We start from the raw sequence: 230,686 nt of genomic DNA, 5'->3' as shown, positions 1-230,686 counted from the left end.
CGGCGCTCTTCGGCGCCGACCCGAGGCTCGTTGGCGCAAACAGCCCAAGGACGTCGCCGACCTCGCTGGTCTGCAGTTTGGACTCATCGAGGCGGCCTTGCTCGCGCTCAAGCCCGGCGGCATCCTCGCCTATGTCACCTGCTCACCGCACACCGCCGAGACGCGGGCGATTGTCGCCCTCGCCGTGCGCGCTGCCGGCGGAACCGTGACGGTGCTCGACACTGCGGCCGTCGTGCAGTCATTCAGCGCGGCGAACCTTGACCTGCCTGCCGACACCGGGAGCGTTCAGCTCTGGCCGCACCGCCACGGTACCGACGCCATGTTCATCACCCTGCTGCAGCGCTCCAACGAGTAGGCGCACCGCCGCCCAGACCAGCGGATGCGCGCTCCCGAAACGGGTGCGCGTTACGCCCGTTACCGTAGCGGCTACCGAGATCAGGCGCTGGGTCCCACCACCAGCAGATCTCCTACATCGCAGTCGAGCGCATCACAGATCGCCCGGAGCGTTGAATAGCGGATGGCTCTGGCTCGATCGTTCTTCAGCACGGACAGGTTGACGATGCTGACGCCCACGAGGGAGCTGAGCCGCGTCAGGGTCATGCCACGCTGCTCGAGGAGCTCGTCGAGCCGGCAATGAATGCCGGAGTCCTCATCGGGAACCGCGCGCATCAGACGAGCCCGTCGGAGTCTCTTTGCAACTTCTGCCCGTATCGAAATACCGCGGCTACGGCGAACAGGGCCAGGCCCACCCAGATCGGCCAGAAATCCAGAGTCCATTCGTGGCCTGCCATCGGCAGCCCGATGACCTGACGAATGTCAGTCCAGTCGATCTCGGCTGTGTCCAGACTCCACCCGGTTGCCCTGAGTACCTGAGAGGAGGCGAGGCCGCCCGCGACAGCATCACACACCTGCCAGCTAAGGCCGCCGACGATGATCGAGGTCGCGGTCAGGTTGATGCCGCGGGTCAGCGCCGGACGGAACGGATCCAGCCTGATGATGCTCGTGCAGAGCATAACAACAACGACAGCGATCACAACGTTCGTCGCTCCCTGAAGCGCGTCGCCGGCTGCCAGCCAGACGCGGGTGGCAGTGTCCAGCCCTGCCACGGTCACCACAGCGTGGTCGAACCCTCCACCCACAACGTCGGCGGTCGTCCCCGTGACCTCAACCGTGTTCGGCAGGCTGGGCCAGAATGGCTTGACGGGCAGCCGCACACTCACAGCGTCGCTGAGTAGCCGTTGCAGGGCATCGGCTACAGTTCCGAACACCGTCACCACCGCATAGAGGATCGCGATGATTCTGGTGACCCGCACCGCCTTGGTGGGGCCGACATCGGTGCCCGGTCGAGATTCCGATCGACGTTCGATTACCACGACGGTCGCTATGGTGCCGAGCACGAGTAAGACGAGGAGAGCAGTCCACCAGGTTAGAGCCGCCATCAGCGTGTCATTTCAGAGTTCTTCGTGTCGTGTTGAATCATCATCATGCTGGACCCTTACGCCATAACGCTTGTCGATACATAACGATAAACGATAACATGATTGAGACAGCGCGAAATGCGCCCCGAGCGATGACCAAGCATGCTGCCCAGTGTCGAGCAGTGGTGCACCGGGCGCTCGGAGCGCCGCGCGGCAGCGCGAGGGACTCTATGCTCGCCGTCTCCTTGTTTCTGCCTTGTGCATAGCTTCTGGTACTTTCGAAAATTTGGTCGATAACTCGCACTAGGACCGGGTCGGGGAGGTTCTTTCTTTGAGAAAGTTTGCACTCAATTTCAGGTTTTTTCATAATGCACCGGACGGGTCTGCGCCCGGTGAGGCCTTGGCGCACGGGCGGACCCGCCGATATCGACAATGCTGTGCTGCTCTGCAACGCCGAGCGTGTGAGTATCGAGACCTCCGGCTCGGACATCACCATGCGAGACGGACGGCCCGGGGTCTGCGGCCCCTCGTGTTCGACCCCACCCAAACCTGGCGCCCCGCCGACCAAAACCGCGCCGCCACCCCTGCCGAAAAACCCAACTGGGAAAAGTAGGCGCCCGCCCCACGTGTACGACGCCGAGACCGCGCCACGTCGTGCACGTGGAGGTCTCGGCAAGATCGACTAGCGCGGATGTAGATTGTGGCGCCTCGACCACGGTGAGTGCCGCTTGCACGAGCGCATTCCGTAGCTGCTACCTGGCGGTTGGCCGCATCGATCGCGTGCAGCGTCGTGGAATGAGCCTGTCGCAGACCAGGACGGCTGACACCCCCACGGCATAGGCGAGGAGATCCACGGGCGCAAACGTCGTGCCGAGAATGAGTCTGGCCGGCGGAAAGACATCGGCCAGGGCAGCCGGCCCTGGGGATAGTTGGGCTGCCTCGATCGTCACGCAAACCAAGTAGGCGACCGTTGCACTGACCTGAGGTCGAAAGCGTGGAGCGATGAACGAAACGGCCAGGTAGGTCAGCACCGCGTACAGAGCGTCGGCAGCGAAAACACCGACCGGTCCATTGTTGGTGAAATGAACCGTCAACCCTATGCCCGTGATGACAGCGCCGGAAGCCAGGAGGCTCCGTCTGCTCCTCGACGCGGGTCTCGTCCCACGCGAATACGGGGATTCCGAGCGTTCCATCCCTTGAGGATAGGGGACCGTCCCGCGGCACGGTCCGGAGGCAACCGCCCGCTGCGCGAGGCTCGATAAACTGAGCGGATGGCTAACCGCATCAATCCGAGCATTCTCGCCGCCGATTTCGTCAACATGGAGAACGAGCTCGGCCGCATCCGCTCCGCCGACCTCGTGCACGTCGACATCATGGACAATCACTTTGTTCCAAACCTCACCTTCGGGCTGGGAATGGTCGAACGCCTGCAGCAGGTATCGCCGTTGCCGCTGGACATCCACTTGATGATCGACGATCCCGAGCGGTGGGCGCCCGGCTACGCTGAGGCCGGGGCCTACTCGGTCACCTTCCACGCCGAGGCCACGACCGAGCCCGTCGCTCTGGCCCGTCGCCTGCGGCAGATGGGCGCGCGCGCCGGCATCGCCCTGAAACCGGGTACCGATGTCGCGCCGTATCTCGAACTGCTTTCCGAATTCGACCAGGTGCTGGTGATGACTGTAGAACCCGGATTCGGCGGCCAGAGCTTCATGGAATCGACCATGCCGAAGCTGGTTCAGTTGCGCACAGCAGTACAAAAGACCGGCCTCGACGTCTGGTTGCAGGTGGACGGCGGCATTACCGCACAGACCATCGAGATCGCAGCTTTGGCTGGCGCCGACACTTTCGTGGCTGGTTCCAGCGTGTTCGGGGCCGAGAATCCGGCCGCCCAGATCGGCCTGCTGCGGGAGCGCGCGGCTAGTCACCGTCACGGGGCGGGTAACCTAGAGTCGTGAAAACTTTCGATGACCTTTTCGTAGAACTGAGCGACAAGGCCCGCAACCGCCCCGAGGGCTCCGGCACCGTGCGTGAACTCGATGCCGGCGTGCACGCCATTGGCAAGAAAATTGTTGAGGAAGCCGCCGAAGTCTGGATGGCTGCCGAGTTTCAAAGCGACGACGAAACCTCCGCTGAAATCTCCCAGCTGCTCTACCACCTGCAGGTCATGATGATCGCCAAGGGCCTCTCTCCGGCCGACATCTACCGACATTTGTGATCCACACCAGCGTGCGCCGCTGGCACTAATTCACTAAATAGTCGTGTGAAAAAAACCAAGAGAGTATCCCCATGCTAAGAATTGCCGTGCCCAACAAGGGCTCGTTGTCTGAAACCGCCGCGCAGATGCTTGCTGAAGCCGGCTATACCGGCCGCCGCGACCCACGCGACCTTGTCACCGCCGACCCGCACAACGGCGTCGAATTTTTCTACCTTCGCCCCCGCGACATCGCCACCTACGTCGGTTCCGGCGCCCTCGACGTGGGCATCACCGGACGCGACCTGCTGCTCGACTCGCACTCGAAAGCCGTGGAGATCGCCAGCCTCGACTTTGGAGACTCGACCTTTCGCTTTGCCGGGCCGGCCGGTCGCTTCACCGAGCTGGCAGACCTCGACGGCCTGCGTGTCGCCACGAGCTACCCGGGTTTGGTCGAACGCTTCCTCGCCACGCACTCGGTGACCGTCGATCTGGTTGAACTCGATGGCGCGGTCGAATCGGCGGTTCAGCTCGGGGTAGCGGATGCTGTCGCCGACGTCGTCTCCACCGGGACGACCCTGCGCAAAGCCGGCCTCGAAATCTTCGGACCGGTCATCCTCGAGTCCACGGCCGTTCTCATCAGCTCCACCAACGACAAGGCCGGAATCGACACCCTGCTCCGCCGTCTCCAGGGCGTGCTCGTGGCCCGCCAGTACGTGCTCCTCGACTACGACATCCCCGTTGCCCTGCTCGATGCGGCCGCAGCGCTCGCGCCCGGCATCGAATCGCCGACGGTTTCCTCCCTTCACGACCCGGAGTGGGCCGCCGTGCGGGTCATGATCGGCCGTGGTGACATGAACAACGTGATGGATGCCCTCTACGCCCTCGGGGCCCGGGCCATTCTCATCACCACCATCCACAACGCCCGTTTATAACCCGGCCCGTTTATAACCCGGTGAGAGGAGAACTCGCATGAGTTTGAGTGTGCGCGTCATTCCCTGCCTTGACGTGGCCAACGGTCGTGTCGTCAAGGGCGTCAACTTTCAGAATCTGCGTGACGCCGGCGACCCGGTGGAACTGGCGCGACGCTACTACGAGCAGGGTGCCGACGAACTGACCTTTCTCGACGTCACGGCCACGGTGGACAATCGCTCAACGACCTATGACGTGGTGCGCGCCACCGCTGAGCAAGTGTTCATTCCGTTGACGGTCGGCGGCGGCATCCGCAGCGTCGAAGACGTCTCCCGGCTGCAGGCGAGCGGTGCCGACAAGGTCGGCGTCAACAGCGCGGCCATTGCCCGGCCCGCCCTCATCGCTGAAATCGCCGACCGGTTCGGTGCTCAGGTTCTCGTGTTGAGCCTCGACGTGAAACGGTCCGAACGCACCGAGAGCGGTTTCGTCGTCACCACGCACGGTGGTCGCACGGAGACCGACCTGGATGCCGTGGCCTGGGCCCGGCGGGCGATCGAGCTCGGTGCCGGAGAACTCCTGGTCAACTCGATCGACGCCGACGGTACCAAGGCCGGTTTCGATACCGACCTGATCGCGCTCATGCGCACGAATAGTCGGGTTCCGGTGATCGCCTCCGGTGGCGCCGGGCGGGTAGAGGACTTCCCGCCGGCGATCCGAGCCGGAGCGGATGCCGTTCTCGCGGCATCTGTTTTTCACAACCAATTATTGACCATAGGCGACGTCAAGCGTGAGCTCGCCGACGCCGGAATGCTGGTGCGCTGATGACCAACGAACTGCTGACCGATCAGCTGGACGCCGCTGTATTCAGTGACAACGGGCTGCTGCCCGCCGTCATCCAGCAGTGGGACACCCACGAAGTTCTCATGCTCGGGTGGATGAACCGGGAAGCGCTGCGCCGCACCCTCACCGAGGGACGCGTCACCTTCTGGTCGCGCAGCCGGCAGGAATTCTGGCGAAAGGGCGACACCTCTGGCCACGCCCAGTATGTGCAGTCCGCCGCCTTCGACTGCGATAGCGACACCCTGCTCGTGCAGGTCGACCAGGTTGGAGGGGCGTGTCACACCGGCACGCATACCTGCTTCGACGGGCGCGATTTGGGCGCGACTACCATGAATAGGCCGACGGAATGAGTGAAGATATCCCAGTCGCAACCGGTTCCCGTACCGCCGGGTCGACAACGCGCAATCAGTTTGACGCGTTGACCGGGGAGCACCGGGTAATCCCGGTGATCCGTGAACTATTCGCCGACGGTGAGACCCCTGTTGGCATCTATCGCAAGCTCGCCGAGGGGTTGCCGGGCAGCTTTTTGCTGGAGTCCGCTGAACAGGGCGGCATCTGGTCTCGGTTCTCCTTTATCGGTGTCTCCTCGTTCGGAGTGCTCACCCAACAGGGCGACGACACCCGTTGGATCGACTATGGGCTCTCCGCCGAGCGTGCGCTCGGTTCCGCAGCCGATCTCGGACCGCTCGACGCCCTGGCCTACTTGTTCGAACGCTGGCAGACGCCGCGGCTGCCCGAGCACCCTCCGCTCACGGGCGGATTGGTCGGCTTCATCGGCTGGGAGGCGATTCGCCAGATCGAACGCCTGCCGCACCAGCCGCCGGCCGACTACGACGTGCCAGGCCAGTCCTTCAGCTTCGTCGCCGACCTCGTCGTCCTCGACCACAAGTACGGAACCGTACAGCTCATCGCCAACGTGCTCAACGACGGTGCCGACACCCCCGAAAAGCTCTGGGCTGACGCGAGAACGCGCCTGGATTCACTGCAAACCCGACTCGCCGCCCCCGGAGAAGCCTGGCTGGCCGAGGTTGACCTCGAGGCGCCGAGCACGCCGCTCCACCGCACCACGCGAGACGATTTTCTCGCCGCCGTCAATGTCGGCAAAGAGCACATCCTCGACGGCGATGTGTTTCAGGTCGTCATCTCCCAGCGTTTCGATCAGGTCTGCACCGCAGACCCCATCGACGTCTACCGGGTGCTGCGCAGCCTCAACCCGAGCCCATACATGTACCTGCTGAGCCTGGAAACGCCGGGGGGCGACCCGTACTGGATCGTTGGGTCCTCGCCCGAAGCGCTCGTCAAGGTACAAGACCAACGCGTCTTCACCCACCCGATCGCCGGCTCGAAACCCCGTGGCACCACACCGGATGCCGACGCGGACTACGCGATCGAGCTCGCCGAAGACCCCAAGGAACGTGCCGAGCACCTCATGCTCGTCGATCTCGCCCGCAACGACCTGCTCAAGGTCTGCGCGGCCGGGTCGGTCGAAGTGACCGAATTCATGCGCATCGAACGGTTCAGTCACATCATGCACTTGGTGTCATCGGTCGAGGGCAACCTGGTTCCCGGCAAGACCGCGATCGACGTCTTCCGTGCCACGTTCCCGGCCGGCACCCTGTCGGGCGCGCCGAAACCGCGGGCGCTCGAGATCATCGACGCCCTCGAACCAGCCCAGCGTGGCGTGTACGGGGGAGTGGTGGGCTACTTCGGCTTCGCTGGCGACGCCGACCTGGCTATCGCCATCCGTACCGCCACCATCAAGGACGGCATCGCCCGGGTGCAGGCCGGCGGCGGTGTCGTCACCGATTCCGATCCGGCTTCCGAGTATCAGGAGTCGCAGAACAAAGCGGCAGCGCCCCTGCGCGCCGTCGCTATCGCCAACGCGATGCGGCGAGTGTTCTAGTGAGCAAACGGATGTCTCCGCGTCGCCTCAAACTCGTGCTCATTCTCGCCATTTTGGGCGCGAGCGCCCTGGCAATGCTGGCCTGGACGCAGGTTTGGGTGCACGCTGAAGTGGGGCTGCCCGACGCTGGCACCCAGGTGCTTCAAATCGACGGAGCCATCGCCGCGCCGGCACTGACTGCCCTGGCACTCTCCGGGTTCGCCCTCGCCGCGGCACTCACCATCGCGGGGCGGCTCATTCGAGTCGTGCTCGGTGCGCTCGAGGTTCTTCTCGGATTCTCGGTGTTTCTCGCCGCATACCTTGCAGTCGAGGACCCCTCTCAGGCCAGTGCCGCTGCGGTCACCGCCGCGACCGGAGTTGCCGGGCACGAGTCCATTCAGCTGAGCGTTCTCGGCACGGTGGTCACCGCGTGGCCGTTCGTCGCAATGGGCGCCGCAGTCATTATGGCGGCGACCGGTGTGATCGTCATCATGACGAGCGCACGCTGGCCGGGGCCGACCCGTAAATACCAGGGCGTGCGTTTTGAACCGGTAGCCGCTCCCGACGGTTCCCCGAAAGCTTCGCCCGTGACCGATGATGTGTCAGCCGAGCCCGCAGCGGCCGACTCCGTCGGCGACTGGGACGATCTCAGTCGCGGCGAAGACCCGACCGCTCGTTAGGGACGTGCTGTCGCTCCGCTAGACTTGATCTGCTTGTCAACGCATACAGGCTTACGCATTTACGAGGAGAACCATGAGCATCGATCTCTCAGATCCCGGACACGGCCACTCCCCGGCGGCCTGGATCGCGGTCATCATCATGCTGGCTGCCTTCACCATCGGCACCACAGCTTTCTTCTTCAATCTGGTCTGGCTCGTCTGGGCCTCCTTCGGATTGCTTATTGCCGGGCTCATCGTCGGCTATGTACTCGGCAAAGTCGGCTACGGCGTCAGCGCCACGTCGACCGGCCACTAGCCGTCGGCGCTGAGACCTGGTGCTCCAAGAACTTCTCGCCGGCGCGCTCTTTGACGCCGAACAGCGCCTCCTCACTCGCCCGCTGGCGAGCGTGGAGACTGCGGCGCGCGCCCACGCGCCCGCCCTCGATGCCTTGGCAGCCCTGGCCCCCACTGACCGGGTCAAGATCCTCGCAGAAATCAAGCGGGCCAGCCCGAGCCGTGGCGCCCTGGCGTCCATCACCGATCCGGCAGCCCTGGCAGTCTCCTATGAAACCGGTGGGGCAAGTGCTATCAGCGTACTCACCGAGGGTCGCCGTTTTCACGGCTCGATGACCGACCTCGAGCAGGTGCGGGCTGCAGTGAGCATTCCCCTTCTGCGTAAGGACTTCATCGGCACGCCGTACCAGGTGTTCGAGGCCCGCGCTGCGGGTGCCGATCTGGTGTTACTCATCGTCGCCGCCCTCGATCAGGCCACGCTGCTCTCGCTGCACGAGCTCATCCACGAGCTCGGCATGACCGCCCTGGTCGAAACGCACAGTGGCGACGAAGTCAGTCGCGCTCTCGACATCGGAGCGAGCCTGATCGGGGTCAACGCACGCGACCTGTCCACCTTTGAGCTCGATCCGAACCTCTTTGGCACTCTCGCCGGCACAATTCCATCCGGCGTCATCCGGGTTGCCGAATCCGCCGTCAAGACTGCCGCCGATGTCGCGCACTACCGTGGCGCCGGCGCCGATGTCGTCCTGGTCGGCGAAGCGCTCGTCACGAGCGATCCCATCCGAACCCTCTCTGAGTTTTTGGCGGTTTAAATGTCTCTACGTACACAGCCCGGCCCCTATTTCGGTGACTTCGGCGGCAGGTTCGTGCCCGAATCCCTCGTGGCGGCGCTCGATGAATTGACCGCGGAATATGAACTCGCCAGGAACGACCCGGCTTTCGCTGCGGCCTTGACGAAGTTGCACATGAACTACAGCGGTCGTCCCTCTATCATCACCGAGGTGCCGCGGTTCGCCGAATACGCCGGTGGCGCCCGCATCATCCTCAAGCGTGAAGACCTCAACCACACCGGTTCGCACAAGATCAACAATGCCCTCGGCCAGGCCCTGCTCACCCAGCGCATCGGCAAGACCCGTGTGATCGCTGAAACCGGGGCCGGCCAGCATGGTGTGGCCACGGCCACCGTCGCGGCCCTGTTCGGGCTGGAGTGCGTCGTCTATATGGGAGAGGTCGACACCGAACGTCAAGCCCTCAACGTCGCCCGAATGCGCCTGCTCGGCGCCGAGGTCGTTCCGGTGAAAACCGGCTCGCGCACACTGAAGGACGCCATCAACGACGCCATGCGCGACTGGGTCGGCAACGTCGACACCACCAACTACATTTTCGGGACCGTGGCCGGACCGCATCCGTTCCCGGCCATGGTGCGTGACTTTCAGAAAATCATCGGTGAGGAGGCCCGCAAGCAGGTTCTCGATCTGACCGGCAGCCTGCCGGACGCGGTCACCGCCTGCGTTGGCGGCGGCTCCAACGCTATGGGGATCTTCGACGCCTTCCTCGACGACCCCGATGTTGCCCTGTTCGGCTATGAAGCAGCCGGCGACGGCGTCGAAACGCCCCGACATGCGGCGACCATCACGAAGGGTCGCCCCGGTGTGCTGCACGGCGCCCGCAGCATGCTGCTGCAGGACGAAGACGGTCAAACCGTTGATTCGCACTCCATTTCAGCGGGCCTCGACTACCCGGGAGTCGGACCGGAGCACGCCTGGCTTGCCAGCATCGGCCGGGCCACCTATCTACCGATCACCGACGACGAGGCAATGAGCGCCCTGCGGCTGCTGAGTCGCACCGAGGGCATCATCCCTGCGATCGAGTCGTCCCATGCCCTCGCCGGCACCCTCGAGCTTGGTCGCACACTCGGCCCGGAGGCAACCATCCTGGTCAACCTCAGCGGTCGCGGCGACAAGGACATGGAAACAGCCGGTCGGTACTTCGACCTGCTCGACGAAGGCGCGGAACAGTCATGACGACCCCCATCACCAGCGGCGCTGTGAGCACGGTCGAACACACCATCGCCCGGCGGCGCTCCGAGGGCGGGGGAGCCCTCATCGGCTACCTTCCGGTTGGTTTCCCCACGCTGAGCGACAGCATCGACGCTGCGGTGGCGCTTGTCGCCAACGGCGTCGACATTATCGAACTCGGCCTGCCCTACTCCGACCCGGTGATGGACGGCCCGGTGATCCAGGCCGCGACCCAACAGGCACTGGCCAACGGATTCAAGCTGCGCCACGGATTCGAGGCGATCCGGGCCATCACCGCGCAGGTCGATGCCCCTGTGCTGGTCATGACCTACTGGAACCCCGTCGTGCAGTACGGCGTTGAACGATTCGCCGACGACCTGCGCGCCGCTGGCGGTGCCGGTCTGATCACCCCAGACCTCATTCCCGACGAGGCTGACGTCTGGATGGCCGCAAGCGAACGCACCGGCCTCGACCGCGTCTTTTTGGCCGCACCGTCGTCGTCTGATGCCCGCCTGGTGCGAGCGATCGAGGCGAGCCGCGGTTTCGTGTACACCGTATCGACGATGGGAACTACCGGTGCTCGCGCCGGCGTGGACGCGGCCGCCCGTATTCTGGTGGAGCGCTTGCGCGCGGTCGGCTGCACCAGTGCGTGCGTCGGCCTGGGCATTTCCAACCCCGAGCAGGTGCGTGAAATTCTCGGCTACGCCGACGGCGCCATTGTCGGGTCAGCCCTCGTGAAAGCACTCGCCGACGGGGGAGTGCCAGCCGCCGCCCGTCTGGCTCTCGACCTTGCCGCCGGCGCTAACAATATTCGCCCGGCTTCAACCCCCCAGTAAATCCAGGCGCGCTCTACACTCAAGTGTTCGCGGCGATCGATTCGCCCCAGGTGACGTGAGTCACGATGAAAGGTAGTACCCCGGTGTCTTTGAATCTTCTGAGCGCGAGTATCCCAAGCCCTGAGTGGAGCTTCTTCGACCTCGGTCCGTTCCGCATCCACGCGTACGCGTTATGCATCCTCGCTGGAATCATTCTTGCGACGGTTATTACCTCACGCCGCCTCACCAAGCGCGGGGCGGAACCGGGTGTCGTACTGGACATCATTCTCTGGGCGGTCCCGCTCGGCATCGTCGGGGCGCGCATCTACCACGTACTCACCCACCCGGGGGACTACTTTTTTGAGGGCGCCGACCTGCTGCGCACCCTGTACATCTGGGAGGGCGGCAACGCCATCTTCGGATCATTGATCGGTGGCGCCGTCGGCGCCTATATCGGTTGCCGGATGACGGGCATCCGGTTTTGGACGTTCGCCGATGCCGTCGCGCCCGCGCTGCTCGTCGCGCAGGCCACCGGCCGGCTCGGCAACTGGTTCAACCACGAACTGTTCGGTCTGCCGACGACCCTGCCCTGGGGCCTTGAAATCGAACCAAGCAATGTTGCCTTCCCGGTCGGGCTGCCGTCCGGCACGCTGTTCCACCCGACTTTTCTCTACGAAATCATCTGGAATCTGCTCGGTGTGGCCGTCATCCTTTACCTCGAACGCAAATTCCGTCTGCGGTTCGGTCAGACCCTGGGCGCTTACCTCATCTGGTACGGACTGGGGCGCAGCTTTTTTGAGTCGATTCGCATCGACCCGAGCGAGATCTACTTCGGTATCCGAACTAACGTCTGGGCTGCCCTGGCAGCCATCGCACTCGGTCTGGTCATCATTCTCGTGCAGCGTCGCCGCCACCCGGGCCTTGAGTCCAGCCCGTATGTTTCCGGACGGGAATGGATTGCTCCTGACGCTGGGGTAGAATTCGAGGACAGCGATTCGGAACCAGAAGACAACATCACCGCGGATCAGAGCGATGATGCCGATCACCCCGAATCACCCGCGACCGCAGCCACAAGCACGAGCGCTTCGCGTCTGTAGTCTCACGTCTGCGCAATCCCAGCTGACATATCCGTAGCGGCGCCCGGTTACGGGCCCGGCCCGAACAGGGCGCCGCTACGGTTTCCTGCACACTTCACCATCGGGCCGACGTCGTCCCTTACAGCCAATCATTTCGTGAGGACGGTCTCCATGGCGCAGAAACCTTTCTACTCCCGCTTCAGCAGCATGCCCGAAGCATCCGGTCTGTACGACCCGTCGGCCGAGCGCGACGCGTGTGGCCTGGCCATGGTGGCGACCCTGCGGGGAACCGCCGGACACGACATCATCACGCAGGCCCTCGATGCCCTGCGCAACCTCGAGCACCGCGGGGCGGTCGGCTCCGACGCCGGAACCGGTGACGGCGCCGGCATCATCACGCAGGTACCGGATGCGTTCCTGCGCGCCGTCACGGATTTCGCGCTTCCCCCGATGGGTCAGTACGCCGTTGGCAACGTGTTCCTACCGACCGACCCGACCGCGCGCACCAGGATCAAGCGCGCGATCAGCTCGATTGCTGAGGAGGAAAGCCTCACCATCCTCGGCTGGCGCGAGGTTCCGGTGCACCCGGAAGACCTCGGCATCCAGGCCCGCGCCAATATGCCCGCCATCCAGCAGCTGTTCGTGCAGAGCACCCGCACCACCGAATCCGGCGACCCGTTTGCGGATATCGCGCTGGATCGGCAGGCGTTTCGGCTGCGGAAGCGTGCCGAACGCGAACTTGAGATCTACTTTGTCTCGCTGTCCAGTCGCACCCTGGTCTACAAGGGCATGGTCACGACCCTGCAGCTCGAACCGTTCTACCCCGACCTGTCCGACGAACGCTTCGTCTCGACACTCGCCCTCGTGCACTCCCGCTATTCCACAAACACGTTCCCGTCCTGGCCCCTGGCCCAGCCGTTCCGCATGATCGCCCACAACGGCGAGATCAACACGGTGCAGGGCAACCGTAACTGGATGCGTGCGCGCCAGTCCCAACTCGAATCCGAGCTGCTCGGCGACGTCGCACCACTGCTGCCGATCGTCACCCCGGGCGCGAGCGACTCGGCCTCCTTCGATGAGGTCGTCGAGCTGCTCAGCCTGTCCGGTCGGTCGCTGCCACACGCCATCATGATGATGGTGCCGGAGGCGTGGGAGAACCAGACCGACCTCGACGACGAACGTCGTGACTTCTACGAATACCATTCCATGCTCATGGAGCCGTGGGACGGCCCAGCCGCGATCGTTTTCACCGATGGTTCCCTGGTGGGAGCAACGCTCGACCGCAACGGCTTGCGCCCCGGACGCTACCTCGTCACCGACGACGGCCTCGTCGTGCTCGCGAGCGAAATCGGCGTGCTCGGCATCGATCCGGCCCGCGTCGTGCGTAAGGGCCGCTTGCGCCCCGGCCAGATGTTCCTGGTCGACACCAAAGCCGGCCGCATCATCGACGACCGGGAGATCAAAGCAGAACTGTCCGCGAGCGAACCGTGGGGAGACTGGCTCGAGAAGGGGCGCATCAACCTCAAGGACCTCCCGGAGCGAGAACACATCGTGCACCCGCCGGCATCTGTAGTGCGTCGTCAGCGCACCTTCGGCTACACCGAAGAAGAGGTGCGGATTCTGCTCGCCCCGATGGCCAGAACCGGCGCCGAACCGCTGGGCGCCATGGGTAGCGACACCCCCATCGCCGTGCTCAGCGACCGCCCACGTCTCATGTTCGATTACTTCACCCAGCAGTTCGCGCAGGTCACCAACCCTCCGCTCGACTCGATTCGCGAAGAAGTCGTCACGAGCCTCAAGCTCGCTCTCGGGCCGGAACGCAACCTGCTCTCCGCGGGTCCGGAGCACGCCCGCCAGGTCATTTTGGATTTCCCGGTCATCGATAACGACGAACTGGCGAAGATCCAGCACATCGACCCTGTCGTCGGCAGCCGCACCACCACGACCATTCGTGGCCTCTACCGCGTCGAAGAAGGCACCGAAGCGCTGTCACAGCGCCTCGCTGCCATCTGCGTTGAGGTTGACGAGGCCATAGAGGCCGGCGCGCTGTTCATCGTGCTGAGTGACCGCGACTCCAACAAAGACCTCGCACCCATTCCATCGCTGCTCATGATCGCGGCCGTGCATCACCACCTGATTCGCACCGAACACCGTATGAAGGTCGGCATCGTCGTCGAGGCCGGCGACGTGCGCGAGGTGCACCACGTGGCGCTGCTGATCGGCTACGGCGCGTCCGCCGTAAACCCGTACTTGGCAATGGAAACCTGCGAAGACCTCGTGCGCAGCGGAATCATCACCAACGTCACGCCCGAAAAGGCGGTGCGCAACGTCATCAAAGCCCTCGGTAAGGGCGTGCTCAAAATCATGTCCAAGATGGGCATCTCCACCGTGTCGTCGTACGCCGGCGCGCAAACCTTTGAAGCCGTTGGCCTCGCCCAGTCGTTCGTCGACCAGTACTTCACCGGAACGACGAGCAAGCTCGGCGGCGTCGACATCGACGTGATCGGTGTCGAAAACCTGGCGCGGCACGCATCCGCTTATCCGATGGATGCCGCCGTGACCGCCCACGAACGCCTCGCGACCGGTGGCGAATACCAGTGGCGTCGGGACGGCGCCCCGCACCTGTTCAACCCGGAGACCATTTTCCGTCTGCAGCACGCCACCCGAACCCGGCGCTACGACATCTTCCGCGAATACACGAAGATGGTCGACGATCAGGCCGAATCCCTGATGACGCTGCGGGGCATGTTCACGCTCAGCCCCGGCCAACGCCCCCCGGTACCCCTCGACGAGGTCGAATCGGTCTCCCAGATCGTCAAACGGTTCTCCACAGGCGCGATGAGCTACGGCTCCATTTCGCAGGAAGCGCACGAGACCCTTGCGATTGCAATGAACCGCCTGGGCGGTAAGTCCAACACCGGCGAAGGCGGCGAAGACCTCGACCGTCTACTCGACCCGACCCGGCGTAGCGCGGTGAAGCAGGTTGCGTCGGGCCGATTCGGCGTGACGAGCATGTACCTGACCCACGCCGATGACATCCAGATCAAACTTGCCCAGGGTGCCAAGCCCGGCGAGGGCGGTCAGCTGCCTCCCACCAAGGTGTACCCGTGGATCGCCCGCACCCGGCACGCCACGGCCGGCGTCGGCCTCATCTCGCCACCACCGCACCACGATATCTACTCGATCGAAGACCTCAAGCAGCTCATCTTCGACCTGAAACGGGCCAACCCGAAGGCCCGCATCCACACCAAACTGGTCAGCCAGTCCGGTATCGGCGCCGTCGCGGCCGGCGTCGCCAAGGCCCTCTCCGACGTGATCCTGATCAGCGGGCACGACGGCGGAACAGGCGCCAGCCCGGTCAACTCGCTCAAGCACGCCGGTACGCCGTGGGAACTCGGCCTCGCCGAGACCCAGCAGACGCTCATGCTCAACGGTATGCGTGACCGCGTGGTCGTGCAGGTAGACGGCCAGCTGAAGACCGGGCGTGACGTGCTCGTCGGTGCCCTGCTCGGCGCCGAGGAATTTGGTTTCGCCACCGCGCCGCTCGTCGTCTCGGGCTGCATCATGATGCGCGTCTGTCACCTCGACACCTGCCCGGTCGGCGTCGCCACGCAGAACCCGGAGTTGCGCAAACGCTTCAACGGTCAGGCTGACCACGTCGTGAACTTCTTCGAGTTCATCGCCCAGGAGGTTCGTGAGTACCTCGCCGAGCTGGGGTTCCGCAGTCTGGACGAAGCTATCGGTCACCGTGAGGTGCTGAACGTCAACCGTGCCCTGACCCATTGGAAGGCGCAGGGGCTTGACCTTTCACCCATTCTGAGCGGCCCGGACTTTTCCGAGAGCGAACCGCGCAAGTGGGCCCGCTCCCAGGAGCACGAACTCGACAAGCACTTCGACAACGAACTGATTCGCCGGAGCCAGAACGTGCTCGAGCACGGCGGCACGATCAGCATCGACCTGCCGATCCGCAACACCGAGCGCGCCGTCGGAACCATGCTCGGCAACCAGGTCACCCTGCGGCATGGCGAAAACGGCCTGCCGGCCGGGTCCATCGAGGTCACCCTCACCGGGTCCGCTGGACAATCATTCGGAGCGTTCCTGCCGAGCGGCATCACCCTGCGGCTCGAGGGCGATTCCAACGACTATGTCGGCAAGGGCCTGTCGGGCGGGCAGATCGTCGTGCGCCCCGACCGGGCCAGCCAATTTCCCGCTGAAGACAACGTCATCGCCGGGAACGTCATCGGTTACGGGGCTACCCAGGGCAGTATGTTCATTCGCGGCATCGTCGGCGAACGATTCCTGGTGCGTAACTCCGGCGCGATCGCCGTCGTGGAGGGTGTGGGCGACCACGCCCTGGAATACATGACCGGGGGCCTCGCGGTTATCCTTGGCGAGACCGGACGCAACCTCGGAGCCGGGATGAGCGGCGGCACGGCCTACGTCTACGGGCTCACCGCCGAACGGGTCAACCGTGATGCGTTGACCTCGGGGGAGTTGCGCCTGCTGGCACTGGAAAGTGTCGACCGTGAGATCGTGCGCGACCTGCTCGAACAGCATCGGGACCAAACCGATTCCGCGCTGGCCAAGCGAATGCTCGATAACCTGGAAGAAACCATGGACACATTTGTCAAGGTGCTGCCGCGCGATTACGCGGCCGTACTGGAGACCAGACAAACGGCCCTCGACGAGGGACTCGATCCCGACGGACTCGTTGTCTGGAATCGAATTCTGGAGGTAACCAATGGCTGATCCGAAGGGATTCCTGAAGACCACGGAACGTGAGCTGCCGGCTCGTCGGCCGGTGGCCATCCGCTTGATGGACTGGAAAGAGGTCTACGAGCAGGGTGATAGTGCCGTGCTCAAACGGCAGGCTGGCCGCTGCATGGACTGCGGGGTGCCGTTCTGCCACCAGGGTTGCCCGCTCGGCAACCTCATTCCCGAGTGGAACGACCTGGTCTGGCGCGACGAGGGTCGAGCGGCCATCGAACGCCTGCACGCGACGAACAACTTCCCCGAATTCACCGGTCGACTCTGCCCGGCGCCGTGTGAATCGTCATGTGTGCTCGGTATCAACCAGCCGGCCGTGACCATCAAGCAGGTCGAGGTGTCGATTATCGACCAGGCCTTCGCGAAGGGCTGGGTACAGCCGCAGCCGCCCGGTCGCCTGACCGGTAAGACCGTCGCGGTCGTCGGCTCCGGCCCGGCCGGGCTGGCCGCAGCCCAGCAACTCACCCGCGCCGGTCACACCGTCGCCGTGTTCGAACGCGATGATCGCATTGGCGGGCTGCTGCGCTACGGCATTCCGGACTTCAAAATGGAGAAGAAGCACCTCGAACTGCGCCTCGCCCAGATGACAGCGGAGGGCACGCGGTTTCGCGCGAACGTCAACATCGGTGTGGACATCACCTGGGACGACCTGCGTGCCCGCTACGACGCTGTCGTGGTAGCGACCGGCGCGATGGTTCCCCGCGACCTGCCCATTCCGGGGCGCGATCTGCCCGGAGTGCACTTCGCCATGGAATTCCTCGTTCAGCAGAACAAGATCGGCGCCGGTGGAAGCATCGAAGCGGTGATCACCGCCGAGGGTAAGCACGTCGTCGTACTCGGCGGTGGTGACACCGGTGCCGACTGCATCGGCACCGCGCATCGCCAGCTGGCAGCATCCGTTACCAACCTGGCGATCGGCAAGCAGCCGGGCACTACCCGCCCGGAAAGCCAGCCTTGGCCGATATCGCCGACCCTGTTCGAGGTGTCCAGCGCTCACGAAGAGGGCGGCACCCGCCAGTACCTTGCGTCAACGGTCGAATTTCTGACCAACGACTTCGGCGAGGTGCGCGCCATTCGCATCGCCGAGACCGAGTACCTTGACGGACGCCGCGTTCCCAAGGCCGGTTCGGAACGGGAGATTCCGGCCGACCTGGTGTTGCTCGCCATGGGATTCACCGGTCCGGAACAAGGCGACCTCAGCCACCAGCTGAAGGTTCCTTTCGACGGGCACGGCAACGTTGAGCGTGACGGCAACTACCAGACCAGCCAGGAGGGTGTCTTCGTCGCCGGTGACGCCGGTCGTGGCCAGTCGCTGATCGTCTGGGCCATTGCTGAGGGTCGCGCCGCCGCCGCTGCGGTCGATGAGTTTCTGGAAGGGCAGACGCAACTGCCGTCTCCCGTCAAGCCCACGGATCGCTCGTTTTCCCTCTAGTTCACCAGCCTTCCTGTACTACGTTCACATGCGCCTGAAGAGCGCGGAAATCGGAGATTCACCAGAATGAGACGCGCAAAAATCGTCGCCACCCTTGGGCCAGCAGCGGCCAGTTACGAGCAGATCAGGGCCCTCATCGATGCGGGCGTCGACGTATGTCGAATGAACCTGAGCCACGGCAACTACCAGGTGCACGAGAGCGTCTATGCCAATGTGCGCAAGGCCGCCAACGATTCCGGTCGTGCCATTGCCGTCATGGTTGACCTGCAGGGTCCGAAGATTCGTCTGGGCAAATTCGAAGGCGGGCCGTACGACCTTGCCGTCGGCGACATCTTCAAGATCACCACCGAAGACGTACTCGGCACTAAAGAACTCTCCGGCACGACCTTCAAAGGACTGCCGCACGACGTGAACCCCGGCGATTTTCTGCTTATCGACGATGGCAAGGTCAAGGTGCAGGTCGTTGAAACGGATGGCGTCGTCGTCACGACCAGGGTGATCGTCGCCGGCCCGGTCTCCAATAACAAGGGAATCAATCTGCCCGGCGTCGCCGTCAACGTTCCCGCCTTGTCGGAGAAGGACGAAGCAGACCTGCGCTGGGGCCTGCGTCTCGGAGCCGACCTCATCGCGTTGTCGTTCGTGCGCAGCGCCGATGACATCACCCGCGTACACGAGATCATGGCGGAAGAAGGTCGCCGCGTTCCGGTGATCGCCAAGATCGAGAAGCCGCAGGCCGTCGACAACCTCGAAGAGATTGTTCATGCCTTCGACGCGATCATGGTCGCCCGAGGCGACCTTGGCGTCGAGCTTCCGCTGGAGGCCGTGCCGATTGTGCAAAAGCAGGCCGTTGAAATCGCTCGCCGCATGGCCAAGCCGGTTATCGTGGCGACTCAGATGCTCGAATCCATGATTTTGAGTCCGGTGCCCACCCGGGCGGAGACCAGCGACGTCGCCAACGCCGTGCTCGACGGCGCGGATGCCGTCATGCTCAGCGGTGAGACCAGCGTCGGAGAATACCCCGTTGTCACGGTACAGACCATGGCCCGCATAGTGGAGTCCACCGAGGTGCACGGACTCGAGCGCATCGGCAAGCTGACTAATAAGCCGCGCACGCAGGGCGGTGCCATCACCCTGGCCGCCATCGAGGTCGCCGAGTTCGTCGACGCAAAGTTCCTCTGCATTTTCACCGAGTCGGGAGACTCTGCCCGACGCATGTCGCGTCTGCGGTCGAAAATCCCGATGCTGGCCTTCACCCCGGAGGCGGGCATCCGTCGTCGTCTGGCCCTCACCTGGGGCATCCAGACCTATCTGGTGGACCCGGTCACGCACACCGACGCAATGTTCGGTCAGGTGGATGACATCCTCATCGGTCAGGGCCTCGCTCAAATCGGTGACAAGGTCGTCGTCATCTCTGGTTCTCCTCCCGGAATCGTCGGTTCGACCAATGACATTCGCGTGCACTGCGTGGGCGACGCTCATAACGAGGTCGCGCCGGCGTACGTCAAGAAATAGCGTGTAGAGCGAACAGCCTCGCTTCGTGATTTTTACGGAGCGAGGCTGTTGGTCGATATCGACGACTCATTTATGGCACCGCCAACGCGCTCGCTTTCGGCGACACGAACTGGTGCACCTCGGTGACCGTGGGAGAACCCTACCCGCACATCCGTACAGGTGAGGCCAAGCAGCACCAGAAAAAGCATGTGACCTGGTCATTTACTGGTAAAAAATTGTACCGGTGGTGGGACTCGAACCCACACGTCCTTGCGAACAAAGCATTTTGAGTGCTCCGCGTCTGCCATTCCGCCACACCGGCTTACAACTACTCGTTCAGAATACCGTAGGCTTTTGCACGTGACCGACCAAGACAGCACCCCAACCCCTCCGCGCCGCGTTGTCGTCGCTGAGGATGAATCCCTCATCCGCCTCGACATCGTCGAGATTCTGCGCGACAACGGCTTTGAAGTCGTCGGCGAAGCCGGTGACGGAGAAACTGCGGTCGCCTTGGCACGGGAACTCCGCCCTGACCTGGTCATCATGGACGTCAAGATGCCCCAACTGGATGGCATCAGCGCAGCTGAACGCCTATCTAAGGAGCACATTGCACCGGTCGTACTGCTGACAGCGTTCAGTCAGAAAGAACTGGTCGAACGCGCCACCGAAGCCGGCGCCCTCGCTTACGTTGTCAAGCCCTTCACCCCGAACGACCTGCTGCCTGCAATCGAGATCGCCCTCTCGCGCTACAGCCAGATCATCACCCTCGAGGCCGAGGTCGCCGACCTGGTCGAGCGGTTCGAGACCCGTAAGCTCGTCGACCGGGCCAAGGGCCTGCTCAACGAGAAAATGGGCCTGACCGAGCCGGAAGCCTTCCGCTGGATCCAGAAAGCCTCAATGGACCGGCGCCTCACCATGCACGACGTGTCGCAGGCGATCATCGAACAGCTCAGCGCCAAGAAGTAGTCGCAGCTTAAAAGTAGAACGGCCCGGCAGATTCTGCCGGGCCGTTTTACTGTCTAGCGGTCCGGGCCAGGACGTGGTGGATTGTGTGTCAGTGGTGCCCGCTACGCTCGAAATTGACGAAGGGCGGGCGGATGTTCCTACTGGATGGCGAGATAGTGACCAGTGCCAGTGACCTGAGCGCCGCATCCGTTTGCGAGTTTGCGTTTCTGCGCCGTATCGACGCGAAACTCGGCCGCATTGACGGGGTTCCTGAACCGGTCGACGCTATGCACAAACGCACGTCCCGTCTCGGCGACGAGCACGAACATCGGGTGCTCGAACGCTATCGGCAGGACTATTCGGTCGTGGAGATCGCCCGGCCAGAGCGGATATCGCGCCCCGCCCTCGAGCTAGCAGCCGAGCACACGCGGCTGGCCTTCACGGAGCACGCCGGCGTTATTTTTCAGGCCACCTTCTTCGATTCCGATTATGGCCCGCCCAACATAGCTGCCCCCATCGTCTTCCTCGGATTCGCCGACTTCATCGTGCGGCAGAGTGATCGCACCTGGCTGGTGCAAGACACGAAACTTGCCCGGCACGCCCGGGTTAGCGCCCTGCTGCAATTGGCCGCGTACGCCGAACAACTCGAACGTATTGGGGTCGACCCGGCTGAGACCGTGGAGCTGTTGCTCGGCGATGGCTCCGTCAGCGTGCACCAGCTGGCAGATATTCGCCCGGTGTACCGCAAGCGCAAACAGCGTCTTGTACAGATCATCACGGAACGACTCGGCGACAGCGCCTTCGTCAAGTGGGGTGACCCGCGCTACACCGTCTGTGGGCGCTGCGTCACTTGTGAGCTGGAGGCGCAGACGCACCGCGACCTGCTCCTCGTAGCCGGTCTGCGGCTCACTCAGCGCGCCCGGCTGGCGGCCGCCGGCCTCTGCACCATCGATGAACTCGCTGCATCCGGTGGCGCCATCGACGGCATAGCCGATTCCACGCTCGCCGCTCTGCGCACACAGGCGCGGCTGCAGCTTCAGGCGGTCGCGGGGACAGCGCCGCCGGTAGATCTGTGCAATCCGGGGGCGTTGGCAGTGCTGCCCGAGCCAAATCCCGGCGATATCTTCTTCGACTTCGAGGGTGACCCGCTGTACACAGACGACACTGCGACCGAGGCTGCGACCACGCGGTGGGGCCTCGACTACCTGTTCGGTCTGGTCGACGTCGATGAATCTTTTCGCGCCTTCTGGGCGCACACCTGGGCCGAAGAGAAGCAGGCACTCACGGACTTTCTGGCGTACCTGGTCGAGCGTCGCGCTCGATATCCGGGCATGCACGTTTACCATTACGCCGCGTACGAGCGCACTCACCTGCTCAGCCTCGCTGCCCGGCACGGCGTCGGCGAAGATCAGGTCGACTCGCTGCTGCGTGAGAACGTGCTGGTTGACCTCTATCCGCTCGTGCGCAAGAGCATGCGTGTCGGGTCCCGCTCTTACTCGATCAAGAAGCTCGAGCCGCTCTACATGGGCTCCGAACTGCGCGGCGGCGAGGTCACTAACGCAGCGGATTCCATCACCGAATATGCCGGCGCTCGAGACCTGCACGCGCACGGCGACACGGCCGAAGCGCAGCGCATGCTGGAATCCATTGCCGACTACAACCGCTACGACTGTGTGTCAACGTTGCGGCTGCGTGACTGGCTGCTCGCGCTCGCGCGCAGGGCGGGCATCCGCTCAGTCGGCACGCAGCCCGAAGCGGATACCGACACGCTCGAGCCGTCGCCGGTGCGCGACGCCCTGCTCGCCATCGCGGCCACGGCTGGCCGCACGTCGCGCACCGCAGACCAGGCAGCGGCTGCCTTCGCCGCCGCCGCGATCGACTACCACCGCCGGGAACAGAAGAGTTTCTGGTGGGGACACTATTCTCGGCTCGAATACCCCATCGACGAATGGCAAGACACCCGCGACGTGCTCATAGTCGACCGCGTCGACGTGGACCGTGACTGGTTTCGCGAGGGCCAGCAGCGCGTCGATCGTCGCCACCTATGGCTTCGGGGGCGTCTGGCACCGGGCAGCAGCATCAAACCGGGCGATCAGGCCGGGCCATACCTGCTCTACGAACACCCCGGGCCTTTCGCCAACCCCGACACATCGGAGGGTGCTCGCACCCACCGCGCCGTAAAAGTGCTCGCGGTCGACGACGACGGCGCAATCCTGGTCGAAGAGACCCTGCTGAAAGGTGTGGCCCGCTACGACCACCGACCGAGCGCACTCGCACCAGCCGCACCGCCCCGACCGTTGCAACAGAAGCCCGCGATCGATGAGTGGGCTCAAGCGATCGTTGACGCCCAGCCGGACTGGCCGAGCGACCCCATGGTCGATATTTTGCGCCGCACCCCGCCGCGCACCCATACGGGACACCTGGCGGCCGTCACGGTCGATGGAGAGACCATCGGCGCTGTCCTGACAAGTCTGCGTGACCTCGACAGGTCATATCTTGCGATCCAGGGGCCACCCGGCACCGGCAAAACCTACCTCGGCGCCCACGCCATCACGGCGCTCGTGCAGCAGCACGGCTGGAAGATTGGCGTCGTCGCCCAATCCCACGCCGTCGTTGAGAATCTGCTCGGCGCCATCGTCACGGCCGGGCTCGATCCTGCACTGGTCGGAAAGGTGGCCAAAACCGGGGCTGACCCGGCACAGGATGCGTACACGGTGCTGCCCAAAGACGGCCAGCTGCTCTTTGCACTCGACCACGCCAACTCCGGATTCGTCATCGGCGGCACTGCCTGGGACTTCAGCAATCCTGCCCGTGTGCCGCGGCACAGCCTTGACCTGCTCGTCGTCGACGAGGCGGGGCAGTTTTCGCTCGCCTCGACCATCGCGGCGAGCGTCGGCGCGAAGAACCTGTTATTGCTGGGTGACCCGCAGCAACTGCCGCAGGTGAGCCAGGGCATGCACCCCGAGCCGATCGACCAGTCAGCGCTCGGCTGGGTCGCGGCCGGCCATGACGTGCTGTCAGGCACGCGCGGCTATTTTCTGGCCGAAAGTCGCCGCATGCATCCGGCGGTGACAGCCCCAGTCTCCCGCCTTTCCTACGGCGGACGCCTGCGCGCCAATCCGATCACCTCGACCCGGTTCCTCGACGGTGTCACGCCTGGGCTGCACGCTGTTCCGGTGATGCACACCGGCAATGCCATTTCATCGGCTGAAGAAGCGGAAGCCGTCGTGGCACTCGTGCGTAACGTCCTCGGCCGGCTCTGGACCGACCCGACCGACCGCCGCAGCGAGAATCCACTCAGCGAAGCCGACGTGATCGTCGTGACCCCCTACAACGCCCAGCTGGCCCTCGTACACGCGGCACTGGCTGCTGCCGGCTACTCCAACGTGAGAGTGGGCACGGTCGATAAATTCCAGGGTCAGGAAGCGGCCGTCGCGATCGTCACGCTCGCCGCCAGCTCGGCCGACGACGTACCGCGCGGCCTGGCGTTCCTTATTATGAAGAACCGCCTGAACGTCGCCGTCTCGCGAGCCAAATGGGCCGCGTACCTGATCTACTCACCTGCCCTGACCGCATACCTGCCGGTAACGCCCGCCGGCCTGGCCGAACTCAGCGCGTTCATCAGCCTGGTGGAGCCAGACCCGGCCGAGATCTAGGCTTGCGGCGGCAGGTCTTTGATGATGTTCGTGATGCGAATCGTCGAGCAGCGCCGACCGGCATCATCGGTGACGACGATCTCGTGGGTGGTGAGCGTGCGGCCAAGATGAATCGGGGTACACACCCCCGTGACGTAGCCGGACGTTGCCGAGCGATTGTGCGAGGCGTTGATTTCGATACCGACGGCGAGTTTTCCCGGTCCGGCATGCAGATTCGCGGCCATCGAGCCGAGCGACTCACCAAGCACGACATAGGCGCCGCCGTGCATGAGCATGGCCGGCTGCGTGTTGCCGGCCACGGGCATCCGTGCCACGGCCCGGTCAATGGTGAACTCGGTGAACTCCAGCCCCATCTTGTCGGCGAGATCTCCGCAGCCACGCTGCTGAACCCAGGCGAGTGCGTCGTCAGTCGTATTGAACATGATCACCTTTGGTCGGGGAGCCTTGCCGGGGAGACACTTGTAGGCTAGGGGAGTGTTGGACTCCGAAAAGCCTACCCTGATGATCATCGACGGCCACTCCCTGGCATTCAGGGCGTTCTACGCCTTGCCGGTGGACAGCTTCCAGACCCATGCCGGTCAGCATACAAACGCCATCCACGGCTTTCTGTCGATGCTGCTCAGCCTGCTGCGCAACGAGAAGCCGACCCACCTCGCCGTCGCCTTCGACATTTCGCGCGCATCCTTTCGTACCAGGGAATACCCGGAGTACAAAGGCACGCGCAATGCGACACCGCCGGAATTCCTCGGCCAGATTCCACTGCTGCAAGAAGCCCTCGCCGCGATGAACATCGCGACCATCACCAAGGAAGACTTCGAGGCCGACGATATTCTGGCGACCCTCTCGGTGCAAGGCACCGTGGCCGGCTACAACGTACTCGTCGTCTCTGGCGACCGGGATGCGATCCAGCTCGTCAACGAGACCGTCACCCTGCTCTACCCATCCAGCCAGGGCGTGTCCGCCCTCACTCGCTACGACCCGGCCCGGGTGCGCGAGCGCTACGGCGTCGAACCGGAGCAGTATCCCGACGTCGCCGCCCTCGTCGGTGAAACCAGTGACAACCTGATCGGCATCAGCAAGGTCGGTGAGAAGACCGCCGTCAAGTGGCTCGGCCTCTACGGCAGCCTCGATGGCATCCTTGAACACGCCGACGAGATCAAGGGCGTCGTCGGCAACAATCTGCGCGAGCAGCGAGAGAACGCGATTCGCAACCGCCGTCTCAACCGTCTGGTCACCGACCTGGAGCTGCCCGTGGCCGTTGCCGGCCTCGAACGCGGGGCCATGAACACCGACGCTGTGCGTGACATCTTCACCCGCCTCGAATTCAAGACCTTGCTCGACCGGGTGCTCAAGCTCGCCGGCGAAGACCCGGCGGCCGCAGCATCCGCTCTCGTTGCCGCTATCGACGAGGTTCCAGTCGTGCAGTCGCCCATCGCGCAAGACCTGCTCGACGAAGAGCTGCAGTCCTGGCTCGACCGGGCAACGTCGGCGCACCCGGCCGGACTCGGCCTCACGGTGGAAGTGCAAGACGGCAAGGCCATCGGGTTCGGACTGGCCAGCCCGACCGAAACCATCAACCTGCCGTGGCAGCAGGGGCGCAAAGATTACGCCCCGTTCGAAGCCTGGCTCGCGAGCGACGCCCTGAAGATCATGAACGACGCCAAACACCAGGTGAAGGCGCTGCGCCGCAGCGGTCTGCCCATCGCCGGCCTCGCCTTCGACACGCTCGTCGGCGCCTGGCTCGTCCGCCCCGGCGGACCGGACAAGACCCTGGCCGACCTCGTGTCACGGTACCTCGACGAAGCACTGCCGGTGGCCGACCCCAACCAGCTCGTGCCCGACGAGACCCAGCAGGCCGGCGCCCCCGCCCAGGCCTGGTACACCCTGCGGGTGTTCGCCGCCGTCGAGACCGCGCTCGACCCCGGCTCACTCAAGCTGCTGCTGGAGATCGAACTGCCCACCCTGCTGGCTCTTGCCGACATGGAGCTCGCCGGCGTCAGCGTCTCGCACGAGCAACTCGCCGAACTTTCAGCTGAGCTCGGCGCCAGCACCGCGAGTCTCGCGGCGGCGGCCTACGCCGAAATCGGCCGTGAGGTCAACCTCGGCTCACCCAAGCAACTACAAGACGTATTGTTCGAGCAGCTGGAGATGCCCAAGACCCGGGCCAACAAGACCGGTTTTTCAACGGATGCCGGCGCCCTGGCCGACCTGCAGGCGAGCAACCCGCATCCGTTCCTCGACCTGCTGCTGAAGCACCGTGATGCCACCAAGCTGCGCCAAATCGTTGAGACCCTCGATAAAGCCATCGACACCACCGGGCGCATCCACACTACGTATGTGCAGATCGGTACCACGACCGGCCGCATCTCCTCGAACGATCCGAACCTGCAGAACATCCCCGTTCGCACCGAGGAGGGTCGGCGCATCCGTGCCGCTTTCCAAGCCGGTGCGGGTAGCGAGAGCCTGCTCACTGCAGACTATTCACAGATCGAGATGCGCATCATGGCGCATCTTTCCGAGGACGCGGGGCTGATCGAAGCCTTCAATGCCGGCGAGGACTTGCACCGTTTCGTCGGTTCGCGTATTTTCGGTGTCGACCCCGCTGACGTATCCGGTGAGATGCGCACCAAGGTCAAGGCGATGAGCTACGGGCTCGCCTACGGCCTCAGCGCATTCGGTTTGTCCAAGCAGCTGCGCATCGACACCAAAGAAGCCAAGCAGCTCATGACCGACTACTTCGACCGGTTCGGCGCTGTGCGCGACTACCTGCGCAACGTCGTTGAGCAGGCCAAGGTCGACGGGTACACCGAGACCATCTACGGGCGGCGCCGGCCGTTCCCTGATCTGGCCAGCCCCAAACGAGTGCTGCGCGACAACGCCGAACGCGCGGCCCTCAACGCTCCGATCCAAGGTTCGGCGGCCGACATCATGAAGATCGCCATGAACGGTATCGCCGCCGACCTGGCGGATGCCTCGATGGAGTCCAGCATGCTGCTCCAGGTTCATGACGAGTTGATTTTCGACGTCGCACCGGGGGAGTGGGACGCCCTGCGCCAGGTCGTCACCCACAACATGGAGTCCGCCGCCGACCTGCTCGTTCCGCTGACGGTGCAGGTCGGTCGCGGACCCAACTGGGACGCAGCCGCCCACTAGGTTCCGTCGCAGCACGCCTCGACGCCGTCCTCGGAGTGAACCCGACCCTCGACCTTCTGGGTGTCGTTCTCGTTGACGTGGGCACATCAGCGCACGTCGTCCAGCGCGAAGCGCGGGAGCACATCGCGGAACTCTTCAACGCCGACGACAATGTGGTCTTCACTGCCACCGTCCGCCATAGCGAAGCAACAGCACAGGCAACAAGAGAACGAGGACTCCTCGTCCACGAACTCGACGCGCAGGTCCGAAAAGGCCCCAAGTGGTTCGAAATTCTCCGAGGTGACGCCCAGGCACCAGCTCTCGCACCACGGACGGCATCCTCAGTCGCAGACGACCTGCAGGCCATCACCCAAGAAGTTGTTGCCCGAATCACCGCGGCCGAGAAGCAGGAGGCCCTCGCATGAGCGACGACACCCCCACCCGACAGATCGCTGGACTTGCCCACCGCGCCGGAGCTCCTGACTTGAGTCGCCTCCAAGCGAGAAACCGACCCGAACCCACGCCACAGCCCGTTCAGCAGCCCAAGGCAATGAAGTCAGCTTTGACTCCGGCGCGGAAGTCGGCTTCCGCGGCCGAACCAACCGCGAGGATGACCACGTATTTGTCGGCGCAGACTAGAGACCGGGCGCGGGCGACCGACCGAGCCACGAGCCACCTCGAAGGCGACAAGAATTGGTCCGACTTCGTCGAGCGAGCGATCCAAGCAGAAGTAGAACGCAGAGAAGTCCGGCACAACGCGGGGGAGCGTTACGAGGGCGACAACTCACCATTGCCAGTCGGGCGACCACTTGGCTAAGCCTGAATCCACCGATCGCTGCTCGTGCACGACACCGACGGATACATCTTCCTGACGTCGACGACACCATCATCGAAGTCCACGGATACCAGAAACAAGGCTCCAGCTACGGATACTCCGGCGTCCGCGGACTGAACGCGATCCTCGCGACGGTCAAAACGGACGTGTCGGCGCCGATCATCATCGGCCAACGACTCCGGCGCGGCGCCTGCGTCCAGCAAGACCCGTGTGAGCGGGAGTTCCTTGCGGGCTGGCCAAATGAGCGTGATGTGACTTTCATGCCCAGGCGGGCCGCGCAGTCCAGCCTCCGCGGGGGAGGGGTCCCGAGGCGGTCCGGCTACCGGGCCTCGACTACCGCGAGCACCGCTGTGGCCGGTGCGGCATCGCGCTCGGTCCGGGGCCTGGTCAATGAGTTGGCGGGCGTTCATCATCAGACCGTTACCCCTGAACGAGGCCTTACAACGATCGTCGTCGCTGGATAGCCTTCGTGAGAAGTCATGAGCGTTTGGGCAGCCGAAAAATAGAGGCTCAGCCCGGATACGGATATTTGGGGGAATGATGACTGGTTTTCAAGTAAGTCGACGCTGGTCTCGCGGGAGACGGCTCATCGCACTGGCCGCGGCTCTGGCTGTCATATTGACGGCTATACCAGGGATGGCTGAGCCGGCATTCGCGGCTGAATGCACCGTGACGGGAACAGACCGTGATGACATTCTCCAGGGTACCGAAGCTGACGACGTCATCTGTGGCGGCGGCGGAGCAGACACCATTTACGGTGGCGCAGGAAATGACCGGCTCTATGGCGGCAACAGCGCCGACATCGTCTTCGGCGGCGATGGCGATGACTTCATCGACGGCGAGAACGAGAACGATTCCCTCTACGGGCAGGACGGCAACGACGTCATCACTGGCCGGAATGGCGCTGACAGGCTTGATGGCGGGAACGGCGATGACAGCATCGACGGCGGCAACGACTCGGATGTTCTCCAGGGTGGTGCTGGCAGCGACAGCGTCGTCGGTGGCTCGGGAACTGATGTCATAGACGGTGGTCCGGGCGCCGACAACCTTGCTGGCGGCGACGGAGCGGACACAACCTACGGCGGGTTTGGAAACGACACGGTCGCCAGCGGTCGTGGCGACGACGCGCTGTATGGCGGTCCGGGTGACGACACGTTGGATGGTGCGTCCGGCAAGAACACGTGCGACGGAGGAACCGGAGCAAACACGTTCGCGTCGTGCTCCAGATCCCTGGACCCGGCGGGACCAGACCCGGAAGGCGAGTGGTTCGATACCGACACCGACGGCCTAATCGACGCAATCGAACTCCGCGCGAATACGGACCCATTAGCTGCCGACACAGATGGTGACGGCCTTGCGGATGGGGCAGAGTTGTTGACAGTCACCGATCCGCTAAAAGCAGACACTGACGGCAACGGTATCGCGGACCCGAACGACGACCCTGACGCCGATCAGCTCGCCACCTCCGACGAAATCGCACGCGGCACCAAGCCGGGGGACCCGGACACAGATCGCGACACTCTCACCGACGGTCGAGAGGTCACTCTTGGCAGCGATCCGCTGGCGCCTGACAGCGACGACGATGGCCTCTCCGACTCCGACGAAACCGAGCTTGGCAGTGACTTGCTCGTCGCGGACAGTGACGGAGACGGCGTTCTGGACGGCGACGACTCCTTCACCAAGGAGTTCGCGGTACCTGACTCCTCTGCGATATTTCAGGCGAACGGCCTGGGACAAGCTCTCCTCGCAGTCACCCTGGCTGTTCCTCGTGATGACCGGCTACTTGACGTACCAGGTCAACGTGCCCCACCCGTGGAAGTCAACGCCCCGTTGCCATTGGAATCGGGCACGCTGCGCATCCCGTTCGATAAATCGAAGGTGGGAGACGAGGCTGACCTTGCGGTGCTCCACTTCGATGAGACTACCCAGACCTTCGACAAGCCAGCCAACCAATCGATCGACTTCGGAACTGGCGTGGCGATCGTCACTACGTCAACATTCTCACCGTTTGTGCTCGTAGACGTTTCCGACTTCGAAGCGATCTGGGCAAACGAAATAACCACGCCGCGCGACGGCACTGCCCTGACCAACATTGACGTTGTTCTCACCCTCGACTCATCGGGGTCCATGACCTCAAACGACCCGCGCGGCGTTCGGAAAACGGCAGCCAAGCTGTTCGTCGACGCACTCATCGGCGGCGACCAGGCAGCCGTGGTCGACTTCGACAGCCGCGCCATCCTGCGACAACCACTCACGACCGACTTCGCGGCCGTCAAATCCGCGATCGACCGTGTGGATTCCAGCGGCGGAACAAATCTATCGGCCGGCATGAACGCTGCCTTGAACGAACTGGACATTCGAGGCAACCCCGACCACGAACGCGTGATCGTCTTCCTCACCGACGGCGAAGGCAGTTACTCTGCCACGTACACGGCGTGGGCGGCAAGCAGCGGCACTGTCGTATACACGGTCGGTTTGGGGTCGGGAACCAACACGGCGCTTCTGGGCCAGATCGCGTCTGCAACTGGCGGTGAGCTTTACCAGGTTGAAAACGCCAGCGACCTGCCTGAGGCCTTCGACCTTATCGGTGGGGACATCGGAGCACCCGATGCCGATTCAGATGGCCTAGCGGACACGACCGAGGTTGATGGCTGGCGTGATGGTAGTGGCCGGGTCTTCCGGACGGACCCCGCCATCGCGGACACGGATGCTGATGGCCTCACTGACGGCGAGGAAGCCGGCACGCTGCTCAGCGGCGGAGCGTTCGGCAAAGGCACCTATTACGGGGCCTTCTCTGATCCCACCAAGCAGGATACTGACGGAGACTCGCTGGGGGACCTCGACGAGGTCGCCGAAGGGCTCTCCGCTTGGAAAGCCGATCTGGACAACGACAAGCTCAATGACGCCGAGGAAACTCAGGCGCACAATAGCGAGGCCTTCGCAGATGATACAGACGTCGACGGTTACTCAGACCCATGGGAGATTGCCCACCAGAACGAGGGATTTGATCCTCTTCTTTTCGACCCGACCATCACCGTGCTGGACTATGTCAGTGATTTCACGCGCGGCGTTCTGTGCGGTGACATCGAGATTGGCCCCTTCTGCACCGCCACAACGATCGCTTTCCTCGTCGGCAACATAGCGAGCGGTGTCATCGTAATCGGCGACATCCGCGATTCCATAACCGGAATAGTGAAGCTCGATTTCCTCTCGGCGGCATTCAGCGCCGCCGCGTTGATCCCGTTCGTCGGTGATGCGGCAGCCGGCATCAAGAAATACGACAGCTTTATCAAGGCCGCCGACGAAATCCCCTCGGGCGCTGCACTTCGGTCCGCAATGAAGGATGTGGGCACGCCCATCTCAGCCAAGATGGATTTGCTGCGGAAGGTGTCGCCGCGAGCGGTCGATCGACTGACAGGCGTCGACATCCCCGATTCGGCTATTGTCCGGCTGGCAACCCGAGCGGTCAGCGCGAAACACTTCGACGACATGGTCTCGGCCGCAAGCGACATCAGAAAAGCACCGAGCACCTTCCGTTTGGAGCGAGATGCCGAGAAGTTCTTGCGGGACCAAACGCCCGGCGCATTGCCGACACAAATCCTTAGCGAAGCCGACGACCGGAAAATCAAACGGTTCTACGACGTCTATGTAGCGAACTTCGGTTTCGCTGATGAGATCAAGCACGAGCGCGCAAGTGGAGTTGGACGAGCGCCGGTTCAGGCCACCAAAGACGCGGCTATCGTTGCAGACATCAATAGTCCGGTCAGCAAAGTTACCTGGCAATTCTTCACCAGTGCTAACAACACGATCGGACCGGATCAGCGTCTCTTGGATTTGCTAGGAGAACTCAACTTGCCGTTCATCCTGTGGGTAGCCTGATTCTATGCTGATCTTAATGACCGCTTCAGGGGCGGAGATAGCGCATGCACACGACGCATATGTGAATGGAGTGCGCGATGCACAACTGCGCATCCGGGAGCATTTTCGTGAGACAGCCGGCCCGAATGCCGATGGCTCCTTGGAGAGCCTGGTCAAGATAGGCCCATGGTTCTTTGCGCAGCTGCCCGAGATGGGTGAGACTACATCCTCGGAATGGATACCTCCTTGGTGGAATCCTGCTGACCCGCCCGCCGGCGCCGTGGGTGGAAATGTGTCGCCTTTCACTCGCCAACAGCTACGGCTCATCGATGAGATGCATGCGTATGTCGCCGAAGTGCTCATGAGACACATTCCCGGAGCGGAATGGATTGTGATCAAAGGGAGCAGGAAGAACGTCCGTTTCGGAACGACTGTCCTGAAAGTGAGCGGGAGCCGGCAGTTCTATCCGTTATCCCTTGTTTACAACTCAGCCATCAATATTGTGCAGCTGGACAAGCCAGTGAGCCCGACGATTTTCTACGACGAGGTGAGACGAGCCATCGATGTTGTGGATTGACAGGACCGAGACTGACCTTGAGTAAGGCGTGCACTGAGGCACTCGAACAGCACGTCACGCGCAGGCCGTTTAGCCGCGCCACCTCATGCTCATTGAGCGGTCAGGGAAGTCAGGGCTCAACTACTTCGACGCCCCTGCTTTCGGGGTAAGGATGTGGGCACGCCCATCTCAGCCAAGATGGATTTGCTGCGGAAGGTATCGCCGCGAGCAGTCGATCGGCTGAAAGGCGCAGACATCCCCGATTCGGCCATCGTACGGCTCGCAACCCGAGCGATCAGCGCGAAACACTTCGACGACATGGTGTCGGCCGCAAGCGACATTAGGAAAGCGCCGAGCACCTATCGTTACGAGCGGGATGCCGGGAAGTTCCTGCGGGACCAAACGCCCAACGCCCTGCCATCACAAATCGTTAGCAGTGCTGACGGTGGGAAGATCAAACGGTTGTACGACGTACTCGTTCGCTCAACCGGCTTTGCTGACGAAATCAAGCATGGACGGGCCAGCGGGGTCGGACGAGCGGCGATTCAGGCCTCCAAGGACGTCCCAATGGTTGCGGACGAAGGGAGTGGCGTTCTCAAAATTACCTGGCAATTCTTCACCAGCACCAATAACACCATTGGACCTGACCAGCGCCTCTTGGAGCTGTTGACTAAGTACAACCAGCCGTTCATTCTGTGGGTAGCCTGATCCCATGCTGTCTTTGATGAGCGCCTCGAAAGAGGAAATAGCCCGAGCACACCACGCGTATCTGGACGGAATCGATGATGCGCAGGGGCGCATCCGAGAGCACCTCCGTGCGACCGGCGGCCCCGACCCGGACGGCAGCATCGAGAGCCTCGCAAACATAGGTCCATGGTTCTTTGAGCACCTGACGGAAAGAGACGAGCCGGTGTCCACGGATTGGATTCCTGCTTGGTGGGATCCCCAGCTTTTCCCTGCGGGAGAAGGCGTCGAAACGCACGCGCCCCTCACCCGGCAACAGCTGAGGCTCATTGATGAGGTCCAGGCCTACGTCGCGGAGGTCGTCATGGGGCACGCCAGCGGGGCGAAATGGGTGGTGTATAAGGGGGGTAAGAAGGACGTGCGTAACGGCGACACGGTCATTCAGCTGGACAAACGGCGGCAGTTCTATCCGCTATCCCTAGTTTACAAAGCAGCTCTCAACGTGGTGCTGCTCGACAAATTCGTGAGGCCCACGATCTTTTATGACGTCGTGGGGCGAGACATCGGTGATGCGGATTGACAGAACCGCGTTCTCCGACGATCTGGCCGAACTTTCCGCCGCTTGCCAGCAGTTGATCGCGGATGCGACGAGTGAGGTCACCGAAACCACGGTCGACCGCTATTACGGCAGCCGGGTCGAAAACCAACGTCTTCAAGGTCGCGGATTGGGCCATCGCCGGCCGCAACGGCGAGGCGCTGGTCACGCTGCGGCATGCGCTCAGCTCCCAGGAATCCCTCAGAGGTCGACCGGTGGATTCAGGCTAAGACAATCGTCGGAGCACTCACCTAATCAGATGTTTATCTGATGTATTGTGTGGGTATGAGTACTGCGACTTTCACCGACCTTCTGCGAAAGCCCAAGGAGGTTCTGGCTCACATTGATGAGGGCCAGGTCCGGATTACGCGCCGTGATGGTGATGATCTCGTGATCCTGCGCGGTCACGATCTCGACGTCCTCGAGAAGGGTGTCGCGCTGTCGAGCCGTCTGATCCGCGCGATCGGCCGGAACAAGGGCGACGTCGCGGCTGCGTTGACTGATCTTTTCGCGTGGACGGGGGAGTTCACTCCGGGGGAGCTGCGCGCGTACGCTTCCGAGATTGAGCAGCTTGTCTATGCCGCCAGTGAGTTGGGCACGTTTGAGCGGCTGCTGCGTGCGCAGCAGGAGTGGAAGGAAACGGCCGTGGCTTATGCGATGGGTATGAGACCTGTCGAGCCCGTCGAGCTGCCGGCCGCCCCTGTCCGCGTTAATCGTCCGTAGATGGCGGGGAAGCGCAATGTTCCGGTTCCGCGACCGATCAAGGGCAGCGAGTACGAGATCTTCTTCGGCAACACCGCGGCCGAACGTGGGTGGAGTGATTTGAAGGCGTCCGCGAAGAATGCCCTCGCCGACGCCCACGACTATCTCACCGCTCATCCTGGGCAGTACGACCCGGATCGGTGCTACCAACTTCGAGGAGATCTCTCAACGGTCCTAGTCGATGGGGTCGTTCTGCCGCAGTGGCAGTATAAAGTCACGGACGGTGCTCGGCTCTGGTATGCCGTTGACGAGCCCACTGCGAAGGCAAAGAAAACGGGACGCGTGGTCATTACGAAAGCCGCGACCAGCCATCCCAACGAGACGGACTCGAAGAAGAACTTCCGTTAGCAGGCCCGCGATCGCCACCAGGGAGTGCATCGCACGGGGCTGGGCAGCAGGGCTCGACTGGATGTAACGTCGCATCATGACCGGCAGACTTGTTGTCTCAAATACAACCAGCGAACTCCTGAGCGTCTTCGACGCGACCGGGGGAGACCTCCACGACTGGCACCCCAGCTGGAACATCAAGCCAACCGAAACGGTCCCTGTCATCATCCACTCCGCCACAGACGGCGATGAAGCCGTACGCCGGCTGGAGTCGGCACGGTGGTCCCTCACTCCGTCCTGGTCCACGGAGCTCAAAACCAAGTTCCCGACATTCAACGCTAGGGCAGAAGGCATCACCGATAAGGCGACATGGCGTGGCCCCATCAAAACGCACCGCGCCCTCGTGCCGGCGACGGGCTACTACGAGTGGCAGACCGACCTCACCACGAAGAAGAAGACCCCGTTCTATGAGTATTTGAGGGTTTGGGGGCCGACCAATATTGCCTTCGGGGGCCGACCAATATTGCCTTCGGGGGCCGACCAATATTGCCTTCGGGGGCCGCTGGTATTGCCTGGGAATGCCGGGCTGTCGCGTGGCCGTGCGCGCCTCCAACATCGAGCCGATCACGGCCCTGCGCGGTGGCACCTAGGTGTACCTGGCCATGACGTTAGTGACGTGAGGCCTTGAAAAGGGAGGGCCTCCGGTGCTTAGTGGAGATGTTCGACGTCTCACTTCGCAACGGAGGTCCTCATGTCACACATTAACGCCAGGTTGAACGTTCGCGGAAGGGCCCTGCTGGTTGAAAGGGTTCTCGGCGGTCGACCGGCGGCGCACGTCGCCAAGGAACTCGGCATCTCCCGGCAGTGCGCCTATCGGTGGGTGCGCCGTTATCGTGCCGACGGCGCGGCCGGTCTCAACGACCGGTCATCGCGGCCGCACTCGATGCCATCCCAGACCAGCCCGGAACGCGAAGCGGCCGTTCTGGAGGCCCGCACCCGCTGACGCACCGACCCCGCCCGAATCGCCGCCGACACCGGTGTTCCCGCACGCACAGTCTCCCGGGTGTTGGCGCGGCATCACGTTCCGGCTCTCTGGGAATGCGACCCGTTGACCGGTGAAAAGATTCGCGCCACCCGTGCCACGGCGATCCGGTATAAACGCGCCCGCCCGGGCGAGATGGTGCATATCGATGTCAAGAAGTTCGGACGCATCCCCGACGGCGACGGCTGGCGCGCTCAGCCCGGCCAAACCCGCACCAACCACACCGCCGGTCACGTTCGGGTCGGCTACGACTACGTACACGCCGTCATCGACGACCGCACCCGCCTCGCTTACGCCGAGGTCCACCCCGACGAAAAGGGCGTCACCGCCGCCGGTGTCCTCCTGCGCGCCGCAGCGTTCTTCGCCAGCTGTGGCATCCCGAAGATCGAACGTGTCCTCTCCGACAACGCCTTCGCCTACCGAAACTCGCAAGCGTTCAAAGACGCGGTGACGGCCCTCGGCGCGCAGCAACGCTTCATCAAACCGCATTGCCCGTGGACCAACGGGAAGGTCGAGCGCTTCAACCGCACCCTCCAAGCCGAGTGGGCCTACCATCAGGTATTCACCAGCAGTGCCGCACGCACCCAAGCCCTTGACCCCTGGCTCAACTACTACAACACTGAACGTATCCACACGGGCATTGGAACCACCCCGCTCCAGCGCGTGTCACCAACCAGATGGCCGGGTACAACTAGGTGCCGTGCGGGTTGACCGGCCACTCTCCCCAATTGGGGGGTTCAGCCGAAACTCTCGTGTCCTAGGCTCGGGGAATGACACACGACATCCAGCGCACGCCAACGGCCATCGACCAGATCGCTGAAGAGTGGGTGGACACCCTCGTCGACCTCGACCCAACGGTGGGTACCTACATCGGCCGCACCGAGGGGGATGGTCGCTACGGCGACTATTCCCCGGCCGGCCACGAACGATTCGTCGCCGAGGCGAAGAAGACCATTGCCCAGCTGGATGCCGCCCACCCGGTCGACAGCGTCGATGATGTCACCCAGACCGACCTGCGCAGCGAGTTGGCCCTCACTGTGGAAAGCTCCGACGCCGAGTTACAGCTGCGCGACCTCAACGTCATCGCATCACCGGCGCAGGAGATTCGTGAGATCTTCGACCTCATGCCGACCAAGACCGTTGACGACTGGGCCAACATCTCGTCCCGGCTCGGCAATCTGCCCGCAGCCATCGACGGGTATATCGACACGCTGCGCCTCGGCATCGAACGCGGCGTAACGCCGGCTCTTCGGCAGGTGCGGGAGGTGCTCGCCCAGGCGCAGCGCCACGCGGCCAGCGACGGGTTCTTCGCCGAGTTCACCGCGAACGCCGCTGTGGACGATGGCGCACTGCCGGCGTCCCTGGTCATAGACCTCGGTGTGGGCGCACGCCGCTCAGCGACCGCCTACGACAAACTGGCCACTTTCTTCACCACAGAACTCGAGGGCAGAGCCACCGAAAACGACGCGATCGGTCGTGATCTCTACTCCCTCGCCTCCCGTCGCTTTTTGGGCGCGACTGTCGACCTCGACGAAACCTACGAATGGGGCATCGAAGAACTTGCTCGCATGGTGGAAGAGCAAGAAAAGATCGCCGACCAGATCAAACCAGGTGCGAGCGTACTCGAAGCCATCGCCTACCTCGACACTGACCCGAAACGCAAACTGCACGGCACGCAGGCCCTGCAGGAATGGATGCAGAAAACCAGCGATAAAGCCGTCGCCGACCTCGCCGAAACGCAATTCGACATTCCCGACGAGATCAAGACCATCGAGTGCATGATCGCGCCAACCCAAGAGGGCGGCATCTACTACACCGGACCCACCGACGACTTCTCCCGCCCCGGACGCATGTGGTGGTCAGTACCCGTCGGAGTGACCGAATTCGACACCTGGCGCGAACTCACCACCGTCTATCACGAGGGCGTGCCCGGCCACCACCTGCAGATCGGCCAGGCCGTCTACAACCGGGCCAAGCTCAATACCTGGCGCCGCCAGCTGGCCGGCACGTCGGGGCATGCCGAGGGCTGGGCGCTCTACGCCGAGCGATTGATGGAACAGCTCGGCTACCTCGACGACCCGGCAGACCGTTTCGGCATGCTCGACGGGCAGCGAATGCGCGCCGCTCGCGTGGTTCTTGACATCGGCGTGCACCTCGGCAAGACCCTGCCAGACGGTTCGGGCAAGTGGACTTCAGAGTATGCCTTCCAATTTCTCGGTCAGAACGTCAACATGAATGAGAGTTTCGTGAAGTTCGAGGTCAACCGCTACCTGGGCTGGCCGGGCCAGGCACCGTCGTACAAGGTCGGCCAGCGCATCTGGGAGCAGCTGCGCGACGAGTGTGCCGCTCGCGAGGGAACGAACTTCAGGGTCAAGGAATTTCATCGTCGTGCCCTGGACCTTGGCGGCGTTGGCCTTGACACCCTGCGGTCGGCGCTGGCGTAACGGGCAGGGGCGATGCAGTCCTCAGTGAGCATGTAGGGCTCGGCGAACTGGGGAGGTGCGTCCCCCCGACTCGTCCCCGTTCGATACCTGCTCTGTATCTACGCCGGAACAAGCACCGGGCCTCGCTCCAGTGCAGCTTCGGCCGAAATATCGCCGCGCCGTGATTGATCGAACGGGCATCCGCTTATTGTTTTTGGCTCCAGCCGGGGCGTCGCTGCTCCTTGGGCTATACGCGGCGACGGCCCTGCTCGGCTTCGACGTTCCACCGCTCGCCGACCGCGTCGCCGCGTCCCACGATGCGTTGATGGTTTTCGGTTTCGTGGGTACCGTGATTGTGCTCGAACGGGCCGTCGCCATCAAGAGGTGGTGGGCCTTCACCGCCCCGGCCTTGCTCGGCCTCGGCAGCCTGCTCGTGCTGGCGCCGCTGCCGTCCTGGCTCGGTCGTACCGCGATCGCGGTCGGTGCGCTCGGCCTGCTGCTGATCTACCGCAGCATCTGGCGACGGCAGGCGATGACAGCCATCGCGATCCAGTTCCTCGGCGGCGTCAACCTCCAAGTCGCCGCGATTCTCTGGCTCGCCAACGTTCCCGTTGCCCATCTGATCCCGGCGTTCAGCGCCTTCCTCGTGCTCACCATCGCCGGCGAACGCCTCGAACTCGCGCGGTTGACCCTGCGCGGCACCCCTCCCGGACGCGGCCTGCTGTGGGCGTCGCTGTCGTTGACCGGATGCGTCTCGCTCGCCCTGTGCGTGCCCGCATTTGGCTATCCGTTGTTTGGACTAGCCCTCCTCTGGGTGGTCTGCTGGCTGTTTCTGCACGACGTCGCGCGCCGCACGCTGGGGTCGTTCGGGCTTCCGAGATACATGGCAGCCTGCCTGCTCAGCGGGTATGCCTGGCTGGTCGTCGCCGGCGGAATCTGGCTCGTCGAAGGCGCCGCGACGAGCGGCCCGACCTACAACGCAGTCATCCATGCGGTACTGCTGGGGTTCACGCTCTCGATGATCATGGCGCACGCGCCCGTCATTCTGCCGGCGGTGCTGCGCCGCCCGCTACCGTACCGGCCGATCATGTACCTACCCGTAGCTCTGCTGCGCGCCTCGCTCGTGCGTTACTACGTCGCCGCCGCGGTGAGTCTCTTCGGTGGGGTAGGCCTTGGCATCTGGATGGCCAACCCGGGGACGGGCGACGACCTGCACGCTCGCCTCTACGTGGCGCACAGTGCCCTCAACGTGCTCGGCTGGTTCGGTCTGACCGCGGTCGGCGCCCTCGTACTGGCCGTCACCGCGGGTGTCGCACTCGACCCGGTCACGGCCGGGGTCGGTACGGCGTCGGTCACCGCTCAGGGCGCCGCCGTGAGCATCGCCTCGGGCGAGGTCACCGAGGTGACCGTGACCATGCTGGACATGCGGTTCTCACCGTCAGTGCTGACTGTACCCGCCGGCAACCGGCTCGAACTCACCGTTACCAACGCTGACACCGCCGTGCATGACCTCACCCTCGCAAATGGGTTGACCTCGGGCCGGCTCGCGCCCGAAAAGACCGTCATCGTCGACGCCGGAATCATGGCCGCCGGCAGGGAAGGCTGGTGTTCCATTGCCGGCCACCGCCAGATGGGCATGGTGCTGCAGATCGTCGTCACCGGGTCCGCAGTGACGGATGCTGCGGCCGACCACGCCGGTCCCGGTGCGACGGGCTCCGAAGCATCCGCCGCCGACGACCTCGGAGCCCAGTCTGAGCCCTCGCCTGGATTCGTGGCGCGCGATGCCGCCCTGCTGCCTGCATCGGCCGAAACCCATCACGATTACACTTTCCGGGTCGGCGACACCGAGGTCGAGGTTGCCCCAGGAGTGACCCAGACACTGTGGCCGTTCAACGGCACTGCGCCAGGCCCGACCCTGCACGGAAAAGTCGGCGACACCTTCACGATCACCCTGATCAACGAGGCCTCGATCGGCCACTCCCTCGACTTCCACGCCGGCGCGCTCGCCCCCCGACGGTCCTATGCGCACGATCGATCCGGGCGAAACCCTCGAATATTCCTTCATCGCCACGCGGTCCGGTGCCTGGCTGGACCACTGCTCCACGATGCCGGTGTCGCTGCACATCGCCAACGGCAGGTTTGGGGCGGTCGTCATCGATCCCGCCGGACTCGCCCCGGTCGACCGGGAATACCTGCTGGTCCTGTCTGAGTTCTACCTCGGGCCGCAGGGAGGCGTTGCCGATTCCGACAAGATTGCCGCCGCCGCCCCCGACCTCGTTGTCTTCAACGGCTACGCCAACCAATATCAGGATCAGCCGCTCCGCGCGAAGGTGGGCGAGCGCATCCGCTTCTGGGTAATCGATGCCGGACCCAACCTGGCGAGTTCTTTTCACATCGTCGGGGGCCAATTCGACACGGTCTACGTGCAGGGTGAATATCTGTTGCGTGACGGTGGCAGCACCGGCACCGGGGGTAGTCAGACGCTGGCTCTCGCGTCGGCGCAGGGCGGGTTTGTGGAGCTGAGTTTTTCTGAGGTAGGTACCTGTCCGTTCGTGACGCACGCCATGACAGACGCTGAACGCGGCGCCGCGGGGCAGATCGTGGTCGTTCCGTAGCAGCTTTCCGGCGGCAGGGCAGCCGCGCTGGACATCGAGTTGCTCCTCGTCGCTCAGGGTGGCTAAACTGAAGTGTCACAATCGTGACGCCTATCCGCTGCCATGCGCGGAGTGCTCCCCGGTTTTTTGCCGCTGAGCATCCTCAATACTTGTACGATTTTTTCGCGTATGGCCCGATTTCGTCCATCCTGGAGCAACTACTACATGACAATCGCAACGACCGAACGGGCACCCAAGCAGGTCGCCATCAACGACATTGGATCTGCTGAAGACTTTCTTGCCGCGGTCGAAAAGACTCTGAAATTCTTCAACGACGGAGACCTCATTGAAGGCACCGTTGTGAAGATCGACCGCGACGAGGTTCTCCTCGACGTTGGGTACAAGACTGAGGGTGTCATTCCCTCCCGCGAACTCTCCATCAAGCACGACGTCGACCCTTCTGAGGTTGTCAAGGTCGGCGACCTGGTCGAGGCCCTCGTTCTTCAGAAAGAAGACAAAGAAGGCCGCCTCATCCTGTCCAAGAAGCGGGCTCAGTACGAGCGTGCATGGGGCGACGTCGAGAAGATCAAGGAGTCCGACGGTGTTGTCACCGGTTCGGTCATCGAGGTCGTCAAGGGTGGACTCATCGTCGACATCGGCCTGCGCGGCTTCCTGCCGGCATCGCTCATCGAACTTCGTCGTGTTCGCGACCTGACCCCGTACCTGGGCCAGGAGATCGAAGCGAAGATCCTCGAGCTCGACAAGAACCGCAACAACGTTGTGCTGTCACGTCGCGCCCTGCTCGAGCAGACGCAGAGCGAAAGCCGCACCACGTTCCTCAACAACCTCCAGAAGGGACAGGTCCGCAAGGGCGTCGTCTCCTCGATCGTCAACTTCGGTGCGTTCGTCGACCTCGGCGGCGTCGATGGTCTGGTTCACGTTTCCGAGCTCAGCTGGAAGCACATTGAGCACGCCAGCGAGGTCGTTGAAGTTGGCCAGGAAGTCACCGTCGAGATCCTCGAAGTTGACCTCGAGCGCGAGCGTGTCTCGCTGTCCCTCAAGGCAACGCAGGAAGACCCGTGGCAGGTATTCGCCCGCACCCACGCCATCGGCCAGGTTGCACCGGGTAAGGTCACCAAGCTCGTTCCGTTCGGTGCGTTCGTTCGCGTAGCCGAGGGCATCGAGGGCCTGGTCCACATCAGCGAGCTCTCCGGCAAGCACGTCGAGCTCGCCGAGCAGGTTGTCTCGGTCGGCGACGAGGTCTTCGTCAAGGTCATCGACATCGACCTCGAGCGTCGCCGCATTTCGCTCAGCCTCAAGCAGGCTAACGATGGCGTCGACCCCGACGGTACCGAGTTCGACCCGGCGCTCTACGGAATGCTCACCGAGTACGACGACAAGGGCCAGTACAAGTACCCCGAAGGCTTCGACTCCGAGACCAACGAGTGGCGCGAAGGCTTCGACGAGCAGCGCGAAAAGTGGGAGCAGGACTACGCTGCTGCCCAGGCTCGCTGGGAAGCCCACAAGAAGCAGGTTTCGACCGCGAACGACGAGATCGCTGCCCCCAGCGACGTCGCACCGGCCGGATCGGCCTTCTCGAGCGAGTCGGCTGGCGCCGGCACGCTCGCCGACGACGAAGCACTCGCGGCTCTCCGCGAGAAGCTCTCCGGCGGCAACTAGCACCACAGCTACATCCCCAACAGCGGGCTGCATCCTTCGGGATGCGGCCCGCTGTGTCGTGTAACCGACGAATCTGAAACCCACGATTTACGCAACGCTCGCGGTTGAGCCGGATGCCACAGGCGCTGGGCATCCGTCGCGTTCGGGCTGACCGTGGAACCTTGAAACTTCGTGCTATACCTAATGGTGAGGATATTTCCTCCCGTTTGGCGCGTCCCGATATCTTCAGGATTGCCGCGCACTTCCCACTTCTCCACGAGAACCTGTTTTCTGGATGAATTCGCCTGCGCACACCAGTTCCACGAACCACAGCCCCATCGGAGAATTTCATGAAAAATGGTCATCCCTCAGACAGCGCGGGAGGTCCCGCTGCGTTCGACGCAGCGCCGCCCAGCCTCACTGAAGCCATCGTCTGCAGCATCACCATGCAGAGTCACTCGACGGCGCTCGTCGTCGAGAACGATCCCCAATCGGCCGAGCTCCTGCGGCTGCTCCTGGAGAGGGAAGGATTCCGGGTGATCACGGTCGCGAGCGGCGAGGACGCCCTCGATATCGCGCGGCGCGTTCCGCTGGCCCTGATCACCCTCGACCTGCACCTTCCCGGAATGGACGGTTGGAAATTCCTGCTGAAACTGGAAGATTCGTTGGGGTTGGCATCCGCACCGGTCATTATCATCAATGGCCTGACCGACATGGGCATGGCGCTGAGTCGGGGGGCTGCTGCCGTTCTGGAGAAACCAGTCCAGCCAGCCGAGCTGCAGACCTCACTCGCCCTGCTGGGTCTCCGCCCCGATCGGCCGCAGACGCGCACCATCCTCGTCGTCGACGAGGATGAAGAAATCGTTAACCAGGACACGCTGGACAGTGGCCCAAAACAGCTTGTGGTCGAGGTGAACGAGCTTGACATCAACCGTGCGGCACTCCTGGCCGAGATTCAGCGAGACCTCGGGTAGGCCGATGCCCGCAGTTCGATGTTGATGCAGGCGGTCGCATCCGCTCGGCGCCGTGCAGCGGATAGCATGGCGGAATGTATCTGATTGGACTGACCGGCGGAATCGCGTCGGGCAAGAGCACCGTGGCGAAGCGCCTGGCTTCCTGGGGTGCCATCGGAATCGACGCCGACCAGCTGGCCCGTCACGTGGTCGAACCCGGAACGCCCGGCCTCGCCGCAATTGTCGCGGAGTTCGGCGACACGATCTTGCTGAACGATGGCACGCTGAATCGACCGGCCCTGGGCGCCATTATTTTCACCGACGCGCGCCAGAGGGAGCGGCTGAACGCCATCACGCATCCGGCGGTACGGCGGCTCACTCGCGATCGGGTCGCCGCCGCGGTCGCCGCCGACCCGCACGTCATCGTCGTGTACGACGTTCCGCTTCTGGCCGAGGCCATCGCCGGCGGCCTGGTCACGTTCGATCTGATCGTTGTCGTGCATGCAGATGCCGAGACCCGAATCGAGCGCATGGTGAAGTTACGTGGACTGTCGCGTGAGGACGCTACCCACCGCATTGCCGCGCAGGCGAGTGATGCGGACCGCCTCGCCCTGGCTGATGTCGTCATCGACAACAACGGCACCGTCGAAGCGACTCTGTCCCAGGTCGACGCACTATGGACTCGCGCACGGGCGGCCGAAGCCGGAGCGGCCGAAGCTGGCGCGGGTGAAGCTGGCGCAGGCGAAGAGACCGACGGCGCCGCCACGACGTAGTCCACCTACAAAGGTTGACTGTCAGACCCCCTTTGTACAATGAGGGCATGGAACCCACGCGCTCTGTGAACCCGTTTGAAGTGGTCAGTGAGTACACCCCGAGCGGCGACCAGCCGTCCGCCATCGCCGACCTGACCGCCCGCATCAATGCCGGAGAAACCGACATCGTTCTGCTTGGAGCCACCGGTACCGGCAAGTCAGCCACGACTGCCTGGCTGATCGAGCAGGTGCAACGCCCGACGCTCGTGCTCGCCCACAACAAGACTCTCGCGGCCCAGCTGGTCAATGAATTTCGCGACCTCATGCCCAACAACGCGGTCGAGTACTTCGTTTCGTACTACGACTATTACCAGCCCGAGGCCTACGTTCCGCAGACCGACACGTTTATCGAAAAGGACTCCTCGATCAATGAGGAGGTTGAACGGCTGCGGCACTCCACCACCAATTCGCTGCTGAGCCGCCGCGACGTCATCGTGGTGTCCACCGTGTCGTGCATCTACGGGCTCGGCACGCCGCAAGGCTATCTCGACGCCATGATCGCGCTGCAGATAGGCCAGAAAGTCAGCCGAGACTGGTTGGTACGCAAATTCGTGGCGATGCAATACAAACGAAACGATGTCGATTTTTCGCGAGGCAATTTTCGAGTGCGCGGCGACACCATCGAGATCATCCCGATGTACGAAGAGCTCGCTATTCGCATCGAGATGTTCGGCGATGAGATTGAGGGGCTCTACAGCCTGCATCCGCTCACCGGTGACATCGTCAAAAAACTCGATTCGGTATCCGTTTTTCCCGGCTCGCACTATGTCGCAAGCGACGACGTCATGCGCCGTGCCATCGGCACCATCGAGATCGAGCTTGCTGAGCGCCTCGAGGTGCTCGAACGTGAGGGCAAGCTACTCGAAGCCCAGCGGCTGCGCATGCGCACCACCTTCGACCTCGAGATGATGGAGCAAATCGGGTTCTGCTCCGGCATCGAGAACTACTCCCGGCACATCGATGCGCGTGAGCCGGGAGAGGCTCCGCACTGCCTGCTCGACTACTTTCCCGACGATTTTCTCATGGTCATCGATGAGTCGCACGTGACCGTGCCGCAGATCGGTGCCATGTACGAGGGGGACTCTTCTCGAAAGCGCACCCTGGTCGACCACGGCTTTCGGCTGCCGAGCGCCCTGGACAATCGACCGCTCAAGTTCAACGAGTTCAAGAACCGAGTAGGTCAGACCGTGTACCTGTCGGCCACGCCGGGCAAGTACGAGATGGGTATCGCCGATGGCATCGTCGAACAGATCATCCGCCCGACCGGCTTGATCGACCCCCAGATCATCGTCAAGCCGAGCGCCGGGCAGATCGACGACCTGCTTGAAGAAATCAAAAAGCGCACCGAACGCAATGAGCGCGTGCTGGTCACAACGCTCACCAAGAAAATGGCCGAGAACCTCACCGACTTTCTCACCGAAGCGGGGGTGCGCGTGCGCTACCTCCATTCCGACGTCGACACCCTGCGTCGAGTCGAGCTCCTCACCGAGCTCCGTGCGGGCATTTACGATGTGCTGGTCGGCATCAACCTGCTGCGCGAGGGGCTCGACCTGCCCGAGGTATCCCTCGTCGCTATCCTCGATGCCGACAAAGAAGGGTTTCTGCGCTCGGCCACGTCCCTTATTCAGACCATCGGGCGAGCCGCCCGCAACGTTTCCGGCGAGGTGCATATGTACGCCGACCGCCTGACGGCTTCCATGGCGAAAGCGATCGACGAGACCGACCGTCGCCGGGAGAAGCAGGTCGCCTACAACACCCTGCACGGCATCGACCCGACACCGCTGCGCAAACGCATCGGAGACATCACCGAGGCCCTCGCCCGAGAGGAGGCGGACACCGCCGAACTGCTCGCCGGCCGAGATGCTCGGCGCAAGAGTTCCACTCCCAACCGCCGGGTCGGCCTTGCCGCGAACGGCGCCAACGACCTCGAATCGATCATCGCCGACCTCAACTCGCAGATGCTCGAGGCTGCCGGGGAGCTGAAGTTCGAGCTTGCCGCGCGCCTGCGCGATGAGCTCTCCGAGCTCAAGCGCGAACTGCGACAAATGGAGAAGGCCGGCCACCTGCAGTAACCGTGCAAGCGTGCCTCCGAACAGGGTGCCTACGCTGAGCCCTGCTCTCGCGGCACCTGTTCAGGATCGCAGCACGCGTTCTTAGGGGGGCCGCGATCCCGAACGGGTGCCGCGAGCCGGTGTCCGTCCCGGGGCGACGCGGGCCTAAGTGCCGCGGCACTCGTTAGGTCTCGGGGCACTTGTTACAACGGGTGCCGTCATCCCTAAAGAGTGCCGCGAGAGCGGATGCCCGCTCCGCGGCCGGCCGATTCAGTCGAACGCGGCCCGATTGCTGAACCGAGTGCGGTTTCCCCCAGCAGTGAGGGCACCACCGACCGCGACGACCGCCGGAAGCGCCAACACGATCAGCGCGAGCTGCAGCCACGGGGGAGTGAACGGCAGCAAGGAAAGGCCAGCGGTGTCGCGGGTCAGCGACAGCGCGAGCGAGGGAACCAGCCCGAGCAGCACCCCGATGATGCTGCCGAGGCCGACGATCACCACCGCCTGCCAAAAGCCGAAGGCCCGGCGCACTCGCGGGGACGCCCCGAGCGAGGTGAGCACCGCGTTGTCCCGGTGCCCGTCAGCGCGGGCGAGTCCGATCGTGATCGACGCCGTGACCAGAGCGATGATCGCCGTGAGAGCGAGCAGGGCCCAGGTCCACGACGCTCCATAAGCCTGCGGGCCCGTCTCGGTTTGCAGGTAGATCCCCGGCGAGATGGCGGCGAGTGCACCCTGCGCATGGTCATATTCTGCCTGGGTCGGGTCTTTGCCGATACTGCTGACGACCACCGACGGCCGGTAGTCGAGGCCAGCATTGTCGGCTGTGGAAGTCAGCATGAACACGGCGTACGGCAGCGGATGTTCGGGCTCCTGCACGCTCCCGGCCAGCGACACGCTACGCGCGGGTTCAAGAACGGAGTTGAGCTCCGTGATCCAGTCAATGCGTATCTCTCCGTTGACGACGTACTGCGGGTAAGTCGCCACGGCCCCGCCGACGGCGAGCATCTTCTGAGACTTCTCGGAGACGGGTTCGCCGAGAATCGCGGCGAAATCCGCCAGATCGCCCACCCAGATGTGGTCGTTCATGCTCGAGTTCATCATCGTGTCGAGATAGTGCGGAGTGGGGCAGCGGATGTCGGTGGGTGTGTCCTCATGATCGGCGTCCATTCGAGTGACATCACTCGGGCATACCGTGTCGGCATCGATCCGTGGGAGGGCGAAGGTGGGTGCATCCGCGGTGGTGCCGTCGGTATCCGCTTCTCCGAATCCCATCGGCGGATCCTCTGCACTGCTCAGCAGCCTGGCCCGTGCGCTCGGAAAGCTGCTGTCGACGGCGGCAACGACTTCGGGCCCGGTCGTTTGCAACACCTGGCCGTACGGCGGCTCATTGAGAGAGGCCGTCAGACTCACCGATGCCGTGTCCAGCGGGGCGCCGTAGGTGTAGCCTTTGGTCGAATTCAGCTGCATGGTCGAAATGAGACTCATCGCGACGGTCGCCACGAAGACGCAGCTCATAATGGCCGCGAGGGCTGGAACGCTGCGCCCGGGGTTTCGCGCTACATCGCGGGCTGCGAGCCTCGCGCCGGGTCCGAACCGGGAGGCGACGCGGGCAGCCCACCGCAGAATCAGGGGAGCGACGAAGACCGCCCCGATCTGCATGATCACCGGACCGGCGACGATAAGGGCGATGCCGAAATTGGCCAGACCCATCTGATACACCGGTGCGTATGCGGCGAGTTCGACCACGCCACCGGTGAGGGCGATGACCGCGCCGATTGCCAACAGAACGATCCCGGCCACCGGGCGGCGGCGTGTCACTCGCGGCGGACGCTGGGCACCGCGCAGCGCAGCCAAGACATCGATGCGGCCGGCCGCTCGGGCTGGAACCGCGGCTGCGCACCAGCCGGCGAGTACGGCGAAGGCGGCGATGACGCTGAGGGACACCACGTCGAGGTGAAATCCCGGATACCGGGCGGCGCTTCCGTTCGCCGAAATCTGCATGAAGATCCAGGCGCCGGCGAGGCCGAGCACGGATCCCAGGGCGGCACCGACCGCGCCGAGAATGACTCCGCCGAACGACATGACGCGAAAGAGCATCCGTTTGTCGCCGCCGACGCTCGCGAGGGTAGCGAGGGTGCGCTGCTGGGTGCGGGCGCCGACGGTGAATGCGGCGCCCGCGAGCAGCGCGACCTCGAACAGGGCGAATCCGCCGAGCAGGGCGACGAACAGATTGGTCGTACTGCGGGAAAACCCACCGTCAAAGGGGTAGCTGCCCACCGGCGGCGGGTCCAGCAGCACGGTGCGCGACAGCACGGTCGCACCGCGCGGGTTGAGGTCCCCGATCTGGCTCCAGGTGAGCGGGGTGTCGGGCAGGTACCACTCGGTCATCAGGTCGGCGTCGTCGGGCAGTACGCCGTCAAAGACTCCTGGCAGCCCGTAGAACCCGACCGCGGAGTCGTCGAGGGTTGCGCTTTGAATTGTGCCAACTATGGTGAACGAGCGCGCTTGTGGCGCGGTAAAGGCAGCCGTCGACCCGATCTGGGCTCCCAGACGATCGAGGGCGGCAGCGGTCACCATGATCTCGTCGTCACTGGTCGGGGCCGATCCCGCCGTCACGTCGTACTTTCCGGCGAATGCCGGGTCCCACGGCTGTCCCTGCACCGCCGGAAACGACGCGAGCCCGTCTTTCGTCTCCACCACGACAGGCGTTGACCGGATGGAGAGCAAACGTGTACCGTCGGCAAACAGCGACGCGGCGGTGACCGGCATCGGTTCGATCGACTGCATGGCGTCGACACGGCCCGCCTCGTCGCTGTAACCCCAGTTCCCCTGGTTCAGCGGGTCCTGCGTGAGTTTCGGGTGTGGCGCGGCGACAATCTGTACCCGAGCCTCGGTCGACCCGAGTGTCAGCACAACTTGTTCAGCGGGCGTCGCGACGTTGCTCGCGGAGATCGTGGTGATGCCCACCGTCCCCAGCACGGGAATCGCAACGAGCAGTGCGATCAGCGCGCTGCGACCCGGGGACTGTCCGGCCATCCGCCGGGCGATCCGAAACGCGATTCGAGTAGATCCCGGGCGCTCGCCAGCGAGCGAACTCGGTTCAACACTCATGCCGGCAGTCCACTCAGCAAGCTTGTTACAGCGGATGCCCGCGACTCGTCCACGATCCGCCCGTCGCGCAGAAAGACGATCCGGTCCGCCCAGGCCGCGTGGCGGGCATCGTGGGTGACCAGAATGCCGCCGGCACCGGCGTCGACTCGCGAGCGGAGCATCCGCAGCACGAGCTCGCCGGTCGTGCTGTCGAGGGCGCCGGTGGGCTCATCGGCGAGAATCAACGAGCGGCCACCGACGACGGCGCGGGCGATCGCCACGCGCTGCTGCTGACCGCCAGACAGGTCGGAGGGAAAGTGCTGGGCCCGATCGCCGAGCTCGACGATATTGAGCGCATCGAGGGCTGGACGGTGCGCCCTCTTCGACGTCCACCCGTCGAGTTCGAGCGGCAGGCTCACGTTTTCGAGCGCGGTCAGTGAGGGGATCAGGTTGAAGTCTTGAAAGACGAAGCCGAGGCTGCGCCGGCGCAGGGTCGCGAGTTGCCGGGCCGGAAGCTGACTGAGCCAGTGCCCTTCAACGATGACCTCGCCGGCCGTCGGCGGGGTCAGCCCACCGGCCACGGTGAGCAGGGTCGATTTCCCCGAACCGGATGCCCCCATCACCGCCACGAGTTCGCCGCGGCTCACCGACAGGTCGACCCCCGCAAGCGCGGTAATCGCGGTCTCACCGCGGCCATACTGCATCGACACACCGTCGAGCTGCAGCAGAATGTCGCTGTCAGTCATGCTCTGGCCGCCGCCGCCGTCTTGGCCGGGCGGCCGCGCTTGGGCACCTCGGTGTTCAGCGGCAACGGTTCAGCCAGGCCGGCGGCCCGCGCCCGGGCCAGCCGGTGCTCCGAGTGGTCCAGCCAGCGTGCTTCCGCCTCAGCCGCGAAGATGAGCGAGTCGATTACGAGCAGCCAGGCCAACTGCTCGGAGGATTCCGGGTCGGCGGTCGCGTTCTTGGTGCGAGTCAGCTCCTGCAAGGTGCGCATGGTGGCGGTGCGCTGCACCTGAATCACCTGGGCGATGTCGACGCCCGGTAGCGTCACGGCGATCGCGAGCTTGATGGCGAGCTCGTCGCGGGTGGCCATGGTGCGCACCACGGGGGAGCCGAGCCAGTCAGCGACCTCCGCGCTGCCGGCATCCGTTATCTCGACGTAGTTCTGGCCATCGGCGTCGATGTCTGCCTTCCGCACCAGGCCGTCCCGCTCGAGGCGGTCGAGGGTGTTGTAGATCTGACCGACGTTGAGCGGCCAGGTCGACCCGGTGCGACGATCGAATTCGGCCCGCAACTGGTAGCCGTAGCACGGCCCTTGGTTCAGGATGGCGAGCAGGCTCTGGCGAACAGACATACAACCTCCGATGGATCGGTCTGCTAATAATTACCGTGTATATACATACACCGTATCAATATATGGGCGGCCGCGTGTTCGCTCTCGGCGGCGGTCATTGGACGTCACTGTCAGCGGCGTTGCATAGAATCGATAAGTGTCGATTACCAAGGTAGAAACAGGTCCGAAACTCAGTGTGCGCGGAGCCCGCGTACACAACCTCCACAACGTTGATCTGGAGATTCCGCGCGATTCGCTCGTAGTTTTCACCGGGCTTTCGGGTTCGGGCAAGTCATCGCTGGCCTTTGACACCATTTTCGCCGAGGGTCAGCGCCGCTACGTCGAGTCGCTTTCAGCGTATGCCCGGCAGTTCCTCGGGCAGGTTGACCGTCCCGATGTGGACTTCATCGAGGGCCTGAGCCCGGCGGTCTCGATCGATCAGAAATCGACTAACCGCAACCCGCGGTCCACGGTGGGGACCATCACTGAAATCTACGACTACATGCGCCTGCTCTGGGCCCGCATCGGTGTGCCGCACTGCGCCGTCTGTGGTGAGATCATCCGGTCCCAGACCGTACAGCAGATCGCCGACCAGCTCATGGAGCTGAAGTCGGGCATCCGCTATCAAGTGGTCAGCCCGATCATCTCGCAAAAGAAGGGCGAGTTCGTCGACCTGTTCCAGGAACTCGCCGGTGGTGGATATTCCCGCGCGATCGTCGACGGTACGCAGATTCAGCTGAGTGAACCGCCCACGCTCAAGAAACAGCAGAAGCACGATATCGCGGTCATCGTCGATCGCCTCGTCGCCGGCCCTGAGCTTCTTTCCCGCCTCACCGACTCGCTCGAAACAGCGCTCAAGCTCACCGACGGACTCGTACAGATCAACTTCCTCGACGAAGAAGGTGATAAGGCCTGGCAGAACTATTCCGAAAAACTCTCCTGCCCGAACAACCACCCGGTGCAGCTGACCGAAATCGAACCGCGCACCTTCTCGTTCAACGCTCCGTTCGGTGCCTGCCCCGAGTGCTCCGGTCTCGGCACCCGCATGTCGGTCGACGAAGACCTGCTGCTCGGCGATCCCGACTTGAGTATCGCCGAGGGTGTTGTGCTGCCGTGGACCACCCAGGGCAAGGGACTGTTCCAGTACTACGAGAAACTGCTCGACGGCCTCGCCCGTGACCTCGACTTCTCCCTCGACACCCCCTGGGGTGAACTGACCAGTGAGGTACAGAACGCCGTCATGCGCGGTGACAACTTCGAGGTGCGCGTCAAGTGGAAGAACCGCTATGGCCGGGAGATGAGCTACACCTCGGGCTTTGAGGGCGTCGTTCCCTACATCGAACGTCAGTATCTGCAGGCCGAGAGTGACACCCAGCGTCAGCGCTGGTCCGAGTACCTGCGCGAGGTTGACTGCCACGTCTGCAAAGGCACCCGGCTCAAGCCCGAAGTGCTCGCGGTACTCGTGCACGAGGCGAGCATTGCGGATGTCTGCGCGCTCAGCTTGAGCGACGCACGTGAATTCATGGACCGGCTCACGCTCACCGACCGCGAGGCGGCCATTGCCGCCCAGGTCTTGCGCGAGATTCGGGCACGCCTCGACTTTCTTATTCGGGTCGGGCTGAACTACCTCAACCTTGCTCGTGCTGCGGCGACCCTCTCCGGTGGCGAGGCGCAGCGCATCCGCTTGGCAACCCAGATCGGCTCCGGCCTCACCGGGGTGCTCTATGTGCTCGATGAGCCGAGTATCGGCCTGCACCAGCGCGACAATCGCCGCCTGATCGAGACTCTCGTCACCCTGCGTGACCTCGGTAATACGCTCATCGTGGTCGAGCACGACGAAGACACCATCAAAACCGCCGACTGGGTCGTTGACATCGGGCCGGGCGCCGGGATCAACGGCGGGCACGTCGTGCACTCCGGGTCCTACGAGGGTCTGCTGGCCAACACCAAATCGCTCACCGGAGACTACCTGTCCGGGCGCAAGTCCATCGCCACGCCGAAAACTCGCCGCCCGATCGATCCGGAACGACTTATCGGCGTCACCGGTGCGGAGGCGAACAACCTGCAGAAGGTCTCGGTGACTTTCCCTCTCGGCACATTCACCGCTGTCACCGGGGTGAGCGGCTCCGGCAAGTCCTCGCTCGTCAACGACATCCTCTACCGGGTGCTCGCCAACCGACTCAACGGTGCCCGCAAGCTGCCAGGTAAGCACACCAGGGTTACCGGGCTGGAGCAGCTGGACAAGGTAATCCATGTCGACCAGGCACCGATCGGCCGCACGCCGCGCTCCAACCCGGCCACCTACACCGGCGTGTTCGACAAGATCCGCACTTTGTTCTCGGAAACCATCGAATCCAAGACTCGCGGCTACCTGCCCGGCCGGTTCAGCTTCAACGTCAAGGGCGGGCGCTGCGAAGCCTGCTCGGGCGACGGCACGATCAAGATCGAAATGAACTTTCTGCCCGACGTCTATGTCGCCTGTGAAGTGTGTGGGGGAGACCGGTACAACCGCGACACACTCACCGTGCACTACAAGGGCAAGAACATCGCCGAGGTGCTCGACATGCCGATCAGCGAGGCGGCCGATTTCTTCGAACCGATCTCGTCGATCCACCGTTTTCTCAAGACGCTGGTTGAGGTCGGCCTCGGTTACGTGCGGCTCGGCCAAAGCGCCACCACACTCTCCGGCGGCGAAGCCCAGCGGGTGAAGCTCGCCACGGAGCTGCAGCGACGCTCCAACGGCCGCAGCGTATATGTGCTCGACGAGCCCACCACGGGCCTGCACTTCGAAGACGTACGCAAACTTCTGCTCGTGCTCAACAGCCTTGTCGACAAGGGCAACACCGTCATTGTCATCGAGCACAACCTCGACGTCATTAAGTCCGCTGACTGGGTGATCGACCTCGGACCAGAAGGCGGCTCCGGCGGCGGCAAAGTGCTCGCCACCGGCACACCCGAACACCTCGCCACGGTCAAGAAGAGCTTCACTGGTACCTTCCTGAAAGAGGTCCTGGCTGCCGACTAGGCGGCAAATATCCATGTCTGATGCCCTAAGCTATCGCCCAAAAACGGGCGAGATTCCTACGACCCCCGGGGTGTACCGGTTTCGCGACGCGACCGGGCGCATCCTCTATGTCGGCAAGGCTAAAAACCTGCGTGCGCGGCTGAGCAATTATTTCGCACCGCTGCATAGCCTGCACGAACGGACCCGGCGCATGGTGACGTCTGCGGCCGGGGTCGAGTGGACGGTCGTCGGCACCGAGGTCGAGGCCTTGCAGCTCGAGTGGATGTGGATCAACGAGTTCGATCCGCCCTTCAACGTGCAGTTCAAAGACGATAAGTCCTACCCGTATCTCGCCGTCACGCTGGGTGACGAGGCGCCGCGCGCCCTGGTCACCCGCACCGAAGGCATCAAGGGTGCTCGCTATTTCGGTCCATACCCCAAGGTATGGGCGGTGTACGAAACCATTGAGCTCATGCTCAAGGCTTTCCCCATCCGCACCTGCAACAATGCCAACTACAAGCGGGCGATGCAGAGCGGCAAGCCATGTTTCGCCGGCCAGATCGGACGCTGCTTCGGCCCCTGTTCCGGCCTGGTTTCGATGGAGGACCACCGAAAGATCGTCAACGAGTTCGTGAGCTTCATGAGCAGTCACGACAAGAAACTCATCAATCTCCTCACCCAGGAGATGAAAGACGCCGCGGCCGCGCAGCAATATGAAATCGCCGGCAAACGCCGTGATCAGGTGCGTGCACTCAATGCCGTACTCGAGAAAAGCGCTGTTGTGCTGCGCGACAACGTCGATATTGATCTGTTCGCCATCGAGCAAGACGAGTTGGCAGCGGCCGTGCAGTTGTTCATCGTGCGCGGTGGGCGTATCCGCGGCGTGCGCGGGTGGATGGTCGACAAGGAACTCGACGTCACCATGAGTGAACTCATCGACTCCATGATGCAGACGGCCTATAACCACGACGCAGTGCCGCCGCGCGAAATCGTGCTCCCCGAGCTGCCAGAAGACGCGGAGGCTCTCGAGGCCTCGCTGGCTGACCTGGCCGGTCGCAAGGTGCGGCTCGTCGCCGCCCAACGCGGTGAGAAGGCTGCTCTGCTCGTGACAGCGAGCAACAACGCCAAGCAGGCGCTGATGCTCTACAAAACCCGTCGCAGCTCGGACTTCGTCGCACGCTCCAAGGCCCTGGAAGACATTCAGGACGCCCTCGAGATGCCGGACGCTCCGCTGCGCATGGAGTGCTACGACGTGTCGCACCTGAGTGGCACGAACATCGTCGCGTCCATGGTCGTCTTCGAAGACGGGTTACCCCGCAAAGATGAATACCGCCGCTTCAACATTCCCGAATCAACCGACGACACCGACTCGATTTATCAGATTCTCACTCGACGCCTTGCGTACCTGAAGCCAGAGGCCGGTGCTGCGGCTGCATCGCATCCCGCGACGGGCGCTGTTGATTTAAGCGACATCGCCCAGGTGGAGCAGAAGCGCGCCAAATTCAAGTACTCGCCCAACCTGCTTATCGTCGACGGCGGCCAGCCGCAGGTCGCCGCCGCCAAACGCGCCCTGGCCGAATCGGGCGTGACCGGAATCCAGTTGTGCGGGATCGCCAAGCGGCTCGAGGAAATCTGGCTGCCCGACTCCGACTACCCGGTTATTCTGCCCCGCAACAGCGACGCGTTGTTTCTGATCCAGCGCATCCGCGACGAAGCCCATCGGTTCGCCATCACGCATCAGCGCATTCGCCGCAAAAAGGACATCTCCTCGATTTTGGGTGAAGTCGCGGGGCTCGGGCCGGCTCGGGTGAAAGTTTTGTTGCAACATTTCGGTTCGGTGGCGCGCCTCAAGGTGGCTTCGGTGGCGGAAATTGCGGATGTCCGTGGCATCGGCTCGGTGCTGGCGGAGTCGATCCACGCCCACCTGCGCGCCTGAACGACACCCGAGACCGGCCAGCGCTCGGTAGGCTTGCTAATCCATCAACTTCTCATTAAGGCGATTTCCAAGAATGACTACGGACCCCGACAAGCAGGAAGTGCTGATCGTCACGGGAATGTCCGGGGCGGGACGCTCCACCGTAGCCAACGCATTGGAAGACCTGGACTGGTACGTCGTCGACAATCTTCCGCCGCAAATGCTGCGGCCCCTGGTCGACCTGGTCGAACGGGCCGGCACGAATTTGCCCAAGATCGCGGCCGTCGTGGACATTCGCGGCCGCGATCTGTTCGGTGATTTTCTCGAAACCGTGCAGCAACTTCGCAGCAACACCCAGGTGCAGGTTATCTTTCTTGAAGCCCGGGACGACGCGCTCGTGCGCAGGTTTGAATCCGTACGGCGGCCGCATCCGCTGCAGGGCGACGGTACCCTTCTCGACGGCATTTCGGCGGAACGTTCTCGGTTGCTCGCCGTTCGGGAATCGAGTGATCTCGTCGTTGACACCTCTGACCTCAACGTGCACCAGCTCGCGACGACGATCGCCGAGCGGTTCGCGGCCGAGGGGCGAGCGGGGGTGCAGCTGACCATTATGAGCTTCGGATTCAAGTACGGTCTGCCGACGGATGTCGATCTGATCGCGGATGTTCGCTTTTTACCGAACCCGTTCTGGATTCCCGAGTTGCGCGCACACACCGGTGTCGAGCCGGAGGTGAGAGACTTTGTACTTGCCCAAACGGGTGCCCTTGATTTTATCGACCACTACGCCGCCGCCATGGCGACGGTGCTGGCCGGGTATCAGCGGGAAAATAAACACCACGCCACCATCGGCATCGGCTGCACCGGAGGCAAGCACCGCTCTGTCGCCATGGCCAGGGAACTGGCCTCTCGGCTTGAAAAACTTCCCGGTGTCGCGGTCAATATCAAGGACCGCGACCTCGGACGCGAATAAGCGAGCCCGGGCGCAGCATCCAGCTCCCCAGGCTTTCACCACTCAGACGTAACGCAACTGATCAACAGAATGGAAAAGCGATTGGCACTCACCGCCGACGTTAAAGATGAACTTTCGCGCGTGGAGGTCTCCAAGACCACCGTGCGCGCGGCCGAACTGGCCACGATTCTCCGGTTCTCCGGCGGATTACACATGATCAGCAGCCGCATCGCGATCGAGTCCGAACTCGACACTGCCATCTTGGCTCGAAGGGTGCGCAAAGATCTCGCTGAACTCTATGGGGTACGCAGCGCTCTGCAGGTCATCGCGGCCACCGGCATCCGTCAGTCCAGCCATTACCTCGTTCAGGTGATCGAGGGCGGCGAGACACTGGCGCGACAAACCGGCCTGCTGGATGCCCGCCGCCGCCCGATTCGCGGTCTGCCCAACCGTCTGACTACGGGCTCGAAGGAAGAAATCGCCGCCGTCTGGCGCGGCGCGTTTCTCGCCCATGGCACCCTGACCGACCCGGGCCGCTCGGCGGCGCTTGAGGTCGTCTGTCCCGGCAACGAGGCAGCCATGGCACTCGTGGGAGCGGCCGGACGTCTCGGCGTCGCGGCCAAGGCGCGCGAGGTCCGGGGGGTGCACCGCGTCGTCATCCGCGATGGCGACGCCATTGGGGCAATGCTCGTCCACATGGGTGCCACCAACACGGTGCTCAACTGGGAAACCTTGCGCCAACGCCGTGAAGTGCGCGCCACAGCAAACCGATTGGTCAACTTTGATGACGCCAACCTGCGTCGTTCCGCTGAAGCGGCGGTTGCGGCCTGCACCCGGGTGCAGCGAGCGATGGATATCCTCGGCGAGGATATCCCTGAGCACCTGCGCTACGCGGGAGAGCTGCGTCTCAACTTTCGTGACTCCAGCCTCGACGAGCTCGGCCACCACGCCGATCCGCCCATGACCAAGGACGCCGTCGCCGGCCGAATTCGACGCCTGCTCGCTATGGCAGACAAGAAAGCGGTCGAACTCGGCATCGAAGGCACCGACGTCGGCTATCCGATTCACCCCGACGACGTAGCGCCCGTCTGAATCGAACCGTGATGGTGCGCGATGTCATGAATTCTGTGACTTCGAACGCGCGCGGTTAGACTGAATTGTCGCTTACAACGCCGCCGCACCCGGTACGGTGGCACAACTCACAAGGAGAAAAGTAATGGCTGAATACACCCTGCCCACCCTTGATTATGATTACGCGGCTCTCGAGCCCAGCATTAGCGGCACCATCATGGAACTCCACCATGGCAAGCACCACCAGGCTTACGTCACCGGCGCCAACACGGCACTTGCCCAGCTCGCAGAGGCCCGCGACAGCGGAAGCCTCGCCAACGTGAACAAGCTCCAGAAAGACCTTGCCTTCAACCTCGGCGGTCACGTCAACCATTCCATTTTTTGGACCAACCTGTCCCCGAACGGCGGCGACAAGCCCGTTGGCGAGCTCGCGGCGGCAATCGATGACAACTTTGGTTCATTCGACAAGTTCCAGGCGCACTTCACCGCTGCCGCGCTCGGTGTGCAGGGCTCCGGCTGGGCCGTGCTCGCGTGGGACTCCATCGGTCAGCGTCTGATCATCCAGCAGTTTTTCGACCAGCAGTCAAACTTCGCTGCCGGTACGGTTCCAGTTCTCATGCTCGACGTGTGGGAGCACGCCTACTACCTCGATTACCGCAACGTGCGCGCTGACTACATCAAGGCCTTCTGGAACATTGCCAACTGGGCAAACGTGCAGGAGCGCTTCGCCGTCGCACGTGAGAAGACGAACGGCCTGCTGCTACTCTCGTAGGCTGTTGGTGCCCCGGGCGATACGGGGCACCAACATTCGTTTTGCATTTTTTCATCGCGCCTTCGGCGCCTTTTTCAACAACAGGAGCTATCTGTGTCCGTAAAGATCGGTATCAACGGTTTTGGCCGCATTGGTCGAAACTACTTCCGAGCCGCCCTCGCCAAGGGTAGTGACATCGAAATTGTCGCCGTCAACGACCTCAGCGACCCCGCGTCGCTCGCCCACTTGCTCAAGTACGACTCCGTCGGTGGACGCCTGAACGCCACCGTCGAGGTCGACGGCGACAACATCATCATCAACGGCAAGGCCATCAAGGTGCTCGCCGAGCGCGACCCGGCCAACCTGCCGTGGGGCACCCTGGGTGTTGAAATCGTCATCGAATCCACCGGCCGTTTCACGAAGGCCGTCGATGCGCAGAAGCACATCGCTGCCGGTGCCAAAAAGGTCATCGTCTCGGCCCCGGCGACGGGTGCTGACGTGGCAACGCTCGTGCTCGGTGTGAACGAAGACACGTATGATTCTGCGATCCACGACATTATCTCGAACGCGTCCTGCACGACGAACTGCCTCGCGCCGCTCGTCAAAGTGTTTCTCGACAACTTCGGCATTGAGCGCGGTCTCATGACCACCATTCACGCCTACACCGCAGACCAGAACCTCCAGGACGGGCCGCACAGTGACCTCCGTCGTGCCCGTGCCGCTGCGCTGAACATCATCCCAACCTCTACCGGCGCCGCTAAGGCTCTTGGCCTCGTCATCCCGGAGAGCATCGGCAAGCTCGACGGTTATGCGCTGCGCGTTCCGGTTCCGACCGGTTCGATCACGGACCTCACGCTCACCGCCTCCCGTGCGGTAACGGTCGCAGAAGTGAACGCCGCTTACAAGGCCGCAGCCGATGGCCCGCTCAAGGGTATCCTCAGCTATACCGAGGACCCGATTGTGTCCAGCGACATCGTCGGCGACCCGCACTCCTCGATTTTCGACGCCGGCCTGACCAAGGTGATTGGCGATCAGGTCAAGGTTGCCTCCTGGTACGACAACGAATGGGGTTACTCCAACCGTCTCGTGGACCTCACCGAGTTCGTCGCTGAGCGACTCTAACGGCCGCGCGGTGACGTTACGCACGATTGACTCGCTCGGTTCGCTGACCGGCAAGCGGGTTATTGTCCGCTTCGACCTGAATGTTCCGTTAAAAGACGGGCAGATCACTGACGACGGACGAGTGCGGGCGTCACTGCCCACTCTCAACGCCCTCGTTGCTCAGGGCGCCCGCGTGGTGATTGTTTCTCACCTCGGGCGCCCCGGTGGGGCCATTGACCCCCAATACAGCCTGAGGCCCGTCGCCGCCCGCCTGAGCGAACTGGCGAACCTCCCCGTGGCATTCGCCGCCGACACCGTCGGCGACGCGGCCACGCAGGCCGTCGCGGCCTTGCAGGACGGAAACATCGTCGTTCTGGAGAACCTGCGCTTCAATGCCGGTGAAACCAGCAAAGTGGATGCTGAGCGCCTCGCGTTCGCGCACAAGCTCGCACTACTCGGCGACGCACTCGTCTCCGATGGCTTTGGCGTAGTACACCGCAAGCAGGCCAGCGTGTTCGATCTGGCCACGCTGCTTCCAAGCGCTGCCGGCCTGCTCATCGCCGCCGAACTCGGCGTGCTCGATCAGCTCACCGAAAAGCCGCATGCGCCGTACACGGTCATCCTGGGCGGTTCGAAAGTGAGCGACAAGCTCGGCGTCATCGGTCACCTACTGCCGCGCGTGAACTCGCTGCTGATTGGCGGCGGCATGCTGTTCACCTTTTTGGCCGCCCAAGGACACAAGGTTGGTGCCAGCCTCTTGGAAAGCGATCAAATTGAGACGGTTCGCGGATATCTGACCGAAGCCGAACGTCTGGGAGTGAAAATTGTGCTCCCGACAGATGTAGTGGTCGCCTCGAAGTTCGGCGCCGACGCTGAGCACGTGATCACTCCGGCAGAGGGAATCGAGGACACCCCCTTCGGTGCGAATGGTCTCGGCCTGGACATCGGGCCGGACACCGCTCAAGCGTTCGCCAAGATTATTCGAGCATCACAGACGGTATTCTGGAATGGCCCGATGGGTGTTTTTGAACTGGCACCGTTCGCGGAGGGCACCCGCACCGTGGCCGCCGCGCTCACCGAGGTCACCGGCCTCAGCGTGGTCGGTGGTGGCGACTCTGCTGCTGCTGTGCGCATTCTCGGTTTCAACGACGACCAATTCGGTCATATTTCTACCGGCGGCGGCGCGAGCCTCGAATTTCTCGAAGGCAAGCGTCTCCCAGGACTGGAGGTCCTCGGATGGCAGTGAACATCAACCCTCGGCGCACACCGCTGATCGCGGGCAACTGGAAAATGAACCTGGATCACCTCCAGGCAATCGCTTTCGTGCAGAAGCTTGCTTGGAATCTCAAGGATGCCGGCCACGACACCGCCGCGGTCGAGGTAGCCGTGTTCCCTCCGTTCACGGATCTGCGCAGCGTGCAGACCCTCATCTCGGCCGATAAGCTTTCGCTCGCCTTCGGTGCGCAAGACGTCTCAGCACACGATTCGGGAGCGTACACCGGTGAGATTTCGGGTGCCTTCCTCGCTCAGCTGGAGTGCCAATACGTCATCATCGGTCACTCCGAACGCCGCACCCTGCACAACGAGTCCGATGAACAGGTCGCCTCCAAGGTAACCGCCGCCCTCAAGCACAACCTCGTGCCGCTGATTTGCGTCGGAGAGAGCGCCGAGGACCTCGCCGTTCATGGTCCCAGTGCGGTTCCGGTCGCCCAGCTGCGTGCCGCTCTTGCGGGCGTCACGAACGCGGTGGACATCGTCGTGGCCTATGAGCCCGTCTGGGCCATTGGGTCCGGTCAGGCCGCTACGCCGGAGCAGGCTGAGCAGGTAGCGGCCGCACTGCGTGGGGTTCTCTCCGACACCCTCGGGCAGGACGTCGCCGACAAGACCCGCATCCTCTACGGTGGTTCGGTCAAGAGCACCAACATCGCCGCGTTCATGCGGGAGCCCAATGTCGACGGTGCCCTCGTTGGCGGTGCGAGCTTGGATATTCCGGAATTTTCCAGCATTATTCGATACCAGAAGCACGTCGGCCTCTAGGCCGCGGCGCACCCGACAGTGCGCAGCGAGATGGTTGTCCGTCCGGCAACCACCTCGCTGCTGCCTGCAGAGTATAATTACGATGGTCTCGGCGCCCGAGTGGCGCCCACCGTGTTTTGAAAGGTTTCGTGTGGAGATTCTCCAAGTCGTCATGCAGGTGCTCGTTGGTATCACGAGCCTTCTGCTCACCATGCTCATTCTGTTGCATAAGGGACGGGGCGGTGGACTGTCGGACATGTTCGGTGGCGGCGTAACTTCTAACCTGGGCGCGTCGGGCGTTGCCGAGCGCAACCTCAATCGCATCACGGTCATTCTGGGTCTGCTGTGGATCTCCTGCATCGTAGTTCTCGGATTGATCACGAAGTTCGACACAGGGGCTTAACTTTCTGCCCCGCGCGGGGTTACCCTGAGTTTTCCGGGCACAGATCTTGACGGTACATCACAACAGCAATCGCACCAATAACAGCTCGAATTTGCAGCGCACAACTGCACGAGTCAACGGAGGAACAAGATGGCATCAGGCGGAAGCGCAATTCGTGGCTCGCGTGTAGGCGCGGGCCCCATGGGCGAGCAGGACCGCGGTTTTCATGCGGACCGCATCAAAATCTCGTACTGGGATGCGCTCGGAAATGAAACCGTGCGGTATTTTGCGGCAAGCTTACCGGACGAAGAAATCCCCGTCACCATCGATTGCCCATCGTCAGGGCTGCCAGCCGGGCGCGACAAGGAGAATCCTCCGTCGGTCGTGAAGCTCGAGCCGTACAAAACGCACCTCGCCTACGTCAAGGAGCGCCGTACTGAAGAAGAGGCCGAGTCGCTGCTCGAAGAGGCCCTCAACCAGCTGCGCGTTCGTCGTGGCAAGTTGTCACCGACAAACTGACGCGAGAGCGCGCAACACCGGTTCTCGATTAGTCGAGAACCGGTGTTTTTTGTTGCCGATCACGCCGATGGTGGCGGAGGGGTAGACGGATGGCGAAAATCTAATAGCCCGGAGCGATGAGGCTTTCGGGCACTTGAGCCGCTGCGTCGTTGTCAACAAAGAACACGGTGCGGTAACGGCCTTTGATTCCTGCAGCCGGTACCTCGTCGCGGCTGGCTCCGGCGAGGGCTAGTCCGAGCGCCGATGCCTTGTCCGATCCAGCCAGCACCAGCCAGACGCGATCCGCGGAGTTGATCACGGGGCGGGTCAACGACAATCGGGCGGCCGGCGGCTTGGGGGAGTCGCGGACGACGACGACACTGGCTTCACGCTCGCGGATACCCGATCGGTGTGGGAACAACGACGCAATGTGACCGTCCGGTCCGACTCCGAGTAACATCACATCGATCCGGGGGAACAGGGCCCCATGAGGAGCACGACGCAGTAACTCCGCCGCGTACCGTGCAGCCGCAGCATCGAGCGCATCATCCGTATCAGCTTCGACCGCATCATCCGAGGCTCCGAAGGCGTGAATATTTTCTGGCGGCACCGAAATGTGGTCCAGGAGCGCTGCGCGTGCTTGCAATTCATTGCGCTCCGGATCGGCGCGTGGCAGCCAACGTTCGTCACCCCACCAGAAATTAACCCGCGACCAGTCGATCGTGTCGCGGGCGGGCGATTCGTTGACGGCAGCCAGAACAGCGATACCGACGGAACCGCCGGTGAGTACGACATTCGCTTCCTCCTGCTGATGCAGAACGTCCACCATATTAGTCAGGAACCGTGCAGCGACCGACGCGGCTAGGGCGTGTTTGTTTTTGTGCAGCAGCACGCGTCGGTCATTTGTCACGGTTAGGCTCCGGTCTACTGGCTCACCACTTTTTTGAGCTGCGATAACCCGCGGGTGATGACCTCACCATACAGCTCATCGGGGTCGAGGCGGCGCAGCTCGTCGGCCAGACAGTCCCGCAGGCTGCGACGCTTGAGAGTCAGGTCCTGCAGCGGCTGCCCAGGCTGGCTGAGTGTGGCGATATCAGGAATCTCGCGTTCGAGTGAGATCGTTCCCGACGCTCGCTCCAGATGCACGCCGTGCACGCCATTGGCGAGGGGGCCGGTTGTCAGCTTGCACTCCACGGGTACCTGCAGCTGCATCTGGAGCCACGCGGCGAGTAGCGTCGTCGAGGGGGACGCCGCTGAGCCAATGACTTGAATACCGATGATGGGCTCGTAGGGCGGCTGATCCAGAACCGCGGCGAGTTGGGCGCGCCAGAGCGTCAGCCGAGTCCAGGCGAAGTCGTTATCTCCTGGCCGGTAGCTGCCGGAGAGCTCGCGCAGCGCTGCCTGTGGGTCTGGCTGGGCTGAGGCATCCGTTATGCGTCGATAGGCGATCCGGCCGATAGGGGAGTCACTGGGAACGGCGGGAGCCGTGCCGGGCCACCAGGCGACAACCGGGGCATCCGACAACAGGAGACCGGTAACCAGGCTCTCCGGGTCGGCGGCGGCCGCCCCGTAGACACGCAAGACGATGACTTCGCTCGCACCAGCGTCGCCTCCGACGCGAATCTCCGCATCAACCCGCGCGACGGCATCAGCCGTATCGTGTTCCTGCGTTGACACTACGATGACGCGCATTGGGTGTTCCCTCGACGCATCGTTGGCCGCTTCGATGGCCTCTTCCTCGTGTCCGAGATGTGAGGCGATGATCAAGGTCAGCACCCGCCCGAGGGCAACGGCACCGCCCTCCTCGCGAATACGCACGAGCGTCTTCGAGATTTTCGCGGTCGTGGTGTTGGGCAGATCAACGATCATGGTCGCCTCCAGGTTCGGCCGTCGCGGGCCAGCAGGTCGTCAGCGGATGTGGGTCCCCAGGTGCCGGGGCGGTAGGGCTCTGGCTGTCCTTGCGTAGCCCAGTACTCTTCGATCGGGTCGAGAATTTTCCAAGACAATTCGACCTCTTCGTGGCGGGGGAACAGGGGCGGGTCGCCGAGAAGTACGTCGAGGATGAGTCTCTCATACGCTTCGGGGCTCGCTTCGGTGAAGGCATGTCCGTAACCGAAGTCCATGGTGACGTCGCGGACCTGCATGACGACACCCGGAACTTTCGAGCCAAAACGGATGGTGACGCCCTCGTCGGGCTGCACCCGAATGACCAGGGCGTTGTGGCCGAGTTCGGCGGTCTGGCCCGGTGCGAACAGGTACTGAGGTGCACGTTTGAAGACCACGGCAATTTCCGTCACACGACGTCCGAGGCGTTTACCGGCACGCAGATAGAACGGAACACCAGCCCAGCGTCGGGTGTCGATGGTCAGCCGCATGGCAGCGTAGGTTTCGGTGACGGAATCGGGGTTCATGCCGTCTTCCTCCAGGAACCCGACGACCTTTTCTCCGCCCTGCCAGCCACCGGCATACTGCCCGCGGGCCGTGCCCTGGCCGAGGTCGGCGGGGAGTCGAACCGAGGCGAGTACCTTTTCCTTCTCGGCGCGCAGGTCGGCAGCGTCGAAGGAGATCGGTTCTTCCATGGCCGTGAGGGCGAGAAGCTGCAGCAGGTGGTTCTGGATGACGTCGCGGGCGGCACCGATACCGTCGTAGTAGCCGGCTCGACCTCCCACGCCGATGTCTTCAGCCATGGTGATCTGCACGTGTTCGACGTGGTTGGCGTTCCAGAGCGGTTCAAACATCTCGTTGGCGAAGCGCAGCGCAAGAATATTTTGCACCGTCTCCTTGCCGAGGTAGTGGTCGATCCGAAAGACCGAGTCCGGAGGAAAGACCGACTCGACGACATCGTTGAGCTCGCGTGCTGTGGTCAGGTCACTGCCGAACGGCTTCTCGATGACAACACGTCGCCACTGCCCGTTCTTCTGCTCGGCCAAGCCGGAGCGGCGCAGCTGCTCTGTCACTTGTGGGAAAGCCTTGGGCGGAATGGCCAGGTAGAACGCGTGGTTGCCCATCGTGCCGCGCTCACGGTCCAACTCGTCGATGGTCTGGCTGAGGCGCGTGAATGCCTCGTCATCGTCAAAGGTGCCAGAAACGAACCGGATGCCTTCGGCCAGTTGCGCCCAAACATCCTCGTGGAACTCTGTACGGGCATGTTCCTTCACGGCATCATGCACGACTTCCATGAAGTCTCCGTTGTCCCAGTCTCGGCGGGCAAACCCGACGAGGGCGAATCCGGGTGGCAGTAAGCCGCGATTCGCGAGGTCATAGACCGCGGGCATGAGTTTCTTGCGCGCGAGATCACCGGTTACGCCGAAGATCACGAGGCTGGACGGCCCGGCGATACGATTCAGTCGATAGTCGGATGGCGACCTGAGCGGATTAAACTCCGGGGTAATTTCCACCGGGGACATGCAACTCCTTAGACGGTTCAGTGCGGGTAAGTCGAGAACGCAGGCAACGGGGCGCTGCGGAGAGAATAGTCCGATCGCTTGGTTGGTTCCTCACTGCACTCTGCCCGTGAAGAACCAACCAAGGGTTCGGTTTGTTGGTTTTTTTAGGCCAAAGCCTTGAACAATGTGGAGATATTCTGCTTGGGTTGCGTCAGGGTCAACGTCAACACCGGCCGCCCGTGTTCGGCGAGCACACTCGCGTCGCCACTGGCCTGCGCCTGGATCAATTCGCCAAACGTGAAGGGGCGCTCGGGGATGTCGAGGTCTTCCGACGGCGTGGCCAGAATCTGCAGGTACACGGCCGTTGCCGGTCCGCCCTTGTGGAATTGTCCCGTGGAGTGCAGAAAGCGTGGTCCCCAGCCGAACGTGACCGGACGCTTCGAGAGCGTGCCGAGCTTGCTGCGAATCTCGGCCAGTTCCGGCAGGGCCAGCCGGTCTACGTAGGCTTGAACAGCAACATATCCGTCGGGGCCGAGTTCTTCAAGCAGAGCGTCGATTGCCGAGGCGAGATCGCTCGCCGCTCCGATAACGTGCGGCGTGCCACGCACTTCGATACCGTCCGCGATGAAGGCGGCCGGTTCCGGCGCTGGACGGGTGTCCAGCAGCCCGCGCGTGGCAATCTTGGCGGACTCCACGTCTGGCTGGTCGAACGGGTTGATCCCGAGCAAACGGCCGGCAACGGCGGTCGCGTATTCCCAGACCAGAAACTGTGCTCCGAGGGTTCCGCTGACGCGAACCTCGTCGCCGGTTTCAGCGAAAAGATCGGTGCCGGCGTCGGCCACGACTCGCACGAGCTGCAGGTCCGGTAGCACCTCGGTCAGCTCGGGAGCGTCAAGTTCGAGAACAACCGGGAGAATGCCGGTGCCGAGCTTGCCGGTGGATTCTGCGATGAGTTGTTCGACCCAGTCAGCGAAGCCCACAATGCGGGTACCGTCCGAGACGATGGCGAGCTTGCCCCGACGAGGGCTGGTAGCGGCGATCGCCGCTCCGAGCACGAGGCCCGGATTCTCGGGCGAATCAACGGCCAATGCCAGCGAGATGGATTCGGCTTCGTCGAGGAGCGCTCCAATGTCAACGCCGGCCAACCCCGACGGAACGAGACCGAACGCGGTCAGCGCCGAGTACCGTCCGCCGACTGTGGGGTCGGCGTTGAACACGCGGTAACCAGCTTCCCGGGCGGATGCCTCGAGCGGCGACCCCGGGTCGGTCACCACGATGATGCGTTCGGCCGGGTCGATGCCGATATCCCGGAACGCGCGCTCGAACACACGGCGCTGGCTGTCGGTTTCAACGGTTGAGCCGCTTTTAGACGAGACGACGAGTGCCGTTCCGGCCAGATTGTCGTTTAATGCGGACAGGACTTGGCCGGGGTCGGTCGCGTCGAGCACAGTGAGGTTCACTCCTGCGGTGCGGGTGATGACCTCGGGAGCGAGCGACGATCCGCCCATTCCGGCGAGGGCGATCTGGGTGACACCGCGGGCCTGGAGGGCAGCCCGCAGCTCCACAATCTCGGCCACGAGCGGGCGAGATACGGCGACGGACTCCGTCCAGCCGAGACGCATCGCGGCTTCGGCTTCGACTGCCGGACCCCACAGTGTGGGATCCTGGGCAGTGATTCCGGACGCGACCAGGTCTTTGACCAGGGTAGGTACTGTGGCGCGCACAGCATCGGCTGCGGCACCACTCACTGAGATCCGAAAGCTCATTACGCGACCGAGGGAGTCGAGGCGGCGGTGAGGGCCGTCTGTACGGTGTCGAGCAGTTCGTTCCACGACACCTCGAACTTCGACAGACCTTCCTCTTCAAGCAGGCGAGTGACGTCGTCGTATGAGACACCCTGTGCGGACAGCGCATCGAGTACAGCGTTTGCGGCTGCATACGAGCCGGTCACCGAGTCGGCCGGGATGACTCCGTGGTCGGCCGCCGCCTGCATGGTCTTCTCCGGCATCGTGTTGACGACTTCGGGTGCGACCAGTTCGGTTACGTACAGGGTGTCGGGAAGGCTGGCATCCTTGACGCCGGTCGAAGCCCAGAGAGGACGTTGCTTGGTCGCCCCGGCCTTGATCAGGCCGAGGGCGCGCTCACTGCTGAACGCCTGCTCGTAGACCTGGTAGGCAAGCTGGGCATTGGCGACGCCGGCCTTGCTCTTGAGCGCGAGGGCTTCGGGGGTACCGATAACTTCGAGGCGGGCGTTGATCTCAGAGTCGACGCGCGAGACGAAGAACGAGGCAACGGAGTGAATCGTAGAGAGGTCGATACCGGCAGCCTTGGCCTGCTCGAGGCCGGCCAGATAAGCGTTGATGACCTGGCGGTGACGCTCCAGGCTGAAGATCAGAGTGACGTTGACGCTGATGCCGAGGGCGATCGTCGCCGTGATGGCTTCCAGGCCTTCGACCGTCGCCGGAATCTTGATCATCGCGTTGGGTCGGTTGACTTTAGCCCACAGCTTCTGGGCTTCGGCAACCGTGCCAGCCGCGTCGCGTGCGAGGTTCGGCTCAACCTCGATCGAGACGCGTCCATCCTGGCCGTTCGTCGCGTCGTAGACCCGGCGAAAGATATCGCAAGCAGCCGCGACGTCGTCCGTGGTGATGGCGAAGACGGCGTCGGTCACGTTCGAACCGGCGGCCGCGAGGGTCGCGACCTGCTCGGTATACGCTTCGCCCTTGGCCAGGGCACCGGCGAAGATCGTCGGGTTGGTCGTGACGCCGACGACGTTGCTGTTCTTGATCAGGTTCTGGAGTCCGCCGGAGTTGATTCGTTCGCGGGAGAGGTCGTCGAGCCAGATGCTGACGCCCGCTGCGGACAGTTGGGCGAGGGGGGTCGGATTTGTCATTGTTGAAATCTCCTGGTCGTGCTGCCGTCAGGCAGCTGGATCGTGCGGTGTGTGGAGAGGTTGGTGAAGTGCGGTGCTGGCCCCGTCTAGGAGGGCAACGTCAGGCTGCGCTAATTGATTCCTTGGCGGCGGCAACTACAGCTTCGGTGGTGATGCCGAATTCGCGGAACAGCGTCTGGTAGTCAGCGGATGCTCCGAAGTGTTCGATCGAGATGCTGCGGCCCGCATCGCCGACGTAGCCACGCCAGGTCAGCGCCAGGCCGGCTTCAACCGATACCCGTGCCGTGACGGCGGAAGGCAGCACCGACTCGCGGTATTCGGTGCTTTGCTCTTCAAACCATTCGAGGCAGGGGGCGCTGACCACGCGCGCATGGATGCCCGAGGCGGCGAGCTGGGCGCGAGCGTCCACGGCGAGCTGCACTTCGGAGCCGGTAGCGATGAGGATCACGTCGGGGATTCCGCCGGCCGCTTCGGCCAGTACGTAGGCGCCGCGAGCTACATTTTTTGCCGAGGCGAAGATTTCCCCGGATGCTGCGCCTTCACCGCGTTCGTAGACGGGAATGTTCTGGCGGGTCAGGGCGATTCCGGCCGGGCCGCCCCGGCGTTCCAGAATAGTTTTCCAGGCCCATGCGGTTTCGTTGGCGTCGCCGGGACGAATCACATCGAGACCCGGGATAGCGCGCAGGGTCGCGAGTTGTTCGATCGGCTGGTGCGTGGGACCATCCTCGCCGAGAGCGACCGAGTCGTGGGTCCAGACGAAGATCGACGGCGCCCGCATGAGCGCTGCCAATCGAACGGCCGGTCGCATGTAATCGCTGAAGATCAAAAAGGTGCCACCGAACGGGCGGGTGTTGCCGTGTAGCACGATGCCGTTGAGAATCGCGGCCATGGCGTGCTCACGAATACCGAAGTGCAGAACGCGACCGTGCGGGTTGCCGGTCCATTCGCCGGTCGAGTGCTCGCTCGGAATAAACGAGGCCGCACCGCCGATGGTGGTGTTGTTCGATTCGGCGAGGTCCGCCGAACCGCCCCAGAGCTCGGGGATGACGCCGCCGAGGGCGGTCAATACCTTGCCGGAGGCTGCACGAGTGGAGACCGCGGTGTCGGCAGGGAAGACCGGGAGTGCCGCTTCGACGCCGTCCGGCAGATCTCCGGAAAGCACTCGGTCGAGCAGAACCTTGCGCTCGGGGTTCAAAGCAGCCCAGGCATCGAACTGCACAGTCCACTCAGCATGCTGGGTTGCACCGCGTTCGAGGGCCAGCCGGGTGTGAGCGATGACGTCGGGGGCCACGTCGAAGGTCTTCTCCGGGTCGAAGCCGAGAACGGTCTTGACACCGGCGAGTTCTTCGGCACCGAGGGCTGACCCGTGGATCTTGCCGGTGTTCTGCTTCTTCGGGCTCGGCCAGCCGATAATCGTCTTGAGGATGATCAGGCTGGGCTTGCCGGTTTCCTGCTGCGCAGCTTCAATGGCCGTGTTCAGCTCGGCGACGTCTTCAACGTAGGAGCCGGTTTTCTTCCAATCCACCGTTTGCACGTGCCAGTCGTAGGCGGCGTATCGAGCAGCGACGTCTTCGGTGAAGGCAATGTTGGTGTCGTCTTCAATCGAGATCTGGTTGCTGTCGTAGATGGCAATGAGGTTGCCGAGCTGCTGGTGGCCGGCGAGCGAGGAGGCCTCGCTCGTGATGCCTTCCTGCAAGTCGCCATCGCCGGCGATGACATACACGAAGTGATCGAACGGGCTGGCGCCGGTGGCGGCATCCGGGTCGAACAGGCCGCGCTCGAAGCGGGACGCGTAGGCGAAACCGACAGCGGAGGCCAAGCCCTGGCCGAGCGGGCCGGTGGTGATCTCGACGCCGTCGGTGTGGCCGTATTCCGGGTGGCCGGGAGTCTTGGAACCCCACGTGCGCAGGGCCTTGAGATCGTCGAGCTCGAGACCGTAGCCGCCGAGGTAGAGCTGCACGTATTGGGTCAGCGAGCTGTGGCCGACCGAGAGAATAAACCGGTCGCGACCGATCCAATCGTTGTCGGACGGATCGCGGCGCATGACTTTCTGAAATAGAAGGTACGCGGCCGGAGCGAGGCTCATCGCCGTGCCGGGATGCCCATTCCCAACCTTCTCAACGGCATCGGCCGCCAGAATGCGTGCGGTATCGACCGCCTGATCGTCAACGGAATTCCATTGGAAAGCTGCCACGTCACGTAACCCTTCATCGAAGCGAAGGCGGGTTGAGCTCAACCCATCCTTTGATAGTTGTGCAAGCGTCGGCAGCCTTCTCGCAGGACGGACCCGCACATTTCTCACGCGGGACTGCAAGCAAAATATCACCCCCGGCGAGTTGGCCTGCTAGATGCTGCCATCTCCCACCCGGGGGCTCGCCGATCTACTGATTCACTGTGGGGAGCATTTTAAGTATACGCAACGAAGACGCTGGGCGGTCGATATGACGTGACCTGTCATTTGCCATGACGGGCCACCGCGTGACCTAGAATTAGAGAACTGCCTAGCATTCGAGGATTTATGGACGTCGCACTTCAGACCATCGAGAGAACTCCACGTACGCTGAAGCGCACCCTCACGGCTTATGTTTCCCTGACTAAACCGCGAGTTGTCGAGTTGCTCCTGGTCGTCACCGCGCCCACGATGCTCCTCGCCGAGCGGGGAATGCCCAGCCTCTGGCTCATCCTGGCGACGCTCGTCGGAGGTTCGCTCAGCGCCGGATCCGCGGGTGCGTTCAACTGCTATCTCGACCGTGACATCGACCGTCTCATGAAGAGAACTAAAAATCGCCCCCTGGTTACCGGAGAACTCAGTGACCGGGAAGCCTTGATTTTTGCGTGGGCCCTGGGCGCGGCATCCATTGTGTGGCTTGGCCTGCTGACCAACTGGCTGGCGGCCGCGCTGTCTTTCGGCGCGATTGTGCTCTACGTCGTGTTTTACACCATCATTCTCAAGCGTCGTACGCCCCAGAACATCGTTTGGGGCGGTGTAGCTGGTTGCATGCCCGTCCTCATCGGTTGGGCGGCCGTGACCGGAGACCTGTCCTGGCCGCCGGTTATTCTGTTTATGATCATCTTCCTGTGGACACCGCCGCATTACTGGCCGCTGTCAATGAAGTACCGCAGCGACTACCTGGCTGCCGGCGTGCCAATGCTCGCTGTCGTGCGCGGTCGCGCTCAGGTGGGTCTACAGGTCATTCTGTACGCGTGGGCCACCGTCGCGTGCTCGCTACTGCTGATTCCGATCGCTGACATGGGCGTGCTCTACACCTGTGTCGCCCTCGTTACAGGCGGCTGGTTCATCTACGAAACCCACCGGCTGTACAGCCTCGCGATTCGGCACGAGCACGTGTCACCGATGCGCGTCTTCCATGGCTCAATCGCCTACCTGACATTGCTGTTTGTAGCCGTCGGAGTGGATCCGCTGCTTCCGTTCTAAGTCTGTCGTGCCGCGTTCGGTCGACGCTAGACCCGACGTGACAGCCGGTTGTCGATCTTGGCAACGTCGGCCGAATGGATGACGACGGTCACTACTCGTCCGGCCAGGGCCATGCCCGTGGCAGTGAAATCCGAGGCCGTCACCGTGATGGCGGGTAGGGCAGTATCCTCGACGACCAGGTTCGACCGGTGGGCAAGCGCGAGTTCAATTTCGGACTGCTGTTGAGTGTGCCGGTCGGCCCACAACTGCGACCCGAAGTCGTAGGGGTTTTTGGCATAATTCATCACGACGTACTGTAGGTGTTGGTCGAGGGCATCCCGGATTGGATCGCCCCCGCGATTGGTGGAACCGGGCACGTCCGTGAAGACGAATCCGCGCAGTTCGGCGATGCCGACCGGACCGGCTGGAGAATCTTCGAACCAGAAATTACCAGACGGGTCGGCTAGCCAGTAATGCACCTGAGCTTCCAGGGTATGGCCATGGTTGCCGTACCAGCTCCATCCGCGTTCCTGAAGTCGTGGTTGGTTCACGAAACCGAAAACCGCAGGGCCGAACAGGGCGAGACGCGCCGCGTCGTCTGGCGGCTTCGATTTGGCTCCCGGTACGAGATGCATGATTGGAGAATACACCGGCGGCCACCGCCGGGGGAGAGTCACGCGGCAGTTTGCCAGCGGTGGTCTATCGCCGTAACACCGGGTTGCGACCATCGACGCTAGGGCATTCGAGGGACGCGGGTTAGCTGTGGCGGCTACTGACCTCGTTCGCATTGGCCAATTCGGTTGCCTCGGGCGATATGCCGATTGGGGCCTTGAGGTTGAGCACGACGGCGGTCATCGCTGCGGCGAGGACGCAGGCCAGTACCATATGGAGGCCAACAAGAACGGGCGGCAGGCCGAGGTTTGCCTGCAGCAGGCCAACCACAATCTGCAGGAGCTCGATCATCAACAGCGTGACGATGAATGAACGAACCCGTAGCCTAATCCGAACGGATGCCACGAGGAGCAGAATCGTCAAGAGAAGCGTCGCGTAGCCCGGCCAGGCGTGCAGGTGTTCCAGTAATTCAGCGTTGAAGCCCGTGCGTCCCGCGGCAGCATCTCCCGAATGCGGTCCGGAGGCCGTCGTCAACACGCCCATCATCACGGTCAGTGCGACGACAAAGCTTGTGGCGTGGGCCAGCCCGGCGACGCCGACCGGAACGATCAGGGCGCGCGGCCCCGGTGCGAGATAGACCCGGTGCACGAGCACGGTCGCAAGGCAGACCATGATGAGCGACACCGTGAAGTGGAAGCCAACGATAAATGGGTTGAGACCGGTCAACACGGTGACGCCGCCGACGAGTGCCTGCGCGAGAACGCCACCGCCGAGAATGACGGCGAGGACGAACAGATCCTTGCGCTCCCTGCGCATACGCCAGAGCAGAACGACAGCGGCAATCGCGATGATTCCGATGAGCCCGGTCATCAAACGGTTGCCAAACTCAATGACGCCATGGAGGCCCATCTCCTCCGTCGGCACGAGCGACCCGGGCACGCAGGACGGCCAGGTCGGGCAGCCGAGTCCGGAGCCAGTGAGGCGTACGGCGCCGCCGGTGCCGACAATCACTATCTCGGACACCAGGGACAGCCAGGCAACCACCCGAATACGTGCGTCGATAGCGCTGGGCAACCATCGATAAATGGAATTCATTGCTTCTGCTCCCGCTGTCTTACTCATGATCGCGTGCTTTCTGATTGTGCCCTGTGCAAATGTGAATCAACCGGCAAGCACGCGTATCCTGCCGTTCAACCTGTAGAATTAGGATCTACATGGAGAACTCTCTTACGGTCGTAGTGACTGCACGAGGTCGACCGGAATCGAACAGTGGCCGAATGGGCACTGTCGACTCGGGGTCGGTTTTGCTCTATGAATATTCTAGGTACGCAATGTAGCTGTCCACACAACCCGTTCCCCGTGGTCTCCTCTGAGATCGCCCGGGAATCACCGGACTAATATCCGGGTTGTGCTGGGTAGAGAAGAGGTAAATATGTCGGATGTCCTGCTCGACCGTCCCGACCTTGAGGGGATTGGCACCTACGAATTCGGGTGGGCCGATTCAGACAAGGCCGGCGCATCCGCGCGCCGTGGCATTTCTCCCGAGGTCGTCACAGACATCTCGAACCTGAAATCCGAGCCGGATTGGATGCTGCAGCGTCGGCTGAAAGCCCTGCAGCTGTTTGAACGCAAGCCCATGCCCACCTGGGGAGCCGATCTTTCCGAGATCGATTTCGACAACATCAAGTACTTCGTGCGGTCGACGGAGAAGCAGGCCCAAACCTGGGAAGACCTGCCCGACGACATCAAAAACACCTACGAGAAGCTCGGGATTCCCGAAGCCGAGCGCCAACGCCTCGTCTCCGGTGTGGCAGCCCAGTACGAGTCTGAAGTGGTTTACCACCAGATCAATGAAGAACTCGCAGCCCAAGGCGTCATCTTCATGGACACCGACACGGCACTCAAGGAGCACCCCGAGTTCTTCGAAGAGTACTTCGGCACCATCATTCCCTCCGGCGACAACAAGTTCGCTGCGCTCAACACAGCCGTGTGGTCTGGCGGATCCTTCGTCTACGTGCCGCCCGGCGTGCACGTAGAGATTCCGTTGCAGGCCTATTTCCGCATCAACACGGAAAACATGGGCCAGTTCGAGCGCACGCTGATCATCGCCGACGAGGGCAGCTACGTGCACTACATCGAGGGCTGCACCGCCCCGATCTACAAGTCTGACTCGCTGCACTCCGCTGTCGTCGAGATCGTCGTGAAGAAAAACGCTCGCGTTCGTTACACGACCATCCAGAACTGGTCAAACAACGTCTACAACCTCGTCACCAAGCGGGCCACGGCCGGCGAAGGCGCCACGATGGAATGGATCGACGGAAACATCGGCTCCAAGGTCACCATGAAGTACCCGTCCATCTACCTGATGGGTGAGCACGCCAAGGGCGAAACCCTCTCCGTGGCCTTCGCCGGTCCCGGGCAGCACCAGGACGCCGGCGCCAAAATGATCCACATGGCTCCGTACACGCAGTCCTCTATCGTCTCCAAGTCCATCGCGCGCGGTGGCGGGCGAAGCGGGTACCGGGGTGAGGTCCGAGTGGATGCCTCGGCACATCACTCCGCCAACACCGTGCGCTGTGATGCACTGCTGGTCGACACCCAGTCACGTTCCGACACCTACCCGTCTATCGACATTCGGGTGGACGACGTGCAACTCGGCCACGAAGCCACCGTCTCCCGCGTCAGCGAAGAACAGTTGTTCTACCTGATGAGCCGAGGCATGCCCGAAGACGAGGCCATGGCCATGATCGTTCGCGGATTCATCGAACCAATCGCTCGGGAGCTCCCGATGGAGTACGCCCTTGAACTCAACAAGCTCATTGAAATGGGCATGGAAGGATCCGTCGGCTAAATGTCCGCCGCTTCAGCGCTTTCGAAGAGCGCTTCAAAAACTGTGCCCGCACCATCCACACCCGCTGCCGGTTCGTCGGCCCTGTCGCCCGGCCAGCACGGCATTACGGAACACTCGGACGGTCGTTTCGGCTACGTTCCGGTGCAAACCCGCTCGGACCGATTCAAGAGCGTCAACGTAGCCGATTTCGAGGCCGTCTCCGGCCGCGAAGCCGTCTGGAAGCTCTCGCCCGTCGCGAAGTTCACCGACCTCACGGCCGGTGAACTCAACGGCTCCCGCTACGAGGTCGAGTCCACGCCATCAGCGGACATTTCCGTCGCATGGGTACCCCGAACGGATGCCCGCATCGGCACCGCTGGCCTGCCGGAGGAACGCGCAGCCGCGAATGCCTGGTCCGTGTTCGATGAGGCTCTCGCCATCACGGTGAGCGGCGAGGAAGCTAAGGAGATCACGGTCACGCGATCGGTTCTTGGCAACTCCGCCCGCGGCGCCCACACGATCATCGAGGCCAAGCCGTTCAGCCAGGCCACGGTTATCCTGCAGAACACGGGCGAGGCTCGACTCAGCGAAAACGTCGAGATCATCCTCGGCGAGTCCGCGAACCTCACGGTCGTCTCGCTTCAGGAATGGGACGACTCGGCGGTGCATCTGGCCAACCATTTCGCATCCGTCGGCCGTGACGCCCGCCTCAAGCATGTCGTCGTCTCCCTGGGTGGCAGCATCGTTCGGGTCAACCCCTCGGTGCGGCTTGCCGGACCTGGCTCCGACACGCTGCTCCTCGGGCTGTACTTCGCGGATGCCGGTCAGCACCTCGAGCAACAGGTGTACGTCTTCCACGACGCGCCGAAGAGCCGCAGCCGGGTCAATTACAAAGGCGCGCTGCAGGGCCAGGACGCACGAACGGTCTGGATCGGCGATGTACTGATCGGCAACAAGGCTGCCGGCACCGATAGCTATGAGCAGAACCGCAACCTCGTACTCAGCGAGGGCACCCGCGCCGATTCCATCCCCAATCTGGAAATCGAAACCGGCGACATCGTCGGGGCCGGCCACGCCAGTGCCACGGGACGGTTCGACGACGAGCAACTGTTTTATCTGCAGGCTCGCGGTATCACCGAAGAAGAAGCGCGGCGGCTGGTCGTGCGCGGATTCCTCACCGAGGTCGTGCAGCAGATTGGTTCCCCCGAACTCGAAGCTCGGTTGCAAGTCGCAATCGAAGCGGAACTTATTGGAACGGACGACAAGTAAGCATGACCGCAACGAAGATCTGCGCTCTCGATGAGCTCGAAGTAAACCAGGCCGTCAAGGTCGAAATCGACGGGGTCGCCATCGCCCTCGTGCGTGATGCCGCCGGTGATGTCTTCGCCATCGGAGACACGTGCACGCACGGAGATATCTCCTTGTCTGAGGGATTCGTGGAGGGCCAGACTCTCGAGTGCTGGGCCCACGGTTCGATGTTCTCCCTCACCACCGGAAAGCCGCTGTCCTTGCCGGCCTATGACCCGGTCCCGGTTTACAACGTTGAGCTCATCGACGGTTTCATCTTCGTCGATCCTTCCGTAACTGTCGCGGTCTGAGTCTGTCTCACGTAACGACCGCCCCACCAGCCATTCAAGCCAAATTCAGAAGGGAATATGACATTCATGTCTGTTCTTGAGATCAAAGACCTGCACGTCAGCGTCGAGACCGACCAGGGCACCAAGCAGATTCTGCGCGGCGTCAACCTGTCCATCAACGAGGGCGAGATCCACGCCATCATGGGCCCGAACGGCTCAGGCAAGTCCACCCTCGCCTACACGATCGCCGGCCACCCCAAGTATCACGTCGAGAGCGGCTCCATTCTGCTCGACGGCGCCGAAGTGCTCAAAATGACAGTGGATGCCCGTGCTCGCGCCGGTCTGTTCCTTGCCATGCAGTACCCGGTCGAGATTCCCGGTGTGACCGTCACCAACTTCCTCCGCACCGCCAAGACTGCCATTGAGGGTGAAGCCCCGCCAATCCGCACGTGGATCAAGGATGTGCGCCAGGCCATGACTGACCTGCGCATGGACAAGGCTTTCGCCGAGCGCAACGTCAATGAGGGCTTTTCCGGCGGTGAGAAGAAGCGTAACGAGATTCTCCAGCTCGAACTCCTCAAGCCCAAGTTCGCCGTGCTCGATGAGACCGACTCCGGCCTCGACGTTGACGCCCTCAAAATCGTGTCGGAGGGTGTCAACCGCGCCAAAACCAACACCGGCCTCGGATTGCTCCTCATCACGCACTACACGCGTATCCTGCGGTACATCCACCCGGACTTCGTGCACGTCTTCGTCAATGGCCGTATCGCCGAACAAGGCGGCCCTGAGCTCGCTGATCGCCTCGAGGACGAGGGCTACGATCGCTTTCTCGTCCCGTCGAACGTAGGCTAAAGCTATGGTTTCAACACTGAGCCCGGCGCGCTTCGATGAAATCGAAGAGGCTCTTAAAGACGTCATGGACCCGGAGCTCGGCATCAATGTCGTTGACCTCGGGCTCATCTACGACCTCGGCTGGGACGATGAGAATAATGCGCTCATCATCCACATGACCCTCACTTCGGCCGGCTGCCCGTTGACCGATGTGCTCGAGGAGCAGACGGCTGAGGCGCTGGATGGTGTCGTCGACCAGTTCCGCATCAACTGGGTCTGGATGCCGCCGTGGGGTCCCGAAAAGATCACCGACGACGGCCGCGACATGATGCGCGCCCTCGGCTTCGCGATGTGACTTCTGTTCGACTTGAAAGCCCCGCCTGTACCAGCAGGCGGGGCTTTTCCGTTGCCTGTCCAGAGCGAAGCGTGCCCGTCAACCATCCGTAATTAGAGGGCAACTCCACTGACTAGAATGGTATGCTACAAACATGGATATCGGGGAAAATAGCGTGGTCCGGCGGCGGGCTGCCCAGGCGGCGAGCACGCGGGCTGAGATCGTAATGGCGGCGGGAAGGCTGATGCTCGAGCGCGGGTATGTCGGCACATCGGTGTCGGCAATCGCGGGGGAGGCTGGCGTGGTTGTGCAGACCATCTACAACTCGGTGGGGTCGAAGGCCGAACTGTTGGCGGCGGTACTTGATCGAGTCGCTGCAGAACCGGGGGCGCCGGCGCTGCTATCCGGGGCCACCCGGGAACGCATTGCCGCGGCGCGCACGGCAACCGAGGTTATTCGCATTGTGGCTCGGTCGAGCGCACTGGTGAATGAGCGCACTTCAGGAATCTTGCGCATTGTCAGCGAAGCGGCCGTGGTCGATCCGGATGTGGGGGAATTCGAGCAGAAGCGTGACGCGGCCCGGCTGCACGGCTTTGGTGAGGTGGCAGCTGCACTGCGAGAGAAGCGAGGTCTGCGCGCGGGGCTGATCTATAGCGGGGGGCTGAGTGACCATGAGGCGGCGGCAACGATGTGGGCGCTGGCCCATCCGCACACCTTCCGTACCCTCGTACTGTCCCTGGGATGGTCGACCGAAGCGTACCTGAACTGGCTCGAAAAATCGCTTCTGGCCGCATTGCTCTAGGAGCCCGTGTGCCGAGCACAGCCTGAAGGCAAATATACTAGTGAGTTGGACCGCTTTGGCCCACCTAGACTTCACCTCCGAATACACACCTCGAATGGACTATTGCTGTGCTCAACGTGCAAGATCTCGAAATCCGCGTTGGAGCCCGCGTGCTCATGGAGGGCGTCAACTTCCGCGTCGCGAGCGGCGACAAGATCGGCCTCGTCGGTCGTAACGGAGCGGGCAAGACGACCCTGACGAAGACGCTCGCGGGGGAGACCAACCCGACCAAGGGTTCGATCAGCCATTCCGGTGAAATTGGCTACCTGCCCCAGGACCCCCGTGCGGGTGACCCGACCATGCTCGCCCGCACCCGCATTCTGGATGCGCGCGGCCTCGGCACCATTGCCCTCGGCATGCACGAGTCCAGCCTGGCCATGGCTGACCCTGATCCCAAGATCAGTGCCGCCGCCATGAAAAAGTATGGTCGCCTGACGGATGAGTTCAATGGTTTGGGCGGTTATTCGGCTGAGGCCGAAGCCGCATCGATCGCTAGCAACTTGAAACTGCCCGACCATATCCTCGACCAGGCCCTCAGTACCCTCTCCGGTGGTCAGCGTCGCCGGATCGAACTGGCCCGCATCTTGTTCTCGGCCGCCGAGATGATGATTCTCGACGAACCCACCAACCACCTCGATGCCGACTCCGTGGCCTGGCTGCGCGAGTTCGTCAAGAATTACAAGGGCGGCTGCATCATCATCAGCCACGACATCGAGCTCGTCGGAGAGACGGTCAACCGCGTCTTCTACCTTGATGCGAACCGCATGATGATCGACATTTACAACATGAACTGGAAGAACTACCTGCTGCAGCGCACGGCGGATGCCGACCGCCGTAAGAAGGAACGCTCCAACGCCGAGAAAAAGGCCTCAACCCTGCAGTTGCAGGCTGCCAGGTTTGGCGCTAAGGCCAGCAAGGCCGCTGCTGCTCACCAGATGGTTGCTCGAGCCGAGAAGCTTCTCTCCGGGCTCGACGCCGTGCGCGCCGTGGAACGCGTCGCCAAGTTGCGTTTCCCCGAGCCGGCACCGTGTGGTCGAACCCCGCTGATGGCCAAGGACTTGTCCAAGAGCTACGGTTCCCTGGAAATCTTCACCGCCGTCGACCTCGCGATCGACCGCGGATCCAAGGTTGTCATCCTCGGCCTCAACGGGGCCGGAAAAACCACTCTCCTGCGCATGCTCGCCGGTGTCGACGAATCTGACACCGGCTCGATCGAACCCGGACACGGCCTGCGGATCGGCTACTACGCGCAGGAGCACGAGACGATCGACGTCAACCGCAGCGTGCTCGAGAACATGGTGTCCTCCTCGCCCAGCATCACCGAGATGGAAGCCCGCCGAGTACTCGGCTCGTTCCTGTTCACTGGCGACGACTCCGCCAAGCCGGCCGGGGTGCTCTCCGGCGGTGAGAAGACCCGTCTTGCCCTGGCCATGATCGTCGTCTCCGGCGCCAACGTGCTGCTGCTGGACGAGCCGACTAACAACCTCGACCCGGCCAGCCGCGAGGAAATCCTTGATGCTCTTGCGCACTACGCCGGTGCGGTTGTGCTCGTGAGCCATGATGAGGGCGCAGTGCAGGCCCTCAACCCGGAGCGCGTGTTGATCATGCCCGAAGGTACGGAAGACCACTGGAACAAGGATTACCTCGACCTCATCGAGCTGTCCTAACTGATTCTCTAATTCGACGTAGCCTCATCGGATCCGACTCACAGGAAGGGTGTGTGTTGTCCCTCGACAAATCACTGCGCATCGCGCTGGTGTGCATGCACACTTCACCGGGTGCTGATCCCGGTGCCGGTGACGCTGGCGGTATGAACGTCGTCGTACGACATCAAGCCGAAGCTCTTGCAGGCCTCGGTCACTCCGTGACCATTCTGACCCGCCGATCAGCGGCCGATCAGCCAACCGCCAGGCAGCTCGCACCCGGTGTGACCCTGGAGTTTCTCGACGCCGGTCCGGCAACTGCACTGCACAAGGGCGACCACGAACATTGGATCGAGGAGTTTTCGACCCAACTGGCGGCGCGACCGCCCTGGGACATCGTCCACTCGCACCACTGGTTTTCCGGAATGGCCGCTCTGCCGGTAGCCAGGAAGTGGGGCGTACCGCACGTACAAAGCTTCCACAGCATCGCTGCCAACGATTTAACGCCGCTCTCAGCGGGGGAACGTGCCGAATCGCCAGGACGGATGCTCGGCGAGGCGTGGCTGGCCCGTGAATCGGATTCACTCGTCGCGATCAGTGCGTCCGAGGCGGCGACGATCACTGGTCGGCTGGGCGCCGCCGTGCAACGCACGGTCGTTGTTTCGCCCGGTGTCGACAGCAGCATGTTCTCACCGGGCGTGCCGCTGGATCTCGCGGCACCAGTCGATGACCGTGGTTACGTTCTCGTCGCAGCGCGTCTGCAACCACTCAAAGGTATCGACCTGGCCATTGCCGCCGTCGCGGCCGTGCCAGCGGCCATTCGTCCGACTCTCTTGGTCGCAGGCGCGGCTTCGGCCGACTACGACGGCTACGTTAACGAATTGCGGGCGATCGCCGAGCAGGTCGGGTTCGCTGATCAGCTGGGGCTGATCGGTCCACAGTCCCGGGTCGATATGACTGCCCTGTTTCGGGGCGCCCGGCTCGTGCTCGTGCCGTCTCACTCGGAAACCTACGGGCTCGTTGCTCTTGAAGCTGCCGCGAGCGGCGTGCCCGTCATCGCTGCAGCATCCGGCGGCCTTCGTGAAGCCGTTGCTGACGGGGTGACCGGCCTGGTCCTGGAGTCGCGTGAACCACTGGTGTGGGCCGAGGCGATCGCTCATCTACTGACCGATCCGCAGCGGGCGCGGCAGCTTTCGGTGGCGGCGCGGGAACACGCGCTCGGCCTGAAGTGGACCCGGTCAGCGGCGTCGCTGCTCGCGGTTTACCGTGGACTTCTTGCGCTTGGCGCCCACGGGGGAAAACTACGTCAGGGTTCGACCGAAAGTCCGCAGCACCGCCGCGACGTCGCCTGACGATTCTTTTGACCTAGGTCAGTTGGCGGTCGAGCAGCGCATCTTCAATTTCCGCGTCGTCGCGCGGTTTTGCCGCCCGCTTGCGGGCACGCTCATCGGCGCGTGCGCGTTCTTCTGGATCTTCGGCATTCACGCTGCGGTATTCCTCGCGCAGTGCCCAGCCGAGGCCGATGAAGGCGAGCAGACCGAACACAAACCACTGGAAGGCGTACGACAGGTGGGGGCCCTCGTCGCGGATCGGTTTGACCACAGCGATCGGGCGTTTCTCGTTCGACGCGGGACTTTCCGAGTCCATGAGGCCGTATGCACCGGTGTAGGTCGGCGCGTTGAGCCGCTCGGCAATAGACGTGAGGTTGATCGTTGCCACTTGGTTACCGCTCGCCGTGCGACCGGGCAGGTCGGGTTCGGCGGCTTTGAGCCGGGCTACGACGGTGACGGGTCCGCTCGGCGGTGCCGGGACGGTGTCGGGAGCATCCTGCTCCTGGCCGGTCGGCAGCCAACCGCGGTTGACGATGAAAATCGTGCCATCGGAAAGCAGTAGCGGCGTCAGCACCTCAAAGCCCGGATTGACGTTGAGGGGGCGGTTGCGCGCGAGCAGTTCCTCGTCGATGAGGTAGGTGCCGGTAAGCTTCACCGGCATCCACTTCTGGGAGTCGTCGAAGGCCGTCAGGTCGGGGAGCGCTTCGACGACGGGAACGGGGTCCGAGTCAAAATTGGATTCAATCTTGAATAACTCGGTGAGGGCTTCATCACGCCGGGCGAGTTGCCAGACGCCGAGCCCGGAACACACTGCGGCGAAGAGAATGGCGAGTGCCAGGTACCCCGCCCAGCGTCGGCTGAAGGCGAACTGCCAGCCCGTCATTGCGCATCTCCAGCGCGATCTGGTTCGACGAGCGCCAGCGGGCTGACGGTGAGAGGAAAATCACGGGCGCTGAGAAATTCACGCAGGTAGTCGACATGCTCGTCGCAGGCTAACCAGGTTTTGACGCGGTCGGTCGAGTGGATGCGCGGGTTGCGCCAATCCAGACGCCAATGGCCTATATTTCGACAGTCTGCGCGCGAGCAGGTTGACGTGTGCATGGGCGCGCCCAGTCCGATCATCGGACCACCCCGAGCGGCGGCGAGAGCAATTACCGAGCCTCGTCGTCGGTGTTGCGGTACGTTGCGACGGTGCCGGGCCGTAATACTTCGGCTCCGCGCGGCGCGACCTGCACGTTCGCGACCACGACCGCAAAGTAGGGAAGCACGATCGCACCGATGGCGCAGAGCAGCAGCCACCAACCCTGCACGAACAGCATCAGCACAATGCACACGATACGGATACCCATCGCAATGGAGTACTTGATCATCCGGTTGCGTCGTTCAACCTCCGGGGAGGGGGGGAGCGAAGTGATCGACTGCTGCTTCATGGGTCCGTCGGGTTCGTGATCGGGTTAGTCAGCGGGGAATAGTCCGCTCCGACCAGCCTACGTCTGTGTGGCGTGATTCTTGCACGCCTTAAACTTGAATCTGCCGGGTATTTTGTAAAACTCTCCACCGGCAGCCCACAGCTGAGTGAACAACAGAAGAGGAACTTTATGACAACGGCTCGAACAGTGCTCGTCACCGGCGGTAACCGCGGCATCGGTTTTGCCATCGCGGAGGAATTTCTCGCCCAGGGCCATCGCGTCGCTGTGACTTCGCGGTCTGGACACGGACCGGCCGGCAGTCTCACGGTGCGCGCCGACGTGACCGATGCCGCGTCGATTGATGCCGCGTATACCGAGATCGAGGCGACATACGGTCCGGTTGAGGTCGTCGTTGCGAACGCCGGAATCACCCGTGACACCCTGCTTATGCGCATGTCCGATGATGATTTCACGTCGGTGATCGACACGAACCTCAGCGGGGCGTTCCGCGTGGTCAAAAGGGCGAGCAAGAGCATGCTCAAGGCTCGTTTCGGTCGCATCGTGTTGATTTCCAGTGTGGTCGGACTCTATGGGTCACCGGGACAGGTGAATTATTCCGCGTCGAAGAGTGGGCTGATCGGCCTGGCCCGCTCGATCACACGCGAGCTCGGTGCTCGCGGCATTACTGCAAACGTCATCGCTCCAGGTTTTATCGAAACCGACATGACCGCTGCTCTTCCCGAAGCGCAGCAGACGGACTACAGGCGCAACATTCCGGCTGGCCGTTTTGCCACTCCATTAGAAGTTGCTCGTGTCGTCACTTGGCTGGCCAGCGATGACGCCGGGTACATTTCTGGTGCCGTTATTCCCGTCGATGGCGGCCTGGGAATGGGCCACTGAGCAAACAGTCGAGCGGCACGGACCTCGTCAGCCGCGCAGGCCGAGCAACGGCAGCACCTGACTGAGGTCGCAGCGGTCGATCACGAGGTCAGCCTCACGCTTGACCTGTGGCTTGGCGTTGAACGCGACGGCGAGGCCGGCGGCATCCATCATGTGCAGGTCGTTGGCGCCGTCCCCGACTGCGACCGTCTGCGACAGGGCGATGCGTTCCTGTGCCGCCCATTCGCGCAGGGCGACCGCTTTGGCCTCGGCGTCGATGATCGGTCCGAGGACCCGCCCGGTCAGGCGGCCGGCTTCGACTTCAAGTCGGTTGGCCCGCCAATGGTCGACTTTGAGGTCGGCTGCGAGGGGGTCGAGCAACTCGTGAAAGCCGCCGGACACGACGCCGACGAGGCCCCCGGCGGCATGAATGCCGGCGATCAGCTCCTGCACCCCCTCGGTCGGGCGGATGCGCTGTCCCACCTCGGTGAAAACGGTGTCGGGCAGTCCCGCCAGGGTCAAAACTCGCTCGCGCAGGCTGTCGGCGAAATCAAGTTCGCCGCGCATGGCGCGCTCGGTCACGTTGGCGACGAGATTGCGCGAGCCGGCGGCGTCCGCCAGCAGCTCGATCACTTCATCCTGTATCAGGGTCGAGTCTGCATCGAGCACGACTAGGAAGCGTGGTGCAGTAGCGCGGATCACGGAGTAACGAACACTCCCTTACCGACGACGGTGATACCGGATTCGGTCACACTGAAACCGCGTGCGAGGTCGCGATCACGATCGACACCGACCGTGGCGCCAGCCTCGACGATGACTTCCTTGTCGAGAATGGCACGACGCACGATCGCATCGGGTCGAATCTGCACCCGGTCGAACACAATCGAGTCGATGACTTCGCAGGCCGACCCGATCGAGGTCCAAGGCCCCAGAACGCTGCGCTCGATGTGTGCGCCGGAAATGACGCAACCCAGCGACACAATCGAGTCGATCATGGTGCCGAGAGCGCCCTTGCCGTCGCGCACGAATTTAGCCGGTGGCGAGTTCAGCTGCATGCTGAATATGGGCCATTCGTGGTTGTACAGGTTGAACACGGGCAGCGCCGAAATAAGATCCTGGTGGGCCTCGAAGAACGAGTCGATCGTTCCCACATCGCGCCAGTAGTACCGATCGCGATCGGTTGACCCCGGCACCACATTGCGCTGTAGATCGTATACACCGGCTTCGCCGCGGGAGACAAAATCGGGAATGATGTCACCGCCCATGTCGTGGCTCGAATCGGTACGCTCACCGTCGCGCAGCACCGCCTCGATCAGGGCGTCGGTGTTGAAGACGTAGTTACCCATCGATGCGAACACCTCGTGGGGGGCGTCGGCAAGCCCGACGGCATCCTTGGGCTTCTCACGAAAATCGGAGATCCGATCAGGGGTGGCGGCATCCACTTCAATGACGCCGAACTGATCGGCCAAGCCGATAGGCTGGCGAATCGCGGCGACCGTGGCCGACAGGCCAGAGGCGATGTGTGCGTCGATCATCTGGCTGAAATCCATGCGATAGACGTGGTCGGCACCCACGACGACAACGATGTCGGGTTTCTCGTCGTGAATGAGATTCAGGCTCTGCAAAATCGCATCGGCCGAGCCGCTGAACCAACGCTTGCCGAGACGCTGCTGAGCGGGCACGGAGGCGATGTAGGAGTTAGACAATCCACCGGACATATGCCAGGTCTGGGAGACGTGGCGGTCGAGACTGTGTGATTTGTATTGGGTCAAAACAACGACCTGGGTGAGGCCCGAATTGATCAGGTTGGACAGGGCGAAATCCACCAAGCGGTAATGCCCCCCAAAGGGGACCGCTGGCTTGGCCCGGTCCTCGGTTAGCGGCATCAGCCGTTTTCCCTCACCACCGGCGAGCACGATTCCAAAGATTTTCGTGGCTTTCATGTGTACAGAGTAGGGCCAACCGTGGGGCTCGAGTTGCACGGCGGGATGTGGGTCGGGTTCAGCTGCGCTACCTTTGCTCCATGCGAGTGGATCTGATGACCAAGGAATACCCTCCAGAGATCTATGGGGGAGCGGGCGTTCACGTGATGGAGCTCGTGCGAGCACTTCGCGAAGATATTGACGTGTCGGTGCGGTGCTTCGGCGCACCCCGCACGGACGCCGAGACCTTTGCCTATGACGTTCCGGCACAGCTGGCCAATGCCAACGCTTCCTTGAGTACCCTCGGCGTTGACCTGCAGATGGCTCAAGACGCCGCTGATGCTGATCTGGTGCACTCGCACACCTGGTATGCCAATGCGGCCGGCCACCTCGCGAAGATGCTGCACGGAATTCCGCACGTCGTCACGGCCCATAGCCTCGAACCCCTGCGACCGTGGAAGGCCGAGCAGCTCGGTGGCGGCTACCGCGTCTCCAGCTGGATCGAGAAAACGGCCTTTGAGGCAGCAGATGCCGTGATCGCCGTCAGCGACGGCATGCGGCGCGACATTCTGCGCAGCTACCCGGCGCTCGATGAGAGCCGGGTTCACACCGTGTACAACGGTATTGACCTTGACCGCTGGAAGCCCAGACTCGACGCCGACGTCGTACGGGAGCTGGGAATCGACCCTGAGCGGCCGTCTGTCGTCTTTGTCGGTCGCATCACCCGGCAAAAAGGCCTGCCCTACCTGTTACGCGCCGCCGCGTTGCTGCCGTCTGAGGTGCAGCTCGTACTGTGTGCCGGTGCGCCGGACACTCCAAAAATCCTGGCGGAAGTGACCGCTGGCGTCGAGGCGTTGCAGCGCGAACGGTCGGGGGTCGTCTGGATCAACCGACTTCTCGCCCAACCTGAGCTCGCTGCGGTTCTCACGCACGGCACCGTCTTTGTGTGCCCGTCCATTTACGAACCACTGGGAATCGTCAACCTCGAGGCAATGGCCTGTGGGTTGGCAGTTGTCGGTACCGCTACCGGTGGTATCCCCGAAGTCGTCGCCGACGGTCAAACCGGACGTCTGGTGCCGATTGAGCAGCTCACCGACGGCACGGGAACCCCATTGAATCCCGATCAATTCGTCGCTGACCTCGCCCGCATCGTGACCGAGGTGGTGAGCGATCCGACTCGAGCGGCTGAAATGGGACGCGCTGGTCGTCTGCGCGCCGAGCACGAGTTCGGCTGGAGCCAAATCGCCACCCGTACCCGGGAGATCTACGCGTCTCTGCTGTGACCCACCCCGTCGGTGGTGCCGGTCTCAGTCCGAGGGCGAGCCCAGCGTATTTGCGCGTCGGCGCCGCCCGATAACATGGCTATATGGTCAACGTTCTGCATTTCACCGACGTCTCGGTCGTCCGGGGTGGCACTACCATCCTCGACTCAGTGAATTGGAGCGTCGATGACGACCAGCGGTGGGTCATCCTTGGCCCGAACGGGGCTGGCAAGACCACGCTGTTACAGATTGCCGCAGCTTTCATGCATCCGTCGGCCGGTCAGGCCGAGGTGCTCGACGAGACGCTGGGCGGAACGGATGTCTTTGAGCTGCGGCCCCGAATCGGGTTTGCCTCGACTGCCATGGCACGGAAGGTTCCCGCCAAAGAGAAGGTCCTCGACGTCGTCATGACGGCGGCCTACTCGGTAACCGGCCGGTGGAATGAAGAATACGAGACCATCGATGAACGACGCGCCCAGCGCGTCTTGCAGGAATGGAATCTCGATCACCTAGCCGAGCGCGAATTTGGCACCCTGAGCGATGGAGAACAGAAGCGGGTTCAGATCGCCCGCTCAGTCATGACCGACCCGGAAATTCTCTTACTCGACGAGCCTGCTGCGAGCCTCGACCTCGGCGCCCGGGAAGCGCTTTTGCAGCTTCTGAGCGGCTTCGCTCAGGAACCCAACTCGCCGGCCATCATCATGGTCACCCACCACGTTGAAGAAATTCCGCTCGGATTCACCCACGTGCTCCTACTGTCCGGCGGCAAGGTCGTCTCGGCCGGGCCGATCGGTACGGCACTCACCGGGACGGCTCTGAGCGACACGTTCGGCCTGAATATCGAACTCATCGAGAACGACGGCCGCTTCGCGGCGCGCGCTGTCTAAACAAAACGCCGCGACACGACGACGTCAACTCCGAGGCTCTTTTACTGAAACTAAGGTCTGCTAGGGTAGAGGGCTGGCCATCAGGCCAACCAGCTCGTCGTCGTCTTTTGAGTATGCGGCGAGCGGTGCCCAACAATCGAACAGCACTGTGACCAGTTACAAGTCTGTTCACCAGAAGTGCAAAAGGAAATCTTCATGAAGTCTGACATTCATCCCGAGTACGCTGCCGTCGTGTTCCGCGACCTCGCCTCCGGAGCGACCTTTCTGACCCGGTCGACGGTCTCGAGCAAGAAGACCATCGAGTGGGAAGACGGAACCACGTACCCGGTCATTGACGTGGAAATCTCCTCCGAATCGCACCCGTTCTACACGGGCAAACAGCGCATCATGGACTCCGCCGGCCGCGTCGAGAAGTTCAACTCGCGCTACAAGGGCTTCGGCAAATAACACCAGTTTTTTTGCTCATTCTCAAGCTCGAAACAAAAAAGCGACCAGCTTCGGCTGGTCGCTTTTTTTGTTTGGCATCCGAAGTGAATATTGGGGCCTGTTCAGCGATTTGGGCACGAGCAATTTTTCTGTTCAGCAACTGCCCAGCCAGCAACTGCCCAGTCAGCAACTACCCGAGCAACACTGACCGAATCAACGTTGGGGCCAGGCGGTGTCGGCCAGAAACTCGGGATCGCGGCCGCGCCGCATGTACTCCTGAAAGCTTTCGGCCTGTTGGCGATACCAGGTGACCTGCAGCGCGTGCATCTCGTCGAGAGTGGTTGGTAGAGCACCTTTGTGCGCCCGGTGGATCGCCTGAGCGACACGACCGGCGGCGATCGCATCGGCTCCGGCATCGTGCGCATCTTCCAGGCTGACTCCGTAGAACGCGCTCGTGACCTCGAGGGTGCGCTTGCCCTTTCGATACTTGTCGACGGCTTTGTCGATGACGAGAGGATCGACGACGGGGCTGGGGGAGGTCAGGGGAGCGATGCCATAGCGCAGGGCTTCGCGGTCGAGCAGGGTGAGGTCGTAGGGGGCGTTGTAGGCCACGATCGGCAGGCCGTCGTTCAGGTGGCCTCGGAGCGCACCAACGATCTCGGCGACAGCCTCGGCTGCCATGCGGCCGTGTTCCACGGCATGCTCTGTTGTGATTCCGTGCACGTAGGTGGCGCCGGCCGGAATGTCGATGCCTGGATCGACTAGCCAATCGATGCGCTCCACGGCCGTACCGCTGGCGTCGATAACGGCGACAGTGGCCGACACGATGCGACACGTTTCTACATCGATGCCGGTAGTTTCAAGGTCGAATACGGCGAGGTGATCGCTCCAAGTGCTCATGCTTCCACCCTAGGGGCGACCGCCGACACGTTCCGCTGCACCCGCTGGTGCTCTGCTTTGGCGTGCCGGGGAACGTGGCTCCCAGAGTGAAATTAGAGGTGCACACTTCGGTTGATGACGTTTTCAGCACTTTCGCGCATGGTGTGATTGTTTGCCCGAGCATCCGCTCGCAGTCGTTTGAAGGCTTCGTCCATGTTGACCATGCTGACCTGGGCGATGACTCCCTTGGCCTGTTCGATCAGAATGCGACTGTTCAGTGCGCGCTGCAACTGTTCATTGACGACGGCGTCTTCATGCACGGTGCGTTCCTGCAAAATGCTGATAGTCGCGACATCGGCCAGGGCCTGACCGATCGCGGCGTCTTCGGGGGTGACGTCGCCGGTGTCAGAGCGAAACAGGTTGAGCGCACCGATTGCCCGATCGCGCACCCGCATGGGAATGGCGTGCACTGAGTGAAATCCCTGAGACAACGCGGCGGCCGCAAAATCTGGGTAGGTGTCTTGACATGCTGCGATGTCGCCGAGAGTGACGACTGTGCCGGTGAGATAGCAGTCCACACACGGACCCGCGCCAGCCTGCTGTTGCAGAACCTCCACGAGGTAGCTCTCTTCGCTCGTCGAAGCCACGACCTGTAATTCCCCGCTCGGGTCGGCCAGCAGCAGACCAGCCGCGGTGGCGTCGAGCACTTCGACGCACGACTCAACCAGAGTATGGAGTACGTCGAGGACGTCATATTCGCCCACGAGAGTGTCCGTCAACTTCATGAAGGCGGCGCTCACCAGTGAGGCGCGAGCCATGGTGATCATGGAAGGATTCTAGAACTTTTCCTGACAATATGTCAGCTCTACCGAGTGAATGTGTCCGAGTCGATTGACGTCGAATCAATTTGCAGCGATGTATTTCACAGGCCTTCGGTTTCCGGGCTGAATTGTAGGCGCCGTGCAACGACGTCGCCTGCGATGGCGCGCACGGTTGTGCCGTGGGAGAAGGCGTGCGCGCGCAGCAGCAACAGGGCATCCGTCGGGGTGACGTTCATCTGCACCAACACCATCCCGGTGGCCTGATGGATTTCCCGGCGTGACAGTGGGGACTCCGCGGAGGCTTCAGACGTCAACGACGTTTCGCCGGTAACGGCCTCCTGCACTCGAAGCAGATGGTCGAGCAGGTTCCAGGCGGTCTCGTTGGCCAGTACCAACGCTTTTGCGCGGTCCGTGCGATCAAGTGCGCCCGTGGTTGTGCTGTACAGCTCGACGATACCGACATTGAGCGCGCCGAGAGTAAGCGGGAAGACGTAGAGCGCTTTGACCGTGGTGTCCATCAGAGCCATGTGGAAGACCGGCCACAACGGATGCTCCACCTCTTGTACCCGAGGTTCCAAAACGGGAAGTCGCGTACGGGCCGCTTCCCAACGCGGTCCCTCGCCGAGATCGAACTGCAGTTCGTCGAGCCGAGCGGCGAGGCTATCGGTGGCACAGACGACCGCCTCGGGTACCGCACCGACGAAAACCGAAACGGCGGCGCCGTTCACGGGTAAGACATCAAGAAAATGGGCGCATAGAACAGCGTCCTCGATGCCGTCTTCGGTATTAGTCCATTTAGCCACGACCGGGCCTCCAGGCTTTGGATGGCTTGCTTATGCCAAGGATACGTCGTGCGCACGACCGCGACAATGAACGTTCACGCGGAATTCGTCAGGATCGGGCCAGCGAACGGCCGACGTGGTCAGCCGCAGTGTAGCCAGTAAAAACTCTGCGCCCCGAGCGTGAGGGTGAGTGAGCCTTCGTCATTGAAACTGGGAAAGACCGCGCCGCCGAATAGGTCGTACAGCCGCGTCCCGGCCATGTCGACGTCATCGATCGTGAACGCGATCGGGTTGTGCGAGAAACTGAACACGCACATCACGGTTTCTGGCTGGTCGCCGAACATCGAACCGGAGCCCGCATAGTCACGGATGAATACGAGTACGGATTCGTGGTTGGTCTTGAGCACGCGGAGCGCGCCCAGCCCGAAGGTTGGATGCGCCTTGCGTACGTGGATCACATTGCGAATCCAGTGCAAAAGCGAACCGGATTGGGCGAGTTGTGACTCCACGTTGGTCTGCGTGAAATTGTAGACGAGGGACTGCACGACTGGCAGGAACAGCTTGCCGGGGTCAGCATCGGAAAAGCCGGCATTGCGATCAGGGGTCCATTGCATCGGGGTACGGGAACTATCCCGGTCGGGCAACCAGATATTGTCGCCCATGCCGATCTCGTCGCCGTAGTAGAGAAACGGGCTACCCGGGAGGGCAAAGAGCAGGGCATGGGCCAACTCGAGTTCCGCTCGGGAGTTATCGAGTAGGGGTGCCAGTCGTCTGCGAATGCCGATGTTGGCGCGCATTCGGGGGTCGTAGGCATACCAGCCGTACATGGCCTGGCGGTATTCCTCGCTGACCATTTCGAGAGTGAGTTCGTCGTGGTTACGCAGAAACACGCCCCAGCCGGCACCATGAGGAATGTCGGTCGTTTCAGAGAGTACGCGCACCAGTTCGTTGGCCTGCTGGGAGCGTAGGGAGTAAAAGATTCGCGGCATCACCGGAAAATCGAAGGCCATGTGGCATTCCGGTTCATCGTCGGTGCCAAAGAAGGCGGCAACCTCGCGCGGCCATTGGTTGGCTTCGGCGATCATGACGCGGCCGGGATATTCTCGATCGACCAGGGCACGCAGCCGCTTGACGAACTCATGGGTGGGCGGCTCGCCCTCACCATTGCCCTCTTCGGACTCGAACAGGTATGGAATCGCATCCAGGCGAAAGCCATCGACACCAAGATCGAGCCAGAACCGTATGACATCAAAAATGGCTTCCTGTACGGCCGGGTTCTCAAAATTGAGGTCGGGCTGGTGCGAGAAGAACCGGTGGAAGAAGAACTGCCGACGAACTGGGTCGAAGGCCCAGTTCGATTCCTCGGTGTCAGTGAAGATGATGCGAATGTTGGGGTACCGCTCGTCAGTGTCGCTCCAGACGTAGAAATCTCCGTAGGGCCCTTCAGGGTCCTCACGGGATTGCTGGAACCATTCGTGCTGGTCGGACGTGTGGTTCAGTGGGAAATCGATCACGATGCGCATATTGCGTTCGTGCGCTTTGGTCACAAGGTCTTTGAATTCCTCGAGGGTACCGAATTCCGGCAAAATCGTGCGGTAGTCGGCCACGTCGTACCCACCGTCTTTCAACGGTGAGTTAAAGAATGGTGGAATCCACAGTGCGTCGATGCCGAGCCACTGCAGGTAATCGAGCTTCGACACGAGGCCGGCCAGGTCTCCGGAGCCGTCGGCATTACTGTCGACGAACGACCGAACCATCACCTCATAGAACACGGCGCGGCGATACCACCGCGGATCGAGGGCCAAACCGGGCAGCTGAATGGGTGCGGTAAAGCTCACGGCTTTCCTTCCTTCCCCGCAAAAGGGCTCTCTCGGTGCGTTTGATGGCTTGAGTCTAGATCGGCCACCCCGGTGCACGTCCAGCCTTGAATAAGTGTCGCGTCTAAACTAGGTCCGGTGATCGTTTCTTCTCCCTACGACAGGCTTTTACGGCGCCTCCCAGTGCGTGAGGTCACCGCATCCGTGTCCGGCACGGGCCGCCAGCGCACAGACACGCGGTACTGGGATTACGGTAACCCCAACGCAACGACAACCCTTGTACTCGTGCACGGGTTTCGGGGTGATCACCACGGTCTGCAACTGGTCGTGGCCGAACTGCTGGGCGACGACGCAAACCCGGCTGACCTGCGTATCGTGGCACCCGACCTGCCCGGTTTCGGTGGGTCAGCGCCGCTGCCCGGAGGCGTGCACTCGTTGGCGGCATACGTCGACTGGCTTCAGGAATTTGTCCACGTGTTGGCCCCGGCGGGGCGGTTGGTCGTGCTGGGTCATTCTTTCGGCTCGATCGTGGTCGCTGCGGCCGTGGCCGACGGACTGGTGACGCACGACGTCATCCTGGTCAATCCGATCGCCGCGCCGGCACTGTCCGGGCCGCGCGGTGTGCTGACCCGACTGGCCGTGTTCTACTACTGGACTGCTGCGAGCCTGCCGGATCGCTGGGGCTATGCGTTGCTGCAGAACCGAGCCATCGTGCGCATCATGAGCGTGAGCATGGCCAAGACGCGTGACGCGGGCCTGCGGCGCTGGATTCACAACCAGCACGACCGTTACTTCAGTGTCTTCGCCAACCGTCGAGTCGTGATGGAGGCGTTCGCCGCTTCGATCAGTCATGACGTGAGCGAGTTCGCTGCGCACATCCGGCAGCCCACGTTATTGATCGCGGCCGACAAAGATGACATCACGCCGCTCGCCGCGCAGCACCGACTGCAGTCGCTGTTTCCGAACGCCACGCTGCGGGTCATCAACGGGGTCGGCCACCTCATCCACTACGAGAAGCCGAAACCGGCCGCCGCGTTCATCCGTGAATTTCTCGCGGAGGACCGACCAGCATGAGAATTGTTGTCGACTGCCGCTACGTGCGTCTGGATCACCACGACGGCATCAGCCGATACACCGCTGGCCTGGTCACCGAACTGGGCCGATTGCATCCGCTCACCATGCTGATCAGTGACCACCGTCAACTGAAGATGCTACCCGCCCTGCCGTGGCAGCTCGTGCGTGCCCCGACCAGTCTGCTCGAACCACTCATCGCCCTCACGGTCAACCGGCTGCAGCCCGACGTCGTCTTCAGCCCCATGCAGACCATGGGCTCCTGGGGCCGCAAATACCGGTTATTTCTGACCGTGCACGACCTCATCTATTACCGCAATCGCACACCCCCGCACGACCTGCCACCGTTGATCCGGCTGCTCTGGCGCGCCTACCACCTCTCCTGGTGGCCACAACGGATGCTGCTGAACGGCGCCGACGGCATTGTGACCGTTTCCGAAACCACCCGTTCACTGATCAACGAGCATCACCTCACCCGGCGGCCGGTCACCGTGGTGCCGAACGCCGCCGACCCCGTTCCCGGCGCCCCTATTCACCGGAGTATCCCGGAAACGTCTCGCCTGATTTACATGGGGTCGTTCATGCCGTACAAAAACCTCGACACGCTGGTCATGGCTCTGGCTGACCTGCCAGACCACGAACTGCACCTGCTCAGCCGGGTTTCGGCGACGGAACGGGCACGGCTGACCCGTTTGGCAACGCAAGCCCGGCTGGTCTTTCACAATGGGGTCACCGATGAGGAGTATCACCGCCTGGTGCGCTCGGCGACGGCGCTCGTGACCGCCTCACTCGATGAGGGCTTTGGAATTCCCCTGGTTGAGGCGATGAGCCTCGGCATTCCCGTCGTGGTCAGTGACATTGCGATCTTTCGTGAGATCGGCGGAGCTGCCGCGCTGTACTTCGATCCATGCAGTGCTGACGCAATCGCGGCAGCCGTGCGTCGCCTGGCGCTCCCGGGGGAGTGGGAGACGCGATCCGCTCTCTCGATCGAGCAGGCCGCTCGGTTCACTTGGGCGGCGTCGGCCCGTACGCTGCTCGGGGTGTTGGAGGGGACAAAACCCATCGCGTAGCGGGTATCGCAACTCGTCCTTTCACGTCCCGGAACGGGAGACTCTGCAATTGTCTCCGACAAGGCAACTCCGTACGGCCAGACGTCGCAGGGTCAGGGCAACGTCGGCGCGACAGCCTCGCCACGATCGCCGGGCGATCGGATCGTCGCATCGAAGTGGGTCAGTGACAGCTGATCGTGTTCCCACCGAAAATCGTGCACCGAGCCATTGGCAATGAACTCGCCGTGACGCGGGCGGTCGCCGTCAGTGAGGTGACGCAGCAACGTACCAATGATCCCGCCATGGCTCAATATCAGAACGGACTGCCCGGCGCGCCCGACGGCCAATCCCGCGAGCGCTGCGAGCACTCGGTCGACGACGTCGCGGCGGGTTTCGAGGCCAGGAACGGCCACACCGTCGGGAAACCGGTGCTGGCGTTCAGTGAAGGTGAGCCCCTCGATGGCGCCATGGTGGCGTTCGGTCAGGGAGGGAATCACCACGGGTTCGTCCAGTCCGAGTTCCGTGGCAATGATTGTGGCCGATTCAGCGGCGCGCAGCAGCGGGCTGGTCGCTATCGCATTCCAGTGTCGGTTCCGCAGGCCCGCCGCTGCTGCAACAGCCTCGGCCCGCCCAGCAGCGTTGAGCGGGATATCCGTGCGACCTTGAATACGGTGGTGCAGATTCCAATCGGTCTGGCCGTGGCGCACGATGGAGAAAACGGTCGTGCGTGATTCACCAGTCGGATCGGTGCTTCGCCGGGCGCACACGAACGGTCAGCCCAGCAGTCGTTCGGTCAAGGCGGCGAGCGTTTCGGAGGTACCGGCTTCGAGTTTGTGCAGCGCACGCCCATCACCCTTGGTGACGCCGCGGTTGATGACAACGATGGGCAGCCTGCGTCGGCGAGCCTGTTCCACCAAGCGGATGCCGGAATTCACGGCCAGCGAAGATCCTGCCACGACGAGCGCGTCGGCACCCTGGATCACAGCGGATGCCTCGAGAAATGTTTCCGTGGGAACGAGCTCACCGAAGAAAACGACGTTTGGCTTGAGCATGCCCCCGCAAACCGTGCAGTTCGGCACGACGAAGTCATCGATATTTCCCACGTCGGCATCGCCGTCGGGAGCTATGCGGATGCTTTCCGGGTGACGGAGCACGGGATTGTCGGTTTCGAGCCTGGCAGCGATGCTGTCCCGGCCGAACGCCTGGCCACAGGCCAGACAGATCACCCGGTCGAGGGAGCCGTGCAGTTCGACGACATGGCGTGAGCCGGCGCGGGTATGCAGGCCATCCACGTTCTGGGTGATGATGCCGGCGATGGCACCGGAATTTTCCAACTGCACCAGCGAGCGATGCCCGAGGTTGGGTTCAGCCTGGCGGAACACTCGCCAGCCCAAATGGCTGCCAGCCCAGTAGCGTTTGCGCGATCGTTCATCGGCGACGAAGGTCTGAAAGGTCATCGGAGTGCGGATTGGCGCCCCCGCGCCGCGATAGTCGGGAATGCCAGAATCGGTGCTGAGGCCAGCACCAGTGAGTACAGCGGCACGTTTGCCTCGCAGCAGGGTGGCTACAGCATCCACTGCCCGCTCGGAGTCGAGGGCGACCGCCGAGGCGAGCACAGCGGCGGCATCGGGAGCGCCGGTAGGCTCGAGCGCGTCGCCAGGCGCCGTTTCGGTGGGCCGGGCCGAGTCGGCTGTCATCGGTGCTCCTTTCAAGCTGCGCTGGGCGGACGAGCTGATCAAGATACCCGTCGTTTGATTCTAAACTCGTCTGTTTTCCTGTTTGACTACCTACCTGTCAGGCTTGAGGTCAGTCACTCGTCTCGAAAGGCACATCTTCGTGCAGATCACCCGCATTACCGACCTGTCCAGTGCGGGTCTCGCCGACTATTCGCGGTTGACCGATGTCGCCCTCCGGCGGGTTCTCGAACCGGCCGGAGGGCTGTATATCGCTGAGTCACCCAAGGTGATCGCGCGGGCCCTGAACGCCGGGCATCGGCCCCGGTCCCTGCTTATTCAGGAACAGTGGATGCCTGACGCCGCGCGTTTGCTGGTCGACTGGCCCGACGTGCCGGTTTACGTGGGGGAGCCTGGCGTGCTGGAGCAGCTCACCGGCTACAACCTGCACCGCGGAGCACTCGCCGCCATGCACCGGCCGGCGCTGGAACCGGTCGAAGCGCTGCTGACGAATGCCCGCCGCATTGTGATCCTTGAAGACATCGTCGACCACACGAACGTCGGCGCCATTTTTCGTTCGGTTGCCGGGCTCGGTGCCGATGCCGTGCTGATCACCCCGCGCTGCGCGGACCCGCTCTACCGGCGAAGCGTGCGCGTGAGCATGGGCACGGTGCTGCAGGTACCGTGGACTCGCCTGCCGGAGTGGAGCGTGGCCACCCCGCTGTTGCACGCCGCGGGATTCCACCTGGCCGCCTTGGCGCTGGCCGACAACGCGGTCTCTCTCGACGTGTTCGCCGAGGCGGCGCCCGAACGGCTCGCCATCATCCTCGGCGCGGAAGGCGATGGGCTCAGTCAGCACGCTTTGGCTGCTGCTGACACGGTCGTGACGATTCCCATGTTGCACGGCGTCGACTCGCTCAATGTCGCCTCGGCGAGCGCGGTTGCGCTCTACGCCCTGCGAGTTCGCTCGTGAACTCAGCGGGCCGGCTGCGCGCCGTGAAGAAGTTAGGCTAAACGGATGTCTCCCTCCCGGCGTGTCCTCCTCCGGCGCCGAAGACTGGCCGTCTTCAGTGTTGTCCTCGTTGTACTGGGTGGAATCGGCTACGTTGGCGCCACCAACCTGGCTCCCGTACCGGGTAGCGCCGCGTCGATCGTGCAGCCGGACGCGAGCTCCCAACCGGCGGCTGCACCGGCTTGGCCGGCCTTCGGCGCGAGCGCTATCGGCGCGGTCGGTTTTCCCGGTGTTCTGGCCTCGACCGGCCAGCAGGACACGGTGCCGATCGCGAGCATCGCAAAAATGGTGACAGCCCTGGTCGTCCTCGATGCCAAGCCACTCGGTGCAGGCGAGGACGGACCCGACATCACGTTCACCGACGCCGACGTCGATAGGTACTACGCCGCGATCGCCGAGAATGGTTCGGTGGCACCCGTCGTCGCGGGAATGGTGCTCACGCAACGTGAGGCTTTTGAGGCAATGCTGCTGCCGTCGGCCAACAACTATGCGTCTTCCCTCGCGGTGTGGGCGTACGGATCCGTGGACAACTACCTGGCGGCTGCGAAAACCTGGCTGGCCGACAATACCCTGAACCAGACCAGTATCGCGGATACGAGCGGTCTCTCCGCGTCGAGCGTAAGCAGCCTGGCCGACCTGGTGGAGATCGGCAAGCTCGTCGTCGGCCACCCGGCCCTCGCCGAGATCGTCGCTCTCCCGTCGTCGGTCCTGCCGGTCATTGGAACCATTATCAACACGAACAAGCTGCTCGGCCGCAGTGGCGTCGACGGCATCAAGACGGGCACAACGGATGTTGCCGGTGCCTGCCTGTTGTTCTCGACCGATTTCACCATCGGTACCCACGCGGTCACCCTTGTCGGTGTCGTTCTCGGGGGGGACACGCACTCCGAGCTCAATTCTGCGATTGCCACGCTGATCGAGAGCGTCCAGCCGGGCTTTCACGAGGTCGTCCTGGCCGCAGAAGGCGCCGTGTTCGGCAGCTACACGACACCGTGGGGTGACGTGAGCGACATTGTCGCCGAGCGGGCGGCATCCGTTCTGGTCTGGTCGGACTCGCCGATCGCGGGCACCGCTACGGCCGAGGACGTGCAACTCGGCCGGGCCGGAGACGAGGTTGGCGAGGTGTCCTTCACGATCGGTGCAGCAACGCCGACTACGGTGACCGTGCCGCTCGAATTGCAGCACACCCTCACGGATCCCGGCCCGGCCTGGCGCATGGGACACCCCGGCGAGCTCGCCGCCGGCTGACCTCGCCGCGCCATCCCGACTCACCCCATCCGAACTCACCCCATCCCGACTCGCCTAATCCGGAACGTTCGGCGCAGGCACAAGCGGTCAAACCGGCGGCAGGGTGAAAGGGCCGGCGTCTGGTCGTTTGGGCAGCACGTGGTCGCCGGAGGATTGGTGGCGCACCCGGCGCAGGACCCAGGGCACAAGGTATTCCCGTGCCCAGACGAGGTCTTCCGTGCGGGCCTGACGCCACGTGGTGCCCGGCATGGGCTCCGGTTCGCTCGGTGCGAGGGAACTCGTCACATTGAGGGTCTGCAGCACCATGCGCGCGACTGTGTGATGTCCGAGCGCGTTGAGATGCAGCCGATCCGGAGCCCACATGCGAGGGTCCTGAATCTCGGTCAACTGCCACATGTCGGCCACGATGCAGTCGTACTTGGTGGCGATCGCCCGAATGTTTTCGTTATAGATGGCGACTTTACCGCGAATGCTGCGAAAAACAGGGGAGAAGCCCACATCCGCCCCGGTGAACAGCACGACCGTCGCGCCATAGTGCGTCAGCCGGGAAATTGCCGCGTCCAAGCGCGCTGCAATGGAATCAGGGTCGGTCCCTGGTCGAATCACGTCGTTACCGCCAGCCGAGATGGTGATCAGGTCGGGTCGGAGCGCGAGGGCAGGTTCGATCTGTTCATCGGCAATCTGACCGAGGAGTTTGCCACGGACCGCGAGGTTGGCATAGGCGAAATCGTCGGTGCCGTCACTGAGAATTTCGGCGACCCGATCTGCCCAGCCACGATGCCCGCCGGGGCTCTGCTGTTCGGGATCGCCAATGCCCTCGGTGAACGAATCGCCAAGAGCGACGTAGCGCGACCATGGATGCTGTTGCTTCGTCATCGATCCATTCTGTCGGAACTCCCAGTCTGGGGTCGAACCGACCGGTGCGAACGCGAACGTCGGTGGGCTTTGGTAGATTTGTAAGCAGTGAATACTCCATCGGTTTTCGGTCCCGCGCAGGGAACAAGTGCAGCCGAACACCTGTCGCCGTCATTCCCCGAACGCGCGGCCTGGGGTACAGCCGGCAAGCTGCGTGCGTGGCAGGCTGAAGCGCTGGAAGCCTATTTCGTGCACGAACCTCGGGACTTTCTGGCCGCGGCTACGCCGGGCGCCGGCAAGACCACCTTCGCCCTGCGACTGGCTGCGGAACTGCGCTCCCGACGCACGATTGATCGCATCACCGTAGTGGCGCCGACTGAGCATCTCAAGAATCAGTGGGCGGATGCCGCGGCGCGAGCAGGGATCCGTCTCGATCCAATGTTCAAGAACGCCGATCGCAGCTACGGCAGCCATTATCACGGGGTCGTCGTGACCTACGCGCAGGTAGCCGCTCGTGCCGCCTTGCACAAACAGCTCACCGAGTCGAGTCGCACCCTTGTCATTCTCGACGAGATTCACCACGGGGGAGATGCCCTGAGCTGGGGCGACGCGATTCGGGAGGCCTTCGGCCCGGCCACCAGGCGCCTCTCGCTGACCGGGACGCCGTTTCGCTCGGATACTTCTCCGATCCCCTTCGTCAGCTATCTGCCGGACAAGCACGGCATCCGCATGTCGCAGAGCGATTATGCCTACGGCTATGGGCGCGCCCTCGCCGATGGCGTGGTTCGCCCGGTGATGTTCATGGTTTACGCCGGGCACATGAAGTGGCGCACCAGGGCCGGTGATGAAATGGAAGCCAAGCTCGGCGAGGGTAATACCAAGGACATCACCAGCCAGGCCTGGCGCACCGCACTCGAGCCCACCGGGCAATGGATTCCGTCGGTATTGCGCGCCGCGAACTCTCGCCTGACCGAGGTGCGGCACGGCATTTCGGATGCCGGTGGTCTCGTCATTGCCACCGACCAGACCACCGCACGTGCCTACGCTGTCATTCTCGAGGACATCTGCGGCGAGCCGGTCACCATCGTGCTCTCCGACGAGAAAGAGGCGAGCGACCGCATCGACGAGTTCTCCAAGAACACCCGTCGATGGATGGTCGCCGTGCGCATGGTGTCGGAGGGCGTGGATGTACCACGCCTGGCCGTCGGCGTGTACGCAACCAGTGCGGCAACCCCGCTGTACTTTGCTCAGGCGATCGGCCGGTTCGTGCGAGCCCGCCGACGTGGTGAGACGGCATCTATTTTTCTTCCCAATGTTCCCGGGCTGCTCAGCCTCGCCAACGCGCTCGAATTGGAACGCGATCACGCCCTCGACCGCAGCAATCGTGAAGACGGCGATGACGGCATGTACAACCCCGAAGATGCCATGGTCGCAGCGGCGAACAAGGAGGATAAGGCCTCGGATGATCTTGGCCTGGACGACTTCACCTGGCAGGCATTGGACTCGCAGGCGACCTTCGACATGGTCATGTTCGACGGTGACGAGTTCGGAGAGCTCGCCGAACCCGGCACCGATGAAGAATTCGATTTCATCGGCATCCCTGGGCTGCTCGAACCGGAACAAGTGTCGGAGTTGCTGCGGCAACGCCAGTCACGCCAGTCCAAACGGTCATCGGACAAACGCAAGGATCCGGTGACGGGCGAGATCGCCCCGCTTGAACCGCCGCCCCTGTATCGCACGCTCAAAGAACAGCGCACACTGCTGTCGAGCCTGGTGGGCATGTGGTCCAAACTCGCCAATGAGCCCCACGGAATGATTCATGCCGAACTTCGCCGGTTATGCGGCGGCCCGGCCGTCGCCCAGGCCAGCGTCACCCAGCTGCAGATGCGCATCGACCTGCTGCGCCGTCGCCTCGGGCGCAGCTAGCGGCGGCCATTCCGGCAGGCACAGCATGAGTTTCACGATGTGACGCCGGAGACGACGGTGACGACACAGCCATGAAGGAGCAGATGCTGTGCTCTTCTGCCTGTGACGATGCAGACCCTTGCAATTCATTTGCTCCAATCGCATAAACTCCTTAGTAACAAGGGAGTCTGTTGATGGAATCGAAGAAGCCGGAACTCGACCGGGTTGACCGCGCACTGCTGCGAGCCCTATCGGTCAATGCGCGAGCTTCGGGAGCTGCTCTGGCAAGCGAAATCGGTGTCGCCGAGTCCACTGTGTCCCTGCGCCTGCGACGTTTACAGCAGCTCGGCCATATTCGTGGCTATCGGGCCAATATCGACCTGGCTGCGCTCGGTGCCAGCCTGCAGGCCCTTATCTCGGTGCGGTTGGCCAAACACGCCAGGGTGCAGATCGATGACTTTCGTAACGCGGCCCCGCACTGGCCGGGCGTGATCGGGCTGTTCCACACCGCAGGTGCCGATGACTATCTGCTGCACGTTGCCGCAGCGGATGCCTCTCACCTGCGTGACTTTGTGCTGGAACACCTTGCGGAGCATCCGGCCGTCGCTCACACCGAGACAAACCTGATCTTCGAGTATGTCGACGGCGACGGCTGGCAAGACCTGGTGAAGTAGGTCGACCGGGCCACAACGACAGCACGCTGGTGGTGCCGCTTAAAACAAGAACGCCCCCCGCGGAAGCGGGAGGCGTTCTTCGCAAGCTCTATTTAGAGGGCGCGGATGTTCTCGGCCTGAGGACCCTTGGGGCCCTGGGTTACCTCGAACTCGACCTTCTGGTTCTCATCGAGGGACTTGTAGCCATTCGACGCGATCGCGGAGTAGTGCGCGAAAACATCGGCGCTTCCGTCGTCGGGTGCGATAAAGCCGAAGCCCTTTTCAGCGTTGAACCATTTCACGGTACCTGTTGCCATTTGTAAAACTCCTCCAGGAGTGTTAGACCGGACCCGACTGTCGGGACCGTTCGTCGCGGTATTCGTCGTCCGCTTCCGAAAGGAATGTGGCGCATCAACTGCGATTCGAGTGAACCACAATCGGTGCGTTTAAGACGTGCAAGCACTACAACTTCGAGTCCAACACTAGCCCACAAGTCTGGACGGTTTCAAAGTTCTCAGGCTTTTTGACATGAAAGCTTCACGTTTACCGAAGAATTCACCTGAACTCCGGGGCGAGCACTGCTCGGCGAGGCCTCGGGCGCTCGTTGGCCGAAACTGGTTACGGCGTGTCATTCGGCTGTCACGAAGTCGATCAAATGTTCCACGCGCCCTAAAAGTTGCGGTTCCAGATCGGCAAAGGTGCGCACGCGGCCGAGAATTCGCTGCCAGGCCCGGGCGATATCGGCCTGTTCCTCGTGTGGCCAGCCGAGTGCGTCGCAGATGCCGTGTTTCCATTCGATGTTCCGCGGTACGTCGGGCCAGGCTTTGAGGCCGATCCGTGCGGGTTTTACCGATTGCCACACGTCGACGAACGGATGCCCCACTACGAGAACGTTCGCCGCGAACGGCCCGCGCGCCACGGCTTCTGCGATGCGACTCTCCTTGGATCCAGGCACGAGGTGGTCTACCAATACGCCGACTCGACGTGCAGAGGCCGGACGGAATTCGCGGAGGATCTCGTCGAGGTTGTCGACCCCCTCGATATATTCCACGACAACGCCTTCGATGCGCAGATCGGCGCCCCAGACTTTTTCAACCAGCTCAGCGTCGTGACGTCCCTCGACAAAGATGCGACTGGCGCGCGCGACGCGAGCAGGCGCATTGGGCACGGCCGTCGAGCCTGAAGCCGTGCGTACCCGGCCCAGGGCGGCCGCCATGGTCGGTGCGACCAGTGTGACGGGACGTCCATCGATCAGGAAACCAGAGCCGAGCGGAAACAGACGCAGCTTGCCATGCCTGTCTTCGAGTGTGACGATCTTTTTTTCTACGCGAATGACGGCACCGCAAAATCCTGTGGCTGTTTCTTCGACAACCAAGTCCCGAACGGCTTCCTGGGTTGGAATAATGATGCGTCCCGCGTCGCGCCACCCGGGGGAGAGCACGTCTGCACTGTAACGTTCGTCCATTGCATCGACGCTAGCGGAAGTCCGTGAAGTCGCCGGGCATGACGCGGTACTCTGACTGTATGTGTGGTCGACTCGTCATTACTGATTCAGCGCCCGATCTGGCTGCGATGTTCGATATCGAGCATGTTGGTGAGAATCTGCCGGAACCGTCCTGGAATATCCGGCCGACTGAACAGATTCCGATCGTGCTTGAATCGGCCAAAACCGACCCCCCCGTGCGTCGATTGGAATCAGCACGCTGGTCACTGATTCCATCTTTCGCGACGGAGTCGACGTCGAAATTTCCGACCTTCAATGCTCGGGCAGAAACGGCCGCCGAGAAGCCGACCTTCACGATGTCCGTGCGGTCGCGGCGCACCTTGGTCCCGGCGACGGGCTACTTCGAGTGGCACACCGAGGGGACCGTAAAGACCCCGTACTTCATCCAATCCGACGATGGCCTTCCGCTCGCTCTCGCTGGTCTGTATTCCTGGTGGAAGAATCCGGCCGCCGTTGACAGCGATCCGGCGCGCTGGGTGTTGTCCGCAACCATCCTGACGACTAGTGCCCAGGGTCCGCTCGCGCAGATCCACGACCGCACACCGGTTGCCTTGCCGGAGGAGTGGTGGGACCACTGGTTGGATCCGGCCACGGAAGGTGACCAAGGTCTCGTGGATGGCGCCGTCGCAGCCTCCCGGACAGTCGTAGAATCACTTAATTTTCATGAGGTCGGCCGAGTGACCGGGAACAGCCCTGAACTGATCGAGCCGATCACCAACGCTTCGATGTAATTGCATCGGGCCCCAACCGGTACGCTCGAAGCAGTACGAATAAGCAGAACGCTCAACTCAGTGCCTGGCGGAATTACGCGGGCGCTGCCGTGAAAGGAACACCCATGAACATCGTCGCCTTCGTCGTCGCGTTTGCGATCTTCGTTTTGGGTTTTTGGCTGTTTGGCCTGGCGTTCTCGGTCACGTCCCTGATGGCACCGATCTTCATTGCGGGAATCTTGTGCGTGGCCATCGCAATGGCAATCCCGTTCCACCTGCTGCGCAACTAAGCCCCGCTCGGCTCGCGCGCCGGGTGCTGCATTTGCAGGAATCCCGCTACGAGATTGATCAGCATAGCCAAAATCATCGATCCTAACGGAAATGACAGCAGCGCATGCTGTAGCGTCGCCATCCGCAGCGAGTGATTCTGGATGCTCGTGTCCGAGACCTGGTCGGTCATGCCGATCGTGAAGACCAGGTAGGCGAAGTCGGTATACCGCGGCGGTTCGGGCTGATTGAAGTCGATGTCGTCGGGAGAGTGACTGAATACAGCGAGGCGCAGCGCAAGGTAAACAGCGTGTGCACCAGCACCCGGGACAGGGCAACGCTGGCAATGGCCACTGCGGCGAGAAATCCGCGCTGGGAACTCAAGGTCGCCGTCGTCCCGAGTAGAAACACGACGTTCGCGCCGAGATTCGCGAGCCCGGCCAGCAGAATCAGAAATTCTGAAACGACCCGTGACGGATCTTCGCGAGTAGCGTGCGTGGTCGTCGCGTCGGCATCCTGGCGGCTGATGACAATCCAGACCCAACTTATATAGGTCACGCAGGTAGCACCCCAGCCGAGAAATACGGCGAGAACCCAATCACCCGAGGGACCAGCCGTAACCCCGACGATAAGTCCGGCCACGAGCATGACGACCAGACGGGTACTGTACCGGTGCAGGTGCGCGAGTGGAATGGTAACAGGCTGATCGTGGCACATAATGGCCGGTCACCCACCCAGCTCTCCCTCGGCGCGGTATCAGAATTGCACGGTAATGTGGGGGTTCGATCGATTTCGCATTGATTGACTTCAAACACGGAAAGGTCCCGCCCAGGATGCAAGACAGCCCGGCCGCATCCACCCCCTACGAGGTCCTCGGAGTGAGTCCGACCGCGACCGAGAATGAGCTACGTCGCGCCTATCGACTGTTGTTGCGCCAGACCCATCCCGATGTCGGCGGCAGCGCGAGCAGATTTCATGCCGTGCAACTCGCCTGGGAACGTGTTGGAAGTCCACAGAACCGGGCCGATTACGATCGTCGTCGCTTCGACGACCCCGAGCAGGCCGCTCCAACGGATGCCTACGCCGCCTCCGCCGCCCGCGGTCCTGCCACGAAATCCAGCCTGAAAACCCGCATGCACGGTCATCCCGGCGGTCAGGCGCGCCTGAGATACCTCGATCTCGTGCGCGAATGGGCTGGCCGCGGCACGGTCATCGACGACCCGTACGCCCCCGCGCTCATTCGCAGCGCCCCGAAACCTGTACGGCACTGCCTCGCCAAAGCTCTGGCAGAGGAGGCCACAGCCCAGCTTGTGGCCAATCTCGGTATCGGTTTCACCGCGTGGCACGACATCGATACCGGAAGCCAGACCGACAAAATCGACCACATCGTCCTCGGCCCGGCTGGATTGTTCGGCATCTTGTCCGAAGACTGGGGCGCACCCGTGCAGCTGCGCCGCGGTGAACTGATCGGCGACGAACTGCCGGAGGAGGATCGCCCGATCCATCAGTTCGAGGATGCCGCCCGCTCACTCAGCCGCGCATTGAAAGTACGCTTCACCGCTCTCATCGTCGTGCTACCCGACGTAGCCCTTGACGAACCGGTATCGCTGCCCAAGCGTGGCCGACGGCCGATGATCATTGTGATTCCGCGATCGCGGCTCGTCGGCGTGCTGCGCGAGGGATTGGCCGGCATGGAGCGCGGAAGCTTCGAAAAGGTCTTCGAGCTGCGCAGCACTTTACTTAACGGCATCCGTTTCGTAAATACCTAGGCGTTTCGAGATGACGAGCGCAGGGCCAGCTTGTCGACCCAATAGCGCAGAAATGTGGCCCCGGCCTCATCGTGGATCTGGTCGCCGATCACGATCACCGGGTACGGTCGGTCAAGAATGCCATCGGACGGGCGCACATCAACGTGGGTGACGTCGTAGCCGGCGTCGTACAGGTGATCGGCCATGCGATAGTCGCTGCGGGAATCGCCCATTGATCGCCACAGCCGGGGCAACGGACCGCTCGCTGCGAAGTAGGCAAGGGCACGTTTCGCGGCATGGTCCTTGTCGAGGGTGACCGACTCGATATCGGTTGAGATGATCGTCGCGTCGAGTCGAAACGGAATACGACCGAATTCGTCGGGTGATTGGCGATCGCCGAATTGCACGCCGAGGCCGTGTTCCACCAATATGGCGAAGGCTGCCGCGTTGAATTCAGATTGACGGGCGCGAAAGCTGGCATGGCTCACATCGGTGCGCTGCTCGACCGAGATCATCGCCTGCTTGGTCTCGTCAAAGAACATCTCGGCTGCGAACGAGTCAGAGACCAGCTGGCGCACCGCGTCAATGACCGCCACCGGCAAGGCAACGCTCTGATCGACGACGACGTCCCCCATGCCGTTCGGTCCGATCGGAAACCACACCGCGCCCTTCTCGCAGACGCCGTACATCCGAAAGGTCTCCGGCAGTCCGGCGTGCACGAGCGGGGCGATCACCTGCTCGCGGATGAAGTCGGCTGACCTCCCAGTGATGAACGCGATCGGCACGTGTCCGGCCGCCAGTGTGATCAGATCGGCCGGAATGCTCGGCGTCGAAATGGTGCGCGTGATCGGGCTCGCAATCGGGCCGTCGACGTCGAGGAGAAGTCCGAGTGGGGACACGGGAATTGACATTTCGCCATTCTCCCACGACCGACGGAAGAGATTCCGGCATCGATCGAACAGCGGATGCTGCGCCCGCGCATGCCAGCACTTATCGTTATCTATGATGATTACGCGACGAGAAGTAGCACTCCGCCTGGATATCCCGCTGGAAATGGCGGCACGTCACGGTATTCCGTCGCGCGTAAGCGAGGGCCAGTTGGCTAAACTCGAGGCCGAGCCACCGGTCTGGCTGCTGCAGTCGCGCACCAATCGCACCGGCAAGAAGCCGGTGTGGGTTCAGCTCACCTGCACGATTTGTGGGTACACCGAAGCCGTGCGCCCGAAAAAATGGTGGCCGACGTTCACATATATCAGCTGCTCGAACCACGGGTTCGACGAGCTGCCTGAGCCAGCCGCCGGATTTGGCCGCACCGAGTGCGACGGGATCGGCAGTCAATTCATTGGGATCACCGATGAGGCACCTGGCCAGAGCGCACCCGTCTGATCCACTACCGGCACCTGAAAATACGCTGATCTCACCACCGATGCGCACGCCCAAGGCGTACGATCACCGTATGAATCCGAATTCACCAAGGCGTTGATCGTGTCTCGCAATTCTCTTAAATGGCTCCCCGCAATCGTCGTGCCGGCGGTCGTGGTCGCCGCGGTGATAGCCGTACCATTCCAAGCCGGTGCCGCCGTCGATCTGCCCGATAAGACACCCGAGCAGGTTCTCCTCCTGGTGAACGACAGCACGGTGTCGACCTTTTCCGGAACGGTCTCCCAATCGTCTGATCTTGGTCTCCCCACGCTGGATTTGAGTGCGGGCATGACCACATCCATGCAGAAATCCGTGACCGAGTCCATGCCGGAAGGCGCGTCCGACGTCGTCTCGGGAACGTCAGCCACCGGGGCACTGAGCACGGCACTGGAATTGCTGAGCGGTTCCCACGAGTTCCGGGTCTACGTCGGTGGCGAAAACAAGTCTCGCGTACAGATCAAGGACCGCATGGCGGAGCGTGACGTCGTGCATAACGGGAACGATGTCTGGCTGTACGACTCCAAGAGCAACGCAGCGACCCACGTGAGCGTGCCGACCGATCTCGCCGGTACCGCCGAGTCGAAGTTTGCCGAGCTCAAGTCGCTTGTCCCCACCGACCTCTCGACCCCGGCGCAGGTTGCCGATCGTTTTCTCAGCGAGCTGGACCCGAGTACGACGGTGTCGGTCGGCACGGACGCCCGGGTCGCCGGACGCAGTGTGTACCAGTTGGTGCTCACGCCGAAAACAGCGGATAGCCTCGTCGCATCCGTCTCGATCGCTGTCGACTCTGAGACCGGCCTGCCAGTCCAGGTGGTCGTGATGGCCGAGGGCCAGAGCGCACCGGCACTGCAGGTCGGCTTCACTGCTCTCGATTTTGCCGCTCCCGACGCTGACCGCTTCGATTTCGTGCCGCCGGCCGACGCCATGGTGACGGAGCAGGCCCTGCCGGCCCGGCCCGACCACGCTAGCGGTGACCACGCGGGGGCACAGAGCCCGACAGCGGCTGAACTGCCCCGTGTCACGGGAAGTGGATGGTCCAGTATCGTCGAGGTTCCCGCCGTCGCCGTCCCGGCCGAGCTCGGCAACAACCCCCTGATCGACCAGCTGACCACTGGTGTCGACGGAGGTCGCGCTCTGACAACGTCCCTCATGACGGTATTCCTGGCCACGGACGGGCGGGTATTCGCCGGTGCGGTTCCGCTCGCCCAGCTCCAGGCCGCCGCAGAGTGACCGTCACCGCAGTGACGCGCTCCGCAGTGACGCGCATCACACTGTGACCGGCGATACCCCGGCTCTCGAACTCGCGATCGAGAGCCGGGGTCTCACCAAGCGGTTCGGCACGCAAACCGCCGTGAATGGCATCGACCTCGCGGTTCCCCGCGGCTCGGTATTCGGCTTCCTGGGTCCGAATGGTTCGGGCAAAACCACCAGCATTCGCATGTTGCTGGCACTCACCCAGGCAACCAGCGGCACTATCACCGTGCTCGGCCACAGCATGCCCGCCCGACTGCATGAGGTTTTGCCCCAGGTCGGCGCCCTGGTCGAAGGACCGGCGTTCTACCCTTTTCTTTCCGGGGCGGCGAACCTACGGCGCCTCGACACCGCCGACCGGCACGCGCCGAACGGCACCCGCCGAGCTCGAGTGCAGCGGGCCCTCGAACGGGTCGGGCTTTCCCATGCGGCCGACAAAAAGGTACACGCATACTCCCTCGGCATGAAGCAGCGGCTCGGCATCGCCAACGCCCTGCTGGTCCCGCGGCAGCTGCTCGTACTCGATGAACCCACGAACGGCCTCGACCCCCAGGGCACCCGAGAGGTGCGCAGCCTCGTGCGCTCACTGGCCGCAGAGGGAACGACCGTGTTCGTCTCAAGCCATCTGCTCGCCGAGGTCGAGCAGATGTGTACCCACGCCGCCGTGATGAGTGCTGGCCGCCTCGTCGCCCAGGGCACGCTGGCCGCGCTGCGGCAGGTCGGTGAGACCAGGGTGCGCGTGCGCACACCGGATGCCCCGGGTGCGATCCGCGTACTCAGCCAGCTGGGGCTGGAGCCCGTGATCCGCGCGCTCGATGATGCTGACCCGATCGTGGTCGCGCCACTCGTCGGTACCCACTGGCAGCCCGAGGCCATCGTGACGGCGCTCGTCGCCGGCGGGGTGCGTATCCGCGGCTTCGCCATCGAGGAACCGAGCCTCGAAGAACGCTTTGTCGCACTGACCGGGGAGGGTTTCGATGTCGTCCAGTGATGCTCTGCCAGCAACGGGACGCAGCGATATCCCGGTGCGGCGCGGGGGTGGCTGGGACCTGCTCGGTTCCGAAATCTCCGTGCTGTTTCGCCGTCGACGGACCTGGGCGATGTTGGTCGCCGTTGCGCTGATCCCGGTACTGCTCGCCGTCGCCGTTCGTTTGTCGTCTTCCACGCTGGCTCCCGGGGAGGGGCCGCCGTTTCTTGATCGGGTGACCCAGAACGGCTTGTTCGTCGGCTTCACGGCGATGGTCGTCGCCATCCCCCTGTTTCTGCCGCTGACCATCGGTGTGGTGGCCGGAGACACGATTGCCGGGGAAGCCGGCCTCGGTACCCTGCGTTACCTGCTGGTGGCGCCAGCTGGCCGGGTACGGCTGTTGTTGGTCAAGTACGCGGGCGCGGCCTTGTTCTGCCTCGTGGCGACCCTGACCCTCACCGTCTCGGGCACGCTCATCGGGGCAGCCCTGTTTCCGGTCGGACCGGTCACGCTCTTGTCGGGCGACACCATCAGCGTGACCGAGTCGCTAGTGCGCTCGCTGCTGGTGGCCGCCTATGTCACCGTATCCTTGCTCGGCTTGTCGATGATCGGGCTGTTCATCTCCACGCTCACCGATGTTCCTGTGGGAGCGATGGCGGCGACAATCGTGGTATCCGTCGTCGCGCAGATCCTCGATGTCATTCCGCAACTGTCTTGGCTGCATCCATGGCTGTTCAGCCATTACTGGCTCGGTTTTGCCGATCTGCTCCGGCAACCACTCGACTTCAGCTCGTTCGGCCAGAATGCGATCGTGCAGGTCTGTTACCTGGCAGTTTTCGGGGCGTTGGCGTACAGCAGGTTTGTGACCAAGGACATCTTGTCGTGACGATCCACCCGACGATTGGGCGATGGCTGAACGAGATGAGGCCGGATCCAGGGGATCCGGCCTCATGAACTGTCTCAACCAGTCCTCGTTGATCTCTCGAAAGAAATCTCCGTGTCCGAGATGGGAATTGAACCCACACGCCCTTAACGGGCACTGGCACCTCAAGCCAGCGCGTCTACCAATTCCGCCACCCGGACTGGGTGAAACGGCCTCCGGATGAACCGGCTGCCGAGGTAATAACTTAGCACGGTTTAGAACCGGCGTTGTGTCGCCTCCCCCCGGCGCCGGCGGGTAGCGTTTGAACATGCCTTCCATTTCGAACGTGCACCCGGCCGCAAGTTCCGCTGATTCAGCCGGAATCTCACCCGCAGGTCATCCTCAAAAACTTGATCTGACCGCCGAAATCGCGCGTGATCTCATCCGCTTCGACACCACGAACTATGGTGCAGGCCGTTCCAACGGCGAAACGGAGGCCGCAGAATACGTCGCCGAGAAGCTGCGAGACCTCGGCCTCGTGCCCGAACTCTTCGATTCCGAACCCGGCCGAACCAGCGTTATCGCCCGGGTCAAGGGTCGCGACGCCGCCCGGCCAGCTCTGGTCGTGCACGGTCATCTTGATGTTGTTCCGGCCGATGCGGCGAATTGGAGCGTCGACCCGTTCGGCGGCGTCATCAAGGACGGCCTGCTGTGGGGGCGAGGCGCTGTCGATATGAAAAATATGGACGCTATGATTTTGGCCTCTCTGCAGGACGTGATCAGTGCCAATGGTGCACCAGAGCGCGACCTCGTCATCGCCTTTTTCGCCGACGAAGAGGCCGGCGGCGTGCTCGGTTCGCACTTTCTCGTTCGCGAGCATCCGCACCTGTTTGACGGAGCCACCGAGGCGATCAGTGAGGTGGGCGGATACTCCATAACGCTCGGCGGTCAACGTGCCTACCTCCTGCAAACCGGGGAGAAAGCGCTGATCTGGGTCAAGCTCGTTGCCCGCGGCGAGGCCGGGCACGGCTCCCGAATGCACCCCAACAACGCGGTCACTCGGCTCGCCGAGGCCGTGGCGAAACTCGGGCGGTACGAATGGCCCATTCGCCTGACCGACACGACCGAACAACTTCTCGGCGAAATCGCCCGCATTCTCGAGGTCGACCCGCAACGGGTCGGCCCGGACGAGCTCGCTCTGGCGACCGGCACGGCGTCCGGCTTCATCCAGGCCAGCCTGCGCACGACGACCAACCCGACCGGCCTCACCGCTGGCTATAAGCACAACGTCATCCCCGACACGGCAGAGGCCCTCATCGACATCCGCGCCCTGCCAGGCGAGGAAGATCTCGTGCTCTCCCAGATTCAGGAGATTGTCGGGGCTGACATCGAAATCGTCACCATGCACCGCGATATCGGTCTGGAGACTGAATTCAGCGGGCCGCTGATCGAAGCGGTCGTGAGTACCCTGGAGCGCCATGACCCCGGCGCGCCGGTGCTCCCGTACCTGCTGTCGGCGGGAACGGACAATAAAGCCCTCAGCACCCTGGGCATCAAAGGTTACGGTTTTGCGCCCCTTCGCCTCCCGGGGGACTTGGACTTTCCTGCGATGTTCCACGGAGTGGACGAGCGGGTACCGCTCGACGCACTAGTGTTTGGCAGGCAGGTTTTGACCGACCTGCTGTCACAATATTGAAGCTGTGAAGTGCCGCCCGAGCCCGTTGGGCACGGGTTTCCTGAGTATTTCACGTAATCCAAGAAAGCGCGGCGCGTGGACTTTCTGAATGCGATCATTCTGGGCCTCGTTCAGGGGTTGACCGAGTTCCTTCCGGTGTCGTCGAGTGCACACATCACGATCGTCGGCCAGTTTCTCGGCACCGGTGATGACCCGGGTGCCCGATTCACGGCCATCACCCAGATTGGCACTGAAGCTGCTGTCGTCATCTTCTTTTGGCGCGATATCGTGCGCATCATCGGCCAGTGGGCAAAATCGCTCACCGGCAGAGTGTCCCGCAAAGATCCGGATGCCCGCATGGGCTGGCTGATCATTCTGGGATCGCTTCCGATCATCATTCTCGGCCTGCTGTTCCAAAACCAGATTGAAACCGTGCTGCGCTCACTTTGGCTCACCGCGACCATGCTCATCGTCTTTGGCATTCTGCTCGGCATCGCCGACCATGTCGGCGCCAAAAGGCGCCAGCTGCAGGACATCACTGTCGGCCACGGCGTGATCTACGGATTCGCGCAGGCGCTCGCACTCATCCCCGGCGTATCACGATCGGGCGGTACCATCACTGCCGGGCTGTTCCTCGGCTACGAACGCGCAGCAGCGGCCCGGTATGCTTTCCTGCTGGCCATTCCTGCCGTGCTCGGCAGCGGCTTCTACCAGGTGTACAAGTCCGTCGCCGATCCCTGTTTATCGGGCGCGACCACGTGCACTCCCGAAATTTTTGGACCGCTCGAAACCCTTGTGGCCACTATCGTCGCCTTCGTTGTGGGCCTCGCCGTGATCGCGTTCTTCATGAACTACATTTCGCGACGGAGTTTTCTGCCGTTCGTGATCTATCGCATCCTGCTGGGTATCGTGCTGTTCGTGCTCCTCGGAACGAACGTTATCTCCGCCTAGTCGGTTCGCGAAGCGGTCGCCGCATCGAGGACGGTTCGCGAAGCCACCGCCGCATGGAAGCTAGGCTTGAAACATGCGTGCATGGGAACGACCCGAAATTGTCTCTGCCCCCGGCGAGTCGAATGCACCCTGGCTCCACGACACAAAAACCGACAGTCTGGTGCTCGCCGAGCCGCTCGATTCAGCCCGACTCTACGTTTGCGGCATCACCCCCTACGACGCGACCCACATTGGCCATGCCAACACCTACCTCGCCTTCGACACCCTCCAGCGGGTCTGGATCGATGCCGGTTACCGCGTGCACTATGCCCAAAATGTGACGGATGTTGATGACCCGCTCCTGGAACGGGCGACCGCCACCGGCGTCCACTGGCGTGACCTGGCCGAATCACAGGTTGAGCTCTTCCGCACCGACATGGAAGCTCTGGGAATCATTCCGCCGAATGATTTTGTTGCCGTGACCGAGGTCATCGACGAGATAGCCGCCGCCGTGGCCCTATTGCAGGAGGCGGGACTCGCCTATCCGGTACCGACCGGCGACGCCATCGCCGGGGCAGACGGAACGATCGCCATCGATCTATACTTTGACATTCGTGCCGCCGAAGCCAGCACCGGCTGGGCGCTCGGTGACGAGAGCAACCTCGACCTCGACAGCATGCTGCGCCTATTCGCCGAGCGCGGGGGAGACCCCGACCGGGCGGGTAAACGCGACCCACTCGACCCGCTGCTCTGGAAGGCTGCGCGTTCGGGGGAACCGGCGTGGGAGTCTCCGGTCGGCGCCGGGCGACCAGGCTGGCACATTGAGTGTTCCGTGATCGCCCTCAAAGAACTCGGCGTAGATTTCACCGTGCAGGGGGGCGGATCCGACCTGATCTTTCCGCACCACGACATGAGCGCTGGGCATGCGCAGGCGTTGTCCGGACATCCGCTTGCCGGGGTCTACAGTCACACCGGCATGGTCGCCTATCAGGGCGAGAAGATGAGCAAGTCGCTCGGTAATCTCGTTCTAGTCTCCGGACTACGCGCTCAGGGTATTGACCCGCGTGCGATTCGCCTGGCCCTGTTGGCCCGCCACTATCGCAGCGACTGGGAATGGACCGACGCACTTCTGGAAGAGGCCATCGCGCGCCTCTCCGTGTGGTCTGCAGCCTTCGGCGCTTCGGCCGTTTCCGCAGCCAAAAACGCTGCCAGGAACGCTGCCAGCATGGAGGTGGCTGGAACGGCTGCTTCGCTCGTGCAGTCCGTGCGCTCTGCACTCCGCCACGATTTGAACACCCCCGAGGCTCTGAAGCTCGTCGACGACGCGGCCGCCGGTCAGCTCGATGACGTCAGCCTGGTGAATCGTGCCGTCAGTGCGCTGCTCGGCATCGCTCTGTAGAGCCGAGCGTCGTCTGCGGCCGACCCGCTGCGTTCCTAGTGCCGTGGCCCATCGGGTCGGCTTCCGGGGCCATCGGGCCGACCGTCTGCGCGCCCGTCGCGCCCGTCGGTGCCGCGCTTGCGCAGATACTTCTCGAATTCCTGGGCGATCGCCTCGCCGCTGGCCTCTGGTGAGTCGACGGTGTCCCTGGCCTGCTCGAGTTGGGCTATGTACGCGGCCATGTCCTCGTCTTCGCCTGCTAGGACATCAATACCGGTTTCCCACTCAGCCGCCTCGGTCACGAGCGCGCCGCGCGGGATGACCACATCTATGACTTCTTCGAGCTTGTCGATCAATGCGAGCATCGCCTTGGGCGATGGTGCGTTGTGCACATAGTGGGGCACCGATGCCCAAATCGACAGGGTCGGAATTCCCACAGTCTCGGCGGCATCGGACAACACGCTGAGTATGCCGACCGGTCCCTCATAATTGCTGCGTTCAATTTGCAGTTCGGCCCGCACCTGCGTGTTATCACTCGAGACAAAGATGGAGATGGGGCGGGTGTGCGGAACGTCGGCCAGCATGGCGCCCAAAAAGACGACGCAGCTGACGTCTGCGGCCAGGGCCGCATCGAGTATCTCCGCGGCGAAGCTCTTCCAACTGCGGGACGGCTCTGTACCGATCAGCAGAAAGATATTGCCTGCGTTCGTTCCACTGACCCGCAACGCGGCGTCGTCCGCCAGCGGAACGCTCAGTGTCCCGGGGGTCTTTGGACCATACATGATCGCTCCCGGCCAACCGAGGGTACGCACGCCTTCCTCGTTCGTTGACACGGTCGGCCGATTGAACTGGTAGTCGAAGTACAGCTCGGGGTCGACCTCGGTGATCTTCTCAACGTCGAGTAATTCTTTCAGCGCGCGAACCGCCCCCGTTGCGGCCTCTCCGGCGTCGTTCCAGCCTTCGAAAGCGACGACGAGCAGCCGTCCGCCCAGAAACCCATTACCGTCAGTCACCGTTTATATCCTCAATTCTTCGGCCTCCCACATGAAGGGCCTCCATCAAGGATAGGCGGTGGCCCTACACTTGAACCCCGTGAATGTTTTTTCTCCGCCCCTGCCCCTGCCCGCTTCCCTACCTGCCGCCGTCCTGTGGGACATGGACGGCACGATCGTCGACACCGAACCGTACTGGATGCGTGCCGAGACGGAGCTCCTCGCCGAGTTCGGCGGTGTCTGGACGCATGAAGACGGAATGTCGCTGATCGGATCAGGATTGTGGAATTCTGCGGCAATTCTGCAAGCACGAGGCGTCGATCTCACCGCGGACGCCATCGTCGCCCGCCTCACCGACCGCGTGCAGCAGCAGCTGGCTGAACACGGAATTCCGTGGCGTCCAGGATCTCGTGAGCTTTTGCGGCAGCTGAAAGCCGCCGGCGTCCCGACCGCACTCGTCACGATGTCGGTGGAGCGCATGGCCCGCCAGATCATCGACCTCATCGATTTTGCAGCATTCGACGTAGTCGTTGCTGGCGATATGGTCGAAAACAGCAAGCCGCATCCCGATCCGTATCTGGTCGCCGCCGAGCAACTCGGCGTGGATCCGGCAACGTGCATCGCGATCGAGGATTCCGTGCCGGGTGTCGAGTCCGCTGTTGCCGCCGGCACGATCACCATCGCCGTTCCCCACCAGATCGACCTGCCGAAGAGCGCGCTCTACACGCGCTGGCCGACGCTCGACGGGCGCACGATCCACGATATCGCCGAACTGTATCACCGTTCGAAGCGTTCTGACGAGCTCTCTCCCAGTCATGCTCTCGCCCCCACCAGGACCGCCCGAAACGAAAGCGCACCACTCGCATGAGCAGCAACCAGGTCATTCAAAACAGCGGACTTTTTCGTGTCGGCGACCGGGTACAACTCACCGGGCCCAAGGGGCGGATGAACACCATCACCCTTCAGGAAAGCCTGACCTTTCACACCCACCGCGGCATTCTCGCGCACGACGACATCATCGGGCAGCCCGACGGGTCGGTCGTCACCAACAACGTTGGCGTTGAGCACCTGGCGCTGCGGCCGCTGCTGGTGGACTTCGTGATGAGCATGCCGCGCGGTGCAGCCATCATCTACCCCAAGGATGCAGCCCAGATTCTGGCGCAGGCTGATATCTTTCCCGGCGCCACCGTCGTTGAGGCCGGCGTTGGTTCCGGGGCGCTGTCGCTCTGGCTGCTGCGGGCGATCGGGCCGGCCGGCCGTCTGGCATCCTTTGAACGGCGCGAGGAATTCGCCGACGTCGCCCGCGACAACGTAGCTACCTTCCTCGGGAATGATCCGCAGAACTGGACCATCACCCTGGGCGACCTTGCCGAGACGCTGCCCGATACCATGCCGCCGCAGAGTGTCGACCGGGTGGTCCTCGACATGCTCGCGCCCTGGGAATGCCTGGGCGCCGTCTCCGAAGCTCTCAAGCCAGGAGGAGTGCTGCTGTGCTACGTCGCCACGGTGACGCAATTGTCCCGTGTGGCCGAGGCCATCCGCGGCACCGGTTTTTATACCAATCCGGATTCCCATGAGACGATGATTCGCGGTTGGCACGTGGAGGGACTCGCAGTGCGTCCCGACCACCGCATGATCGGTCACACCGGGTTCCTGATCACCGCACGTCGGCTCGCCCCCGACACAATCCTTCCCGAGCTGAAGCGACGTCCGTCCAAAACGGACTTCAGCGACGCGGATGTCGAGGCCTGGACTCCGGGGGCGCTCGGTGAACGCAACGTCAGCGCCAAAGTCATGCGTAAACGTGTGCGGGCCGCTGGCGCGGGCGCCGAGCTTTCCAAGGCTCGCGACCTCGACGCCGGTTAGGATAGGGCCCGGCCCATTTCGGTTGAACTCTGCCGAGACCGTAACCGCCTGGACCCAGCCGCACCCGCACCAATCTCACACTCGCGCAGCAGATTCATGCTGCAGCAACCCCGTACCGAAAGAAGGACTTGTGCGCAAAGCATCCGCGCTGATCGTCACCGCCGGCCTCGTGATGACGGCATTGACCGCCTGCGCCAGCCCCGGAACGGCCGGGACCTCCTGTGAAACCGCGGCCACGCCCGGTGCGGCCTCGGCGTTGGTCTCGACCGCCGGCGACTTCGGCTCGGCGCCCGACGTCAGCTTTCCGACACCGCTCAAGTCGTCGACTACTCAGCGCACGCAAATCATCGAAGGTTCCGGTGAGAAACTCGAAGCCGGTCAGATGATCTCCGCCGTCATGACCATGTATAACGGAACGACCGGCGCTGCCATTCAACAAGCTCCGTTCGACGGCAGCGTTGCCTTCCCCATTGCCCTCGCCGACACTACTCTTCCCGGGATAGTCGCCGGCCTGCTGTGCGCCCGTGAAGGTGAGCGCGTCGCGGTCGTCGTTTCCCCTGATGATGGGTTCGGTCCGGCCGGCGGTAGCGAGCAGCTGCAACTTGGAGCGACGGATGCGGTGGTGGTTGTCGTTGACATCGTCAAGGCATATCTGCCGCGAGCTGACGGAGCTAACCAGATCGTGGCCAATGGCCTTCCCGCCGTGGTGCTCGATGAAAACGGCGTCCCGGGCATAGTCGTCCCCAACGGGGACGCTCCCACCACGCTCGAAATGGGTGTGTTGAAGCAGGGTGCCGGCGACAAGGTCAAGGAAGGGTCGACGGTCACCGTGAATCTCGCCGGCGTGCTGTGGAAGGAAAAGACAAGCTTCGTGTCGACCTGGACCAACGGAAGCCCCGTTCAAATGGTCCCCAACGCGGTGATTCCCGGCTTGGCAACAGCACTCATTGGACAGACGGTCGGTTCACAGATCGTTGCTGTCATTCCTCCCGACCAGGCCTACGGTGACGCAGTGGATGCCACTATTCCGGCCGGTTCCACACTCGTTTTCGTCGTCGATATTCTCGGCGTCGACTAGGTCGGCTGGCCCGCATGTCTACCCCGCCAGAGTCGGACCCTCCAAAAAGCGCGACCGAGGTCAAGCCGCTGCTGGTCACGGCCCCGGAACGGCTGTTCAGCTTGGTCCTCGCGCTCGTGGCAACGGAAGCAGGGCTGACCAAGGCCGACATTCTCGCGAACGTGCAGGGTTACCGACAGCGATTCTCGTCCGCCGGCTCGAATGAAAGTCTGGAGCGCCAGTTCGAGCGAGACAAGGATGACATCCGGGAATTGGGAATTCCGCTCGAAACACTTGAGTCGCCCGATGATCCGGGCAGCAATCACTTTTTGCGGTATCGAATTCCGAAGGGTTTGTACGACCTTCCCGCCGACGTGACCTTCAGTTCCGACGAGGTATCCCTACTCAAACTCGCTGGCACGGTCTGGCGGGAAGGATCATTGTCCGGGGAATCTCGCCGAGGCCTAATGAAGTTGAACTCCCTCGGTGTCGAATCGAGCGAACCGGTCCTGGGCTACGCGCCCTCGTTGCGCGCGCATGACCTGAGCTTCGAACCGTTGAGCAAAGCCCTCGACCGAGCGCAGATCGTGGCATTTCTCTACCTCAAACCGGGGGAGACCAAGCCGGTCCGTCGCGAGGTTGCTCCGCGTGCGTTGGTGCAGCACGAAGGCCGCTGGCACCTCTACGCAACGGATGAGATCGCTCGCGCACCGCGCACGTTCCTGCTGGCGCGGATCGTGGGCACGGTGACAGTGCTCGCAAACTCCACTCCGACTTCGATTGGCGACGAAGCAGCGGGCAACACGACCGATAGTGCACGCGCTCTCTGTGAACTCGATGCTCTGTGGGCGAGTAATGTCGCCCACATCGTCGTGGTGTCAGGATCCGACGCCGCAGTGCGGCTCGCCGCGCGCCAGGCGGGTCAGTGCTCCGCGCCTCAGCCAGGCCATCCAGTGACGCTGGAGCGCACCCTGCATTTCACCGACCTGGACATCCTCGCCGACGAACTGGCCGGGTTCGGCCCCGAAGTGTTCGTCGAGAGCCCACTCGCGTTACGCACCGCCGTGCGCGATCGACTGGTTGCCGCTCGTGACGCTCATGCCAGCGCTCTCCCCGCGTTTCCACCCGGCCGCGCACAGCGCCGCCGGCCGAGTCCGCTGCATGCGCCGATTTCCCAGCCAGGCAGCCAGCCTCGAGTCGCCGGAGACCAGCTCACCCTCTTACTCTCCCTCGTTCCGTACTTGATCGATCAGGGTCCGGTCACCGTCACCGAGGTGGCCGAGCACTTCGGACTGTCAGTGGAACGAGTGCGCACGCTGGTCAGCCTCATCGCGCTGTCTGGGATTCCTGGGGAAACACGTCAATACCTGCACGGTGACCTGTTCGACATTCTCTGGGACGAATTCGAAACCAATGATCGAATCGTATTGACCCACCAGGTTGCCATCGATGACTCCCCGCGATTCTCCGCGCGCGAGGCCGCAGCACTCATCGCCGGACTGCAGTACCTGTGTGCCCTGCCGCACAACGCCGACACCGATGCGATCGCGTCGCTGATGGCGAAGTTGACGCGCGGCTCATCGGCGCCACCCACCCAGGTCGCTGTCGCGCAACGCGATGCCGGCGCGACCCGCGAGATTGTGCAGGCTGCCCTCAGTACAGGAATGCAGGTCGAGTTCGACTATCTCAATGCGCGTGGCGACCAGGAACACCGCCTCGTCGATCCCTTGCGCATTGAATCCGTCGACAGCGACTGGTACCTCCGGGGCTGGTGCCACCTTCGCGAAGCCGTGCGAACCTTCCGTCTTGACCGGATGACCGACCCACGCGTCACCGCAGCACCGCGCAGTTCGCACACGGTGGACCTGCTGCTGCCGGACACCCTGTTCCAGCCGTCCAGCGACGATGTTGATGTGCGACTCGAGCTCCCTACCGCGGCGCTGCCGTTGCTGGCCGACTACCGACCCGAGCAGTCCGAGGTGGTCGGAACAGGCGCGCGCACGCGCACCACCCTGCGCGTCGCCCATGCCCACGTGCTCAAACGCCTCGTCACCGGCCTCGCCGGCATTGTCACCGTGCTTCAACCGGCAGAATCACGCAAGGTTGTGTTCGACTGGGCTGCAGCCGGACTGGCGCAGTACTCTGGCGACAATATGCCCCAGGTGGATGAGGGTTAGCGGATGCCGTGGTGGTCGTGGTTACTCATCTGGGGCGTTCTGGTGGCCGGTCTTTTCGCGGTCCTCATTTGGTGCGCGGTGGCGCTCTACCGCAAAGCCGGCACAACCCTGCGAGCTCTTGAGGCCCTCAATGATCAAGTTTCCTCGGTGGACCTCGGTGTGCCGTCGGTCTGCGCCTCCTTTAGCCCCGCCGTATTCGCGGACTCGGCTGTGGTGCTCCGGAATGTCGAGCAGAATCGTGCTGACCGCGCACATCGGAGTCAGGTGCGTCGCGATGCGCGGATCGTGCGGGGTAAACTGATGCGAAACGCCCGCTAGCTAACACAGAGGACACACCCTCATGCTGCAAAATTTGACCGGATGGCACTTTTTGATCATCCTAGTCGTCGTACTGCTCCTTTTCGGAGCGCCGAAGCTTCCCGGACTCGCACGCAGCCTAGGGCAGTCCATGAAGATCTTCAAGAGCGAGATCAAGAGCGACACTGTCGACCCTGATCCCAACGCCGCACCGCGGTCGAAGAGCACGACGAGCACACCGGGTGACGACGTGTCAAAGACGTCCCTTCCGACCACGCCCGGCCCGGCCGACCCCGCCTCGAAGCCTTAGCCGCGAATGGTCCGTGCTGGGCGGGGTGCGACCGAAGCGGGAAAAATGTCGCTGGGGCAGCATTTAATCGAACTGCGCAAGCGCCTCTATCTGGCTGCAGCCGGTCTCCTGGTTGGTGCCATTGCTGGGTGGTTCCTCTCCGATTTCGTTTGGGATCAATTGCGAGAGCCGATCTACGCCATCATCAATGCGCAGCATCGCAACGCCCAGATCAATTACCCCGACATCACGAGCGCTTTTGATCTCAAACTCAAAATTTCACTCTATGTCGGCCTGATAGTTTCCAGCCCGGTGTGGCTGTATCAGGTCTTTGCTTTTTTGGTTCCCGGTCTGACGCGTACGGAGAGGAAATACACGTTCGGGTTTCTCTTGACGGCCATTCCCCTGTTTCTGGCTGGCTGTGCGGCGGGTTGGGTCGTACTGCCGCACGTGGTTGAACTCATGACGAGTTTCGCGCCCACCGAGGATTCAGCGTTCATTAATGCGCAAGGTTATTTCGACTTCGTACTCAAACTCGTCGTGGCGATCGGCATTGCCTTCGTCCTGCCGGTCTTCATAGTGCTGCTCAACTTCGCCGGCGTGATCAGTGCGGCGTCGATCATCAAATCCTGGCGGATTGCAATTTTGGTCATCGTTCTCTTCACGGCGATCGCCACTCCCGCCGCTGACGTCGTCTCGATGTTCTTGCTGGCCATTCCCATGGTCATGTTGTACTTTGCCGCCTACGGCATCGCTTGGTTGCACGATCGCCGAGCGGCTAAGAAAGTGCTGGCTTTCGAGAAAGAATTCGCGCTCTAGTCTCTACTGAAAGTCGTTTGTAGCAATTGTTAAGGATCACGTGACGCACACGCAATCGCCGGCCGAACGATACTCGGCCGCGCGCACCCGAGCAAGTCAACCGAAGTTGCTGGCTTTTGATCGCGGCCTCAAATTCGATCTCGATCCGTTCCAGCGTGAGGCTTGCGCGTGCCTGGAGGCCGGCAACAGCGTGCTCGTCGCCGCGCCGACCGGAGCAGGTAAAACCATCGTCGCCGAATTCGCCATCTACCTGGCAATGCAGCAGTCGCGGGCGAAGGTTTTTTATACCGCGCCCATGAAGGCCCTCAGCAACCAGAAATTTCAGGAGTTCGTTGCCGAGTACGGAGCGGACCAGGTTGGGTTGCTCACCGGGGACAGCAACGTCAACCCGGGGGCACGCATCGTGGTCATGACGACCGAGGTGCTCCGCAATATGCTCTACGCCGATTCCGACTTACTCACCGATCTCGCTTTCGTGGTGATGGACGAGGTGCACTACCTTGCGGATCGCTTTCGCGGTGCCGTGTGGGAAGAAGTGATCATCCATTTGCCGCAGCCGGTGCGTATGGTGTCGCTCAGCGCGACCGTGTCGAACGCCGAGGAATTCGGCGACTGGTTGCAGGCAGTTCGCGGTGAGACTGACGTGATCGTTTCTGAAGAGCGGCCGGTTCCGCTGGAACAGCACGTGCTGGTCAAGAACAATATGCTCGATCTGTTCGATTCCTCCGGACTGATCGGAGCGCATCGGGTCAATCCTGAACTCGTTCGGTTGGCGCACGCCGGCGGGCGCTCGGCCGGTGGGCGTGGTCGTGGTTCTAGTCGTCAGGGTAGCTCTTCCGCAGGCGGCTACCGGGGTCATGACAAGCAACGCGCACAGGTCGACGCCGGCCGAATGGATCGCGGCGATATCGTGCGCATGCTCGATGGCAAACACTTGCTGCCGGCTATTTTCTTCATCTTCAGCCGCGTCGGCTGTGACCAGGCCGTGCGGCAGGTGCTCCGCTCGGGGATACGTCTGACACAGGAACACGAGCGGGATGAAATTCGTCAGATCGTGGACGATCGATGCCGCACTTTGCTCGACGAAGACCTCGGCGTGCTCGGCTACTTCGAGTGGCTCGACGGACTCGAGCGCGGTGTCGCCGCGCACCACGCCGGTCTGCTGCCAGCATTCAAGGAGGTGGTTGAAGAACTTTTCCAGAAAAAGCTTGTCAAGGCTGTCTTTGCCACCGAAACGCTGGCCCTCGGAATCAATATGCCCGCCCGCACGGTCGTTCTTGACAAGCTGGAGAAGTTCAACGGCGAAGCCCGCGTACCGATCACCCCGGGGGAGTACACCCAGCTAACGGGTCGGGCCGGTCGCCGCGGAATCGACACCCTCGGTCACTCGGTCATTCAGTGGGCGCAGGGACTGGATCCGCAGGCGGTGGCCTCGCTCGCCTCCCGGCGTACGTATCCGCTGAATTCCAGCTTTAAGCCGACCTATAATATGGCCGTCAACCTCATCGACCAGTTCGGCGTCACACGCACGCGCGGTGTGCTCGAGTCGTCATTCGCCCAGTTTCAGGCCGATCGGGCCGTCGTCGATCTGGCCCGGTCTGTTCGCCAGCAAGAAGAATCCCTAGCTGGGTTCAAGGCCAGCATGACCTGCAACCTGGGCGACTTCGAAGGGTACTCGGCCATTCGTCGGCGTCTCACCGAGGTGGAACGCGAGGGTGTCAAATCCGACAATTCCTTGCGCGGTGAACGTGACAAACGCCAGCGTGAGGTGACGAGCCTGCGCAAGCAGATGCGCGCCCACGGCTGCCACCACTGTCCCGATCGAGAGGCGCACTCCCGCTGGGCAGAACGCTGGTTCAAGCTCAAACGCCAAACGGATGCCCTCAACCAGCAAATATCACAGCGCACTGGAGCCATCGCCCGCGTCTTCGATCGCGTGACCGACGTCCTGCTCGGCTACGGCTACCTCGAAGCGAATGCCAGCGGCAATATCGAGCTCAGCGAAAGCGGACGCATCCTGCGCCGAATCTACGCGGAAAGGGACCTGCTGGTCGCGGAGTCGCTGCGCCGAGGTCTGTGGAACGAACTCGATGCCGCGAGCCTCGCTGCGATGGCCTGTGCGCTGGTCTTCGAGCCGAGACGTGAAGAAGGCCTGATCGACGCTCGGTACCTGCCCAAGGGACCGTTCAGACCGGCCCTCGACGAAACCCAGGAGCTGTGGAGCCGCATCGACGACCTGGAGCGGGACCACAAGCTTCCCGGGAGTAATCCGCTCGCGGTGGGACTCAGCCTCGCCATGTGGAAGTGGGCTCGCGGCGCATCGCTCGCCGACGTACTCTATGAGGCCGAGATGGCTGCCGGTGATTTTGTGCGCTGGACTAAACAGACCATCGACCTGCTCGACCAACTCAGCATTGCCGGCGACGGACAGGTCGGGCCGACCGCTCGTAGCGCCATGGATGCGATCCGCCGCGGTATCGTGGCGTACTCCTCGGTGGCCTGAATTCACTATGTGGGGAATTGAGCGCGCGTTCAGCCTGCCGCTGTGGGCGGCTCTTGTCGTCGCGGCCGGCGCCGGCGCGGTTCTGGACGCCGGTTTTCCGGATCGCGACTGGTGGTACCTTGCGCCGGTGGGGGTCGCGCTCATGCTCCTGGCTCTGCTCGGTCGCAGCCTCGCGACGGGACTACTCGTCGGCCTGGTTGCCGGATTATCGTTTTGGCTGATTCATATCTTCTGGATCACTCTGTACCTCGGTCTCGTGCCGTGGTTTGCGCTCGGCGGGCTCGAGAGCCTGTTTTTTGCCGTGGGGCTCGGGTTGACGGCCGTCGTCCTCCGGCATGGCCCTCGGGTCTGGCCGAGTGTCGGGGGTCGTCTCGGCGTTGTGCCGGTTATCGTGGCGGGTTTGTGGACGGCCAGGGAAGCAATCAGCGCAGTCTGGCCCTACGGTGGCTTCGCCTGGGGCCGAGTTGCCCTGTCACAGTCGGAGAGTCCGTTTGGTCCGCTCGTGGCCTGGGTAGGCCTGTCGGGCCTGAGCTTTATTCTGGTCTGGCTGAGTGCCCTCGCCGTACAACTATTCCGCGAACCGGAGCTGGCGCGCACGCTGCGCACGGGCATCGCCGTCGGCGCCGTCGCGGTAGTCCTTATCGTCCCGGCATGGCCGACTACCCAGAACGGCGAGGTTCGCCTCGCCGCAGTGCAGGGAAACGCGGATGCCGGTCTGTTTGCCGAATATTCGCCGGGTCAGATCCTGCAGGACCACACTTCGGCCACCCTGCCTTTGATCGGCGAGAAGGTCGATTTCGTGGTCTGGCCGGAGAACGCGAGTGACATCGACCCCACCCGCTCGCAGGCAGCCGCGCAGGTGCTCGACTACATCAGTACCGAAATGGATGCCCCTCTCATCACCGGCACCATCACCAAGCCCGATGACACCTACTACAACAGCTCGCTGCTCTGGGAGGCTGGCCGTGGCGCCGTCGATGTCTATGACAAGGTGCACCCGGTGCCGTTTGCCGAGTACATGCCGGATCGGGCTTTCTGGCGACCATTCGCTCCGGACCTGATCGACCTCATCGGCCGGGATTACGGCATCGGCACCCGAGACAATATTTTTGACATCAACGGAGTTCTGGCTGGAATAGCGATCTGCTTCGACATCGCCGACGATCAGCTGGTGCACGAAATGATCGTCGACGGAGCTGAAATTATTCTCGCCCAAACCAACAACGCCGATTTCGGGCACACCGATGAAAGCGTGCAGCAGCTGGCCATCGCCCGGCTGCGCGCGATGGAGACAAGCCGGTCGGTCGTCAATATCTCAACGGTCGGCTCGAGCGCGATCATCACCCCCGATGGGGCGACGCTCGATAGCCTTTTGACCTTTACGTCGGGAGCTATGGTGCAGACCGTTCCGCTCAGCGACACCATCACGCCAGCGATAGTGGCCGGCCGTGGACTCGAATGGCTCGTCTCGGGGCTGGGTTTGGCCGGATTGGCTCTGTGCGCTCTGTGCGCTCGGTCCGCACGGCGGCGCCGGCACCGTTAGCCGCAGCCCCTGTCCAGAACCGACGTGTTAACCAACAACGACCCCGGCACAAAGTGCGGGGTCGTGCGGGTGTGACCGGCGGTTAGGCGCCGATCTTTTGCTGGCCACCACGGCGCAGACGCAACACCGAGAGGCGCTCTTCGAGCAACTCTTCGAGCTCGTCTCTGGAGCGGCGTTCCAACAACATGTCCCAGTGGGTCCGGGCAATTTTTTCATCGGAGTGGTCAACGATCACCGGCAGGGAGTCGACCAGTCGGGTCGCCGTCCTGGCACAGTACTTGCATTCCCACTCGTCCGGAGCCTCGGCATCGGCCGAAAAAATCATCACCGTCTCGCGCCCACATGTTTCACACCGGTAGGTGTGAGTGACCCGGGGGGAGAAGGTGACGCCTTCTTCGCTTTGAAGGCTTTGTGCGCCCAATCTCATGCCACGCAAACTGCGGTCAGCCATAGTGTGGTCTCCTCTCGCTCGCGATTACATTTCGATCGCGATACTTTCATAGTTCTAAACCATCAAGCTGGGTATAAACCTTCCCAGACCCCCCGTTCTGGGAGGTAATTCTCAGATTCCGAGAGTAGCAGCTTTGACAGCAAGATCTGTGCGATCTGTCACGATACCGTCAACGCCCAGATCGAAGAGTCGAACCATGTCGATCGGGTCGTTGATGGTCCACACGTGCACCTCGACGTCCACCCTGTGCATCATCGCGATGAAACGGGGTGTGACAATTCGAATTGGTCCCGCCCGCTCGGGTACCTGCACGGCGACGCAGCCCGCGAGCGTTTTGCGAACGAGGGAGGTGAGGCCCAGATTCGTCGCCGCCACGGCCCGCGCCACGAGCGGCGAAGACGCGGAGGAAACCACACCGGGCAGCAGGTCGACTACGCGGCGGCGACGCGAGTCGTTGAACGAGGTCACCAGGACTCGAGCCGTGGCTCGCTCGTCACGAATGGCCTGTGCGGCCGGTTCGGCCGCGGCATCTGTCTTGATGTCGATATTGAACAGTGCCGATGGAAACGCTTGGAGGGCATCGGCGAGGGACGTGAACGATTGCCCGTAGCCCCGGTTGATGCGCCTCAACTCAGGCATGGTCAGCTGGTCGATGCGAATATCGCGTCCGAGCTCAGTCAAGTCGGGGTCATGGCTGATCACAGCTACGCCGTCAAGCGATACGTGCACGTCGGTTTCGAGATGGGTGGCCCCACACGCCAGGGCCTTCACAAAGGCGAGCAAAGAATTTTCCGGCGCATCCCGTGCCAGACCGCGGTGAGCGAAAACCCGGGGGTGCGGTGCGGCCAGAAAGATGGACTGTGCGCTCTCGGCCACCGACTAGGCCTGCGGCTCTGCTGCAGCCGTGGCCGGAGAAGCGGCCGCCGCCGGTGCAGCGGATGCCGCCGTTTTTGGATTTTGAATATTCGCACCAAAAGCACTGCCGATACCCTTCATCGCTTCGGTCAGTTCGCTCGGCACGATCCAGAGCTTGTTGGCGCTGCCCTCGGCCAGTTTGGGTAGCGTCAGCAGGTACTGGTAGGCGAGCAGTTTCGGATCTGGATCTCCGTCATGAATGGCCTTGAACACAGTGGTGATGGCTTCGGCCTCACCCTGCGCGCGCAATACCGCAGCTTTGGCGTCACCCTCAGCCTCGAGGATCGCCGCCTGGCGCGCCCCCTCGGCGGTGAGAATCGCGGACTGCTTGGTACCCTCCGCCGTCAGGATGAGGGCGCGACGGTCACGTTCGGCTCGCATCTGCTTTTCCATCGAATCCTGGATGGAGTGAGGTGGCTCGATTGCCTTGAGCTCGACTCGGCCCACCCGGATGCCCCATTTGCCGGTGGCTTCGTCGAGCACGATGCGCAACTGGCTGTTGATGTTGTCGCGGCTGGTCAGAGCCTCTTCGAGGTTCAACCCGCCGACCACGTTACGGAGGGTGGTCGTAGTGAGCTGTTCGACCGCACCGAGGTAGTTGTTGATCTCGTAGGTAGCGGCGCGGGCATCCGTCACTTGAAAGTAGACGACGGTGTCGATGGACACGACGAGATTATCCTCGGTGATCACCGGCTGCGGCGGAAAAGACACCACCTGCTCGCGAATGTCGAGAAGCGGGCGCACCCGGTCGACGAACGGCACCAGAAGATTCAAACCGGGAAGCAGCGTTTTGTGGTACTTGCCGAGGCGCTCAACCACCCCGGCGTTGCCCTGGGGAATGATGCGAATGGCGCGTACGAGGATGACGATGACGAACACCGCCAACACCGCGAGCAGGGCAATCACGAAGATCTGACCGATAAAAGCTGCGGGGTCAAGCATTGTTCTGGGTCCTTTCGGCGGAGATGACGACGGCGGTGGAGCCTTCGATGAGATGCACGGTGACCGGCTGGCCGGGCTCGACACCAGAACTGAAACCGGCGTCGCTGTCGGGGTGGGCCGGCAGAAGACGAGCGGTCCAGGTTTCGCCGTTGGCCAGTTTCACCAGCCCCCCGGTTTCGGTGACCGTCGACATGACACGGCCGGTCATTCCAATCAGCGCGGCGATGTTGCTGAGCGCGGGATCGCCCCCCTTGCGAAGGGCTCGCAGTAAAAAGGGGCGGATGGTCAAAAGCAGAAGCACCGACAACCCGCCGGCGACTACGATCTGCAGCCACCAGTCCAGTCCGAGCAAGTTGGCAGCCAAACCGCCGAGACTGCCGATGGAGATCATCAGGAAGGTGAATTCCAAGCTCAGCAGTTCGATGGTAATGGCCACGAGAATGAACACGAGCCACAAAATCCAGAGATAGTCGGTCAGGTCGACCATGTGTGACACCTTCCACATTCAGTTTCACCTTGAAACTAGCAGGTACCGGGTTCAACACGCCGAGGGAGCGACTGAGGCTTGTTGATAAGGTCAAAAGGGTAGGTTGTGGCCGATCAGGTCACACTTCATCACGGAATTAAGTTGACCAAATCAGAGGAGCATGCGTGACCAATCCACTTGCAGCAGGATCACTCGAGGGCAAGCGCGTACTCGTCACCGGCTCTTCCCGCGGTATCGGCGCCGATACTGTCGGTTATTTTGCTCAGGCCGGAGCGCGAGTCGTCATCAACTACCGTAATAAAGAGGCGCGAGCGAATAAACTCGCCGATGCCATTCGCGCTGCCGGCGGGGAGGCCATCACGGTCGGTGCCGACTTGACAGACCCGGCATCGGTTGCCGCGATGTTCGCGATCATCAAGTCCGAATACGGGGGACTCGACATTCTTGTGATGAACGCATCGGGCGGTATGGAAAGTGGTATGGCTGCTGACTACGCCCTCAAGCTCAATCGCGATGCTCAAGTCAACTTGTTGAACGGGGCCATCCCGCTGCTCGGTGACGATTCTCGGGTTGTCTTTGTCACCAGCCACCAGGCGCACTTCATCAAGACGACAAGCACCATGCCGGAGTATGAGCCGGTCGCCCGAAGCAAGCGCGCGGGGGAAGACGCCCTGCGCGCCGTCATTCCCGAACTCGAACAGTCCGGTATAGGATTCGTGGTCGTCTCCGGCGACATGATCGAGGGCACCATCACGGCGACGCTACTCGAACGGTCCAACCCGGGCGCCCTGAACGCCCGCAAAGAGGCAGCGGGACGCCTGTACAACGTCAGCGAGTTCGCGGCGGAGATCGTCTCGGCCGCGGTAGATCCGGTCCCGGCCGGAAGTACCCGATTGGTCGGCGACACGACCGGGTTTACCAAAGACTAGAAAGTGAGAAAGCAATGAAGGCTGCCGATCTTCCGTTGCTCTGTACTGTCTCGCGCCCGACGATCCATCCCGATGGGTCGCGGGCGGTATTTTCGCGAGTGAACGCCGACTTTGCAGCGGATGACTACGTCGGCCAGCTGTGGACCGTCGCGCTGGCGGGGGAGCCGACTCCGCGCCGCATCACCCGCGGCTTTCGTGACTCGGCACCCCGGTTTTCCCCGGATGGCAGCCTGATCGCGTTTCTCAGGGCTGATGCCGGCGGTAGCGCGCAGTTGCACGTTGTCGATGCGGCCGGGGGCGAGCCCCTGGCAATGACCGACGCGGTTCTCGGCGTAACTGACTTTCGTTGGCATCCAAGCGGTAGCCGGATCGCCTTTTTGGCTCGGGTTCCCGAACCCGGACGATACGGCACGGTCGTCGGCTTGTCAGCGGACTCGGAACCGGCCCGCCGCATCGATACCCTGCGTTACCGGTCGAATGGGGTCGGATACACCAGCGACCGGCGCATGCACGTGTTCCTGGCCGCGGTGCCCAATGTCTGGGGCGAACCGACGCCCGCGCCCGCACCTGTCACGGCCGATGCAACTCGCGCTGAGCCCAAAGGCCCGCCGGATTCCGGGGTGAACCTCGTTCTTCCGGTGCGGGCCAGCCTTTCGTCCGGACTTCCGATCGCGCGCCGGGTGACCGAGGGGGATTTCGATCACTCCGGCCTGGCCTTTGCGGCTGACGGGTCCAGGCTCCTCACCATCTCGGCGCGTCATGCCGGCCGTGACAACGACCTGCGCAGCGAAGTCATCGAACTCAACCTCAGCCTCGACGAAAAAGCCACCCTGGGGGAGGAAATAATCGCTCCGGTTCGTACCGTCGTGCGTTCGGCTGAGAACCTGAGTATCTCGGCTCTCGCCTGTGCCGATGACGGTACTCTCTGGCTGCTCGCCACGGATGTGGGAACGACTGGCCGAGATTTCGTCGGACGGGTGAGCGCACTGTACCGCAGCGATTTCTTAATGGATGGTTCAGCACCGATGCGCGTCACCGACCCGCACCAGACCGACCAGGATCTACTCGATCTGGAGGCCACCGGGGATATCAGTTTGCTGGCGGACGGCTCCGTACTCGTGCTCCGCGGCAGTCGCGGCCGCGTTGATCTGGTTCGGGTGCACCACGACGGGCACGTGGAGCCACTCCACTGCGGAGCAACCGTCGCGACCGCAGTGGGTGCCAACGGCGAATCTGTGGTCGTCGCCGTGCAGACCGCCGTCACGTCCGGTGAGCTCGTTCTCGTACACACGCACCCCCTCGGCACGCATGTCCCGCACACCGAACCCAAACGCCTCACCGATTTCTCCGTGCACCTTCGCGCTACCGGCCTGGCGATGGGCATTGAACTCACCATCACCGGGCGAGACGGCTACCCGGTGCACGGCTTTGTGCATACCCCCCCGGGGCCGGGCCCGCACCCGGTGCTCCTGACCATCCACGGAGGCCCGTACGCCCAGTACACCGACGCGCTCCTCGATGAGACCCAGGTCTACGTCGATGCGGGCTACGCGGTGGTTCTCTGCAACCCGCGCGGATCATCCGGTTATGGCGAAGCCCATGGGCGCGCCATCCGCCAGCGTATGGGTACCCTGGACCTCGCTGACGTGTTGGACTTTCTCGACGGTGCCCTCGAAGCCGAGCCCGTCCTCGATGCGCAGCGCGTTGGAATCATGGGTGGGTCCTACGGCGGCTATTTAACCGCCTGGACGATCGCGCACGATCATCGATTTGCCGCCGCCATCGTGGAACGCGGTTTTCTCGATCCCGACGCGTTTGTCGGTACGAGCGACATCGGCGATTTCTTCGGTGACGAGTATGCAGGAACGGATGCCGACCTGGTGCGGAGCCAAAGTCCGCAGTTCCTGGTCGGCCAGGTGAAAACCCCGACCCTTGTCCTCCATTCCGCGCAGGATCTGCGTTGCCCGTTGTCGCAGGGTGAGCGCTACTACGCGGCGCTCAAACGGGGCGGAGTCCAGGCCGAACTGGTCATCTTTCCGGGGGAGAACCACGACCTCAGCCGTACCGGTCGCCCACGGCATCGTTTGCAACGGTTCGAGATCATTTTGGACTGGTGGGCCCGATTTCTGCCCAGTGCCGCCAATCACAGGAGATCCGATGAGCCCGACCAAGAAAACGGACACGCCGTCCCCTGAACCGAAAATCGCGGATAGCCACGACCTGATCCGCGTGCACGGTGCCCGCGAGAACAATCTCAAGAACGTCAGCGTGCAGATTCCAAAGCGACGACTCACCGTGTTCACCGGCGTGTCCGGCTCGGGCAAAAGCTCGCTCGTGTTTGGCACCATCGCCGCCGAGTCTCAGCGCATGATCAACGAAACATACAGCACGTTTGTGCAGGGATTCATGCCGACCCTCGCGCGGCCAGACGTCGATCTACTCGACGGGCTGACAACGACGATCATCGTCGACCAGGAACGAATGGGTGCCAACGCGCGGTCGACCGTCGGGACCGCCACCGATGCCAACGCGCTCCTGCGCATCCTGTTCAGCCGGCTCGGCCAGCCGCACATCGGCTCCCCGCAGGCGTTCTCCTTCAACGTCGCCTCGATCAGCGGCGCGGGTGCCGTTTCGATCAAACGCGGCGGACAGACCGTCAAGGAACGGCGCAGCTTTAGCATCACCGGCGGAATGTGCGCACGCTGCGAGGGGAGGGGCTCGGTCAACGACATCGACCTGACCGCACTCTACGACGACACCAAGTCTCTCAACGGCGGCGCGCTCACCATTCCCGGCTACAGCATGGACGGCTGGTTCGGCCGTATATTCAATGGTTGCGGATTCTTCGACCCCGATACACCGATCAAGGACTTCACCGACCAAGAACTGGATGACCTACTCCGCAAGGAGCCGACCAAGATCAAGGTCGAGGGTATCAACCTCACCTACGAGGGGCTGATTCCCAAGATCCAGAAATCGATGCTCTCCAAAGACGTCGTCTCGCTGCAACCGCATATCCGAGCTTTTGTGGAAAGAGCGGTGACTTTTACCGTCTGCCCCGACTGCGACGGCACCCGACTCAGCGCGGGGGCCCGATCGTCGAAGATTAGCGAAATCAGCATCGCCGATGCCTGCGCGATGCAGATCAGCGACCTCGTCGAGTGGGCCGGCGGTCTGACTGATCCCTCCGTCGAACCGCTCCTCGAGTCGTTGCAGCGTCTGCTCAAATCTTTTGTCGTGATCGGGCTGGGCTACCTCTGCCTCGACCGTCCCTCCGGAACGCTGTCCGGCGGTGAGGCCCAGCGCACGAAGATGATCCGCCACCTCGGCTCGTCGCTCACGGATGTCACGTACGTCTTCGATGAGCCGACGATCGGCCTGCATCCGCACGACATCCAGCGAATGAACACCCTGCTGCTTCAACTGCGTGACAAGGGCAACACCGTGCTCGTTGTCGAGCACAAGCCAGAGATGATCGCGATCGCCGACCACGTCGTCGACCTCGGCCCAGGAGCGGGATCGGCTGGTGGCGACATCGTGTTCGAGGGAACCCTGGCCGGTCTTCGATCAAGCGATACCGTGACCGGCCGGCACCTCGACGACCGTGCGACGGTGAAACCGAGCGTACGCAGGCCTTCCGCGGTATTGCAGGTGCGCGGCGCCAACGCCCACAACCTGCACAACGTCGATCTGGACATTCCGCTCGGTGTGCTGACCGTGGTGACCGGCGTGGCCGGGTCGGGCAAGAGCTCCCTGATCCAGAGCTCGGTAACAGGCCGCGACGGAGTGGTCTCTATCGACCAGGGCGCGATCACGGGCTCCAGGCGCAGCAACCCGGCGACATACACGGGGATGCTTGAACCGATCCGCAAAGCCTTCGCCAAGGCCAACGGCGTCAAACCGGCGCTGTTCAGCTCCAATTCAGAGGGAGCCTGCCCCATCTGTAACGGCGCCGGCGTTATCTACACCGACTTGGGCGTGATGGCCGGCGTAGCAATACCCTGTGAGGTATGCCAAGGAAAGCGTTTCGAGGCATCCGTTTTGGAATACCGCCTCGCGGGACGCGACATTAGTGAGGTGCTGGCGATGTCGGTAACCGAGGCCAGGGAATTCTTTGGTGAGGGCCAGGCACGAACCCCGGCAGCTCATGCGATCCTTGGCCGACTCGCCGATGTCGGCCTCGGCTATCTCAGCCTCGGCCAACAGTTGCCGACGTTGTCCGGCGGCGAACGCCAGCGGCTGAAGCTCGCCACGCACATGGCCGAAAAAGGTGAGGTGTATGTTCTGGACGAACCCACCGCCGGCCTGCACTTGGCCGACGTCGAGAATCTGCTCGGCCTACTCGATCGGCTCGTGGATTCCGGGAAGTCGGTCATCGTCATCGAACACCATCAAGCCGTCATGGCGCACGCCGACTGGATCATCGACCTCGGCCCGGGCGCAGGTCACGAGGGCGGCCGAATCGTCTTTGAAGGCACACCCGCAGACCTCGTGGCCGCGCGTTCGTCCCTCACCGGCGAGCACCTCGCGGCCTACGTCGGTGCTGTGCCCGCGACTGCGTAGTCCAACAGCGCCCCCGCAGGCTACGCGAGGAGCGCGACCAGGGTTTCGCGGGCACCGACCGTGTGCAGCAGCTCAAGCGCCCGGTCGTAGGCCCCGACAAACGTCGTGTCGTCGACGAGATCGGCGAACAGGTCGCGGTCGCGCAGGAAGGAATGCCGGTCAGAGGCGAATCCGGCAGCGTTGTTCATAACACGTTCCCTGAGACGGTCGGCGACCTCGATAGGCTGGCCCTGTTCATCCGTTCCCTCCGCGTAGCGGGCCCAGCTGGCCACTATCGCCGCTGACAGTTGCACCGAACGACCAGCCGCGAGTTGGTCGACGATCACCGGCACGAGCCACTTCGGGATCCGGTCGGAGGACTCGTTGCAGAGCCGTGCGACGGTGTCGCGTACGCTCGGGTTCGAGAACCGAGCGATGAGCTCGTCTTTGTAGGCTTCGAGGTCGATGCCGGGTACCGGCTTGAGCGTGGGGGAGCCCTCGCGGTCCATGTAGGAGCGAAGGAAGCCGGCGATCAGCGGATCAGCCGCAGCGTCGTGCACGAGTCGGTAGCCGCACAGGTGCGCAAAATAGCACAGGCCTTGATGGCTGGCATTCAACAAACGCAGCTTCATGAGCTCGTAGGGCTCAACGTCGGCGACGAGCTGAGTGCGCACCTGCTCGTACGGTGGTCGACCGTTGATGAAGGAGTCCTGTAAGACCCATTGGAAGAAGGGTTCGCAGACCACGGGCCACGCGTCGAGCACACCGAAGGTCGCGGCGACGAGAGCGCGATCGGCATCCGTCGTGCTGGGGGTGATGCGGTCGACCATGCTGTTCGGGAACCTTACGTGTGCGTCGATCCAGGCGGCCAGTTCGGCGTCGCGGGCGGTTGCGAACGCTACGAAGGTGCGGTGGGCAACCTCACCGTTGTTTTGCAGGTTGTCGCAGGACATGACCGTGAACGGGGGCACTCCGCGGTCGCGCCGGCGACGCAGAGCCTCAACGGTGATACCGAAGACTGTGGCCGGCGCGGCGCCGGGCGCCAGGTCGGCCTGCACCTGCGGGTTGCCGAGGTCGAAAGCCCCGGTCACCGGGTTGATGTTATAGCCGCCCTCGGTCACGGTGAGAGAGACGATCTTTACCTCGGGGCTGGCCATCCGCTCGATGACAGCATCGACGTCGTCGGGGGCGAACATAAAGTCGATGATCGATCCGATAACGCGGCCCTCCAGATGCCCGTCGGCGTGCTTTTCGACCAACGTATAGAGGCCATCCTGAGCGGCTAAGACGTCCCGCATGCGTGCGTCACCGGCCAGCACGCCGACTCCGCAAATGGCCCAATCGCGGGCCAGGCCCTGGCTGAGCAGGTCGTCGATCATGAGTGCCTGATGCGCCCGGTGAAACCCACCGACACCGAAGTGCATGATGCCCGCCGTCAATCCGGTGCGGTCGTAGGACGGAACGCGCACGGTGGCGGCGAGGGCAGGTAGGGACTCCGTGGTGAGGGCGAGGCCGGTGAAAAAAGGGGGAGTGGTGAGTGTGGTCATGTGGGTCTCAATTCAATCGAGCGTCATCAAATGGAATGCGAGCGGGCACACCGTGGAAGCCGGGCTGCGTTCCCCGCAAGACGGAGGCCATCACAGCGGCCACAAGGTACAGCGCGGCAAAGAGCACCACGAGTCCGAGTGCGCCGAGGGTGCCGTAGAGCAGTGCCACCAGGAGCGGGCCGGCGAACACGGCCGCGCCGATGCCGAGGTTGTAGGAGCTCATTGCCGCCCCTGGCTGCTGCGGGGCGAGCGACACGGCGATCGCGGACAGTGGCACAAACCCGGCGAGGCCGATTCCAAAAATCGCCCCGACGATGAGGGTGAGGCTGTAGGCGAACGGCCAGCCCTGACCGATGGCGTAGACGGGTACGACGTAGAGGCCGATCATAGATACGGCGCAGAGCACGGCGCCGAACCAGGTGACGGTGCGGCTCCAGCCGAAGCGGTCGCCGAGGGCACCGAAGACGAGGTTGAAGGGGATGTTCACCGCGTAGATCACGGTGGTGAGAATCAGGAATTGGCCGATCGACCAGCCGAAGCGGTCCACGAACAGGGCCGGGAAGAAGATTGCCATGCCGTAGGTGGGGATCGAGTTGATCATGCGGGTGAGCATGACGAGCAGCACCCTCGGTTTGGTGGCGAGAAGTTTGAGCCCGTAGGACAGGACTGTGACGACCTCCGAGGGATTGTCGACGAGGGGCTTGCGACCGGTCTTATCCTTGACGCCGATAAAGGCGACGACGGCCCCGCTGACGACGAGCACAAGGGAGACCCAGAGGGTTTGATACATCGAGAGGTGGAAGATGTCGAGGGCACCGGTCGCAACGAGCGCGCCGAGGGTGGGAAGCCCGGCGGTGAAAGCCACGTAGAACCAGCCGATGGAGCTCGCGAGGTGCCGGGGGTTGGCTGTTGCGGTGATCCACACCAGGAACCCGTAGGCGAAGAAGGGGTAGCCAAAGCCGCGCAGGCCATAGGTGACGAAGATGAGCATGACGTTGCTCGAGGTGAGGGCGACGGTGAGAAAAAGCAGGTTGAAGACGACCCAGATACCGGCACCGATCATCATGACACGGCGCGGGCCCCAAAGGTCTGAGAGAGCGGCGGAGAGGAACGCGGCGATGGCGACGGCTACGCCGTAGACGGTGACGAGCGTGCCGACGAGGGGGATGCTGAAGCCGTGGTCGCCGGTGAGGAATGGCGCAAGAATATTGGTCTCGACACCGTCACCGATCATGAACAGCGCCAGTCCGATGTATCCCCAGAATAGTGGGCGGGGGAGTCCGAGACGGTCGAGCAGCCTGGGCGGAACGAGGCCGTAGGTCGCGCCTGCTGCGGTGCTTGGGTGGGTGCCTGGGTGAGTGAGTGCCTGAGGTGCCATTCTTCGCGTCCTTACGATGGTCCAGAGATCGAACGCCCCAAAACTAACACATAGCTCACGTATTTAACATAAAGTCTGTTATGAATCGGGTGATTAAACACATCAATTTAACAACACGCTTCAGGGCGTCTATGCTGGCGATCATGAAGCTTGCCGACGTCACCGACGACGATTCCCTTTCGCGCGATTCCCTCACGCGCGATGGCCTCACCGGTCCGGTGCGGCGTAGTGAACTGGTGCGCCACATCGAGGCGAATGGTCCCGTGCGACTGGAAAAGCTTGTCGAGACCTTCCGTGTCAGCGCCATGACTATTCACCGCGACCTTGATCTCCTTGCCCGCGAGGGACTCATTGAACGCGTGCGGGGCGGGGCGCGTGCAAAACCGCATCCGTTTGCCGAGCAGGATGTCCGCCTGCGCCGGGCCACTCGGGTCGGCCTCAAGAGGGCTCTCGCCGCAGAGGCAGCCCTGCTGATCCGGACCGGCGACGTTGTCGCCTTCGACGACTCGACTACGGTCGCAGCCATGCTCGGCCACCTCGCCGCGCGCGCTCCGAGCGCGGTGGTTACCCACGCGCTTGGGCTGATGCGCGAACTGACGCTGATGCATCCGCAGATCTCGCTCGTGGGCCTCGGCGGACAATACGTGCACGAGACAGACTCGTTTCTCGGCGCCATCGTAGTCGAACAGCTCAGTCGGGTCTCTGCCGACGTGGTTTTTGTGTCGACGACTGCATTGAAGAATGATGCTCTCTTTCACCCGGATGCCGCGGCCGCCGAAACGAAGCGAGCCTTGCTCACTCGGGCCGACCGTAAGGTTCTGCTGCTTGACGACAGCAAGTTCGAGGCCAAGGGGCTGTATCACGTGGCCGACCTGGCCGACTTCGACGACGTGATCGTCAATGCCGAACTCGCACCGGAACTTCGTGAGCACCTCAACACACTCGGTCTGCGCGTGCACTACGTATCGACCCCGCCGGTCGAATTCTAGACGGGTCAAGAGCCCTCGGGCCAGACCGGTGAGTGCAGCCGGCGCACAGCAATAAACACGTGAATACGACGTTCACCAAGTGACCGATAATGCACATTATGTCAATAACTTGATAATCGGCTGCCACAACCTGGCCCGCGCTGCTTCAAAGCAACCTCGACTTCCAGCCCTAATAGAGCGCACAACTAGCGTGTCTTCAGCCGCAGGCGAGATTTTTCACCGCCGATACTGTTGCTGTGGGCAGACCGCACCCACAGATAACGTTCCGGTCGCGTTCAATCAGGTGATGAGTTGTCGTTCTTGCCCGACTGCACCCAGACTGGAGGCATGAAGACAATGACGTTACCGAATACCCACTTGGAAGTCTCGAATATCGTTCTCGGGCTGATGCGGATCGTTCCTCTCGGTGACGAAGAGATCCGATCCTTGGTTGGGGCCTCCCGAGACGCCGGCATAAACTTCTTCGATCACGCCGACGTGTATGGCAGCACGCCCCACGAATGCGAACGTCGTTTCGGGGACGCGGTGACGTTTTCGGCAGAAGATCGGGCACGAGTGGCCATCCAGTCAAAAGTCGGTATTCGATCCGGCTTCTGGGACTTCTCCAAGGAGCACATCCTTGGATCCGTCGACGAATCGCTCACGGCGTTAAAGACGGAATATCTCGATATGCTGCTGCTGCACCGCCCGGACGCCCTCGTGGAACCCGACGAGGTCGCCGAGGCCTTCAACGTCTTGCACGATGCGGGAAAAGTGCTCAATTTCGGCGTCAGCAATCACACCCCGGGGCAGGTCGCGCTGCTGAAACGCTCGGTGGCCCAGCCGCTCATCGTGAATCAGGTGCAGCTCAGCATCACGCACGCGCCGCTTATCGCCGCCGGCATGTCGGCCAACATGGCCGGCCTTGACCAGTCCATCGACCGGGACAACGGCATTCTCGATTACTGCCGACTCAACAACATCACGCTGCAGGCATGGTCGCCGTTTCAGAAAGGTTTCTTCGATGGTATTTTTCTGAACGATCGAGAAAACTTCTCCGCGTTGAACGATGTCATCGATGACCTTGCTCGAACCTATGACGCTCCCCCGGCTGCCATCGCCGTCGCCTGGATCACCCGTCATCCTGCCCACATGCAGGTAGTGCTCGGAACGACCAGCGTGCGGCACCTTCTCGATTCGGCCGTGGGGTCTGATATCGCTCTTACGCGGGAAGAGTGGTATCGACTCTTCACTGCCGCTGGACATATCTTGCCGTAGTCCAGCCCCAGAAACCCTTGGGGGAAAAAATGGATGTCGCACTCGCTCTTCTCGCTCTCGTTGTTGTTGTCTGCGCCGCCAGCGCCCTCGCGAGACGCTTGAACTTGTCTGTTCCGTTGCTGCTGGTAGTTGTCGGTGTCGTCGGCTCGTACCTGCCGTTTATTCCGGCGGTAGAGCTGGATCCGGAACTGGTGTTGGTGGGAATTCTTCCTCCACTGCTGTACGCAGCCGCCATCCGTACCTCCCTGGTCGAGTTCCGCACCAACCTGCGCTCCATCGGCCTACTGTCAGTCGGTTATGTCATTTTCGGTACCGTGGCCATCGGGCTCATCGTTTGGTGGCTGATCCCGGAAATTCCGCTGGCTGCGGCGTTTGCCTTGGGGGCGGTGGTGGCTCCCCCGGATGCGGTGGCGGCGACTACGATTGCCCGCCGCGTTGGGCTCCCGCGCCGGGTAGTGAGTCTTCTGGAAGGTGAGTCGCTGGTCAACGATGCGACCGCTCTGGTACTTCTTCGCACGGCGATCGTTGCCATTGGTGGCAGTGTCACTGTCTGGCAAGTGGCGTCAGATCTTGCTTTTGCTGCCGTTGGCGGTGTCGTGATCGGTTTGATCGCTGCATGGCTCCTGCTGCAGGTTCGAAAACGCGTGCGCAATGTAGCCATAAACACGTCTATGTCGCTAGCGGCTCCGTTCGTGGCCTACATTCCAGCCGAGGAGATCAACGCATCTGGCGTGTTGGCTGTCGTTGTGGCTGGCCTTGTGATCGGCACCAAGACGCCCGCTATGCCGGGCGGCGCGTCGCGCTTGAGCCAGCGCAGCAACTGGGCCACGGTGCAGTTCCTGCTCGAGAACTCTGTTTTCCTGCTGATCGGGTTACAGGTGCGATCGATCATTGAAGCGACCTCCGGCGACTCGCTGGGTGCCGGGCGCATTTGGGGTGCCTGCGCTGTCATACTCGTCGCGGTTCTCTTGTTGCGCCCGATTTGGGTGTTCCCGGCGATTTATCTCCCTCGCCTGTTCCCCAAAATTCGAAAGGCCGACCCCGCACCACCCTGGCAGTTGCCCGCCATCGTGTCGTGGGCCGGCATGCGGGGTGTGGTCACCCTGGCTGCCGTGTTCGCCCTGCCGGAAGACGTCGCACACCGTCCCGTTCTCGTTCTCGCGGCCCTGGGGGTGGTGGCCGGAACCCTGGTCGTGCAGGGCCTGAGCCTGCCGTGGTTGGTTCGTATCCTGGGGGTACGTGGTCCAGATACCAAAGCGGATGCGCTCAGCCAGGCCGCACTCATGGATCAGGCCACCGCCGCGGGGATAGAAAACCTGCGCCGGCACGCCCGGCCCGACGATCCACCGGAGGTACTCGACATGCTCGAACGCCGCACACAGGAACGCAACCGGGCAGCCTGGGAGCGCCTCGGACGTTCAGAGCTTGCAGACCGCACTCCCAGTAAGCGCTATGTACAGTTGCGGCTGGCCATGCTCGACGCGGAGCGCGCCAGAGTTCTGAAACTGCGCCATTCGGGCGATTATGCCCATGAGGTGATCAGCGAAGTGCTTGAGATGCTCGATGTTGAGGAATCTATGTTGGATACCTCGCCTGACGACCTGAGCATCGACTTCAGCGCCGAAACCCATCCTGCGAACAAGCCAGACACCTCTGGAGTGCCTCTGGGCGCCGGCGGCTGCGAGCACTTACGAGCCGTCGGTGAGCATCCGGTACCGCCGGATGCGGAATGCAGCGACTGTGTGCGCGAAGGCACCAGCCCGGTACACCTTCGGATGTGCCTAATCTGCGGCAATGTGGGGTGCTGCGATTCATCCGTCGGTCAGCACGCGACCAGGCACTTCCGAGAATCCGGCCACCCCATCATGTGCAGCGCTGAGCCGCGGGAATTGTGGCGTTGGTGTTACGTTGACGAACTCCTCGGTTAGCGAGTGCTCGTCGACACGCCTATGACTCGCCGTGAATCCTCGCCGTGGACCCACGTCGTGAGCTGGTACTGCTGTTCTGGAACATCGACTTCTGTGGTTCACTCAACGGCTTGCAGGAGCACTGCTCACCGGGAGTGGATACGCTGACCAGATGAGCGTTCTCAATGGATTTCACTTAGCGGATCGAGGGTTCTTTTCCCGCGAGGTGCTCGATGTTGCGCCGGGAATTCTCGGCTGCATCCTTCAACGCACCGATGACGATGGCACTGTGACCATTCGCATTACCGAGGTTGAGGCGTATGCGGGGGAACGCGACCCCGGCGCGCACAGCTATCGGGGCAAGACGAATCGGAATAGGACAATGTTCGGCCCCGCCGGACACCTGTACTGCTACTTCACCTACGGAATGCACCACGCTCTGAACCTCGTCGCCGGACAACCAGGCCAGCCATACGGTTGTCTTATTAGGGCGGGAGACGTGATACAAGGTTCCGATATTGCCCGAATCCGGCGAGAAAGCAAGCCACGAAAAGTTCCTCTCCTGGATCGGAGTTTGGCGAGAGGCCCCGGCTGCGTTGCCCAAAGCTTCGGAGCAACCCTGGACAACGACGGTGATGATCTTTTCGGCGGACAGTGGAAGTTCTTCATTCCGGATGACGGTGTGGTTTTACCGCACCACACCGGACCCCGCGTTGGCGTCAGCGGGCCCGGCGGAGATGCGACCAACTTCCCTTGGCGATTCTGGTTAGCGGATGCGCCATCCGTCTCGAGTTACAAACCAGCGAAATACCGCGGTTCGACCGGGTCCCCCCGCACCATCGTTTCAGCGTTTTCCCAGCGAACCTCGATTGTCTAAGACGCACAAACTCCGGTACCTCCAACGAACCATCAACGATTGCGAGGAGAGCACATGCCTTTCATTACCGTCCCCGGTCAAAACGGGCCTGACGTCGCACTGCACTACGAAGACGTCGGTGCTGGCAAGCCCGTTGTACTGATTCACGGCTGGCCACTCAGTAGCAGGTCCTGGGAAGGTCAAGTACCCGCTCTCGTCGACGCCGGTCACAGAGTCATCACATACGATCGCCGCGGGTTCGGCCAATCATCTCAGCCGTGGAACGGATATGACTATGACACATTTGCCGCCGATCTGAAAGCCGTTCTTGATGCCCTCGACCTGCGAGACGTCACTCTTATTGGGTTTTCGATGGGTGGCGGCGAGGTTGCTCGGTACGTGGGAACGTACGGCACCGACCGCATCGCGAAGCTCGTCTTCGCCAGCGCAGTACCGCCGTACCTCTGGAAATCGGATGACAATCCTGATGGAGGTGTCGATGCCGAACTGGCCCAGTGGTTCCACGACGGCTTGACCGGAGACCGCCCGGCATTCCTGCATGAATTTGTTCAGATGTTCTTCACTGCCGGTAAGCCCTCGTTGGTCAATAAGCCGAAGGTCAGTTCCGAGCAGATTGCGTACAACCGTAGTCTGGCCGAAATGGCCTCGCCTAAAGGCACGCTCGACTGCACGGCCGCATTCGCCATGACGGACTTCCGCGATGATCTGTCGAAAGTTACCGTACCAACCCTGGTGATACACGGCGACTCCGACACGATCGTGCCATTCGAGGTCAGTGGCAAGCGCACTCACGCAGCCATTTCCGGCAGCGAACTCGTGGTGATCGAAGGCGCCCCACACGGTCTGACCGTTTCACATCGGGAGGAATGGAATCGGCACGTAATCGCCTTCCTCGCTAAATAGCGAAACCGAGAAGGATTCGCGCTGACGAGCAGAGTCCAACGCGCAAGTCCTTTTCGTCTCTTTATGGGTCGTGGCCGTGCAGGAGCTGAAGCTTATTCGGCCTGATCCCAAAACGTCCTGCCGTCGGCGAAGCGCTGGGCGTTAGCCGGGGTACCTTCACCCAATACCTACCTAGCTCAATCCATGTCAAACCCGACGAAAAGAGTAAACACATGAGTAAAGAAGCGAATATCGCCGCACAGCAAAAGTTTGGTGAAGCCGTCAACAGCGGAGAACTTGATCTTTTAGACGACCTCGTGGCCGAAGATGCAGTCGATAACGACCCTGCGCCAGGTCAAGGCCCGGGTCCGGCAGGCTACAAAGCATTCTTCGGCGAGATGATTGCTGCTTTTCCGGACCTGCACATCGCAGTCGAGCGCCTTGTCGCAAACGATACCGACGTCGCATTCGCCTATACGCTCACCGGCACCCACCAGGGCCCTTTCATGGGCCACTCCGCCAGCGGTAAAACGATGTCGGTCCGTGGCATGCAAATCAGCCGGTTCGAGAACGGGAAACTTGTAGAGCGGTGGGGCAGCAGCGACCAACAGGGCATGCTCGAACAACTCGGCCTCGCAGCATAGCCTGCGACAGCCAGGTTGCCCTGACGGGTTAGGTGCGTGTCCCGTGTATGACCATGCCAAATTCATTGACCGGTTCGAAGGCATCGCGGTCCCATGCTCCCGGATGCGGAACCGGGCAGTTGACCACGGTATTTCGGGTGGAATGATCGATGGTGTGTTCGCGCATGGCATGGCCGCAGATGGGGCATGCCTGTGCACTAGTCGTGGCCCGCTCTTCCGAATCTTTCGAGGTGTTCCTGTCCTGAATCATGCCATTACGATACGCCGGATTGGACAATAAGGCACGAAACGGCTAGGCGTTTTCCTCAGGTTGGCGACGACGGCTCACTGCTCGCCGAAGCCTGATTCCAGCAGTTCCGCGAGGGCGTTGATCGCCGGTCCAGCCGCGGGATCTGTCGACGTGAGGTGCACGCTGCTCCCCCGAGCCAGGCCGAGCGACATTATGCTCAGCAGGCTGCGGGCGTCCGTGCCGTTCACGCTGATCGGAACCGAGAATGTGCTCGCGAGGTTGACGAATTCTGCGGCTGGACGTGCGTGAAGACCGTCCTTGTTGATGAGGATCACCGTGCGTGACACCCCGGTCGCAACGGGAGGCTGGATCGCCGGCGTGGCTTGACTCATCACCTGCAGCGCTGACTGCGCCGCCGCTACTACCTCGTCGAGGTCTCCCCCGGTTTCTGCGGCCACCGCCGCAGCCACCCCACCTTCGACGAGCGGCGCGTCGACAATCCGCACCTTGTCTTGCTCGGCCCCCTCGAGAAAATCGCGCACTGTTTCCGCGGTCAGGATGGCCGAACCGAGATCGCACAAGATCACCACCCCGGCACCATCGTTCGCCGCGCTGATTCCGGCGCTGATCTTCTCAAAGCTCGTACCGATTCCACCGGAGTCTGTTCCACCTGCGGCGATAAGACGCACCGTCGGCGCCATTTGGCGCGCCAGTTCGACCAAGCCCGTCGCGATCTTCTCGCTGTGCGAAACGAAAATGATACCGATTCGTTCAGCAGATACCGCCGCCATCAATGGTGCGACATCAGGTCGGCCGCGGCGCGAAGCAGCAGTGACGTCGACTGGGATCCCGGGTCGCGGTGACCGATCGCCCGCTCTCCGAGGTAACTCGCCCGTCCCTTGCGTGCAACCAGCGGCTCGGTGGCCTGCGCGCCTTGCGCTGCAGCATCTGCTGCGGCCAGCAGGACGGCGCCAACGGGTGAGCCCGCCGTCTGCGCGGCCAATGCCGCGTTCACCGCCGGCGTCCAGGCGTCGATCATGGTCTTGTCACCCTCCATCGCTTTGCCCCGCAGCACGATACCGTCCCGCGCCGCCGTCAGCAGGGCGACCAGTGCGGGCGCATCCAACGATTGCGCCGCTCCGACAGCACCGGCTGCTTTGAGAAAGGCTGTGCCGTACAAGGGTCCGGCAGCGCCGCCCACCGTCGAGATCAGGGTTGTGGCGACAAGTTTCAATACGGCCCCTGGCGTTGTCTCGTCGGTGAGTTCCTCGAGCTTGGGCAGGATCGCCTGAAAACCACGATCCATGTTCTCTCCGTGGTCGCCGTCGCCGATGTCGCGGTCGAGGGTGTTCAAGGCGGCACGGTTGATTGCAAGTACCTCGGCGCTTCGCCGAATCCAGCGAATAGTCCACCTAGTGTCCAGCCGGAGCGCTGCGTTGGCGAGGTCGGCGTCGCCGACAACTGCGCCAGGTTCGTCGTTCGGGGTCATTGAATCTCCTTCTACCGTCCCCACCGTAGCGTGGACGTCTGTACCGGGGCGTCCCACAGTGCCGTGAGCTCGTCGTCGAGTTTCAGAACGGAGATCGATGCTCCTGCCATCTCGAGGCTCGTCGTGTAATTGCCGACCAGGCTCCGGGAGACAGTGATGCCGCGCTCCTGCAGAACTTCGGCGGCCCGGCGGAACACGATGTACAACTCAATCTGTGGTGTGCCGCCCATACCGTTGACGAGCAGGAGCACCTCGTCGCCACTGGCAAACGGCAGGTCGTCGAGAATGGGGCCGAGGAGCCGGTCCACGATGGCGTCGGCGGGCTCGAGCTTGATTCGCTCTCGCCCTGGCTCGCCGTGAATGCCAATACCGATTTCAATTTCGTCGTCGGCCAGGGTGAAACTCGGTTCCCCCGCGTGCGGCACGACGCACGGGGTGAGCGCAACACCCATGGTGCGCACGCGGGAATTCACCTTCTCGGCCACGGCGACCACGGCATCCAGGTCATCTCCGCGTTCAGCGGCAGCTCCGGCAATCTTCTCAACGAGGACCGTTCCGGCCACGCCGCGGCGGCCTGCCGTATACAGCGAGTCCTTGACGGCGACATCGTCGTTAATGATGACCGCGCGAACCTGGATGCCATCAGCGGCTGCAAGATCAGCAGCGGTCTCAAAATTCAGCACGTCGCCGGTGTAGTTCTTGACGATGTGGAGCACTCCCGCTCCGCCGTCGACGGCCTGTGTCGCTGCCAGGATGGGGTCCGGTGTAGGCGAGGTGAAAACAGGGCCGGGAACGGCGGCATCCAGCATTCCGAATCCTACAAATCCGCCGTGCAGTGGTTCGTGACCGCTGCCGCCTCCACTGACGATTCCGACCTTGCCGCGCAGCGGCGCATCCGCTCGCACAATGAAAACAGGATCGTGCGAGACCCGCACAATGTCGGCGTGTGCCACCTCGAATCCGGCGACGGCCTCGTTGACGACATTCTTCGGATCGTTGATGAGCTTCTTCATGACCAGCCATTCACTCGGTGGTGCCTCGGATTTATTCGGGTGCTTCGCCCAAGCGCATTTTCCCACGCTTAACATACGCGTTATTACGACGAGCAGTAAGAGTCAGGGTGAACTCGCCTGGCCTATTCCCCTTCGTGACGCCCCGCGATATGTTATGTCCGTCCGCTCACCGCAGAGAGGTAGCTGCGGCATCCCCGGCCTGACCAGAAAGGTTCTCGTGGAAAATATCGGAGCTGTATTCGTCTCGGAGGTTGTCGGCACTGCCATGCTCGTTCTCCTGGGAACCGGCGTCGTGGCCAACGTCGCTTTGGCCAAGAACAAGGGCCTCGGTGGTGGGTTCCTTATGGTGACCATCGGCTGGGGCTTCGCGGTGTTCGCCGGCGTCGTGGTCGCCTACCGTTCGGGGGCGCACCTCAATCCGGCCGTCACCCTGGGCCTCGTCGCCAACGGTACCGAGGAATTCGGGATGGGCGTTCCCGTCAACGCGGTATCCGTTCTCGCCTATATCGGCGCGCAGATGGTCGGCGCAATTCTTGGCGCTATCGCCTGCTGGCTCGCCTACAAACAACACTTCGACGCCGAACCAGACCCGGCCAACAAACTCGGTGTCTTCTCCACCGGGCCGGCCATCCGCTCATACGGTTGGAACCTCGTCACGGAGATCATCGGTACCTTCGTGCTGGTTTTCGTCGTCATCGCTTTTGGTGGTGACCGCCAGGGCGAATCCGGCGGGTTGGCCTCTCTCGGAGCCCTCCCCGTGGCACTGCTCGTGATCGTTATCGGCACCTCGCTCGGTGGCCCGACCGGGTACGCCATCAACCCGGCTCGTGACCTCGGTCCGCGCATCGCCCACTTCATCCTGCCGATCAAGGGCAAGGGAGGCTCCGACTGGGCCTACTCCTGGGTACCCGTCGTGGGGCCGATCATCGGTGGCCTGCTCGCTGGGTGGGCCGCGTTGATTCTGCTGCCGCTGCTCGCCACCTGACTCGAACAAACGGGCCGGTTCCCCAAGCGAACCGGTCTGTTGACGTGCGAGCACACCTGTACTTCCCGCACACTCACAAGGAGGACACGCACCAATGACTGATTACATTCTCGCCATAGACCAGGGAACGACCAGTTCTCGGGCCATTATTTTCGATAAGGCCGGATCAATCGTGTCGACCGGGCAACTCGAACACGAACAGATTTTTCCCCAGGCCGGCTGGGTTGAACACGACCCGAAAGAAATTTGGGACAACACCCGCGAGGTGATCGGGCAAGCATTATCCAAGGCTAATCTCACACGGAACGACATCAGGGCCATCGGCATCACAAATCAGCGAGAAACCGCCGTGGTGTGGGACAAGACGACCGGTGTTCCCGTCTACAACGCGATCGTGTGGCAGGACACCCGCACCCAGCCCATCGTCGACCGCCTCGCCGCCGACGGAGGCGTCGAACGGTTCAAGAAGAAGGTCGGGTTGCCCTTGGCTACCTACTTCTCCGGCACGAAAATAGTATGGATCCTGGAGAACGTTGAAGGCGCCAGGGCCAAGGCCGACGCCGGTGACCTGCTCTTTGGAACAACGGACTCCTGGGTGTTGTGGAACCTCACCGGCGGAGTGGACGGCGGCGTGCACGCTACCGACGTTACCAACGCTAGCCGTACCCTCCTCATGGACCTGGAAACCTTGCAGTGGGACGACGAGATTCTCGCTATTTTCGACGTGCCCAAGTCGATGCTGCCCTCAATCCGATCGTCGTCGGAGGTGTACGGCACCGCACACACCTCGAGCTTGCTGCGTGAGGTTCCCATCGCTGGCATCCTCGGTGACCAGCAGGCCGCGACCTTCGGTCAGGCGGCGTTTGACCAAGGCGAAGCCAAGAACACGTACGGCACCGGCAATTTCCTGATCTTCAATACTGGTACCGAGATTGTGCATTCCAAGAACGGACTTCTCACGACTGTGGGGTACAAGCTTGGCGACGATGCCCCGCATTACGCCCTGGAAGGATCCATCGCTGTGACGGGCGCCTTGGTGCAGTGGATGCGCGACAATCTTGGCATGATCAGCTCGGCCTCCGAGATAGAGGCTCTGGCAAAAACCGTCGATGACAATGGCGGAGCCTACTTTGTTCCAGCGTTCTCGGGATTGTTTGCGCCGTACTGGCGTTCCGACGCGCGCGGTGCCCTGGTCGGTCTTACCCGATTTGTAAACAAAGGCCACATCGCACGGGCAGCGCTGGAAGCGACGGCGTTCCAGACACGGGAGGTCATCGATGCGGTCAATGCCGACTCGGGTGTTCCCCTCACGGAGATCAAGGTCGACGGCGGGATGATCGCCAACAACCTACTCATGCAGTTTCAGGCCGACATTCTCGGCGTTCCCGTGGTTCGCCCGGTCGTTGCGGAAACGACAGCGTTGGGTGCAGCCTATGCTGCCGGTCTTGCGGTGGGCTTCTGGGCGGGGCTCGACGAACTGCGCACCAACTGGCAGGAAGACAGCCGGTGGACGCCTCAGATGGACTCAACCGAACGCAACCGCCAGCTGCGCAACTGGAAAAAAGCGGTCACGAAGACTTTCGGGTGGGTCGACGAGGACGTTCTCTAGCGGGCCTCAGCCGGACGTCGGCCTCGGTTTCAGACCTCGGTCGCCGCAATCCACGCTGATAATTTGGCCGTGGCCACACCGGAGTCAATTGCTGCGGCGGCCACGGCCAACTTATTGCGAAAGCGATCCAATATCGCCATCTGAACTTGAGACGCGTCATTTGCCAGGTCGAAGGCCACCAACCCGGCTGCGGCATTGAGCAAAACGATGTCGCGAATGGGGCCTGGCTCCCCGGCAAGGACGGAGTGCACGATGTCCGCGTTGTGTTGAGGCGAACCGCCGACCAGATCGGAAATCTGCGCTCGATTGATGCCGAGGTCCCGCGGGTCGATGTCGTGTTCGGTCACCAGACCGTGCGACACTTCCCAGACGTGGCTGTGCCCCGTGGTCGTCATTTCGTCGAGGCCATCGTCCCCCCGGAAGACCAGGGCCGTTGCACCGCGAGTTTGAAACACACCAACGAAGAGCGGCACTCGGTCAAGGTCAGCCACGCCGACGGCGGATGCCTCGGGCCGCGCCGGATTGCACAGCGGACCGAGGTAGTTGAATACGGTGGGAATACCCAACTCTTTGCGAGTTAGGGCCACGTGGCGAAACCCTGGATGAAAAGCCGCAGCAAAGGCAAAGGTGATCCCGGTTTCCTTGAATACCTGGGCCACTCGCGTCGCGTCCCGCGACAGGTCAATCCCCAATTCGCCGAGAACGTCGGACGATCCGGAAGCGGAACTGGCGGCGCGGTTACCGTGCTTGACCACCGGCACACCCGCTGCCGCGCAGACGATCGACGCCATGGTCGAAATATTGACGGTATTGAACTTGTCGCCCCCGGTCCCGACGATGTCGAGGGCCATGGGGTTGACCGGCAGTGCAACGGCCTGCTCGAGAATTGCATCACGAAATCCAACAATCTCGTCGACAGTCTCCCCTTTTGCACGCAGCGCCACTAGGAAAGCGCCGAGTTGGGACGGGGAGGCTTCCCCGAGCATGATTTTTTCCATGCTCCACGCAGCATCCGCCACGCTCAGGTCCCGTCCCTCTAGGAGGGAATTCAGTATGTACGGCCAAGACTGCGATTCAAGCATGATTCCGATCATAGAAGAACGAGCGCAACTCCCCCGAATTCACGCCGTTCACATGCTGAATTAGCCGACTCCCAGCCGGTAGAAACTCTCAATTACACGCGTGAATGAGAAAAACCTATGGGATTATCGGCCATAATAGAAGGGTGACCAGCACCTCAATTACTCAGACGGCGAGTGCGCCCGTCGTGAACCGGCCCAACAGCGTGGCTGTGGGCACCATTGTGTGGTTGGGCAGCGAGGTGATGTTTTTCGCGGGTCTCTTCGCAATCTACTTCACGCTTCGCTCAACCTCCTCCGAGCTCTGGCTCTTCGAGGCCGACAAGCACAACGTCACCTTCGCGTTGATTAACACGTTGATTTTGGTGTCGTCCTCGGTGACCTGCCAATTCGGAGTGTTTGCCGCTGAACGGCTGCAGGCGCGTTCGACCGGTTGGAAGCCGAGTGAGTGGGGCATGGTCGAGTGGTTCTTCCTCACGTACGCTCTGGGTGCGATCTTCGTCACCGGCCAGGTGTTCGAATACGCCACTTTGGTCTCAGAAGGAGTTTCCCTTTCATCGAACGCCTACGGTTCGGCGTTCTATATCACGACTGGCTTTCACGGGATTCACGTGACCGCCGGCCTACTCGCCTTCCTTCTTGTTATTGGGCGCGGTTTCGCGGTCAAGAACTTCGGCCATAAGGAAGCCACCAGTGCCATCGTGGTCTCCTACTACTGGCACTTCGTCGACGTCGTCTGGATCGGGCTCTTCCTGGTCATCTACGTTCTTAAATAGAAAATAATACTTAGAAAACGGGAGCGGACTACTTCAGCATGACCACGATCAAAACCCCTCGCGCACGTCGGCCACGCAAGACCGGACGTCGCAATCCTCTCGCCAGTGTTGCGCTCATTGCCGTCGGACTGCTCTTCACTGGAGGCGCCTATGTCGCCTTCAGCACCAGTACTGCCGTTGCGACAACGGACGCCTCCTCCCAGCAGACCATCGACCAGGGTGAAAAGCTCTTTGCCGCCAACTGCGCCACATGCCATGGGCTTAGCGCTCAAGGATCGTCAGAAGGTCCCAGCCTGATTGGAGTTGGAGCAGCCTCGGTTGACTTCCAAGTCGGCACCGGTCGCATGCCGTTGCAGATGCAAGGTCCGCAGGCACAGAAGAAGCCGGTTCAGTTCACCGCCGAGCAGACCGCTGCGCTCGCCGCTTACGTCGCTTCGCTCGCTCCCGGCCCGGCCATTCCCACCGCCGACTTGGTCAAAGCGTCCGGCGATGCTTCGGCGGGCGCCGAACTGTTCCGCATCAACTGCGCTATGTGCCATAACGTCGCCGGTGCCGGCGGCGCGCTGACCGAGGGTAAGTTCGCCCCCGCGATCGAAAACGTGTCGGGCCAGCACATCTACGAGGCCATGCTGACCGGCCCGCAAAACATGCCGGTCTTCAACGATATGAACATGACGCCCGAAGACAAGCGTGACATCATCACCTACCTCAAGTACGTCGAGGACAACCCGTCTCCAGGTGGATTGGCTCTCGGGTCTTTGGGGCCGGTAGCGGAAGGCCTATTCATCTGGATCTTTGGCCTGGGCGCAATCGTAGCCCTCACCGTCTGGATCACCGCAAAATCAAATTAGGCCGCGTTTTTCGGTCTTGACGTAACGTTCGGAATCAATCGGACGGCACGGAGCACCACAGTGCACAGTATCTACACAGCCCACAAAGGAGAACAATGGCCAAGGACGATAACGGCGCGGAAGACGTAACCGCCGCCGACTCGCCTGGCGCGCAGCTCGCGACATCCGCCGCAAGCACAGCCGTCGTTACACGGGATGCCTTGGTCAATCCAGGGTTCCCGCCGCACCGCCCGCGTATCACCGATCTTGATTCCAAGGAAGAACGCAAGGCTGAGCGCACCGTCTACACGCTGTTTTACGTGTCCATCGTGGGTAGTGTTTTCGCGATCGCCGCATACATGGCCTTTCCGATCGTTGCCGAGGATCCCGGATCTGTACGACTGAACAATCTTTTCATCGGACTCGGCCTCACTCTCGCCCTGATGGCGATCGGTATCGGAGCCGTGCACTGGGGCAAGGCCCTTATGAGCGATCACGAGGGTGTTGACGAACGCCATCCCGTTCGGGGAACCGAACCTGTTCGTGCCCGCGCCGTCGAGATCTTCCAGCAGGCTAACGAGGAATCAGGCTTCGGCCGCCGTACGCTCATTCGGAACAGCCTGATCGGCGCCCTCGTCGTCTTTCCGCTGCCGGCCGTCGTCTTGTTTCGTGGCCTTGGCCCGATGGACCAAGACCCGGTAGCCCTGCTCCACGAGACCCTGTGGAAAAAAGGCGTCCGTCTCACGATGGACCCGAGTGGAACCCCCATCAGAGCAGCAGACGTCACGCTCGGATCGTCGTTCCACGTCATTCCCGAGGGCCTGTCCGAAATGGGCCACGGTCGTTTGGAAGAGAAAGCCAAAGCCGCTGTTCTGCTTATTCGAATGGATCCAAGTGACCTAGTCGAGCAGGAAGACCGAAAGTCTTGGTCGTATGATGGGATCGTTGCATACTCTAAGATCTGCACCCACGTTGGCTGCCCGGTCGCACTTTATGAACAGCAAACGCACCACCTGCTTTGCCCGTGCCACCAGTCGCAGTTTGACGTTGAGAACCACTGCAAGGTCATCTTCGGACCGGCCAAACGGGCACTACCGCAGCTCCCGATCGCCGTGGACGCTGAGGGCTACCTAATCGCGCAGAGCGATTTTACTGAACCAGTCGGCCCGAGTTTCTGGGAGCGAGCATGACAACGATAACCACCCGCGAGTCCGCTGATGACCAAGCCGTCGGGGCAAAGAAGTCTGGTGGTTTCACCGCCTCCGCGGCCAACTACATTGACGAACGAACGAGCATTTCGGGCGCAGTCAAAGAACTCGGCCGCAAGATTTTCCCTGACCACTGGTCGTTCCTCCTGGGAGAAGTGGCGCTGTATAGCTTTGTCATAATCCTGCTATCGGGATCGTTCCTGACATTCTTTTACCAGGCATCGATGGCCGAAGTCGTCTATGACGGTTCGTATGCCCCACTCAAGGGCATCCCGATGTCCGTTGCAATGTCGTCCACAATGGACATCTCGTTTGACATTCGCGGTGGCCTTCTTATGCGTCAGGTCCACCACTGGGCAGCGCTGCTCTTCGTCGCAGCCATCGGGTTGCACATGCTGCGCATCTACTTCACGGGTGCGTTCCGCAAACCGCGGGAGCTCAACTGGGTGATCGGTTTCATCCTCTTCATCCTGGCCATGGCCGAAGGTTTCACCGGCTACTCTCTCCCCGACGATTTGCTCTCCGGTAACGGCCTGCGGATCATCGATGGGCTGATCAAGGGCATCCCGGTTGTGGGAACCTGGGTCTCATTCTTGCTCTTCGGTGGAGAATTCCCCGGCACTGACATCGTTGGTCGGCTGTACTCGCTGCACATCTTGTTGTTACCGGCCATCATTGTCGCGTTGATTGCCATGCACCTTCTGTTCGTCGTCGTGCACAAGCACACGCAGTACCCGGCAGCTGGGCACACCAACCAGAACGTGGTCGGTTACCCGGTCCTCCCGGTGTACGCCGCCAAGGCTGGTGGGTTCTTCTTCATCGTTTTCGGTGTCGTCATGCTCATCGCGTCGCTGTTCACGATCAACCCGATTTGGAATTACGGACCGTACGACCCTTCACCGGTGTCGGCGGGAACCCAGCCCGACTGGTACATCGGCTTCGCCGACGGCGCCATGCGTTTGATTCCGAGCGGTTGGGAGTTTGTCTGGCTCAACCACACCTACTCGCTCAACATCATGGTCGTACTGATTGTGGTGGGTCTGTTCATCGTGACCGTTATGGTCTACCCCTTCATTGAAGCGTGGATCACCGGGGACAAGCGGGAACACCACGTTCTCGACCGTCCGCGCAACGCTCCAACCCGCACCGCTATCGGCGCCGCTGGTGTGACGTTCTACGCGTCGCTCTGGTCAGCAGCCTCGTCAGACATTATGGCGACGCACTTCCACCTCACTATGGAAGGTGTCATCCACACGCTCCAGGTGACCACGTTGCTCGGCCCGTTCCTCGCCTTCTTTATCACCAAGCGGGTCTGCCTGGCTTTGCAGAAGAAGGACCGGGAAATCGTGCTGCACGGTTATGAATCGGGTCGGATCGTTCGCCTTCCCGGCGGCGAGTTCGTCGAGGTGCACCAGCCCGTTGATGAGTACGAGCGCTGGAAGCTGGTCAGTTACAGCGACTTCAAGCCGCTTATGCTGCGACCCAATGCCCAGGGCAAGATCGGGCCGGTCGAGAAGGTACGTGCCGGCCTGTCCCGCTGGTTCTTCGAGGACCGGATCACTCCGGTCACGCAGACGGAACTGAGTCGGGCACACGGCGATCACCCTGCAGAAATCACTGATAAGTAGACCACACCCAGCAGAACGGGCATCGATGTCACTCCAGACGTTATCGGAGTGGCTTCGGTGCCCGAACTGTTTTCTGCCGTTACATCGCAGCGGCGAGCTTCTGCTGGGGTGTGACACTGGGCATTCCTTCGACGTGAACAGGCGCGGCTTTGTCAACCTGCTTGCCGGGCCGCGCAAATTCATTGGCGATAGCGCGGCCATGCTGGACGCCCGAGATAAGTTTCTCGTCGTCGGGTGGTATTCACCACTTCGTGACGCCATCCGCGACATCGTGGCCGGTGAGGCGCCCAAATACATCCTCGATGTGGGCTGCGGTACGGGTTACTATCTTGGGGCAGCCTTGCCTTCAGGAGACGATATACGGGCGCTGGGAATGGACCTCTCTCCCATTGCCGTGGGTCGGACTGTTCGGTCGCACGATCGCGTTGAGGGGCTGGTGGCGGATGTGTGGTCGCCGCTCCCTGTGCGCGATGGCGCCGCGGATATCATTCTTAACATTTTTGCTCCGCGTAATGCCGCCGAATTCGCCCGCGTGCTCCGAGCGGATGGCTTGTTGCTGGTCGTCGTTCCACAACCGAACCATCTGCAAGAGCTACGCGAGGCGGGCCTCGCTGTAGAAATGCAAGCTGACAAGGCTGCTCATTTGACGGCTAGTCTCGCACCCTGGTTCACTCTCCAGATGCACGAACAGCTCGGCCGTACTGTGAAGCTGACGCCTTCGGAGGTGACTTCACTCATCGGCATGGGTCCATCCGCGCACCACGTGGGCCCTGCCGGAGTGGACCCGGCGGGGATGGATCGAATCGTCACGGTCGCGTTCGATATATTTGGCTTTCGGCGACGCTGAGAAAATATTGACTCTTGTGGACTCCACTTGTGCTGCGCGTGGGCGTCATCGCCCGGTTCGTCGATTGAAGTGAGTGGATACCACATTAGGAATACGTCGACGTATCCGGTGAAGCACAAGCGGTGATGAGTTATTACCGGCTCTACCGGCTCTACCGGCTTTATGGTGACTATGCTGCCGTCTCGGGTGCGACGTCGCGGGTTGGTCACGAGGCGGTCCGCAGCATCGAGGTCTGTTAACGCCGACGGAAAATAGGGCCGGTGTCGCCAGGAGTTGCAAGCGGTCACTGCTTCGGTGTGGCCGCGCGGCGTCCCAGCACGCTTGGTAGGAGGAGTGAAAATGGAACGGATACCACTGCCACCGGAGCAACGGATGGCGATCTTCACGGCGCGGGCGTCGGGTGCAGTACTGAGACAGTCCGCAGCACTGACCTGTATGTCCAGGTCGACTGCCTGTCTGTGGCTCACGTAGCCGGTCGGGACGCGGCCACGGGTGACGGGCCACAATAGGCATTGCGTGTGTCGCTCGATCAGCGCGAGAGCATCTCGCGCGGTCTTGCCGAAGATCGGGCGCTGGTGCCGATCGCCGCCGAAGTGGGCGGGCCCATTTCCACCGTTTGGCGAGCAGTATTGTGCATTGGCGACGCGAGTGGATACCGGCTCAACGTCTGCGGGTTTCCGCAGCAGATCTTCCGACGGCGGCTGTCGGAGCTTTCAGACGACGAGCACCTGCACGTGTCACACGAGACCGTCTACAGCAAGCTGTACGTGCAGACACAACCCGGTCTCCGTGCAGAATTGACCGCCACACTCCGCACTAAGCGACCGAGCCGACATCCGTAACGGCGTGTCGCCTGCGGCGGAAAGAAGCCTCGGATACCCGGCCTTGCGCCCGTCAAGGATCGCGAGACCGAGCGTCACGCCTGTCCCCCGGCACCGGATGCGAGCGTGACATGATGCTACCGACACGTTAAACGACGATACCGACCTTCTCTGAAGAAGATCGGTATCGAATGTGTCGTGGGCTCAGCGAGCGAACATACCTCGGTAGTACTCGTAAACCCAGCCGGTAAGGGCGACGAGGCCTATACCCAAACCGATAAAGCAAATCCAATAGCCTACGGCCAAACCGAGGAAGAGTAGGGCCGCTGATGCTGCCAGGAAAATGGGCCACCAACTCCAGGGGCTAAAGAAGCCCATCTCTGGATCACCATCATCGATATTGCCATCGAGACGGTCTTCCGGTAGTTCACCACCTTGCGCTGCATGTACTTTACCGAGGTAGAAGGCGACGAATGCCATGAGCACAGCCGTCAGGCCGAGCATGAACGTACCCGCCCACTCGACCGCGCCGTGGTCCAACAGGCTCCACACGATATAAACAATCGTCACGATGACGAAGAATACGGTGAGGACCCAGAGCAGGTTTGCATTGGTTTTCATTTATTTAACCCGATTCGAGTCGATGTCGTAAACCGACGCGTCGGGGGCATCCTTACCTGGGCCGATACCGACGGGTAAGCCGGCCTCTGGGTGGTTCAAGTCGAACGCCGGCCGCTCAGAGCGGATTCGAGGAATAGACGTGAAGTTGTGGCGTGGGGGCGGGCACGATGTTGCCCACTCCAGTGATGAGCCGTAGCCCCACGGGTCGTTCACGGTTACCAACGGGGCCTTGCGCGCCGTAATGTACACGTTCAGGAAGAACGGAATCATCGACACGGCGAGGACCATCGCACCGACGGTAGACACTTGGTTCATCCAGGTGAAACCGTCTTCCGGTGAGTACGTCGCATATCGACGAGGCATCCCCATGACACCGAGCCAGTGCTGGATAAGGAAGGTGGTGTGGAAACCGATGAAGAGCAGCCAGAAGTGCCACTTTCCGAGGCTTTCGTTGAGCATCTTGCCGGTCCACTTGGGCCACCAGAAGTAGAACCCACTGAACATTGCAAAGACCACGGTGCCGAAGACCACGTAGTGGAAGTGCGCGACGACGAAGTACGTGTCCGACACGTGGAAGTCGAGCGGCGGCGATGCCAGGATGACACCCGTGAGTCCACCAAAGGTGAACGTAACCAGAAAGCCGATGGCCCAGATCATGGGTGTTTCGAAGGTGATCGATCCTCGCCACATGGTGCCGATCCAGTTGAAGATCTTCACCCCGGTCGGCACGGCGATAAGCATGGTCATGAGCGAGAAGAACGGTAGCAGCACCGAACCGGTGACGTACATGTGGTGCGCCCAGACCGATACCGATAGGGCCGCGATCGAAATGGTCGCATAAATGAGCGTTTTGTAGCCGAACATCGGCTTGCGGCTGAAGACAGGGAATACCTCGGAGACGATGCCGAAGAATGGCAGCGCGATGATGTACACCTCGGGGTGACCGAAGAACCAGAACAAGTGTTGCCAGAGGATGGCGCCACCATTTGCGGGGTCGTAGATGTGCGAGCCGAAGATGCGGTCGGACGCGGCAGCAAGCATGGCAGCGGCAAGAACCGGGAAAACCATGAGTGCGAGCAGAGACGTGATGAGGGTGTTCCACGTGAACACCGGCATCCGCCACATCGTCATGCCCGGAGCGCGCATGGTGATGATGGTCGTGATGAAGTTTACGGATCCGAGAATGGTGCCGAATCCGGAAAGTCCGAGGCCGACCATCCATAGATTCCCACCAACTCCGGGCGAGAACGTCGTGCTGGCCAGCGGCTGATAGGCGAACCAGCCAAAGGATGCCGCGCCCTGAGGGGTGAGGAATCCGGCCACGGCGATGAGGCTTCCGAAGTTGAAGAACCAGTACGCGAGAGCATTGAGCCTGGGGAAAGCAACGTCGGGAGCGCCGATTTGCAGGGGAATCAAGAAGTTTGCAAAGCCGAAGAAGAGCGGCGTTGCAAACATCAGGAGCATGATCGTGCCGTGCATCGTGAAGAGCTGGTTGTACTGTTCCTTCGTCTGCACCACGTCGAGACCGGGAGCGAACAGCTGGGCACGAATAATGAGTGCCATGACGCCACCGAGGCAGAAATAAATGAAGGAGGTGATCAGGTACATGTACCCGATGACCTTATGGTCAGTGGAAGTTATCCACCTGACGAGCACGTTGCCCTTGCGCTCTGCCGACGTTGAGACCGGTGCGGCTGGGCGTGACCCGGGGGGTGCGATGGTCGTAGTCATGGCTTAGTTGCCCTCCGGAGCCGTCGGGGCACTGGTACCCGGCTGATTCTGATTGCGGTCGAACTGGTTGTCGAGTTGGCCGACGTTACCCGCAGTACGCAGGGACGCGATGTACGTGTCGTAGTCAGATTGCGAGACGACCTTGACGTTAAAGAGCATGAGGGAGTGGTATTCACCGCAGAGCTCGGCACACTTGCCCGCGAACGTTCCGATGCGCTCCGGGGTGACCGACATGTAGTTCGTCCGGTCCGGAATGATGTCTTTCTTGTACAGGAAGTCGATGACCCAGAAGGAGTGGATGACGTCGCGAGATTCGAGTGCTATTTCAATGGTGTTATTGACCGGAAGCACCAGAACGGGAAGTTCCGACTGATTGATCGCACCGGTTTCGCCGTTGGGATCAAGCTGGCCCTGAATGCCGGGCGAGTAGACGTTTTCGTCAACGTAGTTGAAGTCCCACGCCCACTGCTTGGCTTGAACTCCAATTGTCACGTCGGGATTGTCGTAACGAGCCTCGATGGCGACTTGGTCGCGCACCGTGAAGGCGAAGAAGCCGATGACGAGGATGAGCGGTACGACGGTGTAGAAGATCTCGATCGGCATATTGTACCGCAGCTGAACCGGGAGGCCGGTCTGGCCCTTCCGACGTCGATACACGACGATCGTCCAGATAATGAGACCCCACGTGATGAGACCTACGATCAGAAGCACGATCCAAGAAGTGGTCCATAGGCCCGCGATTCGGTCGGTGTGATTGGTCACCGCCGTTTCGCCCTCTTCTTCAAAACCGGGCAGGAAACCGTGGAGCTGGGCTTGCGTGCATCCTGCCAATACAACGGCTAACGTCGCTGCAAGCGGAATGGCAGCCCAACGACGGCGGTGATTATTGCGCACCGGGGGACCTTTCGGGAGATTCGAGGACGCTTCTGTGGAAGCGCTTTGATCGGTTTCTAGCTTACTCCGCGAGAGCGCGCACAAAGTGCACTCCGGGGCGGGTCATACACGTTTTGTGCGCGTGACTTTCTCGGGATGGTGCTAATTCGGGTGAATCGGGGAATTTTGAGCAAAAAAGCGGGGACATCATCGAAGTGATGATGTCCCCGCGATCAGTCCGAGACAAACGCCCGCTGAAGCGCTTGCTGTTAGTGGAAAGAGTCCCCACAGGCGCAGCTGCCGCCAGCGTTTGGGTTGTCGATGGTGAAGCCCTGCTTCTCGATCGTGTCCTCGAAATTGATTGAGGCTCCATCGAGATAGGGGACGCTCATCTTGTCGACGACGACGCCCACACCATCGAATTCAACGAGGGCATCGCCCTCAAGCATGCGCTCGTCGAAGTAGAGCTGGTAGATCAGGCCGGAGCAACCGCCGGGCTGGACGGCGACGCGCAGTCGAAGGTCTTCGCGTCCTTCCTGAGTCAGCAGGCTGCGGACCTTGAGCGCGGCCGTATCGGTGAGTCCGACGCCATGCGCAGCATCTGGGACATGGGCGGTGTCAGCACTGCTGACTGTTTCGGTCATGGTGTCGGTCATGCTTCTCCTCGGTTTACGCAGTCACGCACGGTGCGATCTCATAGATTGCGATGTCTTAAATTCTACCTCCGTCAACCATAAAGTCGACGGGAGCATTCCCACGCTGTCAGAATTCCTTTGATCGTCGTCTACTGACATGGTGTTTGCTCAGTGGCCGGTGCGGTCATTCAGGCTGCCCAGCAGGAAAGCCTCACTGAGCACGGCGCGTTTGAAGACGCCCAGGTGGAGAGACTCATTCGGGCTGTGCGCCCGGGAATCCGGGTCTTCGACTCCGGTCACGAGAATCTGGGCAGCCGGAAACACCCGCACGAGATCGGCGATAAACGGGATTGACCCACCGACACCGATGTCGACCGGTGGAGCACCCCAGGCATCCGTCATGGCGGAACGAACCTCGGTCACAGCCCATCCGCTGGTATCAACGAGGAAGGGCTCGCCGGTATCGACGTCGTCGATTTCGACAACCGCGCCGAACGGCGCGTTTTCCTGAAGGTGCGTCTCGATCACTCGGGCGGCGTGCACGGCGGACTGCCCGGGGGCGATCCGCGTGCTGAGCCGAACTGTCACCGCAGGGGTGAGTGTATTGGAGGCGTTGTCGACGGTCGGTGCGTCGATTCCCGTCACTGTGAGAGCTGGCTGCGACCAGATTCGACTCAGGATAGAGCCGTGGCCGATCGGGCTGACGCCGGGCAGTAGGCCAGTTTCTGCCCGAAGCTGATCCTCGGAATAGTCCGGGGTGGGAACATCGATGCTGGTGAGGCCGGCGACGGCCACCGAACCGTCTTCGTGATAAAGGGTGGAGAGCAACTTGATGGTGGCGAGCATGGCATCGGGGACTGCTCCGCCGAACATGCCGGAGTGTGAGGCGTGCGCGAGGGTGCGCACGGTCAGCCGGAGTGTGACATTACCGCGAAGGGCCGTCGTGATGGCGGGCGTGTTGATGTCCCAGTTGTTTGAATCGGCCACGACGATCACGTCTCCGCGCAGGGCCTCGCGGTTCTCATCCAAGAAAGTGGCAAAGGAGCGGCTGCCGAATTCCTCCTCGCCCTCGATAAACAGCGCTATTCCCAGATCGAAATCGGGACCGACTGCCGCGACGAGAGCGCGGATGGACGCGACGTGGGCCATGACGCCGGCCTTGTCGTCGGCAGCTCCTCGCCCGTACAGGCGGTCTCCGCGCACAGTAGGCGTAAACGGATCGGACTCCCAATCTTCGTCCTTGCCCGGAGGCTGTACGTCGTGGTGGGCATAGAGCAAAACCGTCGGCCGGCCATTGCGGGCTGCACGCGACGCCAATATCGCCGGCTGCCCTAGCTCCGTGTTGCTGCCGGTGCTGCTCGGCCCAATGCCAGCCTGCACGATATCGACCGACTCGAAGACGTCGAGCCCGCGCACCAGCGCCGCGACGGCTTCGGCACTTGCGGCGACGTGTGCAGGATCAAATGCTGCCCAGGACACGGATGGAATGCGCACCAGCGCGCACAGATCGGCGATCGTGCTGGGGAGGCCTAGTTCGACCGCGGTGCGAAGGCCGGCCCGTGCACCCGAATCGGCGGCTGAATCGCGGGCATCGTCGGGCGCCCGGCCGGTGGAAGAAGAATTTGTCTGTGGGTTACCCGTCATACCGGTAATCTTAAGGCACCCAATTGCAAGGATTTGATGTGGCTAAGCACCCCGTAAACCCCGACGCCCAGCCGTCGATTGAAAGCGCCGACGAGACCCCAGCGCGGCTGGGTCTCTCGCACACCGCCGGTAAGGGTCAGGCGACCCCGACCCGCAAAAGGCAGGAGGCGGCGAACAAACGCCCGCTGGTTCCGGATGACCGCAAGCTCGCCGCCAAGCAGGCACGCGCCCAGTCGAGCGCTGCGCGTGATGTGGCCAGAGCTGGCATGGCGGCCGGCATCGACAAGTACTTGCCGCTGCGTGAACGTGGCCTGCAGAAGCGCTATGTCCGTGACTATGTCGATGCCCGGTTCAGTGTCGGTGAATTGATGATTCCGATCATGTTCTTGGTTATTCTGCTCAGCACGATTCCCAGCGTTGCCAGCGTGTCCCTGATTGCGCTCTGGGCATTTTTCATTTTCGCCGTCGTCGACTGCGTTGTTCTCGGCTTTGTGCTTACCAAGAAGATCGAGGCCAAGTTCGGTTCTGACAAGGCCGAACGCATCCGCTGGTATGCGGCCATGCGTGCGCTGCAGCTTCGACCGATGCGTCTGCCCAAGCCGCAGGTCAAGCGCCGTCAGTACCCGGTCTAATCTCGCAACGTGCTTACGGGCGGCTTCGGCGCATTATCGCGCGAAGGCGCCCGCGCGGATCAGCGGCACACGTACTTCCTCATCGGTGAGAGAACCGTGCTGCCCGATCATGCCGCGGGCTTTCTGGTTGGTTGGACGGGAGTCGTAGTAGGCGATCGACTTGCGGGCGGCGACGAGCACATCTCCGATGCGCGGCAGGACCTCGTCGGCAACGCGTCCGTACAGGCCCGCCGCGACGGCTTCAGAGCGCGTATAGACCCAGGCGCGGTCCCCCTGAGACGCACGCCAGGCGTCCGCCAGCGTGTCAGCGGTCACCGACGACTGGTGGCGATCGAGGTAGAGCTGTACACAGCGTGGGTCCCCCGCGACGTGACGTACGCCAGTCACGAGGGCGGGCTCGGTGTCGAACAACACGTGTCTGACGCTCGGAACGTCGATCACACCATGGTCGGCGGTGAGCAGCAGGCCCTCGTCGGAACGAAGTGTCGAAGCGAAGCGGGTTACTTCGGCGTCGAGGGTCTCGAGCTGGGCCAGCCACCGATCGGACTCCCAGCCGTGTGCGTGCGCTGCCACGTCAAGCTCGGCCACATACAGGTATATCAGAGCCGTCGGGTTGTCGTTGAGGATGCCGCGGGCGGCCGCGAAGCGATCGGCCACAGAGTCAGCGGGTACATACTGGGCGCCTCGCAGCACCGCCTGGGTGAAGCCTGAGGTCACGAATCGTTTCGGGCCGATCGCGAAACTCGGCACGTTTTCATCACTGGCCAGATCGAAGACGGTCCGGGCACGCTGCCAGGTGGCCGGTTGCATGCCGTCGTCCCACCCGGTGAGCTGGTTGACCACGCGGTCGTTGGCCTCGTCCAGAACTTGGTAGCCGACCAGCCCGTGCTGGCCCGGTTCCACGCCGGTCGTGAGCGACGCGATTCCCGCGACCGTCGTGGCGGGGAAGACACCGTCGATGATGCTCGATTTATTGAGCCGGGAAGACAGGAATCGGGCGTGTCCAGCGCGTGCCCGAAGCGAGCTGACGCCGAGCCCATCGGCCAGAATCACAATCGCCTTGTGTACCGGGGGTAAAGCCAGTGCATTCGGCCGGGCGCACACGGCGCTGAGGGAACTGGTCAGAACATCGGCAAGGCGCAGGGCACTGAATTGGCGGGCCGGTAGCATGGTGGGCATCGAGTCTTATTCTTTCACAGGGATGAACTCGGGCCCTCCAGCGCTCCAGAGAGCGCTTCCTACGTAGTGCAGTGGTGACCGATTCAATCGGTTTCCGCCGCACGATTGAAGCAGAATTTTTCAATGAGCCGCTCAGACAGCACCCCATTAGCCGCCACCACAGCCAGCACCGAACGCATCGAAGACGTCGATGTGTCGGTGGAGATGCAGGGGTCGTTCCTCGAATACGCGTACTCGGTGATCTACTCCCGGGCCCTGCCCGACGCCAGGGATGGCCTCAAACCCGTGCAGCGGCGCATTTTGTATCAGATGAGCGAAATGGGGTTGCGTCCCGACAAAGGGCACGTGAAGAGTGCCCGCGTCGTCGGTGAAGTGATGGGCAAGCTCCACCCGCACGGCGATACCGCGATCTATGACGCCCTTGTGCGCATGGCCCAGTCGTTTTCACTGCGCGTTCCGCTCATCGACGGGCATGGCAACTTCGGTTCCCTCGATGACGGGCCGGCCGCTCCCCGTTACACCGAGGCCCGCCTGGCGGCCCCAGCGTTGGCAATGACCGAAAATCTCGACGAGGACGTCGTCGATTTCGTGCCGAATTACGATAACCAGCTCACCCAGCCCGACGTGCTGCCGGCTGCTTATCCCAATCTCCTCGTCAACGGCACCAGCGGCATCGCCGTCGGCATGGCGACGAACATGGCCCCCCACAACCTGATCGAGGTCGTCGGGGCGGCCCGGCACCTACTGGCGCACCCGAACGCGACTCTCGACGACGTTATGGAATTCGTGCCGGGACCCGACCTGCCGACCGGTGGAACCATCGTTGGCCTCGCCGGCATAAAGGATGCGTACAGTACCGGCCGCGGCAGTTTCAAAACCCGCGCCCGCGTCTCAGTAGAGGCGATCAGCGCCCGCAAGACCGGACTCGTCGTGACCGAATTGCCCTATCTGGTCGGCCCGGAAAAAGTGATCGAAAAGATCAAGGACGGCGTCAACTCTAAAAAGCTCAGTGGCATCTCGGACGTGACCGACCTCACCGACCGTACCAAGGGATTACGCCTGGTCATCGGAATCAAAACCGGCTTCAGCCCCGACGCCGTGCTCGAGCAGCTTTATCGGTACACGCCGCTGGAAGATTCCTTCAACATCAACGCTGTCGCCCTAGTCAACGGCGCCCCGCAGACGTTGGGGTTGCTTGAACTGCTGCACGTTTACGTGAACCACCGAATTGAGGTCGTCACCAGGCGGTCGGCGTACCGGCTGGCTCGTCGCAGGGAACGGCTGCACCTCGTGCTCGGTCTGCTCGTCGCGATTGTCGACATTGACGAGGTCATTCAGGTGATTCGAGCCAGCGACGACGCCGAACAGGCTCGTGCCAAGCTGATCGACGTGTTCGACCTCAGTCAGATCCAGGCTGAGTACATTCTCGAACTGCGGTTGCGGCGCTTGACCAGGTTTTCTCGTATTGAACTCGAAGCCGAACGCGACCAGTTGCTCGCCGAGATCGCGAAACTCGAGAAGTTACTGTCGTCGAAAGCGGCCATTCGCACGCTCGTCTCGGAGGAGCTCGGCGCTGTCGCCGAAAAGTTCGGCACTCCGCGGCGCACGGTACTGACCGAGGCCAAGCCGAGTATCGCTGGCTTGTCGGCAGCGGCCGCTAAACGCCAGGCTGCGGTGCTCGAGGTGCAGGACATTCCCACTCGGGTGTTCCTGAGCGTGACCGGGCGCGTCGCCCGTGTAGATCTGGTCGCGATCGACGACGCCGTGCCTCCGCGGATCCAGCCGCCGCAGCGCCGCAGCAAGCACGATGCCGTGCTGTCGACGCTCGATACAACGAGCCGCACCGAGGTGGGCGCGGTGACCAACCGGGGCCGGCTCATCCGCTTCTCCCCCGTCGACCTTCCGGTGATGCCGCCGACGTCCATTCAGTTAGCAGCCGGCGTGCGGATCAGCGAGTATCTCGTACTGCCCGACAAGAAGGAACATGTGTTGGCCATTGTCTCGCTCGACTCCGATCGGGCACTCGCACTCGGTACGCGGCACGGAGTCGTCAAGCGGGTCACTCCTGGCGACTGGGCCAACAAACCCGACTTCGAGATCATCGCACTCAAGCCGAAGGACGAGGTGGTCGGTGCCGTGCAGGGCGCCGAGGACGACGAGCTGGTCTTCATCTCTTCGGATGCGCAGCTGCTGCGTTTCAACGCCTCGGGTGTGCGCCCACAGGGCCGAGCGGCCGGAGGCATGGCCGGAATTAAACTGACGCCGGGCGAAACCGTCGTGTTCTTCTCCAGCCTGTCGACCGAGGATGTCACCACGGCCGTGGTAGCCACGGTGGCATCGAGCAGTCAGACGTTGCCCGGCACCGACCCCGGCAGCGCGAAGCAGAGCGATTTCTCGGAATATCCGACCAAGGGACGCGCCACCGGGGGCGTGCGCGCCCAACGCTTCCTCAAGGGCGAAGACACCCTCGCGGTGGCCTGGGTCGGCCGCTCCCCCGCCCGCGCCGTCGCACCGGACGGTACGCCGCGCACTTTGCCCGAGTCTGGATCCCGCCGCGATGCCTCCGGGGTCATGCTCGACGCCCTCATTGGAGCCATCGGGGCCGAAATCTAGCCTTCCGTGGTCACGAAAGCGTTTCCTTAGACGTCGATGCGGTCGCGGGAGAGCTTGTCGGAGCTGTCGATGATGAACTCTTTACGCGGGGCGACGTCGTTGCCCATCAGCAGCTCGAACACCTTGCCGGCGGACTCGGCATCGTCGACGCGTACCCGCCGCAGGGTGCGGTGGGCTCGTTCCATGGTCGTGGTCGCGAGCTGGTCGGCATCCATTTCACCGAGGCCTTTGTAGCGCTGGATGGGGTCCTGATAGCGCCGGTTCTTCTTCTCGAGAGCGCTCAACACCGCGTGCAGTTCGTTCTCGGAGTAGGTGTAGATGGTCTCGTTGGGCTTGCTGCCGGGATTCATGACGACGACCCGGTGCAGCGGCGGTACGGCGGCAAAGACGCGGCCTTCGGTGATCATCGGTCGCATGTAACGGAAGAACAGGGTGAGCAGCAAGGTGCGAATGTGCGCACCGTCGACGTCGGCGTCGCTCATGATGATCACCTTGCCGTAGCGCGCCGCTGACAGGTCGAAGCTGCGCCCGGAACCGGCGCCGATCACCTGGATGATCGAGGCACACTCGGTGTTGGAGAGCATGTCGGAAACGGATGCCTTCTGCACGTTCAGAATCTTGCCCCGAATCGGCAACAACGCCTGGTGCTCGCTGTCGCGGGCCAGCTTGGCGGTGCCGAGGGCCGAGTCCCCCTCCACGATGAAGAGCTCGCTCGTGGACACGTCGTTGCTGCGGCAGTCAACCAGCTTGGCCGGCAGGGAAGAGCTTTCCAGGGCGTTTTTGCGCCGCTGGGTCTCCTTGTGCGCCCGGGCTGATATGCGCGACTTCATCTCGGCGACGATCTTGTCGAGTACCAGCGCGGACTGTGTCTTGTCGTCGCGTTTGGGCGAGGCGTACCGCTCGGCCATGGCCTTCGCAACCACGTTGGCGACGATCGCCCGCACCGCTGGCGTACCGAGCACTTCCTTGGTCTGCCCCTCGAACTGCGGTTCGGGCAGACGCACCGTGAGAATGGCGGTGAGACCCGCCATAACGTCGTCTTTGTCGACCTTGTCGCTGCCGACTTTCAACCGTCGGGCGTTCAGTTCTACCTGACCGCGCAGAAATTTGAGCAGACCGGCATCGAAGCCGGCCTGGTGGGTCCCGCCCTTGGACGTGGCAATAATGTTGACGAAGCTCTGCACGATCGTGTCGTAGCCGGTCCCCCAGCGCAGGGCGATATCCACTTGGCAGTCGCGCACGAGCTCGGTGGGCACCATGGCGCCTGTGTCGGTGAGCACTGGCACGGTTTCGCTGAAGGTGCCGTTGCCGGTCAGCCGCCAGGTGTCGGTGATCGGGGCATCCGGTGCGAGGTGTTCGACGAATTCTGAGATGCCCCCGTCGAACTGGAACAGGCTGGTCACCGGCTCATCGGTACGGCGGTCGGCGACCTCGATCGCAAGGCCGGGTACGAGGAATGCCGTCTGACGGGCACGGCTCAGCACCTCGTCGGTCTGAAACGCTGCGCCCTTGGTGAAGATCTGTCGGTCGGCCCAATAGCGGATACGGGTTCCGGTCACGCCGCGCTTGACCTTGCCGATGACACGCAGTTCACTCTGGTTTTCAAACGGAGTGAACGGGGCGTCGGGGCTCTTCTCCCCCGAATCGGCAAACAGGCCCGGTTCTCCCCGGTGAAACGACATGGCCCAGGTCTTGCCGTCGCGATCGACTTCGACGTCGAGACGTTCGGACAGAGCATTGACGACGGACGCTCCGACGCCGTGCAGACCACCGGACGCCGCGTATGAGCCGCTGCCGAACTTTCCACCCGCGTGCAGTTTGGTGAACACCACCTCAACGCCGGTCAATCCGGTTTTGGGTTCGATATCGACCGGAATGCCGCGGGCAGTGTCGCGCACCTCGACGCTCTGGTCCGGGTGCAGCTCGATTTTGATGCTGGCGCCATGTCCACCCAGAGCCTCGTCGACGGAGTTGTCGATGATCTCCCACAGGCAGTGCATCAGCCCGCGCGAGTCGGTAGAACCGATATACATGCCGGGGCGTTTGCGCACTGCCTCGAGTCCCTCAAGGACTGACAGGTGGCGCGCGGAATAGTCAGAGCTCACAACAACCAAGAATACCGGCCCCGACCGGCAATCTCTCGCGCCGAGTCGGCTGGCCGCGACTCACCACTCACCACAACACGTCTACGCGGTGAGCGAAATACCGGCCAAACATCTCGTCACAGGCCCTTCGGCGTGTTTACATTAGTCACAAGGGTTCATGCATTCAATCTGGAGGAGGAAAAAATGTCCCAGATCGCCACCGAAAATGGTTCCGTAGCCAACCAGGGTGCCCCCCACCAGCTCACCGCAGCCGATCGCTGCGACGCTTGCGGCGCCCAAGCTTATATTCGTGTCGTCGTGAAGAACAGCGAACTGCTGTTCTGCGCTCACCACGGCCGTAAGCACCAAGAGAAGCTTGCGGCCATCGCTGAAAGCTGGCACGACGAGTCGAGCCGACTGCTCGAGGATCAGCGTTCCTAGCCGACCCAGCGACTTGAGAACGGATGCCGCGCAGGCGGCTGGCTTCGGCCGGCAACCTGCGCGGTTTCCTCGTTACTGAGAGCCGAGCTTCGTCTATGAGGCCGCTATTCGGCTGGCTGTCCGAGGCGCACGGCCACTTGATTGCGCGCTGCCCGAGCGGTTTCATCAACCGATTCTGACGTTGCGCCCCGTGAGTAACGGAGTCCAGAGCGGTCGAAGGCTGCCTGCAAGAGGTGATCAGCCAGGGCCGGGTTGCACGCGAGCACCGGCCCGTGCAGGTGCGTACAGAACACCTCGCCCATGGTCAGTCCCTCAATCTGAGGCCCGTTCGCCGGGGCGTCCGAGTTGCCGGTGCCGTAGATAACCCGTCCGAGCGGACTGGCTTCGGCGCCGACATAGTCGCGGGCGTGATTTTCGAACCCGATCAGCCGCCCATACTTCGACGCGACGATGATGTCATCGGTCGCGCGTACAGCGCGAGGCACGGCGTGGCCAGCCACGAGCCCGAGTCCCTCCAACACGGTGCCATCCGCCCGGTCGATGCCCCAGCTCAGCAATTCCCACCCCGTTCCGACCGCCAGGATAGGCACACCGGAGTTGGACCAGACGCGCAGTTCTTCGACCAGCGTGCGCAGAAGGTCTCTGACCGGCAGGAGGGCAGCATCCGTTCCTGAACCCACAGACACCGCGTCTACGTGTTCGGGCAGGTCAGCCCGAGAATGCACATCGACCACCAGCGCGTCGTGGCCGCTCCACCGAATGCGCTGCGCGAGCACCCTCGCGTTGCCAGCATCACCATTGGTGTCGAGCAGGCGCGGCAGCAGTGAGACGACCGTGAATGGCCGGTCAAGCGAAGTGGCGGTCATACCGGGTCCTCAGAATTGGAGACGAGACCGAGGTGCGCACGCGTGCGCCGCATTCCGTCGGCGGAAAAGATAATGGTTTTCACCCCGGATACTGGATTGGGCAAGGACAGGAACGCGTCAAGGGCAGTCGGTACATCCGGCTCGATGCGGTCAACGACAACGTCGTCGTAGGCCAGCTGCAGCGCGATCTCGTGCGCCTTGAGTCCTGAGGCAATGAGCACGTGGCCGAGCCCGGAAGTGTGCACCGGCCAGAAATATGACGGATCCCGAACGTCCGAGCCAATGATCACCAGAATCTGCTCTGTGCCCGGTTCCAGACTGTCGACGTTGAGCTGAAAGCTCGACGGGTTTTGGACTAGAACGAATTCGATGGTTTTGCCACCAACGGTTACCACTTCGCCACGACCGAAAACGGCCGGCATCGCCGACAACGCCGCACAGGCGACCGTCGGAACGAAACGTTCGCCGAGGGTCGCACGAGCCGTGCTCAACGCGGTCAGCGCGTCGACGGCATAGTGGATGCCGCGGGCCGGCAAGCGGATGCTGTGAATGCCCGTGGCAAACTGCACGTCAGCGTCACGGCCGACCACACGGGTGAGCTGCAGCCCGGTTCCGGCCGGCAGGCGAGTCGGTGCGGTGTCGGCATAACCGAGTCCCCGAGGGTGCTCAGCGAGAACTTCGCGGGTGACACCGTAGCGGGACACCGCAACGGCAGGTGCGAGCGCATTGCCGAGGTCAGCCAGGTACCGGTCATCGGCGTTGAGCACGACCGACTCCGTGGCCCGTGCTGCGATTTTCGCGAGCAGGGCAACGACCATTTCGGAATCGTGGAACCGATCGATCTGGTCGACCATGACGTTGGTCAGGGCGACGACTCGCGGAGTCAGTGACCCGGCGATGAACGCGCCGTGTCCCTCATCCATTTCAAGCACGGCGACATCGCCGGCGATCGTGCCAGCGAGACTGACCTGTTCCAGAAGGGCGCTGGTTAGTCCCTGGCTGATATTGGCCGTCGACTGGTTGGTGAACACGGAGAGACCGTGGGCGCGAAGAATAGCGACGAGCATCTTGGTGGTCGTCGATTTGCCGCTCGACCCGGTCACGATCACGAGCCCGAGCGGAAACCCGTTGAGCGTTGCGGCGAGAAAGCCCGGGGCGATGCGGTTGACAATGACTCCGGGTATGGCAGAGCCGCCGCCCGGTTTGCGCCACCTTGCCAGCGTACGAACGGCCCTACCGACCAGGATGGCCGGGGCGTAGCGAAGGGAACTCACGAACCGCACTGCATAACCTGGGCGGGACCTGCCACTGCCACGTTTACTCGAGGTAGTCGCGCAGAGACTGCGACCGGGACGGGTGACGAAGCTTGGCCATCGTTTTGGACTCGATCTGGCGGATGCGCTCGCGCGTCACACCGAAGGTGTCGCCAATCTGGTCGAGAGTCTTCGGCATTCCGTCGCCGAGGCCGAAGCGCATACGAATTACCCCAGCTTCGCGCTCGGAGAGCGAGTCGAGCAGGCTCTCAAGCTGCTTTTGCAGCATAGTGAAACCCACGGCGTCCGCTGGGACAACGGCTTCAGTGTCTTCGATGAGGTCACCGAATTCGCTGTCGCCGTCTTCACCGAGCGGGGTGTGGAGAGAAATTGGTTCGCGTCCATATTTTTGAACTTCAACGACCTTTTCGGGCGTCATATCGAGTTCGCGACTGAGCTCTTCTGGAGTGGGCTCGCGACCGAGGTCCTGCAACATCTGGCGCTGAACGCGGGCGAGCTTGTTAATGACCTCGACCATGTGCACGGGGATTCGAATCGTGCGGGCCTGGTCGGCCATGGCCCGGGTGATGGCCTGACGAATCCACCAAGTGGCATAGGTGCTGAACTTGAAGCCCTTGGTGTAGTCGAACTTCTCGACGGCACGAATGAGGCCGAGGTTACCTTCCTGGATCAAGTCAAGGAATTGCATGCCGCGACCGGTGTAGCGCTTGGCGAGTGACACGACGAGGCGCAGGTTCGCGCCGAGAAGGTGACTCTTGGCCCTCGCGCCGTCTTTAGCGACCCACTGCAGCTCGCGGCCCAGGGAACTCTTCTTCTCGACGTCGGTCATTTCTGACAGCTTGTCTTCGGCGAACAGGCCGGCTTCGATCCGCATCGCCAGCTCGACTTCTTCGGCCGCGTTCAGCAGGGCGACCTTACCGATCTGCTTGAGGTAATCCTTGACCGGGTCAGCCGTGGCTCCGGTAATAGCGCTGGAGTAAACCGGGACCTCGTCATCGTCGTCGACAAGGGAGAGCACGAGAGCCCCGCTGGGGAGCGGTTCAGTCGACGCCGACCGCTGGGTGCTGTCCTCGTCTGACTCGTCGTCGTCAGGTTCTGAACCGCCGTCGACGTCGGCTTCGTCGTCTTTCTTGACGACCTTCGCCTTGGTCGCACGCTTCTTGGGGGCCGCCTTCTCGGTAGCCAGGGCAGCAGCTGCAGACGTCTTTGTCGCGGCGGCTTCGGCAGCAGCGGCCTTTGCAGCGGCAGCCTTGGTGACGGTCTTCTTGGCCGGCGGTAGTACCGGAGTCGTGACGGACTCATCGGTTAGCTCAGTCTTGACAGTGGTTGCCATTCGAACACCTCTCATGCGGAGTCGTACCTGCTTCTCGGAACCAAAAGGAGCCAAAAGCGTTTTTGGGCAGAACTTGGACCCATGTCAAGTCCCGGGATGCCCACGCCGAAGTTACTTCGGAATGCCCCGGACCAGAACGGGTCCTAAGTTCAAGTATTGCACGGTTTGTCTGGACGACAAGCCACGACACGTACTACTATTCTTCGCTACGCCGTTTCCAGGCTCGTGATAATGCAACCCAGATAGGGGCCACTTCTATTCCTTCGTCACGGGAAAGCTGGCGCCTGGTACGCCGGCGGGCGTGCACCAGAAAACCAATGCCGAGTCCGACGACGAGATATTGCACTGTGAAGGCCACCCGAAATGCGTCGAGCGCATACAGGTCACTTGCCGCTCCCCCGGCGACGCGCCATCCGTTTTGAAGGTCGAGCAGTAACCCGATCAGGTACATCATGACGAAGCTCGCGGTGAAGCCGCCGACGTTGACGACACCGTTAGCCGAGCCCAGGCTTCGCTGTGGATTGAAGGTGCGCGCGAAGTCGAAGCCGATCAACGATCCGGGCCCGCCGATTCCGAGCACGACGAGTAACAGCACTATCGTCCAGAGTGGGGGAACACCGGGCCAGAGCAACACGATCGCCCAAGCGACACCGATACCGGTCACGATGGCAAGCACAATGTTGCTGCGGCGCAGCGGGTAACGCGCCGTCAGCAGGCCCAGAATTGGTCCGAATACCAGGCCTGCACCGACCAAAACGGTCAGCATGCCGGCCGCGAACGCCGGTTCGTAGCCGAGGGCGAAGACCATGAACGGATAGCCCCACAGCAGGCTGAAAACGGTACCGGAAGACTGCGTAACGTAGTGAGACCAGAATCCGAGCTGGGTGCCTGGGCGACGAAAACTGTGCCGCAGCTGGGTCAGCGCCATGCCGAGACTGTTGGCATGCACGTGTTCAGTGACGTCTCTGGGGCGGTCCTGCACGAAAATGACGACCACGATCAGGGCGACTACAGCCACGGAGGCCGCTGAAAGGAAGGCCGGTCTCCAGCCGCTCGTGTGCAGTAACCACGCCAGGGGCACCGCGGAGAGCACTTGGCCGAGTTGGCCGATGTTGCCCATCCACTGGGACAATAGGGGGACGATGCGACCGCTGAACCAGGAGCTAATGAGGCGGATCATCGAAATGAAAATGGTCGCATCACCGGCGCCGACGAGAATGCGGCCGATCACAGCGACGGAGATTTCCGGTGCCAGTGCCAGGGTGATCTGCCCGGTGACCATGAGCGCGGTTCCTGTGATCATGAGCACTCGCGGACCGTATCGGTCGATCAACACCCCAACCGGGATCTGCGCGGCGGCGTAGACGATGAGTTGCACGACGGCCAGGCTCGAGAGAATAGCCGCCGACCCACCGAATTTCTCCGTGGCGGCTACCCCGGCGATCCCCATTGACGTGCGCTGAAGCACCGCCGACAGGTACGCGAACGACCCGATGATAAAGATCAGGGTGGATCGACGAGAGTTCACTAGGGCTATTCTATCGAGTTCATCCCGAGCGGCACTTCAAGCCGGTTCACCTGGTGCCGTGAGATGGTTTCAGCTGGCAGAGCCGTCATCGCGGCTGCGGCGCAGGGCCAGGAAGTTTTCAAGTTCTGCAGCGATCTCATCGGCCGACGGCAGCTCGCCGTCTTCGCCGGTGAGTGGCGAACGCAGCGGGCTCCCTTCCATATAGGCGTCGTAGCGCTGCTCGAGGGTACCCACAAGTTTGGCCAGCTCCGGATTGCCCTGCACCTGGTCGTCGATGCGAGCGACAAATTCTCTGTTTGCCTCGCGCAGGTGATCGGTGGGGAAGATCAAACCCGTCGATGCGCTCGTGCTTTCCAACGCGCTGAGGGCTGCGGCTGGAAACTCGGTATCACCCAGGTAATGCGGAATGAGTAATACGTAGCCGACGGTCGATGCGCCATGCTCCTGCAAGCGGAACTCCAGAAGGTGTAGAACGTTGGCGGCTACCTGCGTGTGCGGCCGCCAAACCGATCGATTTTCGATGAGGTCGGAACGATTGCCGCTGACGGTCACACCGATCGGACGGGTGTGCGGGACGGGCATGGGAATGGCGTGCACCCAGGTCGTCGAGGAGACAGTGAAACGGTCGACGAGCTGCAGCATAGCCGCCGTGAACTGCTCCCAGCGGAAGTCTGGTTCGAAGCCGGTCAAAAAAAGGAACGGCTGGCCGATCTCGTCGCGGGCCAGGTATAGCTGGAGCGATGGTGGCTGGTAGTTCGTGAGGTGATCCTGATCAAAGTAGATGATCGGGCGCCGGGCCCGATAGTCGAGCAGGGTGTCGGTATCAAACGACGCAACGATGGTGTGATCCAGGGTGGTCAGCAAGTAGTCGGTGAATTGCGCTACCGCACCACCGGCATCCGCGAAGCCGGTCAGACCCATGACGAGGTGCAGTCCCTCCGGGACGCCATCGGCGTCGGCGGTGAGTGTGTAGAGCTCCTCGGGGTCTGGCATTCCTTAACTCTAATCCGAGGCGCCCATTCGTGCAGTCTTTCGGGGTTTTCACCATCGTGCCCAGAGCGAACAGCCGGGAGCGGGTGGCTGGGCGTCATGGATACCATCCTTATATGACTGTACCCACCCTGTCCCTGTCCACCGAGTCCGCATCGGGCTCCACCGCCGAGATCCTTATTCTTGCTTCGCTCCAAACGGATGACGGGGTGCGGTTGCTCGCGGATGTCACGCTCGGTGACGATCTGATCGCGTCGGTCACAGCTCAGCTCTTGCTCCTGAATGCGACCGGCGCACGTGACGAGGTGGTGCGCCTGGTGGTCATGGTCGGGACACCGCGCAGCATCGCCATCGTCGGGCTGGGGCGCCTGCTCAACACCGAGGCCCTTCGACACGCAGCTGGGTCTGCCGTACGGCAGCTGAGCGGTGCAGCCTCGGTGGCATTCTCGCTTCCCCTGGACGATGCCGACCAGGTCGAAGCTGTACTTGAAGGCGCCGCCCTCGGTGGCTACTCCTACACGGCTTACCGGCACAGTTCGTTGGCTGCGACCAAACTGCCTGCCCGGAGTGTCATCGTGCACAGTGCGACCCCGGCAGCATCTGCTCTGGAACGTGCGCGCGTCAGCGCCGAGGCGATTGGTCTGGTCAAGGACCTCGTCAATATGCCGCCGCTCGATCTGTACCCGGCCTCGCTCGCCGACCTGGCGGTCGACGCCGCACGTGGCCTACCGCTTGATGTGACCGTCTGGGATGAGCATCAGCTCGCAGCCGACGGGTTCGGTGGCATTGCCGGTGTCGGTGCGGGTTCTACCCGCCCGCCGCGCCTGGTCAAGCTCAGCTATAGCCCGAACGGGGCCGGCAAACACCTCGCCCTCGTTGGCAAGGGCATAACGTTCGACACCGGCGGACTCTCGCTCAAGCCGCCGGCATCGATGGTGGGCATGAAGTATGACATGACGGGGGCCGCCACGGTCCTTGCAGTGGTGGTAGCCGCAGCTCGGCTCCAGCTGCCAGTACGAATCACGGCGTGGATGTGCATCGCCGAAAACATGCCGTCGGGATCGGCCATCCGCCCCAACGACGTGCTGCGCATGCGCGGCGGACGCACCGTTGAGGTGCTCAACACTGATGCTGAAGGTCGCCTCGTGCTCGCAGACGGCATCGTCGCCGCGGGTGAAGAACACCCCGACGCCATCATCGACGTCGCGACCCTGACCGGTGCTGCTGTCGTGGCCCTGGGCAACAGGTATTTCGGCGTGATGGGAGATGACACTCTCGTGCAGCACGTGCTCGCGGCCAGCGCCGCGACCGGCGAGACGGCCTGGCCCATGCCATTCCCGAACGAATTGCGCGCCACACTCAATTCAGACGTCGCTGACATCGCGAATGCAAAAATCGGCAGCACGGCCGGCGGGATGCTCCTCGCCGGGATATTTTTGAGGGAATTCATCGGAACAGATACGGCCGGCCAGACCATTCCGTGGGCTCACCTTGACATCGCCGGCCCGGCTCAGAATTCCGGATCAGGTTGGGGATTCACCGGTGTTGGACCGACCGGGGTGTCCGTTCGGGCGCTTCTTCGACTGGCCGAGGACTTTTCACGCCCGTAGTACAGTCGAAGAGGCAAGAAAAAGCTTGTCAAACCACGCTGCCGATCTGCAGAATCTGTCGGCCGTCGTGACAAAGCGTAAATGCGCGAGGGAGTAGCTGAGTGTCGGAACAGAATTTTGACATTGTCGTTCTCGGTGGCGGAAGCGGTGGATATGCAGCAGCGCTGCGTGCCGTGCAGCTGGGATTCACCGTTGGTCTGATCGAGAAAGGCAAGCTCGGCGGCACTTGCCTGCACGTCGGCTGCATTCCGACCAAGGCACTCCTGCACTCGGCCGAAGTGGCTGACGTCAGTCGTGAAGCCGCCAAATACGGCGTCAAGACCGCGTTCGAGGGTATCGATATGGCCGCCGTCAACGCGTTCCGCGAGGGCATCGTGGCGAGCAAGTACAAGGGACTGCAGGGCCTGGTCAAAGCGCGCGGGATCACGGTGATCGAGGGCGAAGGCCATCTGGTCTCTCCGACGACCGTTCAGGTTGGCGACGACCTGATCGTCGGCAAAAACGTGATCCTGGCCACTGGTTCCTACTCCCGCTCGCTGCCCGGGCTCGAGATCGGCGGCCGCGTCATCACGAGCGAGACCGCAATCGCCCTGGACTATGTTCCAAAGAAGGTCGCCGTGCTGGGCGGCGGCGTCATCGGCGTCGAGTTCGCGAGCGTCTGGAAGTCGTTCGGCGCCGATGTCACGATCATCGAGGCCCTGCCGCACCTCGTGCCCAACGAGGAAGAGTCGATTTCCAAGCAACTCGAGCGCGCATTCCGCAAGCGCGGTATCGAGTATTCCCTCGGCATCCGCTTTCAGAGTGTCACCCAGTCCGACTCCGGCGTTGTCGTCACGCTCGAGAATGGCGCGACCGTTGAGGCCGACCTGCTGCTTGTGGCCGTCGGGCGCGGCCCGGTCACCGCTGGACTCGGCTTTGACGAGGTCGGCGTCACCATGGATCGCGGATTTGTCATCACCGACGAACGCCTCGCCACGAACATTCCCGGCGTCTACGCCGTGGGCGACATCGTGCCGGGCCTGCAGCTCGCCCACCGCGGTTTTCAGCAGGGCATCTTTGTCGCCGAGGAAATTGCCGGGCTCAACCCGATCCTCGTCGACGACCTGAATATCCCCAAGGTCACCTACTCGGATCCCGAAGTGGCCTCCGTCGGCTACAGCGAAGCCAAGGCCGCTGAAAAATTCGGTGCCGACCAGATCTCCACCTACGAATACAACCTCGGCGGAAACGGCAAGAGCTCCATTCTGGGCACCGCCGGTTCGGTCAAGCTGGTACGGGTCAAGGACGGCCCCATCGTGGGCATTCACATGATCGGCTCCCGCGTCGGCGAACTCATCGGCGAAGGCCAGCTCGTGGTGAATTGGGAAGCCTTCCCGGAAGACATCGCACCGTTCTTGCACGCGCACCCAACCCAGAACGAAGCGCTGGGTGAGGCTTTCCTGGCTCTGGCCGGCAAACCGCTTCACGCGATGTAGTCGGTTCCCGCATTTTTATCCAATTTTCAGACAAGCAAACGGTTTTGAAGGAGACATACGCATGAGCGAATCCGTCAGCCTCCCGGCACTCGGAGAGAGTGTCACAGAGGGCACGGTCACCCGCTGGTTGAAGAACGTGGGCGACCGGGTGGAGGTCGACGAGCCATTGCTCGAGGTATCGACCGACAAGGTGGACACGGAAATCCCATCTCCGGTCGCCGGCATCATCGAAGCCATTTTGGTGCAGGAGGATGAGACTGTCGAGGTCGGAACCCCGCTCGTCACGATCGGCGATGGCTCCGCAGCAGCCGCCCCCGTCACGGAGGCACCGGTTGCGGAGGCACCGGTTGCGGAGGCACCGGTTGCGGAGGCACCGGTTGCGGTCGCAGCACCCGAGCCCGTTGCCCCCACTCCGGCACCGGTCGCTGCGCCGGCACCCGTTACAGCTCCGGCACCGGTCCCGACTCCGGTACCGGCCGCTACCCCGGCGCCGGTCGCCGTTCAGGCAGCTGCTGCTGCCCCTGTGGCTCGGGGCTCACACGCTGGAACCAGCGGTTACGTCACGCCGATCGTGCGCAAGCTGGCGAACGAAGCCGGCGTTGACCTATCGACGGTCAGCGGCACCGGCGTAGGCGGACGTATCCGAAAGGAAGACATCGTTCGGGCCGCTTCCGCAGTGGGCGCTGCGGTGGCCGCGCCTGCCATCGAGATCTCACCGCTTCGCGGAACGACCCAGCCGATGTCCCGCCTACGCAAGGTTGTCGCCGAGCGTGCCGTCATCTCGATGCAGTCCTCCGCTCAGCTCACCACAGTGGTCGAAGTCGATGTCACCCGGGTAGCCCTGCTGCGCGATCGGGTCAAAGGAGCATTCGCCGAGAAGACCGGCAACAAGCTCTCGTTCCTGCCGTTCTTCGCTCTGGCTGCCGCCGAGGCGCTTCGTGCCATCCCCATCGTGAACGCCACGATCGACGGTGACACGATCGTGTACCCGGCCCAGGAAAACATCAGCATTGCCGTTGATACCGAGCGTGGCCTCCTGACTCCGGTCGTGCGTAACGCCGGGGAACTTGACCTGGCCGGTTTTGCCGCCCAGATCGCCGACCTCGCCGCTCGCACGCGGGACAACAAGCTCAAGCCCGACGAACTGAGTGGTGGAACGTTCACGCTGACCAACACCGGTTCGCGCGGTGCCCTGTTCGACACTCCCGTCGTGTTCCTGCCGCAGAGCGCCATTCTCGGTACCGGAATCGTCTACAAGAAGCCGCTTGTTGTCACCAACGACGGCCTTGATTCGATCGCGATCCGTTCGAGCGTGTATCTCGCCCTCTCTTACGACCACCGCATCATCGACGGTGCGGATGCAGCCAGCTTCCTCACCACGATGAAGACGCGGCTTGAGGCCGGTGCATTCGAGGGCAACCTCGGCATCTAACAGCTCGGTTTTTCCGCTCTGGACCACCTGCGGTTTTGGTGCAATTCAGTAGTCGAAAATCTCTCGAAGACGCCAGCCGTCCTCGCCCTTGACCACAAGGACCGAGGCCGGCTGGCTTTTTTGCTGCCCGGGCACCGGCGTCAGCACGACGACGGCCAGGTCGCCGCTGCGTTCAGCCAGTGACGGCGAGTAGCTGGCGTAGTCGGCGATATCCCGTCCGGATAGACCCTGTTGCCGCTCACGAACGTCGTAGCTGTCTGAGGCCAGCATGGCCGACCCGGTCTGGTCCACGTCGACCAAGCAGACCAGGGACGTGGTGGCCAGGCACGCAGTCCGACGCTCGAGCAGGGCCAGCACGGCCGCTATCGGGTCATCCCCCGCTATTGCCGCCTGATTGGCAGAGCCCGCGGCATCCGCTGGTACATCGGCCGTTGCTGTTGGTATTGTCGGGCTCCCGGCGACCCCGGGCGTGCCGTTGATAGGAGCGGCACCGTTTGTGCCTGCAGTCTCGGGTGGCCCGGTTTCACCGGCACGGCCCGAGATGGGGAACAGAGTCAGGGCGAGCATGAGAATGCAGGCGCCTCCGATCGCGGCCACCAGCAGGAACCGATGGTGCCCATGTAGACGTTTACGCAGTGCATGCCCCGCAGAGTTGAACGGATGCGCGTCGACCAGGGAGTCGACGATCCCCTCGAAAACTTGACGGAGGCCCACCCTCTGCTGCAGCGCACCTAAAAAGGCGGTGCCCCGACCGGAGAGACTGCGGAGAGCAGTACCGCCACCGAGGGAGAAAGGACCGCGTGGCAGCCTGTCGTCGAAACTCTCGTCGAAGCTCTCGCCGTGTTCCTCGCCGTGTTCCTCGCCGTGTTCCTCGCCGCGGTAACCCGCGGAATCCACGTCGTTGTCGAGTTTGCCGCCCAATTTGTCGGCGCGGGTTTCATCCTGAGAATTGTTGCCGATGGAAACCCCCGCCCTGACCGGGTGCGTTTGGAGAGCGGTGTGGCGAAGCTGAACTCCGTTGACCTGCCCGGCTTCCGTCTCGACGACGGCAGCGTTTACCGTGGCTGACTGTAAATCCCGTCGGTCGTCGGTGTGAAAACCGCAAAGTGGTTCGGCGTCGGCCCAACCGAAAAGGTCATATTCCAGTGTGCCGAGGATCGAACCGTGGGGTGCGGTGCGGGCTGCCTGATCTGCCTTTTCTGGAGCCCCGGCGGGATCGACAGCAGCCTGAAATCGTCGCACCAGTGCGGCTCCACTCTCGTGGTGCGGGTCGGTTCTGTCGACCGACTCAAGGACAGCCACCATGAGAATTCCCAAGCGTTCGTAATCGACTCGCAGCCGCCGCATTCGGTCCCGAGGCGCATCGGTGAGGTTCGAAACAGCACCAAAACCGGTCAGTACCGCTCGGCCATTCGCATCGAGCAGAACTGTTGACTGGCTGACGCTCCCGTGCGCGAACCCGGCCGTGTGCATGGCGCTGAGGGCTACAGTGATCGGTGCCAGCAGGGTCACGACCTCGCCCGGCGACAGCGACGGGTGTTCGACCAGATACTTGGCGAGGGACCCCCCGGAGAGCCGTTCCAGAATCAGACAGATGCGGCCATCGCGCACTTGCGCGACGTCAAGCAGACGCACGAGTCCCGGCGCGGCGGCCGATGTCAGCACGGCGATGTCGAGTTCGACGCTTGCCGATTCGGTGGTGGCGTGAAAAACCTTGAGAGCAACGACGCTCCCGGAACCGGAATGTCCCAGGTAGACCACGGCGCGGTCCCCAGTGCCCAACAGACGGATTACGCGGTGTCCGGCAACGATACCTTCCGTGTGCAACGTTTCCACAGAGCTCGGATCAGCGTCAGCATCGTCGACGTCGCGGTGTGCCGTCTGCTGAGCCGAGTCCTGCCAGTGTTTCTCGTCGACCGAAGCCGGGGATTGTTCAGCGCGTCGTCTCACGGGACCATGTTCTCCTGCACAACCGGCTGACCGACGCGCCCATACCTCATCCGTGCAGGGCGCACGATCCGGGCCGTTGTGGAGGAGTCGAAAAATCCGCCCAGTGCTTCGCGCCCACTGTACGTGTTGCACGCAGATTTGCCACTGCACCCCTAGACTGAGCAAATGCTCGACTTTGTCGTCGCGGGGCTAAGCGCCAACTCCGTGCCGTATGTTGAGGGCCTAGAGCTCCAACGCGCAGTCCATCGTTCTGTCGTCGCCCGCGAGCGACCGGACACCGTCCTCCTGCTGGAGCATCCCGCTGTGTATACGGCCGGAAAACGCACCCTGCCTGAGGAACGCCCCGTCGACGATACGCCGGTGATCGACGTCGACCGGGGTGGCAAGATTACCTGGCACGGACCTGGCCAACTGGTCGGGTATCCCATTGTGCACTTGCACGAACCCGTCGACGTCGTCGGCTATGTTCGATCCCTCGAAGCCATACTGATTGAGGTTCTGATCGAGTTCGGCATCGACGCCGTGCGGGTGGCCGGACGCTCGGGCGTCTGGGTCGGCAAGGCTGGCCATGAAGACAAGATCGCTGCCATCGGAATTCGCGTCGCTCAGGGTGTCACAATGCACGGTTTCGCACTCAACTGCAGCAACTCTCTGGAAGCCTATTCGCGCATCATCGCCTGTGGCATTCGCGATGCCGGTGTGACCACCATGTCGCGCGTGCTGGGACGCACGGTCGACCCGGGCGAGTTGATCGACCCCATCACCGCCGCCTTCCGACGTTCGGCGAGTGTGAACCCAGCCAGAACACCCTCCGCCAGCCTCGACAACGTCAGGACCAACGCATGAGCGCAGTACCCGAAGGCCGCAAATTATTGCGTTTGGAAATTCGTAACGCGGAGACACCGATAGAACGCAAGCCCTCCTGGATCAAGACGGTCGCCAAAATGGGGCCGGAGTATCAGAAACTGCAGGGCTTGGTCAAGAGCGAGAATTTGCATACCGTGTGCCAGGAGGCGGGGTGCCCGAACATTTTTGAGTGTTGGGAAGACCGGGAAGCGACCTTCTTGATCGGTGGCTCACAATGCACCAGACGGTGTGACTTCTGCCAGATCGATACTGGAAAACCGGCCGACTACGACGTCGACGAACCGCGCCGCGTCGGCGAATCCGTTGTCACGATGAACCTGCGTTATGCCACAGTGACCGGCGTTGCCCGCGACGATCTGCCCGATGAGGGAGCCTGGCTCTACGCCGAGACGATTCGCCAGATTCACCAGCAGAGCCCGGGCACCGGTGTTGAGATTCTCGTGCCGGACTTCTCCGGCAATCCGGAACACCTCGCTCAGGTGTTTGACGCCAAACCGGAGGTCTTCGCCCACAACGTGGAAACCGTGCCACGCATCTTCAAGCGAATTCGCCCGGCGTTTCGGTATGACCGGTCGCTCGACGTGCTCACACAGGGACGCAACGCTGGCCTGATCACAAAATCCAACCTCATCCTCGGTATGGGAGAGGAACGAGCTGAAATCACCCAGGCGCTCCACGACCTGCATGAGGCCGGTACCGACATCATCACCATTACGCAGTACCTGCGCCCGAGCGCCCGGCACCTGCCGGTCGCTCGCTGGGTACGCCCAGAGGAGTTCGTCGAGCTCAACGAGGAAGCCAAGGAGATCGGTTTTCTCGGCGTTCTCTCGGGGCCGCTCGTGCGCTCTTCTTATCGCGCCGGTCGACTATGGGCCCAGTCCATGGTCGCGACCGGTCGGGAGATCCCCGCCGAACTGCGCCAGCTGGCGGATGCTCAGCTCGGGTTCGCCCAAGCCGTGTCGTGATCGAATTCGGTCACGCGGCATTCGAGTGACTGGGTAGTCTTATACCCATGGCACGCAGCAAGGAAAAGACCCCCAAAAAACCAAAACAGCCCGGCCGCTTGAAGCAAATGTGGCAGGTTTTCCAAATGACGAGGCGCTACGACTCGAACATCGTTTGGATTCTGGTTTTGGCCTTCCTCATACCCGTTCTGATCAGCCTGGCCCTGGCCCTGTTGATTCCCGGCAGCAACGTCTTCACGATGGTGCTGTGGATCGTTGCCGGTGTGCTTGCCGGCATTCTGGCGATGCTGATCATTCTCGGACGACGCGCGGAGAAGGCTGCGTATTCGCAGATTGAGGGTCAGCCCGGCGCCGTCGGGGCCGTGTTGCGCAGCTCGCTGAAGCGGGGGTGGGTCGGCAGCGAGATGCCGGTAGCCGTCAACGGCAAGACGCAGGATGCGGTGTATCGCGCCGTCGGCCGCGGCGGTGTCGTGTTGATCAGTGAGGGTCCGAAAACCCGAACTGCTCGCATGCTCGACGAAGAAAAGCGCAAGATCGTGCGCATCGGCGGGAATGTGGGCGTAACCGTGATCTCTGTTGGCCCCGACGAGGATGCCGTGCCGCTACACAAGCTCGCTCGTCGCCTGACTCGGATCAAGCCCGCTCTGACCAAGGCCGAGGTTCTCGCCGTCAATAACCGTCTGAATTCCATGGGTACGAAACTGCCCATCCCCAAGGGTGTCGACCCGATGAAAGCACGTCCGCAGCGCGGCTAATCCGACACAGATCAAGCGAAGGGCCAGATGCAACTGCATCTGGCCCTTTGTTGTCCTGCCGGGTTACCGGCGGATGAGCACCGTTCCCGCGATCTTGTCATGGAAGCCACGCTGGTCCGAATCCCAGACGAGGGCGGGGATCGCAAGTCCGAGGAGCACCGATCGCACAACGGGACGCCACAATCCAACCCATCCGCCGTGGATGGAGATGATGCGTAGCCCCACCAGACGATGCCCGACACTGGCACCGATCGTGGGAATGAAAACGATCTGCAGAACGACGAAGATGATCAGGTTCGCGGCCGGATCGTAGTTGAAGAAGATCCTCGAAACGCCGATGGCGATCGCCCAGTCAATGGCGAAGCCGAACAGCCGTCGCCACGGGCGGCCAACAGAACTGGGACCGACCCGCGGTAATCCGAGCCGCTCCCCCGGCCACTTACTGGGCGGAAGCTGACCAAAAGTATTCGGGCGGGAGCTAGAGTCTGGCACCCGATGAGTCTACCGAGAGGCCGCCCCTGTAACATGGGTGAAACATAAGCGTCACGGAGAAGTAACGCGGCGACACTAATCTCAGGGGAGCCGATGTGTCCGATTCGGCCGTTTCTACGCCCCCGTCGTCTGGAGTTAGTCCGCATGTTCCGCGATTCGTCCGAAGTGCTCAAATTCATCAAAGAGAATGACGTCAAGTTTCTCGACATCCGTTTCACCGATCTTCCCGGTGTGCAGCAGCACTTCAACATTCCGGCATCCACGGTCGATGAAGAATTCTTCACCGTTGGCCAAATGTTCGATGGCTCGTCCATCCGCGGTTTCGCGTCGATCCACGAATCGGACATGCAGCTCATTCCCGACGTGTCTACCGCGTACCTGGACCCGTTCCGTACCGAGAAGACGCTCATCATGCTCTTCGACATCTACAACCCTCGTAACGGTGAGATCTACTCCAAGGACCCGCGCCAAGTAGCTAAGAAGGCTGAGAAATACCTCGCCTCCACCGGCATTGGCGACACGGCGTTTTTCGGTTCCGAAGCGGAGTTCTACATCTTTGACGATGTGCGCTACGAAGTGAACCAGCACACGAGTTTTTACTCCGTTGACTCCGGCGAAGGCGCCTGGAATTCCGGAAAGAAAGAAGAAGGCGGAAACCTCGCCAACAAGACACCGTTCAAGGGTGGGTACTTTCCGGTCAGCCCGGTCGACCAGCACGTCGATATGCGCGACGACATCTGCCTGAAGTTGATCGAAGCGGGTCTCATTCTCGAACGCAGCCACCACGAGGTGGGCACCGGCGGCCAGGGCGAGATCAACTACAGATTCGACACGATGGTTCACGCCGCCGATGACCTGCTGAAATTCAAGTACATCGTCAAGAACACGGCGCACGACTGGAGCAAGACCGCAACATTCATGCCCAAGCCACTGTTCGGCGACAACGGCTCCGGTATGCACACGCACCAATCACTGTGGGCCGATGGCAAGCCGTTGTTCTACGATGAGGCCGGCTATGGCGGACTCTCCGACGTGGCTCGCTGGTACATCGGAGGCCTGCTCAAGCACGCCCCGGCCGTACTCGCGTTCACGAACCCCACGGTCAACTCCTACCACCGGCTTGTTCCCGGATTCGAGGCCCCGGTCAACCTGGTCTACTCGGCCGGCAACCGCTCGGCGTCGATCCGCATTCCGATCACCGGAACCAACCCGAAGGCCAAGCGCCTTGAGTTCCGCGCTCCCGATGCATCCGGCAACCCGTATCTCGCCTTTGCCGCGCAGCTCATGGCTGGGCTCGACGGCATCAAGAACCGTATTGAGCCGCACGAGCCCGTCGACAAGGATCTCTACGAGCTGCCGCCCGAGGAAGCCAAGAACATCCCCCAGGTTCCGGCCTCGCTCGAGGAAGCCCTGCAGGCCCTCGAAGCAGATCACGACTTTCTGCTCGCCGGAAACGTGTTCACTCCCGAACTGATCGAGACCTGGATCGAGTACAAGCGCGAAAACGAGATCAAGCCGCTCGCCCAGCGTCCGCACCCGTTCGAGTTCGAGCTGTACTACGGGGTCTAAACCGCACCGCACTGAGGCCACACGGCACTTGGAAAGGGACCGCATCTTTGGATGCGGTCCCTTTTATATTGCGGAGTGAACTGGATGGGTCAGCCTGGTGTTGATCGTCAGCCGGCGTTCGGCCCGGGACGTTCGACGGGGCCGTAAAACAGGCGCTCGAATACGGCGCGGGAACGTCGGGTTACAGCGAGGTAGTCGTCCTCCAGCTGGTTACCCGACCCCGGCGGGTACTCCATGACCCGGGCGATGCCCTCGAGTGCGGCACGATCAGTCGGCAACACATTCGAGGTGTGGTTCGTCCAGAGAGTGATGGCTGAGCGAGCACGAGACGCAAAGACCCACGCGCTGCGTAGCACCGCCGCATCCGCTGCCGGTATCAATGCGGCGTTAACTGCTTCGTCCAACGCCGACAGAGTGGACGTCGTGCGAAGCGCCGGAATCGCCGCGCCGTGCTGCAGCTGGAGCAGTTGAACCAGCCATTCCACGTCGCTGAGCGAGCCACGCCCCAATTTCAGGTGCCGGTTCGGGTCGGCGCCCTGCGGGAGGCGTTCGTTCTCGACCCGAGCCTTGATGCGACGAACCTCCCGCACAGCCTGCTCGCTAATGGCTGCGGGGTACCGCACGTCGTCGGCCACGGCCTCGAAGTCTCGTAGCAGCGCACCATCGCCGGCCACACCCCGACCGCGCAGGAGCGCCTGAGCTTCCCAGGTGAGTGACCAACGGCGGTAGTACGCCTGATAGGAGTCAAGCGACCGCACGACCGGCCCGTTGCTGCCTTCCGGACGTAATCCGATGTCCAGATCGAGCGGCAAACGCCCGTCTTCGGTGAGCCGATTGAGTTCGCGCACGATATACCGGGCACGGTCGTTGGCCGCTTCGCCGTCGAGACTACCAGCGCGGAATACGTACATGACGTCGGCGTCGGAACCGAAACCGAGCTCGGCACCGCCGAACCGCCCCATACCGATCACACCGAATTCGATGCCGTCGCCGCCCGACGTGCTGTCGTCAGAACCATCAGGACCACCCTGAACAAGCAGATCTCCCCCACGAATAGCAGCGATCACGCCCTGAATGTAGGTCGCATTGACATCCGTCAGGCCCTGGCCCAGCTGGTCGAGATCGATCTGACCGAGAAGGGCTGCGAATGCCAGTCGCAGCATCTCGCGGCGCCTTGCCGCGCGCAGAATAGTCGCGGCGGCATCCGGGCTTTCATGCCGGCCAAGGACCGCTCGGGTTTCGTCTTGGAGTGCTCTGAGCGGTCGTGGCTGCAGGTCGGCTTCGTCTTCGAGCCACGCCACCGCTTCGGGGATCTTCTCCAGCAGCTCGCCGATATAACGACTCCCGGACAACACCCTGGTGAGGCGCTCGGCGGCCCCCGAGGAGTCACGCAACATGCGCAGGAACCAATAAGTCGAACCGAGGTTGTCGCTCAGACGCCGAAAGACTAGGAAGCCGTAGTCCGGGTCTGCCCCCTGCGACAGCCACTGCAGCAGGACGGGGAGGAGGTGCCGCTGAATCGCCGCGCGCCGGGATACTCCGCCGGAGAGAGCGGCGATGTGCGCCAGAGCGCCCTTGGTGTTTAGAAAGCCAATGGCCGCCAGACGAGCCTCGGCCTGTGCACTGGTCAGGTTCAGCCCGTCGGCCGGCAGCGACGCCACCGCCGATAGCAGGGGACGGTAAAAAAGCCGCTCGTGCAGGCCGCGCACCCTTTGTTTCGTCTCCGACCAGCGGGCGGTGAGTCCGGCAGCACTGGTGGCCAGACCGGTCGAACGGGCCAGCACCCGCAGATTTGCCTCGTCGCGCGGCACCAGGTGGGTACGACGAAGTTTTTGCAGCTGCAGCCGATGTTCCATCAGGCGCAAGGAGCGATAGTCCTGAGCGAACTCGGTGGCTTCGGCTCGACCCACATACCCGGCGGTCGCCAGGGCGGCCAGCGCCGGGAGGGTGCCAGCCTGTCGAACGGCAGGGTCGGTCTGGCCATGAACGAGCTGAAGCAGCTGCACCGTGAACTCGATATCGCGCAGTCCGCCCGGCCCGAGCTTGAGTTGAATATCTACCTCGTCGTCGGGGATATTGTCGGTGACGCGCTCCCGCATACGCTGTACCGATTCGACGAAATTCTCGCGGCCGGCGCTGCTCCAGACCTTGGGTGTGACCGCATCCATGTAACGGGCTCCGAGTGCGCGGTCACCGGCCAGCGTGCGGGCCTTGAGCAGCGCCTGAAACTCCCAACTCTTGGCCCAACGGTCATAGTAGGCGAGATGGGATTCGATCGAGCGTACGAGGGCTCCGCTCTTGCCTTCCGGACGCAGGTTGGGGTCGACCTCCCACAGCTCCGGTTCAATGCCGGATTCGCCCAGGCCGCGCATGATGAGCACGGCAAGGCGGGTCGCGATCTCGACGGCCCGAGAACTTTCCAGACCGGCTGATTCGTCGCCGTCCGCGACGAAGATAACGTCGACGTCGCTCACGTAGTTGAGCTCGCTCGCCCCGGCCTTGCCCATGCCGATAATGGCCAGGCGCGTTGCGCGCACCTGGTCGGCAGCAAAGACAACGCGCCCGGCTGTGTCGCCGCTGCACATGGTACGGGCGACCGCTAAGGCGGCTTCGAGCGCCGCCGTGGCGAGATCGGACAGGGTACGGGCGATGCCGTCCAGCCCGGCAACCGGGTCGGCCTGTTCGAGGTCGAAGGCGGCGAGCTGCGCCAGGCGGCGACGGTAGCGCACCCTGAGGGCGATCCACGCTGCATCATCGACCAGGCGGGAGAATCCCTCGATCGCGCCGACAGAGTCCAACAGGTCGCGGACCAGCTCGTCGACGCTCGGCAGCACCGTTAATGGCGTGACCAGAACCGTCAGTTCCACCGGATGTCGGAGGAAGAATTCGGTGATTCCGCTGGACGCTCCGACGACTTTCAACAGCCGCCCGGTCGCAGCCGGCGACTGGAGCAGTTCGAACAGTTCAGGCGAACCCTGCCGCAGCAGGGCGACCAACGCGATCAGCGCAGCATCCGGGCTTGCCGTTGCCGTGAGCAGCGGCAACAATGCCCGAGTATCGGTCAACCGGCCAGCTGAACCGGAAGCTCGGTGCGGGCTGCCTGCACCGAGCTGGGCAATCTCGTCGAGCCGAACACGTACGTCGGCAAGGTCAACGAAACCTACCCGAACAAGTTCGGTCAAGGTCAAGTTCAAACGCTCCATCGCGGGCGATTCCTTCGATCAGCGACACCACTGGCGAGTTAGAGCATCTCCAGGTTTTTTTGAAGTTCGAACGGGGTGACCTGTGACCGGTAGTCACGCCACTCCTGCCGCTTGTTGAGCAGAACATAATTGAAGACCTGTTCGCCCAGCGTCTCCGCGACGAGCTCGGACTCCTCCATGAATTGAATAGCATGATCGAGGCTGGCCGGCAGCTGCGTGTATCCGAGCGCACGACGTTCGGTGTCGCTGAGGCTCCACACATTGTCTTCGGCCTCCGGCGGCAACTCGTAGCCCTCCTCGATGCCCTTGAGGCCGGCGGCCAGCATGAGGGAATAGGCGAGGTAGGGGTTGGCCGCGGAGTCGATCGCTCGATACTCAACGCGGGCGCTCTGGCCCTTGTTCGGCTTGTACAGCGGTACGCGCACCAGCGCTGAGCGGTTGTTGTGACCCCAGCAGACAAAGCTCGGAGCCTCATCGCCACCCCACAGCCGCTTGTACGAGTTCACGAATTGATTGGTCACCGCGGTGATCTCGGGGGCGTGCTTCAGCAGGCCGGCGATGAACTGGCGACCGATCTTGGAGAGCTGGTATTTTGCACCGGCCTCGTAGAACGCGTTCGCGTCACCCTCGAACAGCGACATGTGCGTGTGCATGCCCGATCCGGGATGTTCCGACATGGGCTTGGGCATGAACGTCGCGTAGACGCCCTGCTCGATCGCGACTTCCTTGACCACGGTACGGAAAGTCATGATGTTGTCCGCGGTCGTCAGAGCATCGGCATAGCGCAGGTCGATTTCGTTCTGGCCCGGCCCTGCCTCGTGGTGGCTGAACTCAACGGAAATACCGAGGTCTTCCAGCATGCGCACCGAGCGGCGACGGAAATCGTGGGCGGTTCCACCGGGAACATTGTCGAAGTAACCGGCCGAGTCGACGGGAATCGGACCGTTCTTGCCGTACTTCGACGACTTGAGCAGGTAGAACTCCACCTCGGGGTGAGTGTAAAACGTGAAGCCACGGTCGGCCGCCTTGGCCAGGGTGCGCTTGAGCACGTTGCGCGGATCAGCAACGGCGGGCTGGCCGTCCGGCGTGGTGATGTCGCAGAACATGCGGGCGGTGGGGTCGACCTCTCCCCGCCACGGCAGAATCTGAAAGGTGGTGGGATCCGGGTGTGCCAGAACATCCGCCTCAAAAGAACGAGTGAGTCCCTCAATGGCGGAGCCGTCGAACCCCAAGCCTTCGTTGAATGCGCCCTCGACTTCGGCGGGTGCGATAGCCACTGATTTCAGGGTACCGACGACGTCGGTGAACCAGAGTCGAACGAACTTGATTCCTCGCTCCTCGATGGTCCGAAGAACGAAGTCGCGCTGCTTGTCCATTCACGCTCTTTCTGATTGCTCCAACGGGGACGCACCTAAATAGCGACCGTCCTCAATACCTGCTGTCTAGGCTACTGGCTCCGAGCATGATTGCTCGCCTGACTAAACTTGTTGCATGCCAAAGTTGACAGCACCAGAGCCCGAACCGGCGGGCGTCGATGCCGCCGTGCAGCATCCGTATAGCGCGGTTTCCGGGCCCAAGCGGGTACGCACGCGGCACTTTCAGAACGCGAAGGCCCAGGGGATCCCCATTACGGGCCTGACCAGCTACGACATGCTCACTGCCCAAATTTTTGATGCGGCCGGAATCGACTTTCTCTTGGTGGGCGATTCAGCCGGAAACAACGTCTTCGGGTACGAGACCACTCTCCCCGTCACGGTTGATGAGCTCATCCCCCTGACCCGTGCCGTTGCTCGGGCAGTCACCCGTGCCTTCGTCGTGGCCGATATGCCGTTCGGTTCGTATGAGAGCGGCGCGGATCAGGCCCTCTCGACCGCCGTGCGGTTCATGAAAGAGGCCCAGGCGCACGCGGTGAAACTCGAGGGCGGCCAGCGCAGCCATAAACAGATCAGGCGCATCGTCTCGGCTGGCATCCCCGTGATGGGCCATGTGGGATTCACTCCGCAGAGCGAACACGGCTTGGGTGGCCATATCATTCAGGGCCGTGGAGACGCCGCCGAGACACTCATCGCGGACGCCCTCGCCGTCGAGGACGCCGGCGCCTTCGCCGTTGTCCTGGAGATGGTACCGGCGTCCGTCGCCGCCCTCGTCACGGAACGACTGTCGATCCCGACTATCGGGGTCGGGGCGGGGCCATCCGTTGACGGGCAGCTGCTCGTGTGGACGGACTTTGCTGGCATGACCAGTGGTCGAGTACCGAAGTTCGTGCGTCAGTACGCCGACGTTCGAGCGGTACTGACGGATGCTGTGCAGCGGTTCACCGCTGACGTCGCCTCTGGTGCGTACCCGGCAACAGAGCACAGTTACGAGTAGAGCGCGCTCAACGGTTAGCGGGCGTCCCGAGCGTCGTCTTCCGACCACTTGGCGCTGTTGGCGCGCAGTTTCTCCAGAGCATGGGCTGCCTCGTCCCGGGTGGCGAATGGCCCCACGCGATCCAGCGATGGCGACTGGAAACCGTGCTCCACTTCACCCGTGCGCATGTTGTACCAGAATGCGTGTTCTTTGTCGTCGGCCATAAGCTTGATCCTATGCCTAAGGATTCCATCGGTCACCTCATCCCGGGAACGGTGTCATCGACCCGTTCCGTCCCATCACACATCGTTCGTCCGGAGTACGTGGGCAAGAAGGGGCCGAGCCCGTTCACCGGCTCTGACGTCTATTCGACCGAAAAGATCGAGCTCATTCGTCACTCTGGCCGCATCGCCGCTGAGGCGATTGCCGCTGTCGGTCGAGCCATCGTCCCCGGCGTCACCACCGAGCAACTGGACCAGATCGGTCATGACTACCTGGTGGCCAACGATGCCTACCCTTCGACCCTGGGTTACCGCGGCTACCCCAAATCGCTGTGCAGCTCGGTGAATGAGGTCATTTGCCATGGAATCCCCGATAACACGGTGCTCGACAATGGTGACATCGTCAACATTGACATCACGGCGTACAAGAACGGAGTGCACGGCGACACCAACGTCACGTTCATTGTGGGCGAAGCGACCGAAGAGGTGACGCTATTGGTCGAACGCACCAGGGAGGCGCTCGCGCGCGGTATCAAAGCCGTTGCCCCCGGGCGCCAGGTCAATGTGATTGGTCGCACCATCGCGTCCTACGCCAAGCGGTTCAACTACGGCGTTGTGCGCGACTATACGGGGCACGGCGTTGGCGAAGCCTTTCACTCCGGCCTCATCATCCCGCACTATGACGCACCGCAGTTCGACACGGTCATGGAGGTCGGCATGGTCTTCACCATCGAGCCGATGCTCACCCTGGGAACCAGCGACTGGGATATCTGGAGCGATGACTGGACGGTTCTCACCCGCGACCGAAGCATGACAGCGCAATTCGAACACACACTCGTGGTGACCGAGCGCGGCGCCGAGATCCTGACCTTAGCCTGACACGGTTTTCGAAGAGATAGAGGATCAACTCATGACTGCAACGACGGCCATTGGAATCGACATCGGCGGCACGGGAATCAAGGGGGCGGTGGTCGACCTGGCCACCGGTGAGCTCCTGACCGACCGGGTGAAGTTGCCCACGCCCAAAGGGGGGCGCCCGCAGGACATCGTCGAGACAACCCGCACCCTGCTCTCCACCGTCTCGAAAGGTGTCGGCGACGTTCCGGTCGGCGTGTGTTTTCCCGCCGTCGTCAAGAACGGTCACACCATGTCAGCGGCGAACGTATCGTCGAAGTGGATTGGCCTAGCCGCTGAAGCCCTGTTCGAAAAGGGCCTCGGCCTGCCGATTCACTTCGTCAATGACGCGGATGCTGCCGGTTACGCTGAAGCACAGTTCGGTGCGGCCACGGGTGTCGCTGGCGTTGTGCTGTTGACCACGCTCGGTACCGGGATCGGTTCAGCGCTGCTGAACGACGGCGTCCTGGTGCCCAACACGGAACTGGGCCACCTGCAGATTGACGGGCACGACTACGAGACGCGCGCGGCCTACTCTGCCAAGGAACGTGACGACCTCAGCTGGGAGACCTGGGCCGCACGCTTGCAGAAGTATTACTCAACGCTTGAACGGCTCTTCTCCCCCGACCTGTTCATCGTCGGAGGTGGGGTCTCCAAGCACCACCAGAACTTTCTGCCGTTGCTCAATCTGAAGACGCGCATCATCCCCGCTGTCCACCGCAACAACGCCGGAATTCTTGGTGCGGCCGCTTTGGCTGCCCGCTTTCCCGGCTAGTCCGACAGCGGTACCCGATCTGGGCAGGTCCGCGTCGCTGCGGACCCGCCCGGGTGGGATGCCGGGTTCGTCGGTAGGGTGGGGTGGAATGGGCCGGCTAGTACGCCGGGTTCTGTCCAGGTGTTCACACACCGTCGACGGCCATCTATCTCGTGACTACGTTGCCGCAGCCCTCTAGCGGTCTACCCGAAAGCTCGGCGAGCAGCCTTAGCGCTTTCTGTCTGACCTTGCTCCGGACGAGGTTTACCGAGCCGACCAGGTCACCCTGGCCTCTGGTGGTCTCTTACACCACCGTTTCACCCTTACCACCACACCCGACCCGAAGGCGGGGCGCAAATGGCGGTTTACTTTCTGTGGCACTGTCTCGCGGGTTGCCCCGGGTGGGTGTTACCCACCATCCTGCTCTGTGGAGCCCGGACGTTCCTCGGCATCTGTGAGATCCGAAGATCCAACAAATGACGCGACCGTCTTGCCGACCCATTCCGAAGATTGAGTCTACCGGGCGAGCGGACCGCCGCGAACCGTTATTAGATTCCGGACTCTTCGGTGCGCACCAGCACTGCGCCACAGTCAGGGCAGAAGATGACGTCGTCGGCGGGCGCCTGGCGAACGTCGGCGAGGTCGCTCCCCGTGATCGTCATTGTGCAGCCGCTGCAGGTACGGGCTCGGAGCAGCGCTGCGGCGTTGCCGTGGCCGGAGATACGCAACCGCTCGTAGAGAGTCGCGAGGTCATCGGGGATGGTGGCGGCTACGGCGGCTCGGTCGCGGGTGAGTTCGCCGAGCTGGCGCGTGAGGTCATGGAGCACCTCGTCGCGCGCGAACTCGGTCGAACTCACGCGCTCGGCGATGGCATCGCGTTCCTTCGCCACGACAGCGACGGCCGCTTCGTGCTCTTCCTGACGCTCCAACACGGCGATCTCGATCTCTTCGAGGTCGAACAGACGCTTTTTGAGCGAGGCGATTTCGGAGTCGAGAGCCTGGATATCCTTGACCGACGAAGTGTGTTGAAGGCGGTCGGTGTCGCGACTGATGCGCTTCTCGACAACCTCGACGTCGCTCTCGATGCGTCCCAGTTCGGTACGCACGTCGTCTAGTTCGCCCGTTCGACCGAGCAGCTTCATACGGCTGGCTTCCGCTTCGCGATTCAGCGCGGCCAGTTCGGCGTGCGCCGCGAGCGACTTTGACTGGTGGCTGATCTGAAGAACCTTGATATCCAGGGCTTGCAGCCGCAGAAGTTCCTTCTGCTGGAGTGGTGATGCCTTCACGATGTCCTGACCTAACGCTGGAAATGAGATGTGGTACGAAAAAATAGAGAGACTGGGATGTTAGTGCACGAGTCAATGCACAACGGCGAAATCCCAGGGATCGGTGTTCAGTTCACTCACCGTGACAGTGGTCCCGGGGAGGGCCGCTCGTAGCTGTACGGCAGCTGGTTCCAGCCAGAGCCATTCGCTGGCCCAGTGCGACACGTCCATCAGGGCCGGACCGCCCGCGCAGAGCGCCTGCTCTCGAGCTTCGGAGGCAGGGTGATGACGCAGGTCGGAGGTGATGTAGACATCCGCTGTGACGACTCTGGAGTGGCGCAGTAACGAATCGCCCGCGCCGCCACACAACGCGATGGTGGTGACCGCTGCGGCATAATCGCCCGCGACACGCACGCCGGACGCCGTAGCCGGCAATAGTGCCAGCATGGTGTGTGCGAGGTGTCCCAGCGTCGTTGGCTGGGCCAAACGTCCCACGCGACCAATGCCGGTGCCGGGGGCGACGCTCTCGGAAATGGGCGTCACATCAGCCAGCTTTAGGTGCGTGGCAATAATGTCGGACACGCCATCTGCGACAACGTCAGCGTTCGTATGCGCGGCCAGCAATGCACAGTCGGCGCGAATGAGCCGGCTGAGCAGCGCGCCTTTGTAGCGATCTTCGGCGACGCTTGTGACGCCGTGCAAGAGCAGCGGATGGTGCGTCAGCAGCACGTCAGCCTTGGCCTGGATGGCCTCGTTGACGGTTTGGGACGTGGCATCAACCGCGAGGTGGATACGGCGCACCGGCCGCAACGGATTTCCGCTGACCAGACCCGGCCGATCCCAGTCTTCAGCACCGTCGAGGGGCCACAGGGTATGGGCGACTCGAGTGAAGTCGGCTAGCAAGAATGGCACTAGTCAAGCCTACTGGGCGACCGGCACTGGAGCTTGATCGGAGACGGAACAACCCGACGCTCCGTGTCCGACGAAAAGGGTCAGTAATCGAACTCGTCGAACTGCGCAGCAGCCGATTCTTCCCGGGTCCAGGAGGCAGGGATCATGGCCCCGGTTTGGGCTTTGCGGTGCAGAAAATCGGTGGTCTCCGGTTCAACCAGCTCCGGCGACAGGCCGTCGGCCGTGACGCTCACTAGCTGGCTCGACGAACCGATCAGGAACTGGGCGCGCAGCAGGAGACCGTTATCGCCCATTACCGGAATGTCGACGACATCTACTTGCCGGCGGTTGCAGAGCGCCTCCGCGTAGAGAAGGACCGCATCAGCGAGATCGCTGCCGGTTATTACTGAACCGCCAGGGTGAAATATGCGTTTCATGATCGCCCCTCGAAAGCTCGCGGAAAATTCACGTACGTCCGGGGTCTAGGGCCGCCCTGAAAGTATATGCCCGGTCTACCCCAAGGGGATGGAACTTTAGCTATCTCGCATGTTCAAACGTTGTGGAGCGCCATAGATGCGCTGAGTGCAGGCGGTAAGGCCCGACGAACGATATCGCGCTAGCGAATGTCGCGCTCGTGCAGGGTACCAATGATACCCAGATCCGCACGAGCCTGAATGGTGGTGGTATTTCTGGCTCAGCCCCGGAGTAAATCTGGAACGCGCCCACCGCGGTGCTCGCGCACAGAGCTTTCCACCCGCTGGGTCGTAAGGGCAGATGATGCCTGAATCTACTGAATGTGGGCCCTACCGGGCTCGAACCGATGACATCCACGGTGTAAACGTGGCGCTCTACCAACTGAGCTAAAGGCCCCGACGTCTCACTGATCGGGTGTGTTCAGTATAGGTCAGTGTCGACGCAGGTTTGGCGACCCGGAGCGTTCACAGAACGGGTGCGAGCTGTTCGAGGGCAGCCCGGTAGGCGTCAATCGACCGCGCCTCGCCCGGTGCGGTGATAAAACTGGCCCGGATAATACCGCTTGGATCGATCAAGAAAGTCGCGCGATTGGCGAACCCCTTCTCCTCGAGAAAGACGCCATATTCTTTCGCGACCGCGCCGTGGGGCCAGAAATCAGCGACCAGGTCAAACGTATATTTTTCCTGCTCACCAAACGCGCGCAGGGCGTGTCGAGAGTCGACCGAAATGCCGATCAGCTCGACGCCGCCGTCTTGGAACAATGCGAGGTTGTCGCGCAACTCACAGAGCTCTCCGCTGCAGATTCCGGAGAATGCCAATGGAAAGAAGACGAGCGCTACTGATTTCATCCCTCGGTACTGACTGAGTTGCACGCTCTCACCGAACTGGTTGATGAGCTTGAAATCAGGTGCCTGGGTATCGTTTTCGAGAGCCATTAATGCTCCTTCCCTGGTGCGTCGTTGACGCACGGATTGGCCGGTGACACACTCTAGCCCGGCAACGTGCGTGGTTTCACAGACCGCCCCGCTTACCCGGGTGAGTTTTCGGCCGTGGCACCCCGTACGCGGACATCGAGTGAAATCTGTAGGCTTATGTGGTGCCACCGGTTGCAATCCAACCTGCTTACTTCCGGCACGTGCCCTCGTGGTGGAAGAGATTGCCCCCGGAGCACCATCGCTGCATAATCCCCAGAGAGAGGTCGACTGTGACGGTCAACGACCAGGACCCGTACTCGACGAACAATGCCGACTCCGATCCGGAGGAAACGGCGGAGTGGTCGCAATCCCTCGATTCGCTCGTTGCCGAACACGGCCACGAGCGCGGCCGCGAGATCATGTTGAGCCTCTTGAAGCGGTCGAAAGAGCTTCATCTGGGCGTTCCCATGGTTCCGACGACGGACTACATCAACACCATCGCCCCGGAGAACGAACCCGACTTTCCGGGTGACGAAGATATCGAGCGTCGCTATCGGGCGTGGATTCGCTGGAACGCTGCCGTTCTGGTGCACCGCGCGCAGCGCCCCGGCATTGCCGTGGGTGGCCATATCTCCACCTACGCGTCCTCCGCTGCCCTGTATGAAGTGGGTTTCAACCACTTCTTCCGCGGTCAGGATCACCCGGGCGGTGGCGACCAGATCTTCATTCAGGGCCACGCCTCCCCCGGCACCTACGCGCGTGCCTTTCTCGAGGGCCGGCTGACCGAGAACCAGCTCGACGGTTTCCGTCAGGAAAAATCGCACGCCCCCGATGGCATCTCGTCATATCCGCACCCGCGCCTCATGCCGGAATTCTGGCAGTTCCCCACCGTCTCCATGGGTCTCGGCCCGATCAATGCGATCTATCAGGCGCAGCTCAATCGCTACCTGACCAACCGGGGCATCAAGGATGCCAGTGACCAGCAGGTCTGGGCATTCCTCGGCGACGGTGAAATGGATGAGGTGGAAAGCCGCGGCCAGTTGCAGGTCGCCGCCAACGAGGGCCTCGACAACCTCAACTTCGTCATCAACTGCAACCTTCAGCGCCTAGACGGACCGGTGCGCGGTAACGGCAAGATCATCCAGGAGCTTGAGAGCTTCTTCCGTGGTGCCGGCTGGAACGTCATCAAGGTGGTCTGGGGCCGGGAGTGGGACAACCTGCTCAAGAACGACGTAGACGGCGCCCTGGTCAACCTGATGAACGTCACGCCCGATGGTGACTACCAGACCTACAAGGCCGAAAGCGGCGCCTACGTGCGCGAGAATTTCTTCGGGCGCGACCCGCGTGCACTCAAGCTCGTCGAGCACCTGAGTGACGACGAGGTCTGGAACCTCAAGCGCGGTGGACACGACTACCGCAAGGTCTACGCCGCGTTCAAAGCGGCGTCCGAGCACACCGGCCAGCCGACCGTCATCCTCGCGAAAACGGTCAAGGGCTACGGCCTCGGTCCCAGCTTCGAGGGCCGCAACGCGACCCACCAGATGAAGAAGATGACCCTCGACAACCTCAAGTCGTTCCGAGACAGCATGCACGTGCCGATCACGGATGCCCAGCTCGAGGAAAACCCGTACCTGCCGCCGTACTACACCCCCGGCGACAAGGACGAGGCGATCGAGTACATGCACGAGCGACGGCGTGCGCTCGGCGGCTACCTGCCAGAGCGACGCACCACCCACACCAAGCTCAACCTGCCCGGCGATGAAACCTACGCCGTCGCCAAGAAAGGGTCGGGAACCCAGGAGATCGCCACGACCATGGCGTTCGTGCGTCTGCTCAAGGAGCTGTTGCGCGCCAAGGACTTTGGAAACCGCATCGTTCCAATCATCCCCGACGAGGCTCGCACCTTCGGCATCGACGCGTTCTTCCCCAACGCGAAGATCTACAACCCCAACGGCCAGCACTACACCTCGGTCGACCACGCCCAGCTGCTTGCCTACAAGGAGAGCCCGCAGGGCCAGATTCTGCACGTCGGCATCAACGAAGCCGGCGCCGCCGCCGCTTTCACCAATGTGGGTACGTCGTATTCCACGCAGGGCGAACCGCTCATTCCGGTTTACGTGTTCTACTCCATGTTCGGTTTCCAGCGCACCGGCGACGCTTTGTGGGCCGCTGGCGACCAGATGAGCCGCGGGTTCATCGTCGGTGCCACGGCCGGGCGCACGACGCTGACCGGGGAAGGTCTGCAGCACGCCGACGGTCACTCGCCACTGCTGGCATCGACCAACCCGGCCGTCGTCTCCTACGACCCGGCATACGGGTACGAGATCGGCCACATCGTGCGCGCCGGACTTGAGCGTATGTACGGCGGCACCCACACTGACCCGAACGTCATGTACTACGTCACGGTCTACAACGAGCCAGCCGTACAACCGGTCGAGCCCGCCGATGTCGATGTGGACGGGATCCTGCACGGTATTCACCGGGTTAGCGCATCCGTTGTCGCCGGACCAAAGGCGCAGTTGCTCGCCTCCGGCGTCTCCGTACCGTGGGCACTGGAAGCTGCGCAGCTGCTCGCCGATGACTGGGGTGTCTCGGCCGACGTCTGGTCGGTCACCTCGTGGACCGAACTGCGCCGCAATGGTCTGGCCGCTGAGGAGCACAACTTTCTCAACCCCGACGATGAGCCCCGTATCCCGTATGTCACCACGAAGCTCCAGGGCGCTGCCGGCCCCTTCGTCGCCGTGTCTGACTTCATGCACGCCGTTCCAGATCAGATTCGGCAGTTTGTTCCGGGCGACTTCGCGACGCTCGGTGCCGACAGCTTCGGCTTCTCGGACACCCGTCCGGCGGCACGCCGATTCTTCAAGATCGACGGTCCCTCGATGGTCGTGCGCACCCTGGAGCTGCTGGCTCGTCGCGGCGAAGTAGACCGCAGCCTCGCGGGCCAGGCGATCGCCAAGTACCGCCTGCACGATGTGAGCGCGGGCACCACCGGCTCTGCCGGGGGCGAGAGCTAAGAAACCGTGGCACCGGCGCCCAAAACCAAAGAACAGACTCTCAACTGGTTGCGCACCATCTCTGGTGAACTGTCGACTCAGACGCTCAAACGACTCGAAGACACCCTGTCCTGGTATGGCGACATGCCACCAGGACGCCGGTCCGCCGTCGGCCTGGTCGCCCAGGCCGGGATCACGAGTTTCATTTCCTGGTTCGACGATCCACGGTCAACGCCGTGGATCGCCGCGGACGTCTTCGGTGCTGCCCCGCGAGAGTTGCTGCGCTCGGTGAGTCTGCAGCAGACGCTGCAACTGATCCGCGTGACGGTTGAGGTCGTCGAGGAGCGCGTCAAGGACGGTGGCGAGGCCCTCCGCGAGGCGATTCTGCTCTATTCGCGAGAGATCGCCTTCGGAGCAGCAGATGTCTATGCGCGTGCCGCTGAGGCACGCGGCCTCTGGGACGCGCGGCTCGAAGCTCTCGTTGTGGATTCCATTCTCAGTGGTGAATATGACGACGAACTGCCCAGCCGGATCGCCGCCCTCGGTTGGCACGGCCACGGTGAAGTCTGCGTCCTGGTCGGCACTACCCCGCAGATGCTCGACGTCGACCAACTGCGCCGGGCCGCCCGGCACATGGCCGCCGACGTACTCATCGGCGTACAGGGGAACCGCCTCGTGCTCGTGATCGGTCGCGCACGCCCCGCCCCGGCGGACAGCGACGACGTCGGCACGGCCGCAGCCCTCACTTTTATGGAGATCGCCATGCAATTAGAGCCGATCTTCGGCCCTGGGCACCTGGTGCTGGGCCACGAGGTTCCCAACCTCGTGGACGCGTCAAAGAGTGCCAAAGCGGCGCTAGCGGGTTTCGCCGTCGCTCGCTCATGGCGCAACGCTCCACGGCCAGTGCAGGCCGACGATCTGCTCCCCGAGCGCGCCCTCGCCGGGGATCCGCTCGCTCGCGCCACACTCATCCATCGCATCTATCGGCCCCTGCAAGCGCACTCCACCGAGCTGCTCACCACTCTGTGGTGCTACCTCGACAACGGCCGCTCGCTCGAGGCAACCGCGCGCGAATTATTCGTGCACCCCAACACCGTGCGGTATCGACTGAAACGAGTGTCTGAAGTCATCGGCTACGACGCCACGGGAGCCCGCGAGGCCCTCATTTTGCAGTCCGCGCTGATCATCGGTTCGATCAGCGACCATGATGGGTCCAGCCGCCGCCGATCATGAAGGTGCGCGATTTCGTGGCCTGGGGCATAAAGTGCGATTCGGTCGTCACCCTTCGTGACGTTCCTCTTAGCTTCAGAAACGACTTGGTGGGCCCCGTCGCTACACCGGCAGCCGTTGCCATGGCCATCACTTGTCTCGCGGGAGATCAGAGCTGCCCTATTCAGACTTGGAGCGTGTCATGCCGCCATCCCCGAAATCCGCGACCGAAGGTGCTGCAAAACCGACTGGAGCCGCCAGCGTCGCTCCACAGGCCGGCGAACTGACACGCAGCCTCAAACCCCGTCACCTGTCGATGATCGCGATCGCGGGAGTCATCGGAGCAGGCCTGTTTGTGGGTTCCGGAGCGGCGATCCAGCAGGCCGGCCCCGGAATTCTTATGGCCTACGCTGCCGCGGGCCTCGTGGTTATTCTGGTGATGCGGATGCTCGGCGAGATGGCGGCGGCGAGCCCGGAGACCGGATCGTTCTCGGCCTACGCCGACCGGGCTCTCGGCCGCTGGGCCGGGTTCAGCATCGGCTGGCTCTATGCCTGGTTTTGGATCATCGTCCTCGGGATCGAGGCGACCGCGGGCGCGGCGATCGTGCATCGTTGGGTACCCGAGGTCGATCAATGGGTATGGGCTCTTCTGCTCATGGTGCTACTCACCCTCACGAACGTGGCCTCGGTAAAATCGTTTGGGGAGTTTGAATTTTGGTTCGCTTCCATCAAGGTAGCGGCCATTGTGGTCTTCCTGGTGCTGGGCATCGTGGCCATCCTCGGCTTCATGCCCGGTGTGTCTGCGCCCGGCCTCGACAACCTCACCAATCGCGGCGGATTCTTCCCCAACGGAGCGGGAGCGATACTCGGTGGAGTGCTCGTGGTCGTCTTCTCCTTCTTCGGAGCCGAGATTGCGACCATCGCCGCTGGGGAATCGCAAAACCCCGTGGCCGCTGTTCGTCAGGCCGTGAGGTCCACCGTGTGGCGAATCCTGATCTTCTACATCGGCTCGATCGCCATTGTCGTCACCCTGCTGCCCTGGGACAGTGCCTCCGTAGCGAAGAGTCCGTACGTGGCGGCCATCGAGCTTTACGGGATTCCCGGTGCAGGCACGATCATGGACGTGATCGTGCTCACTTCCGTGCTGTCCTGCCTCAACTCCGGCCTCTACACCGCGAGCCGAATGTTATTTTCGCTCTCCACCCGCGGCGACGCTCCCCGTTCCTGGGGAAAGATCTCGGCCCGTGGGGTGCCGCGCAGCGCCGTGCTCGCTTCGACCATCGTTGGGTTTGTGACCGTCGGTCTCAACTACCTTGCCCCAGACACCGTATTCCTGTTCCTGGTGAACACCTCCGGCGCCATCGCCTTGTTCGTCTGGCTCGTGATTGCGGCTTCGCAGCTGATCCTGCGTTGCCGCATGGGACCGGATGCCGCCAGGGCGCTCTCGCTCAAAATGTGGTTGTTCCCGTACCTCACCTGGTTCGCCATCCTCAGCATCCTCGCCCTGCTTGTGGGCATGTTGATCATCCCGGCAACGCGCGAGTCGCTCGCGCTGTCCCTCCTGCTGGCGGGGCTGCTCGTGGGCGTAGGTTTGTGGCGGTACCGGGGTGGGCGTGGAGCGAGCGGCGTAGCCGACGCCCAAACGAGGGTCGGCGCGGCGCATTCTGAATCGAACCCAGGCCCGGGAATGATCCCGCCATCGATCACGAGCTAAGAAATCGAAATCCCTCCCCGAGGACTCAGCCTGCAGGAATCTACAAAGGTTTTAGAAATACTTAGTGCCATCTGTACATTCATTTCCGTGCCCCGGTTGGAAGACTGAATAAGTGATCGTTGTCGTCTGCCCGGGTCAGGGCTCCCAAACTCCCGGATTCCTCGAACCCTGGCTGGCTCTGCCTGCCTTCGATGCCGGCTTACGGCAAATCTCGAGCGACGTCGACCTCGACCTCGTCACCCACGGCACGGTCAGCGACGCCGAGACCATCCGCGACACGGCGATTGCCCAGCCCCTCATCGTTGCCGCAGGCATCCTGACGCTTGAAGCACTGCTCACGGATGGTCGCCGAGACCGCGTTACCGGGATCGCCGGGCACTCGGTCGGAGAACTCACTGCCGCCGCGGGCGCCGGCATCCTGAAAACCGCCGATGCGGTGCGATTCGTTCGAGAGCGTGGCATAGCAATGCAGGCCGCCGCCGCCCTCGTCCCCACCGGCATGAGCGCCGTGATCGGTGCAGACGAGACCGAATTGCTCACCCGGGTGGCCGAGCTCGGCCTCGAACCCGCCAACTTCAACGGCAGCGGTCAGATCGTCGTTGCCGGGGCACTCGACGCTCTCGCCGAACTCGCCGCGGCTCCCCCGCACCGCGCCCGAGTCATCCCGCTCCAGGTCGCCGGCGCATTCCATACGCGTTATATGCAACCGGCCGTCGAACGGATGACCGTGGTTGCCGGCTCGCTCATCCCCACCGACCCCACTCTCCCCATCTGGACCAATCACGACGGAAGCCAGGTCGCCACGGGCATCCGTTTTCTGGACCTGCTCGTGGGTCAGGTGTCATCGCCGGTACGGTGGGACAGGTGCATGGAGGCTTTCGCCGCTGCGGGAGTCACCGGAATCATCGAGATCGCCCCTGCCGGCGCGCTCGTCGGTCTTGCAAAGCGAGCCCTCAAAGGCGTTCCTACCGTCGCCATCAAGACCCCGGACGACCTGCCCGCCGCCTGGGCCATGATCGACCAGCAGTCCTGAAACTGATAAGAGAGACAATGACCAAGCCAACACTGAAGCAGTCCCACGGGGCGCAGTACACCCGAATCCTCTCGATCGGCGCCGCCCGCGGCGACCTCGTCGTACCCAACGACGAACTCGTCGCAGCGATTGACTCCTCCGACGAGTGGATCCAGCAGCGCACCGGCATCATCACCCGCACACGCGCCAGCCAGGACATCGACGCTATCGACATGGCAACGGATGCCGCCCGCGAAGCCATCGAGAAAAGTGGCATTGACCCGGCGCTCATTGATGCCGTGATCGTGGCCACCATCAGCAACGGGCGCCAGACACCATCAATGGCCGCCGTTTTGGCCGACCGTGTTGGCAGCAATCCTGCCGCCGCCTACGACATCAATGCCGCCTGCGCCGGATACGCCTACGCCATCGCCCAGGCTGATGCGCTCATTCGCACGGGGGCTGCTCATTACGCCCTCGTCGTGGGCGCTGAGAAGCTCTCCGACCTCGTCGACCCCGGAGACCGCAGCATCTCATTTCTGCTCGGCGACGGTGCTGGCGCTGTCGTCATCGGCCCGAGTGACTATCCGGGTATCTCCACAACGGTGTGGGGATCGGATGGTTCCAAGGCAGACGCGATTCACATGAATCACACCCTGCAGGAGTACCGTCGCGGCGAGGCCGACTGGCCAACCCTGCGTCAGCAAGGGCAAACCGTCTTCCGTTGGGCAGTCTGGGACATGGCCAAGGTCGCCAAAAAAGCCCTCGAAGTAGCCGGGATCGAGAGCGCCGACCTCGCCGCGTTCATTCCCCACCAGGCCAACATGCGCATCATTGACGAGTTTGCCAAGCAGCTGAAGTTGCCGGAATCCGTCGTCATCGCCCGCGACGTCGCCACGACCGGTAACACGTCATCGGCCTCAATCCCCCTCGCCACCCACCGCCTGCTCGAGGAACACCCTGAGCTCAGCGGCGGACTCGCGCTGCAGATCGGCTTCGGTGCCGGACTCGTGTTCGGTGCGCAAGTCGTTGTGCTGCCCTAACCTATCCACCCTCTAAACTAAGTCTCGGTCAACCGAGACACCCTCAAGGAGAAATAACATGGCATTGTCCACCGAAGAAGTTCTGACCGGCCTGGCCGAGCTCATCAACGACGAGACCGGAATTGCAACCGACACGGTTGAGCTGGGCAAATCGTTCACCGACGACTTGGACATCGACTCCATCTCGATGATGACCATCGTCGTCAACGCAGAAGAGAAGTTCGACGTGAAGATCCCCGACGAAGAGGTCAAGAACCTTAAGACCGTCGGCGATGCCGTCGAGTTCATCGTGAAGGCACAGGACTAGACCCAAGAATGAACCGGGTCGGTCGGAAAAAGACCGACCTGTTCATTGGGCTGGTGCCACAACGCGCCGGCCCACACGTTTGTCGTTCCATGGAGAGTTGACTTATGACCAAGAAAATCGTTATCACCGGCATCGGTGCCACTACGCCGCTGGGCGGCACGGCGGTCGACACCTGGACCGCCCTCCTGGCCGGCGAATCGGGCGCAACCACCCTTGAGCAGGCCTGGGTCGCTGAAACAGCGATCCCCGTAACGTTCGCAGCACAGGCACGCGTGAAAACCGTGGATGTTCTGCAGAAATTTGAGGTCAAGCGCCTCGACCCGTCCAGCCAATTCGCACTGATCGCCGGACGCGAAGCCTGGGCCGATGCCGGCTCCCCCGAGGTCGAGCCTGAGCGCCTCGCCGTGGACTGGGCAACCGGGATCGGCGGAGTGTGGACCCTGCTGGATGCATGGGACACCCTGCGCGAACGCGGCCCGCGTCGCGTACTGCCCATGACCGTGCCGATGCTTATGCCCAATGGTCCGGGGGCGGCCATCGGAATGGACCTGCACGCCCGTGCCGGCATCACCACGGTTGTTTCGGCGTGCGCGTCGAGCACCGAAGCGCTGATCAACGCGTACAATCGCCTGCAAGCCGGACTGGCCGACATCGTCATCGCCGGAGGCTCCGAGGCCGCCATTCACCCCCTGCCGATCGCCTCGTTTGCAGCGATGCACGCCCTGTCGACCCGGAACGACGACCCGGCTACCGCGAGCCGCCCGTACGATGTCACTCGTGACGGTTTCGTTCTCGGCGAGGGTGCAGCCGCCCTCGTCATCGAGACCGAGGAGCACGCCAAGGCGCGCGGCGCCCACATTTACGCCGAACTGCTCGGTGGCGTTGTCAACAGCGATGCGTACCACGTGACCGCGCCAGACCCCGAAGGATCGGCGGCCGCCCGCGCAATGCGCTCGACCATCGAGAACGCCGGAGGGACCCTCGCCGATGTCTCCCACATCAACGTCCACGCCACGAGTACCCCGGTTGGTGACATCGCCGAGTACAACGCCCTCAAGCGCGTGTTCGGTGATCTTCTCGACGGCATCCCGGTCTCGGCCACGAAGGCATCAACCGGCCACCTGCTCGGTGGCGCTGGCGCCCTCGAAGCCTTCTTCACGGTGAAGGCTCTCGACGAGCGCCTCGCACCGCCGACGATCAACCTCACGTCGCAGGATCCGGAGATTCCGCTCGACGTGGTCACCACACCGCGCGCCTTGCCGGCCGGAGACCTGCTCGCGCTGAGCAACTCCTTCGGCTTCGGTGGCCACAACGCCGTTGTGGCATTTCGGTCGGTCTAAAAGTCCGGTAAAAGAGAATGACCCCGCCCGGGTTCGGGCGGGGTCATTCTGTCAGGCGGATCGCCTGACTTCGCGGGGTCGGCACCGGGAATGTCGCTGATCGAAGGGTGGCGCCGTACTGGGCGAACTGCACGCTTGAGAAGTGGCTGATCAGCCGACCTGGTGCAGCCAGACTACGGCATTCAGGTCGCTCGCCTGCCGAAACGGTTCAAGTTCGTCGTCCCAGGATTGCCCGAGGGCCAGGCGCAACTGCCGGTGCAACTCGATGGCGTTCGCCCCCGCACTCTCCATGGCGGATCGAATGCGATCTTCCGGCACGACCATGTTACCCACGTTGTCGGTTTGGGCGTAGAAGATACCCAGCTCGGGCGTATGCAACCAACGTCCGCCATCCGAACCTGCTCCAGCATCTTGGGTGACTTCAAAGCGCAGCTGTTCCCAGCCGCGCAGAGCGGATGCGAGCGCGGCACCGGTTCCCGGAGACCCTTCCCAGTAATACTCCGCCCGGTGGGATCCGGGCAGGGCTGGTTGCTCTGACCAGTCGAAGTTGACAGCCTCCCCGAGGGCTCGACCGGCAGACCACTCGATATGAGGACAGACCGCTCGCGGAGAAGAGTGCACAAAAAGCATCCCCCGCGCTATCGGCGCCCGACGGTTCGGTACTGCATCCATCGTGTTTCTCCGTTTCTTGTAGGTTCGTCTTCCCCAACGACCTCGAAACGACCGCGCCTTCAACTGAGCGTTGAAGCACGATGGCGAATGTTAAATTATTCGGTAACTGGATACCAGCGTGCCGATATCGTCATTATGCCCCAGCGACCTGCACATTGACAAGCGGCGGCTGGTAGGGATACCGAGTGAAACGGATGAAACTCCGGGTCACCCAACGGTGCTCAACGTCAGCTGACAGCTGCTCCCCGTGAGCCGCACGGCCGGACGCGTTGAGGGCCATCTCATGTGGGGGGCTAGCCCGCTCGTGGGCTGTTCGTCTAAAACATGGTGCTCGGTCGCGGGCTAGGGGATCGTGCCTGCAACGACACGAATGTGGCCGCCACGAACGCTTACGGAGCGCACATCCACTCCCTCGCGTTCGATGATGGTCCACGGGCGAGCCCTGAGATCAGCGCCGCCGATCGCAACGGCCAACCGCGCGAGCGGCGAGAATAGCTGGTAGATACCTACGGGCAACTGCATGTCGACGATGCACGCTCGACCGCCCGGCCGCAACAGCGCACGCGCTCGGTCCCAGGCCGGGCGCCAGTCGGTGAAGATGCTCATGGCATAACTGGAGAAGATGCAGTCAACGAACCCTTCCGCCGTTGCCGGGAGCTCATTCACGACGACAATCGGGTCAAACGCAGTGGCATCCGCTTCGACCAAACACACGCTGGTCCACCCGTTCAATCTCACCCGGCGGCGGGCCATCTCCAGCATTGCCGGACTTCGATCCAGCCCGATAACGGTGCCAGAGGGGCCGACAGCATCGACGAGCAGAGCAAAATTCAGGCCGGTACCGCAGGCCAGGTCCAGAACCGTATCGCCCTGGCGCACTTGCAGGAGCGCAACGCCGGACTCTCGACCCGCCCGGTAGACGACGCGTTCTCCGGAGAGCACATCGTAAAAGCGAGCAGCGACTTCGTAGACGTTCGCCATAGTGCAGACCGGCTTTCCCTTTATTGCCAGCCTAACCAGCACGCCCGCGTTCCGGACCCCGCCGACCGCCTACGCTCACAGTCATGAACGAACTTAGAAAATTTGACTTGGCGGTCATTGGTGGCGGTACGGCCGGCCTCGTAGCTAGCCGCACCGCGGCAAGTTTCGGAGCGAAAGTGGTTCTGATCGAGGGCAACCGCCTCGGCGGGGATTGCCTGTGGACTGGGTGCGTTCCGTCGAAGGCGCTCATTGCCGCCTCGAACGCCGCAACGAACGCCCGATCCTCAGCTCACCTCGGAGTGAGCGTGAGCGATGTCGTGGTCAACTTTGCGCAGGTCATGGCGCACGTTCAGGACGCGATGGACGAGATCGCCCCCGTCGATTCCGCAGAGTCCCTCGAGCGGGACAACATTGACGTCGTGATCGGGAAAGCGCGATTCACCGGACCCGACAGTATCGATGTGAACGGCCGTGAACTCCGGTTCCAACAAGCATTGATCGCCACGGGCGCAGCTCCGGCACTGCTGGATATCCCAGGAATCGACGCGGTAGACGTGTTGACCAGCGAAACGTTCTGGAACCTGAGGATTGCCCCGCAACGACTCGTCCTCTTGGGCGGCGGGGCAATCGGCTGTGAGATAGCTCAGGCCATGGCTCGTCTCGGTGTGGCCGTGACGATCGTGCAGCGAGGTCCACGCATCCTTCCTAAAGAAGACGAACGGGCCAGTGCCCTGATCCAGAGCGCGCTGATCGCTGACGGAGTCGAGGTGCGCACCAACTGCACCGCGATCTCCGTCACCTCCGCCGACCGCCGCGCCGGCACGGCGGCCCTCAGCGATGGGACCACCCTGTCTTTCGATCGGCTATTCGTCGCGCTGGGTCGCCGCCCGAACACCGCCGATCTCGACCTGTCATGCGCGGGGGTGCTCCGCGACGTGCACGATAACATCGTGGTCAATTCCCGACTGCGCACCTCCAACCCGCGCATCTGGGCCGCCGGCGACGTCACCGGCCTGCCCCAGTTCACCCACACGGCCGGCGTAAACGCCAGCGTGGCTGCTGCCAATGCCATCCTCGGCCTGACTCGCACGGTCGGCAGTACGGCGATCCCCCGAGTTACGTTCACTCACCCTGAACTGGGTGCCGTCGGCCTGCAAGCCCGTGATGCGCGAGCCGGAGTCCACCGAATCCTCACCTGGGATCATGAGCACGTTGACCGTGCCGTGACGGAGGCGAAGACAGCTGGCTACACCCAGCTCATCGTCGACAAACGCGGCCGCGTACTGGGCGGGACAGTCGTGGGTCCGCGGGCCGGTGAAACCCTCGGCGAAATTTCTCTGGCGGTGAAGAACCGACTCACCACGAGCGATATCGCCAGCACAACGCACGCGTATCCCACCTACAACGACGGCCTCTGGAGTGTGGCCGTGGCCGATGTGCGTCACCGGCTCGGTTCCGGTCTGGCCTCGACGGCCTCGCGCGCCCTTCGACGTCTGCGCATTGCGCGGTTGTCCTGACACCCGCGCGGAACGAGACGCTTTGCCAGTCTGGCAAGCGACGACACGAGCGAGCGAGCGCGGCTGTGCGGGATCGTCCGCCGGGTTACTTGGCCTGGCCGTAGTTATCTACGGTTGCTACCGTCAACATGAAGTCGACTGGGAAGTCGCCGAAGAGTAGCCGCCCGGCGGTTTCGGCAGCAGTGACGATGATCTGTGCAACGGCGGCAGCCTGGGCAGCGGGGGTGTGCACAATCACCTCGTCGTGGAGAAAAAAGACTAGATGCGGTGTGCCGTGAAATGGAGCTCGACCCCGGGTAGCGCCCCGGTTTACTGGGCTAACTCCCGGAACAGGCTGACAGACAGCACCGTGCGCGGCATCCGAGTGAAGGCTATCGGGTGCTGGCAATGCCGTGAGCTCTCGACGGATTTCCGCCATCCAGCACAGAGCCCACTCGGCGGCGCTGCCCTGCACGATGAAGTTTCGGGTGAAGCGTCCCCAATCCCGGGCCTGGCTGCGGGCGCGCCGTTCATCGGTCGCCGTGGCCGCCGGGTCGTAGGCCTGCGCCTGGGCCTCCTGCCAGCCCGATCCCGGAATGGGTGACGAACGCCCGAGTCGGGTCGTCACGATCTCGCCACGCTCGCCCGCACGCGCCGCCGACTCGGTGAGTGCGATCGCGCGAGGGTAGGCGCGGGCGAGACGCGGCATTAGCCGACCGCTCTCCCCGGTCGTGGCCCCATACATGGCGCCGAGCATGGCAACCTTGGCGTGGTCGCGGGTTTCGACGACGCCGCTCGAGACGATTCCGGCATACAGGTCTGTGCCGCGCCCGGCCTTGGCCATGCTCGTATCCCGCGCCAGCGCGGCCAGGATGCGTGGTTCCAGCTGGGCAGCGTCGGCGACGACGAGTTTCCAGTCGTCATCAGCGACGACGGCCCCACGAATCTGCTTGGGCAGCTGCAGCGCTCCCCCGCCGCGGGTGGCCCAGCGGCCGGTCACGACATCCCCGGGCACGTAATCGGGGTGGAAGCGACCATCGACAACCCAGGATTCCATCCAGGTCCAGCCGTTAGCGCTGAGCAACCGGGACAGTTTCTTATACTGCAGGAGCGGTTCGATCACCGGATGCTGCAACTTCTTCAGCTCCCAGCCTTGCGTCGACGCGACAGCCAGCCCCGCGCGTTGCAAGGCCTTCAATAGTTCCGGTGGAGAGTCCGGGTTGAGCGTGGTGTCATCCAGTTCTAAGCGGATTCGCTGGGCGAGAAGTTCGAGCCGTTCGGGTCGCATGCCCGGCGGGACGCGCGCTCCCAGTTCTTGGGTTAGCAAGAGATCATGCACGTCGCTGCGCCAGGGCAGCCCGGCGTACCGCATTTCCGCGGCCACGAGCGCCCCGGCGGACTCAGCGGCGAGCAAGAGCCGGAGGCGCCCCGGTTCACAAGCGGATGCCACCGCGTCGAGTTGCCGACGAAACTCCCCCGCCGTGCCGCACTCACCGCTGGTATCAGAATCCGCGTTTGCGTCGAAATCAAAGAGTGTCGCCAGGGGCTCCGCTCGGTCGGTCGTGCCAACGCTCGCGACGTCCCAGCGCCCTGGCGCCGCCAGCGCGAGCTCGCTCGTCATGGTCAGCGCGGAATTTTTCAGGATCACGTGGCACAGACGGAGATCATGGCAGCGCTGCACTCGGATGCCGGCCTCCAAGAATATCGGGTAGATACGGGCGGTATCCTCCCAGACCCAACGGGGTGCGGCCCGGTCACCGGTGGCCGATTCATGAGTGCTGGGTTCACGCGACGACACGAACGACGGAAACTCGGTCAGGGAGAGGCGGGCCGCCTCAATAAACCGGCCGACATCGTCAAGCGTATCGACCAGCACGTCGCCACCACTTGTCTGCCGCACCAGTACATACACCCGTTCATTCTGCCCGCTACCAGCAGACGCCGTACCCATCCGCTTCGTGATGTCGATGGGTACGGCGTCTGCAGAAGGCCGGATTGCGGTCTTTAGCTAGCGATTTTGTCTCCGTTCGGAGCGACCACCCACCAGACGCCGCCAACACCCTCTCCGGTGGTGTCCCCGGCAGCAGAGTCGCCCGCCCAGTAGTAGAGCGGAAGCCCAGCGAGAGTAACTTGCTTGGTGCCATCCGTGCGGGTGATGACGCCGACCGTGCCGGTCACGCCGTCAACCGTGGGGGTGTCGGATTCGGCGACGACGGCGGGCCACTTGACGAGGCACTCGCCCTCGCAGGTGCTCGTGCCGGAGTTTGCGACGTCCTTGTCGAAGACATACAGTGTCATTCCGGCGGTATCGACGACGATCTTGCCCAGTGAACTGTCCGCGGTCGCTAGGGCCGGCTTGACCGCGGCATCGCTCGTTGGGCTGGATGAACTCGACGTGTCGGCCGCCGGGGCCGTTGTTCCCTGCGAGCATCCGGTCAGCACGAGAATGCTGAGCGCTACTGCCCCGACGACCGGTCCGGCCTTGAGCCAAATTCTGCTGTTCATGATTGCTTCCTTCTCTTGATGCACGCGCCTGAAATGGAGCGTGATGAAGTGCTTGTGCATGAGGTGCGATGACGTGGTGCGCACTGCGGAGGTGCTCGGCGTAGGGGCCTTGGACTTATCACGAGGTACAGCCGGAAATGGTTCAGTGCCTCCATTCCGACCTCGGTCGATGGGGGCACTGAACCATTTCCGGCTGGACCGCATCGTCGGCTTCCCCGAGAACGTCGGTTTCGTCTCCTGCGGCCTACAAGCCTTCTTCGGCACCGCGCAGTGCCTGGCGACCTCGTGATCACCCATCGGGTACGCAGGGGAGGAATACCTCACAGAGCACAAGGTTGCATTCAGCGATGACTACTTCACTTGAACCCCGTACCGCCCTCGTCGTCGGAGCGTCCGGAATCACCGGATCCGCCGTGGTCGACCAGTTATCTGCCGCGGGCTGGCAGGTCCTCGCCCTCGCCCGCCGCAGCGGCCCAGCCTTACCCGGGGTGCGCTGGATTCAGGCGGACCTTCGCTCCGCCGCCGACCTCAACCGAGTGTTGGCCAGTGAGATGCCCGAACGGGTCTTCTTCACCGCCTGGTCACGTCAGAACAGCGAGGAACTCAACATCGAGGTGAACGGTGGCATGGTGCGTGATCTCCTCGCCGCACTTGCCCACGCACCGGTGCGCCACGTCGCCCTGGTCACCGGCCTCAAGCATTACCTCGGCCCGTTCGAGGCCTACGGGCAGGGCATCATGCCCGACACTCCCTTTAGCGAAGACGAACCGCGGCTCGACGTGGCGAACTTCTACTACGCACAGGAAGACGAACTGTTCGCTGCATCCGCTCGCCAAGGATTCACCTGGTCGGTGCACCGTTCGCACACCGTAATCGGCCACGCGGTCGGCAACCTCATGAACATGGGACTCACCCTTGCCGCACAGGCTGCCTTGTGCAGGAATCTTGGCATGCCCTTTGTGTTCCCCGGCAGCGCGACCCAGTGGAACGGCGTCACCGACATGACCGACGCGACGATTCTTGCCGAGCAGATGGTGTGGGCAGCGACAACGACTGCCGGGGCCAACGAAGCATTTAACGTGGTCAACGGCGACGTCTTCCGCTGGCGCGCGATGTGGCCGAAGATCGCCGCATACTTCGGCGTCGAACCGGTTGGTTTCGTGGACGAGCCACGACCGCTCGAGGTGCAGATGGCAGGAATGGAGCCGGTCTGGGCCGAACTCGCTGCCGCGCACAACCTCGTCGAATCCGACTTAGGGCGCATCGCATCGTGGTGGCACACCGACGCCGACCTCGGCCGGAATATCGAGGTCTTCACCGACATCACCAAGAGCCGCCTCGCCGGCTTCACCCCGCACCACCGCACGATCGACTCCTTCACAGCTTTGTTCGACCGCTACCGCGCCGAGAAGATCATCCCTGGGTAAAGCAATTGGCGGCGACCAAAACGGCAGTGTCGCTATCAGTTGACCTGATTTGGCACCGTTTGGTTGGGGTGTTCGTGCACGGCGACGATGGTGAAGACCAGGGCCACGGCAGCCGTTCCCGCCAGCAGGAGCAGACCGATGGCATAACTATTATCGGCGGCGTCGTAGGTGGCCCCCATCACAAGCGGGGGGAAGTACCCGCCGAGACCACCGGCCGCACTGACGATGCCGCTGACCAACCCGACCTTCGCGGGTGGCGAGTTTCGTCCCAGCCAGGCGAAGACTCCCCCAGCGCCCAGCCCCAGCGCCCAGCCCCAGGGCCGAAGCCATCGCCACGAAGGTCAGCCCAGCCGGTATCTCGCCGTCGGGGCGCACATTGACCACCCAAGCTAGAACAGCGACCGCGGCCAGCACCACGATGACGACCGGCTTGGGACCGATGCGGTCGGCGAGGATTCCGCCGACCGGGCGCAGTAGAACCGCGGCGACGGCGAATCCGGCCGTGCGGGTTCCCGCCGCGGTCAGGTCGAAATCGTAAATATCGCGCAGGTAGGTCGGCAGGTAGGTCGAGAAGGCGACAAACCCGCCGAACACCACACCGTAGAGAAAGCACATCTGCCAGGTCACACCGAGTTTTGCGGCAGCACAGAGCTTGGGAACGAATGGCTGGGAATTCGATACCCAACTCGGAGCATTCCCCATGCAGGTTCGCACGACGATCGCGGTCGCGACGAGCAGGCAGGCCAGGATCAGGTGTGTGGGAATGTAGCCGAACCAGTCCACGAACCTGGGTGTGAAGAATGCGGACAATGCTGTCCCGCCCATTCCCGCACCGAAGATTCCCGTTGCGAAGCCGCGCCGGGACACTTCATACCAGTTGCTCACGAACGGTATCCCAACGGCGAAGACCGTTCCGGCGACGCCCAATAGGAGCGCGCACAGGACGAGAGCCCAGTAGACCCCCAGGGTTCCGGCCAGCGCAACGAGCAGAAGTGCGGGGACAGTGGCCAGGAGCACCGTGGTGAACATGATCGGTCCACCGTAGCGATCCGTGAGCACACCCACCGGAATACGGCCGATCGAGCCGACAAAGACAGGCATGGCCACTAAAACGGATGCCTGCGTCGACGTCAAATTCAAATCGACGCTATAGCGCACCCCGAGGGGGGCCACACTCGTCCAGGCCCAGAAACACACCACGGACGACAACGTCGCGAGAACAAGATCGAACCCCTTGCTGGCCCGGGCACGTGCCCGCACACTTTCAGGCATGGCTATTTTTTGTCGCGTGCTCGGTCTTCGGTTCCAATCGCTGCCCAGCCGCGTCGGATTGGTCTGATCGCGCCGGGTACCTGGTCGCGGGTGCGGTAGACGATATACGGCCGAAACAGGTAGTGCAGGGGCGCGGTGAAGGCGTGCACCAGCCGAGTGAACGGCCAAATGGTGAACAGAAGCATGCCGACGAGCGTATGGATGTGGAATGAGAACGGGGCTGCGGCCATCGCTGCGATGTCAGGCTGAAGGATGAAAAGCGAGCGGAACCAGGGCGCAACGGTCTCCCGATAATTGTGTCCGTGGGCGCCCTCGAACACGCTCGCCAGGGTGGTCCAGAGGCCGAGTACGATCGCGGCGGCCAGTACGACATACATGACCTTGTCGTTGCGGGTTGTCGCCATAAATACCGGGCCGGTCTTGCGCCGGCGATAGATCAGGATCAAAATGCCACCGAGCGTGCCGACCCCGGCGACCCCGCCGACAAGTAGGGCGTTGAGATGATAGAAATCCTGGCTCATGCCCACCGCGAGCGTCCAGGTCATCGGGATCACCAGACCGAAGAAGTGCCCGGCAATCACCGCGAGCAGGCCGAAGTGAAAGATCGGCGACCCAATCCGCAGCAGGCGACTTTCATACAGCTGTGACGACCTGGTCGTCCAGCCGAACTGGTCGTATCGGTAACGCCAGATGGAACCGCCGATCAGGATGGCGACCATGACGTACGGCAGAACGCCCCACAGCAGCAGGTCCATGGCTATGCCTCGTTGAGCGGCAATAGCCGGGGATACGTGGCCCATCGCCATGGCGAGGGCAGCATCCGTTCCGGCCTGCGCCGGCAGCCACTCATCGGCAAATTTGGTGTTGTCCGCGTAGTCGGGGCTGATCGCGATGACCTTGGTGCCGCGGTACCGTACCTCGGTCATCCAGTGCGCATCCGGTGTGCGTGTCACCGGCACGTTCGAGCCCCACATCATGAGGTAGGTGGCGTCCCACCAGTCGCCGGATTCCGGAACGTCGGTCTGGTCGCCGAAAACCTGCGGGCTGGCGACCGGGAGGTCAGCGTACCAATCGTAGAACGACGTCATGACGCCGCCGATGAGCTGAATGAAGCGGTTTCCGGCGGCGTGGGAGACCATCGACATGGCCGGGATCGGCGAGAATCCCGAGCAGCGGTCGGGACCGTACGCCTTGATCGTGGCTCCACCGGTCACGGTAGAACACGTCGCCCTTACGGCCGCCTTCGCGAAATACCTCCCGGCCGTCATCTGTCTGTTCCCACCGAGTGAAGAAACGGCCAAGCGACAGCAGTGCATCCGACGCTTTTCCGTCCAACCCGGCAGGCAAAGGTCCAGCTGCCATGACGACAGCCTAAGTCGGTGTTTTGCCAAGCGCTAGCACTACTTTGGTTGTTCGCGCAATTGACCGCCCCCGACGGGTCACGTTCGAACTTCTTCGACACTCGGGTGCGAACCGCCGACGGTCACCTGCTGAGGGTGACCGTCGGCGAACGTCAAACCGTGCGCGGTGCCTTCGCCAGGTTGGCCTCGAGCTCTGCAACCGTCTGACGGATGCCGTAGGCCGGACGGTCGCGCTCGACGCGCCAGCTCTCGACAAGGGGGCCGATATTCACTGTATCGAAGCCGAATTCGTCGTAGAGCTTGGTGACGAAGTCGGAGGCGTCGGTGAAGTCGGAGGACGTCGCCAGTGCGCGCCGGGCCGGGTCGCCGGTCGGGTGCGAGTCGGCGGTGATGTCCGCGGCCGTAATGTGATTGAATCCTTTCGCCACGCGCGAAGTGGGTAAGTGCTTCTGGAGCATGCCGGTCACGGTCGTTTCGCCGTTATCGAGGGCGGTGATATGTCCGTCGCGTTCGAAGTAGTAGTTATTGGTGTCAATGACGATCTTGCCGGCCAGCTGCTGAACGGGCACATCCGCGTAAGCCTTGAGCGGCACCGTCACGATCGCGACGTCGGCGGCCTCAGCGGCCTGAGCCGCGGTTCCGGCGGTCGCTTTCGGGCCCAGCTCGGCAACGAGCTCGGCGAGGGTCTCCGGGCCTCGGGAATTGCTGATCACGACGTCGTAACCATTTTCGATCGCCTTGCGAGCGACCTGGCTGCCAATGTTTCCTGCACCGATGATTCCAATAGTTGTCATGATGGCGACAACGAGGGCGGCGCCGAAAATGTTCCCGACTCTTCCAACGCCGGCAAATCCGCCACACGAGCGTCGCCATGCTTCTTGACGGCACCCGCTACGACGAGTCGCTGCTATTCGACCTGTGAAACGTGGTAGTGGCTGATGAGCCAGGAACCATCGATGTATTCCAGCACAGCCGTCAGGTGAACGGGAATGACGACGCCGTCGGGACGGGTGAAGTCGACGTCGATATAGGAGATCAGCGTTGAGCCGGAGAGCTGGCGGTGTTCCAGGATTCGGAACGAGGGACTGAGGCCTACAGGCTGCCTATCGTAATAGCCGATCACACCGAGCCTGCCAATAGAATGCGTCGGCGCGACGCCCTGGAATAGAGCATTTTCGGTGAAGTGGGACGCGACACGTTCCGGCTCATGCTCACGGATTCCGTTCGCCCACGCATCCAAGACTTCCGTCACGATGCGAACTCGGGCGACGCTATCAAGCGCGATCATCGGTTTCTCTCCTGTTCGTTTTTCCCGCGGAATGCGGACACCAGACCTGCTCCGATGCCCTGGGAGCCTCCGGTGATGATGGCTACTTTGCGAGTTTTCATGGTCAGGATTCCTCAGCGGTAATCGGTCTAGAACGTACATCTCGATTTTAGTCGACAGGTGCTTCGGTGATCCGCTCGGAACGGACCGCCGCCTACACTGGAACAACTCACCATCGGGTGTTCAGGAAACGCCGCCGCCCAACGGGACGTGACAAAGGAAAGGGACAATTTCATGATTTTCATCGTTGCTAAGTTCACTGTGAAACCAGAGTGGAGTGATCGTTGGATGGACCTGACACGCGACTTCACCGAGGCCACACGCCAGGAACCAGGCAACCTGTGGTTCGACTGGTCGCGCAGTGTCGAGGATCCTCACCAGTTTGTACTCGTCGAGGCATTCCACGATGACGCCGCAGGATCTCACGTCAACAGCACGCACTTTTCGGCGGCCATGAAGGCTATGCCTCAAGCGCTCGTGAAAACTCCAGAGATCATCAGCGAGCGTATCGATGCTGAAGGTTGGGGCCAAATGGGAGAAATGACAGTGCACGAGTAGCTCAAAGTTGGGTGAATGTTGAGTTGGTCAACGTGACTCCCCCACGATCTACCGCTAACCCCGCGTCGCCGCCGTACGAGACCCGCAACCGGTTATAGGAACAGGACTATGCACGATCTCAACGCCCTCACGGTTCGCAGCATCTCAGTATCTGAGATGAGCAACAACGTTTACGCACTCACCTCGAAATCCACCGGCGCGCAGGTACTGATCGACGCCGCGGACGATGCACCCGCTATCTTCACCCTCCTCAAAGATGCACAGAAAGATACGAGTGCCATCGCCCGGCTGGCCCTCATCATCACCACACACTCGCACTGGGACCATGTGCGGGCGCTGGGCGAGGTCAGGGAGCTGACGAAGGCACCGGCTGCAGCGGGTCTCGACGACATCGCGGACATTACTGTGCCCACAGACGTACCCTTGCACCACGGGGACGTCCAGTCCACCGATGGCATTGACCTCGAAGTAATTCACCTACGCGGACACACCCCCGGGTCGATTGCCCTGCTCTACCGCGACCCGCATGGTCCCGCCCATCTGTTCACGGGCGATTCGCTCTTTCCCGGCGGAGTGGGGAACACCAACGGTGATGCCCAGCGTTTCGCGTCGTTGTACAACGACGTCGTCACCCGAATCTTCGACTACCTTCCGGATGACACACTGGTGCACCCGGGCCATGGAGCAGGCACAACGCTCGGCGCTGAGCGGAGCAAACTCTCCGAGTGGAAACAACGCGGCTGGTGACAACGGTAGCCGCCTGACGCATCCCCGTAGTGCATGGCCGACCGTAGGGATACTCTCAGGTCATGAAAAAATCGTGGATCTCAGATGGCGCACTGAAAATGACAGAGGCGTCGAGACTAAACGAGACATACGTACCTCTGAGCCAGGCGCAACTCAAGATTGCAATGGAATACCGCGATGCCCTGAAAAAGACATACCTTTTTCTTCGGTTCGGTATTGTCGGAACGGTTGTCGCGATACTCCTCGCCGTTTTCTTTTTCACCCCTGACGACTACCTCGTGCACGATGGGCAGACACTTCCCTCGATCAGCCACTATTACTACACGCCCGCCCGCATCGTGTTCACCGGAGCACTGTGCGCGGCCTCACTTGCGCTTCTCGCCATCGCGGGGAAAGGCGTGCAAAGCTACCTGCTCAACCTCGCGGCCCTTCTCGCCCCGCTGATCGCGATCATCCCGACACCTGTCTTGCCCAGTGAGGTTGGTCCAGCTGCACAGCTCGCGAGCTGCCCCAGCACAATCGACTGCATTCCCGCCGACCAGCTTCCGTACGTAGCAACGGGATTTCACATTTGGCTGATAATTTCGATTGCCGTGATGATAGTTGCACTGGGATGGAACGTATGGCATCACATCAACAAGTCTCGCCGCGTACCGGAGGCCTTTCGGGTGATCCTCGCATTCGGTTTCGCTGTCTGGATCTTGTATTTTGCGCTCTGGAATGTGCCGGGTCAGGATCTGTTTCGGCAATACGGACATGTCGCCGCGGCGGGTGTCTTTTTCATCCTCATCGCAACTGTGACCGTTATCGAAGCGTGGCGCCAGTGGGCGGACCGCGACAATCAGTCGGAGCCACCTCCACCGGCTTTTTTCCACCGGAGAATGTACTCGGGCATCTACCTTGCCCTCGGTGTGATCATGTTCCTCGATATCATCGCGGGGACTCTAATTCTGACAAAAACCATTCGGCCTGAAGATTGGCAAATAGGCAACTCGGTGTTCATCGTCGAAGTCGTCGCTCTCGCAGCCTTCGCGGTGTTCTGGCTCGTACAGACGGCCGAGCACTTCACAGACTCCAACGGATGGGAGTCCCTCTCTGAAGCACGACGACGGGGTCGCGCGCTGAGGCAGGCACGGTAGCGGGCGGGCTCGGCACGCAGTTATGCCGAATTCACTTGCGTCCGCAGTCGGTGTGCGCAACGAGGGCCATGATTTCGCCCAGCGACTCGACGATGTGTGTGGCACCGGCTTTACGCAGCACCCGTTCAGAGGAGTAACCGCCCGAAACACCAATAGGTATGTACTCTGCCGCGGAAGCAGCGACCATGTCATACTCCGTGTCGCCGATATAAAAGGCGTGCTTGCGACGTGCTCGATGTAGGACCAGTTGCGCCACCTTGTCTGCGACCTCGGCATCGACGACATCTAAGACCGGCAGCACAGATAACGATCTCTGGTCGAACTGCACTGCCTTAGCGGAAGCGGCAGATACAACGCCCAACCAAGCCCCCGCCTCTGACAGCGCCAGAAGAGCAGCATTAGTACCCGCGCGAAGACGCGTGGGCGTCTGGGTCATGTGGTGGTTCCACTCGGCTTCAGCGACGGCGAGGTCGAGTGGATGCACGCCGAGATCGCGGAACATATTCTTCATGGGCAAGCGAAATTTTCTAGAGAATCCATCCGTGTCGAGCGCTCCCAGGTCTCGCGCCTCGAGTACTGAATTCAGCGACGCTCGGGCACGATCGGCGTCCAGCACGACCGTGCCATTCCAGTCAAACATCACCATGGTGTCGGTCAAGTCCATTGTGTTTACGGTTGCGTCCATTACGCGAGGACCGATTGACGCAGGCTGACCCCGACCGACTCTGCCGTTCCAACGCGACGTCCGGTCTCTTGAGAGTACGCGTGCACGAGGCTTGGAGCACAGTGCACCGTGACCCGTGCGCCCGGGTTGGGAGTGTCTTCGACCTCGCAGCGAAAAGTAACGGCATGACCGGAGTCGCTAACCAACCGTACGATTCGATCTTTCCCTGTCGGTTCGACCAGACCGACGACTCCGGTGATCGCCCACGTGCTGGAACGATCCGAGGGGGTCGTCAGTGTGAGGTGTTCTGCACGGACGCCGAGAGTGAGTGCGCCCGAAGCCCGGGCAGCAGAATGCAGTCCGAAAGCAGACTCGCCCGTCACCTCGTCGATTTTCAGGAGGTTCATCGGCGGTGATCCGATGAATGAGGCCACGAAGAGTGTCTGCGGCACAGCATAGAGCTCATCGGGTGTGCCCAGCTGTTCGATCTGTCCGAGGTTGATGACCGCGATCCGATCGGCCATCGCCATGGCATCGAGCTGATCATGAGTGACGTTGATGCCGGTGGCACCAACGGAACGCAGAATGCTCGCAATTTCCAGACGAAGTACGGCATGCAGTTGCGCGTCCAGGCCGGAAAGTGGCTCGTCGAGCAGCACAATTCCGCTTTGTCTCGCTAGCGCTCTGGCGAGAGCGATGCGCTGGCGCTGACCGCCGGACATTTCTTTTGGTTTCCTGTCCAGCAGATGTTTGACCTGCATCCTGTCGGCCACATCGTTAGCCCGAGCATTAGCAACCTGCTTGGTAAGGCCCAGGCCATGACGCAGGCCGAGCGTGATGTTCTCCAGAGATGAGAGGTGCGGATAGAGAGCGAAATGCTGGAATACGATAGCGGCATCTCGTCTATGTGGAGGAATTCCGTTTTGAGCAACGCCATTGAACTCGACTGTTCCCTCGTCAGAGTCCTCCAGCCCGGCGATGATGTGCAATAACGTGGATTTGCCCGACCCTGACGGCCCGAGGATAGCGAAGTTCTCGCCATCCTCGATGGTCAGGTCGATCCCGTCGAGGGCTTTCACCTCGGCAAAGGATTTGTGAATTCCGAGAATCTTGACCGCGGTCATGTTGTTACTCGCTCACAATCTGGTTGATGTTCGTGACAGTCTCGTTCACTGTTTCTGTGGCGTCGGCACCCGACTGGAGCTTCTGAGTCATCAGTCGTACCATGTCAAAAACCTCCATGGTGTCCTTTCCGGCGAACCCACCCCACGGCGTAAGGGGCTTATCGTAGCTCCACGCGTAGGTCAACTGCTTCGTCGCGGCGTCGCTGGCAAGGAGCGCGTCTCCCGCTTCGGTGTCAACTGGAATATAGCTGTACGACGTGCCGCTGGCGGCAGCGACGGCCTCTGGGGAGAGCAGTTCGGCGATCAACGCATTCGAATACGCTGCTCGGCAAGCGTCTTCGCTGAGGACGATCCAGCCGTTGCCACCGGCGGGCAGGGCGCCTTCTTCCCCACCGACGCTGGGGAGATCGACAGGCGTCCAGTCGAATGCGTCGCCGATGCCCTCCTGAATCGTGGCAATAGTTGAGGTCGTATAGACCAGGAACGCCGCATTGCCTCCGATGAACTGGGCAATGGCATCCTGATTGTTCACTACGCCAAGTTCAAGATTCTTGTTCTTGAGTGTGGGCCAAATGGAGAGTGCCTCGATGGCCTTCTCAGAGCCAAAGCCGGCCGTACCATCGGCGTTGACGTATGTTTCTCCCGAACCCTGGACCAAGGCTTGGCTAAACCATTCTGGAAGGCCGTCGGTTGGAATGCTCACCGACGGTTGCCCAGTATCGGCGGATACTTTTTCGGCGGCGGCGACGAGATCGTCGAGAGTTTTGATGTCTTTCGCTTCGCCCGCATCGGCAGAGTCCAGCGCGTCCTGATTGACAAGCAAGACCGTGGCGGAGATCTGGTTCGTCGCCAAATAGACCGTTCCATCGACCGTGCCAGCGCCAAGAAACTGGGTCTTGTAGGTCGGTCGCAACACCGACGTGTCGATTGGTGACGGAGAGTAGGTGTCAACCCAGAATTGCAGCTGGCCCAGCCCCGTCATGATGAGATCGGGACGATTACCCACCGCGATGTCAGCCACAATAGTTTGGGTGAGCTCGTTGTAGTTAGACGTCGACGGCGGCGTAGCGTTGATGGTGAGGTCAGGATAAGTCTTCTGTAGATTCGCGACGGCAATCGCCATAGCCTCATTGGCCATCTGCCCATAAGTGACAGTGATGGTATTTTCTGCGGGGTTGCAATCGGCGATGTTGGCTGCCGCAGCGATGGAGGCTGCGGGTATCGAGGCCCCGGATGCCGCACATCCTGACAACAGGATAGAGCCGGCGGCAAGAGCACCGAGTGAGAGAGAAAGTCGTTTGGTCAACATAACAAGAACTCCTATATGTATGAACTGCAGTTCGGAACTTCGGGAAAATCGCGGGAAGAATAATGCAGACCCTGATCTAGCGCGTGGTTATCCTGGAATCTCCGCTCCGCTCATGCCTTGAACGAACCGCTTCTGCGCGATGAGAAAGAGAACGATCACAGGTGCGGTCACGATTGCGGCACCTGCTGCGAGTGCGGAGTAGTCGAACCCCGCGTCAGCTTGTTGAAAGAGTGCAAGGGCGAGGGGCGGGGTGGCAAGGTCGGGGCTGCGGGCGATGAGGAGCGGCCACATGTAGTCGTTCCAGTGGGTGAAGACAGAGAAGACGCTGAAGGCGGCGATGCCGGGTGCAGCCATGGGAACGACCACGTTTCGGAGAGTTCGGAAGTGCCCTAGTCCGTCGGTGCGTGCCGCGTCCATGAGGGAATCGGGAATGGCCATCATCTGCTGTCGGAGGAGAAAGATCCCGAACGCGCTGGTCATATAGGGCAAAACGAGTCCGGGGAGAGAGTCGGCCAGGCCGATGCTGTTGATTCCGATGAAGATGGGAATCAAACTGACCTGCCCAGGGACGAGTAAACAGCCGATAACGATCGCCAGGGCGACGCCTTTTCCGCGCATGCGAACTTTGGCGAGCACATAAGCGGCGGGAATGCAGGTGATGAGCTGGAGCGCCAGGATTGACAGTGTCATGACAGAACCGATGAGAATCGCTTGGCCAAGATTGGCTTCTGTCCAGGCTCGGGCGAAATTCGACCAATCAAAGCTCGTAGGGATGAGCGAGATGCCGTCAAAGAACACCTCGTCGGCGGGAGAAACGGCGGTCCGCAGCATCCAGTAAAAGGGGAAGAGCGACACTAGAACGGCCAGGGTAATCACCAGCCATCGTCCGGCTCGCACCACGTGAATCATTTGTGACCTCCTGCGAGTACGCGACGTTGGATGAGTCCGATGCCTACGAGCACGACGAGAAGCAGGAAGGACAGCGCGGACGCGGCCCCGAGATCGAAGTAGCCAAAACCAAGTTTCCAGGTCATGGTGAGAATCGTTTCGCTGGCCCCCTGCGGACCACCCTGCGTCATGACATTGACGGTGTCGAAAACCTGTATCGAGCCAAGTACGGCAACGACAGTGGCGAAGACTACGGTCGGTTTCATTATGGGCAGCGTGATGCGGGTGAGTTTTGTCCAGCCACGGATGCCCTCGGCCCTGGTGGCCTCGTGGATGGTGCCAGGGACGGTGGCCAGCCCAGCGAAGAAGATCATCATGCTAAACGATGCGCTCCGCCACACGCCAACCATGGCCAAGGTCAGCAGCGACGTACTCGTGTCGCCGAGCCAGTTGACCGCTCCAAATCCGGCGAACCCCAGCACTTGGTTGATGAACCCGCCCTGGAATGCAAAGAGCCAACGAAACACGACCGCCATGGCCACGAGGTTGGCCGTCATCGGCAAAAACAATGCGGTTCGCACGAAGGCGCGCCCTCGCGCCACAGAATTTGCAAGCAGCGCTAGGCACAGACCGATCCCGAGGCTGGGCACGATCGTGATCACGGAATACACGAGCGTGTTTCCGATGGCCTGCAGTACGGCAGCGTCGGTAAGAACATGTTCGTAGTTGGCCAGGCCCACCCAGGTCCACGCGCCGCCGGTCAGCGGCACCGAGAAGAAACTCGCCGCGAGCGACAACACGGCAGGAACGATCACAAAGGTACCGATACCGATTCCGGCTGGCAGAAGAAATAGTGCGGGAACAAGATTCGTACGTGAACGCCGCAACGGCTGTGCAGGGAGGCGAGCAGCGATGACAATTTTCTCGTCGCGCAGGAGAGTCGTCATAACGCAATGTCCTTTGACAAAGCAAGCACGTTGCCGTCGACGCCAACAGCAATGAGCCGGTCACCTGCGTCCACGAGACCTGCGGCGATCGGTGACGCGAGTTGAGTCTGCCCGATCAGCTTGCCTTCAAGGTCGATCCGCCGCACGATGCCGTCAAGTCCGGGCAGTACCAAGTGCTGCTCGACCAGGATTGGTGCTGCGATAACGGGGTGCGGGATTTTTGTATAGGACGCCATCGGGAAGGGGGCGGAACCTGCGATCGGCAGATCCCATAACGTGTCGCCAGTTTCGCGCTGGAGCAGCCGCAGACCATGCCCCGTGACCGTAATGATGTATCCCGCATCCGTGATGACCGGCGTAGCCGGACTGAATCCGCCCTGGTGCGGCTGCGTCCACATCGTTGCGCCTGTGGCCCGATTCACGCGCGCGGTGCTGCCAAACGCCGGCATAATTACCGTGTCAGTTTGTGGATCGTAGCTGGCCGTGCCCATGATGAGCATCCGCTTGAGCGCAAGGAAGGGATCCGTGCCGTCCCAGCCGGCCCGGTTCCACACCGACTCGCCCGTTTGAGCGTTCAGACCTATTGGATGCTCGGGCGTGGGCCAGAATCCCATGACCAACAGATCATCGATCAGCAGCGGGGCTGAGTGGTTCACGAGGTTGTGATGCGGCGAAAGGTCGGTGCGACGCCAGATCACTTCTCCGGTGCGGATGTCCACGGCTCGCAAGTCGGACTGGTCGCCGAGGTAGACCACTCCGTTGGCAACCGTTGGGCTGCCCCAGGCGAACCGGCGCAGCGGATCGCTCGATTTCAAGGTCCAGATGACCTCTCCGGTGGTGCGATCAAACCCGGTCAGGTCGCCGCTCACCTCAGCAGCCACGACAACGTTCAAAGTGGCGGCAGGCGTCGTCTTCACTGCCGAAGCCGTGTGTGCTTGCCAGACCAGCGCCCCGGTGGCCAGATCGAAGGCCTCCACTGTCCCGGCCGCACGATCCTCGATCTGGCCGCCAGCGAGAACGAGGTCGCCGTCAACGGATGCACGCTGCCGATGGCCGGCGCCACCGAGTTCGGCCCGCCAGAGCACGGCCGAATTGTCCGACGGCGTGCTCTTTGCCGCAAAAGTCGACGTAGCAACATCGCCGAGGACGTCGGGGACGGGAACGGTCAGCAGCGTCTGCGTCTTTAACGTGATGTTCTCGCCGTCCCAGGTGACAAGACGGTAGGCCGGCGGACTGTAGTCGAGGCTTGCGAAGAACGTGGTGGGGCTGTTTACGTGCAGCGTACCGTCAACCTCGACGACTCTCGACGTGTGCCAATGGCCCGAAAAGGTTGCCTTGGGCAACCACGGCAGCTGCTCGATGATGGAGAAATTCGGCTGGTCATGGAACAGTAAAATCCATGGGCTGCCCTCTGGCCGAAGCTGAAGGTCTGCCCGCACCCAGGCGTTCTGCGCCTCGTGGTCGATACCGAGCTCATGGGTGTGCCAATCGAGTGTGACCACATGCAGCCCCGCGACATCGAAGCTATACCAACGTGGCCCGAAGTAGCGTTCATACAGCTCGGGCGTTCCATCATTGGTGAGATAGTTATTGCGGCTGATGATGGCGCCGTGGCGCCCGTTCATATGGTCGTGGTTTCCGGGAATGAGGTGCACGGGTACCGGGCTCGACGTCAGCACGTCAACGTACGCTTCGTATTCCTCAGTAACGCCGTGGTCGACGAGGTCACCCGTAACGAAGATACTCTGCGCGTTCGGGGCGTACTCCGGTAGCCGGGTGAGGAAATCACGGACTTGGCCGGGAAGGCTTCCTTCGCGGTAGAGGCCTGAGCCAGTGTCATCCGCTTCCGTCGCGTCCTGCGGGACCGTCATATGAGTGTCCGTGAGGTGCACAAACTCGTACGGAAGAGACTGCGGCATCGACAGGAGTTCGAAACGAATCTGGGTTTCGTGGTTTGCCGGAACCGGGTACCACCACGGTGTCGCGGTATGGCCCGTTGGCCGGGTGATGACGACGAAGGAACCTTCATCGGGCAGGGCGAACAGGCCGGAGGCGTCGGTCTGGGTAACGTGATGGCCATTGGTAACGGCAATGCCCTCGGCCGGTTGGCCCGAGCTGTAGACGACAATTCCGTGCACGGTAGATCCTTTACATATTGTGATTTGGGCTGTTCAGGCTTCGGGTCGAGCTGGCAGGTAAGGCTCTCCAAGATTGGACGGAGCTATATACGGTGCTCGATCAGCACATCCTCGGTCATGGCCAAGTGTGCTGAGCTGGTACTGCTGCGCAGTGCCAGGGTGACAAAGAGAGCGTCCAGCACGGCGAAGTGCACGATCCGACTCGACATCGACTCAACGCGGTAAGCAGTTTCGGCGCTCCCCGCAACAAGGCTGAGGTCTGCCACCTCAGTCAACGGGGAATGCGAGAAGCTGGTCAGGGCGACGGTAGTCGCGCCCGAAAGTTTCGCTGCGCGGGTGGTGGCGAGTGTTTCAAAGGTCGAGCCTGTGTGGCTGATGGCAAAGAAAACGTCACCGATTCGAAGCATCCGTGCGCTGACATGCTGAGTGTGCACGTCGAGGGCAAATGTAGCGTCAATGCCGATCTGGGTGAGGCGATAGGCAGTGTCCACTGCCAGCGGCGCAGACGTACCAACCGCTCCAAAGAGAACACGGCGGGCGCCAACTATCTGCTCGGCGATCGCTTCGAGCACGCTCAGATCGAGAGTCTGCGCGGCCTGACCAACTGCTCTGGCAGTTGTGTCCATGACCTTGAGCGTGATTTCGGCGACCCCATCACCCGGCTGGATTTCGCCGAGAACGCGACGTTCGCTCGGTATTGACTCGCTGGCGAGCGTGATTTTGAGTTCCTGAAAGCCGCGCAGCCCGAGAGTCGCGCAGAATCGTATGACCGACGCGGGGCTGGTGTCGGCGCTCGCGGCCAGCTCACTTACCGATAGGTGAATGACGCCAAAAGGGTCCCGCAGGACCGCATCAGCCACGCGCCGCTCGGCTGGGCTGAAATCGATCAGTCTGGCGCGGATACGTTCTGGCGTGTGGATGGAGCCCGGATTGAACGATGTTGCCAGCGCGGGAATTGTTGTTTCGGTCATAACTGCGACGTTAGGGAGGCGGTGTGAACGCGCCTCGCCCCCAAGATGAACTCTGAACGTTAATTTCTAATACGGCAGACGAATGAAAGTTGATTTCGGTAAGCGATGACCGGCGCTCGGCTTACGGTAGATGCTCTTCGGAGGGCCAGCCGTTTCCTAGAGCGTCAGGCCCTGCGGCTCTTCCAAATTTCGAACGGCGACCACGTGCCGAGGGCGCCGTGCAGGATAAGTGTCCGCACGGTCAACCGTCCGCACGTCATTGATCTCCGCCGTACCGAGCGTGTCACTCACGCGTGCAGCCGGCAGCGCGGATAGATGCGACCGCCGCAAGGACAGGCGCGGTCTGAAGCGTCATCCATGGGCCGCGAGCGCAGCTTCGATTTGTTGCTGGGTTGGAGATCCGGCCAGGCCGTTCGGTGTGAGGTAGATCCGGCAGGCGAGGTCGGTGGTGCGGCCATCCGTTGGGAAGAGATCGACACCGTCGACGAGGATCGTCGGTGATCCAGCGAACGGGACCTGTGCGGCCGTCTCGGCAGAATCGACCAGGGTGGATGTGATCAGTGTGTTCGAGGGCATCGCGTTGTCAACGGCGCGCTGCAGCCGATCGAGGGTCAGCTCCGAGTTCGGGCAGCCGGCAATGTGGAGCAGCTCAATTGTCGCCATGGTTTTTCCTTCTCTGCACAGGGCCATCGAAATCCGTATCGCCTCTTCGCCCAATTCTGTCACCGCGCGCTCCGACCGCGCAGTGCCCCGCGCACCTCGGCGGTCACACGCGAGAATTCTGACGACGTGTGACGATGGCCCTGATGACAACCGGCACGAAGCGGGCGATCGTGACGGCCGCCGGCCCGAACCGATCAAAGAATTCCTGCGTTCGCGTCACACTTTTGCGGCTGAACAGGCCGGAATCGCGGCGGTCGAAGATGCGCCGGCCCGTCGTGCGGCCGATGGTGTAGCCGAGCTGGTCGCCCAGCGCGGCCGACAGCGCAATCGCCGGGATGACGCCCCAGAGCGGCTGGCTGATCACCCCGCTGAAGGTGAGCACGCCGGTGAAGAACAGCAGGGTGTCGCCGGGCAGGAAGAACCCAACGAGTAGGCCGGTCTCCACGAACACGATCGCGCAGACCACGACGAGGCCCAGACGCCGGCGCCGGCGATCACCGCCTGCGGATCCAGCAATCCGGAGGTGGGCAGTGCGAAAACGGTCATGGTGTTCATGCTGCAAGGACTTTCTTTGAATCATCTGAAGACAGGCCGAGCATCCGCCGCTGCACTCGTTGATTAGACCGTGGCCGTCAGACGTGGATCCGTGATGCGGGCGCGGCTGGTCAGCATGATCACCAGAACGAGGATCACGGCCAGAAAGAGCACGCTGGTTCCCGTGGTTCCCGTGGTTCCCGTGGTTCCCGTGGTTCCCGTGGTCCCCAGCCCCAGCCCACGGTCGGCGACGGGCTGGGAAAGAAGG

General features: G+C 62.3%; 207 protein-coding genes, 3 tRNA genes, 1 other RNA gene and 4 pseudogenes (2 of these 215 only partly in view). 127 read left to right on the top strand and 88 right to left on the bottom strand.

Features of this window, described 5'->3' with window-relative positions; genetic code table 11:
• On the top strand, positions 1–355 hold the 3' portion of the coding sequence (locus CXY74_RS12880; RefSeq protein WP_104200783.1) for an RsmB/NOP family class I SAM-dependent RNA methyltransferase. 1,160 nt of this gene lie to the left of the window's left edge; 355 of the gene's 1,515 nt are visible here — the last part of the coding sequence; its start codon lies beyond the left edge, outside the window; its stop codon occupies positions 353–355.
• 80 nt (positions 356–435) lie between these two features.
• On the opposite strand, the gene CXY74_RS12875 is transcribed toward CXY74_RS12880, so the two are convergent.
• The 3 genes from CXY74_RS12875 to CXY74_RS12865 all read right to left on the bottom strand — a co-directional run bounded on the left by CXY74_RS12875 (position 436) and on the right by CXY74_RS12865 (position 2,512).
• Positions 436–669, bottom strand: a complete 234-nt coding sequence (locus CXY74_RS12875; RefSeq protein WP_104200782.1) for a helix-turn-helix transcriptional regulator — start codon at positions 667–669, stop codon at positions 436–438.
• Positions 669–1,439, bottom strand: a complete 771-nt coding sequence (locus CXY74_RS12870; protein ID WP_104200781.1) for a hypothetical protein — start codon at positions 1,437–1,439, stop codon at positions 669–671. Before CXY74_RS12870 ends, CXY74_RS12875 begins: the two co-directional genes overlap by 1 nt.
• Before the next feature lie 731 nt (positions 1,440–2,170).
• Positions 2,171–2,512 (bottom strand): DUF2809 domain-containing protein, encoded by a 342-nt coding sequence (locus CXY74_RS12865; protein WP_158252366.1) that lies wholly within the window; start codon positions 2,510–2,512, stop codon positions 2,171–2,173.
• Positions 2,513–2,689: 177 nt separating this feature from the next.
• Here CXY74_RS12865 and rpe point away from each other — a divergent pair, with 177 nt between their 5' ends.
• The 15 genes from rpe (at position 2,690) to pyk (ending at position 19,816) form a co-directional block, all read left to right on the top strand.
• Positions 2,690–3,373 carry a ribulose-phosphate 3-epimerase gene (rpe, locus tag CXY74_RS12860; RefSeq protein ID WP_104200779.1) on the top strand — a complete coding sequence of 228 codons (684 nt, stop codon included), beginning with the start codon at positions 2,690–2,692 and terminating at the stop codon, positions 3,371–3,373.
• Complete coding sequence (locus CXY74_RS12855; RefSeq protein ID WP_104139287.1) at positions 3,370–3,633, top strand: phosphoribosyl-ATP diphosphatase; 264 nt, start codon at positions 3,370–3,372, stop codon at positions 3,631–3,633. The genes rpe and CXY74_RS12855 overlap by 4 nt, the downstream gene beginning before the upstream one ends.
• Before the next feature lie 71 nt (positions 3,634–3,704).
• Complete coding sequence (gene hisG / locus CXY74_RS12850) at positions 3,705–4,544, top strand: ATP phosphoribosyltransferase (RefSeq protein WP_104200778.1); 840 nt, start codon at positions 3,705–3,707, stop codon at positions 4,542–4,544.
• Between the two features lie 37 nt (positions 4,545–4,581).
• Positions 4,582–5,343 carry an imidazole glycerol phosphate synthase subunit HisF gene (gene hisF / locus CXY74_RS12845; protein ID WP_104200777.1) on the top strand — a complete coding sequence of 254 codons (762 nt, stop codon included), beginning with the start codon at positions 4,582–4,584 and terminating at the stop codon, positions 5,341–5,343.
• Complete coding sequence (gene hisI, locus CXY74_RS12840) at positions 5,343–5,711, top strand: phosphoribosyl-AMP cyclohydrolase (protein ID WP_104200776.1); 369 nt, start codon at positions 5,343–5,345, stop codon at positions 5,709–5,711. Before hisF ends, hisI begins: the two co-directional genes overlap by 1 nt.
• Positions 5,708–7,264, top strand: a complete 1,557-nt coding sequence (locus CXY74_RS12835; protein WP_104200775.1) for an anthranilate synthase component I — start codon at positions 5,708–5,710, stop codon at positions 7,262–7,264. The genes hisI and CXY74_RS12835 overlap by 4 nt, the downstream gene beginning before the upstream one ends.
• Positions 7,265–7,275: 11 nt before the next feature.
• Complete coding sequence (locus CXY74_RS12830) at positions 7,276–7,923, top strand: Trp biosynthesis-associated membrane protein (RefSeq protein WP_146070140.1); 648 nt, start codon at positions 7,276–7,278, stop codon at positions 7,921–7,923.
• Positions 7,924–7,996: 73 nt separating this feature from the next.
• Positions 7,997–8,218, top strand: a complete 222-nt coding sequence (locus CXY74_RS12825; RefSeq protein ID WP_104129063.1) for a DUF6704 family protein — start codon at positions 7,997–7,999, stop codon at positions 8,216–8,218.
• A 19-nt stretch (positions 8,219–8,237) separates the two neighbouring features.
• Positions 8,238–9,008, top strand: a complete 771-nt coding sequence (gene trpC, locus CXY74_RS12820; RefSeq protein ID WP_104200773.1) for an indole-3-glycerol phosphate synthase TrpC — start codon at positions 8,238–8,240, stop codon at positions 9,006–9,008.
• The gene (gene trpB / locus CXY74_RS12815) at positions 9,009–10,220 is read left to right on the top strand and encodes a tryptophan synthase subunit beta (RefSeq protein ID WP_104200772.1); all 1,212 of its coding nucleotides are present in this window, start codon (positions 9,009–9,011) and stop codon (positions 10,218–10,220) included. It begins immediately after the preceding gene.
• Positions 10,217–11,050, top strand: coding sequence for a tryptophan synthase subunit alpha (gene trpA / locus CXY74_RS12810; RefSeq protein ID WP_104200771.1), 834 nt, complete (start codon positions 10,217–10,219; stop codon positions 11,048–11,050). Before trpB ends, trpA begins: the two co-directional genes overlap by 4 nt.
• A gap of 65 nt (positions 11,051–11,115) precedes the next feature.
• A complete protein-coding gene (gene lgt / locus CXY74_RS12805; protein ID WP_104200770.1) occupies positions 11,116–12,126 on the top strand; it encodes a prolipoprotein diacylglyceryl transferase in 1,011 nt (336 codons plus the stop codon).
• A gap of 150 nt (positions 12,127–12,276) precedes the next feature.
• A complete protein-coding gene (gene gltB / locus CXY74_RS12800; protein ID WP_104200769.1) occupies positions 12,277–16,854 on the top strand; it encodes a glutamate synthase large subunit in 4,578 nt (1,525 codons plus the stop codon).
• Complete coding sequence (locus CXY74_RS12795; protein ID WP_104200768.1) at positions 16,847–18,304, top strand: glutamate synthase subunit beta; 1,458 nt, start codon at positions 16,847–16,849, stop codon at positions 18,302–18,304. The genes gltB and CXY74_RS12795 overlap by 8 nt, the downstream gene beginning before the upstream one ends.
• Before the next feature lie 66 nt (positions 18,305–18,370).
• On the top strand, positions 18,371–19,816 hold the full coding sequence (pyk, locus tag CXY74_RS12790; RefSeq protein WP_104200767.1) for a pyruvate kinase: 1,446 nt from the start codon (positions 18,371–18,373) through the stop codon (positions 19,814–19,816).
• 218 nt (positions 19,817–20,034) lie between these two features.
• Here pyk and CXY74_RS12785 read toward each other — a convergent pair.
• Positions 20,035–20,117, bottom strand: a tRNA-Leu gene (locus tag CXY74_RS12785).
• Positions 20,118–20,155: 38 nt separating this feature from the next.
• Here CXY74_RS12785 and CXY74_RS12780 point away from each other — a divergent pair.
• Together CXY74_RS12780 and CXY74_RS12775 are read left to right on the top strand one after the other, a co-directional pair.
• Positions 20,156–20,761 carry an ANTAR domain-containing response regulator gene (locus CXY74_RS12780; protein WP_035879545.1) on the top strand — a complete coding sequence of 202 codons (606 nt, stop codon included), beginning with the start codon at positions 20,156–20,158 and terminating at the stop codon, positions 20,759–20,761.
• A 131-nt stretch (positions 20,762–20,892) separates the two neighbouring features.
• Positions 20,893–24,396: a bifunctional RecB family nuclease/DEAD/DEAH box helicase gene (locus tag CXY74_RS12775; protein WP_104200766.1), complete on the top strand. Its 3,504-nt coding sequence runs from the start codon at positions 20,893–20,895 to the stop codon at positions 24,394–24,396.
• Here CXY74_RS12775 and CXY74_RS12770 read toward each other — a convergent pair.
• Positions 24,393–24,818: a hotdog fold thioesterase gene (locus CXY74_RS12770; protein WP_104198111.1), complete on the bottom strand. Its 426-nt coding sequence runs from the start codon at positions 24,816–24,818 to the stop codon at positions 24,393–24,395. The two genes, CXY74_RS12775 and CXY74_RS12770, sit on opposite strands and share 4 nt — an antisense overlap.
• A gap of 52 nt (positions 24,819–24,870) precedes the next feature.
• On the opposite strand from CXY74_RS12770, the gene polA reads away from it, so the two are divergent.
• The 20 genes and pseudogenes from polA (at position 24,871) to uvrB (ending at position 46,700) form a co-directional block, all read left to right on the top strand.
• Positions 24,871–27,549 carry a DNA polymerase I gene (polA, locus tag CXY74_RS12765; protein WP_104200765.1) on the top strand — a complete coding sequence of 893 codons (2,679 nt, stop codon included), beginning with the start codon at positions 24,871–24,873 and terminating at the stop codon, positions 27,547–27,549.
• Between the two features lie 35 nt (positions 27,550–27,584).
• Positions 27,585–27,953, top strand: a complete 369-nt coding sequence (locus CXY74_RS12760; protein WP_104200764.1) for a hypothetical protein — start codon at positions 27,585–27,587, stop codon at positions 27,951–27,953.
• The gene (locus CXY74_RS18415) at positions 27,950–28,345 is read left to right on the top strand and encodes a hypothetical protein (RefSeq protein WP_158252365.1); all 396 of its coding nucleotides are present in this window, start codon (positions 27,950–27,952) and stop codon (positions 28,343–28,345) included. The genes CXY74_RS12760 and CXY74_RS18415 overlap by 4 nt, the downstream gene beginning before the upstream one ends.
• 47 nt (positions 28,346–28,392) lie before the next feature.
• Positions 28,393–28,557, top strand: a pseudogene (locus tag CXY74_RS12755) (IS1380 family transposase); the annotation flags it as partial.
• A 475-nt stretch (positions 28,558–29,032) separates the two neighbouring features.
• Positions 29,033–32,242: a VWA domain-containing protein gene (locus CXY74_RS12750; protein ID WP_233193378.1), complete on the top strand. Its 3,210-nt coding sequence runs from the start codon at positions 29,033–29,035 to the stop codon at positions 32,240–32,242.
• A gap of 4 nt (positions 32,243–32,246) precedes the next feature.
• Entirely contained in the window at positions 32,247–32,798 is a 552-nt protein-coding gene (locus CXY74_RS12745; protein WP_146070139.1) for a hypothetical protein, read from the top strand.
• Positions 32,799–32,951: 153 nt separating this feature from the next.
• Positions 32,952–33,485: a hypothetical protein gene (locus CXY74_RS12740; RefSeq protein ID WP_146070138.1), complete on the top strand. Its 534-nt coding sequence runs from the start codon at positions 32,952–32,954 to the stop codon at positions 33,483–33,485.
• A gap of 4 nt (positions 33,486–33,489) precedes the next feature.
• On the top strand, positions 33,490–34,041 hold the full coding sequence (locus tag CXY74_RS12735; RefSeq protein ID WP_104200760.1) for a hypothetical protein: 552 nt from the start codon (positions 33,490–33,492) through the stop codon (positions 34,039–34,041).
• Between the two features lie 4 nt (positions 34,042–34,045).
• Positions 34,046–34,247, top strand: a pseudogene (locus CXY74_RS12730) (DNA polymerase III subunit delta); the annotation flags it as partial.
• Positions 34,248–34,341: 94 nt separating this feature from the next.
• A complete protein-coding gene (locus CXY74_RS12725; protein WP_146070137.1) occupies positions 34,342–34,779 on the top strand; it encodes a hypothetical protein in 438 nt (145 codons plus the stop codon).
• Positions 34,780–35,166, top strand: a complete 387-nt coding sequence (locus tag CXY74_RS12720) for a hypothetical protein (RefSeq protein WP_104200758.1) — start codon at positions 34,780–34,782, stop codon at positions 35,164–35,166.
• A 76-nt stretch (positions 35,167–35,242) separates the two neighbouring features.
• Positions 35,243–35,833 carry an SOS response-associated peptidase family protein gene (locus tag CXY74_RS18410; protein ID WP_104200757.1) on the top strand — a complete coding sequence of 197 codons (591 nt, stop codon included), beginning with the start codon at positions 35,243–35,245 and terminating at the stop codon, positions 35,831–35,833.
• 63 nt (positions 35,834–35,896) lie between these two features.
• Positions 35,897–36,898 (top strand): annotated as a pseudogene (locus CXY74_RS12710) (IS481 family transposase).
• Positions 36,899–36,957: 59 nt separating this feature from the next.
• Positions 36,958–38,631, top strand: a complete 1,674-nt coding sequence (locus CXY74_RS12705; RefSeq protein ID WP_104200756.1) for a DUF885 domain-containing protein — start codon at positions 36,958–36,960, stop codon at positions 38,629–38,631.
• Positions 38,632–38,791: 160 nt separating this feature from the next.
• Positions 38,792–40,819: a cupredoxin domain-containing protein gene (locus CXY74_RS12700; RefSeq protein WP_199183225.1), complete on the top strand. Its 2,028-nt coding sequence runs from the start codon at positions 38,792–38,794 to the stop codon at positions 40,817–40,819.
• Entirely contained in the window at positions 40,722–41,225 is a 504-nt protein-coding gene (locus tag CXY74_RS17750; protein WP_199183224.1) for a hypothetical protein, read from the top strand. The genes CXY74_RS12700 and CXY74_RS17750 overlap by 98 nt, the downstream gene beginning before the upstream one ends.
• Before the next feature lie 204 nt (positions 41,226–41,429).
• The gene (rpsA, locus tag CXY74_RS12695; RefSeq protein WP_092448535.1) at positions 41,430–42,884 is read left to right on the top strand and encodes a 30S ribosomal protein S1; all 1,455 of its coding nucleotides are present in this window, start codon (positions 41,430–41,432) and stop codon (positions 42,882–42,884) included.
• A 329-nt stretch (positions 42,885–43,213) separates the two neighbouring features.
• On the top strand, positions 43,214–43,837 hold the full coding sequence (locus tag CXY74_RS12690) for a response regulator (protein WP_104200755.1): 624 nt from the start codon (positions 43,214–43,216) through the stop codon (positions 43,835–43,837).
• A gap of 74 nt (positions 43,838–43,911) precedes the next feature.
• A complete protein-coding gene (gene coaE / locus CXY74_RS12685; RefSeq protein WP_104200754.1) occupies positions 43,912–44,589 on the top strand; it encodes a dephospho-CoA kinase in 678 nt (225 codons plus the stop codon).
• 47 nt (positions 44,590–44,636) lie between these two features.
• Entirely contained in the window at positions 44,637–46,700 is a 2,064-nt protein-coding gene (gene uvrB / locus CXY74_RS12680) for an excinuclease ABC subunit UvrB (RefSeq protein WP_104200753.1), read from the top strand.
• 249 nt (positions 46,701–46,949) lie between these two features.
• Here the strand turns inward: uvrB and CXY74_RS12675 are convergent, their stop codons facing one another.
• Genes CXY74_RS12675 through CXY74_RS12665 form a run of 3 tightly spaced genes read right to left on the bottom strand, consistent with a single transcriptional unit; the run spans position 46,950 to position 51,123 of the window.
• On the bottom strand, positions 46,950–49,790 hold the full coding sequence (locus CXY74_RS12675; protein WP_104200752.1) for an FtsX-like permease family protein: 2,841 nt from the start codon (positions 49,788–49,790) through the stop codon (positions 46,950–46,952).
• Complete coding sequence (locus CXY74_RS12670; RefSeq protein WP_104200751.1) at positions 49,787–50,515, bottom strand: ABC transporter ATP-binding protein; 729 nt, start codon at positions 50,513–50,515, stop codon at positions 49,787–49,789. The genes CXY74_RS12675 and CXY74_RS12670 overlap by 4 nt, the downstream gene beginning before the upstream one ends.
• A complete protein-coding gene (locus CXY74_RS12665) occupies positions 50,512–51,123 on the bottom strand; it encodes a PadR family transcriptional regulator (protein ID WP_104200750.1) in 612 nt (203 codons plus the stop codon). Before CXY74_RS12665 ends, CXY74_RS12670 begins: the two co-directional genes overlap by 4 nt.
• 136 nt (positions 51,124–51,259) lie before the next feature.
• Between CXY74_RS12665 and uvrA the strand changes: the two genes are divergently transcribed.
• The 10 genes from uvrA to CXY74_RS12615 all read left to right on the top strand — a co-directional run bounded on the left by uvrA (position 51,260) and on the right by CXY74_RS12615 (position 62,810).
• Entirely contained in the window at positions 51,260–54,127 is a 2,868-nt protein-coding gene (gene uvrA / locus CXY74_RS12660; protein WP_104200749.1) for an excinuclease ABC subunit UvrA, read from the top strand.
• A gap of 13 nt (positions 54,128–54,140) precedes the next feature.
• The gene (gene uvrC / locus CXY74_RS12655; RefSeq protein ID WP_104200748.1) at positions 54,141–56,042 is read left to right on the top strand and encodes an excinuclease ABC subunit UvrC; all 1,902 of its coding nucleotides are present in this window, start codon (positions 54,141–54,143) and stop codon (positions 56,040–56,042) included.
• Positions 56,043–56,115: 73 nt separating this feature from the next.
• Positions 56,116–56,991, top strand: coding sequence for an RNase adapter RapZ (gene rapZ, locus CXY74_RS12650; RefSeq protein WP_104200747.1), 876 nt, complete (start codon positions 56,116–56,118; stop codon positions 56,989–56,991).
• Positions 56,992–57,072: 81 nt separating this feature from the next.
• Positions 57,073–58,062, top strand: a complete 990-nt coding sequence (whiA, locus tag CXY74_RS12645; RefSeq protein ID WP_104200746.1) for a DNA-binding protein WhiA — start codon at positions 57,073–57,075, stop codon at positions 58,060–58,062.
• A gap of 124 nt (positions 58,063–58,186) precedes the next feature.
• Positions 58,187–58,813 carry a superoxide dismutase gene (locus CXY74_RS12640; protein ID WP_104200745.1) on the top strand — a complete coding sequence of 209 codons (627 nt, stop codon included), beginning with the start codon at positions 58,187–58,189 and terminating at the stop codon, positions 58,811–58,813.
• Positions 58,814–58,906: 93 nt separating this feature from the next.
• Positions 58,907–59,914: a type I glyceraldehyde-3-phosphate dehydrogenase gene (gene gap / locus CXY74_RS12635; RefSeq protein WP_104200744.1), complete on the top strand. Its 1,008-nt coding sequence runs from the start codon at positions 58,907–58,909 to the stop codon at positions 59,912–59,914.
• 10 nt (positions 59,915–59,924) lie between these two features.
• Positions 59,925–61,139 carry a phosphoglycerate kinase gene (gene pgk, locus CXY74_RS12630; RefSeq protein ID WP_104200743.1) on the top strand — a complete coding sequence of 405 codons (1,215 nt, stop codon included), beginning with the start codon at positions 59,925–59,927 and terminating at the stop codon, positions 61,137–61,139.
• Positions 61,130–61,930, top strand: coding sequence for a triose-phosphate isomerase (gene tpiA / locus CXY74_RS12625; protein WP_199183223.1), 801 nt, complete (start codon positions 61,130–61,132; stop codon positions 61,928–61,930). Before pgk ends, tpiA begins: the two co-directional genes overlap by 10 nt.
• Positions 61,931–62,060: 130 nt before the next feature.
• Positions 62,061–62,312, top strand: coding sequence for a preprotein translocase subunit SecG (gene secG, locus CXY74_RS12620; protein WP_092340102.1), 252 nt, complete (start codon positions 62,061–62,063; stop codon positions 62,310–62,312).
• 129 nt (positions 62,313–62,441) lie between these two features.
• Positions 62,442–62,810, top strand: a complete 369-nt coding sequence (locus tag CXY74_RS12615) for an RNA polymerase-binding protein RbpA (RefSeq protein WP_104200742.1) — start codon at positions 62,442–62,444, stop codon at positions 62,808–62,810.
• Between the two features lie 100 nt (positions 62,811–62,910).
• Here the strand turns inward: CXY74_RS12615 and pgl are convergent, their stop codons facing one another.
• The 6 genes from pgl to tkt form a co-directional block, all read right to left on the bottom strand.
• The gene (gene pgl / locus CXY74_RS12610) at positions 62,911–63,699 is read right to left on the bottom strand and encodes a 6-phosphogluconolactonase (RefSeq protein WP_104200741.1); all 789 of its coding nucleotides are present in this window, start codon (positions 63,697–63,699) and stop codon (positions 62,911–62,913) included.
• 14 nt (positions 63,700–63,713) lie between these two features.
• A complete protein-coding gene (locus CXY74_RS12605) occupies positions 63,714–64,658 on the bottom strand; it encodes a glucose-6-phosphate dehydrogenase assembly protein OpcA (protein ID WP_104200740.1) in 945 nt (314 codons plus the stop codon).
• Positions 64,655–66,196: a glucose-6-phosphate dehydrogenase gene (gene zwf / locus CXY74_RS12600; protein WP_104200739.1), complete on the bottom strand. Its 1,542-nt coding sequence runs from the start codon at positions 66,194–66,196 to the stop codon at positions 64,655–64,657. Before zwf ends, CXY74_RS12605 begins: the two co-directional genes overlap by 4 nt.
• A gap of 143 nt (positions 66,197–66,339) precedes the next feature.
• Entirely contained in the window at positions 66,340–67,941 is a 1,602-nt protein-coding gene (locus tag CXY74_RS12595; RefSeq protein ID WP_104200738.1) for a glucose-6-phosphate isomerase, read from the bottom strand.
• Positions 67,941–69,068, bottom strand: a complete 1,128-nt coding sequence (tal, locus tag CXY74_RS12590; RefSeq protein WP_104200737.1) for a transaldolase — start codon at positions 69,066–69,068, stop codon at positions 67,941–67,943. The genes CXY74_RS12595 and tal overlap by 1 nt, the downstream gene beginning before the upstream one ends.
• A 100-nt stretch (positions 69,069–69,168) precedes the next feature.
• Positions 69,169–71,262: a transketolase gene (tkt, locus tag CXY74_RS12585; RefSeq protein WP_104200736.1), complete on the bottom strand. Its 2,094-nt coding sequence runs from the start codon at positions 71,260–71,262 to the stop codon at positions 69,169–69,171.
• A gap of 324 nt (positions 71,263–71,586) precedes the next feature.
• Here tkt and CXY74_RS12580 point away from each other — a divergent pair, with 324 nt between their 5' ends.
• Positions 71,587–72,504: a heme o synthase gene (locus CXY74_RS12580; protein WP_104200735.1), complete on the top strand. Its 918-nt coding sequence runs from the start codon at positions 71,587–71,589 to the stop codon at positions 72,502–72,504.
• Between the two features lie 26 nt (positions 72,505–72,530).
• Here the strand turns inward: CXY74_RS12580 and CXY74_RS12575 are convergent, their stop codons facing one another.
• Together CXY74_RS12575 and CXY74_RS12570 are read right to left on the bottom strand one after the other, a co-directional pair.
• Positions 72,531–73,118: a hypothetical protein gene (locus tag CXY74_RS12575; RefSeq protein ID WP_104200734.1), complete on the bottom strand. Its 588-nt coding sequence runs from the start codon at positions 73,116–73,118 to the stop codon at positions 72,531–72,533.
• A 121-nt stretch (positions 73,119–73,239) separates the two neighbouring features.
• The gene (locus tag CXY74_RS12570) at positions 73,240–74,217 is read right to left on the bottom strand and encodes a heme A synthase (protein ID WP_233193372.1); all 978 of its coding nucleotides are present in this window, start codon (positions 74,215–74,217) and stop codon (positions 73,240–73,242) included.
• A 310-nt stretch (positions 74,218–74,527) separates the two neighbouring features.
• Here CXY74_RS12570 and sufB point away from each other — a divergent pair, with 310 nt between their 5' ends.
• The 8 genes from sufB (at position 74,528) to CXY74_RS12530 (ending at position 82,503) form a co-directional block, all read left to right on the top strand.
• Positions 74,528–75,946 carry a Fe-S cluster assembly protein SufB gene (gene sufB, locus CXY74_RS12565; RefSeq protein ID WP_104129095.1) on the top strand — a complete coding sequence of 473 codons (1,419 nt, stop codon included), beginning with the start codon at positions 74,528–74,530 and terminating at the stop codon, positions 75,944–75,946.
• Positions 75,947–77,194, top strand: a complete 1,248-nt coding sequence (gene sufD, locus CXY74_RS12560; protein ID WP_104200732.1) for a Fe-S cluster assembly protein SufD — start codon at positions 75,947–75,949, stop codon at positions 77,192–77,194. It abuts the gene before it with no gap.
• Positions 77,195–77,196: 2 nt separating this feature from the next.
• The gene (locus tag CXY74_RS12555; RefSeq protein ID WP_104200731.1) at positions 77,197–77,523 is read left to right on the top strand and encodes a non-heme iron oxygenase ferredoxin subunit; all 327 of its coding nucleotides are present in this window, start codon (positions 77,197–77,199) and stop codon (positions 77,521–77,523) included.
• Between the two features lie 66 nt (positions 77,524–77,589).
• Positions 77,590–78,354, top strand: coding sequence for a Fe-S cluster assembly ATPase SufC (gene sufC / locus CXY74_RS12550; RefSeq protein ID WP_104200840.1), 765 nt, complete (start codon positions 77,590–77,592; stop codon positions 78,352–78,354).
• Between the two features lie 4 nt (positions 78,355–78,358).
• Positions 78,359–78,688, top strand: coding sequence for a metal-sulfur cluster assembly factor (locus CXY74_RS12545; protein ID WP_104129099.1), 330 nt, complete (start codon positions 78,359–78,361; stop codon positions 78,686–78,688).
• A gap of 133 nt (positions 78,689–78,821) precedes the next feature.
• Positions 78,822–79,469: a TetR/AcrR family transcriptional regulator gene (locus CXY74_RS12540; protein WP_104200730.1), complete on the top strand. Its 648-nt coding sequence runs from the start codon at positions 78,822–78,824 to the stop codon at positions 79,467–79,469.
• A gap of 107 nt (positions 79,470–79,576) precedes the next feature.
• On the top strand, positions 79,577–81,175 hold the full coding sequence (locus tag CXY74_RS12535; protein ID WP_104200729.1) for an ABC-F family ATP-binding cassette domain-containing protein: 1,599 nt from the start codon (positions 79,577–79,579) through the stop codon (positions 81,173–81,175).
• Positions 81,176–81,228: 53 nt separating this feature from the next.
• Positions 81,229–82,503 (top strand): glycosyltransferase, encoded by a 1,275-nt coding sequence (locus CXY74_RS12530; RefSeq protein WP_104200728.1) that lies wholly within the window; start codon positions 81,229–81,231, stop codon positions 82,501–82,503.
• Positions 82,504–82,516: 13 nt separating this feature from the next.
• On the opposite strand, the gene CXY74_RS12525 is transcribed toward CXY74_RS12530, so the two are convergent.
• Genes CXY74_RS12525 through CXY74_RS12515 form a run of 3 tightly spaced genes read right to left on the bottom strand, consistent with a single transcriptional unit; the run spans position 82,517 to position 83,912 of the window.
• Positions 82,517–83,365, bottom strand: a complete 849-nt coding sequence (locus CXY74_RS12525; RefSeq protein WP_104200727.1) for an SURF1 family protein — start codon at positions 83,363–83,365, stop codon at positions 82,517–82,519.
• Positions 83,362–83,604, bottom strand: a complete 243-nt coding sequence (locus CXY74_RS12520) for a hypothetical protein (RefSeq protein ID WP_104200726.1) — start codon at positions 83,602–83,604, stop codon at positions 83,362–83,364. The genes CXY74_RS12525 and CXY74_RS12520 overlap by 4 nt, the downstream gene beginning before the upstream one ends.
• Before the next feature lie 29 nt (positions 83,605–83,633).
• Positions 83,634–83,912: a DUF3099 domain-containing protein gene (locus tag CXY74_RS12515; RefSeq protein ID WP_104200725.1), complete on the bottom strand. Its 279-nt coding sequence runs from the start codon at positions 83,910–83,912 to the stop codon at positions 83,634–83,636.
• Between the two features lie 168 nt (positions 83,913–84,080).
• On the opposite strand from CXY74_RS12515, the gene CXY74_RS12510 reads away from it, so the two are divergent.
• A complete protein-coding gene (locus tag CXY74_RS12510) occupies positions 84,081–84,791 on the top strand; it encodes a beta-ketoacyl-ACP reductase (protein ID WP_104200724.1) in 711 nt (236 codons plus the stop codon).
• A gap of 27 nt (positions 84,792–84,818) precedes the next feature.
• Here the strand turns inward: CXY74_RS12510 and serB are convergent, their stop codons facing one another.
• Both serB and CXY74_RS12500 read right to left on the bottom strand, forming a co-directional pair.
• A complete protein-coding gene (gene serB / locus CXY74_RS12505; protein ID WP_233193370.1) occupies positions 84,819–85,472 on the bottom strand; it encodes a phosphoserine phosphatase SerB in 654 nt (217 codons plus the stop codon).
• Positions 85,469–86,713: a glucose-1-phosphate adenylyltransferase gene (locus tag CXY74_RS12500; protein ID WP_104200722.1), complete on the bottom strand. Its 1,245-nt coding sequence runs from the start codon at positions 86,711–86,713 to the stop codon at positions 85,469–85,471. Before CXY74_RS12500 ends, serB begins: the two co-directional genes overlap by 4 nt.
• Before the next feature lie 80 nt (positions 86,714–86,793).
• Between CXY74_RS12500 and glgA the strand changes: the two genes are divergently transcribed.
• From glgA to CXY74_RS12485, 3 genes are all read left to right on the top strand, one after another.
• Positions 86,794–87,975, top strand: a complete 1,182-nt coding sequence (glgA, locus tag CXY74_RS12495; RefSeq protein WP_104200839.1) for a glycogen synthase — start codon at positions 86,794–86,796, stop codon at positions 87,973–87,975.
• Between the two features lie 83 nt (positions 87,976–88,058).
• A complete protein-coding gene (locus CXY74_RS12490) occupies positions 88,059–88,841 on the top strand; it encodes an ABC transporter ATP-binding protein (protein ID WP_104200721.1) in 783 nt (260 codons plus the stop codon).
• Between the two features lie 195 nt (positions 88,842–89,036).
• Positions 89,037–89,288, top strand: coding sequence for a type B 50S ribosomal protein L31 (locus CXY74_RS12485; RefSeq protein ID WP_092107894.1), 252 nt, complete (start codon positions 89,037–89,039; stop codon positions 89,286–89,288).
• 192 nt (positions 89,289–89,480) lie between these two features.
• Here CXY74_RS12485 and CXY74_RS12480 read toward each other — a convergent pair whose 3' ends face one another.
• From CXY74_RS12480 to treS, 4 genes are all read right to left on the bottom strand, one after another.
• On the bottom strand, positions 89,481–90,167 hold the full coding sequence (locus CXY74_RS12480) for an exonuclease domain-containing protein (RefSeq protein ID WP_104200720.1): 687 nt from the start codon (positions 90,165–90,167) through the stop codon (positions 89,481–89,483).
• 92 nt (positions 90,168–90,259) lie between these two features.
• Positions 90,260–90,973 (bottom strand): GAF and ANTAR domain-containing protein, encoded by a 714-nt coding sequence (locus CXY74_RS12475; protein WP_104200719.1) that lies wholly within the window; start codon positions 90,971–90,973, stop codon positions 90,260–90,262.
• A 95-nt stretch (positions 90,974–91,068) separates the two neighbouring features.
• Positions 91,069–91,770 carry a GAF and ANTAR domain-containing protein gene (locus CXY74_RS12470; RefSeq protein WP_199183222.1) on the bottom strand — a complete coding sequence of 234 codons (702 nt, stop codon included), beginning with the start codon at positions 91,768–91,770 and terminating at the stop codon, positions 91,069–91,071.
• 119 nt (positions 91,771–91,889) lie between these two features.
• A complete protein-coding gene (gene treS / locus CXY74_RS12465; protein ID WP_104200718.1) occupies positions 91,890–93,587 on the bottom strand; it encodes a maltose alpha-D-glucosyltransferase in 1,698 nt (565 codons plus the stop codon).
• Positions 93,588–93,704: 117 nt separating this feature from the next.
• Here treS and CXY74_RS12460 point away from each other — a divergent pair, with 117 nt between their 5' ends.
• Complete coding sequence (locus CXY74_RS12460; protein ID WP_104200717.1) at positions 93,705–94,640, top strand: alpha/beta fold hydrolase; 936 nt, start codon at positions 93,705–93,707, stop codon at positions 94,638–94,640.
• A complete protein-coding gene (locus CXY74_RS12455) occupies positions 94,637–95,707 on the top strand; it encodes a glycosyltransferase family 1 protein (RefSeq protein ID WP_104200716.1) in 1,071 nt (356 codons plus the stop codon). The genes CXY74_RS12460 and CXY74_RS12455 overlap by 4 nt, the downstream gene beginning before the upstream one ends.
• A 92-nt stretch (positions 95,708–95,799) precedes the next feature.
• Here CXY74_RS12455 and CXY74_RS12450 read toward each other — a convergent pair whose 3' ends face one another.
• Together CXY74_RS12450 and CXY74_RS12445 are read right to left on the bottom strand one after the other, a co-directional pair.
• Positions 95,800–96,453, bottom strand: a complete 654-nt coding sequence (locus tag CXY74_RS12450) for a histidine phosphatase family protein (RefSeq protein ID WP_104200715.1) — start codon at positions 96,451–96,453, stop codon at positions 95,800–95,802.
• A gap of 6 nt (positions 96,454–96,459) precedes the next feature.
• On the bottom strand, positions 96,460–97,383 hold the full coding sequence (locus CXY74_RS12445; protein ID WP_104200714.1) for a Sir2 family NAD-dependent protein deacetylase: 924 nt from the start codon (positions 97,381–97,383) through the stop codon (positions 96,460–96,462).
• Between the two features lie 139 nt (positions 97,384–97,522).
• Here CXY74_RS12445 and CXY74_RS12440 point away from each other — a divergent pair, with 139 nt between their 5' ends.
• The gene (locus CXY74_RS12440) at positions 97,523–98,332 is read left to right on the top strand and encodes an RNA methyltransferase (RefSeq protein WP_104200713.1); all 810 of its coding nucleotides are present in this window, start codon (positions 97,523–97,525) and stop codon (positions 98,330–98,332) included.
• Positions 98,333–98,377: 45 nt separating this feature from the next.
• Complete coding sequence (locus tag CXY74_RS12435; protein ID WP_104200712.1) at positions 98,378–99,619, top strand: D-alanyl-D-alanine carboxypeptidase family protein; 1,242 nt, start codon at positions 98,378–98,380, stop codon at positions 99,617–99,619.
• A gap of 87 nt (positions 99,620–99,706) precedes the next feature.
• On the opposite strand, the gene CXY74_RS12430 is transcribed toward CXY74_RS12435, so the two are convergent.
• Complete coding sequence (locus CXY74_RS12430; RefSeq protein ID WP_104200711.1) at positions 99,707–100,495, bottom strand: SGNH/GDSL hydrolase family protein; 789 nt, start codon at positions 100,493–100,495, stop codon at positions 99,707–99,709.
• Positions 100,496–100,582: 87 nt separating this feature from the next.
• Here CXY74_RS12430 and CXY74_RS12425 point away from each other — a divergent pair, with 87 nt between their 5' ends.
• Together CXY74_RS12425 and CXY74_RS12420 are read left to right on the top strand one after the other, a co-directional pair.
• Complete coding sequence (locus CXY74_RS12425; RefSeq protein ID WP_104200710.1) at positions 100,583–102,400, top strand: DEAD/DEAH box helicase; 1,818 nt, start codon at positions 100,583–100,585, stop codon at positions 102,398–102,400.
• Between the two features lie 173 nt (positions 102,401–102,573).
• Complete coding sequence (locus CXY74_RS12420; protein ID WP_092107921.1) at positions 102,574–103,053, top strand: Lrp/AsnC family transcriptional regulator; 480 nt, start codon at positions 102,574–102,576, stop codon at positions 103,051–103,053.
• A 92-nt stretch (positions 103,054–103,145) separates the two neighbouring features.
• Here CXY74_RS12420 and CXY74_RS12415 read toward each other — a convergent pair whose 3' ends face one another.
• Positions 103,146–103,349 carry a cold-shock protein gene (locus tag CXY74_RS12415; RefSeq protein WP_035840308.1) on the bottom strand — a complete coding sequence of 68 codons (204 nt, stop codon included), beginning with the start codon at positions 103,347–103,349 and terminating at the stop codon, positions 103,146–103,148.
• 311 nt (positions 103,350–103,660) lie between these two features.
• Positions 103,661–104,497, bottom strand: a complete 837-nt coding sequence (locus CXY74_RS12410; RefSeq protein ID WP_104200709.1) for a DUF3097 domain-containing protein — start codon at positions 104,495–104,497, stop codon at positions 103,661–103,663.
• A 59-nt stretch (positions 104,498–104,556) separates the two neighbouring features.
• Here CXY74_RS12410 and CXY74_RS12405 point away from each other — a divergent pair, with 59 nt between their 5' ends.
• Positions 104,557–105,267: an SOS response-associated peptidase gene (locus CXY74_RS12405; RefSeq protein WP_158252363.1), complete on the top strand. Its 711-nt coding sequence runs from the start codon at positions 104,557–104,559 to the stop codon at positions 105,265–105,267.
• Between the two features lie 104 nt (positions 105,268–105,371).
• On the top strand, positions 105,372–105,536 hold the full coding sequence (locus CXY74_RS17600; protein WP_158252362.1) for a hypothetical protein: 165 nt from the start codon (positions 105,372–105,374) through the stop codon (positions 105,534–105,536).
• Here CXY74_RS17600 and CXY74_RS18235 read toward each other — a convergent pair.
• Positions 105,533–105,772, bottom strand: coding sequence for a DUF1345 domain-containing protein (locus CXY74_RS18235; RefSeq protein ID WP_370446149.1), 240 nt, complete (start codon positions 105,770–105,772; stop codon positions 105,533–105,535). The genes CXY74_RS17600 and CXY74_RS18235 overlap by 4 nt on opposite strands.
• Positions 105,703–106,230 carry a DUF1345 domain-containing protein gene (locus tag CXY74_RS12395; RefSeq protein ID WP_104200707.1) on the bottom strand — a complete coding sequence of 176 codons (528 nt, stop codon included), beginning with the start codon at positions 106,228–106,230 and terminating at the stop codon, positions 105,703–105,705. Before CXY74_RS12395 ends, CXY74_RS18235 begins: the two co-directional genes overlap by 70 nt.
• Before the next feature lie 116 nt (positions 106,231–106,346).
• Here CXY74_RS12395 and CXY74_RS12390 point away from each other — a divergent pair, with 116 nt between their 5' ends.
• Positions 106,347–107,282: a DnaJ domain-containing protein gene (locus CXY74_RS12390; protein WP_104200706.1), complete on the top strand. Its 936-nt coding sequence runs from the start codon at positions 106,347–106,349 to the stop codon at positions 107,280–107,282.
• Here CXY74_RS12390 and CXY74_RS12385 read toward each other — a convergent pair.
• The gene (locus CXY74_RS12385; RefSeq protein ID WP_199183221.1) at positions 107,279–108,172 is read right to left on the bottom strand and encodes a hypothetical protein; all 894 of its coding nucleotides are present in this window, start codon (positions 108,170–108,172) and stop codon (positions 107,279–107,281) included. The two genes, CXY74_RS12390 and CXY74_RS12385, sit on opposite strands and share 4 nt — an antisense overlap.
• 94 nt (positions 108,173–108,266) lie before the next feature.
• Here CXY74_RS12385 and CXY74_RS12380 point away from each other — a divergent pair, with 94 nt between their 5' ends.
• The 4 genes from CXY74_RS12380 to CXY74_RS12365 all read left to right on the top strand — a co-directional run bounded on the left by CXY74_RS12380 (position 108,267) and on the right by CXY74_RS12365 (position 111,787).
• Positions 108,267–108,647, top strand: coding sequence for a hypothetical protein (locus CXY74_RS12380; RefSeq protein ID WP_104200835.1), 381 nt, complete (start codon positions 108,267–108,269; stop codon positions 108,645–108,647).
• A gap of 99 nt (positions 108,648–108,746) precedes the next feature.
• The gene (locus tag CXY74_RS12375) at positions 108,747–109,913 is read left to right on the top strand and encodes a DUF2092 domain-containing protein (RefSeq protein ID WP_104200834.1); all 1,167 of its coding nucleotides are present in this window, start codon (positions 108,747–108,749) and stop codon (positions 109,911–109,913) included.
• A gap of 43 nt (positions 109,914–109,956) precedes the next feature.
• Positions 109,957–110,925: an ABC transporter ATP-binding protein gene (locus CXY74_RS12370; RefSeq protein WP_104200705.1), complete on the top strand. Its 969-nt coding sequence runs from the start codon at positions 109,957–109,959 to the stop codon at positions 110,923–110,925.
• On the top strand, positions 110,912–111,787 hold the full coding sequence (locus tag CXY74_RS12365; protein ID WP_104200704.1) for an ABC transporter permease: 876 nt from the start codon (positions 110,912–110,914) through the stop codon (positions 111,785–111,787). Before CXY74_RS12370 ends, CXY74_RS12365 begins: the two co-directional genes overlap by 14 nt.
• A gap of 112 nt (positions 111,788–111,899) precedes the next feature.
• On the opposite strand, the gene CXY74_RS12360 is transcribed toward CXY74_RS12365, so the two are convergent.
• A tRNA-Leu gene (locus CXY74_RS12360) sits at positions 111,900–111,984 on the bottom strand.
• A 107-nt stretch (positions 111,985–112,091) separates the two neighbouring features.
• Here CXY74_RS12360 and CXY74_RS12355 point away from each other — a divergent pair.
• From CXY74_RS12355 to mshC, 3 genes are all read left to right on the top strand, one after another.
• Entirely contained in the window at positions 112,092–113,459 is a 1,368-nt protein-coding gene (locus tag CXY74_RS12355; protein WP_104200703.1) for a M20/M25/M40 family metallo-hydrolase, read from the top strand.
• A 75-nt stretch (positions 113,460–113,534) separates the two neighbouring features.
• Positions 113,535–114,389: an undecaprenyl-diphosphate phosphatase gene (locus CXY74_RS12350; protein WP_104200702.1), complete on the top strand. Its 855-nt coding sequence runs from the start codon at positions 113,535–113,537 to the stop codon at positions 114,387–114,389.
• Positions 114,390–114,462: 73 nt separating this feature from the next.
• Positions 114,463–115,767: a cysteine--1-D-myo-inosityl 2-amino-2-deoxy-alpha-D-glucopyranoside ligase gene (gene mshC, locus CXY74_RS12345; protein ID WP_104200701.1), complete on the top strand. Its 1,305-nt coding sequence runs from the start codon at positions 114,463–114,465 to the stop codon at positions 115,765–115,767.
• A gap of 35 nt (positions 115,768–115,802) precedes the next feature.
• Here the strand turns inward: mshC and CXY74_RS12340 are convergent, their stop codons facing one another.
• Positions 115,803–116,759: a proteasome assembly chaperone family protein gene (locus CXY74_RS12340; RefSeq protein WP_104200700.1), complete on the bottom strand. Its 957-nt coding sequence runs from the start codon at positions 116,757–116,759 to the stop codon at positions 115,803–115,805.
• A gap of 106 nt (positions 116,760–116,865) precedes the next feature.
• Here CXY74_RS12340 and CXY74_RS12335 point away from each other — a divergent pair, with 106 nt between their 5' ends.
• The 8 genes from CXY74_RS12335 (at position 116,866) to lnt (ending at position 127,289) form a co-directional block, all read left to right on the top strand.
• Entirely contained in the window at positions 116,866–117,606 is a 741-nt protein-coding gene (locus CXY74_RS12335) for an HAD family phosphatase (RefSeq protein ID WP_255409540.1), read from the top strand.
• A complete protein-coding gene (locus tag CXY74_RS12330) occupies positions 117,603–118,604 on the top strand; it encodes a tRNA (adenine-N1)-methyltransferase (protein ID WP_104200699.1) in 1,002 nt (333 codons plus the stop codon). Before CXY74_RS12335 ends, CXY74_RS12330 begins: the two co-directional genes overlap by 4 nt.
• Before the next feature lie 130 nt (positions 118,605–118,734).
• The gene (locus CXY74_RS12325; protein WP_104200698.1) at positions 118,735–119,682 is read left to right on the top strand and encodes an FKBP-type peptidyl-prolyl cis-trans isomerase; all 948 of its coding nucleotides are present in this window, start codon (positions 118,735–118,737) and stop codon (positions 119,680–119,682) included.
• 14 nt (positions 119,683–119,696) lie between these two features.
• Positions 119,697–121,838, top strand: a complete 2,142-nt coding sequence (locus CXY74_RS18030; RefSeq protein ID WP_233193368.1) for a YafY family protein — start codon at positions 119,697–119,699, stop codon at positions 121,836–121,838.
• Between the two features lie 340 nt (positions 121,839–122,178).
• Positions 122,179–122,445 (top strand): twin-arginine translocase TatA/TatE family subunit, encoded by a 267-nt coding sequence (gene tatA / locus CXY74_RS12305; protein WP_104200696.1) that lies wholly within the window; start codon positions 122,179–122,181, stop codon positions 122,443–122,445.
• Between the two features lie 45 nt (positions 122,446–122,490).
• A complete protein-coding gene (tatC, locus tag CXY74_RS12300; RefSeq protein ID WP_104200831.1) occupies positions 122,491–123,243 on the top strand; it encodes a twin-arginine translocase subunit TatC in 753 nt (250 codons plus the stop codon).
• Between the two features lie 40 nt (positions 123,244–123,283).
• Positions 123,284–125,746: an RNA helicase gene (locus CXY74_RS12295; protein ID WP_104200695.1), complete on the top strand. Its 2,463-nt coding sequence runs from the start codon at positions 123,284–123,286 to the stop codon at positions 125,744–125,746.
• Positions 125,747–125,753: 7 nt separating this feature from the next.
• Positions 125,754–127,289 carry an apolipoprotein N-acyltransferase gene (gene lnt / locus CXY74_RS12290; protein ID WP_104200694.1) on the top strand — a complete coding sequence of 512 codons (1,536 nt, stop codon included), beginning with the start codon at positions 125,754–125,756 and terminating at the stop codon, positions 127,287–127,289.
• An 82-nt stretch (positions 127,290–127,371) separates the two neighbouring features.
• On the opposite strand, the gene CXY74_RS12285 is transcribed toward lnt, so the two are convergent.
• The 4 genes from CXY74_RS12285 to CXY74_RS12270 all read right to left on the bottom strand — a co-directional run bounded on the left by CXY74_RS12285 (position 127,372) and on the right by CXY74_RS12270 (position 130,084).
• Positions 127,372–127,740 (bottom strand): RNA polymerase-binding protein RbpA, encoded by a 369-nt coding sequence (locus tag CXY74_RS12285; RefSeq protein WP_104198030.1) that lies wholly within the window; start codon positions 127,738–127,740, stop codon positions 127,372–127,374.
• Between the two features lie 111 nt (positions 127,741–127,851).
• On the bottom strand, positions 127,852–128,616 hold the full coding sequence (locus CXY74_RS12280) for a glycerophosphodiester phosphodiesterase family protein (protein ID WP_233193367.1): 765 nt from the start codon (positions 128,614–128,616) through the stop codon (positions 127,852–127,854).
• A 3-nt stretch (positions 128,617–128,619) separates the two neighbouring features.
• Entirely contained in the window at positions 128,620–129,597 is a 978-nt protein-coding gene (locus tag CXY74_RS12275; protein WP_104200693.1) for an SPFH domain-containing protein, read from the bottom strand.
• Complete coding sequence (locus CXY74_RS12270; RefSeq protein WP_104200692.1) at positions 129,590–130,084, bottom strand: NfeD family protein; 495 nt, start codon at positions 130,082–130,084, stop codon at positions 129,590–129,592. The genes CXY74_RS12275 and CXY74_RS12270 overlap by 8 nt, the downstream gene beginning before the upstream one ends.
• Positions 130,085–130,248: 164 nt before the next feature.
• Between CXY74_RS12270 and CXY74_RS12265 the strand changes: the two genes are divergently transcribed.
• From CXY74_RS12265 to CXY74_RS12255, 3 genes are all read left to right on the top strand, one after another.
• A complete protein-coding gene (locus tag CXY74_RS12265) occupies positions 130,249–131,013 on the top strand; it encodes an SDR family oxidoreductase (RefSeq protein ID WP_104200691.1) in 765 nt (254 codons plus the stop codon).
• 98 nt (positions 131,014–131,111) lie between these two features.
• Complete coding sequence (locus CXY74_RS12260) at positions 131,112–133,208, top strand: prolyl oligopeptidase family serine peptidase (RefSeq protein WP_370446148.1); 2,097 nt, start codon at positions 131,112–131,114, stop codon at positions 133,206–133,208.
• Entirely contained in the window at positions 133,171–135,576 is a 2,406-nt protein-coding gene (locus CXY74_RS12255) for an excinuclease ABC subunit UvrA (RefSeq protein ID WP_104200689.1), read from the top strand. The genes CXY74_RS12260 and CXY74_RS12255 overlap by 38 nt, the downstream gene beginning before the upstream one ends.
• Before the next feature lie 20 nt (positions 135,577–135,596).
• Here CXY74_RS12255 and CXY74_RS12250 read toward each other — a convergent pair whose 3' ends face one another.
• Both CXY74_RS12250 and CXY74_RS12245 read right to left on the bottom strand, forming a co-directional pair.
• A complete protein-coding gene (locus CXY74_RS12250; protein WP_104200688.1) occupies positions 135,597–137,102 on the bottom strand; it encodes a mannitol dehydrogenase family protein in 1,506 nt (501 codons plus the stop codon).
• A gap of 7 nt (positions 137,103–137,109) precedes the next feature.
• Positions 137,110–138,480: an MFS transporter gene (locus CXY74_RS12245; protein WP_104200687.1), complete on the bottom strand. Its 1,371-nt coding sequence runs from the start codon at positions 138,478–138,480 to the stop codon at positions 137,110–137,112.
• A 143-nt stretch (positions 138,481–138,623) separates the two neighbouring features.
• On the opposite strand from CXY74_RS12245, the gene CXY74_RS12240 reads away from it, so the two are divergent.
• The 6 genes from CXY74_RS12240 to CXY74_RS12215 all read left to right on the top strand — a co-directional run bounded on the left by CXY74_RS12240 (position 138,624) and on the right by CXY74_RS12215 (position 145,036).
• Entirely contained in the window at positions 138,624–139,469 is an 846-nt protein-coding gene (locus tag CXY74_RS12240; protein WP_158252361.1) for a DeoR/GlpR family DNA-binding transcription regulator, read from the top strand.
• 327 nt (positions 139,470–139,796) lie between these two features.
• Positions 139,797–140,726, top strand: a complete 930-nt coding sequence (locus CXY74_RS12235; protein WP_104200685.1) for an aldo/keto reductase family oxidoreductase — start codon at positions 139,797–139,799, stop codon at positions 140,724–140,726.
• 29 nt (positions 140,727–140,755) lie between these two features.
• Positions 140,756–142,654, top strand: a complete 1,899-nt coding sequence (locus tag CXY74_RS12230; RefSeq protein ID WP_104200684.1) for a Na+/H+ antiporter — start codon at positions 140,756–140,758, stop codon at positions 142,652–142,654.
• Positions 142,655–142,805: 151 nt separating this feature from the next.
• A complete protein-coding gene (locus CXY74_RS12225; protein WP_104200683.1) occupies positions 142,806–143,510 on the top strand; it encodes a DNA-3-methyladenine glycosylase in 705 nt (234 codons plus the stop codon).
• A gap of 54 nt (positions 143,511–143,564) precedes the next feature.
• Positions 143,565–144,413 carry an alpha/beta fold hydrolase gene (locus CXY74_RS12220; RefSeq protein ID WP_104200682.1) on the top strand — a complete coding sequence of 283 codons (849 nt, stop codon included), beginning with the start codon at positions 143,565–143,567 and terminating at the stop codon, positions 144,411–144,413.
• A 212-nt stretch (positions 144,414–144,625) separates the two neighbouring features.
• Positions 144,626–145,036, top strand: a complete 411-nt coding sequence (locus CXY74_RS12215; RefSeq protein ID WP_104200681.1) for an ester cyclase — start codon at positions 144,626–144,628, stop codon at positions 145,034–145,036.
• A 324-nt stretch (positions 145,037–145,360) separates the two neighbouring features.
• On the opposite strand, the gene dhaM is transcribed toward CXY74_RS12215, so the two are convergent.
• The 3 genes from dhaM to dhaK are packed head-to-tail and all read right to left on the bottom strand — an operon-like array spanning position 145,361 to position 147,767.
• Entirely contained in the window at positions 145,361–146,056 is a 696-nt protein-coding gene (gene dhaM, locus CXY74_RS12210; RefSeq protein WP_104200680.1) for a dihydroxyacetone kinase phosphoryl donor subunit DhaM, read from the bottom strand.
• Positions 146,056–146,754 (bottom strand): dihydroxyacetone kinase subunit DhaL, encoded by a 699-nt coding sequence (gene dhaL, locus CXY74_RS12205; protein ID WP_104200679.1) that lies wholly within the window; start codon positions 146,752–146,754, stop codon positions 146,056–146,058. Before dhaL ends, dhaM begins: the two co-directional genes overlap by 1 nt.
• Positions 146,755–146,765: 11 nt before the next feature.
• Positions 146,766–147,767 (bottom strand): dihydroxyacetone kinase subunit DhaK, encoded by a 1,002-nt coding sequence (gene dhaK / locus CXY74_RS12200; RefSeq protein ID WP_104200678.1) that lies wholly within the window; start codon positions 147,765–147,767, stop codon positions 146,766–146,768.
• A gap of 217 nt (positions 147,768–147,984) precedes the next feature.
• Between dhaK and CXY74_RS12195 the strand changes: the two genes are divergently transcribed.
• Both CXY74_RS12195 and glpK read left to right on the top strand, forming a co-directional pair.
• The gene (locus CXY74_RS12195; protein ID WP_255409536.1) at positions 147,985–148,752 is read left to right on the top strand and encodes an MIP/aquaporin family protein; all 768 of its coding nucleotides are present in this window, start codon (positions 147,985–147,987) and stop codon (positions 148,750–148,752) included.
• Between the two features lie 94 nt (positions 148,753–148,846).
• Positions 148,847–150,361, top strand: a complete 1,515-nt coding sequence (gene glpK / locus CXY74_RS12190; protein WP_104200676.1) for a glycerol kinase GlpK — start codon at positions 148,847–148,849, stop codon at positions 150,359–150,361.
• Positions 150,362–150,390: 29 nt separating this feature from the next.
• Here the strand turns inward: glpK and trpD are convergent, their stop codons facing one another.
• Positions 150,391–151,443 carry an anthranilate phosphoribosyltransferase gene (gene trpD / locus CXY74_RS12185; RefSeq protein ID WP_104200829.1) on the bottom strand — a complete coding sequence of 351 codons (1,053 nt, stop codon included), beginning with the start codon at positions 151,441–151,443 and terminating at the stop codon, positions 150,391–150,393.
• A gap of 104 nt (positions 151,444–151,547) precedes the next feature.
• Between trpD and CXY74_RS12180 the strand changes: the two genes are divergently transcribed.
• The 6 genes from CXY74_RS12180 to CXY74_RS12155 all read left to right on the top strand — a co-directional run bounded on the left by CXY74_RS12180 (position 151,548) and on the right by CXY74_RS12155 (position 157,571).
• Positions 151,548–152,216, top strand: a complete 669-nt coding sequence (locus CXY74_RS12180) for a heme-copper oxidase subunit III (RefSeq protein ID WP_104200675.1) — start codon at positions 151,548–151,550, stop codon at positions 152,214–152,216.
• A gap of 38 nt (positions 152,217–152,254) precedes the next feature.
• Positions 152,255–153,067: a c-type cytochrome gene (locus CXY74_RS12175; RefSeq protein ID WP_104200674.1), complete on the top strand. Its 813-nt coding sequence runs from the start codon at positions 152,255–152,257 to the stop codon at positions 153,065–153,067.
• 95 nt (positions 153,068–153,162) lie between these two features.
• Positions 153,163–154,236, top strand: a complete 1,074-nt coding sequence (locus tag CXY74_RS12170; RefSeq protein ID WP_104200673.1) for a ubiquinol-cytochrome c reductase iron-sulfur subunit — start codon at positions 153,163–153,165, stop codon at positions 154,234–154,236.
• Positions 154,233–155,882, top strand: coding sequence for a ubiquinol-cytochrome c reductase cytochrome b subunit (locus CXY74_RS12165; RefSeq protein ID WP_104200672.1), 1,650 nt, complete (start codon positions 154,233–154,235; stop codon positions 155,880–155,882). The genes CXY74_RS12170 and CXY74_RS12165 overlap by 4 nt, the downstream gene beginning before the upstream one ends.
• A 25-nt stretch (positions 155,883–155,907) precedes the next feature.
• Positions 155,908–156,729: a methyltransferase domain-containing protein gene (locus CXY74_RS12160; protein WP_104200671.1), complete on the top strand. Its 822-nt coding sequence runs from the start codon at positions 155,908–155,910 to the stop codon at positions 156,727–156,729.
• Positions 156,730–157,247: 518 nt separating this feature from the next.
• Positions 157,248–157,571 (top strand): hypothetical protein, encoded by a 324-nt coding sequence (locus CXY74_RS12155; RefSeq protein ID WP_104200670.1) that lies wholly within the window; start codon positions 157,248–157,250, stop codon positions 157,569–157,571.
• A gap of 183 nt (positions 157,572–157,754) precedes the next feature.
• On the opposite strand, the gene CXY74_RS12150 is transcribed toward CXY74_RS12155, so the two are convergent.
• The 5 genes from CXY74_RS12150 to CXY74_RS12130 all read right to left on the bottom strand — a co-directional run bounded on the left by CXY74_RS12150 (position 157,755) and on the right by CXY74_RS12130 (position 163,054).
• Positions 157,755–158,171, bottom strand: a complete 417-nt coding sequence (locus CXY74_RS12150) for a cytochrome c oxidase subunit 4 (RefSeq protein ID WP_104200669.1) — start codon at positions 158,169–158,171, stop codon at positions 157,755–157,757.
• A complete protein-coding gene (gene ctaD / locus CXY74_RS12145; protein WP_104200668.1) occupies positions 158,172–159,902 on the bottom strand; it encodes a cytochrome c oxidase subunit I in 1,731 nt (576 codons plus the stop codon).
• A gap of 3 nt (positions 159,903–159,905) precedes the next feature.
• Positions 159,906–160,796: a cytochrome c oxidase subunit II gene (coxB, locus tag CXY74_RS12140; RefSeq protein WP_104200667.1), complete on the bottom strand. Its 891-nt coding sequence runs from the start codon at positions 160,794–160,796 to the stop codon at positions 159,906–159,908.
• A gap of 248 nt (positions 160,797–161,044) precedes the next feature.
• Entirely contained in the window at positions 161,045–161,431 is a 387-nt protein-coding gene (locus tag CXY74_RS12135) for an iron-sulfur cluster assembly accessory protein (protein ID WP_104200666.1), read from the bottom strand.
• A 147-nt stretch (positions 161,432–161,578) separates the two neighbouring features.
• Positions 161,579–163,054 (bottom strand): dipeptidase, encoded by a 1,476-nt coding sequence (locus CXY74_RS12130; protein ID WP_104200665.1) that lies wholly within the window; start codon positions 163,052–163,054, stop codon positions 161,579–161,581.
• Between the two features lie 38 nt (positions 163,055–163,092).
• Between CXY74_RS12130 and CXY74_RS12125 the strand changes: the two genes are divergently transcribed.
• On the top strand, positions 163,093–163,686 hold the full coding sequence (locus CXY74_RS12125; protein ID WP_104200664.1) for a DUF3043 domain-containing protein: 594 nt from the start codon (positions 163,093–163,095) through the stop codon (positions 163,684–163,686).
• Positions 163,687–163,719: 33 nt separating this feature from the next.
• Here the strand turns inward: CXY74_RS12125 and CXY74_RS12120 are convergent, their stop codons facing one another.
• A complete protein-coding gene (locus CXY74_RS12120) occupies positions 163,720–164,865 on the bottom strand; it encodes an alkaline phosphatase family protein (protein ID WP_233193365.1) in 1,146 nt (381 codons plus the stop codon).
• Positions 164,866–164,988: 123 nt separating this feature from the next.
• Here CXY74_RS12120 and CXY74_RS12115 point away from each other — a divergent pair, with 123 nt between their 5' ends.
• The gene (locus tag CXY74_RS12115; RefSeq protein ID WP_104200663.1) at positions 164,989–167,478 is read left to right on the top strand and encodes a DNA topoisomerase (ATP-hydrolyzing) subunit A; all 2,490 of its coding nucleotides are present in this window, start codon (positions 164,989–164,991) and stop codon (positions 167,476–167,478) included.
• A gap of 26 nt (positions 167,479–167,504) precedes the next feature.
• Here CXY74_RS12115 and CXY74_RS12110 read toward each other — a convergent pair whose 3' ends face one another.
• The gene (locus CXY74_RS12110; protein ID WP_104200662.1) at positions 167,505–169,583 is read right to left on the bottom strand and encodes a type IIA DNA topoisomerase subunit B; all 2,079 of its coding nucleotides are present in this window, start codon (positions 169,581–169,583) and stop codon (positions 167,505–167,507) included.
• A gap of 183 nt (positions 169,584–169,766) precedes the next feature.
• Between CXY74_RS12110 and CXY74_RS12105 the strand changes: the two genes are divergently transcribed.
• The gene (locus tag CXY74_RS12105; RefSeq protein ID WP_104129172.1) at positions 169,767–170,003 is read left to right on the top strand and encodes a hypothetical protein; all 237 of its coding nucleotides are present in this window, start codon (positions 169,767–169,769) and stop codon (positions 170,001–170,003) included.
• A 104-nt stretch (positions 170,004–170,107) separates the two neighbouring features.
• Here the strand turns inward: CXY74_RS12105 and CXY74_RS12100 are convergent, their stop codons facing one another.
• From CXY74_RS12100 to CXY74_RS12080, 5 genes are all read right to left on the bottom strand, one after another.
• Positions 170,108–170,869 carry a type 1 glutamine amidotransferase gene (locus CXY74_RS12100; RefSeq protein WP_104200661.1) on the bottom strand — a complete coding sequence of 254 codons (762 nt, stop codon included), beginning with the start codon at positions 170,867–170,869 and terminating at the stop codon, positions 170,108–170,110.
• Positions 170,866–172,143, bottom strand: a complete 1,278-nt coding sequence (locus CXY74_RS12095; protein ID WP_146070136.1) for a Mur ligase family protein — start codon at positions 172,141–172,143, stop codon at positions 170,866–170,868. The genes CXY74_RS12100 and CXY74_RS12095 overlap by 4 nt, the downstream gene beginning before the upstream one ends.
• A 43-nt stretch (positions 172,144–172,186) precedes the next feature.
• The gene (locus tag CXY74_RS12090; RefSeq protein ID WP_104200659.1) at positions 172,187–173,476 is read right to left on the bottom strand and encodes an RNA polymerase sigma factor; all 1,290 of its coding nucleotides are present in this window, start codon (positions 173,474–173,476) and stop codon (positions 172,187–172,189) included.
• A gap of 196 nt (positions 173,477–173,672) precedes the next feature.
• Entirely contained in the window at positions 173,673–175,004 is a 1,332-nt protein-coding gene (locus CXY74_RS12085) for a nitrate/nitrite transporter (protein ID WP_104200658.1), read from the bottom strand.
• Between the two features lie 69 nt (positions 175,005–175,073).
• Positions 175,074–175,997 carry a proteasome assembly chaperone family protein gene (locus CXY74_RS12080; RefSeq protein WP_104200657.1) on the bottom strand — a complete coding sequence of 308 codons (924 nt, stop codon included), beginning with the start codon at positions 175,995–175,997 and terminating at the stop codon, positions 175,074–175,076.
• A gap of 113 nt (positions 175,998–176,110) precedes the next feature.
• On the opposite strand from CXY74_RS12080, the gene CXY74_RS12075 reads away from it, so the two are divergent.
• The 3 genes from CXY74_RS12075 (at position 176,111) to sucB (ending at position 180,511) form a co-directional block, all read left to right on the top strand.
• Positions 176,111–177,604, top strand: a complete 1,494-nt coding sequence (locus CXY74_RS12075) for a leucyl aminopeptidase (RefSeq protein WP_104200656.1) — start codon at positions 176,111–176,113, stop codon at positions 177,602–177,604.
• A 101-nt stretch (positions 177,605–177,705) separates the two neighbouring features.
• The gene (gene lpdA / locus CXY74_RS12070) at positions 177,706–179,079 is read left to right on the top strand and encodes a dihydrolipoyl dehydrogenase (RefSeq protein ID WP_104200655.1); all 1,374 of its coding nucleotides are present in this window, start codon (positions 177,706–177,708) and stop codon (positions 179,077–179,079) included.
• A 61-nt stretch (positions 179,080–179,140) separates the two neighbouring features.
• A complete protein-coding gene (gene sucB, locus CXY74_RS12065; protein WP_104200654.1) occupies positions 179,141–180,511 on the top strand; it encodes a 2-oxoglutarate dehydrogenase, E2 component, dihydrolipoamide succinyltransferase in 1,371 nt (456 codons plus the stop codon).
• 45 nt (positions 180,512–180,556) lie between these two features.
• On the opposite strand, the gene CXY74_RS12060 is transcribed toward sucB, so the two are convergent.
• A complete protein-coding gene (locus CXY74_RS12060; protein ID WP_158252360.1) occupies positions 180,557–182,461 on the bottom strand; it encodes a protein kinase in 1,905 nt (634 codons plus the stop codon).
• A gap of 165 nt (positions 182,462–182,626) precedes the next feature.
• Between CXY74_RS12060 and lipB the strand changes: the two genes are divergently transcribed.
• From lipB to CXY74_RS12045, 3 genes are read left to right on the top strand one after another with little or no spacing between them, the layout of a single operon-like run.
• The gene (lipB, locus tag CXY74_RS12055) at positions 182,627–183,307 is read left to right on the top strand and encodes a lipoyl(octanoyl) transferase LipB (RefSeq protein ID WP_104200652.1); all 681 of its coding nucleotides are present in this window, start codon (positions 182,627–182,629) and stop codon (positions 183,305–183,307) included.
• Entirely contained in the window at positions 183,304–184,293 is a 990-nt protein-coding gene (gene lipA, locus CXY74_RS12050; RefSeq protein ID WP_104200651.1) for a lipoyl synthase, read from the top strand. Before lipB ends, lipA begins: the two co-directional genes overlap by 4 nt.
• 47 nt (positions 184,294–184,340) lie before the next feature.
• The gene (locus CXY74_RS12045) at positions 184,341–185,048 is read left to right on the top strand and encodes a DUF4191 domain-containing protein (protein ID WP_104200650.1); all 708 of its coding nucleotides are present in this window, start codon (positions 184,341–184,343) and stop codon (positions 185,046–185,048) included.
• 63 nt (positions 185,049–185,111) lie between these two features.
• On the opposite strand, the gene CXY74_RS12040 is transcribed toward CXY74_RS12045, so the two are convergent.
• On the bottom strand, positions 185,112–185,540 hold the full coding sequence (locus tag CXY74_RS12040; RefSeq protein WP_104200649.1) for an RDD family protein: 429 nt from the start codon (positions 185,538–185,540) through the stop codon (positions 185,112–185,114).
• 144 nt (positions 185,541–185,684) lie between these two features.
• Between CXY74_RS12040 and glnA the strand changes: the two genes are divergently transcribed.
• Positions 185,685–187,109 (top strand): type I glutamate--ammonia ligase, encoded by a 1,425-nt coding sequence (gene glnA, locus CXY74_RS12035; RefSeq protein ID WP_104200648.1) that lies wholly within the window; start codon positions 185,685–185,687, stop codon positions 187,107–187,109.
• A 107-nt stretch (positions 187,110–187,216) separates the two neighbouring features.
• Here the strand turns inward: glnA and CXY74_RS12030 are convergent, their stop codons facing one another.
• Positions 187,217–190,312 carry a bifunctional [glutamine synthetase] adenylyltransferase/[glutamine synthetase]-adenylyl-L-tyrosine phosphorylase gene (locus CXY74_RS12030; protein ID WP_104200647.1) on the bottom strand — a complete coding sequence of 1,032 codons (3,096 nt, stop codon included), beginning with the start codon at positions 190,310–190,312 and terminating at the stop codon, positions 187,217–187,219.
• Positions 190,313–190,350: 38 nt separating this feature from the next.
• Entirely contained in the window at positions 190,351–191,688 is a 1,338-nt protein-coding gene (locus CXY74_RS12025; protein ID WP_092108031.1) for a glutamine synthetase family protein, read from the bottom strand.
• Positions 191,689–191,803: 115 nt separating this feature from the next.
• Here CXY74_RS12025 and panB point away from each other — a divergent pair, with 115 nt between their 5' ends.
• On the top strand, positions 191,804–192,682 hold the full coding sequence (gene panB / locus CXY74_RS12020) for a 3-methyl-2-oxobutanoate hydroxymethyltransferase (RefSeq protein WP_104200646.1): 879 nt from the start codon (positions 191,804–191,806) through the stop codon (positions 192,680–192,682).
• A gap of 14 nt (positions 192,683–192,696) precedes the next feature.
• Here the strand turns inward: panB and CXY74_RS12015 are convergent, their stop codons facing one another.
• The gene (locus tag CXY74_RS12015; RefSeq protein ID WP_104129190.1) at positions 192,697–192,885 is read right to left on the bottom strand and encodes an SPOR domain-containing protein; all 189 of its coding nucleotides are present in this window, start codon (positions 192,883–192,885) and stop codon (positions 192,697–192,699) included.
• A gap of 12 nt (positions 192,886–192,897) precedes the next feature.
• Here CXY74_RS12015 and map point away from each other — a divergent pair, with 12 nt between their 5' ends.
• Together map and ppgK are read left to right on the top strand one after the other, a co-directional pair.
• The gene (gene map / locus CXY74_RS12010; RefSeq protein WP_104198080.1) at positions 192,898–193,761 is read left to right on the top strand and encodes a type I methionyl aminopeptidase; all 864 of its coding nucleotides are present in this window, start codon (positions 192,898–192,900) and stop codon (positions 193,759–193,761) included.
• 31 nt (positions 193,762–193,792) lie between these two features.
• Positions 193,793–194,551, top strand: a complete 759-nt coding sequence (ppgK, locus tag CXY74_RS12005; RefSeq protein WP_104200645.1) for a polyphosphate--glucose phosphotransferase — start codon at positions 193,793–193,795, stop codon at positions 194,549–194,551.
• 85 nt (positions 194,552–194,636) lie between these two features.
• Here ppgK and rnpB read toward each other — a convergent pair.
• The 6 genes from rnpB to CXY74_RS11975 form a co-directional block, all read right to left on the bottom strand.
• Positions 194,637–195,031: RNase P RNA component class A (gene rnpB / locus CXY74_RS12000), an RNA gene on the bottom strand.
• Positions 195,032–195,078: 47 nt separating this feature from the next.
• Positions 195,079–195,816, bottom strand: coding sequence for a zinc ribbon domain-containing protein (locus tag CXY74_RS11995; RefSeq protein WP_104200644.1), 738 nt, complete (start codon positions 195,814–195,816; stop codon positions 195,079–195,081).
• A gap of 72 nt (positions 195,817–195,888) precedes the next feature.
• Entirely contained in the window at positions 195,889–196,707 is an 819-nt protein-coding gene (locus CXY74_RS11990) for a Nif3-like dinuclear metal center hexameric protein (RefSeq protein ID WP_104200643.1), read from the bottom strand.
• An 80-nt stretch (positions 196,708–196,787) separates the two neighbouring features.
• Positions 196,788–197,123, bottom strand: coding sequence for a hypothetical protein (locus CXY74_RS11985; protein ID WP_104200642.1), 336 nt, complete (start codon positions 197,121–197,123; stop codon positions 196,788–196,790).
• A gap of 360 nt (positions 197,124–197,483) precedes the next feature.
• Positions 197,484–197,556, bottom strand: a tRNA-Val gene (locus CXY74_RS11980).
• 68 nt (positions 197,557–197,624) lie between these two features.
• Positions 197,625–198,095, bottom strand: a complete 471-nt coding sequence (locus CXY74_RS11975; RefSeq protein ID WP_104200641.1) for a peroxiredoxin — start codon at positions 198,093–198,095, stop codon at positions 197,625–197,627.
• Between the two features lie 269 nt (positions 198,096–198,364).
• Between CXY74_RS11975 and aceE the strand changes: the two genes are divergently transcribed.
• The 7 genes from aceE (at position 198,365) to CXY74_RS11940 (ending at position 207,695) form a co-directional block, all read left to right on the top strand.
• Positions 198,365–201,091 carry a pyruvate dehydrogenase (acetyl-transferring), homodimeric type gene (aceE, locus tag CXY74_RS11970; protein ID WP_104200640.1) on the top strand — a complete coding sequence of 909 codons (2,727 nt, stop codon included), beginning with the start codon at positions 198,365–198,367 and terminating at the stop codon, positions 201,089–201,091.
• Between the two features lie 48 nt (positions 201,092–201,139).
• Positions 201,140–202,303, top strand: coding sequence for a CdaR family transcriptional regulator (locus CXY74_RS11965; protein ID WP_199183220.1), 1,164 nt, complete (start codon positions 201,140–201,142; stop codon positions 202,301–202,303).
• Between the two features lie 292 nt (positions 202,304–202,595).
• Positions 202,596–203,993 (top strand): amino acid permease, encoded by a 1,398-nt coding sequence (locus CXY74_RS11960; RefSeq protein WP_233193385.1) that lies wholly within the window; start codon positions 202,596–202,598, stop codon positions 203,991–203,993.
• Between the two features lie 112 nt (positions 203,994–204,105).
• Entirely contained in the window at positions 204,106–205,026 is a 921-nt protein-coding gene (locus tag CXY74_RS11955) for an ACP S-malonyltransferase (protein WP_104200638.1), read from the top strand.
• Between the two features lie 17 nt (positions 205,027–205,043).
• Positions 205,044–206,048 (top strand): beta-ketoacyl-ACP synthase III, encoded by a 1,005-nt coding sequence (locus CXY74_RS11950; RefSeq protein WP_104200637.1) that lies wholly within the window; start codon positions 205,044–205,046, stop codon positions 206,046–206,048.
• Between the two features lie 58 nt (positions 206,049–206,106).
• Complete coding sequence (locus tag CXY74_RS11945; RefSeq protein ID WP_092108059.1) at positions 206,107–206,355, top strand: acyl carrier protein; 249 nt, start codon at positions 206,107–206,109, stop codon at positions 206,353–206,355.
• Between the two features lie 104 nt (positions 206,356–206,459).
• On the top strand, positions 206,460–207,695 hold the full coding sequence (locus CXY74_RS11940; protein WP_104200636.1) for a beta-ketoacyl synthase: 1,236 nt from the start codon (positions 206,460–206,462) through the stop codon (positions 207,693–207,695).
• 150 nt (positions 207,696–207,845) lie between these two features.
• On the opposite strand, the gene CXY74_RS11935 is transcribed toward CXY74_RS11940, so the two are convergent.
• Together CXY74_RS11935 and CXY74_RS11930 are read right to left on the bottom strand one after the other, a co-directional pair.
• Positions 207,846–208,325 (bottom strand): DUF3145 domain-containing protein, encoded by a 480-nt coding sequence (locus CXY74_RS11935; RefSeq protein WP_104200635.1) that lies wholly within the window; start codon positions 208,323–208,325, stop codon positions 207,846–207,848.
• Between the two features lie 384 nt (positions 208,326–208,709).
• Positions 208,710–209,348: a class I SAM-dependent methyltransferase gene (locus CXY74_RS11930; RefSeq protein WP_104200634.1), complete on the bottom strand. Its 639-nt coding sequence runs from the start codon at positions 209,346–209,348 to the stop codon at positions 208,710–208,712.
• An 83-nt stretch (positions 209,349–209,431) separates the two neighbouring features.
• On the opposite strand from CXY74_RS11930, the gene CXY74_RS11925 reads away from it, so the two are divergent.
• Entirely contained in the window at positions 209,432–210,865 is a 1,434-nt protein-coding gene (locus tag CXY74_RS11925) for an NAD(P)/FAD-dependent oxidoreductase (protein WP_104200633.1), read from the top strand.
• Between the two features lie 85 nt (positions 210,866–210,950).
• Here CXY74_RS11925 and CXY74_RS11920 read toward each other — a convergent pair whose 3' ends face one another.
• Together CXY74_RS11920 and CXY74_RS11915 are read right to left on the bottom strand one after the other, a co-directional pair.
• Positions 210,951–212,756, bottom strand: a complete 1,806-nt coding sequence (locus CXY74_RS11920) for a bifunctional 3'-5' exonuclease/DNA polymerase (RefSeq protein WP_233193364.1) — start codon at positions 212,754–212,756, stop codon at positions 210,951–210,953.
• Positions 212,757–212,848: 92 nt separating this feature from the next.
• Entirely contained in the window at positions 212,849–213,349 is a 501-nt protein-coding gene (locus CXY74_RS11915) for a hypothetical protein (protein WP_104200827.1), read from the bottom strand.
• A 347-nt stretch (positions 213,350–213,696) separates the two neighbouring features.
• Here CXY74_RS11915 and CXY74_RS11910 point away from each other — a divergent pair, with 347 nt between their 5' ends.
• A complete protein-coding gene (locus tag CXY74_RS11910) occupies positions 213,697–214,776 on the top strand; it encodes an SDR family oxidoreductase (RefSeq protein ID WP_104200631.1) in 1,080 nt (359 codons plus the stop codon).
• Between the two features lie 35 nt (positions 214,777–214,811).
• On the opposite strand, the gene CXY74_RS18315 is transcribed toward CXY74_RS11910, so the two are convergent.
• The 6 genes and pseudogenes from CXY74_RS18315 to CXY74_RS11885 all read right to left on the bottom strand — a co-directional run bounded on the left by CXY74_RS18315 (position 214,812) and on the right by CXY74_RS11885 (position 218,697).
• The gene (locus tag CXY74_RS18315; protein ID WP_304481668.1) at positions 214,812–214,958 is read right to left on the bottom strand and encodes a hypothetical protein; all 147 of its coding nucleotides are present in this window, start codon (positions 214,956–214,958) and stop codon (positions 214,812–214,814) included.
• Positions 214,927–216,048: an MFS transporter gene (locus CXY74_RS11905; RefSeq protein ID WP_304481667.1), complete on the bottom strand. Its 1,122-nt coding sequence runs from the start codon at positions 216,046–216,048 to the stop codon at positions 214,927–214,929. The genes CXY74_RS18315 and CXY74_RS11905 overlap by 32 nt, the downstream gene beginning before the upstream one ends.
• A gap of 2 nt (positions 216,049–216,050) precedes the next feature.
• Positions 216,051–216,803, bottom strand: coding sequence for a respiratory nitrate reductase subunit gamma (gene narI / locus CXY74_RS11900; RefSeq protein ID WP_104200826.1), 753 nt, complete (start codon positions 216,801–216,803; stop codon positions 216,051–216,053).
• Positions 216,804–216,836: 33 nt separating this feature from the next.
• Positions 216,837–217,410 (bottom strand): annotated as a pseudogene (locus tag CXY74_RS11895) (molybdopterin-dependent oxidoreductase); the annotation flags it as partial.
• Positions 217,411–217,561: 151 nt separating this feature from the next.
• Entirely contained in the window at positions 217,562–218,203 is a 642-nt protein-coding gene (locus CXY74_RS11890) for an NADPH-dependent F420 reductase (protein WP_104200630.1), read from the bottom strand.
• Positions 218,204–218,316: 113 nt separating this feature from the next.
• Positions 218,317–218,697: a nuclear transport factor 2 family protein gene (locus tag CXY74_RS11885; RefSeq protein ID WP_104200629.1), complete on the bottom strand. Its 381-nt coding sequence runs from the start codon at positions 218,695–218,697 to the stop codon at positions 218,317–218,319.
• A gap of 273 nt (positions 218,698–218,970) precedes the next feature.
• Here CXY74_RS11885 and CXY74_RS11875 point away from each other — a divergent pair, with 273 nt between their 5' ends.
• The 3 genes from CXY74_RS11875 to CXY74_RS11865 all read left to right on the top strand — a co-directional run bounded on the left by CXY74_RS11875 (position 218,971) and on the right by CXY74_RS11865 (position 221,180).
• Positions 218,971–219,294 carry a putative quinol monooxygenase gene (locus tag CXY74_RS11875; protein ID WP_104200628.1) on the top strand — a complete coding sequence of 108 codons (324 nt, stop codon included), beginning with the start codon at positions 218,971–218,973 and terminating at the stop codon, positions 219,292–219,294.
• Between the two features lie 108 nt (positions 219,295–219,402).
• On the top strand, positions 219,403–220,041 hold the full coding sequence (locus tag CXY74_RS11870) for an MBL fold metallo-hydrolase (RefSeq protein ID WP_104200627.1): 639 nt from the start codon (positions 219,403–219,405) through the stop codon (positions 220,039–220,041).
• 62 nt (positions 220,042–220,103) lie between these two features.
• On the top strand, positions 220,104–221,180 hold the full coding sequence (locus CXY74_RS11865; RefSeq protein ID WP_146070135.1) for a hypothetical protein: 1,077 nt from the start codon (positions 220,104–220,106) through the stop codon (positions 221,178–221,180).
• A gap of 31 nt (positions 221,181–221,211) precedes the next feature.
• Here CXY74_RS11865 and CXY74_RS11860 read toward each other — a convergent pair whose 3' ends face one another.
• From CXY74_RS11860 to CXY74_RS17335, 10 genes are all read right to left on the bottom strand, one after another.
• On the bottom strand, positions 221,212–221,865 hold the full coding sequence (locus tag CXY74_RS11860) for an HAD family hydrolase (protein WP_104200625.1): 654 nt from the start codon (positions 221,863–221,865) through the stop codon (positions 221,212–221,214).
• Positions 221,865–222,968 (bottom strand): ABC transporter ATP-binding protein, encoded by a 1,104-nt coding sequence (locus CXY74_RS11855; protein WP_104200624.1) that lies wholly within the window; start codon positions 222,966–222,968, stop codon positions 221,865–221,867. Before CXY74_RS11855 ends, CXY74_RS11860 begins: the two co-directional genes overlap by 1 nt.
• A 4-nt stretch (positions 222,969–222,972) precedes the next feature.
• On the bottom strand, positions 222,973–224,277 hold the full coding sequence (locus tag CXY74_RS11850) for an extracellular solute-binding protein (RefSeq protein ID WP_104200623.1): 1,305 nt from the start codon (positions 224,275–224,277) through the stop codon (positions 222,973–222,975).
• Between the two features lie 87 nt (positions 224,278–224,364).
• The gene (locus tag CXY74_RS11845; protein ID WP_104200622.1) at positions 224,365–225,186 is read right to left on the bottom strand and encodes a carbohydrate ABC transporter permease; all 822 of its coding nucleotides are present in this window, start codon (positions 225,184–225,186) and stop codon (positions 224,365–224,367) included.
• On the bottom strand, positions 225,183–226,112 hold the full coding sequence (locus CXY74_RS11840) for a carbohydrate ABC transporter permease (protein ID WP_104200621.1): 930 nt from the start codon (positions 226,110–226,112) through the stop codon (positions 225,183–225,185). The genes CXY74_RS11845 and CXY74_RS11840 overlap by 4 nt, the downstream gene beginning before the upstream one ends.
• Positions 226,109–228,250 carry a PQQ-binding-like beta-propeller repeat protein gene (locus CXY74_RS11835; protein ID WP_199183219.1) on the bottom strand — a complete coding sequence of 714 codons (2,142 nt, stop codon included), beginning with the start codon at positions 228,248–228,250 and terminating at the stop codon, positions 226,109–226,111. The genes CXY74_RS11840 and CXY74_RS11835 overlap by 4 nt, the downstream gene beginning before the upstream one ends.
• A gap of 83 nt (positions 228,251–228,333) precedes the next feature.
• Entirely contained in the window at positions 228,334–229,221 is an 888-nt protein-coding gene (locus CXY74_RS11830) for a MurR/RpiR family transcriptional regulator (protein WP_104200620.1), read from the bottom strand.
• 351 nt (positions 229,222–229,572) lie between these two features.
• Positions 229,573–229,884, bottom strand: coding sequence for a hypothetical protein (locus tag CXY74_RS11825; RefSeq protein ID WP_104200619.1), 312 nt, complete (start codon positions 229,882–229,884; stop codon positions 229,573–229,575).
• A 103-nt stretch (positions 229,885–229,987) separates the two neighbouring features.
• On the bottom strand, positions 229,988–230,446 hold the full coding sequence (locus CXY74_RS17340) for a DedA family protein (protein ID WP_158252359.1): 459 nt from the start codon (positions 230,444–230,446) through the stop codon (positions 229,988–229,990).
• A 56-nt stretch (positions 230,447–230,502) separates the two neighbouring features.
• On the bottom strand, positions 230,503–230,686 hold the 3' portion of the coding sequence (locus tag CXY74_RS17335) for a hypothetical protein (RefSeq protein WP_146070133.1). The gene runs 35 nt beyond the window's last position; the window shows 184 of its 219 coding nt (coding positions 36–219); its start codon lies beyond the right edge, outside the window — the gene reads right to left on this strand; it ends in the stop codon at positions 230,503–230,505.

The organism is Cryobacterium sp. Y29, from assembly GCF_002929825.1.
Taxonomy (GTDB): Bacteria; Actinomycetota; Actinomycetes; order Actinomycetales; family Microbacteriaceae; genus Cryobacterium.
This window is presented reverse-complemented; position numbering and strand designations above follow the sequence as displayed.

Coding starts and splice junctions, on each gene's coding strand:
- CXY74_RS12395 (WP_104200707.1), bottom strand. CDS start 106,230: ATGTGCCACGATCAGCCTGTTACCATTCCACTCGCGCACCTGCACCGG.
- dhaL (WP_104200679.1), bottom strand. CDS start 146,754: ATGACCCCGAACGACGAACCTGGCGCAGTTGTCGGCGACGCCGACCTC.
- CXY74_RS12555 (WP_104200731.1), top strand. CDS start 77,197: ATGACCGCAACGAAGATCTGCGCTCTCGATGAGCTCGAAGTAAACCAG.
- sufD (WP_104200732.1), top strand. CDS start 75,947: ATGTCCGCCGCTTCAGCGCTTTCGAAGAGCGCTTCAAAAACTGTGCCC.
- dhaM (WP_104200680.1), bottom strand. CDS start 146,056: ATGGCGGCGGTATCTGCTGAACGAATCGGTATCATTTTCGTTTCGCAC.
- CXY74_RS12025 (WP_092108031.1), bottom strand. CDS start 191,688: ATGGACAAGCAGCGCGACTTCGTTCTTCGGACCATCGAGGAGCGAGGA.
- CXY74_RS12480 (WP_104200720.1), bottom strand. CDS start 90,167: ATGAGCACTTGGAGCGATCACCTCGCCGTATTCGACCTTGAAACTACC.
- CXY74_RS12130 (WP_104200665.1), bottom strand. CDS start 163,054: ATGACGGGTAACCCACAGACAAATTCTTCTTCCACCGGCCGGGCGCCC.
- uvrB (WP_104200753.1), top strand. CDS start 44,637: ATGGAACCCACGCGCTCTGTGAACCCGTTTGAAGTGGTCAGTGAGTAC.
- CXY74_RS12090 (WP_104200659.1), bottom strand. CDS start 173,476: ATGGCAACCACTGTCAAGACTGAGCTAACCGATGAGTCCGTCACGACT.
- CXY74_RS12170 (WP_104200673.1), top strand. CDS start 153,163: ATGGCCAAGGACGATAACGGCGCGGAAGACGTAACCGCCGCCGACTCG.
- CXY74_RS12485 (WP_092107894.1), top strand. CDS start 89,037: ATGAAGTCTGACATTCATCCCGAGTACGCTGCCGTCGTGTTCCGCGAC.
- sufC (WP_104200840.1), top strand. CDS start 77,590: ATGTCTGTTCTTGAGATCAAAGACCTGCACGTCAGCGTCGAGACCGAC.
- CXY74_RS11950 (WP_104200637.1), top strand. CDS start 205,044: ATGACCAAGCCAACACTGAAGCAGTCCCACGGGGCGCAGTACACCCGA.
- gltB (WP_104200769.1), top strand. CDS start 12,277: ATGGCGCAGAAACCTTTCTACTCCCGCTTCAGCAGCATGCCCGAAGCA.
- panB (WP_104200646.1), top strand. CDS start 191,804: ATGCCAAAGTTGACAGCACCAGAGCCCGAACCGGCGGGCGTCGATGCC.
- CXY74_RS12230 (WP_104200684.1), top strand. CDS start 140,756: ATGGATGTCGCACTCGCTCTTCTCGCTCTCGTTGTTGTTGTCTGCGCC.
- CXY74_RS12135 (WP_104200666.1), bottom strand. CDS start 161,431: ATGACCGACACCATGACCGAAACAGTCAGCAGTGCTGACACCGCCCAT.
- sucB (WP_104200654.1), top strand. CDS start 179,141: ATGAGCGAATCCGTCAGCCTCCCGGCACTCGGAGAGAGTGTCACAGAG.
- CXY74_RS12615 (WP_104200742.1), top strand. CDS start 62,442: ATGGCATCAGGCGGAAGCGCAATTCGTGGCTCGCGTGTAGGCGCGGGC.
- CXY74_RS12030 (WP_104200647.1), bottom strand. CDS start 190,312: ATGGAGCGTTTGAACTTGACCTTGACCGAACTTGTTCGGGTAGGTTTC.
- CXY74_RS12825 (WP_104129063.1), top strand. CDS start 7,997: ATGAGCATCGATCTCTCAGATCCCGGACACGGCCACTCCCCGGCGGCC.
- CXY74_RS12545 (WP_104129099.1), top strand. CDS start 78,359: ATGGTTTCAACACTGAGCCCGGCGCGCTTCGATGAAATCGAAGAGGCT.
- CXY74_RS12735 (WP_104200760.1), top strand. CDS start 33,490: ATGCTGTCTTTGATGAGCGCCTCGAAAGAGGAAATAGCCCGAGCACAC.
- CXY74_RS12725 (WP_146070137.1), top strand. CDS start 34,342: ATGAGTACTGCGACTTTCACCGACCTTCTGCGAAAGCCCAAGGAGGTT.
- CXY74_RS12575 (WP_104200734.1), bottom strand. CDS start 73,118: ATGCATCTCGTACCGGGAGCCAAATCGAAGCCGCCAGACGACGCGGCG.
- CXY74_RS12285 (WP_104198030.1), bottom strand. CDS start 127,740: ATGGCTGACCGCAGTTTGCGTGGCATGAGATTGGGCGCACAAAGCCTT.
- CXY74_RS12500 (WP_104200722.1), bottom strand. CDS start 86,713: ATGAAAGCCACGAAAATCTTTGGAATCGTGCTCGCCGGTGGTGAGGGA.
- CXY74_RS12430 (WP_104200711.1), bottom strand. CDS start 100,495: ATGACGAAGCAACAGCATCCATGGTCGCGCTACGTCGCTCTTGGCGAT.
- CXY74_RS12520 (WP_104200726.1), bottom strand. CDS start 83,604: ATGATCGGACTGGGCGCGCCCATGCACACGTCAACCTGCTCGCGCGCA.
- trpB (WP_104200772.1), top strand. CDS start 9,009: ATGTCTCTACGTACACAGCCCGGCCCCTATTTCGGTGACTTCGGCGGC.
- CXY74_RS12120 (WP_233193365.1), bottom strand. CDS start 164,865: ATGCCCACCATGCTACCGGCCCGCCAATTCAGTGCCCTGCGCCTTGCC.
- CXY74_RS12540 (WP_104200730.1), top strand. CDS start 78,822: ATGGATATCGGGGAAAATAGCGTGGTCCGGCGGCGGGCTGCCCAGGCG.
- CXY74_RS11905 (WP_304481667.1), bottom strand. CDS start 216,048: ATGCCTGAAAGTGTGCGGGCACGTGCCCGGGCCAGCAAGGGGTTCGAT.
- CXY74_RS12720 (WP_104200758.1), top strand. CDS start 34,780: ATGGCGGGGAAGCGCAATGTTCCGGTTCCGCGACCGATCAAGGGCAGC.
- CXY74_RS12275 (WP_104200693.1), bottom strand. CDS start 129,597: ATGCTTGACCCCGCAGCTTTTATCGGTCAGATCTTCGTGATTGCCCTG.
- CXY74_RS12245 (WP_104200687.1), bottom strand. CDS start 138,480: ATGGCACCTCAGGCACTCACTCACCCAGGCACCCACCCAAGCACCGCA.
- narI (WP_104200826.1), bottom strand. CDS start 216,803: ATGGACCTGCTGCTGTGGGGCGTTCTGCCGTACGTCATGGTCGCCATC.
- tpiA (WP_199183223.1), top strand. CDS start 61,130: ATGGCAGTGAACATCAACCCTCGGCGCACACCGCTGATCGCGGGCAAC.
- CXY74_RS12445 (WP_104200714.1), bottom strand. CDS start 97,383: ATGACAGCCGACTCGGCCCGGCCCACCGAAACGGCGCCTGGCGACGCG.
- CXY74_RS12405 (WP_158252363.1), top strand. CDS start 104,557: ATGTGTGGTCGACTCGTCATTACTGATTCAGCGCCCGATCTGGCTGCG.
- CXY74_RS11935 (WP_104200635.1), bottom strand. CDS start 208,325: ATGCTTTTTGTGCACTCTTCTCCGCGAGCGGTCTGTCCTCATATCGAG.
- CXY74_RS11975 (WP_104200641.1), bottom strand. CDS start 198,095: ATGGCTCTCGAAAACGATACCCAGGCACCTGATTTCAAGCTCATCAAC.
- CXY74_RS12115 (WP_104200663.1), top strand. CDS start 164,989: ATGAGCCGCTCAGACAGCACCCCATTAGCCGCCACCACAGCCAGCACC.
- CXY74_RS12705 (WP_104200756.1), top strand. CDS start 36,958: ATGACACACGACATCCAGCGCACGCCAACGGCCATCGACCAGATCGCT.
- CXY74_RS17600 (WP_158252362.1), top strand. CDS start 105,372: ATGAACATCGTCGCCTTCGTCGTCGCGTTTGCGATCTTCGTTTTGGGT.
- trpA (WP_104200771.1), top strand. CDS start 10,217: ATGACGACCCCCATCACCAGCGGCGCTGTGAGCACGGTCGAACACACC.
- lipB (WP_104200652.1), top strand. CDS start 182,627: ATGCTCGACTTTGTCGTCGCGGGGCTAAGCGCCAACTCCGTGCCGTAT.
- CXY74_RS12515 (WP_104200725.1), bottom strand. CDS start 83,912: ATGAAGCAGCAGTCGATCACTTCGCTCCCCCCCTCCCCGGAGGTTGAA.
- CXY74_RS11870 (WP_104200627.1), top strand. CDS start 219,403: ATGCACGATCTCAACGCCCTCACGGTTCGCAGCATCTCAGTATCTGAG.
- CXY74_RS12270 (WP_104200692.1), bottom strand. CDS start 130,084: ATGGTCGACCTGACCGACTATCTCTGGATTTTGTGGCTCGTGTTCATT.
- CXY74_RS12380 (WP_104200835.1), top strand. CDS start 108,267: ATGATTACGCGACGAGAAGTAGCACTCCGCCTGGATATCCCGCTGGAA.
- CXY74_RS12385 (WP_199183221.1), bottom strand. CDS start 108,172: ATGTCAATTCCCGTGTCCCCACTCGGACTTCTCCTCGACGTCGACGGC.
- CXY74_RS12160 (WP_104200671.1), top strand. CDS start 155,908: ATGTCACTCCAGACGTTATCGGAGTGGCTTCGGTGCCCGAACTGTTTT.
- CXY74_RS11925 (WP_104200633.1), top strand. CDS start 209,432: ATGAACGAACTTAGAAAATTTGACTTGGCGGTCATTGGTGGCGGTACG.
- CXY74_RS11960 (WP_233193385.1), top strand. CDS start 202,596: ATGATCGCGATCGCGGGAGTCATCGGAGCAGGCCTGTTTGTGGGTTCC.
- CXY74_RS12235 (WP_104200685.1), top strand. CDS start 139,797: ATGAAGACAATGACGTTACCGAATACCCACTTGGAAGTCTCGAATATC.
- CXY74_RS11910 (WP_104200631.1), top strand. CDS start 213,697: ATGACTACTTCACTTGAACCCCGTACCGCCCTCGTCGTCGGAGCGTCC.
- CXY74_RS12595 (WP_104200738.1), bottom strand. CDS start 67,941: ATGAGCTTTCGGATCTCAGTGAGTGGTGCCGCAGCCGATGCTGTGCGC.
- CXY74_RS12490 (WP_104200721.1), top strand. CDS start 88,059: ATGGTCAACGTTCTGCATTTCACCGACGTCTCGGTCGTCCGGGGTGGC.
- rpsA (WP_092448535.1), top strand. CDS start 41,430: ATGACAATCGCAACGACCGAACGGGCACCCAAGCAGGTCGCCATCAAC.
- tatA (WP_104200696.1), top strand. CDS start 122,179: ATGCTGCAAAATTTGACCGGATGGCACTTTTTGATCATCCTAGTCGTC.
- CXY74_RS12015 (WP_104129190.1), bottom strand. CDS start 192,885: ATGGCCGACGACAAAGAACACGCATTCTGGTACAACATGCGCACGGGT.
- CXY74_RS11860 (WP_104200625.1), bottom strand. CDS start 221,865: ATGGACGCAACCGTAAACACAATGGACTTGACCGACACCATGGTGATG.
- sufB (WP_104129095.1), top strand. CDS start 74,528: ATGTCGGATGTCCTGCTCGACCGTCCCGACCTTGAGGGGATTGGCACC.
- CXY74_RS11855 (WP_104200624.1), bottom strand. CDS start 222,968: ATGACCGCGGTCAAGATTCTCGGAATTCACAAATCCTTTGCCGAGGTG.
- glgA (WP_104200839.1), top strand. CDS start 86,794: ATGCGAGTGGATCTGATGACCAAGGAATACCCTCCAGAGATCTATGGG.
- CXY74_RS12510 (WP_104200724.1), top strand. CDS start 84,081: ATGACAACGGCTCGAACAGTGCTCGTCACCGGCGGTAACCGCGGCATC.
- CXY74_RS12420 (WP_092107921.1), top strand. CDS start 102,574: ATGGAATCGAAGAAGCCGGAACTCGACCGGGTTGACCGCGCACTGCTG.
- CXY74_RS12835 (WP_104200775.1), top strand. CDS start 5,708: ATGAGTGAAGATATCCCAGTCGCAACCGGTTCCCGTACCGCCGGGTCG.
- CXY74_RS12690 (WP_104200755.1), top strand. CDS start 43,214: ATGAAAAATGGTCATCCCTCAGACAGCGCGGGAGGTCCCGCTGCGTTC.
- CXY74_RS12435 (WP_104200712.1), top strand. CDS start 98,378: ATGTCTCCCTCCCGGCGTGTCCTCCTCCGGCGCCGAAGACTGGCCGTC.
- CXY74_RS12180 (WP_104200675.1), top strand. CDS start 151,548: ATGAGAAAAACCTATGGGATTATCGGCCATAATAGAAGGGTGACCAGC.
- CXY74_RS18030 (WP_233193368.1), top strand. CDS start 119,697: ATGTCTACCCCGCCAGAGTCGGACCCTCCAAAAAGCGCGACCGAGGTC.
- CXY74_RS11875 (WP_104200628.1), top strand. CDS start 218,971: ATGATTTTCATCGTTGCTAAGTTCACTGTGAAACCAGAGTGGAGTGAT.
- CXY74_RS11985 (WP_104200642.1), bottom strand. CDS start 197,123: ATGAAACGCATATTTCACCCTGGCGGTTCAGTAATAACCGGCAGCGAT.
- CXY74_RS11840 (WP_104200621.1), bottom strand. CDS start 226,112: ATGACGACTCTCCTGCGCGACGAGAAAATTGTCATCGCTGCTCGCCTC.
- CXY74_RS12330 (WP_104200699.1), top strand. CDS start 117,603: ATGAGCAGCAACCAGGTCATTCAAAACAGCGGACTTTTTCGTGTCGGC.
- CXY74_RS12080 (WP_104200657.1), bottom strand. CDS start 175,997: ATGCCAGACCCCGAGGAGCTCTACACACTCACCGCCGACGCCGATGGC.
- CXY74_RS12220 (WP_104200682.1), top strand. CDS start 143,565: ATGCCTTTCATTACCGTCCCCGGTCAAAACGGGCCTGACGTCGCACTG.
- ppgK (WP_104200645.1), top strand. CDS start 193,793: ATGACTGCAACGACGGCCATTGGAATCGACATCGGCGGCACGGGAATC.
- CXY74_RS12175 (WP_104200674.1), top strand. CDS start 152,255: ATGACCACGATCAAAACCCCTCGCGCACGTCGGCCACGCAAGACCGGA.
- CXY74_RS12775 (WP_104200766.1), top strand. CDS start 20,893: ATGTTCCTACTGGATGGCGAGATAGTGACCAGTGCCAGTGACCTGAGC.
- CXY74_RS12250 (WP_104200688.1), bottom strand. CDS start 137,102: ATGACCACACTCACCACTCCCCCTTTTTTCACCGGCCTCGCCCTCACC.
- rapZ (WP_104200747.1), top strand. CDS start 56,116: ATGACTACGGACCCCGACAAGCAGGAAGTGCTGATCGTCACGGGAATG.
- CXY74_RS11850 (WP_104200623.1), bottom strand. CDS start 224,277: ATGTTGACCAAACGACTTTCTCTCTCACTCGGTGCTCTTGCCGCCGGC.
- lipA (WP_104200651.1), top strand. CDS start 183,304: ATGAGCGCAGTACCCGAAGGCCGCAAATTATTGCGTTTGGAAATTCGT.
- CXY74_RS12795 (WP_104200768.1), top strand. CDS start 16,847: ATGGCTGATCCGAAGGGATTCCTGAAGACCACGGAACGTGAGCTGCCG.
- CXY74_RS12745 (WP_146070139.1), top strand. CDS start 32,247: ATGCTGATCTTAATGACCGCTTCAGGGGCGGAGATAGCGCATGCACAC.
- CXY74_RS11890 (WP_104200630.1), bottom strand. CDS start 218,203: ATGACAACTATTGGAATCATCGGTGCAGGAAACATTGGCAGCCAGGTC.
- tal (WP_104200737.1), bottom strand. CDS start 69,068: ATGACAAATCCGACCCCCCTCGCCCAACTGTCCGCAGCGGGCGTCAGC.
- CXY74_RS12455 (WP_104200716.1), top strand. CDS start 94,637: ATGAGAATTGTTGTCGACTGCCGCTACGTGCGTCTGGATCACCACGAC.
- CXY74_RS12225 (WP_104200683.1), top strand. CDS start 142,806: ATGAGCGTTCTCAATGGATTTCACTTAGCGGATCGAGGGTTCTTTTCC.
- hisI (WP_104200776.1), top strand. CDS start 5,343: ATGACCAACGAACTGCTGACCGATCAGCTGGACGCCGCTGTATTCAGT.
- CXY74_RS12770 (WP_104198111.1), bottom strand. CDS start 24,818: ATGTTCAATACGACTGACGACGCACTCGCCTGGGTTCAGCAGCGTGGC.
- coaE (WP_104200754.1), top strand. CDS start 43,912: ATGTATCTGATTGGACTGACCGGCGGAATCGCGTCGGGCAAGAGCACC.
- CXY74_RS12580 (WP_104200735.1), top strand. CDS start 71,587: ATGGACGTCGCACTTCAGACCATCGAGAGAACTCCACGTACGCTGAAG.
- CXY74_RS12355 (WP_104200703.1), top strand. CDS start 112,092: ATGCCTTCCATTTCGAACGTGCACCCGGCCGCAAGTTCCGCTGATTCA.
- CXY74_RS12640 (WP_104200745.1), top strand. CDS start 58,187: ATGGCTGAATACACCCTGCCCACCCTTGATTATGATTACGCGGCTCTC.
- CXY74_RS12670 (WP_104200751.1), bottom strand. CDS start 50,515: ATGACTGACAGCGACATTCTGCTGCAGCTCGACGGTGTGTCGATGCAG.
- CXY74_RS12830 (WP_146070140.1), top strand. CDS start 7,276: ATGTCTCCGCGTCGCCTCAAACTCGTGCTCATTCTCGCCATTTTGGGC.
- CXY74_RS12475 (WP_104200719.1), bottom strand. CDS start 90,973: ATGATCACCATGGCTCGCGCCTCACTGGTGAGCGCCGCCTTCATGAAG.
- glnA (WP_104200648.1), top strand. CDS start 185,685: ATGTTCCGCGATTCGTCCGAAGTGCTCAAATTCATCAAAGAGAATGAC.
- CXY74_RS11825 (WP_104200619.1), bottom strand. CDS start 229,884: ATGGCGACAATTGAGCTGCTCCACATTGCCGGCTGCCCGAACTCGGAG.
- CXY74_RS11885 (WP_104200629.1), bottom strand. CDS start 218,697: ATGATCGCGCTTGATAGCGTCGCCCGAGTTCGCATCGTGACGGAAGTC.
- CXY74_RS12605 (WP_104200740.1), bottom strand. CDS start 64,658: ATGATCGTTGATCTGCCCAACACCACGACCGCGAAAATCTCGAAGACG.
- CXY74_RS12100 (WP_104200661.1), bottom strand. CDS start 170,869: ATGACCGCCACTTCGCTTGACCGGCCATTCACGGTCGTCTCACTGCTG.
- lnt (WP_104200694.1), top strand. CDS start 125,754: ATGTGGGGAATTGAGCGCGCGTTCAGCCTGCCGCTGTGGGCGGCTCTT.
- CXY74_RS18415 (WP_158252365.1), top strand. CDS start 27,950: ATGAGCGACGACACCCCCACCCGACAGATCGCTGGACTTGCCCACCGC.
- CXY74_RS11830 (WP_104200620.1), bottom strand. CDS start 229,221: ATGACCGAAACAACAATTCCCGCGCTGGCAACATCGTTCAATCCGGGC.
- CXY74_RS12665 (WP_104200750.1), bottom strand. CDS start 51,123: ATGTCTGTTCGCCAGAGCCTGCTCGCCATCCTGAACCAAGGGCCGTGC.
- CXY74_RS11915 (WP_104200827.1), bottom strand. CDS start 213,349: ATGAACAGCAGAATTTGGCTCAAGGCCGGACCGGTCGTCGGGGCAGTA.
- CXY74_RS18410 (WP_104200757.1), top strand. CDS start 35,243: ATGACCGGCAGACTTGTTGTCTCAAATACAACCAGCGAACTCCTGAGC.
- CXY74_RS12525 (WP_104200727.1), bottom strand. CDS start 83,365: ATGACGGGCTGGCAGTTCGCCTTCAGCCGACGCTGGGCGGGGTACCTG.
- glpK (WP_104200676.1), top strand. CDS start 148,847: ATGACTGATTACATTCTCGCCATAGACCAGGGAACGACCAGTTCTCGG.
- hisF (WP_104200777.1), top strand. CDS start 4,582: ATGAGTTTGAGTGTGCGCGTCATTCCCTGCCTTGACGTGGCCAACGGT.
- zwf (WP_104200739.1), bottom strand. CDS start 66,196: ATGTCCCCGGTGGAAATTACCCCGGAGTTTAATCCGCTCAGGTCGCCA.
- CXY74_RS11845 (WP_104200622.1), bottom strand. CDS start 225,186: ATGATTCACGTGGTGCGAGCCGGACGATGGCTGGTGATTACCCTGGCC.
- CXY74_RS11940 (WP_104200636.1), top strand. CDS start 206,460: ATGACCAAGAAAATCGTTATCACCGGCATCGGTGCCACTACGCCGCTG.
- CXY74_RS12675 (WP_104200752.1), bottom strand. CDS start 49,790: ATGAGTGTTGAACCGAGTTCGCTCGCTGGCGAGCGCCCGGGATCTACT.
- trpD (WP_104200829.1), bottom strand. CDS start 151,443: ATGCTTGAATCGCAGTCTTGGCCGTACATACTGAATTCCCTCCTAGAG.
- tatC (WP_104200831.1), top strand. CDS start 122,491: ATGTCGCTGGGGCAGCATTTAATCGAACTGCGCAAGCGCCTCTATCTG.
- CXY74_RS12165 (WP_104200672.1), top strand. CDS start 154,233: ATGACAACGATAACCACCCGCGAGTCCGCTGATGACCAAGCCGTCGGG.
- CXY74_RS12105 (WP_104129172.1), top strand. CDS start 169,767: ATGTCCCAGATCGCCACCGAAAATGGTTCCGTAGCCAACCAGGGTGCC.
- mshC (WP_104200701.1), top strand. CDS start 114,463: ATGCGTGCATGGGAACGACCCGAAATTGTCTCTGCCCCCGGCGAGTCG.
- CXY74_RS12870 (WP_104200781.1), bottom strand. CDS start 1,439: ATGGCGGCTCTAACCTGGTGGACTGCTCTCCTCGTCTTACTCGTGCTC.
- CXY74_RS12240 (WP_158252361.1), top strand. CDS start 138,624: ATGAAGCTTGCCGACGTCACCGACGACGATTCCCTTTCGCGCGATTCC.
- CXY74_RS11930 (WP_104200634.1), bottom strand. CDS start 209,348: ATGGCGAACGTCTACGAAGTCGCTGCTCGCTTTTACGATGTGCTCTCC.
- uvrC (WP_104200748.1), top strand. CDS start 54,141: ATGTCTGATGCCCTAAGCTATCGCCCAAAAACGGGCGAGATTCCTACG.
- CXY74_RS11945 (WP_092108059.1), top strand. CDS start 206,107: ATGGCATTGTCCACCGAAGAAGTTCTGACCGGCCTGGCCGAGCTCATC.
- dhaK (WP_104200678.1), bottom strand. CDS start 147,767: ATGAAGAAGCTCATCAACGATCCGAAGAATGTCGTCAACGAGGCCGTC.
- CXY74_RS12410 (WP_104200709.1), bottom strand. CDS start 104,497: ATGGACGAACGTTACAGTGCAGACGTGCTCTCCCCCGGGTGGCGCGAC.
- CXY74_RS12255 (WP_104200689.1), top strand. CDS start 133,171: ATGAGCCCGACCAAGAAAACGGACACGCCGTCCCCTGAACCGAAAATC.
- hisG (WP_104200778.1), top strand. CDS start 3,705: ATGCTAAGAATTGCCGTGCCCAACAAGGGCTCGTTGTCTGAAACCGCC.
- ctaD (WP_104200668.1), bottom strand. CDS start 159,902: ATGACTACGACCATCGCACCCCCCGGGTCACGCCCAGCCGCACCGGTC.
- pyk (WP_104200767.1), top strand. CDS start 18,371: ATGAGACGCGCAAAAATCGTCGCCACCCTTGGGCCAGCAGCGGCCAGT.
- CXY74_RS12215 (WP_104200681.1), top strand. CDS start 144,626: ATGAGTAAAGAAGCGAATATCGCCGCACAGCAAAAGTTTGGTGAAGCC.
- CXY74_RS12365 (WP_104200704.1), top strand. CDS start 110,912: ATGTCGTCCAGTGATGCTCTGCCAGCAACGGGACGCAGCGATATCCCG.
- rpe (WP_104200779.1), top strand. CDS start 2,690: ATGGCTAACCGCATCAATCCGAGCATTCTCGCCGCCGATTTCGTCAAC.
- CXY74_RS11865 (WP_146070135.1), top strand. CDS start 220,104: ATGAAAAAATCGTGGATCTCAGATGGCGCACTGAAAATGACAGAGGCG.
- lgt (WP_104200770.1), top strand. CDS start 11,116: ATGAAAGGTAGTACCCCGGTGTCTTTGAATCTTCTGAGCGCGAGTATC.
- CXY74_RS12570 (WP_233193372.1), bottom strand. CDS start 74,217: ATGAGTAAGACAGCGGGAGCAGAAGCAATGAATTCCATTTATCGATGG.
- CXY74_RS12390 (WP_104200706.1), top strand. CDS start 106,347: ATGCAAGACAGCCCGGCCGCATCCACCCCCTACGAGGTCCTCGGAGTG.
- map (WP_104198080.1), top strand. CDS start 192,898: ATGCCTAAGGATTCCATCGGTCACCTCATCCCGGGAACGGTGTCATCG.
- CXY74_RS12075 (WP_104200656.1), top strand. CDS start 176,111: ATGACTGTACCCACCCTGTCCCTGTCCACCGAGTCCGCATCGGGCTCC.
- CXY74_RS12415 (WP_035840308.1), bottom strand. CDS start 103,349: ATGGCAACAGGTACCGTGAAATGGTTCAACGCTGAAAAGGGCTTCGGC.
- CXY74_RS12150 (WP_104200669.1), bottom strand. CDS start 158,171: ATGAAAACCAATGCAAACCTGCTCTGGGTCCTCACCGTATTCTTCGTC.
- CXY74_RS12875 (WP_104200782.1), bottom strand. CDS start 669: ATGCGCGCGGTTCCCGATGAGGACTCCGGCATTCATTGCCGGCTCGAC.
- CXY74_RS12045 (WP_104200650.1), top strand. CDS start 184,341: ATGGCACGCAGCAAGGAAAAGACCCCCAAAAAACCAAAACAGCCCGGC.